Below are 230686 nucleotides of genomic sequence, written 5' to 3'. Positions count from 1 at the left end.
GAAGATCTCCGCCATCGCGAGCACCATGAACACGGCGCTCTGCAGGAACAGGTTCACGACGTTGCCGGCCGACAGGAACACGTGACCGGGGCTGACCGCCTGGAAGACGATCACGATGGCGAGCAGCCCCAGCACCACGGGCAGCACGCCGCTCTCACCGCTGCGCAGACGCACGACCTGCGCATGGATGTATTGGCGCAAGGTCTGCGCCGTCACGACAGGCGGCACGAGTGCCGGGTCCAGCTCGGCAGCGGCACGCTCCTGCGTGGACGGCGGTCGCGGCTCGGTGGAGGTCACGCTGCGGGACTCATGCCGGAACATTGTCGGCCCCTGTCTCTGCCCGGGGTTCGCCTGCGGCGCTTCCGGCGCGTCCGGACGTCATGTACTCCACGACCCGCCGCCGGTCGAACCGGGACACGGAATCCTGGACGGCCATCCGGCCGAGGTGGAGCACCGCGATGCGGTCCGCCACCGCGAAGACGTCGTTCAGGTTGTGCGAGATGATCAGTACGGCGAGCCCGTGCGTCCGGAGCGCCCGTACCAGGTCCAGCACCATCGCGGTCTGCGCGACGCCGAGGGCCGCGGTCGGCTCGTCCATGATCACGAGCTTGGAGTGCCACATGACGGCCTTGGCCACCGCGACGGACTGCCGCTGGCCGCCGGACAACGAGGCGACGGGCTGGCGTACGGACCCGACGGTCGTCACGCCGAGCTCCCGCAGCGTGGCGGCGGCGGCCTTCTCCATGTCGTCCTCGTCGAGCAGCCGGTGCCGCAGGCGCTCGCGCCCGAGGAACATGTTCTGCACGATGTCGAGGTTGTCGGCCAGCGCGAGGTCCTGGTAGACCGTCTCGATCCCGAGCTGCGCCGCGTCGCGCGGGCTGCGGATGTGCACCGGCCGGCCGGCCCAGAAGATCTGCCCGTGGTCCGGCTCGTGGATCCCCGCCACGCACTTGATCAGGACCGACTTCCCGGCGCCGTTGTCGCCGCACAACGCGGTCACCTGGGCGGCGGGCACGTCCAGGTCGACGTCGGTCAGCGCCTGGACCGGCCCGAAGCTCTTGTTGATGCCCTGCAGGCGCAGCAGCGGCACGGTGCTGTCCATGCGACCTCCCATCGGTCGGATTCCGAGGGGCCCCGGATCGTCGCCGCGGCGCGACGGCGGTCCGGGTCTCCTGCCGGCACGGGGGTGCCGGGCCGGCTCACGGCGTGATGCCGGCTGCCTTGCAGACGTCGGCGCCGACCGCGGAGCACAGCGCCTTGGCGTCGATGAACTTGTCCTTGATCACCGTGTCGTTCACGGCGGCCGCGTCCACCCACACGGGGGTCAGCAGCGAGGCCGGCTGCGGCGAACCCGAGACGCCCTTCGGCGGCGAGGTGGTCGAGTTCACCAGCGCCGGCGGCGGGGTCTGCTTGGCGCGCAGAATGGTGGCCAGCGTGACGGCGGCCTGCGCCTCCAGGTACACCGGCTTGTACACCGAGCCGCACTGGTAGCCCTGCAGGATGTTCGTCATGCCCTGCAGCGTGGCGTCCTGACCGGTGGTCGGGATCTTCTTGGGCCCGACGCCCTTGTTCTTCAGGACGGTCACGACCGCGTTGGCGAGACCGTCGTTGGCCTCGACGGTCGCGTTGATCTCCGGGTGCGCGGTGAACTGCTGCGTGAAGATCGTGGCGCCGGTGGCGTTGACCCATCCGGGGGTGATCTTGTCGCCGACGAGCGTGAAGCCGGCGCTGTTGCGGGTGCCGGCCGGCAGCGGCGTGGCCTGCTTGCCCCAGATCACCGAGTTGTAGCCCTCGGCGAAGGAGACCGCGTTCGGGTCGGTGTCCTCGCCGCCGTTGAGCTGGAACACCTTGGGCTCCTTGACACCCCAGTCCGACACGCAGCTCGTGAAGCCCTTGCCGATGAGCTTGCCGACCTCGACGTTGTCGAAGCTGACGTAGTACGTGTCCTTGCCGCTGAAGGTAGCCCGGTCATAGCTGATCAGCGCGACCCCGTGCGCCGCGGCGTACGTCTGGACCTGCGCGCCGACCGTGCTGTCGAGCGGATCGAAGATCAGCACCGAGGCGCCCTGCGCGATGTCCGCCTGGGCCAGCGCGAGCTCGGTGGCGTTCACCCCCTGGGCGTTGTCGATCTTGTATTGGCCCGCCGTGTACCCCGCGGCCTCGAACGCCTTCTTGAGGTACGGCGCGTCGAAGTCCACGTACCGGGTCGACGACGTCGTGTCCGGCAGGATCACGCCGACCATGCCGCGCCCCGCCGCGGTCAGATCCTTCAGTTGCGACATCGCCGAGAAGGAGATGTCGAACGACTTCACACCCAGCCCGGCGGGCACCGTGGCCGCCGGCGCGGACTCCGTGGGCGAGTTGCCGCCGCACGCCGTCACCAGCAGAGCTGCGGACAGCGCGGCGACCCATTTGCCGGCTCTGCACCTCACACTCATGTCGTTGCCTTCCTCCCACCGGGGCCGCACCTCGTTGGGCGGCCCACGATTCCCGGCGTAGTGCGCCGTACGGGCGCGGCGCCAGGGGACGAAGACCTCATGCAAGGTGCCGATGAGCACCGTCGGCGTCCCCGCACCCCGGCCGCCCGCGGACGGTGACCTTCGCCCCTGGCCGGCCGCCGGCGGCGGGTGGCATCGTGCGGGACCGGTGGAGCAGACGCGGAGGATTCGCCGGGAGCGACCGCCGGGTGGGCGTGGTGCCCAGGCGGCCCGGTGGACCGGCGTGGCGGTCGAGCTGGCCGGGGTGACGACGCTGGCGTCGTGCCTGCTGCCGCGCTGGCGTCAGGAGCTCGCCCTGGCCGGCGGTGTGCTGACGCCCGGCCTGATCGGCGCGACGTCCGGGGTGGCGGCGTTCACCGGCATCGTCCTCGTGCTGGTCGGTCGTGGCGTGGCCGGCCGGCGCCGGATGGCCTGGCTCGCCGCGACGGTCGCCCTCGCCGCGGCCACGCTCGCGCATCTGGCCGCGGGCGTCGACCTGCCCGCGGCCGCGGTGACCGCTTCGGCGGCGGGCATCCTGCTGTGGCAGCGGCGGCTGTTCGTCGTGGCGCCGAGCGCGGTCCAGCTGGCGCGGGTCGTACGGATCACCCTCGCCGTGATCGCGGTGGACCTGTGCTTCGGCGTCGCCGGGCTGCTGCTGCACGCGAGCGAGGTACGGCCGCCGCTGACCCCGCTGAGCGCCCTGCTCGAGGTGGGCTCGCGGCTGGTCGGGCTGCCCGGGCCGCTGACCGTCGGTGGCCGGTTCGGACCCTGGTTCACCGGCTCGCTGACGGCGCTCGGCCTGCTGTCCGTCGTGGTGGTCGTGTCGGCGGTGCTCGCGCCGTACGCGCTGCCCGGCGGCAGCGACCAGGAGCTCGACGAGGCCCGGGTGCTCGCCGGCCGCGCGGACGGCGGCACCCTCGACCCGTTCGTGCTGCGCCGCGACAAGCGCCGGCTGTTCTCCCCCGACCACCGGGCCGTGCTCGGCTACCGGTACGTGCGCGGCGTGGGGCTGGCGTCGGGCGACCCGGTCGGCGACCCGGACGCGTTCCCGGCGGTGGTGGGCCGGTTCCTGGCCCTGTGCACGCACTCCGGCTGGCGTCCGGCCGTCGTGGGCGTACGCGCCGAGGTGCTCGGCGTCTTCCGGGTCATGGGACTGCGCTCCCTGCACATCGGGGACGAGGCGCTGCTGGACGTCCGTACCTTCGGCCTGGCCGGACGGGCCCGGCGCAACGCCCGGCAGGCGGTCAACCGCAGCCGCAACGCCGGGGTCACCACCGAGATCCTGCGCGAGGGCTCGGTGCCGCCGGAGATGGCGGACGAGCTGTTCGGCATCGCCACGACGCAGCACGGCTCCGCCCGCGAGTACGGGTTCTCCATGGCCCTCGGCGACCTGCTGTCCGGCGATCACCCCGGCTGCCTGCTGGTCGTGGCCCGCGACGCCGCACGGCAGCCGGTCGCCCTCCAGCGCTACGTGCCCTGCCGCGCCGGCACGGCCCTGTCCCTCGACCTCATGCGCCGGCTGCCCATGGCGCCCAACGGCGTCAACGAACGCATGATCGTCGACGTGGTGGCCTGGTCACGACGCCACGGTGTCGGCACCGTCTCGCTGAACTTCGCCGCCTTCCGCGACGTGCTCGACGCCGGCGGGAGCGACCGGCGCCGCGGCCAGAGCGTCGAGGCGTGGCTCGTCCACCGGCTCGAGGGGCGTTTCGGCATCCAGATGGACTCGCTGCGCCGGTTCAACGCCAAGTTCGGTCCCACCTGGGTGCCCCGGTACCTGGTCTACCGGTCGCGGGCCGACCTGCCGGCGGTCGGCCTGGCGGCGCTGAGCGCCGAGGGCTTCCTGCCCCTGGACCCCGGCCGGGAGGGCCGGGCCGGCTGACCCCCGCACGCGCGGGGTCAGGCGTCCGGCTCCAGCCGGTATCCCGCGCCGCGGACCGTACGGATCGTGTCCCGGCCGAACGGACGGTCCACCTTGTCGCGCAGGTACCGCACGTAGACGTCCACGACGTTCGACCCGCCGTCGTACGCGAAATCCCACACGTGCTCGATGAGGTACGTCCGCGTCAGGGTCTCCCCCGCCCGGCGCATCAGCTCCTGCAGCAGAGCGAACTCCTTGGCGGACAAGGGGATCCGCGTGTCGCCGCGCCGCACCGTCCGGCTCGCCGGGTCCAGCACGAGGTCGCCGGCCCGCAGCTCCGTCGGGCGCTGGGCGGGCTCGCGGCGGATCAGCGCGCGCACCCGGGCGAGCAGCTCGTCGAGGGCGAACGGCTTGGTGAGGTAGTCGTCGGCCCCGGCGTCGAGGCCGCGTACCTTGTCGCGGACGTCGTCGCGCGCGGTGAGCATGAGGACCGGCACCCAGCGGCCCTTCGCCCGGATCTGCCGGCACACGTCGAACCCGTCCGGCGCGGGGATCATGGCGTCGAGGACGACGGCGTCGAAGTCGGTCTCGGTGATGGCCCAGACCGCGTCGGTACCGGTGCCGGCGGAGTCGACCGCGTACCCGGCGCGCTGCAGGCTGCGTTCCAGCATGGCGGCCATCGCCGGATCGTCCTCCACGACCAGGACTCGCATGCCGCCGATCATAGGACCGTCGCGCTCAGCCGCGCCGGGGCCCGCCCGGCCGGTAGGCGCCCGCCACCTCGGTGTGGGCGGCGATCCTCGCGATGTCGGCGTGCAGCCGGTCCAGTTCCTCGCGGATGTCCCCGGTCACCGCGGCGGCCCGCCGGTGCTGCTCGAGGTGGTACAGGGCCAGCTCGGTCGCGATCCGCTCGGCGCGGCGGGTGGCGAGCAGCAGGAGCGACACCTCGGCCAGGCCGAGGACCGGCAGGCCGACCGCGAGCGCGGCCAGGGCGCCGGCGTGGCGCTGGTGTGCCAGCACCGCCACGGCGCCGGCCGCGCCCGCGGTCGTGACCAGCACCGTCCACGACCCGACCACGCGGCACAGCACCTCGGTGGCGCGCTCGTCGCGGCGCAGCCGGCGCCCGGTACGGATCCCGGGATGCCGCTCCCAGCCGGGACGCCCGGCGCCGGGCAACGGTCCGGCGCCGGGATGAGATGCGGTCGAGCTCATGCGGCCAGGATGCGCGGTCCATCATGAGAGGGGCATGAGACCGGTGGAGGTGACAGGGTGCGGCTCGTTCCGACCTCGCTGCGCGGCCGCCTGGCCCTGGTGTTCGGGCTCGGCACCTCGGTGGTCCTGCTGATCGCGCTGTCGCTGCTCTACGTCGCCCTGGACCGTCAGCTCGACGGCGCCGTCGACGCCGACCTCGCCGGGCGCGGCGACGACCTGGTGGCCAGCGTACGGGCGCACGACCTGGCCGCGGTGGCGGGCGACCCGATGGCTCAGCTCTACGCCCCCGACGGCACGCCGATCGCGACCTCGGCGGCGATCACCGGCCGGACCCTGCTCACCCCCGCCCAGGCGAGCGCCGTGGACCGTACGACCCTCACCACCGGCTCGCTGGCGCTGCGGGCGGACGGCGCGCCGCTGCGCGTACGGCTGCTGTCGCGACCGGTCGACGACTCCGGGCGGGTCCTCACGGTGGCCCTGCCGCTGGCCGCCGTGGATCAGGCCGGCAGCCGCCAGCTGATCGTGCTGGCCGTGGCGACCCCGGCGCTGATCGTCCTGCTCGGCGCGCTGGGCTGGCTGCTGCTGCGGGCGGCGCTGCGCCCCGTGGACCTGCTGACCCGGGAGGCGGCGGCCATCTCCACCCTCGACTCCGACCGCCGGCTGCCGGCCGTACCCGGTGACGACGAGATCGCCCGGCTCGCCGCGACCCTCGGCAGCATGCTGTCGCGGTTGTCTGTCGCGTTCGCCCGGGAACGGGCGTTCGTCGACGACGCCAGCCATGAGCTGCGCACGCCGGTGGCGGTGCTGCGCGGCGAGCTGGACCTGGCGCTGGCGGCCGTCGACGACCCCGAGGAGGTACGCCGCTCCCTGCTGGCGGCCCGTGGCCAGGCCATCAAACTGGGTCGGCTCGCCGAGGACCTGCTGCTACTGGCCCGTGAACGGGCCGGAGCGCTGCTGGTGCAACGGGAGCCGGTCGACGTGACCGATCTGGCCCGGTCCGAGGCGCGCGCCCTCGGCCCCGTCACCGGCCTGGACCTGGACGTGCGCGGCGACCCGGTGATCGTGGAGGCCGACGCCGTACGGCTGCGCCAGGTGCTGACCAACCTCGCCGCGAACAGTGCCGCCGCCGGCGCCACGGCCGTACGGGTCACCGTGAGCCTCGAGCGCGACCTGCTCCGCCTCGAGTGGGCCGACGACGGCCCGGGTTTCCCGCCCGGCTTGCTGGACACCGCGTTCGAACGGTTCGTGCGCGGCGACGCGGCGCGCGGCGCGGCCACCGGCGCCGGCCTCGGCCTCGGCCTGTCGATCGTCCGCGCGGTCGTCACGGCACACGACGGCAGCGCGCACCTGACCAACGGCCCCCCGCTGGGCGGCGCGGTCGTCACCGTCCTGCTGCCCGCAAGCTAAGCGCCCGGGGTGGGGAACTGCTCACGCGGTCTGCCGTGCATGTAGTCGGCCACCGTGTTCCAGACCGCGGGGTTCACCGTCGTGTGGCTCATGTGCTGGGTCGTGTTCGGCCAGTCCGGGTCGGCCAGATAGCCGGCGACGACGATGGACGTCGTACCCAGGATCAGCGCGGCGGTCCGCTCGTTGTCGGTCGTGCCCGTCTTGCCGAAGACCGGGTGCCGGACCACGCCGTGCGCCTGCGGGGCCGTGCCCGATCCGCCGCAGCTGCCCAGCTGGGGCGTGTCACCGACCGGGCAGCGGGCGGCGTCCAGCGCGGCGCGGGCCACGTCCGGCGAGGTGGCCTGCCGGCACTGCGGGGCGCCGACGTCGATCGGCCGGCCGTCGGGCGACTCGATGCCGGTCACCGGGGTCGGCGCGCAGTACCTGCCGTCGGCGGCGAGGGTCGCGTACGCCCCGGCCAGGTCCAGCGGGGTGGACGCGGAGACGCCGAGAGTGAACGCTCCCCACTGCTGCGCGGCCTGCTCGTCGTTGGCGATGGCCGCGTCGGTGGAGGCGCGGAACTGGATGCCGAAGCGCTTCGCCACGTCCACGACGTGCTGCGCGCCGACCCGCTCCTCGAGCGGCACGAAGAACGTGTTCACCGAGTGGCCGAAGCCGGACCACATGTCGTAGACGCCGGCCTCGCTCTCACCGGCGTTGCCGGGACAGTAGAAGTGCGTGCCGGGGCAGGCCGCCGGGCTCGACGGGTCGATCACGTAGTGCGTGCGGGCGCGCTTCTGCGCGTCGACGGTGGTGCTCAGCGGCAGGCCCTGCTCCAGCGCGGCGACCAGCGTGAACAGCTTGAACGTGGAGCCGGCCTGGTATCCGGCGACGTCGCCGCCGCCGGTGACGATCGGGTTCACCGTCCACGGCCTGGTGCCGCGGACGCCGTGGGCGCGCTTGGCGGGATCGGAGGACGGCTTGTTCACCGGGTCCGCGGGGTCGTCGATGCCGAACTTGCGGTTGGCTGCGAGGGCGAGGACCCGGCCCGTGCCGGGCTGGACGGCGGCCAGCATCAGCGCGTCCCGGTCACCGGTGGAGATCTGCGCGCGGATGTGCCGGTACGCCGAGGCGGTGGCGTCGACGTCCATCGTGGTGACGATCCGGTAGCCGCCGTCGAGAAGCCGCTGCTCGCGCTCGTACGTGTTCGCGCCGAACGCCGGCTGGCTCAGCCACCACCGGTGGAAGAAGTCGCAGAAGAAGCCCCACTTGTTCGAGGGCACCGCCAGGCATCCGTTGCCGACGTGCCCGACATGGCGCGGGATGGGCTCGGTGAGCGCCGCGTCGGCCTGGGCCTGGGTGACGGCGCCGATCTTGACCATTCCGGCGAGCACGTAGCGCCGGCGCGCCACGGCCTGCGGATAGCCGCTCGCGGTGGCCGGGTTGAAGCTGGTCGGCGCCTTCACCATGCCCGCGAGCAGCGCCGCCTCGGCCAGCGTGAGGTCCTTCGGGCTCTTGTGGAAATAGATCTCGCTGGCGGCGTCCACCCCGTACGCGTTGTTGCCGAACGGCGCCAGGTTCAGGTAGCGGTCGAGGATCTCGCCCTTGGTGAGCCGCTTCTCCACCTGCAGCGCGTACGACATCTCGGCGATCTTGCGGCTGGGCGTGTCCTGGGAGGCCTGGACGACCTCCGCCGGGGTGGTCGCCGAGCGCACCCGGACCATGCGCACGTACTGCATCGTCAGCGTGGAGGCGCCCTGCCGTTCACCACCGTTGTTGTCATTGACGAATGCGCGGATCACGCCGCGCAGATCCACCCCGTTGTGGTGATAAAAATATCGGTCCTCGGCCGCCACGATCGCGTTTTGCATATTCCGCGAAATGCCGGTCAACGGCACGTCCGTGCGAAATTCGTTATAGAAGGTGGCCAGCGGGGTGGTGCCGTCGGCGGCGTAGACCCTGGTGGCCTGCGGAGGACGGAAACTCACCAGGCTTTCCGGCAGTTTGTCCAGCGTACGGCCTGCCAGGGTGAGTCCGGGCGCCGCCACCACGGGGAACAGGGCGGCGGCGACCACCACCCCGGCCAGGGTGCCGCAGGCGACCAGGGAGGCCATCTTGCCCAGGGCGCCGGGACCTTTTCCGCGCATCCGGGACCTCATGAATCCACGATACGCCGCATCGGCGCGGCGGCGACAATTCGAGGACCTCACATTGCATTCTCATCGTCTTCTCATGAAGTCGCGCACCGCCGTCGCCGCCGCTCGCGCACAGCAGCGGCACGTATCATCGCGAGCCGGGACCGACCAACGGAGGATGCCGGTGAGCGCTGCGGAACGAGCCGCATGATGCGCCGGCTGATGCTGTTCGCGGTCTCGCTGTGCCTGGCGGGGTGCGCGGTGGGCGACAGGCCCGGGCCGCTGTCGCCGCCCGCGCCGGGAACCCCGGTGGTGGTCACCCTGGGCGACTCGGTCCCGGCCGGCACCGCCTGCGGCTGCACGCCCTTTCCCGACCTGTACGCACGGATGCTGTCCCCGCACGCGCGTTCGCTCAACCTGGCCCAGCCCGGGTACACCGTCGGCGACGTCGAGGACCAGCTCGGCGACGACCGCGTACGCGACAACCTCGGCTCGGCCACCGTCGTGCTGGTGATGGCCGGCGCCAACGACATGGCCGGCGTCTTCGGCGACGGCGACGACGCCTTCCCGCCCGCCGCGGAGAAGGTACGGACGGCCATGGCCACGATCCTCACCGCGGTCCACCAGGCCCACGCCGCCCCGATCCGGATCGTGGTCCTCGGCTACTGGAACGTCGTCAAGGACGGCCCGGTGGGGCTGGCCGCGTACGGCCCCGACGGGGTGCGGTCGGCGCAGCGGGCGACGCGCTACGGCAACGACGCCCTGCGAGCGGCCGCCGAGCAGTCCGGGGACGTCTACCTGACCACCACCCCCGCGATCGAGGAGGAGGGCTCCGGCGGCGCCGGCCGGCTCGCCCCCGACGGCGATCACCCGAACGCGTCCGGCCACGAGGCCATCGCGGCGGCGATCTACGCGGCGGCCCCGACCGGCTGACCCGGCCCACCCGCGGCGCGGACCGCCGGCGTCGAGCCCGGGGTGCGGCCGGCCTGCGGGACGGGCCGTCCGAGCGAGGCGGACAACCAGTCGAACGCCGGCGCCTCCAGCGCCTGCCACGTCGCCGAGTTGTGCCCGCCCCCGCCCACATAGGACGTCGTCACGGACAACGGCGCCCGGGCCGCCCTCGCCAGGGCGACCGTGCTGTGCAGCGGCGCGAGGTCCGTCCGGGCGCAGGCCAGGTACAGCGCCACCGCGGGAACCGGCAGGTGCTTGAGCCGCCACACGTCGTTGTACAGGGTGTTCTCGGAGCCGTCACCGACCCGGATGCCGGGTGTGGCATAGCCGGACAGGCTGGCCGCGGCCGCGTACTCGCCGGGATGCCGCAGGAGCAGATCGGTCGCGCAGTAGCCGCCGGCGGAGTACCCGGCCAGCCCCCAGCCGGCGGCGTCCGTACGCACGTGGAAGCGGGCCCGGACCGCGGCGGGCACGTCCACGGTCAGCAACGTCTCGGTCTGCGGCCCGTTGACGAGGTTCGTGCACTCGGTGTCGAGCATCGTGTCCGGCGTCTGGTACGGGAACACCACCACGGTGGGCGCCATCCGCGCGGCCGCCATCTCGCTGTCGAGCACCGCCGCGACGTGCATCTTGTGGAACCACTGCAGCGGCGTGCCCGGGTAGCCGTGCAGCGCCTCGACGACGGGGAACCGGGTGCCGGGCTGCTTGGCGTACGCAGCCGGCAGGTAGACGTACAGGGGCAGGCTCAGGCCGCTCACCTTGCCGGGCACCGTCATGCTGACGATCCGCCCGGCGCCCGCCGGGTCGGCGGGGGTGGCGACCGAGTCCGCAGCGTTGCCGGAACCGGCGAGGCTCGACCAGGTCGGGTAGGCGTCGACCTGCCGGTTCACCCACACGGCCGCGGTGGCCGAGGCGGTGAGGAGGCAGGCGAGGACGGCAGCGGCACGCACGGCCATCCGCGCGTGTCCCCGGCCGGCGCCCCAGAGCAGCCCCAGCCCGGCGGCGCTGACGACCGCCAGGGCCAGCGCCAGCAGCTCAGTGGTGAAGCTGTCGGGGGACATGGACGCCTCCTGCGGGGATCGTGGCGGACGGCCGGTGCGGATGCCGCTTGTGCCGGTGCACGGGCACGTACGCGACGGTCGGCGCGGCCGCGGCCAGCGGCGGCGGGGTCTGCCGGCTAGCCCAGACGAGAGCCGCCGCGGGATTTCGGGCGACGGTGACCGCGATGCCGGCGGGCAGGTGGGTCAGCACCGCGGGCAGGACCCCGGCCGACCCGGCCGACCCGGCCGGTCCGACCGGCTGCCGGCGCGGGGCGCCCGGCCGGCCCGGTGCCGCGCCGGCCTGCACGAGCACGGCCGCCGGATACCGTCCCGGTGCCGCGGCGACCGCACGTTCAGCGACGACCGCGTCGGCTGTAGAGGCCACCAGCACCCAGCGGCGCCCGGTGACCCGCACGTCTCGCACGAGCGCCCCCGGCAGCGCCGCCGCCAGGACGTCCGGGGTGGTCGCCGGGGTGGTCCGGACGAACACCACGACCGCGGCGCCGGCGGCGCGGGCGGCCGCCGACTGCACCGCCGGCGTCCAGCCCTCGGTGCCGTCCGTGACGACCACCAGTGCCGGGTATCGCCAGGACGGGTGCTGCAGGTAGCCGTCGGGTACGACCACCGTCGGGGCGGCGCCCAGGTGCCAGCCGGTCCAGCCGCCGGGTTCCCAGGGGATGGCGACACTCTGCTGCGGGCGGGTTCCGGCCCGGGCCAGCAGCCACCGGTCGAGGTCGCCGGGCCGGTCCGGGGCGACCGTCCCCGGCTGCCCGTCGGCGGACTGGGACAACGACTCCCAGCTGGGATAGAACTGCTCGGACCGGTTCACCACGAGACCGGCCGTGACCAGCAGCAACGCCTCCGTCGCCAGCACGCCGGCCGGACGCAGCACCGGCCGCAGCCGCCGGCCCCGGTTCCACGTCACGACGGTCGCGGCGAGGGCGGCCAGTGTGGCCAGGACGGCGAGGAAGATCAGGGCGATGCCGGTCAGGGCCATGCGCCAGACCCTGCTCCCTCGAGCATGAGAGGCGGGTGAGAGCCGGTCTCATGTTCGTCTCATCGACGCGGTCCTAGTTTTGCGTCCATGCCCGCAACCGCACCGCACCCATCGGGCCACCGCGACAGCTCGTGGGCCCGTCCGCCCCTGTCCCGGGCGGCGATCGCCCGGCTGGTGCAGCTCGCCGGTCTGATCAACATCGTCACCGCCGTCCTGCCGGTCCGGCACGGCCGGATGGCCGTCCTGCTGGAGTTCGTACCCGTCGCGGGGATCCTGTCCGCGCGGGCCGCCACCGCGGCCGTCGGCGCCCTGCTCGTCTATCTCGGCACCGGCCTGCGCCGGGGCAAACGCCGGGCGTGGCAGCTCGCCGTCGCCCTGGCCGGCGCGAGCGCCGTCCTGCACATCCTGAAAGGACTCGACGTCGACGCGGCGGCCGTGTCCGCCGCGGTGCTGGCGATGCTGATCGCCGTGCGGCACCGGTTCCACGCCGTGGCCGACCCGCGCAGCCGCTGGCGCGCGCTGGCCGCGCTCACCGGCTTCGCGGCGACCGGCCTCGTGCTCGGGTTCCTGGAGATCGCCGTACGGGCGGACCGGCTCGTCGGAGCCCCCGGCGTCACCCAGTGGCTGCGGCACGCCGCGCTCGGACTGATCGGGGTCACCGGGCCGGTGCGCTTCGTCCACCCGCTGGCGGCCGAGGCGGTCAGCCTCACCACCGGCACGTTCGGCGTGCTGGCCGCGGTGGCCGCCGCTGTGCTGCTGCTGCAGTCGGGCGCTCGCCACGCGTCGCGTACCGAGGCGGACGAGCGGCGCCTGCGGGACCTGCTCGACCGGTACGGCGGCGAGGACTCGCTGGGCTACTTCGCGTTGCGCCCCGACAAGGACCTGATGTGGGCGCCGTCGGGCAAGGCCGTGGTGGCGTACCGGGTGGTGCACGGCGTCAGCCTCGCGTCCGGCGACCCGATCGGGGTGGAGGCGGCGTGGCCCGAGGCCATCTCGGCCTGGCTCGCCGACTGCGAACGGCACGGCTGGACGCCGGCCGTGCTGGGCTGCGGGCGTACGGGCGGGACCGCGTACCGCCGCTGCGGCCTCGACGTCATCGAGCTCGGCGACGAGGCGGTGGTCGACGTCGGCACCTTCACCTTGCAGGGGCGCCCGATGCGTACGGTCCGGCAGGCCGTCCACCGGATGCGGCGCGCGGGCTACACGTGTACGGCCGTACGGCAGCGCGACCTGCCGGCCGCCGACCTGGCGGCCGTGGTCCAGGCGGCCGACGCGTTCCGCACCGGCAAGGTCGAGCGCGGCTTCTCGATGGCGTTGTCCCGGCTCGGCGACCCCGGCGACGGCGATTGCGTCCTCGTCCTGGCCCGCGACGACCGGCAAAGGCCGCGCGGCGTCCTGCAGTTCGTGCCGTGGGGTCCCGACGGGCTGTCGCTGGACCTGATGCGCGGGGACCGGACGGCCGACAACGGCCTGACCGAGCTGATGATCGTGACGGCGATCGAGGCGGCCGCGGCGCTCGGCATGCGCCGGGTGTCGCTCAACTTCGCCGTGCTGCGCTCGGTCTTCGCCCGCGCGGAGGAGCTCGGCGCCGGCCCGGTGCTGCGGCTCTGGCACCGCCTGCTGACGCTCGCGTCGAAACTCTGGCAGATCGAGTCGCTGTACCGCGCCAACGCCAAATACCGGCCCCGGTGGCAGCCCCGCTATCTGTGCTTCCCGACGGCCCGGGACCTGCCGCGCATCTCGGTCGCCGCGCTGACCGCGGAGGCTTTCCTGCCGGCCGGTCCGGCGGGCCGCCCTCAGGAGATCAAGCGATCACCCGCCGATCGGCCCCTCCCGCGCACCGAACCGGCGCAACCCGTCGGCGCCGGTCTCGCCGACTCCTGAACGGCCGTACGCCTCAGCGCCGGCGGCCCCACAGCAGGTAGGCGACCGGACCGACCGGCTGCACCAGCAGGACCGGCCACCACAGCGCCTTGCGGCCCCGCACCTGCTCGCCGGGCCGCCGCGCGAGGTCGATCGCGGCGGCGGTGGTCAGCGCTATCTCGACCGGGGCCAGCACCCCCGTGGTCCACCGCTGCCAGGCGGGCAGGTCGTTCCAGGTTCGCTGCGTCATCGAACTCCCCCTTCGCGTGCTCCCGCCCATTGTCGCCTCACGAGATCGGCTGTGCACCGTCATCCGTGTCGCGCAGGGAACGAACCATGCTCCGCAGGATCCCGTACGCGGCCGACTGCCCGGCCTCGTCCAGGCCGGCCAGCATTCTGACCTCGACGGACCGGACGGCCACGCTCGCCTTCTCCAGGACCCGGCGGCCCCGAGGCGTGAGCCGCGCGGGCAGAACCTTCCCGACGGGCGCCTCCGCGGGCCTGGTCACGTAACCCTCCCGCTCCAGGGCTTGGAGCAGCACGTTCATCGACTGCCGCGTCACGAACGCACCCCGCGCCAGCTCGGAGTTCGACAATCCGGGCCGCTGCGCCAGCAGCTCGAGGCAGGAGTACTGCGTCACGCTCATCCCGAGCGGCCGCAGCACCTCCTCCATGGCCGCGCGCAGGGCGCTCGACGCCTCCTTCAGCAGGTAACCCAGGGACTTGTCCAGATCGACGCCGGCACCGTCTTGACTCATGTCAGGATTCTGACATACGGTGTTCCGTGTCAGACAAACTGACACGCAGAGAAGGAGCATCACCATGCCCGTCACCGGCCCCGACTTCGTCTCCCTCCAGACCCGCGACCGCAAGGCGTCCCAGGCCTTCTACGAGCATTACCTCGGCCTCGTCCGCTCGCAGGCCGGGCCTCCGCACGCCGTCGTGTTCGAGACGAAGCCGATCGCGTTCGCCCTCCGCGACATCGCCCCCGGCACCGACCTCACATCAGTCCCCCGGCCCGGCATCGGCGCCGCGATCTGGCTGCACGCCACCGACGTCCAGACCATCCACGACGCCCTCGCCGCCGACGGCCACACCATCGTCTCCGCCCCGATCGATGGCCCCTTCGGCCGCACCTTCACCTTCGCCGACCCCGACGGCTACCAGATCACCCTCCACGACCGCACCTGAGGGACCAACGGCCACCCGGGCCCGGAGAACAGCAATGGCGAAATCCCGCCCGGCCCCGATTGCGGTCCACCGTGAAGCCGGCCCAGCGCCGAGCGAGAGCAAGGCTTCCTGGACGAGTGACGGGCTTCGACCGAAATGACGCGCCGTCCAAATTAATGGCCGCGCCGTCCTAATTAATGGCGTAGCGGTCTTCAGCGTGGCAACCGATTCGGCGGCATACGGATATCCGGAGATCACATGTGTCGCAACGGCACCGGTGGCGGCTATTCGCTTTCCGTGATCCGCCGATTCGACTTGGCGGGTATCGGCTTCTTCCGCCATCGGCGGCGACGCCGGTTCGACCGTGCCGATTTCTGGACCACCACGGACACCGCCACATCAACACCCGGCCCCACCCCCGAGACCACCGCGCCGGCTTCCGAACCCGCCCCGGACGCCTCCGCGCCGGCGTCCGTACCCGCCACCGACTCGACCGGCCCGGCTTCCGACCGCACCACCCGACTCGACCGCTCGACGTCCGGACCCACCACCCGCGCCACCGCGCCGACTCCCGGACCCACCCCCGACTCGACCGGCCCGGCTTCCGAACGCACCACCGAAGCCACCGCGGTGACGCCTCCTGCCGTGGCCGCCCGGGCGGCCACGGACGCATCTTTCCGCTGTTCAGGCCGCACGTCCGCGCGCACCGACTCCGAGGCTGCGATAGTGCGGGAGACCATCGCGGGCCTCCGCTGCGACGGCGCTGCTCCCCGGTCCGCCGTCGGTCCCGCCGGGCTCCGTGCGCCCGACGGTCCCGCCGGGCTCCGCGCGCCCGACGGCCGGCCCGCGCCCTGAGCGCCGTGCAAGCGACGCAGCTTCGCGGCGTGCCGTTGCGCCAGCCCCCACTCGCGATGACGAGCGTGCTCGCGGCGGAATTGCTCCCGCTCGGCAGAATAGCGTCGCGACGCGGTCCGGTCGCGCATCACGGCCAATTCTGCCGTCGAGAAGAACTGAAGCTGCCGCATGGACCAATTGTTCCGCAAACCATCCCGGAAATGCACTTGACGATCACTCTCGAAAAGCGAGGACCATCACACCGAATCGCCTGGACGACGGTGCGGATCTCACGAATAAATAGCAGTGGTGTTCGGAGTGAGCCCGGTGCCCCAGAATGTCACGGGGGGGGGACCCGATCGAGCGCCGGCCCAACGGGACAAGGGAGATCGTTCAGCTCATGCGCCAGGCCGCAGGACGCTCGAATATTGGGCAGCGCGCCAGCACCACCCAGGCCGCAGCACACAATCCGCGCAACACAGACGCCCTGACACCCCACGCCGCGCGACACGCAGCCCAGGCGCGACGCCACCACCCCGGCCAGGCCACGCGAAAGGCAGGCCGCGCAACATGGACACCGCAAGCGGTCACGCGTGCGACGGACGCACGCGTGACCGCCGCTCGGGTCAGCCGTGCTTCTGCAGGCAGGGTACGCAGTGTCGGGCGTGCGGGAGGACCTCCAGCCGTTCCGCCGGGATCTGTGTGCCGCAGGTCTCGCAGCGGCCGTAGCGGCCCTCGGCGATGCGCTGCAGCGCGCCGGAGATCTGCTCGAGGGTGCGCCGGGTCGCTGCCAGCAGGGCGGCCCGGTTGTGCGCCTCGGCGGGGTCGCCGGTGTCGGCCGTGATCTCCGTCAGTTCCTTGAGCCGGGCGGTCTGGACGGCGAATTCCTCGCTCAGCGTCGCTCGCAGGTCGTCGTGCCTGCCCTGATCGACGTCGACGTTCATGTCTCCTCCTGGGGAAAAGGGAAAACAAAAAAGGGCCGAAGCTCTACGGCTTCGCCCTCGGCGGTGGTACGGGAAATCATCCCGGCGCCGGTGGGCCTCGCCCCGTGGGCGCCGGGCTCGGGAGACCGGCGGCAACGGTGGCCGGCCGCGGAGTGCGCGACAACGGCGCCGGCCGGTGAGCAGCACGACCCGCCCCCGCAACACGCGTCAAGCGGTGAGCAGCACAACCCACCCCCGCCGCCGCGGCACCCGCCGGCCGGTGGGCGGCACAACCCACCCCCGCCACGGCGAGAGGCGCCGGCCGAGCGGCAGCAGCCACCGACACGGCGGCCACTGACACGGCGGCCACCGACACAGGCGCCGGTCCGTGGGCAGCACGGCCCACCGACACAGGCGCCGGTCCGTGGGCAGCACGGCCCACCGACACAGGCGCCGGTCCGTGGGCAGCACGGCCCACCGCCACCACCGTGACGGCGCGCGAGCAGGAGCTGACCACCAGCATCCGCTCACCATAGGGTGGTCGTGACGACAAAGCCAGGCGGTTCGCCGTCGCGGGGCCGGAGGTCGCGCCAGGGCACGCGGGTGACGCTGCGCCTCATCACGAAGCGGGCCGCCTGTTCCAGCAGCCACGGGCCCGTGCGCTCGGCGCGTTCGTAGCCGAGGAGCCGGCCCCAGGGGCCGCGCACCACGATCGCCGCGACGACGCGGTGCCGGCCGTCGGGGTCGTGTTCGGTCTCGAGGTCGGCGACGCGGCCCAGCGGCTTCCCGGAGCGGTCGGTGACCGGCCGGCCGAGGATGTCGCTCGCCCGGGCGGGGCGTGGCCGGTCAGGATTCATGGCCGGCTCCGGGGATCCGGCCGATCAGGTGCTCGCGCAGCCAGGTCTCCAGGGGCGGCTCGGGGAGGTCGCCGCGGCTCACGGTCAGGTCGATCGCGCTGCCGATCCGCCCCACCTGCTCGATGCCGATCCGGACGGGGCCCCGGTCGCCGGGGCCGGCGAGCCGGTGCGCCACGCCGGCGATCCAGCGGCCCAGCCCGCCGCCGATGCGGCGTCCGAGGACCCGCTGTCCCGTGAGCAGCGCGCTGATCCGCGGCACGCCGTCGGCGTCGTAGCCGAGTTCGACGTCGTCGACCTTGCCGACGGGTTGCCCGTCGCGGTCGACGATCTGCCGGTCGAGCAGGTCGAATCCGAGGAGCATGTCAGCCGGCCCCCATCCTGGTGGTCGCCATCAGCGGCACCGCCGCGACGGCTGCGGCCACGATGACGATCAGGTAGATGATTCCCAGCGCGTTGGCCGTCCGGCCGTTGACGCGGTTCCCCAGGTAGCCGCGGTCGTTGGCGACGACGAGGATCGGCAGGTACGTCAGTGGCAGGGCGACGGCGCTGAAGATGAGCGTGTACTCGGTGAGCTGGATCGGGTCGATCGTGGTCATCAGGATCGCCACCCCGGCCACGATGCTGCCCAGCACCACGGTGTGGAAGCGGGCCGCTTCCCGGGGGCGGCGCAGCTTGCCCCAGGACCAGCCGAAGTACTGCGCGACCGTGTAGCCGGCGGACAGGCCGGTCTCCATGGCCGCGCCGAACGTGGCGGCGAAGAAGCCCAGTAGCGCCGCCGCCAGTCCCAATTCACCGAGGGCCAGGACGGCCGGCATGGCCACCTGCGACAGCGAGTCCACCGACATCGCCAGCGGGTGGAACACCGTCGCGGACGTCAGCATCAGCGCGAAGGCGAGCAGGCCGCCCAGCGGGAAGCCGACGAACACGTTGATCCGTGACGTGATCAGGTCGCGGGCGGTCCAGCGTTCCTCGACCGCCCCGGAGGAGAAGAAGAACACCTCGTACGGGGTGAGCGCCGAGGCGAACAGCGCGATCGCGAAGAACCAGTACGTGCCCCAGTCCTCCCCCTGCGGCGGCCCGGGATGCGCCGCCTGCTGCCACAGCTGTCCCGGGTCGGGGCCGAGGTGGAGGAACGCGACCACGAAGACGATCAGCGCCAGCCCGGTCAGCCCGAACACGTTCTCCAGCACGCTGAACTTCGCCCGCCACAACGCCGCCCACAGCACGACGGCCACCACCGGCACCCAGAGCAGGTAGCCGACGCTGGTCGCGAGCTGCAGGGCCAGGCCCACCCCGCCGAGTTCCGCGCCGAGGGTCAGGACCGTCACCAGCACCGACCCGGCCAGGTTCGCCAGCGCCATCCGGGGTCCGAGGCGCTCGCGGACCAGGTCGAACACCGGCCGGCCGCTGACCGCCGTGACGCGGCCGCTCATCTCGGCGTACACGCAGATGCCCACGACGCCGACCAGCAGGACCCAGGCGTGCGCGATGCCGAAGCGCGCGCCGGTCTCGGCGTTGGCGACGATGTCGCCGATGTCGACGAAACCGCCGATGGCGGTCAGGATGCCGAGGGCGACGGAGAAGAACCTCTTCATCGCCCGGCTCAGTTCCCGCCGGTGAGGACGCCGGTGATGAAGTCGTTCAGCTGCCGCGCCACGTCGTCCAGCTCCCGCGCGCCGGCCCGCAGCGCCGCGTCGTCCCCGGCCCGCAGGACGTCGCCGAAGGCGGTGGTCTCCCGGGCGAGCAGCGGGGCGAGCCGGTCGCGCAGCCGCGCCCCCCGCTCGCCGGGCGGCGCCTGGCCGGCGAACTGCTTCTGCGCACCGGCCAGCGCCTTCGCGGCGTCGTCGAACGCCGCCTGCGTGAACGCGGCGGTGGCCCGGTGGCCCGCCTTGATCTGCGCCGTCAGCTTCGCGGTCTGCGCCGCGTCGTGGGCGCCCTGCGCCACCTGCACAACCGTACGGTGGTAGGCGCGGAAGTCGTCCGCGCGGGACAGCTGGACCGCCAGCCCCGCCCAGAACACGACGGCGACGGCGGCCACCACGGCGAGCTTCCGGCTCGTCCGCATGGTGTCACCCGCCGGTCTTCGTGGTGGCGCCGCCGAGGACCCGGGCGGCGTTGACGAGCCCGACGAGGCTGAACGCCTGCGGGGTGTTGCCCAGCTGCCGCCGGGCGGCCGGGTCGTACTCTTCCGCGAGCATGCCGACGTCGTTGCGCAGGCTCAGCAGCCGCTCGAACAGCGCGGTCGCCTCGTCCCGGCGGCCGATCCCCTGCAGCGCCTCGACCAGCCAGAACGTGCAGGCCAGAAAGGCGCCCTCGGAGCCGGGCAGCCCGTCGACGCCCTCGGGCTCGGGCCGGTACCGCAACAGGAAACCGTCCTGGCACAGCCCCCTGCGGATCGCATCGACCGTGCCGGCGATGCGCGGATCGTGGTACGGCAGGAACCCCACCCGGGGCAGCATCAGCAACGCCGCGTCGAGCCCGGCCGACCCGTAGTACTGGGTGAACGTGTTGCGGCCGGCGTCGAAGCCGTGCGCGCACACGTCGGCGTGGATCTCGTCCCGGATGCCGCGCCACCGGTCGGCGGGCCCGTCGAGCCCGGTCTTGTCCACGGCGGTGACCGCGCGGTCGAATCCGGTCCACGCCATGACTTTCGAGTGCACGAAGTGCCGTTGCGGGCCGCGTACCTCCCAGAGGCCGTTGTCCGGTCGTTGCCAGTTCCCCTCGAGGAAGTCCAGCAGGGCGCGCTGCACGTCCCAGCCGTCCTCGGTCGCGGCGATCCCCGCCTCGCGGCTCAGGTGCAGGCCGTCGAGGACCTCGCCCCAGACGTCGAGCTGGAACTGTCCGGCGGCGGCGTTGCCGACCCGCACGGGCGCGGCTCCCCCGTACCCGGGCAGCCAGTCCAGAGTGGACTCGGTGAGCCGGCGGGTGCCGTCCAGGCCGTACATGATCTGCAGGTCCGCGGGGTCTCCCGCGACGGCCCGCAGCAGCCATTCGCGCCAGGCCTTGGCCTCGGCGACGTAGCCGGTGCCGAGCAGGGCCTGCAGGGTGAAGGTCGCATCGCGCAGCCAGCAGTAGCGGTAGTCCCAGTTGCGCGGGCCGCCGGGCTGCTCGGGCAGCGACGTCGTGGCGGCGGCGACGATTCCGCCGGTGGGCGCGTACGTCAGGGCCTTGAGCAGGATGAGGGACCGGCGGACGGCGTCGGCCCACGGCCCGTCGTAGGTGTGCCGCCCGATCCACTCCCGCCAGAACCGGCAGGTGCCGGCCAGGGCGTGCTCGGCGTCCACGGGCTGCGGCTTCGGCAGGTGCGACTGCTGGTGGGTGAGGACGAAGGCGATCCGCTGCCCGGCCGTCACGGTGAAACTCGCGGTGGTCGTCCGGTCGTGGCTCTCCACGGATACGCCGGCATGCAACCACACGGCGTCCGGGCCGGCGATCGCCGCGATGCCGTGCGGCGTGTGCCGTACCCAGGGCACCACGTGGCCGTAGTCGAAGCGCAGGATGAGCTCCGAGCGCATCGGCACCCGCCCGGCGACGCCCTCGACGATGCGGACGATGTCGGCGGCCTCGCCCCGGGGCGGCATGAAGTCGATCAGCCGGACCGTGCCCTCGCCGGTGTCCCACTCGCTCTCCAGCACGAGGGTGTCGCCGGCGTACCGGCGGCGGGTGGCCGCGCCGGCGCCTTCGGGGGCGATCCGCCAGCGACCGGCCGTGTCGTCGCCGAGCAGGGCCGCGAAGCAGGCCGGGGAGTCGAACCGGGGCAGGCACAGCCAGTCGACGGACCCGTCGCGGCCGATCAACGCCCCGGTGTGCAGGTCGCCGACCAGGGCGTAGTCCTCGATCGCGGACGCCACGGCGTCACCGGTCCCCGTCGGAGAGGGTCAGCACCACCTTGATGTCGCCGTCGCGCCCGGTCAGCGCGTCGGCGAACTCGTTCAGCGGCACCCGCCGCGTGATCAGCCGCTGCAGCCAGGAGGGGTCCGCCTTGGCGAGCGCACGGGCCGCCGCGTGGTAGTGGCGCAGGTTGGCGTTGACGCTGCCCACCACGACGTCGTTCTCCAGCACGATCTGCCGGTTGTCCGCGCCGGCGTCGATGGTGAGCGTGCGGCCCGGTGTCGAGACCCCGGTGAGGCAGGTGATGCCGTACGAGGCGGTGTGCGCGATGGCGTCGAACACCACCGAGCCCGCGCCGGTCGCCTCCACGACGACGTCCGGGCACACCTTGGCGGCCACGTCGGCGACGGGATCGTGGTGGTACGTGGCCCCGAGCGCCGCGACGGCGTCGGCCTTGGCGCCGGCGGTCACCCGGTCCAGCACGTGCACCTCCAGCCCGCGCTGGACGCCGAGCAGCGCGGCCAGCAGCCCGATCGGGCCGGCGCCGGTGACCAGCACGGTCTGCGGCTCGTACCAGGCGCGAGCCCCGATCCGGTCGATCTGCTCCCAGGCCTTGGCGACCACGGTGGTCGGTTCCATCAGCATCCCCACGTCGGCCAGGTCGGGGTCGAGCTTGACGGCGTACGTGGGGTCCAGGGTCCACAGCTCGGCCGCGTACCCGTCGATCTCCTTGATGCCGCGCTCGGTGTAGCGGCCGTTGCGGCACATGTCGAACTCGCCGTGCGCACAGGCGCCGCACGGGATGGGATCGGGGCGGCGGACCACGCCGACGACGAGGTCGCCGGGGTCGAATCCGCTGCCGGGCGGGGCCTGCCGGACGCGGCCGAGCGACTCGTGGCCCAGCACGAGGCGGTCGCTGCCGGGCGGGGCCCAGCCGTACGAACCGCGGGCGATCTCCCGGTCGGTGCCGCAGACGCCCAGCGCCACGCCCTCGACGAGCAGCTCGTCATCGGCGGCGACGGGGTCGGGCAGATCCTCGATGCGGGCGGAATCGGCGGTACCGGGTTGCACGGTGAGCGCGCGCATGTGTCCTCCAAGGTGGATGGTCAGCCGGCGTGCACGACTTCCGGCGCCGCGGTGTCGAGCGGCACCGCGGTCGCGGGCACCAGGCCGAGCTGGGTGTCGGGGCGGCTCGCCGCGGCCGCCAGCAGCCACGCCGTGGCGGTGCGGACCCGGTTGGCCGGCAGGGCGAGCAGGTGGTAGCCGCGGGTGACCGCGAGCGCGGGCAGGCCGGACAGGGGTACGCCCAGCGGGTTCGCGGCGGCGTGCCGTCCGCCCAGGTCCACGGCGAATCCGAGGCTCGAGTGCCGGTACGGCCGGCGCCGGCCGCGCCCGTACGCGGCGGCGATGTTGTCGGCGGCGCGCACACCCTGCCGTTGCGCGTGCTGGGCGGTCATCGCGGTGACCTGGCCCGGACGGGTCAGATCCGGCACGGCCGCCGCGTCCCCGCACGCCAGGATCTCCGGATGGCCGGGCACGCCGAGGAACGAGTCCACGACGAGCCGCCCCTTCTCGGTGCGCAGGCCGGTCGAGTCGATCAGCGGGTCCGGGCGCACGCCGACGCACCAGACCAGCGTGTTTCCGGCGACGAAGGACCCGTCGTCCAGGTGCACTCCCGTGGCCGTCGCCTCGGTGACCGACGTGCCGGTGCGGAGCTCGACGCCGCGGCGGCGCAGCACCCGGGCGGCCGCGGCGGACAACCGCCGGTCCAGATGACCGAGGATCCGGTCACCGTGCTCCACCAGCAGCCAGCGGGGGCGTACGCCGCGCAGGCCGGGGTGGCGCGCGGCGACTTGGGCGGTGAGCAGCTGCCCCTGCGCGACGACCTCCGTACCGGTGTAGCCGGCGCCGACCACGACGAACGTGCACCGGGCCTGCCGCTCGGCCGGGTCCTCGGCCGAGGCCGCCATCTCGATCTGCTTGATGAGGTGGTCGCGCAGATACAGCGCCTCGGGGACACCGCGGAACCCGTGCGCGTTGCCGGCCGCGCCGGGGATCGGCAACAGCTTGGTGACGCTGCCGACGGTCAGCAGCAGGCGGTCGTACGCGACCTGCCTGGTGCGGCCGTCGGGGTCACGGACCTGCACCCGGCGGCCCCGGTGGTCCACGGAGGTCGCCTCGCCGAGCACGACCCGTACGCCGGGAAGCGTGTCGGCGAGCGGCACCGTGACCTGCCGGGGTTCCAGCACGCCGCCGGTGACCTCCGGCAGCAGCGGCAGGTAGAGGAAGTAGTCGGTCGGGTTGATCACCGTGATCTCGGCGGCGCCGCGCATCCGCCGGGACAGGCGGCGGGCCGCGTGGTAGCCGGCGAACCCGGCGCCGACGATGACGATGCGCGGTGGTGGCATGCCGGACCTCCTGAGGTGTCGAGGGTTCAGTGCACGAGCCGGAACCGGCCGGGCTGGTAGGTGACGACGCCGCCGTCCATGTCGTACGTGCACGCCGGCTCGTCGCCGGTGACCCGCAGCCGCCGGTCGCCGAGCATCCGGAACGTCGAGACGCCGGGCAGGACCGCCAGGGACGGCAGCAGCACCCGTACGGTCGGCACGGTGACCGGCCCGTCGGCGGGCGTCAGGCCGAGCCGGCGCAAGGTCCAGCTCAGCGAGACCGGGGAGTCCGCCAGCCGCACGACGGCGCCCGGCTCGAGGCGCATCGGGTCGTCGATGCCCGGCGGTGGCAGCCCGGCCGGCCCGCCCGCGCTGCCGTGCAGGTCGCCGGTCTCCTCGGTGCGGCAGGACCAGCCGTCGTCCGCCCGGTCCAGCCACAGGGCGCGGCTGCCGCCTGCGCCGCGGCAGGTCATCCGGAGGCTGCGCACCGCGCCGTCGGCGTCCAGCTCGGCCCGCCACTGCGAGGTGTACGCGGACGCGCCGGCGACCACGGCCGTGCCCTCGGCCGAGGCCGGCGACGAGAACACGAGCTCGGTGCCGACCGTGTCGGTGCGCTGCCACGCCAGCTGCCGCCCGGACCGGAGGCCGGCGCGGCGCGTGGCCGTGCCGGTTCCCCGCAGGAGGTCGGTCACCGCCGCTCCTCCTCCGCCGTGGCCTGCGCCGCCGCGGCGGCGTGGCCGCGTCGCCGGCCCTGGGTCAGCCCGGCGGCGATGGCCTCGACGGTCTGTTCCAGGTAGTTGAAGTCGGGTACGGCGACCGCCTCCGCCCGGGCGTGCAGCGTGCCCGGGGTGACGGTGTCGTCCATGCGAGCCACGTGGTGCTCACCGTTGCTGTCCATCTCCGCTCCCCTCGTCTGGTCGACTGCCCGAACTACAGGGCAGATAACCATCTTTGCACTGTGCAAACACTTTTCCCACGCGAAAGTGCCGGGGACGGGATGTCAGGGTCAGGCGGGCAGCTGCTCGTCGGTGTCGTCCCGGTGCGCCTGCCAGCCCAGCCACCAGTCGGACTCCGGGAGCTCCCCGGCGGCGTCGGCGAACGCGGTCAGCGCCTCGATCACCGCCGGCTGCCACAGCTGCGCGGTCCGCGCGACGATCTCCTCCAGCTCGGAGCGGCGGCGCAGCAGGACCTGCTCGACGATGTCGTGCCCGGCGGTGGTCAGGCGGACGCGGACCACGCGGCGGTCGGACATCGAGCGGGAGCGGCGCACCAGGCCCTTGCGGATGAGCCGGTCCAGCATGCGGGTGCCGGTGGACGGGTTCACGCGCAGTTCCTCGGCGATGTCGATGCTGCGCTGCGGCCCCCGTACGGCGAGCACCACCAGGGCCCGGAACTGCGGGAGGGTGACCTCGCCCTCCACGGCGGCCAGCGACCGCGCGGTCATGCCCACGAACGCGCGGCTGGCCAGCATGAGCGCCCGGACCGTCGCGTCGCTGGAGGGCCGGGCGGATGGTTGCATAGGGACATGATTGCACGCCGGGCGAGGTCTGACGCGGCGCCGGAAGGGCCGCCGGCGAAGTCGGCGCGGTCCGGCCCGGACGGCGCGGCGCCGACGGGCACCGGACCGTTTACCATCGCCACCATGACGACGTGGCGGGCTTGCCGGTCAACCGAGGACGCGGTCGCCGCGCCCCCCGGCGGAAGGACGGCGTGATGCGGATCTTGCTGGTCGCGCCGCCCGGCGCCGGGAAGGGCACCCAGGGCGCGCTCATCGCGACCCACTTCGACATCCCGCACATCGCCACGGGCGACTTGCTGCGCGACCATGTCGCCCGGCGCACCGAGCTGGGCCGGGCCGTCCAGGAGCACCTCGACCGGGGCGAGCTGGTGCCCGACGAGATCGTGCTCGACATGGTGCGCGACGCGTTCCTCGAGTCCCGCAGCAGCAGCGGCGGCGGGTACGTGCTGGACGGCATGCCGCGCAACATGACGCAGGCGCGTGCGCTGTACGAGATCGGCCGCAGTCTCCAGATGACCGCCGACGTGGCCCTGCACCTGAAGGCGGACGACGAGGAACTGACCCGCCGGCTGCTCGCCCGCGCCGCCCTGGAGGGCCGCTCGGACGACACCGAGGAGGTGATCCGGCGGCGGCTCGCCCTCTACCACGAGGTGACGCACCCGATCGTGGACTGGTACGCCGAGCGCGGCATCCTCGTGTCGGTGGACGCCGTCCAGCCCGTGCAGCGGGTGGCGAGCCAGATCCTCACCGCCCTGGAGGCGATGCGCCCGCTGATCGACCACGTGCCGGCGCACGCCCGCCGGCCGATCGACCTCACCAGCCTGGGCGCGGCGTTCGGCCACGGCTGACAGCCCGCGGCGCGGTCACCGCGGCGCCGGCGCCACCACCTCCACGCAGCAGGCGCCGGGCCGTGGCGCCAACCGGGCCTCGGAATCCTGCCCGAAGCCGTCGAGCAGGCCGCCGATCAAGCACAGGTTGAGGCCGCACACCAGGTCGGTGTGCCGGGCCGCGACGGCGTGGAACGGGCAGTTGTGCAGGCGTACGGCCTCCGTGCCCGCGTCCGGCTCGAAGCCCAGGCGGCCCAGGACCTCGAGGATGTCGCCGGCTCCGCGCATCGCCTGACCGAGAAGGCGGCCCCGCTCCCGCGCCACCGCTCCGGGCGCCTCGTGCGCGGCGAGCGCCTCGGCGAGGATGTCGGCGAGGAGCTCGTACTGCCGCTGCGGGATCGTGACCGTGAGGCCGTCGCCGGCCGCCTCATACACCTTCGGCGCGCGCCCGCGGCCGCGTGGCCGGTCGGCGGGGGCTTCGTACCGCGCGCTCAGGAGGCCGGCCTCGACGAGCTTGTCGAGGTGGAACGCGGCCAGGTTGCGGGACATCGCCGTCGCGTCGGCCGCCTCCTCGCGCCCGACGGGATGATCCTGCCGGCGCACGTAGTCGTACAGCGCGCGGCGCGACGGGTCCGCGAGCGTGGCGACGGCGTTCCACGGGTCGGTCACCCCGCCAGATTATCACCAACGATCGCTATTGTAATTCCGCGGCCGGTCCCCCAGGATTAAAACCAACGGACGTTGGCACAAAACTGGAGGGTCACCGATGACGATCACCGCCGAACGGGTCACGCCACGCGACGCCGGGCGTGATCCCGTCACCGCGGAACGCGCGGCCGCGGACTTCCTCACCGCGCTCGGCGTCGACCTGTCGGCACCGGGCCTGACGGAGACGCCGGGCCGCATGGCACGGGCGTACGCGGAGCTGCTGACCCCCCGCGCGTTCGACCTGACCACCTTCGACAACGACGAGGAGTACGACGAGCTGGTGCTCGCCCGCTCGATCCCGGTCCGGTCGGTCTGCGAGCACCACCTGCTGCCGTTCGTCGGCGTCGCCCACGTCGGATACCTGCCGGGCGACCGGATCCTCGGGCTGTCCAAGCTCGCACGCGTCGTCCAGCTCTTCGCCCACCGGCCGCAGGTGCAGGAACGGCTGACCAAGCAGGTCGCCGACTGGCTCGACGTCCACCTGCGCCCGCGCGGGGTCGGCGTGGTCATCGAGGCCGACCATCTGTGCATGAGCCTGCGCGGCGTCCAGGCCACCGGCGCCCGCACCATCACCTCCACCCTGCTCGGCGTGCTGCGCGACGACGCCCGCTCGCGGAGCGAGTTCTTCGCCGTTGCGGGCCTCGGCGGACACTGAGTCCACGGGAAGGGAGAAGCGCATGTCCGACAACCACACCTTCGTCATCGCCGGGGCCGGGCTCGCCGGCGCCAAGGCCGCCGAGACCCTGCGCGACGAGGGCTTCTCCGGCCGGGTCGTGCTGCTCGGCGACGAGCCGGAGCGGCCGTACGAACGCCCGCCGCTGTCCAAGGGCCTGCTGCTGGGCACGGCCGGGGAGGACTCGGTCCACGTCCACGACGCGGGCTGGTACTCCGCCCACGACGTCGAGCTGCGCGGCGAATGCCCGGTCACGGCCGTCGACCGGGCCGGGCGTCGCGTACGCCTGTCCGGCGGGGAGGAGCTCGCGTACGACAAGCTGCTGCTCGCCACCGGAGCCCGGCCCCGCGAGCTGCCGATCCCCGGCGCCGACCTGGACGGCGTTCTGCGGCTGCGTACCCTCGCCGACGCCCGCCGCCTGGCGCGGACCGTGGTGGCCGGCGCCCGGCTCGTCGTGATCGGTGCCGGATGGATCGGGCTCGAAGTGGCCGCGGCCGCCCGCTCCCGAGGGGCGGAGGTCACGGTGGTGGAGACCGCCCGCCTGCCGCTGCGCCCGGTGCTCGGCGACACGCTCGCCCGCCTCTTCGCCGGCCTCCACCTCGACCACGGGGTGGTTTTCCACTTCGGCGCCCGGACCACCGAGCTGCGCGGCGCGGGCCGGGTCTCGCAGGTGGTCCTCGAGGACGGCACCGTGCTCGACGCGGACGTGGTCCTCATCGCCGTGGGCGCCGCACCGAACACCGCGCTGGCGGAACAGGCGTCCCTGCGCGTCGACAACGGCATCCTCGTGGACAGCGGGCTGCGCACGGACGACCCGGACATCTTCGCCGCCGGGGACGTCGCCAACATCGACCATCCCCTGCTGGGCGCCCGGGTACGGGTCGAGCACTGGGCGAACGCCCTGCACACGGGACCGGCCGCCGCCCGCGCGATGCTCGGCCAGCCGGTGAGCTACGACCTGCTGCCGTACTTCTTCACCGATCAGTACGACCTCGGCATGGAGTACGCCGGCTGGGTCCCGCCCGGCGCCGCCACCGACCTGGTGATCCGCGGCGATCTCGACCGGCGCGAGTTCATCGCGTTCTGGACCGTACGGGACCGGGTCGTCGCCGGCATGAACGTCAACGTCTGGGACGTCACGGACGCGATCCAGGACCTGATCCGCTCCGGCCGTACCGTCGATCCCGCGCGGCTGCGCGACCCCGGCGTCGAGCTGACCGAGCTCCTGGCCTGATCGTCAGGCGACCATCACGTACTGGTCCGCCGGGACGGGCACCTGGGGCGATTCGGCGACGGTCGCGTTGTGCGCGCGGGCCCACGCGGTGACGAAGTCCTCGGTCTCGGCGGGGGTGGTGTGGGCCAGCAGCGCGGTCAGCGCGTCCCGCAGCGCCCGTACGCCGGCAGCGGTCATCGCCAGGCTGCTCGCGGAGTGATCGCCGACCAGCAGCGCGTACGGGTAGACGGGATCGGTGGTCGGCTCGAGCCGGATCAGCGGGTGCCCCGCCTGGTGCCACGGCCGGGTGGGGCGCGGCTGCACCGGGGACGTGACGGGCCGGTCGGTCATGACGGGCTCCTCGGGAGTGAGCTGTGGCGGCACAGTCGTCGCCGAGGATCATGGTCGGGCTCGTCCGCGACGGGTACGGGTGCACCTCGGGCGTTTTCCGGTTAGAGCCGCGGACGCCCCCGGCCCGTCGCGTCCCGCAGGATCCGTCGGAGTGAGACGCCGGGACGCTCGGACATCTGGTGCACGGCGATCGCGCCGACCACGACGCCGCAGCAGCCGGCGGCCGCGTACAACAGCCGGCTGCCGAAGGACGTGACTCCGGCGAGGGTGCTGGACATCGCCGTGGCGAGCAGCAGCACCGCCTTCGCCGAGGTCTGCACGACGGCGAACACCCGGCCGCGGACGGCGTCGTCCACCTCGGCGCCCATGATCGTCACGCCGTAGAGCAGGGCCGCCCCGGCGCCGATGCCCACCACCACGACCTCGGCGAGGGCGATCGCGAGCCGGGTGGTGATCGACAGCAGGACGACCGCCACGCCGGCCAGTTGCACCGCCAGGCCGAACGTGAGGCGCCGCGACAGCCACCCGCTGATCGTCGGGCCGGCCAGCACGCCCAGCCCGAAGCCGACGAACAGGCCGCCGAACAGCAGCCCGAAGGCGGCGTCGCCGCCGCCGAGGGAGCGGCTGTAGAAGCGTGCGGCGCCGACGACCGTTCCCGCGCCGGCGAACGAGCCGAGCACGCCGGCGATCAGCCCGCGGAGCAGGCGTGACCGCGACATGTACCGCCATCCGGTCCCCACCGCCTCCCGGAAGGACTCGCGCGCACGCTCGGCGGCGCCGGCCCTCCCGGAGATCTCGGGTACGCCGAAGAACACGACGGCCGCCGACGTCAGGAAGGTCAGCGCGTCGAAGTACAGGGCGTACGCGGCGGCGTCCGTCCGGCCGACGCTCGGCATCCGGGCGGCGGCGGAGAACGCGAGCGCCGCCAGCACGGGCGTGACGCCGTACGTGGTGATCAGCGTCAGCTGGTTGGCGATCTCGAGCCGGTCGCGGGGCAGCAGATTGGGCACCGCGGCGTCCTTGGCGGGGTTCCAGACCATGGCGCCGAGCTGGGCGGCGAACGACGCCACGCCGGCCCAGCCGACGACGAGCCCGGGGTTGTCGACGACCACCGCGGCGGCCGGGATCGACGCGAAGAGCAGGAACCGGGCGACGTCGACCACGACCATGGCACGCCGCCGGTCGAAGCGGTCCGCCAGCACGCCGCCCAGCGGCCCGAGGAACAGCGAGGGCAGCAGCTGGACCACGATCACCCCGCCGAAGGTGGCGCCCTGCGCCACCGGCGAGCTCATCTGGGCGGAGGCGAACGCCGACGTGGCGAGCAGGCCCAGCCAGTCACCGAGCGACGACAGCCCGAGCACCAGCCAGAGCCGCCGGAAGGGACGCACCCGCATCACCTGGGCGACGGCAGAGGACGACAGGCGACGCTCCGCGACCACCCACCCAGGATCGGACGCCATCGGACCGGTCCGACAGAGCAGAACGGCCCGGCCGGTGCCCGCCGCTCATCCCGCCGGCCGGGCGGGACGGCCGGCGCGGGTGCTGAACCGCGCCGCACGGCGCCGCAGGTGGCGTTCGGGAAGCATCCGGGGCGCGGGAACCGGCTGGGGCGCCCGGCGGTAGAACGCGCGCTTGGCCACCTCGACGGCGCCGAGGTAGACGACGACGAACAGCGCGAGCACCGCGTAGTACGACAGCGGCAGCGGCCCGAAGCCCAGCGTGTCCGCCACGGGGGTGGCGGGCAGGACCGCGCCCACGGTCACGACGCCCAGGGCGGCCAGCAGCAGCGGCACGCTGGGCCGGCTGCGGAAGAACGGCGTCCGCCGGGTCCGGATGGCGAAGATGATCAGTGTCTGGGTGGCCAGCGACTCGACGAACCATCCGGAGCGGAACTCGGCCGCCCCGGCGTGCATCACCAGCAGCAGGACGGCGAAGGTCAGGAAGTCGAAGACCGAGCTCAGCGGGCCGAAGCCGAGCATGAAGCGGCGGATGAACCCGATGTCCCAGTGCGAGGGCCGGCGCAGCTGCTCCGCGTCCACGGTGTCGGTGGGGATGGCCAGCTGACTGGTGTCGTACAGCAGGTTGTTGAGCAGGATCTGCGACGGCAGCATCGGCAGGAACGAGAGGAACACCGAGGCGCCGGCCGCGGAGAACATGTTGCCGAAGTTGCTCGACGTGCCCATCAGCACGTACTTGATGGTGTTGGTGAAGATCCGCCGGCCCTCGACGATGCCGTCGGCGAGCACACCGAGGTCCTTCTCCAACAGGATCACGTCGGCGGCGTCCTTGGCGACGTCGGTGGCCGAGTCGACGGAGATGCCGACGTCGGCCGCGTGCAGGGCCAGGGCGTCGTTCACGCCGTCACCCAGGAACGCGACGTCGCCGCCGGCCCGGCGCTGCACGCCCACGATCCGGGCCTTCTGCTCGGGGCTGACCCGGGCGAAGACCGTCGTCGCCGGGACGGCCCCGGCGAGCGCCGCGTCGTCGAGGGCGTCGATGTCGGCGCCGGTCAGGGTGCCGCCGCCGGCCAGGCCCAGCTCCTCGCAGACCCGGCCGGCGACCACCGGGTTGTCACCGGTGACGATCTTGACGGTGACGCCCAGCTCCGCGAACCGGCCGAGCGCCCGCCGGGCGCCGGCCTTGGGCGCGTCGAGGAAGATCAGCAGGCCGAGCAGCCGCAGGTCGTGTTCGTCGGCCGGGGTCGGCGCGGCGGACGGCACGACGTCGCGGGCCGCCACGGCGATGACCCGGTTGCCCGCACCGAACTCGGACTCCAGCCGGGTCCGGGTCTCCTCCGGTACGGCGGCACAGCACGGCAGCACGTTCTCCGGCGCACCCTTGACGATCAGGGACACCGGCCCGTCGGGAGCACGGGCGACCACCGACATCCGCCGCCGCTCGTGGTCGAACGGCAGCGCGGCGAGCACGGTGCTGCCGCGCGCGTACGGCTGCTCCGCCTGCGTCGCCGGGGACGCCCACAACGCCGCGTCGAGCGCCCCGGAGGCGGCACCGCCGGCCCGTGCCGCCTCCGGATCGGTACAGACCAGCGCGGCGCCGATCAGCTGCTGGACGGTCGTGCCCGCGGCGGGGACGGGGCGCATGAAGCGGACCTTCCCCGTCGTCAGAGTGCCGGTCTTGTCGGTGAACAACGTGTCCACGTCGCCCAGGTCCTCGATGCACACCAGACGTTTCACCAGCACCCGCCGCCGCGCCAGCTGTCGCGAGCCGGCCGCGAGGCTGGTCGAGACCACGGCCGGCAGCAGCTGCGGGGTGATCCCGACGGCGATCGCGAGCGAGAAGAGCAGGGCGTCGAGGATCGGCTTCTGCAGCACCACGTTCACGACGAAGATCGCCGTGGTGAGCACCCCCGCCACCGTGACCAGCAGCCGGGAGAACCGGCGCAGCCCGTCCTGGAACGCGGTCTGGCCCGGGCGGCCGCCGAGCCCCGCCGCCACCGCCCCGAACGCCGTGCCCGCCCCGGTGGCGACCACCACGCCGCGGCCCGCGCCGGCGTGGACGACCGTACCCATCAAGGCGCAGCCCGTCAGATCGCCCAGGCCCGCGGGATGCGCCACGGCGCCGGCGGACTTGCCGGACGGCTCCGACTCGCCGGTGAGGATCGACTCGTCGCACTCCAGATCCTCGGCGCTCAGCAGCCGGACGTCGGCGGGCACGATGTCGCCCAGGCGCAGCTCCACCACGTCCCCCGGCACCAGCGCGGCGACGTCCACCGCGACCGCCCGGCCGTCGCGCAGCACGACCGCCTGATGGGTGATGCGCGAGTGCAGCGCCTCGGCCGCGCGTTCGGCCCGGTACTCGTTGACGAACCCCAGCCCGACGGACATGGCCACGATCGCGCCGATGATCGCCGCGTCGCTGCGCTGACCCACGAACGCCGAGGTGACCGCGGCGGCCATCAGCAACGCCAGCAGCGGCGACCGGACCTGGTTCCACAGGACCGGAAGCCAGCGGGCCCGGTGCGACACCACCGCGTTCGGACCGAACAGCTTCGAGCGGTACGCCGCCTGCGACCCCGTGAGGCCCTCCGGCGATGCGTCGAGGCGCCGCAGCACCTCATCGGCGCCGAGCGTCGCCGCCGCCATGGCCGGCACGGCAGCCGGAACACCCGGCGCGGGCCGGACCGCGGTCGTCATGGCCGGCGCCACCCTTCGTCCGAACCACACACGAGCCCACTGTCGCGACGCGGCAGCACACCCGCCAGGGCCGGACAACCCGCGGCGCCGGGACCGTCGTCCCGGGACGAACGCCCCTACGTCGCGCCGCCCGCCGGCCTCCACACTGAGGGCGAGCACCCACCTGCAGACGAAGAGGTGGTCCCGGTGCGTCGCGTCCTCACCGTCATCCTGTTCACCCTGCTGTACGCGCTGACGGCCTGCGCGGGAACCGGGGGCGGGGGCTCCCCCGGCTCGCCCTCTCCGCCGGCCCCCACCACGGTCCGGCTGACCATGCCCGACGTGGTGGGCGACAACGCGGACGTGGCCCTCGACGCCCTGCACAAGCTCGGCTTCACCAACGTCGACCTCGGCACGGTCGACGGCCGCCGCATCGTCGTCCTCCCGCAGAACTGGACCGTGAAGACCCAGTCCGCCGAGCCCGGCACCCGCCTCGCCGCCGATGCGAAGATCGTCCTCGGGTGCGCGCGCATCGGCGGCACCCACTGGCCCTGACCCGGCCCCGCCGTCGTCCGGGCGGTTGACGGGGGCGTCGATGATGGCACCATGGTCGACTTTGCTGCTGGTCCCCGTACCGAGGCGGCTGCCCGCCGCGTCCGGCTCGTCGTCGCTCTCGTGGCGGTGGTTCTCGTCGCGGGGCTGGCTCTGCTGACGTGGCCGCGGACCACGACGGTGCGGACGATGACGGCGACCGTCGCGTACGGCGGCGAGGGGGCGCACGTGGCCGTGCTCAAGCATGTGCACGCGCCGGTCGGCACGGATCACTGGGTGGTCGTGCTGGGCCGTGATCCCGGTGGCGACTACGGCCATCAGGTTCGCCTCGACGCGACCGGCGTGGACGCCGGTTCCGTCGGCGTGCAGTGGGAGAAGGACGCCGCCGTGCTCGTGTACGGCAGCGGCCACCGGGTGAGCGTGCCGTCGCGATTCTTCACCGGCGGCCGCTGAGAAAATGATTCACTGAAAACTGTTATGCCGGGGTCGATCCGGATAACACAATCATCGCCTTGAATGCGTGGAAGCGCTCCCGTACCATCCCCGACATGTGATTGTGAACGGTCACACTCAATCCCGGGGAGAAACAGGCGATGAAACGTACGCGGATCCGGATATGGGTCGTGGCGGCCCTGGCCGTCGCTGTGAGCGGTGCCCTGACCGTCGCCGGTACGCGAGCGCAGGCCGCCGCCGGCTGCCGCGTCACGTACACGGTGTCGAACCAGTGGCAGGGTGGCTTCGGCGCGACCGTCACCGTCGACAATCTCGGCGACCCGATCTCCGGCTGGCAGCTCGGCTGGTCGTTCGCGGCCGGGCAGACGATCACGCAGTTGTGGAACGGGACCGTCGCCCAGTCGGGCGCGCAGGTCACCGTGACCAACACCGCGTACAACGCGAGCCTGCCGACCGGCGGCAGCGTCAGCTTCGGCTTCAACGGGTCGTGGACATCGGCCAACCCGGCGCCGGCCGCGTTCACCCTCAACGGCACGGCGTGCACCGGAGCCACGGCGCCGACGACCCCGGCGACGCCGCCGCCCACCACCTCGCCGGCCGCGGAGACCTTCACGAATCCCGTGGTCTGGCAGGACTTCGCCGACGGCGACATCATCCGGGTCGGGGACGCGTACTACTACTCGGCGTCCACCATGCACTATTCGCCGGGTGCGCCGATTCTGCGCTCGTACGATCTGGTCAACTGGGAGTACGCCGGACATTCGGTGCCGCGGCTCGACTTCGACTCCGCGGCCTACGACCTCAACGGCGGCCGGGCGTACGTGAAGGGGATCTGGGCCTCGGCGTTCAACTACCGGCCCAGCAACAGCACCTATTACTGGCTGGGCTGCACCGAGTTCAACCGCACGTACGTCTACACGTCCACCTCGATCGGCAGCGGCTGGAGCAAGAAGGCCCGGATCAACAACTGCTACTACGACGCCGGCCTGCTGTTCGACAACGACACCCCGTACGTCGCGTACGGCAACGGCACGATCAGCGTCGCCCAGCTCTCCGCCGACCTGACCTCCCAGGTACGCGCGCAGACCGTCTACCAGACCCCGTCGAGCATCGGCACGCTCGAGGGGTCGCGCATGTACAAGCGGGGCAACTACTACTACATCTGGCTCACCCGACCGGCCAACGGCCAGTACGTGCTGCGCTCGACCAGCCCGTGGGGTCCGTACGAGCAACGCCAGGTCCTGCTGAACCTGCCCGGCCCGATCAGCGGCGGCGGCGTACCCCACCAGGGCGGGCTCGTGCAGACCCAGAACGGCGACTGGTGGTACATGGCGTTCACCGACGCGTACCCCGGTGGCCGGATGCCCACGCTCGCGCCGATCACCTGGAGCAGCGACGGCTGGCCCGTCCTGCAGACCGTCAACGGCCGGTGGGGTTCCAGCTACCCGCGCCCCAACCTTCCCTGGCACCCGCTGGCTCCCATGACCGGCTCGGACTCGTTCGCCGGCACCACGCTCGGCCCGCAGTACGAGTGGAACCACAACCCGGACACCACCAAGGTCTCCGTCAACAACGGGCTGCGGCTCTCGACCGCCACGGTCACCACCGACCTCTACAACGCCCGCAACACGCTGACCCGCCGCATCCAGGGCCCCTCCTCCACGGCGACCGTGCAGCTGGACTACTCGGCGATGGCCGACGGTGACCGGGCCGGTCTCGCCATGCTGCGCGACTCGTCGGCCTGGATCGGCATCCGCAAGGACAACGGCACGACCCGGGTGTCGATGACCAACGGCCTGACGATGTCGACCAGCGGCTGGACCACCACCGGGACCGGAACCGAGCAGGCGGGCGCGGCGGTGAGCGGCGGCCGGATCTGGCTGCGGGCCACCGCCGACATCCGGCCCGGGTCCGGGCGCACCGCGACCTTCTCCTACAGCACCGACGGCACCAGGTTCACCGCGCTGGGACCGGCGTTCACCCTGAACAGCGACTGGCAGTTCTTCATGGGCTACCGCTTCGGCGTCTTCAACTACGCCACCCGGAGCCTGGGCGGTGCGGTGACCGTCAACCAGTTCTCGGTGACCACACCGTGATCCGCACCAGGATGTGAGGAGCTGACATGCACCGAAGCAGACGATGGCTCACCGGCGCCGTGCTCGCCGCGATGGTCGCCGTGGCCGGTCTCGCACAGGCGGACGCCGCCGCGGCGGAGTCCAACGGCGGCGTGCGGGTGATGCCGCTGGGCGATTCGATCACCGAGGGTACGCAGGTTCCCGGCGGTTACCGCATCGGGCTGTGGCAGCGCCTGGCCGCCGACGGCTACCGCGCCGACTTCGTCGGCTCGCAGTACAACGGGCCCGCGAGCCTCGGCGATCACGACCACGAGGGTCATCCGGGGTGGCGGATCGACCAGATCGACGCGAACATCGGCGGCTGGCTGAGCGCGACGAGCCCGCGGACCGTCCTGCTGCACATCGGCACGAACGACATCCTGCAGAACTACAACGTCGCGGGCGCCCCGGGGCGGCTGTCCACACTCATCGACCACATCACCGCCGCGGCGCCCTCGGCGGACGTGTTCGTCGCGACCGTCATTCCGCTCGGCAACGCGAACCAGGAAGCGGCGGCCCGTACCTTCAACGCCGCGCTCCCCGGCATCGTGCAGGGCAAGGTGAACGCCGGCAAGCGCGTCCACCTCGTCGACATGCACGCCGCGCTCACCACCGGCGACCTCATCGACGGCATCCACCCGACCGCCGGCGGCTACGACAAGATGGCCGCCGTCTGGTACGCGGCGCTGCGGTCCGTACCGGGCACCATCGGCGATCCCGCCGGCAGCGGCGGGTCGGCGCTGGTCGGCGTCGCCTCCGGTCGCTGCCTCGACGTGCCCGGAAGCAGCACGGCGAACGGCGTCCAGCCGGTTGTCTGGGACTGCAGCGGAGCAGCCAACCAGCGCTGGACCTCGGACGGGCAGACCCTGCGCTCGCTCGGCAAGTGCCTGGACGCCCCGACCGGCGCGACCGCCGGCGCCAAGGCGCAGCTGTGGGACTGCCACGGCGGCACGAACCAGCGCTGGACCCGCGGCTCCGACGGCACGATCCGCAGCCAGCAGTCCGGGCTGTGCCTCGACGTCAGCGGCAACGCCACCGCCAACGGCACTCCCGTCATCCTGTGGACCTGCACCGCGGGCGCCAACCAGCGCTGGACGGAGCGATGACCATGAGAACCCTGAAGAACGCGCTCGCCGCCGGCCTGCTCCTGCTCTCCGCCGCGGTGACCGCCGTGCTGCCCCCGGCCGCCGCCCACGCCCTCGACAACGGCGTGGCCCGGACCCCGCCCATGGGCTGGAACAGCTGGAACACGTTCGGCTGCAGCATCAACGAGACGCTCATCCGGCAGATGGCCGACGCGATCGTCAGCACCGGCATGCGGGACCTGGGCTACCAGTACGTCGTCGTCGACGACTGCTGGTTCAACCCGAACCGCGACTCGGCCGGCAACCTGCAGGGCGACCCGGGCCGGTTCCCGAGCGGGATGAAGGCGCTCGGCGACTACCTGCACGGCAAGGGCCTCAAGTTCGGCATCTACCAGGTCCCGGTCGACAAGACCTGCGCCCAGTACTTCGGCAGCTATCCGGGCGCGACCGGCAGCCGGGGCCACGAGGCGCAGGACGCCCGGCAGTTCGCCGCCTGGGGCGTCGACTACCTGAAGTACGACTGGTGCTCGCCGAACGGGAGCATCGACGACCAGGTGGCCACGTTCGCGAAGATGCGCGACGCGCTGGCCGCCACGGGCCGGCCCATCGTCTACAGCATCAATCCGAACAGCATCCACGCCAAGACGGGCCCGCAGCGCAACTGGGGCGACGTCGCGAACCTGTGGCGTACCACCGAGGACATCACCAACGCCTGGGACACCGGCCAGACCAACGGCTACCCCATGGGCATCCAGAACATCGTCGACGTCACCGTCCCGCTGGCCGGGTACGCCCGTCCGGGCCAGTTCAACGACCCGGACATGATGGAGGTCGGCCGCGGCGGCATGACCGACACCGAGCAGCGCAGCCATTTCGCGCTGTGGGCCGTGCTGGCGTCCCCGCTGATCGCCGGTAACGACATCCGGTCGATGAGCGCCGCCACCCAGACGATCCTGAAGAACCGGAACCTCATCGCGATCAACCAGGACCCGCTCGGGCTGCAGGCGGCACAGGTCAGCAACGACGGCACCCGCCGCGTGCTGGCCAAGCGGCTCGCCGACGGCGACGTCGCGGTCGCGCTGTTCAACCAGGGCAGCGCCACCACGACCGTGTCGACCACGGCCGCCGCCGCCGGCAAGGCGGGCAGCTCGTTCACGCTCACCGACGCCTGGAGCGGCGCCACGACCACGAGCACCGGCGCCATCAGTGCCGCCGTCCCGGGACACGGCACGGTGGTGTACCGGGTCAGCGGCGGCACCGGCACCCCGCCGGGCACCACCACGACGCTCGTCGGCGCCGCGTCGGGACGCTGCCTGGACGTGCCGAACAGCGCGACCGCGAACGGCACTCAGCCGGTCATCTGGGACTGCAACGGCGGCGCCAACCAGCGCTGGACGGCCACGGGCCAGACGATCCAGGCGCTCGGCAAGTGCCTCGACGCCCCGGCGGGCGCCACGGCCGGCGCGAAGGCCCAGCTGTGGGACTGCAACGGCGGCACCAATCAGCAGTGGACGCTCAACGCCGACGGCACGATCCGCGGCGTGGCCTCCGGGCTGTGCCTGGACGTCGACCACAACCTGACCGCGAACGGCACCGTGGTGTTGCTGTGGACCTGCACCGGCGCCGCGAACCAACGATGGTCCCGCGTCTGACGGACGAGACGTACGCTGCAGCATGGACGCTCCACAACTGATCGCGTACGCGGACCGGCTCGGCGGGTCGCTGCGGGGGCTCACCGAGTTCCTGCGCGGCCCGCTCCGGGACACCTTCGGCGGGGTGCACGTCCTGCCGTTCTTCCGCCCGTACGACGGTGCGGACGCCGGGTTCGACCCGGAGGACCACACCGAGCCGGACCCGCGGCTCGGCAGCTGGGCGGACGTCGGCGAGCTCGCCCGGACCCACACCGTGATGGCCGACGTCATCGTGAACCACATGTCCGCCGGAGCCGGCGCCTTCCGGGACGTGATCGCCCGCGGCGACGACTCGCCGTACCGTGGGATGTTCCTGACCATGGGGTCGGTCTTCCCGGACGGCGCCACGGAGGACGAGCTCACGACGATCTACCGGCCGCGGCCGGGCCTGCCCTTCACGATGATGATGCTCGGCGGGCGGCCCCGGCTGGTGTGGACGACGTTCACCCCGCAGCAGGTGGACCTGGACGTCCGCGACCCCGGCACCTGGGACTACCTGTCCGGCATCGTCGACCGGCTCACCGGCGCCGGCGTCACCCTGCTGCGGCTGGACGCCGTCGGGTACGTCGGCAAGCGCGCCGGCACCACCTGTTTCATGACCGGGGAGACCCACGCCTTCATCCGGCGGCTGCGGGCGTACGCCCACGAGCGCGGCGCCCGGGTGCTGCTGGAGATGCACGGCCACTACCGGCAGCAGCTCGACCTCGCGCCCACCGTCGACCTGGTGTACGACTTCGCCCTGCCGCCCCTGGTCCTGCACGCCCTGCACGCGCGCGACGCGGGCCCGCTGGCGCGCTGGCTGGCGGTCCGCCCGCCGAACGTGGTCACCGTGCTCGACACCCACGACGGCATCGGCATCGTGGACGTCGGCGCCAGCGCCCTCCTGCCCGGGGTGCCCGGCCTGCTGACCGCGGAGCAGATCGACGCGCTGGTCGAGGCGGTGCACGACGCCAGCGGCGGCACCAGCCGGCTCGCCACCGGCACGGCCGCCGGCAACCTGGATCTCTACCAGGTGAACTGCACGTTCTTCGACGCGCTCGGCGGCGACGACCGCCGGTATCTGCTCGCGCGACTGCTCCAGCTGTTCCTGCCCGGCATCCCGCAGATCTACTACGTCGGCCTGCTCGCCGGGCGCAACGACGTCGAGTTGCTGCGGCGTACGGGGGTGGGACGCGACGTCAACCGGCACCACTACGGCCCCGGCGAGGCCGAGCAGCAGCTGGACCGCCCGGTCGTACGGGCCCAGCTCGCCGCGATCCGCCTGCGCGCCCACCACCCCGCCTTCCAAGGATCCTTCGCGTACGACTGCGGCGACACCACCGTCGACCTGCGGTGGCGGCACGGCACCGCGGCGGCGGCGCTGCGCATCGACCTGCGAGACTGCGGTCACCGGCTCGCCTGGGAGTCGGACGGCGTCGTGGAGGTCACCGAGGACGTCCTGACGCTCGCCGACCACGACGGCCGGTGACGCGCAGCGCGGCACCTCCCTACAGGACGGCGCAGGTCAGCGTCGGCGTGGTGGACGCGCTGCCGTTGACGAGCATGCCGAAGGTGGTGCCCGACCCGGGGGCGAGCGCGCCGTTGTAGGACGCGTTCGTCACCGTGGCGGTGCCGCCCGAACTGCTCAGCGACCCGTTCCAGACCTGGCTGATCGTCTGCCCGGCCGGCAGCGTCCAGCTCACCCGCCAGCCGGTGGTGGCCGCCGACCCGGTGTTCGTCACGGTGGCGTCGGCCTGGAAGCCGCCCTGCCAGCTGTTGACGACCTTGAAGGTCGCCGCGCAGGCGCGAGGCTCCCCGGCCGGTGGCGTGGAGGGCGACGTCGGCGGTGTGGTGGGCGGCGACGTCGGCGGTGTGGTGGTGCTGGGCAGCTGCGAGAAGAACCGCCAGATCTCGCCACCGGTCCAGGTGCGGGCGCCGCTGGTGCTCGTGGAGCCGTCCACCGGCTCGGGGGTGTGGTCGCCGTCGAACGCGGCCCACGTCACCGGGTAGCCGGACCGGCATCCGGAGTAGGCGGTGACGATGTGGTTGAGGCTGCCCCGGGCCGGCTCCGGCGGGTTCTGCGCCGTGCAGCCGTTGGTGCGCACGAAGGTGTCGCGCAGCGACCGGCCGAGCGAGATGTCGAGCACGCTGTCGTGGGTGCCGTGGATGCCCAGATAGGCGACCGGCTGGGTGCCCCCGTTGCAGCCGCTCAGGTTGGCGCCGGAGAGCACGGCGACCGCGCGGAAGACGTTCGGGCGGGCGCACGCGACGGCGTAGCTCATCGCGCCGCCGTAGCTCCAGCCGGTGGCGAACACCTGCGACGTGTCGACGCACAGGTCGCCTTCGATCAGCGATGTGAGCGCGTCGACGAGGGCGAGGTCCCGGCCGCCGGTGTTGGCCCACCCGTTGTCGATCCCCTGCGGGGCCACGAGGATCGCGCTGTTGTCGGACAGTTGCTGCTGTCCGTAGTAGGCCCACACGGCGCCGGCGGACCCGCCGCTCGCCACGTCCTGGGCGGTCCCGTTCAGCCAGTGGAAGGCGAAGATCAATTTGTACGGCCGGTTGCGGTCGTAACCGTTCGGGACCCGCAGGATGTACGTGCGGTTCTGGCCGCCGCTGGAGATCGTGCGGGTCCCGCTGGTCAGCGTCGGCGTCTTGCCGCAGCCGGCCGTGGCCGCCGCGGTGCCGGGCGCCGCGGCGGAGGCCGTGCCGCCGAGGAGGCCGGTCACGATCGACGCGCTGAGGGCGAGGGCGAGGACGGCCGCTGCCGCCGCGGCGGCGACGCGGCGATGAATCGAGCCGGGTGGGGAGGCGGAGCACGTCCGCTGGTCTTCGAGCACGGTGACTCCTGGGAACGAGCGATGGGAGCGCTTCCATTTATGGTCGCCAATATTGCATCGCCGCGCGCGGCGCTCAAACCCGACCATCTCGGGCCCGCCGGCATAACAGGTTTTCGGTCAGGACCGCGGACTTGTCACGTCGTCGTGCAGCTCAGTGACGGAGTGCTGGGCGTACCCCCGCCGAGCAGTCCGAAGGTGGTCGACGCGTTCGCCGCCAGGACGCCGTTGTACGAGGCGTTGCCAACCGTCACCGTCGAGCCGCCGGCGCCGAGCGTGCCGCCCCCACACCTGACGGGCCGGGCTCGGCGCGATCAAGGCCGGCACCGCCAGGAGGAGCACGGCCAGCACGGCGGGCAGGCGCTCCGGCAGCAGGGATCTCACGAAGGAAAATGCTGCCAGCGCCTTCAAACGCATTCAAGGCTGCCTATGGATGACCATGTCCGGCCGACCCGGGTAACGGCTTTTCAGGCGCCCGCCGAGACGGAAGGCTGATCGGCACGCGATAGGGACCATCGGCCCTTGAGGTGCTCTTGACGCGGCGGTGACGCTGCGGGGAAGGCCGCCGGCGCGGGCGCTGCCAGCCCCGGAACCGGCGACGTCTTCCCAGGGGAGGTCAGCGATGTCGGTGATCCCGGACAAGACCATCGGAACAGCCGGTCGGCGCCCCGCCGAGCCGATCCCGGACTCGGCGTTCCTGCAGCCGGACGACCTGGGCGGCGCCCAGCCGCGGCACCCGGACGACGAGTTCGCGCGCCACCTGCGCCCGCCGATGCCGTGCCGCGACGGCCGGTACACCAGCCGGTTGCTGCGGCGGGCCGAGGGCACCGTGCTGATCGACTACCCGGTCGCCGAATTCCACACCACGGTGCTGGAGCACGTCATCCGCTACCGGGGCGCCGGCGCGGCCGCGTACCTGCGGGAGCTGCGGATGGCGGCGGGCAACGGCGGCTGCACCGACGACACCGGGCAGTGGACGGTGCAGGAGACCGGGCTCGCGGGCCCCCGCTCGCTGCTGATCCGGCTCCACGAGGAGTTCGAGGACCCGTCGGGGCAGCCGGCGAGCAAGGACTCGTACCTGATCGCGGCCCGAACCGGGCAGATGGTGGTCGTCCTGGCCGACATGGGGTGGGAGATGGGCTCCGGGAGCCCGGAGACCGTCCGCCCGCTCATCGACGCGGCCCTGCAGCGCGCCGGCACCCTGCGGTAGCCGGCCATGGCATTCCCGGCTCTGAGCGCCGCGCTCTCCACCCTCGTCATGACCGCGCTGCCGGCCCTGCCCGCGGCGGCCGCCCCGGAAAACGCCGTCGCGCCGGCGCCCCCGCACTACCGGGCCGTGGCGCTCGGCACGCTCGGCGGATCCTCGACCATGGCGTACGGGATCAACGACCGCTCGCAGGTGGTCGGCCGGTCGGAGACCACCGACGGCTACGCGCACCCGTTCCTGTGGCAGCGCGGGCACATGTCCGACCTCGGCGTGCTGGCCCCCGGCGAGGACCAGCTCGGCACGGCCCACGACGTCAACGCCCGCGGTGACGTGGTCGGCGGCAGCCGCGACGCGCAGGGGCACATGCGGGCCGTGCTGTGGCGGCACGGCCGCATCACGGTGCTGGGCAGCGTCTCCGGCTTCGCCAACGCCGTCAACGACCGGGGCCAGGTCGTCGGAACACAATGGACGGAGACGACGCAGCCGCGCGGGTTCATCTGGCAGGACGGGCGCCTGCAGGACCTCGGCATCCCCGGACCCACCGAACCCCTCGACATCAACAACCGGGGCCAGGTCGTCGGCTGGTCCGGCCGCGGCGCCGACGGGCCGCACCGCGCGTTCCTGTGGGACCACGGGACGGTCACCTGGCTGCCGACGCCCGGCCCGTACAGCGACGCCGGTGCCGTCAACGACCGCGGCGAGATCGTCGGCTCGGTCGGCACCTACTCCGGCGAAGAGGTCCCCCACGCCACCCGGTGGTACCACGGCACCGTGACCGACCTCGGCATCCTGCCGGGCGGCAACGCGAGCGCCGCCGGGGCCGTCAACGCCCGCGGACTCATCCTGGGCGTCAGCAACGCCGAGCCGTATTCCATCGAGGAACACCCGGTGTTGTTCCGACGTGGTGCGGTCCTGGACCTCGTGCCGGCGGGGATACCTCAGGAAGCGGCGTACTACCTGGGCGGCATCAACACGCGCGGGGAGATCATCGCGGGCGGCAGCCTCTACCGGCCGGCCCCGCGGACGCCCACCGGGTGACCGTGCCCGGGCTGGAGCCGCGCCGGCCGGGATGTGCCGGTCCACGGCCCGGCGCCGCGGCCCGGCGTCTCCCGGCTCTGCCCCGTTCCACCCGTTGCCTCCGCGATGCCCGCCGGCCCGCCGGGGCGGGCCTCCCGTAGACCCTTCCGGCCGGTCGGCCGGCTGCGCGATGCCGGTCGGCCGGCCCGTCCGCTCGGGACGTCCGGCACTGCCTGCTCCGTCGCGGGACGGCCGACGATGGCGGGGTCAGCGACCCGGCTCGAGCGGGGAGGACGGTGTGCCAGCGCTTCGCGATGTGCTCAACCGGTTCCGCGCCGTCGGGCCGCCCGGGCCGGCCGCGCCCGCCGCCGTCCCGGCCGACCGGCGCACCGAGCGCGCCGAGGAGCTGGCGCCGGTGTTCGCCGCGCTGGCCGGCACGCGTACGGCAGCCCGCGAGCTGGTCGACGCCGCGCGCGTGGACGCCGACCGGCGCCGCGCCGACGGGGAACGCCGGGCCGAGGAGATCGTCGCCGCCGCGCTCGCCGAGCGGGACGCGATCCGGGCGGCCGCGTTCGCCGCCGCCCGCGGGGAGCACGCCGCGGCCGCCGCCGACCGCATGGCGCAGGCTCGCGGCGAGGCCGCCGAGGTCGCCGCGCGGGCCGCGCGGCGCAGGCCGTCGCTCACGACCCGCGCGGCTGCGCGGGCGCGGGACCTGCTCGCGGCGGACGAAACGGGAAGCGGGCACTGATGGGCGCCGGCGATGTGGCGGGGGCCGTCCGCGCGCGGGCGCTGGCCCGGCGCCGGCTCGGGCCCGCGTCGGCCCGCCGGATCGCGGGGCTGCCGGGACCGGACGCCGCGGTGGCCGAGCTCGCCACGACCCCGTACGGCAGATACGTACGCCGCGACGACACTCCCGCCGAGGCGGAGAACGGCATCGCGCGTACGGTGCTGTGGCATCTGCGGGTCCTCGCGGGCTGGCAGTCCCGGTCCGCCGCGGCGCCGGTACGGCTGCTCGCCGCCGCCTTCGAACTGGCCAACCTGGACGAGCACGTACGGCGGCTGGACGGCGGCCCGGCGATGCCACCGTGGAACCTGGGCGCGCTCGCGGTGGCCTGGCCACAGCTGGCTCGCACCGGCACCCGGGCGGAGCTGCGCGCCGCCCTGCGCCGCTCACCGTGGGGCGACCCCGGCAGCGACAGCCCATGGGCGCTCACCGTCGTTCCGCGGCTGGCGTGGCTGCACCGGGTCTCCGCCCGGGTGCCGGAGGCCGCCGAATGGGCGTACGGCGCCGCGTTGCTGCTGCAGGCCCGCGAACAGGTCGTCGCCCGGCACCCGCTGGACGATCCCGCAGCGGCCCATGTCCGTGCGCTCACCGGCGCCGCGACGCTCGGCGCCGTGAGCCTGACCGACCTCGTCGCCCGCGCGGACCGGCGAGCCCGGTGGGCCGTCGCCGGGGTGGACGACCCACAGGATCTGTGGCGCGCCGAGGCCCGCTGGTGGGCCCGGCTGGACGCGGACGGGCTGGCGCTGCTGCACGGCATGCGGTTCGGCGGCGCCGTGGCGATCGGCTGTACGGCGGTGCTCGCCGCCGACGCCTGGCGGGTCCGGGCGGCGCTCGCCGCGGCCGCGCGCGACGGGGACACCGAGGTGCTCGATGCCGTGGCGTGACGTGGTGCAACCGGCGCCGATGCGACGGATCGCCGTGGTGGCACCGGCGGACCGCAGCCGGGACGTGCTCGTCGCGCTGGCCCGCAGCGGCGCCGTGCAGATGGACGACCCGGTCGACGGCGCCCGCGAGGGACCGGCCGCCGGCGCGTTGCACCGGCTGGGCGGAACCCCGGCCACGCCTCTGCTGGCCGTCACGGCACCGGATGTGGAGGCGCTCGTGGCGGCCGGTCGTGGCGATCTGCTGGCCGGGGAGGCCGAGCTGGAACGCCGTACCGCGGGTGCCGCCGCCGACGGCACGCTGCGCGCCTGGGTCGGCTGGTGCCCGGACGAGCGGGCCGGCGAGCTCTCGGCCGCCCTGGCCGCGGTGGAGGCGGCCCTGGTGCCGCTCCCCCGGCCGGCCGGCGCCGACCCGCCCACGCTGCTGCGTCACGGCGCCGCGCTACGGGAGTCCTTCGCGCCGCTGGTCGGCACGTACGGGACCGTTCCGTACGCGGATGTCGACCCGACGATGCTCGCCGGGCTGGCGTACGTGGTGATGTTCGGCATGATGTTCGCCGACGCGGGGCACGGCGCGCTGCTGCTGATCGGCGCGGTGGCCCTGCGGGCGGCCCGCCACGGCCGGTTCGCGCGGCTGCGCCGGGTGTGGCCGTTCGTCGCCGCGGCCGGGCTGGCCAGCGCCGCGTTCGGAGTGCTGTTCGGCGAGTTCTTCGGGCCCACCGGGGTGCTGCCGGTGCGCTGGCTGGCGCCGCTGGACCAGCCGGTGCAGCTGCTCGCCGCCGGCGTGGGGCTGGGGGCGGTGCTGCTGGCCGGCGCGTACGCGGTGGGCGTCGTGAACCGCTGGCGCGAGGGCGGCCCGCGCGCCGCGCTGTACTCGCCGTCCGGCATCGCCGGCGCGGCCTTGTTCGCCGGGCTCGGCGCGCTCGCCGCCGGGCTGTACCTGGGCCGCTGGGAGCTCGCCGGGCCGGGCGCCGCGGTCGCCGCGCTGGCGGTCGTGCTGGCGGGGATCGGCCTGTTCGCCGCCTCGGGCGGCGGCGCGGCCGGCGTCGCCGAGACCGGCGTACAGCTGTTCGACCTGGTCATCCGCGTGGCCGCGAACGTGGTGTCGTTCGCCCGGCTCGCCGCGTTCGGGTTGACCCATGCCGCGCTCGGCGCGCTGGTGTGGAGCGGCACGGTCGCGCTGTGGCGCCGCCACGAGGTGATCGCGGTCGTCTTGGCGCTGCTGCTGTTCGTCGTCGGCAACGCGCTCACCTTCGGTTTGGAGGCGCTGGTGGCGGGGGTGCAGGCGCTTCGCCTGGAGTACTACGAGTTGTTCTCCCGGGTGTTCGAGGCGGAGGGCCGCCCGTTCCGCCCGTGGTCCGTACCTGTGGAAGAGGTGCCTTGATGAACGGGTGGTTGTGGACGCTGCCGGCCGTGCCGGCGGCCCTCGTCGCCGGCGGCCTGCTCGCCCGGCGGCGGGGCCGTACGCTGCGGGCGGCCCTGGTGCTCAACGGGATCCTGCTGACCGCGGGGGTGCTGGCCGCGATGCTGGCCCTCGGGGCCGGCCCGGCGCAGGCCGCCCCCGCGACCGGCACGGCGGCCGGCAACTGGGCGGCGCTGCTCGGCGCGGCCGTCGCGGTCGCCGGCTCCTCGATCGGCGCGGCGATCGCGGTGGCCTACACCGGGGCCGCGGCGCTGGCCGCGATGAGTGAGCGGCCCGAGCTCTTCGGCCGGGCGATGGTGATCGTGGGCCTCGCCGAGGGCATCGCGATCTACGGCCTCATCGTCGCGATCATCCTGATCGGACGGGCCTGATGGGCGGCGTCGCGGTGCTGGGCGAGCCCGCGGCCGTGTCCGGCTGGGATCTGGCCGGGGTGCTCGTCGCGCCGGCCGCCGGGGCGGCCGCGGTCCGCGAGGCCTGGGACGCGCTACCGCCGGGCGTGGCCCTCGTGCTGCTCACCCCGGACGCGGCGGACGCGCTGGCGGACCGGCTCGCCCGCGGGTCGCGGCTGGTGGCGGTGCTGCCATGACCGCCCTCGGCCACCACCCGCGGGTGGCGACGGACGCGCTGGCCCCGGTACGGCACGCGCTGATGCGCCGCGCCCAGGCCGAGGCCGGCCGGTTGCGGGCGGACGCCGAGGCCGACGCGGCCCGGCGTACCGGCGCGGCCCGCGCCCGCGCGGAGGAGATCCGCGGGGAGGCGCGACGTGCGGGCAGCGGTTCGGCGGAGGCCGCCGGGGCCACCATCGTGGCGGCCGCCGGTCGCGATGCCCGGCGGCTGGTGCTGACGGCCCGGCGGGAGGCGTACGAGGCGTTGCGGGCCGACGTGCGCGAACGGGTGGCCGCCATGGTGGGCGACCCGGCGCAGTGCCCCGCGTTCCGGGCCCGCATCCGGACGCTGCTGGGCCCCGGCGCCGAGATGGAGGCGATGCCCGGCGGGCTGGCCGGCACCGCGGGCGACGTCCGTGTCGAGTGCACTGTGGACGGACTGACCGACGCGGCGCTGGCGGCGCTGGGCAGCGCACCCGAGGAGATGTGGCAGCCATGAGCGCCGGGACCGTCATCCGCGTCGACGGGCCCCTCGTGGAGCTCGAACGCAGGGGCCGGCTGGCCATGTTCGACCTGGTGGAGCTCGGGCCCTCCGGGCTGCCGGGTGAGGTCGTGGCCATCCGCGACGGCCGGGTGACCGTGCAGGCCTACGAGTACACCGGTGGGCTGCGCCCGGGTGACCCCGTACGGGCCGGCGGCGGACCGCTCTCCGCCCGGCTCGGCCCCGGCCTGCTCGGCCAGGTCTTCGACGGCCTGCTGCGCCCGCTCAGCGGCGGCCCGGTGTGGTTGCGGCCCGAGGCGCCCACCGACCATCGCGACCCCGGCCGGCAGGCGTTCACGCCGTCCGCGCGGGCGGGCACGAAGGTCGCCGCCGGGGACGAGCTGGGCGTGGTGCCCGGCCCGGGCGCGGTCGCGTACGCGATCCTCGTGCCACCCGGCACCGCGGGCACGCTGGAGTGGCTGGCGCCCCCCGGCGAGTACGGCCTCACCGACCCCATCGCCACCGTGTCCGGCGCCCCGCTGCGCCTGTACGAGCGCTGGCCCGTCCGCACGCCGCGCCCGTGCGCCCGCCGGATCACCGCGGACACGCCCCTGCACACCGGCCAGCGCGTCATCGACCTGCTCCACCCGGTCCTCAAGGGCAGCACGGTCGCGGTGCCCGGCGGCTTCGGGACCGGCAAGACGCTGTTGCTGCAGCAGATCGCGAAGTGGTGCGACGCGGACGTGATCGTCTACGTGGGCTGCGGCGAGCGCGGCAACGAGATGGCCGACGTGGTCGCCGATCTCTTCGCGCTCACCGATCCGCGTACCGGCGGGCCGCTCGCCGATCGCACCGTGGCGATCGTGAACACGTCCAACATGCCGATGATGGCCCGGGAGGCGAGCGTGCACTCGGCCGTCACGGTGGCCGAGTACTTCCGCGACATGGGCCGCGACGTGCTCGTCATCGCGGACTCCACCTCGCGGTGGGCCGAGGCGCTGCGCGAGTTCGCGTCCCGCAACGGCACCCTGCCCGCCGAGGAGGGCTATCCGGCCGACCTCGCGTCGGCGCTGGCGGCGTTCTACGAACGGGCCGGCGCGGTGCTGACCGCGAGCGGCCGGCGCGGCTCCGTCACCGTGATCGGGGCGGTCTCCCCGCCCGGCGGCGACCTCACCGAACCCGTCACCGCGCACAGCCAGCGATTCGTCCGGTGCCTGTGGACGCTGGACCGGGATCTCGCGTACGCCCGGCATTATCCGGCCGTCTCCTGGTCCGCGTCGTTCTCCCGCGACGTGGACGCGGTCGCGGCGTGGCACGCCCAGCACGGCGCTCCGGAGTGGGCCGCGCAGCGCGCCCGGATCGGTGCGGTGCTCGCCGAAGGGGACCGGCTCGGTGACCTCGCGGACCTGATCGGCCTGACCGGGCTCGCCGCCGGCGAGCGCGCGACGGTGCTCACCGCCCGCCTGGTACGCGACGGCGTGCTGCGCCAGAACGCGCTCTCGCCGCACGACGGCTTCTGCCCGGCCGGCAAGTCGGCCGCGCTGGTGGACGCCGTGCTGGCGGTCGGCGACCGGCTCCGGGAGCTGGCCGGCGCCGGCGCGGACCCGGCGGAGCTGGAACGGGTCGACTTCGGACCGCTGCTGCGGGCGCGGGACGTCGTGGCCCCCGACGACATCGACGGCGTGGCGGCAGCCCGCGATGCCGTGCTGACGCGGCTGCGGGGGTCACGATGACCGGGTTCGCGCGCCTGGCGCACACGGCCGTACGGGAGCTGCGCGGCCCGCTCGTCGTGCTGTCCGGCGTGCACGGCGTCGGATGGGACGAGTCCGCGGAGGTCCGGCTCACCTCCGGCCCGGTCCGGCACGGGCTGGTGCTCGCCGTGGACGGGGACCTGGCCGTCGTACAGGTCCTGGAGGGCACGGCCGGGATGGACCCGGCCGGCACGGCGGTCGCCTTCGCCGGGGAGCCGCTGCACATCCCGGTCGGGCCGGGCTGGCTCGGCCGGACCTGCAACGGCCGCGGGGAACCGATCGACGACGGGCCGCCCGTGCTCGGCGACCGGCGCGCGGCCGTCTCCGGCTTCCCGCTCAACCCGGTCCAGCGGTCCACCCCCGTGGACGCGGTGCTCACCGGCGTCTCGGCGGTCGACGCGCTGACCACCCTCGTACGAGGCCAGAAGCTGCCCATCTTCAGCCGGGCCGGCCTGCCGCACCTGCAGCTCGCCACCCAGATCGCGGCCCAGGCGTCGGCCGGCGGCGAGCCGTTCGCGGTGGTGTTCGCCGGCATGGGGCTGACCCACGCCGACGCGGACGCCGTCCGTGACGCCCTGGACGGCCGGGCCGCGGCCGGCGAGCTGACGCTGCTGCTCAACACCGCCGACGACCCGGTGATCGAGCGGATCACCACGCCCCGGCTGGCGCTGACCGTCGCCGAGGACCTCGCCTTCACCGAGGGCCGGCACGTCCTCGTGGTGATGACCGACATGACCAGCTACGCCGAGGCGCTGCGCGAGGTGTCCGCGGCGCGCGGCGAGGTGCCCGGGCGGCGCGCGTACCCGGGCTATCTCTACAGCGATCTGGCCTCCCTGTACGAGCGCTGCGGGCGGATCCGCGGGCGGCCGGGCTCGCTGACCGTGCTGCCCGTCCTGACCATGCCGGCCGGCGACATCACCCACCCGGTGCCCGACCTGACCGGCTACATCACCGAGGGGCAGGTGGTGCTCTCCGCCGAGCTGCACGCGCGGGGTGTGTACCCGCCGGTGGACGCGCTGTCGTCGTTGTCGCGGCTCATGCGGCACGGGGCCGGGCCGGGCCGTACCCGGGAGGACCACCTTGATCTGGCGGCGCAGACGCTGGCCGCGCTGTCGCGGGCCCGGCAGGCCGCCGAGCTCGCCGACCTGGTCGGTCCCGCCGGGCTGAGCGAGGTCGACCGGCACTACCTCGCGTTCGAGGACGTCTACCGGCGCCGGCTGCTGGCGCAGGGCCCGGACGAGCGCCGCGAGCTGGACGAATCGCTGCGCCGGGCGTGGGAGGCGGTGCTGGTCCTGCCCCGCTCGGAGCTGGTGCTGCTGCCGGACGCGCTCCTCGACGAGCACGAGGCGACACCGTGAGCGCGGGCGGCGTACGCGTGCCGCCGGGCCGGGCCGGCATCCTGATCCTGCGCCGCCGGCTCGCGGTCGCCGAGGGCGGCGCGGACCTGCTCACCCGCAAGCTGACGCTGCTCACCGCGGAGGCGGACCGGCTCGCCGCCCGCGTGGCGGCGACCGAGCGGGAGTGGCACACCGCGGCCTCGGCGGCGCGGCGACGGCTGTCCCGCGCCGCCGGGGTCGGCGGGGAACGGTCCCTGCGCCTGGCCGCGCTGCCGCCGGCGGCACAGGTGTCGCTCACCTGGGCGAGCCTGATGGGGCTCCGCTACGTCACGGAGACCCGGTGCGAGCTGCCGGAGCGGCCGCCCACGGCGGCACCACCGGCGGCTGCGGCGCTGGCCGCGGATGCCGCCGTACGGGAAGCGGTCCGGGCCGGCGCGCGGCACGCGGCGGCGGCGCACGCGGTGGGCGTGGTGGCCGCCGAGGTGCGGTTGACGCGGCAGCGGCTGCGCGCGCTCGAACGCCGCCGGATCCCGGCGCTGCGCGAGGCGCTGGCCCAGGCACACGCGCAGGTGGAGGAGTCCGAGGGCGCCGACGCGGCGCGGCGCCGGTGGGCGGGCGCCGCCACGGGTCCCGCGTCGAGTCGCCTCGGGCCATCCGGCCCTGGTGAGCCGGGATCGGCGCCGCGAGGCTGAACCCTGGGCCGTCCTTCGTCGCGGCCCGAGCGATCCGCCTTGGGGGTGGCGCGCGATGCAGACCTGGGAGACGATCCGGAAGACGCCGGCCGAGCGGGCCGCCGCGAACCTCGACGACTACGCGTGGGTGCGGCACGACTTCACCTGGGCCGGAGCGCGGGAACGGTGGCTGCCCGGCCTTCCCGGTGGGCAGGGCCTCAACATCGGTTACGAGGCGGTGGACCGGCATCTCGGCCCCGGGGACCGCGACCGGGTGGCGCTGCGCTGCATCGATCGCCGCGGCGCCGTCACCGACGTGACGTACGCCGAGCTCGGACGCCGGACCAGCCGCTTCGCCAACCTGCTGCATGCGCTCGGCGTCGCACCCGGGGAGCGGGTCTTCCTGCTGCTCGACCGCGGCCCCGACCTGTACGTCGCCGCCGTCGGCACCCTGCGCTACGGCGCGGTCCTGTCGCCGCTGTTCCCCGCCTTCGGCCCCGGACCGATCCGCGAACGCCTGGTCGCCGGTGACGCGGCCGTGCTCGTGACCACGCCGGCGTTGTACGAGCGCCGCATCGCCGGTATCCGCGAGGACCTGCCCGCGCTGCGCCACGTTCTCGTCACGGGCGACGCGCCGGCGCCCGAGGGCACGCGCAGCCTCGCCGAAGGACTGGCGGCGGCCGGCGACGAGTTCGAGGTCGCGCCGACGGATCCGGAGTCGATGGCGCTGCTGCACTTCACGAGCGGCACCACCGGCCGGCCCAAGGGCGCCGTCCACGTGCACGAGGCGGTTCTCGCCCACTTCGTGACCGCGCGGTACGCCCTCGACCTGCACCCGGGCGACGTGTTCTGGTGCACGGCCGACCCCGGCTGGGTCACCGGCACCTCGTACGGGATCATCGCGCCGCTGGTGCACGGGCTGACCGTGGTGGTCGACGCCGGTGATCTGGAGGCCAAGCGCTGGTACCGGATCCTCGAGCAGCACCGCGTCACGGTCTGGTACACCGCGCCGACCGCGCTGCGCATGCTGATGCGCAGCGGCACCGACCTGCCCCACGGCTACGACCTGTCGGCCCTGCGGTTCGTGGCGAGCGTGGGTGAGCCGCTCAACCCGGAGGTCGTCGTCTGGGGGCGCGAGGCGCTCGGCCATCCGGTGCACGACAACTGGTGGCAGACCGAGACCGGCGCCATCATGATCAGCAATTACGCCGGTGTGGACATCCGGCCGGGCTCCATGGGCCTGCCCCTTCCCGGCGTCGAGGTCACCCTGCTCGAGCGCGGCGAGGACGGCCGGGCCCGGGTGACCGACGGCCACGTCCGCGAGGTGAGCAGCCCGGACGTGGTCGGCGAGCTCGGGCTGAAGCCCGGCTGGCCCTCGATGTTCCGCGGCTACCTGCACGACCCCGAGCGGTACGCCCGCTGCTTCGCCGACGGCTGGTACCTCTCCGGCGACCTCGCGCGCCGCGACGCCGACGGCTACCTCTGGTTCGTCGGGCGCGCCGACGACGTCATCAAGTCGGCCGGGCACCTGATCGGCCCGTTCGAGGTGGAGAGCACGCTGATGGAGCACCCGGCCGTCGCCGAGGCCGGTGTCATCGGCAAGCCCGACCCGGTGGCCGGCGAGGTGGTCAAGGCGTTCGTCACGCTGCGGCCCGGCGTGCCGGCCTCCGACGAGCTGCGCCTGGAACTGGTCGGGTTCGGCCGCAGCCGGCTCGGCGCCGTCGCGCCCAAGGAGATCGTCTTCGACCAGCACCTGCCGCACACCCGCAGCGGCAAGGTGATGCGCCGGCTGCTCAAGGCCCGCGAGCTCGGGCTGCCCGAGGGAGATCTGTCGACACTGGAGAGTGCGAGATGACCGAGACCCCGGTACGCCCGCGCGCGAGCCGTACGCAGGCGGAGTTCCTGCGCCAGATGCTGCTCGTACGCCGCTTCGAGGAGCGCTGCGTCGAGCTCTACAGCGCCGCGAAGATCCGCGGCTTCATGCACCTGTACATCGGCGAGGAGGCCGTGGCGGTCGGCGTCATGTCGGCCCTGGAACCGCGGGACGCCGTCGTCTCCACGTACCGTGAGCACGGCCACGCGCTGGCCCGGGGCATCCCCGCGACGGCCATCATGGCCGAGATGTTCGGCCGGGCCGGCGGCTGCAGCCGCGGCCGGGGCGGCTCCATGCACCTGTTCGACGCGGCGACCCGCTTCTACGGCGGCAACGCCATCGTCGGCGGGGGCCTGCCGCTGGCCGTCGGGCTGGCCCTCGCCGACGCGATGACCGGCCGGTCCGCGGTGACGGCCTGCTTCTTCGGCGACGGCGCGGTCGCCGAGGGCGAGTTCCACGAGTGTCTCAACCTGGCGGCGCTCTGGCACCTGCCGGTGCTGTTCTGCTGCGAGAACAACCGGTACGCGATGGGCACCGCCGTCGAGCGCGCGCAGGCCTCCACCGACCTCGCCCACCGCGCGGCCTCGTACGGCATGACCGCCAAGGCCGTCGACGGGATGGACGTGGAGGCGGTGGCCCGGGCGGCGCACGCGGCGGTGGAGAAGGTACGCGCGGGAGCCGGGCCGCGGTTCCTGGAGCTGCAGACGTACCGGTTCCGCGCCCACTCGATGTACGACTCCGACCGCTACCGGGACAAGGCGGAGATCGCCCGCTGGCGTGAGCGCGACCCGCTGGACGTCCTGACGCGGCGCATGGGTGACGGCTCGTCGCAGGCGCGCGACCGGATGGAGGCCGAGGTGGCCGCGGAGATCGACGCGGCGGTCGCGTACGCCGAGGCCGCGCCGGAGGAGCCGGTCACCGACCTGACCCGCTTCGTCTACGCCGAACCGGGAGGCGAGCGATGAGCACGATGACGTACCGCGAGGCCATGCGGGAGGCGATCCGCGCCGCGATGCGCGCCGACGAGCGGGTCTTCCTCATGGGCGAGGACGTGGGCCGCTACGGCGGCTGTTTCGGCGTCAGCCTGGGCCTGCTGGAGGAGTTCGGGCCGGAGCGGATCCGGGACACGCCGCTGTCGGAGTCGGCGTTCGTCGGCGCCGGCATCGGGGCCGCGCTCGGCGGGATGCGGCCCATCGTCGAGATCATGACCGTGAACTTCAGCCTGCTCGCCCTGGACCAGATCCTCAACAACGCCGCCACGCTGCGGCACATGTCCGGCGGGCAGTTCGGCGTGCCGCTGGTGATCCGGATGACCACCGGCGGCGGCCGCCAGCTCGCCGCGCAGCACTCGCACAGCCTCGAAGGCTGGTACGCGCACATCCCCGGCCTGCGGGCCATCGCACCCGCGACGGTGTCGGACGCGCGGCGGATGCTGGCGACCGCGCTCGCCGACCCGGACCCGGTGCTGATCTTCGAGCACGGCGGCCTCTACAACACCTCCGGCGAGGTCACCGACACCGAGCCGGTCGACATCAGCCGGGCCGCGATCCGGCGTGGCGGACGCGACGTCACGCTCATCGCGTACGGCGGGACGGTGCCCACCGCGCTGGCCGCGGCGGACCAGCTCGCGGCCGACGGTGTGCAGGCCGAGGTGATCGACCTGCGGACGCTGCGCCCGCTCGACGACGCCACCGTGATGGAGTCGGTGGCGCGCACCCATCACGCGGTGGTCGTGGACGAGGGCTGGCGCACCGGCAGCCTCGCCGCCGAGGTCAGCGCCCGCATCCTCGAGCAGGCGTTCTACGAGCTCGACGCGCCGGTCGCCCGGGTGTGCTCGGCGGAGGTGCCAATGCCGTACGCGGCGCAGCTGGAACAGGCCGCGCTCCCGCAGCCGGCCGGCGTCCGCGAAGCGGCACGAGAGCTGGTGCGCGCCGGTGGCTGAGTTCCGGATGCCCTCGCTGGGCGCCGACATGACCGACGGCGTCCTGCTGGAATGGCTGGTGCGGCCCGGCGCCACCGTCCACAAGGGCGACATCGTCGCGGTGGTGGACACCGACAAGGCGGCCATCGAGGTCGAGTGCTTCGACAGCGGGACCGTACGGGAGCTGCGGGTCGCGGAGGGCACCCGGGTGCCGGTCGGGACCGTCCTGGCCACGATCGCCTCGGCCGGGGAACCGTCTCTTGCCCCGACGACGACCCCTGCGGTGCGGACGCCCGCGGCCGCGCCGCTCGCGGCGGAGTCGCCGGTGACCTCGCCGCTCGTGCGGCGGGAGGCGGCTGCCCTGCACGTGGATCTGCACGCCGTGCACGGCACCGGGCCCGGGGGCCGGGTGACCCGCGAGGACGTGGAACACGCGGTCCCGGCTCCCCCGCCACCGGCCGCGGTCCCACCGCCGGCCGCCGTCCCGGCTCCCGCCGAGGTCCCGCGCGGGCGGCGGCGGGTGTCGCCGAGGGCGCGGCGGCTCGCCGAGGCCGCCGGGATCGACCTCGGCACCGTCGCCGGCACCGGGCCGGGCGGCGCGATCCGCGCGGCCGACCTGCCACCGGCGCCCGCCGAGGGCGCAGCCGCCGCCGACCGGGCGGCCGAGCGGGCGGCCGCCATGCGGGGCACGATCGCCGCGCTCATGGCCCGGTCCAAGCGGGAGATCCCGCACTACTACCTCACCGAGACGATCGACCTCACCGACGCCCTCGACCGGCTCCGCGAGCGCAACCGCGATCTGCCGGTCCCCCGCCGCGTCGTCCCGGCCGCGCTGCTGCTGTCCGCGGCGGCCCGGGCCGCGGCCGAGGTGCCCGAGCTGAACGGGTTCTGGCAGGACGACCACTTCGAGCCCGCGCCGGCCGTACACCTCGGGGTGGCGATCTCGCTGCGCGGCGGCGGCCTCGTCGCCCCCGCGATCACCGACGCCGCCGGGCTGACGCCGGAGCAGCTCATGGACCGGCTCAAGGACCTGGTGGCCCGCACCCGGGCCGGCCGGCTGCGCGGCAGCGAGCTCTCCGCGCCGACGATCACCGTGTCCAACCTCGGTGAGCAGGGCGTCGAGTCGATCATCGGAGTGATCTATCCCCCGCAGGTCGCCCTGGTCGGCTTCGGCACGATCGGCGACCGGCCGTGGGCGGTGCGCGGCCTGCTCGGCGTACGGAAGCTCGTCACCGCCAGCCTCGCCGGCGACCACCGCGCCACCGACGGCGCGACGGGCGCCCGATACCTGCGGGTGGTGGCCCGCCTGCTGCAACAACCGGAGGAGCTGTGAACACCACAGAGGCGGACCGACTCGTCCGCACCGCCCTGCACGAGGTGGCGCCGGAGGCCGACCTGAGCCGGCTGCGCCCGGACGCCGACCTGCGCGACACGCTCGCCCTGGACTCGCTGGACTTCCTGAACCTCGTGGAGCTGCTCAGCTCGCGCAGCGGGAAACGCATCGACGAAGAGGACTACCCGAGGCTCGGCACGCTGGCGGACATCGTCGCGTACCTCGGGTGACAGCACGACATGAGGAGGTGGCAGCGATGCCCCCGCATTGCGATTCCCTCGACGGTCCCGTCGTCCGGGCCGCCCGTGCGGCCTTGGCCGCCGGCGACGCCGACCTCGTTCTGTCCTATGTACCGGCCGCCGGGGAGGACGAGGTCCGCGCCGCCTTCGGCCGCGTCCTGCCGCTGCAGGCGTCCGGCGGTGAGGCCGCTGCCGTCGCGCAGCTGTGGTTCTTCGAGACGGTGGTACGCATCCACCGCGCCGGCGAGGGCGCCTCGTACACCGGGCTGAAACCCGCGGGGCTGGATGTCGGGCCGGTGATCCCGCTCGCCGAGAAGGCGGTGGAGTCCGGCGACGGTGAGCCGGTCCGCCGGCTTCTCGCCGACGAGTTGCGCGCCGAGCTGGCGGACCGGCTGCGCCGGGTCGGGCAGCTGGCCGCCGCCAAGGATGCGTCGTTGCCCGCGGCGCGCGCTCACGTGCAGGCGATGCTGGGCTTCCAGGTGTACGCGCACCACGTCCTCCAGGCGATCCACGCCGCACCGCACGAGCACGGCTGACCGTGAACCGTCCGCGCGTCACCATTCACAACCTCGTCAGCCTCGACGGACGCCTGGACGGATTCCGGCGGTGACTCTCGTCTGCGTCGAGCAGCTGCGTGACAGCCATGTGTGGTTGCGCTACGAGGTGCGGAAATCCTTGCGGCGCTGAGTCATCGGCCCCGTTCGGCCCGGCGTACCGGTGCGTCCGGCCCTGCCGTCACCCCGCGGCGGCGGGTTATGCCTGGACGGACAGGGGGAGGTCCTCATGGTCGTCAAGAGGTCCCAGGACGCCCGGCGGGCGGAGCCGGCCGGACCGCGATTGTCGCCGCAGCAGGTGTGGGATGCCGTGGCGCACGCCTCGTTCGCGGTGCTGAGCCATGTGACGCCGGCCGGCGCACCGCGTTCCAGCGGGGTCGTCTACGTCGTCAGCGACGGGAGCATGTACGTGGCCGTCGCGCCGGACAGCTGGAAGGCCCGTCACATCGGCGCCGACGGCATGGTGGCTGTCACCGTACCGATTCGCCGTGGCGGGCTTCTGTCGCTGGTGTTCCCGATCCCGCCGATGACGATCAGCTTCGCCGCGGTGGCCACGCTGCACACCGCCGAGGTGCTGGCCCGGGCGCCGGGGCTTGCCCGGCTGGTGCCGCGGGACCGGCTCGACGCCTGCACGGTCGTCGAGATCCGCCCGATCGGGCACTTCGTGACGTACGGGCTCGGGGTGCCGCTGCTGCGGATGCGCGACCAGGCCCGTTCCCGGGCCCGGATACCGGTGCCATGACACCCGCGGCGCCGGCCGCACCCGGTTCTCGGCGGCCACCGTGGTGGCGGTCGCCCGTGGCCGGATGGCTCGCGCCGGCCGGGTCGGGCGTGGTCGCCGCGGCCGTGCTGCCCCGCGGGCCCGTGACCGGTACGCAGCTGGCCCTGCTGGTGGCGGGTTGCTGCTCGTCGGCGCCCTCGCCGGCCGGCTGGTGCCGTCGCGGTGGATCGTCCCGGCGGCCCCGGTGCTGCACCTCGCGGCGTGGGAGCTCGGCCGCGCGACGGTGTTCCGGATGGCCGGGCCGTCGTTCGGGCGCCCGTCGTTCGGCACCGCCATGGGCGTGCTGCTGTTCGTCGCCGTCCACGTTCTGTATGCGCTGATCGTCGCCGTGCCGTTGGTGCTGGGCGCGGTGGCCGGTCGGGCGTGGGCACACAACGCCGACGCGGAGGAACCGGAGCGGTACAACGACCTGCTCGTGGACGTGGTCCTGGCGGAGACCCGGCGGGGCTGAACCCGAATTGCAACTTGCAATCGCGTGCAAGTATGCAAGCATATGCAACATGACAGAAGCCATCATCAACGCCCGGGTCTTCGACGGCCGGGACGTCGCCGACGCGACCACCGTCGTCATCGAGGGGACCGGCATCGCCGCCGTGGGTGGCGCGCCGCCGGCCGGCGCCCGCATCACCGACGCGGCCGGGGGAACGCTGCTGCCCGGGCTCATCGACGCCCATGTGCACACGAGCGTGCCGAGCCTGGCGCTCGCCCTGCGGTTCGGCGTCACCACGGAACTGGAGATGCAGGGCACGAACACCCGGCACAACCGGTCCCACATCACCGAGGACGACAGCGTCGCGGACGTACGCTCGTCCGGCTTCGGCATCACGCCGCCCGGCGGGCACCCGAGCGAGCTGTTCCCGGAAGGGTTCCGGCCCGGCCCGCCGCCGGGATCGACGCCGCCCGGCGGCGGCCGGGAGCCGCTGATGCCGTTCTCCACCACGCCGGAAGAGGCGGTGGCGTTCGTCCCGAAGCTCATCGAGGACGGCTCGGACTACATCAAGTTCATGGTCGACGACGGCTCGGTGGAGGGCCATCCCGGTCTGCCGATGCTCGACCGGGCGACCCTGAACGCCGGTGTGGCCGAGGCCCGGCGGCGGGGGATGCTCACCGTCGCGCACGCGCTGACCGTCGAGGCGACCCGGATGGCGGTGGAGGCCGGGATCGACGGCCTGGCGCACCTGTTCATGGACCGGCCGCACACCGACGAGATCGTCGGCCTGATCGCGCGGTCCGGCGCGTTCGTGGTGCCGTGCGTGGTGCTGGACGCCTCGATGATGGGCGTCACCGGGGCCGCGCTGGCCGACGATCCGCGGGTGTCGTCGCGGCTGAGCGACCCGTGGATGCAGACCCTGAGGTCCAGCTTCAACCACTACCCGCAGGGCGACCTCGCGGCCGTGCTGGCGTCGGTCAAGGCACTGCACGACGCCGGCGTCGACATCCTGGTGGGTACGGACGTGTCGGCGCCGCTGCCGTTCCTGGGCGGCCTGGCGCACGGGGCCAGCGTCCACCACGAGCTCCAGTATCTGGTCGAGGCCGGCCTGACGCCCGTCGAGGCGCTGCGCGCGGCGACCAGCACGCCGGCCCGCCGGTTCGGGCTGGGCGACCGTGGCCGCATCGCACCGGGGCTGCGCGCCGACCTGCTGCTCGTGCACGGCGACCCCACCACCGACATCGGCGACACGCTCAACACCCGGGCGGTGTGGCGGCGCGGCAAGCGCCTGGAGGATGCATGAGGTCCTGCACATGTCCGCGGCAACGCTGCGCGAATAGACTGGCGCGGTGACCCAGCGGAAGCCGTCCCGGCGCGACCTCGACGCGGACCTGCTCGACGGGGTGGGCCCCGCGTTCGCGCGGTTGCGCCGGCGCACGACCCAGGTGCCGGTCACCCCGCCGGTGGAGCGCAAGGACCTCAACCGCAACCTGCTGCTCAACGTCATCGACGAGGCGGAGGGCGAGATGAGCGTCGGCGCGGTCGCCGACGTGCTGGCCGTCGACCCCTCGGTGGCCAGCAGGATGATCGCCGACTGCATCGCGCACGGCTACCTCGTGCGTATGCCGTCGCAGGCGGACGGCCGGCGGGCCGTGCTCCAGCTGACCGAGGCGGGCTACGCGCTGCGCGACCGGTTCCGCTCGCAGCAGCGCCAGGCGTTCGAGTACATCACCCGGGACTGGCCGGAGACCGAGCGCCGCGAGCTCGCCCGGTTGATCATCAAGTACGCGGATTCGGCCGTACGGGCCGGCAAGGGCTGACGCTCCGGCTGGGCACGGTCTTGGCCACCGCTGCGCCGGGCCGCCTGCCGCAGCGCGGCCCGGCGGTGACCGGGGCGGCCTGGGCCCTGGGCGTCAGCGCGCGGACTCCAGGGCCAAGGCCAACGCGCCGAGCAGCGGGGCGTCGTCGGCGAACCGGGCCTCGGCCAGCGCCGGCGGGAACGGCACGCAGCGGCGCAACGCCGCCGCCACCCGCGGCATGATGTGATCCGCCGCGCCCATCATGCCGCCGCCCACCACCACCCGTGCGGGGTCGACCGTGACGCAGAGGTTGGCGATGGTCCGCGACAGCGTGGCGACCGCGTCCTCCAGCAGGCCGGCGACCGCCGGGTCGGTCGCGGACGCGAACAGCTCCGCGGCGGTGACGGGCCGGCCGAGCAACGTGGACCCCTGCCGGCCCAGAGCCGCGCCGGACACCCTGTCCTCCAGCGGGGCGCGCCCGTCCGCGAAGCAGGGGTCGGTGTCCCGGTCGCGCAGATAGGCGATCTCGCCCGCCGCGCCGTGCGCCCCGGGCAGCACCCGGCCACCGGCCACCAGCGACACCGCGAGACCGGTGCCGAGGTTGACGTAGAGGCCGACGTCGACCCCGCGCAACGCGCCCCAGCGCAGCTCGGCGGCCGCGGCCGCGTTGACGTCGTTGTCGATGGCCACGGGCGCGTCGCCGAACTCGGCGCGCAGCAACGCCGGCAGCTCCATGCCCTCCCAGCCGGGCACGTTCGGGGCGAGCCGGACCCGGCCGCCGCGCAGGACGCCGAAGGTGGAGACCCCGACCGCCGCCGGACCGGCCACCAGGTCCCGGGCCGCCTCCAGGGTCCGCCGTACGGCCTGCTGCGCGCCCGAGGCGCCGAGGGTCCGCAGCCGCACCGTGGTCTCCGGGCGCGCGTCCGGGGATCCGACGACCGCGGTGCCGAGCGCGATCTTGGTGCCGCCGAAGTCGATCGCCAGCACCCGGGGCGCGGTCACCGGGGCTGACCCCGCCGGGCCACCGAGTCCACGGCGACGGCGACGGCCAGGACCGCGGCGGTCACCATGTAGCGCACCGAGGAGTTGACGTTGAGCAGCAGCATCCCGTTGGTGATGGCCTGGATGACGACGATCCCGAGCAGGGCGGCGTAGGCGCGCCCGCGGCCGCCGAACAGCGACGTGCCGCCGATGACCGCCGCCGCGATGGCCATGAGCAGGGTGTCGCTGCCACCCGAGCTCTGGTTCACGGCGACCAGGCGGCTGGCGGCCAGGATTCCCCCGGTGGCGGCCAGCACGGAGGCCAGGGCGAAGGCGATCATGCGGATCCGGGTCACGTTGATGCCCGCGCGCCGGGCCGCTTCGGCGTTGCCGCCGACGGCGTACATGTGACGGCCGAAGACGGTGTGCTGCAGGACCAGGTCCAGGGCGACCACCAGGGCGGCGAAGACGACCAGCAGCAGCGGTACGCCGCGGTCGGCCGACAGCACGGTCACGGCGGCGGCCAGCGCGAGCGCGAGGCCGCCGAGGCGCAGGCTCATGCCGAGGACGGAGGGCACGGGCAGATCGGCCGCCTGCCGCATCCGGCGGTTGCCGAGCGCGGAGGCCGTACGGACGGCGACGATCAGGACCGCGGCCGGCCAGGCGACGCCCGGCGGCAGCCAGGTGTCGCTGAGCTTCGCCAGCAGGCCGTCGAACGGCAGGTTGATCGTCCCGCCGGTGCCCAGCAGGTAGAGCATGAGACCCTGCCAGCCGATCAGCCCGGCGAGCGTGACGACGAACGACGGCATGCCGAGCCGGGTGAACATCCAGCCGTGCACCAGCCCGATCAGGGCCGCGCCGGCGAGAGCGGCCGCGACGGCGGCCAGGGGCGGCCAGCCGCGGTGGACCGACAGGATCGTCATGACGGTCGCCGACAGCCCGCTGACCGAGCCGGCGGACAGGTCGATCTCGCCGAGCAGCATGACCATGATGACGCCGAGCGCGATGGTCCCGGTGGCGGCCATCTGCATGGCGAGGTTGGTGAGGTTCTCCGCGGACAGGAACCGGTCGTTGAGCGAGCCGAACACCACCGCGATCAGGACCAGCCCGGCGACGACCGGCCAGGCGCCGACGTCGGCACGGCCGGTACGGCGCAGCGGCCGCAACGGCTTGCGCAGCAGCACGGGGAGCGTGCTCATGCGGTTCCCTCCACGGTGCTCCGGGGCGGCCCGGCGAGCGCCGACCCACCGGTGATGGCCGCCACGACGTCCTCTGCCGTCGCCTCCGCGGTGCGGAACTCCCCGGCGTTGCGGCCCAGCCGCAGGACCACGATCCGGTCGCTGATCGCCCGGACGTCGGCGAGGTTGTGCGAGATGACCAGGACGGCGAGCCCGCGGTCGCGCAGGCGGCGGATGAGCTGGAGGACCTGCGCGGTCTGCTCGACGCCGAGCGCGGCCGTCGGCTCGTCCAGGATCACGACCCGCGGCTCCCCCACCAGGGCCCGGGCGATGGCGACCGACTGACGTTGGCCGCCGGAGAGCATCGCCACCGGCACCCGGATGTCGGGAATCCGGACGTCCAGCGAGGTGAGCAGGTCACGGGCGGCCCGTTCCATCCGGATGGGACGCAGGATCGACCAGCGCCGCCGCTCGTCGCCCAGGAACAGGTTCGCGACGACGTCGAGGTTCTCGCAGAGGGCGAGGTCCTGGTGGACCGTGGCGATACCCAGCCGGCGGGCGTCGTGCGGGGAGGTCAGGCGTACCGGCCGGCCGTCCTGCTCGACCGCTCCGCCGTCCGGGGTGATGACGCCGGAGAGCACCTTGACCAGGGTCGACTTGCCGGCGCCGTTGTCGCCGACCAGCGCGACCACCTCGCCGGGCGACAGGTCCAGGCTCACCTCGTCGAGCGCCTGGACCGCGCGGAAGCGCTTGGAGACCGTACGGGCGGAGAGCACTACCGGATGCCCTGTCGCTCGCACGCCGCCTTGACCGGCGCCGTACAGATGTCGGCCGCCTTGTAGAAGCCGTCCTTGACGATCGTGTCCTTGATCTTGTCGGCGGTCACCGGGATCGGGTCGAGCAGGTACGCGGGGATGTCCGCCGTACCGTTGCCGACCTTCGCCGGCGCGCTCGGCTTCTCCCCGCGGACGGTCGCGACGGCCAGCTGCGCCGCCTGCTCCGCCTCCGTACGGATGTCGAGGTAGATCGTCATGTACTGCTCGCCGGTCAGGATCCGCTGCACTGCGGCGAGTTCGGCGTCCTGGCCGGTGATCGGCGGCAGGGTGGCGTAGCCGGCGCGCTTCATCGCCGCGATGGCCCCGCCGGCCATGCCGTCGTTGGCGGACAGGACGCCCACGATGGAGTCCCGGCCGAGCGCGGTGATCGACTGTTCCATCTCCTGCTGGGCCTTGTCCGGGCTCCAGTCGGGGGTGTCGAACTCGCGCCCGATCTTCACCTTGCCGTCGAGCACCTGGTGGGCGCCCTTCTTGTAGTCCGCCGAGCTCGGGTCGGTCGGCGAGCCGTTGATCATCACGATCTGGCCCGTGGCGGTGTTTCCCCTCTTGCCGAGCGCGTCCAGCAGGGCCTGCCCCTGCATCTCGCCCACCCGGACGTTGTTGAAGGAGACGTAGTAGTCGTACGCGATGCCGGAGATGAGCCGGTCGTACGCGATGACCGGCACCTTCGCCCGCTGGGCCTGGTTGACCAGGGGCGCGACGGCGCCGGCGTCCACGGCGTCGAGGACGAGCACGTCCGCGCCCTGGGTCAGGGCCGCCTCCACCTGCTGCTGTTGCTTGGCGGCGTCCTGGTCGGCGTTGGAGTACAGCAGCTTGCACTCGGCGCACAGCGCCTTGACCTTCGCCTCGAACAGCGGCCGGTCGAAGGCCTCGTAGCGGGTGGTCTTGGACTCGGGCAGGAAGAGCGCGATCGTCGGCGCCTCCTTCCCGCCCGCGGGGGTGTCGGAGTCGTCCGCGGTGCCGCAGGCACCGGCGAGGACGACGACGGTTGCGGCGACTGCGGCGAACCTTGTGGCTCTCACGGGCACCTCTTTCGCAGGGGGTTCGAGGAGCATCGTGGGCCATCGGCACCGAGCTTGGCAATGACCTTTACTAAATTCGTGAGTGACCTTTACGAAATGCTGTGGCAGCCTGACAGGCGTGCACAACAGCGCGACGGCCAGTACGACGGCGGTTCTCCGGGTCATGAACGAGCGGGCCGTGTTCGCGGAGGTGTTCCGCCTGGGCAAGGCGTCCCGGCCGGAGCTGGCGCGAATCACCGGGCTGTCGAAGCCGACGGTCGCCGTCGCCCTGAGCAACCTCGAGGACGCCGGGCTGCTGCGCCAGGTCGGGCTGCGTGCCGGGCCGGCCGGGCGCTCCGCGCTGCTGTACGAGGCCCGCCCGGAAGCCGGATACGTGCTGGCCGTGGACATCGGCCGGGCGTTCGTCCGGACGGCGCTGGCGAATCTGGTCGGCGACATCGTGGCGCGCAAGGAGGAACCGTCGCACGGCGTACGCAACCGCGACCTCGTCGCCCAGCTCACCCGGCTCGCCGACGACCTGGCCGGGGCCGCGGGCATCAAGCGGAGCGACATCACGCTCGCCGTCTTCGGCACCCCCGGCATCCACGACAAGACCAGCGGTTCGCTGCACCTGGCGCCGAACCTGCCCGGCTGGGAACAGCGCGACAGCGTGGCCCGGCTGGCCGACGTCGCGGGGGCGACGTACGTGGTGGAGAACGACGCCGACCTCGCCGCGATCGGTGAGGCCACGTACGGCCTGGGCCGCGGGGTCCGGCACTTCGTCTACGTGTCGATCGGCACGGGCACCGGCATGGGCATCGTCATCGACGGCAGGCTCTACCGGGGATTCCGCGGGGCGGCCGGCGAGATCGGCTACCTCCCCGTCGGCGACGGCGACCCGCTGCTGGACCAGCCCGGTACGCACCAGCGCGGCATGTTCGAGTCCGTCGCATCGGCCGGCGCGCTGGTGGCGACCTCCCGGCGGCTCGGCATGCAGGACGGGCTCACCGCGAAGGACGTGCTCGACGCCGCCCGGGCCGGCGACGAGGCCGCCCGGCGCACGGTCGAGCGCGAGATCGACCACCTGGGCCGCGCGCTGGCCGGGGTCACCGCGGTGCTGGATCCCGAACTGGTCGTGCTCGGCGGCGGCGTCGGCGGCCACGCCGGGGATCTGCTGACCGGCCCGCTGCTGGAGCGGCTCGGCAGCCTGGTCGCGCTCGACCCGCCCCGGATCGAGGTGTCCACACTGGGCACCGACGCCGTCCTGCTCGGCGGGCTGGCCTCCGGGCTGACCGCCGCCCGCGACCTGGTCCTGGACCGCGCCGGCGGCCTCACCCGGTCCGGGCCGAGGTGATCTCCGCGGCGATGCCGCGCGCCCAGGCCCGGATCCGCTCCGGGTTGCGGAAGTCGCCGGAGTGGCCCTCGTGCTCCATCCGGCGCGCCACGAAGCCGAGCCAGCCGTGCGCCTCGGTGGTCATCCGGCCGCCGAACGTCACGTGCCCCCGCGCCTGCAGGAGCTGCATCGCCACCTCGGCCTGGTGATTCGGCGGCAGCTCGGTGTCGTCGGCCGTGTGGTCGAGCGGGCCGCTGCTGAACAGCCACACCGGACGGCCGTCGAACCGGCCGGCGAACTGTTTGGCGAACTTACGGGCGTCGGCGTGCCAGCCGCCCGCGTACATGGCGGCGCCGAGCACGAGCGCCTCGTAACCGTCCACATCGTCCACCGCGTCGGCCGCGGACAACCGGGTCTCGAGCCCGGCGGCGCCGAGCTCCTCGGCGATCCAGCCGGCGATCTCGGCGGTCGATCCGCCGGTCGATCCGTACGCGACGAGCACAGTCATGCCGGTTCCTCCTCAGGTCCGAGCAGATAGGCCACCACATCGGCGGCGTGGTAGGCGTCCTGACCGTCGGGCAGCCGCCGCAGCAGCTCCCGTACGCCGGTGAAGTCCGTGCCCGCGGTGATGACCGCCGGCTCGGTGTAGCCGTGCGCGCGCCGCTGGGCGAAGCCGGCAGCCGCCATCAGCCCGTTGCACAGGCACCTGCGGCCGACCGTGTTCGCCTCGCGTCCCCCGCCGTGGCCCCGGTACATCGCCACGGGTTCCGCGGGGCAGCGGTAGCCGACCGTGCCGTCGGGCTTGCGGTACGGCGTCCGCAGCACCCCCAGGTCGCACAGGCGCTCCCGGCCGGCGTAGACCTCCTCGTCGGCCAGGGTTCCGGGCAGCTGCACCACCTTGAACGGGAACCCGGTCGGCGAGGTGCGCGCGTCGGTGCGTACGGGCACCTCGCCGTGGGCCGCCAGCTCGAGAACGCGGCGCTTGAACTCGGGTGCCATCCCGGACTCCGCGCAGTAGGCGAACGCGGTGCCCACCTGCACACCGGTCGCGCCGGCGGCCACGGCACGGGCCACGCCGGCGGGGGTGCCGTACGAGCCGGCCATCCAGAACGGCAGCCCCACCCCGGCCATCGACCGGGGATCGACCACGTCCCGTTCGTCGTAGACGAGCTGGCCGGTGTCGTCCAGGCGGCGCGGGCCCCGGGGCGGCGCGTTGTGGCCGCCGGCCTCGAAGCCCTCCACGATGAAGCCGTCGGGCCGGGTGACCGGGTCGGCGGCCAGCGCCTCGGCCAGGTCCACGGAGGCCACGATCGCGTCGAAGCGGGGCCGCGGCGGAGGGCGCTGGCCGGGTGTGGCGTAAGCGCGCGGGTCGAACCGGATGGCGTGCTCGCCGTCGGCGGACGTGGCGCCCTGGACCCGGATCGGCAGCTCGACCGGCTGATGCCGGGCCAGCGCGTCCAGCAGCGCGGGCAGATCGGCGGGATTGCCGGCACCCATGAGAACGTGGTCGACACCGGCGAGCATCGCGCCGTAGCAGGCGAACGGGATCGGCAGCTCGATCTTGCGCAGGTAGTTGATGCCGATCAGGCCGTCGTGGCCCTCTTTGGCCAGGAACACCTCGGCGAAGTTGGCGGCGATGGTGAGCTCGGCGAGCGCCCGGGACGGCTGCAGGCTGAACCGCAGCACCGGCCGGAACGGCGCGGCCGGATCCTTGCCGCCGGCGACGTAGTACGTCCGCAGGATCCGCTCGGCGACGCCCGGCACCGGGAAATGCTCCAGCGCCCGGCGCATGTCGCCGCCGAGGTCGCCGGACTGCAGCCGGCGGGCGCAGACGATCTCCAGCGCGGTGCCGGAGACCACCCCCATCTGACCGGTCAGCGACACGGCCCGGGCGAGCTGCCAGCCGGAGACCGCGACGCCCATGCCGCCCTGGATGACTCGTGGACCGGGAGCCGAACTGGTCATCATCACGTCTTCCCATCGCCGGGGCAGAGTCCTGCCGTGGCGTTGCCGGTCCGACCGAGCGTCCTGCGCGGCGCCGCCCTCCGCCAGTGCCGTTAGGCCCCCGAGCGCGGCGGAAGCCCGGCGGCCGAAGTCAAGGGGTCCGTCGGCACTGTCATGCGGGACCTCAGCGCCTGTAGTTGATCGACGATGGTCTCTACGGTCCGTAATCAGACACCCACGACTCCCCCCGGGCGGTACGCCATGAAGATCGCAGTGCTGATCAAGTACGTTCCGGAGGCGACCGCGACCTGGCGCTTCGCCGACGACCGCGCGCTCGACCGTGACGGCGTGGAGGGCCGCCTCTCCGAACTGGACGAGTACGCCGTCGAGCAGGCGCTCCGGCTCGTCGAGGCGGGCGCCGCCACCGAGATCGGCTACCTGACGATGGGGCCGCCCCGGGCCGTCGACGCGGTCCGCAAGGCGCTGGCGATGGGCGGCGACCGGGCGGTGCACGTCCTCGACGACGCGCTGCACGGCACGGACGCCATGGGCACCTCGCTGGTCCTCGCCGCCGCGCTGGGCCGGATGGGTTTCGACCTGGTCATCTGCGGCATGGCCTCCACCGACGCCGAGATGTCGGTGCTGCCGGCCATGCTGGCCGAGCGGCTGGGTCTTCCGGCGGTCGTGAACGCCGCGGCGCTGCGGGTCGAGGACTCGGCCGTCGCCTGCGAGCGCGACACCGACGACGCGACCGAGGAGGTCGTCGCCCCGCTGCCCGCGCTGGTGTCGGTCACGGACCGTTCCGGGGAGGCCCGGTACCCGTCGTTCAAGGGCATCGTCGCCGCCAAGAAGAAGCCGGTCACCACGTGGTCGCTGGCGGATCTGGGGATCGAGGCCGCACGGGTGGGCACCGGTGGCGCCGCCACGGAGGTGCTGACGGTCCAGCCTCGTCCGCCGCGGGAGGCGGGCACGGTCATCACCGACGAGGGCGACGCCGCCGCACGGCTGGCCGACTTCCTCGCCGCGAACAAGCTCCTGTAGGACACGAGCCCTTGGAGGCTGCGGTGAGCACAGTCCTGGTCCTCGTCCAGCATGACGACGGGGTCATCCGAAAGCCCAGCCTGGAGCTGCTGACGCTGGCGCGCCGGCTGGGCGACCCGGCGGCCGTCGTGTACGGCGACGCGGGCGAGCCCCTGGTGGACGCGCTCGGCCGGCACGGCGCGACGACGGTGTACGCGGTCGCGCCGCCGGAGCCGTCCGCGTACCGGCCGGTGGCCGAGGCGTCGGCGGTGGCCGAGATCGCCGCCCGTACCGCGCCGATCGCCGTCCTCATCACCTCCGGGCCCGGCGGCACCGAGGTCGCGGCCCGCGCGGCGGTCCGGCTCGACGCCGGCATCATCACCGATGCGGTGCAGGTACGCGCCGGGTCGGATGGGCCGGTGGCGACCCAGTCGGTGTTCGCGGGGAGCTGGTTCGTGGAGGGCCGGGTGTGCCGCGGAACGCCGGTCATCACCGTACGGCCCAACGCCGTCACCCCGGAGCCGGTGGCCGAGCCGGTCAGCCCCGTCGTGGAACGGGTCGAGGTCGCGGCGCCGATGCCGGCCGCGGTCCCCCGTGTGGTGGCGTCCCGGCCGAAGGCTGCCACCGGGCGGCCGGAGCTGACCGAGGCAGCCGTGGTCGTCGCGGGCGGGCGCGGCGTGGGCTCCGCCGAGGGCTTCGCGCTGATCGAGCGGCTGGCGGACGCGCTCGGCGGCGCTGTCGGGGCGTCCCGGGCCGCCACCGACCTGACCTGGTGCCCGCACGAGCTGCAGATCGGGCAGACCGGCAAGACGGTGACGCCGCAGCTCTACCTGGCCGGCGGCATCTCCGGGGCGATCCAGCACCGCGCCGGCATGCAGGGCTCGCGGACGATCGTGGCGATCAACAAGGACCCGAAGGCGCCGATCTTCCAGGTCGCCGACTTCGGCGTGGTGGGCGACCTGCACACCGTGCTGCCGGCCCTGATCGACGAGATCGCCAAGCGCAGGGGCTGACGGCGATGGTGCTCCGGATGGTCCTCGGGCTGCTGATGACCGCGGTGGCGTTCACCGTCGCCGGCCGCCGGCTCGCCATGCTGTACCGGCTCGGCCGGGCCGCCCAGCCGGTCGAGCCCGGCCGCACCCGCGGCGTGGCCACCCGGCTGCGCGCCGAGCTGACCGAGGTGCTCGGCCAGCGCAAGCTGCTCACCTGGACCGTTCCCGGGCTGGCGCACGTGCTGGCCTTCTGGGGGTTCCTGGTGCTCGGGCTGACGATCATCGAGGGGTACGGCGCGCTGTTCCAGCGCGACTTCCACCTCCCGCTGATCGGCACCCGGCCCTGGCTCGGCTTCCTCGAGGACCTGTTCGCCGCCGCGACGCTGGTGTCGGTGATCGTCTTCGCGGCGATCCGGATCCGCCACTCCCCCGCCCGCGAGGGCCGCGGCTCGCGCTTCTTCGGGTCGCACCTGGACGCGGCGTGGCTCGTCCTCTTCATGATCTTCAACGTGGTGTGGAGCCTGCTGCTCTACCGCGGCGCGCAAATCAACACCGGCAACTTCCCGTACGCGAGCGGCGCTTTCGCCTCCGAGGCGGTGGCCCGCCTGATCCGGCCGCTCGGCGCGGGCGTCAACGACGTCATCGAGACGGCCGGGCTGCTGCTCGCGATCGGCATCATCCTGTTGTTCCTGGTGCTGGTCGTGCACTCGAAGCACCTGCACATCTTCACCGCCGTCGCGAACGTGGCGTTCAGCCGCCGGCCGCGGGCGCTGGGCGCGTTGCTGCCGGTGTACTCCGGCGGCAAGCCGGTCGACTTCGAGGATCCCGGCGAGGACGACCGGATCGGCCGCTCCTCGATCGAGGACTTCACCTGGAAGGGCCTGCTCGACTTCGCCACCTGCACCGAGTGCGGGCGGTGTCAGTCGCAGTGCCCGTCCTGGAACACCGGTAAGCCGCTGTCGCCCAAGGCGCTCGTCATGGGGCTGCGCGACCACGCGCTGGCCGCCGCGCCGTACCTGCTGGCCGGGGACAAGTCGCGCGTGGACGCCCTCGCCTCGGCCGCCGCGCAGACCCCACTGGTCGGCGCCGGCGGCGTGATCCATCCGGACGTGCTCTGGTCGTGCACCACCTGCGGGGCGTGCGTGGAACAGTGCCCGGTCGACATCGAGCACGTCGACCACATCGTCGACATGCGGCGCTACCAGGTGCTGATGGAGTCGGAGTTCCCGCCCGAGGCCGGGGTGCTGCTGCGCAACCTCGAGCACGCCGGAGACCCGTGGGGACGCGGGGCGGGCGCCCGTACGGAATGGATGGAAGGCCTCACTTTCGCGGTCCGCACGCTCGACGGTGAGCGCGTCCCCGACGACGTCGAGTACCTGTTCTGGGTCGGCTGCGCCGGCGCCTTCGACGATCGGGCACAGCGCACCAGCCGCGCGGTCGCCGAGCTGCTGCACACCGCCGGGGTGGAGTTCGCCGTGCTCGGCGCCGGCGAGACGTGCACCGGAGACCCGGCCCGGCGCATCGGCCACGAACTGCTCTTCCAGCAACTCGCCGGGCAGAACGTGGAGACGCTCAACGGCGCGGGCGTACGCCGGATCGTGGCGACCTGCGCGCACTGCTTCAACACCCTCGCCAACGAATACCCGCAGCTGGGCGGAATTTACGAGGTGCTGCACCACACCCAGCTGCTGGCCCGGCTCGTCGCCGAGGGCCGGCTCATCCCCGTCACACCGGTCGGGGCCACCCTCACCTACCACGATCCGTGCTACCTCGGCCGGCACAACCGGGTCTTCGCACCGCCGCGGGAGCTCCTCGGCGCCCTGCCGGGCGCCCGGCTGGCGGAGCCGCAGCGGACCCGGCAGACGTCCTTCTGCTGCGGCGCGGGCGGCGCCCGGATGTGGCTGGACGAGACGCTCGGCACCCGGATCAACGAGAACCGCACGGACGAACTGCTCGCGGCCGAGCCGGACGTCGTCGCGGCGGCCTGCCCCTACTGCGTCGACATGCTCGCCGACGGGGTGGCGCTGCGGCAGCAGCAGGGCCGGGCCGGCGCCCACGTCACGGTGACCGACGTGGCGGAGGTGCTGTTGCGCTCCGTACGCGAACCCGCAGCGGACGACCACCGAAGGGCGTAGCCATGACCACGACCACCGGCCTCGACCGGGACACCCTGCAGCTCATGCTCTCCTCGCTGGACGGGTTCCTCGCGCAGAACCTGCCGGAGAGCCGCCGGCTCGAGCTCGACCGCGACGACACCTGCCCCGAGGAGACCGTCCGCGCGATGTGCGGCGAGGACCTCGGCGTGCACCTCGTCTTCGTCCCCGAGGAGTACGGCGGGCTGGGCGGCGGCGCGTTCGACTCGTACCGGATCTGCGAGCACATGGCGCGGATCGACATCGGCGTCGCCACCGCGGTGTTCGCCACCTTCCTCGGCAGCGACCCGATCCTCGTCGGCGCGACCCCGGAGCAGCGCAAGGAGTGGCTCGGGCGCATCGCCGAGCAGGGCGTGCTGTTCGCGTACGGCGCCACCGAGCCGGAGGCGGGCAGTGACCTCGGCGCGCTCACCACCACGGCGATCCCGGTGGAGACCGACGGCCGGATCACCGGCTACCGGATCACCGGGCGCAAACAGTGGATCAGCAACGGGTCCATCGCGGACGTCTGCACCGTGCTCGCGCTCGCACCGGGCGGCCCGTCGTGGTTCGTCGTCGAGCGGGGCACCCCCGGCTTCTCCGCGGCGCCGCCCGAGGACAAGCACGGGATCCGGCTGTCGAACACCGCCGCGCTGTTCCTCGACGACGTGCTGGTACCGGCCGAGCACCTCATCGGCCGGGTCGAGGGACGCGGGCTGACCCAGGCGCAGCAGGTCTTCGGCTACACGCGGGTGATGGTCGCCGCGTTCGGGCTGGGCGGGGGCTGGGAGGCGCTCGACCGGGCGATCGCGTACGCCGCCAACCGGATCCAGGGCGGCACGCCGCTGTCCGAGAAGCAGGGGTACACCCACAAGCTGATCGTGCCGCACCTGGTCCGCCTGGAGGCCGCCCGCGCCTTCCTCGAGGAGACCTGCGGGCGGCTCGACGCCGGGGCGGGCGCCGATGGGGCGCTGAACACCGAGGGCGCCATCGCCAAGTACCTGGCCACCGAGGCGGGGAACGCCGCGGCCGAGGCCGCGATCCAGGCGCACGGCGGGTACGGCTACACCCGGCCGTACCAGGTCGAGAAGATCAAGCGGGACGTCCGGATCACCACCATCTACGAGGGCACGTCCGAGATCCTCGAGATGACCATCGCCCGGGACCGCTGGCAGCAGCACCTGAAGACCGCCGGCCGCTACCACCGTGACCTGGCGAGCGAGGTCGCCGGGCTGCCCGGGACCTGCGGCGGGCCGGTCGCCGCCCTGGCCCTGGACTGCCTCGCCGCGGTGCTCGACGCCTGCCGGGCCGGCCGGCTCACCCGCAGCCAGCACGTCCTGCTGCGGCTCGGCGAGCTCATCGCGTACGCCGAGAGCGCCGGTGCGCTCGCCCGCCGGGCCGCCGCGGCCGCCGCCGACGCCCTGCCCGAGAAGGCGGACCGGCGGTTCGCGCCGGCGACGCTGGCGGCGATCAGCCGCGTCTTCGCCCGCGAGGCCGCGCTGAAGGTCGCCGAGGAGGGCCTGCGGTGGGTGGTCGGGGCCGGTTCCGGTGCCGACCCGGCCGCCGGGCTGCCCCTGGACCGGGTCCGCGCCGCGCAGGCCGGGCTGCTCGCCGACATGGACACCATCGCCGAGGCGCTGTACGACCGCACATCCCCCTTGGAGGCTGCGTCATCATGACCGCCGCAAGCTTCACGCCCGCACCCATCGCCGTCGTCGGGCTCGGCGCCGTCATGCCGGACGCGCCGGACGCCGCCACGTTCTGGGCGAACATCAAGGGTGGCCGCTACTCCATCAGCGACGTGCCGCCCGAACGCTGGGACCCGCGGCTCTTCTACGACCCGGATCCCCACGTGCCGGACAAGACGTACTCGCGCATCGGCGGCTGGGTCCGCGACTTCGAGTGGGACCCGCTGGCCTGGCGGCTGCCCGTCCCGCCGGCGGTATCCGCGCAGATGGAGGAGGGTCAGAAGTGGTCGGTGGCCGCCGCCCGCTCGGCGCTGCTCGACGCCGGCTGGCCGGACTGGCCGGTGGACCCGGAACGCGTCGCCGTCATCATCGGTAACGCCATCGGCGGTGACAAGCAGTACCGCACCGTCCTGCGGGTGGAGTTCGCCGAGCTGGCGCACCGGCTGGGCACCGCACCGTCGTTCGCCGCCCTGCCGCAGGACGTGCGCTCCGCGATCCTGGCCGAGACCCGCGAATCGGTGCTGGCCGGCCTGCCGGAGATCACCGAGGACACCATGCCCGGCGAACTGGCCAACGTCATCGCCGGCCGGATCGCCAACCTCTTCAACTTCCGCGGACCCAACTTCACCACCGACGCGGCCTGCGCCTCCGGGCTGGCCGCGATGTCGGCGGCGGTGCGCGGGCTGCAGGCCGGCGACTTCGACGCCGCGATCACCGGCGGCGTCGACCGCAACATGAACGCCGCGGCGTTCGTCAAGTTCTGCAAGATCGGCGCGCTGTCGGCCACCGGGACCCGGCCGTTCGACGCCGGCGCCGACGGGTTCGTCATGGGCGAGGGCGCGGCGCTGTTCGTGCTCAAACGCCTCGCCGACGCCGAACGCGACGGCGACCGCGTCTACGCGGTCCTGCTCGGGCTCGGCGGCTCCAGCGACGGCCGCGGCAAGGGCATCACCGCGCCGAACCCGGTGGGGCAACGCCTCGCGGTGGAGCGGGCCTGGCAGACCGCCGGGCTCAACCCGGCGCTGGCGACCTGCGTGGAGGCCCACGGCACCTCGACGCGGGTGGGTGACGCCACCGAGCTCGGCAGCCTCAGCGACGTGTTCGCCAAGGCCGGCGCGGAGACCGGGACGATCGCGCTCGGCTCGGTCAAGTCGAACATCGGCCACCTCAAGGCCGCGGCGGGCGCCGCCGGGCTCTTCAAGACGGTACTGAGCCTGCATGAGAAGGTGCTCGCGCCGAGCCTGCACTTCGATCAGCCCAATCCCAATGTGGACTGGGACGCCATCCCGTTCCGCGTCAACACCGAGCTGCGCGAATGGCCCGCGCCCCGGGAGGGCGTACGGTGCGCGGGGGTCAGCGCCTTCGGCTTCGGCGGCACCAACTTCCACGCGGTCGTCGAGGAGTACGTCCCCGGCCGGCACCGCCCGCCCACGCAGACCGCCCGCTCGTACGCCGGGGTGGACCTGACCGCCGCGACGCCGAAGGCCCCGAAGCCCCCGTTGCGGGGCGCGGCGGTGGTCGGCGGCCGGGACGAGACCGAGGTCGCCGGGCAGCTCACCCGGCTGGCCGCCGAGGCGTCAGCCGGCCGGGTGCCCGCTCCCGCGGCGCCCGATCCCGCGCTCGCCGGGGCGGCCGTGCGGGTCGCCATCGACTACGCCGACGCCGCGGACCTCGCGGCCAAGGCCACCAAGGCGGTGGAGGCGTTGCGCGCCGACGACCCCGCGCGATGGCGGATCCTGCGGGCGCAGGGCGTGTTCGCGGGGCGCGGGGCTCCGGGCCGGGTCGCGTTCCTCTACACCGGTCAGGGCTCGCAGTACGTGAACATGCTGCACGACCTGCGCTCCCGGGAGCCCGTCGTGGCCGGCGCCTTCGCCGAGGCGGACCGGGTGATGGCGCCGCTGCTCGGGCGGCCGCTGACCGCGTACGTCTTCGACGAGAGCACCGACGACGCCACCCGGCAGCGGCTGGAGCAGCAGTTGATGCAGACCGAGATCACCCAGCCGGCGGTCCTGGCGACGGATCTGGCGCTCACCCGGCTGCTGGACGCCTACGGCGTCCGCCCCGACCTGGTGATGGGCCACAGCCTCGGCGAGTACGGCGCCCTGGTCGCCGCGGGCGCGCTGTCGTTCGACGCGGCGCTGGAGGCGGTCAGCGCGCGCGGCCACGAGATGTCCAGCCTCACCATGGCCGACAACGGCGCGATGGCGGCGGTGTTCGGCCCGCTCGAGGAGATCGAGCGGATCGTCGCGGCGACCGACGGGTACGTCGTCGTCGCGAACATCAACAGCACCAGGCAGGCGGTCGTCGGCGGCGCCACCGAGGCGGTGGAGCGGGCCGTCCAGGCGTTCCAGGACGCCGGGATGAACGCCACCCGGATCCCGGTCAGCCACGCCTTCCACACGTCGATCGTCGCGCCGGCCGGTGAGCCGCTCAAGGCGGCGCTGCGGCGGCTGGACGTACGCCCGCCGGTGCTGCCGATCGTGTCCAACGTGACCGGCGAGTTCTATCCGGCCGACGCGGACGTGGAGACCATGCTCGACCTGCTCGGCCGCCAGGTCGCGTCCCCCGTGCAGTTCGTCAAGGGGCTGCGCACCCTGTACGCGGCCGGCGCCCGGATCTTCGTCGAGGTCGGCCCGAAGAAGGCGCTGCACGGGTTCGCCGAGGACGTCCTCGGCGACGACGTGCTGGCGCTGTTCACCAACCACCCCAAGGCCGGCGACGTTGCCTCGTTCAACCAGGCCCTCTGCGGCCTGTACGCGGCCGGCCTCGGCTTCGGCCGGCCGGCAGCCGCACCTGCCGCCTCGAGCGAGCCGGAGAGGATTCCCATGACCACGGACCACTACGCCGAGCTGGGCCGGATGTTCGCCGACGTCCTCGAACGCGGCCTGCAGGTCCACACCGGCGCCCGTCCCGGCGGCCGGCCGGCCGCGAGCCCCGAGCCGGTGGTGGTGACCGGCGCCGCGCTGGGCCTGCCCGGTGTGGAGCGGGTCTTCGACGACGAGAACGTGGCCCGCATCCTGGCCGGCCAGCAGTTCATCGACACGATCCCGCACCGGCTGCGCCGCTCGATGGTCGACCGGCACATCACCCGGCTGGTCAAGCGCGAGTCCGGCGACCCCACGTTCGAGACGATCGACAACGAGGCCGACGTCATCAAGCTCGCCGGCCGGGGCGCGCCGGTCGACATCGTGACCGAGTTCGGTGTGGACGCGGCCCGCGACGAGGCGCTCGACAACTCCACCCGGCTGGCCATCGGCGCCGGGTTCGACGCGCTGCGCGACGCCGGCATCCCCCTGGTCATGCACTACAAGACGACCACCCTGGGCACCAGCCTGCCCGACCGCTGGGGACTGCCGGCGGCCATGCGCGACGACACCGGCGTGATCTTCGCGTCGGCGTTCCCCGGCTACGACAACTTCGGCAAGGACGTCGAGCGGTACGTCACCGACCGGGGCCGCCGCGATCAGCTGCTCGCGCTCGAGGCCGTACGGGCCCGGCTCGGCGACGACGGACCGGCCACCGCCGAGGTGGACCGCCGCATCGGCGAGCTGCGCCACGTGCTGGCGCGCGATCCGTACGTCTTCGACCGGCGTTTCCTGTTCCGCTGCCTGTCGATGGGGCACTCCCAGTTCGCCGAGATCATCGGCGCCCGGGGCCCGAACACCCAGATCAACGCCGCCTGCGCGAGCACCACCCAGGCGACGGCGCTGGCCGAGGACTGGATCCGGGCGGGCCGGTGCCGGCGGGTCGTCGTGGTGTCCGCCGACGACGCCACCTCCGACACCCTGCTGCCCTGGCTGGCGTCCGGGTTCCTGGCCTCCGGCGCGGCCGCCACCGACGACATCGTGGAGGAGGCCGCGACGCCGTTCGACCGGCGCCGGCACGGGATGATCGTCGGGATGGGCGCCGCGGCGTTCGTCGTCGAGTCCGCCGAGGCCGCCCGGGAACGGGGCCTGCAGCCGATCTGCGAGGTCCTGGGCGCGGTCACCGCCAACAGCGCCTTCCACGGCACCCGGCTCGACGTGGACCACATCGGACAGGTGATGGAACAGCTCCTCGGCCAGGCCGAGGCGCGCGGCGTACGGCGGCACGCGATCGCGCCGGCGACCGTCTTCGTCTCGCACGAGACGTACACCCCGGCCCGCGGGGGCAGCGCGGCCGCGGAGATCAACGCGCTGCGCCGGGTGTTCGGCGCCGACGCCGACGCCGTCGTCATCACCAACACGAAGGGCTTCACCGGGCACGCGATGGGCGCCGGCATCGAGGACGTGGTGGCCATGAAGGCCCTGGAGACCGGGCTGGTGCCGCCGGTGCCCAACTTCAAGGAACCCGACCCGGAGCTCGGCCGGCTCAACCTGTCCACCGGCGGCGCCTACCCGGTGCGGTACGCGCTGCGCCTGGCGGCCGGCTTCGGCTCGCAGATCGCCATGTCGCTGCTGCGCTGGACGCCGCTCGCGGACGGCCGGCACCGGGCGCCCGACGAGCTGGGGTACGCGTACCGCATCGTGGACCCGGCGGCGTGGCAGCGCTGGCTGACCGAGGTCGCCGGCCCGGACGCCCGGCTGGAGGTCGTGCAGCGCCGCCTGCGCGTCGCCGACGCCGGCGCGCCGGTCGCGGCACCGGTTGCATCGCCGGCACCAGCCCCGATCGCGTCGCCCACACCGGTTTTCGAGCCCGCGCCGGTTTTCGAGCCTGCGCCGGTTTTCGAGCCTGCGCCGGTTTTCGAACCCGTGCCGGTTGTCCAGCCCGTGCCGGCCGCGGCATCCGTGACCGTCGCGCCGCCCGCCGAAGAGGCACCGCCCGCCGAGCCGGAGCCGGCGACGCCGGCTGACGACATCACCGGCGCCGTGGTGGACATCGTGTCCGGGCTGACCGGCTACCCACCGGACCTGCTCGACGTCGACCTCGACCTCGAAGCCGACCTCGGCGTCGACACCGTCAAACAAGCCGAGGTCTTCGCCGCCGTCCGCGAACGCTTCGGCGTCGCCCGCGACGACAACCTGCGCCTGCGCGACTTCCCCACCCTCACCCACGTCATCGGCTGGATCAAGGAGAAGACGCAGCCGACGGGGAGGCCACCGGTGGCGCAGCCCGCGGTGCAGGAGCCGCCCGCTCCTGAGCCGCCGGCCGGCGACGACGTCACCGACGCCGTGGTCGGCATCGTGTCCGGGCTGACCGGCTACCCACCGGACCTGCTCGACGTCGACCTCGACCTCGAAGCCGACCTCGGCGTCGACACCGTCAAACAAGCCGAGGTCTTCGCCGCCGTCCGCGAGCGCTTCGGCGTCGCCCGCGACGACAACCTGCGCCTGCGCGACTTCCCCACCCTCACCCACGTCATCGGCTGGATCAGGGAGAAGACGGCCACCCCCGCCGCGGACGAACCGGCCGCGGCGCAGGCCGCCGCACCGGAACCGGCCCCGGCCACCGGCGGGATCACCCGGCGGGTGCCCGTGCCCGCGTTGCGCCCGGGCGCGGCCGACTGCGTCCCCACCGGCGTCACCCTGGACGCGGAGACCCGCGTCGTGGTGCTGCCCGACCAGGGGGGCGTCGCCGACGCGCTGGTGACCCGGCTGACCCGCCTGGGGGTGCAGGTGTCGGCCCTCGACCCCGACGATCCCGGCCCGGGACTGGACGAGGCGTTGTCCGCCGGCCCGGTGCACGGCGTGTACTGGCTGGCCGCGCTGGACGACGAGGGCCCGCTCGACGAGCTCGGCCTGGACGGCTGGCGCGCGGCGCTGAACCGCCGGGTGCGCACGCTCTACACCACCATGCGGCGGCTCTACGAGGGCAGCCCGTTCCTGGTGACCGCGACGCGGCTGGGCGGCTACCACGGCTACGACGAGGCCGGCGCGACGTGCCCGCTGGGCGGGGCCGTCACCGGCTTCGCGAAGGCGTACCGCCGGGAGCGGCCGGACGCCCTGGTCAAGGCCGTGGACTTCGCGGCCGGCCGGAAGACGGCGGCGCCGGCGGACCGGCTGGTGGACGAGACGCTGCGCGACCCCGGCTGCGTCGAGGTCGGGTACGCCGACGGCCGGCGCTGGGGCGTCGGCCTGGCGGACCGCCCGTTCCCGCCCGCCACCGCCGCCCTCGGCCCGGACCAGGTGTTCGTCATCACCGGCGCGGCCGGCAGCATCGTGTCGGCCATCACCGCCGACCTGGCGGCCGCCTCGCGCGGAACCTTCCACCTGCTCGACCTGACGCCGAAGCCCGACCCGGCGGATCCCGACCTGCGCCGGTACGCCGAGGACCGCGAAGGGTTCAAGGCGGAGCTGGCATCCCGGATGCGCGAGCGCGGCGAGCGGCCCACCCCCGTGCTCATCGACCGCGAACTGGCCCGCTTCGAACGGCTGCAGGCCGCGCTGTCCGCCGTGCAAGCGGTCGAGCGGGCCGGCGGGTCCGCCCACTACCACCCGGTCGACCTGACCGACCCGGGCGCCGTCGAGAAGGTCATGGCCGAGATCCGCGACGCGGGCGGCCGGATCGACGTGCTGCTGCACGCCGCCGGGGTGGAGATCAGCCACGCGCTGCCGGACAAGGAACCGGCCGAATTCGACCTCGTGCTGGGAGTCAAGGGCGACGGCCTGTTCACCGTGCTGCACGCCGCGCGCGGCCTGCAGCTGGGCACGGTGCTCGCGTTCAGCTCGGTCGCGGGCCGGTTCGGCAACGTGGGGCAGACCGACTACAGCGCCGCGAACGACCTGCAGTGCAAGGTGCTGAGCAGCCTGCGGCGCAGCCATCCGGGCGTACGGGCCCTCGCGATCGACTGGACCGCGTGGGGCGACATCGGGATGGCCACCCGCGGCTCCATCCCGCAGCTCATGGAGCGCGCCGGGGTCGAGATGCTGCCGGCCGCGGTGGGCGTGCCCTGGGTCCGGCGGGAGCTGACCTGCGTCACCGCCGGCGCAGAGGTGGTCGTCGCCGGGGCGCTCGGCGCGATGGCCGCCGAGTATCACGAGACCGGCGGGCTGGACCCGGCGACGCTGCCGGCCGGCGGCCCGGTGGCGACCGTTCCCGCGGGCCTGAGCGTCCACGACGGACTGGTGGTGACCACGACGCTGGATCCGGCCACCACGCCGTTCCTGAACGACCACCGCATCGACGGCACCCCGGTGCTGCCCGGCGTGATGGGCATCGAGGCCTTCGCCGAGGCGGCCCGCCAGCTCGCGCCGGACCGGCACGTGGTGGCCGTCGAGGACGTCGACTTCGGCGCGCCGGTGAAGTTCTACCGCGACGAGCCGCGCACGCTGCGGGTCACGGCGCTGCTGCGCCCGGCCGGCCCGGACCTGGTGGCCGAGTGCCGGCTGTCGACCGAACGCACGCTGCCCGGCACCGGCGAGGTCCAGCGGACCGTCAACTTCACCGGATCCGTACGCCTGTCCGCCCAGCCGTACGAGCCCGGTCGCGACGACGGCGAGGTGACCCCGCAGCCGCCGGAGCTGACCCCCGGCGAGGTGTACCGGCTGTACTTCCACGGACCGGCGTACCAGGTCGTGGGTTCCGCGTGGCGTCAGGGCGACGGCGCGGCGGCCCGCTTCGCCGACGGCCTGCCGAGCCAGGCCGGCTCGCCGACGGTGACCGGGCCCCGGCTGGTGGAGCTGTGCTTCCAGACCGCCGGCCTCTGGGAGGCCGGCCGGCAGGGCCGGCTGGCGCTGCCCGCACACGTCGACGCGGTCCGGATCGGCCCCGGACCGGCGGAGAACGCCGGGCTCCTGGCCGTCGCACGGCCGGACGGGCGTGGCGGCTTCGACTGCGTGGTCCGCGACGACGGCGGCGCCGTCGTGCTGCGGGTCGACGGGTACCGCACGGTGCAACTGCCCGAACCGTTGCCGGACGACGTCTGCGCTCCCTTCCGTTCGGTGATGGATCGCTGAGGAAGGACTGACGCCATGCTGCCCAGCATCCGGCGGCTGGCCATCGCCAACCGCGGTGAGCCGGCGATCCGGGCCCTGACCGCCGTCCGCGAGCTCAACCGGCTCGGCGACCGCCCACCGATCACGACGGTGGTGCTGTACACCGATCCGGACGCCGACGCGTGGTTCGTCCAGGAGGCCGACGAGGCGGTGTCGCTGGGCTCGGCGACGTACACCGACCCCGGCACCGGCGAGCGCCGGTCCCGCTATCTCGACGAGCCGGCGGTGATCGACACCTTGGTGCGCGCCGGCGTGGACGCGGTCTGGGTGGGCTGGGGCTTCCTGTCCGAGCGGGCCTCCTTCGCGCAGCGCTGCGAGGAGGCGGGGATCGTGTTCGTCGGCCCGGACAGCGCGACGATCCGGATGCTCGGCGACAAGGTGGCGGCCAAGCGGGTGGCGCAGCGGGCCGGGGTGCCGGTGGTGCCGTGGAGCGACGAGCCGGTCGGCGACCCGGACGACGCCCTCGCGCGGGCCGAGCGGATCGGGTATTCGCTGGTGCTCAAGGCCTCCGCCGGCGGCGGCGGGCGGGGCATCCGGCTCGTGCACTCCGCGGCCGCCCTGCCGGCGGCGTTCGCCTCGGCGCGCGAGGAGGCACGGCAGTCGTTCGGCGATCCGACGCTGTTCCTGGAGAAGCTGGTGCCGAGCGCGCGCCACGTCGAGGTCCAGGTGATCGCCGACGGGTACGGCACCACCTGGGCGGTCGGCGTCCGCGACTGCACCCTGCAACGGCGGCACCAGAAGGTGCTCGAGGAGTCCGCCTCGACGGTGCTGGACGCCGCGGCCGAGGCCGCGATCCGCGACGCGGCGGTCCGTGTCGCTGCGGCGGCCGGTTACCGCAATGCCGGCACGGTCGAGTTCCTGGTCGATCCGGACACCGGCCGGTTCATGTTCCTGGAGGTGAACACCCGGCTGCAGGTGGAGCACCCGGTGACCGAGGCGACCACCGGGCTCGACCTGGTGAAGCTGCAGCTGCACGTGGCCGCCGGCGGCCGGCTGACCGGTGCGCCGCCGCCGGTGCGCGGCCACGCGGTCGAGGCCCGGCTGTGCGCGGAGGATCCGGAGCACGGCTTCGCGCCCGCGCCCGGCCGGCTCGCCCGCCTCACCCTGCCCACCGGGACCGGCGTCCGCGTCGACCCCGGTTTCCGCGAAGGCGACCGGATCCCGCCCGACTTCGACTCGATGATCGCGAAGATCGTGGCGTGGGGCCAGGACCGTACGGAGGCGCTGTCCCGGCTGCGACGCGCCCTGGACGACACCACGGTGGTGATCGAGGGCGGCACCACGAACCGGTCGTTCCTGCTCGGCGTGCTGGCCCGGCCCGAGGTGCACGCCGGCCGGTTCGACAACCACTGGCTGGACCGGCTGACCGCCGACGGCGCGCACCTGCCCGACCCGGATCCGGTGGCGCTGCTGGCGGCCGCCGTGACGTCGTACGACCTCGACCAGGCCGCGGAACAGGCCGCGTTCCACGCGCGGGCCCGGCGCGGCGGTGCGGAGCCCACGCCCGAGGTGGGACACCGCTGCCGGCTGCGCTATCGGGGTCAGCACTACGACCTGCAGGTGTACCGCACCGGGCGGCGCACGTACCGGATCACCAGCGCGACCGGCGCCGCCGACCTGACGGTGGAACGGCGCGACGGCCACCAGCTCCGGGTGCGCGTCGGCGACCGGCCGCACCGGATCGTCGCGGTGGTCGAGGGCGCCACGATCCGGCTGGACGTCGACGGCCGGTCCCATGTGGTCTCGCGCGACGACGGCGGCGTCGTCCGCAGCCCCGGTCCGGCGTTCGTGGTGTCGGTGCTGGTCGCGCCGGGCGACGCGGTGAGCGTGGGGCAGCCGCTCGCAGTGCTCGAGAGCATGAAGATGGAGTCGACGATCACCGCCCCGCTCGACGGCGTCGTCGTGTCGGTCGAGACCGCCGAGAACGTGCAGGTGGACGCGGGGGCGCCGGTGGTGCGGATCCGGCCGGACGGCACCCGTACGACCGCCGCCGGGACGCGGGTGGAGCTCGCCGGGCTGGTCGTCGTCCCGCCGCCGGGCACCCCGCCGTGCGACCGGGTCTACGCGGCCCTGCGCGGCTACCTGCTGGGCTACGACCTCGACCCGGCCTCCGTACGGGCGATGATCACCCGCCAGCGCCGCCTCGGTGAGACCGCCCCGCCCGCCGACCCGGGACTGCTGCGCTGCGAGAACAGCCTGCTGGACCTGTACGCCGACGTGGGCTCGCTGTACCGGCCGCGGGGCCCGGTCGACCCCGACGACGCCTCCACCGAGGGCAGCGCCCAGGAATACCTGCTGTCGTACCTGCAGTGGCTGGACGCCGACCGGGCCGGGCTGCCCGACGAGTACCGCCGCCGGCTGGAACGCGCGCTGCGCCGGTACGACGTCGCCGGCCTCGACCGCACCCCCGAGCTGGAGGAGGCGGTCGTGTGGATGTCGCGCTCGTTCCGCAGGGTCGGTGAGCTGGCGCCGGTGATCGTGAGCATCCTTGAGCGGCGGCTACGGCACCACGGCGACCTGGCCCGCCACGCCGACGCGGGCACCCGCGCGCGTCTCGACCGGCTCGCCGCCGCGGCGCAGTTCCACCATCCCGTCATCGCCGACCTGGCCCGCGACGTGCGCTACCACTACCTCGACGAGCCGCTGCTCGACGACGTGGTGGCCCAGGAGTACGCCCGCGTGGAGGCCGACCTCGACGCGCTCGCCGCCGGGGCGTCGCCCGATCGGATCGACCGGCTCGTCGGCTGCCCGCAACCGCTGCGCGGCACGCTCCTGCGCCGCTGGCGGGGCACCTCCGACCCGGCCGTGCGGCGCCTGCTGCTCGAGGTCTACACCCGCCGCTTCTACCGGATCCGGACGCTGTCCGGGCTGCACCTCGCCGAGGTCGACGGCTGGCTGCTGGGCTGCGCGGACTACGAGGTGACCGGCGGCGGGAGGCATCTGGTGACGGCGTACGCGCCGGTGACCGAGCTGCCCCGGCTGGCCCGCGCGGTGGCCGCGCACCTGCGGACGGCCGGCGCCGGGCGCGAGGTGGTGGTCGACGTGGCCACCTGGCGGCACGGCGAGCCGATCGACACCGAGGCGGTCGCGGAGGAGCTCGGCAAGCTGCTGCCGGACTGCGACTTCGGCCGGCCACCGCGCCGCCTCGACGTCACCGTGACCATGGTGGACGGTCTGGCGCCCGAGCGGTTCCGCACCCATCACCTCACCTACCGCCCGCGCGACGGCGAGTTCACCGAGGACCGGCTCTACCGCAACCTGCACCCGATGCTCGCCAAGCGGCTCGACCTGTGGCGGCTGGGGAACTTCCGGCTCGAACGGCTGCGGTCGGCCGAGGACGTGTACCTGTTCCACGGGGTCGCGCACGACAACCCGAAGGACCATCGGCTCTTCGCCCTGGCCGAGGTGCGTGACCTGCGGCCCGCCCGGGACGCGGGAGGCGCGCTGCGGTACCCGAGCCTGGAGCTGATGGGGCTGCGCGCGCTGTCCGGCATCCGGGAGGCGCTCACCGGATTCCCGGCGGCGGACCTGCCCGCGGCCAACCGGATCGTGATCTACGTCCGGCCGCCGTGGGACCTCACCCCGGACGCGTGGACGGAGCTGGTCAATTCGCTGGCGCCGCTGGCGATCGGGGCGGGCCTGGAGAAGGTGGTGCTGCGGGTACGCCGGCCCGACGGCAGCGACTCGGTGCTGCACGTGGAGGGCTGGGGCACCGGGGTGACCGTGCGCGAGCGGCCGCCGGGGCAGGAGCCGATCCGGCCGCTGACGCCGTACCGGCAGAAGGTGCTGCGGGCGCGGCGGTTCGGGGCGCCCTACCCGTACGAGATCGTCCGGCTGCTCACGCCGCCACCCGGCGCCGTCGCGCGGTTCCCGGTCGGCCGGTTCACCGAGTACGACCTCGACGAGCGCGGCGACCTCGCCGAGGTGTCCCGCCCGTACGGCCTGAACACCGCGAACATCGTGGTCGGCGTGCTGAGCAACGACACCGTGACGGTGCCCGGGGGAATGGCCCGGGTGGCGCTGCTCGGCGACCCGACCCGCGGGCTGGGCAACCTCGCCGAGCCTGAGTGCCGGCGGGTGATCGCGGCCCTCGACCTGGCCGAGCGGTTGCGGGTGCCGGTGGAGTGGTTCGCCCTGTCGTCCGGCGCCAGGATCGCGATGGACAGCGGCACGGAGAACATGGACTGGATCGCCGCGGTGCTGCGCCGGCTGATCGAGTTCACCCAGGCCGGCGGGGAGGTGAACGTCATCGTCACCGGCATCAACGTCGGTGCCCAGCCGTACTGGAACGCCGAGGCGACGATGCTCATGCACACCCGTGGGATCCTGGTGATGACGCCGTCGAGCGCGATGGTGCTGACCGGCAAGCAGGCGCTGGACTTCTCCGGCGGGGTCTCGGCCGAGGACAACTTCGGCATCGGCGGCTTCGACCGCATCATGGGCCCGAACGGGCAGGCGCAGTACTGGGCCGCCACGCTGGCCGACGCCTGCGAGATCCTGCTGCGCCACTACGAGCACACGTACGTCGTGCCCGGGGAGACCTGTCCCCGCCGGCATCCCACCGCCGACCCGGTGGACCGCGACGTCCGCGGCGCCCCGCACGCCGCCGTGCCCGGCACCGACCTGACGTCGGTGGGCGACGTGTTCTCCGCCGAGCGCAACGCCGATCGCAAGAAGCCGTTCGACATGCGCTCGGTGATGCGGGCCGTCACCGACACCGACGCGGTGCCGCTGGAGCGGTGGGCGTACTGGCGCGGCGCGGAGATCGCGATCGTCTGGGACGCGCGGATCGGCGGCATCCCGGTCTGTCTGCTGGGGATCGAGTCGCACACGGTGACCCGGCGCGGGTTCGTGCCGGCCGGCGGGCCGTCGGCGTGGACGTCGGGCACCCTGTTCCCCCAGTCGTCGCGCAAACTGGCCCGGGCCGTGAACGCCGCCAGCGGCAACCGGCCACTGGTGGTGCTGGCCAACCTGTCCGGCTTCGACGGCTCGCCGGAGTCGATGCGGCGCTGGCAGCTCGAGTACGGCGCCGAGATCGGCCGGGCGATGACCAACTTCCGCGGCCCGATCGTGTTCGTGGTGATCTCCCGCTACCACGGTGGCGCGTTCGTGGTGTTCTCCAAGGCGCTCAACGAACGGCTGGAGATGGTCGCCGTGGAGGGTTCGTACGCGTCGGTGATCGGCGGCGCCCCGGCCGCGGCCACGGTCTTCGCCCGCGAGGTGACCGCCCGGACCCAGCGCGACCCCCGGGTCCGCGAGGCGGCCGAGAAGCTGCGCGCCGCCGCGGATCCGGCCGCGGGAGCGTTGCGGGCCCGCCTGGCCGAGATCACCGCGACGGTACGGTCGGCGAAGCTGGGCGAGGTGGCCGACGAGTTCGACCGCATCCACACGGTACAGCGCGCGATGGCCGTGGGCTCGGTGGACCGCATCATCAGCGCCGATCGGCTCCGGCCGGATCTCGTGGCCGCCCTGGAGCGGGGAATTCTGCGGTCAGCGGGGTGACAGCCAGGAGTGCTGCGGCGCCGCGGTGGCCAGGACGTCCCGCTGATCGAGGCAGATCGGCGCGACGTCCGGCTCCGCGGTCACGACGGTGAACACGAACGCGCCCTCCCGGCGCCACCAGCCGGTCATCGGGGAGCCCTCGGTCACGCGTACGGTCAGCGCACCCCAACCGTCCGCTCCGGACGCGCCGGCGGTGACCTCGACGCTGCGGGTGTCACGCCGCAGCCCGGTCCGGAGCACTTTGAGCGCGCTCTCCTTCGCCGACCAGATCAGGTTGGCGGCGGCATCGCTGCCGGCGGCGAAGCGCTGCTCCGCTCCGGTCAGGAAGTCCCGGACGAACGCCGGGCTGCGCGGCTCCACCAGTTCCAGGTCGCACCCGACGCCCCGGCCCACGACGCAGACCGCCCACCCGGCCCGGTCGGCGACCGACACGTCGAACCCCGCCGCCACCCCGTCGATCAGCACGTACGGCGCACCGTCCGGCGCGTTGAGCACCTGCACCCCGGCCAGCGCGGCCGGCTCGGCGGAGCGTCCGGTGACGGCGGCCGCCGCGTGCTTGGCGGCCAGCCGGCGCAGCAGGTATTCGGTGCGCCGCTTCGGATAGGCCAGCGCGGCGGCGCGGGCCGCCTCGGCGGGCGACAGCCACCGCTGTCCGTCCGGCAGGGACGCCTCGCCGCGGGCCAGCCACCGCGTCACGGCGGCGGTTCCGTCGCCGCGAGCAACGCGCACAGCTCCTCATGCACCGCCGGATGGTTGAGCAGGTCGAAGTGGTGCAGGCCGCCGAGGTGGCGGCCGGTGGCCGAGCCCGGCGGCAACCGGCGCGGATGGCCGGCGGCGACGGCGCTGCGGTACGGCACGATCAGGTCACCGAGGACGGTGGCGAGCGGATTGTCGTGCTCCCGGGTGACGGTGGCGCCGATGAAGTAGTGATCGGCGTGCGGCAGGACCGGTTCCTCGGTGCAGCAGTCGCTCGGCAGCGCCTCCGGGTCGACGTCGCGCCAGTCCTCCTCCACCAGCGCGCCGTAGCCGAGGTCGTGGACCCCGGCGCTGCGCCCGCCCAGCAGCCGGCCGATGGGGCGGCTCTCGGGGAACCGGGCCAGCAGCCACGCGGTGGTGTGCACGCCCCGGGCGAGCGGCGCGCCGAGATGGGGCGTGCCCAGGCAGACGACGTGGCGCACCGCCGGCACCCACCCGTGCCCGGCGGCGGTGCCCTGCCGGCCGGCGCTGCGGATCACGAGCCCGCCCATCGAGTGGCCGACGAGGGTGATCTGCTCCACGGGAACCGGCCAGTGGGCGACCAGGTCCTCGAGCAGGGCGGCCAGCGCCAGCCCGTTGTCGGACACGTGCAGGCCGCTGTTGTAGCGCACGTACACGGGGGTGCAGGCGAGGTCGCGCTCCAGCCGGGAGCCGAGCGTGGTGCTGCGCGTCCCGTGGTGCCGTTCGGCGGCCAGCGACCAGTACTCCTCGGTCTCGCAGAGGCCGTGCACGAACAGCGCGATACGCGGGCTCGCCGCGGGGAAGGCCGCCCGCAGCGCCTCGGTGGTGGGCGGGACGTCCGCGGCGCCGGACCGGATCGTCATGGGGGTCGCCAGCTCCGGGTGCCGGCCGCTGACCGTGTCGCCCCACAATCCGTTGATCACGCCGAGGGCGATCCGGCCGGCCCGATGCCCCGACAGCGGCGCCTGCTCGGGGCGCCAGCCGTGGCCGACCGCGACGCCGATCAGCCGCGGCACCACGGCGTGGGCGCCGAGCACGGTCGCGTACACGCTCTCGGAGATGAGGCCGTGCACCGCGCGGATCGGCCGCGCGGCCGGTCCCCCGGCGGCGAACGCCCGGTCGGCGATGGCCCGGTGGGTGTCCCGGACGACGCCGACCGCGCCGGCGAGCGCGTCGCCGACCATCCTCCCGGCCGCCCGGATCTCCGCGTCGCCGCTCATCGCAAGCTCCCGTCCGCCGCAGGGTTCACCGTCAGCGTGCGGTGTCCCGGACCGCCGCGCAAGGTGCGCCGGGTGTCACATGCCGGCCAGGGCCAGCACCTCGCTCAGGCCCTCGCGCATGCACTCCACCAGTTCCCCCGGGTCGGGCACGACGGAGCCGTCGATGGTCAGCCCCACGCAGCACGTGCCGGCGTGCGGGGCCATCGCCGCCATCACGGCGACCCCGGGCAGCGGCCCGAACGGGTACGTGCGCTCCACCTTCGCGCCGGCCAGGTACGTCTCACAGGGCGCCCCCGGGAACGTCGACGCGGCGACGTCGGCGGCCACCGGGAGCCGGCCGACCGTGGCGCGTACCGCGGACGGCACCCGGTTGAGCACCGGAAGGAGCACGGACGTGCTGCCCAGCGCCGGTTCGACCCGCAACGACAGCACGGCGCCGCGGATCTCGGCGATCCGTTCCGCGGCGTCCTCGACACCGACCGGCGCGGCGAACGTCGCGCCGGCCCACTCGTTGCCGCCCATCGGGTCGTCCGACCGGTGCAGGGTGACCGGCATCGTCATCGAGATCTCGTCCAGATCGATGCCGTGCCGTGCGTGGTAGCGGCGCATCCCGCCGAGCAGCGCGGCGATGTAGGCGTCGTTGAGCGAACCGCCGGCCACCTCCGCCGCGGCGCCGAGGCCGGCCAGGTCACACTCCATGACGCCGAACCGCCACGATTTCCCGGTCCGGCCCCGGAACAACGGCGAGCCGGGCACGGACCACGGCGCCACGGTGCGACGCAGCGAGCTGACGAACCGCAGCGCGCTGCCGGCCGCCGACTCCGGATGGGCCAGCGCGTGCGCCGCGGCGGTGACGATCTTCCCGGCCGCCGACGGCAGGGCCAGCGCCTGCTCGGCGAGCTCGTCGGCCGCCAGCCGCCCGGCGTCCGGGGGTGGCTCGGGCGGGCGCGGCGGTGCCACGGGCTTGTCGTCGGTGTGTTCGCGGCGCCGGCTCTGCAGCAGCGACACGAGCTGCACGCCGCCCGGGCCGTCGGTGAGCGTGTGGTGCAGCTTCAGGAAGTACGCGGCCCGGCCGTCCGGCAACCCCTCGATGAGGGTGCCCTCCCACAGCGGGCGGGTACGGTCGAACGGCGTCATCGCCGCGCTCTGGGCGTACGCCAGCACCTCGGCCGTCCCGCCGGGCGCCGGCAGGCGTACCCGGCGCAGGTGATAGTCCAGGTCGAACGCGCGATCGGGCACCCAGGCCGGCGGCCCGACCGGCACCGCGGGCTCGAGCACCCGCTGACGCATCCGGGGCACCAGCTCGGTCGCCCACTCGTGCGCCGCGTGCAACCTGTCCCAGTCCGGCGCCGTGTCCAGCATCATCAGCACCGAGATGGTCGACGACCGCCGTGGATGGCGCTCGCTGCGCCACAGGTAGCTCTCCAGCTCGTTCATCCGGTCCTCGGCGTGCCACTCACCGGCCTGCTCCCAGGCCTGCTCGCTGGCCTCGACCGGGTCGGCCGCGGGCCGGTCCGTCCGCTTCGTGGTCACCATGCCTCCCCGCTCACCTCGTGCCCGGGCGTGACGCGCAGCAGCCCGCGGTACGTCTCCTCGACCGGCTGCCGGTGGTTGAGCACCGCGTCCACCTCCCGCGCGATCGGCATCTCGACGCCGCGCTCGGCGGCGAGACGCACCACCGCCGCGGTGGTCCGTACGCCCTCCGCCACCTGGTTCATCGACGCGATGATCTCCTCGAGCGGCTTGCCGCGCCCGAGCTCGACGCCCACGAACCGGTTGCGGCTGTGCGGGCTGATGCAGGTCACGACGAGGTCGCCCATGCCGGCGAGCCCGGCGAGCGTCTCGGCCCGTCCCCCCATCGCCACGCCGAGCCGGGTCAGTTCGTGCAGCGACCGGGTGATCACCATCGCCCGGGTGTTGTCGCCCGCGCCCAGCCCGTCGCCGAACCCGACCGCGATCGCGAACACGTTCTTGAGGGCTCCGGCGATCTCCACCCCGATGACGTCCTCGCTGGTGTAGACGCGGTAACGGGAGGTGTGCACCAGGCCCTGCAGCGCCTGCGCGGTGCGGTGGTCGGGCATGGCCAGAGTCGCCGCCGCGGAGTAGCCCTGCACGACCTCCCGGGCGATGTTGGGGCCGGAGAGCACCCCGGCCGGATGCCCGGGCAGCACCTCGCCGATCACCTCGGTCATCCGCAGCAGCGAGCCCTGCTCCAGCCCTTTGACCAGGCTGACCACCGGAATGAACGGGCGGACGTACTCGACGACCTGCTTGAGCACGCCCCGCAGGTACTGCGACGGCACCCCCGCGACCAGGACGTCGGCGTCCTCGACCGCCTCGGCCAGATCCGCGGTCGCGCGCAGGCCCGGGGCGAGGTCGAAGGCGGCGAGATACCGCGGATTGCGATGGGTCTCGTTGACCGCCTTCGCGATCTCCGGGTCCCGCACCCACAGCAGCGTCCTGGTCTTGCGGGCGGCGATGGACGCGACCGTCGTCCCCCACGTCCCGCCGCCGAGGACGGTGAGCTGGGGCTTGCGGGCGGTCATCGCTGCGCCACCGGGTGCGGCCAGTCCGCCAGCGTGTCGGCGAAGCGCTGCCGCACCTCGTCGATCCGCCGGTCCAGGTCCTCGACCGTCCAGTCGCCGGTGCCGATCGGCTCCAGCACCGCCACGTCGACCGTGCCGGGGTTGACGACCAGCGAGCGCCGCCAGGCCAGCTCGCCGGTGTTGCGCAGCACGATCGGCACGATCGGCACACCGGCCTGCATGGCGATGTGGAACGCGCCCTTCTTGAACCGGCCCAGCGTCGGCGTCGGCATCCGGGTGCCCTCGGGCATCACGAGGATCGAGGTTCCGGCCCGCAGCCTCCTCACGACCTCGTCGAGGGACTCCTTGGCCTTCTCCAGGGTGCCGCGGTCGATCCACGCCGGGTCGAGCACCGCCGAGATGACCAGCATCCGCGGATCGAAGCGGGCCTCCTTCTTGGCCACGGCGGTGAAGTCGCGCCGCAGCAGCGCGCCGAGCACGAGGGCGTCCAGGGTGCTCTGGTGGTTGGCGATGAACACCGCCGGTCGGGTGCCGAGGTTCTCCTCGCCGATCACGTCGAGGTGCACGCCGGCGAGGGCGAGCCCGGTCCGGGCGGCGAGTCCGATGCTCGCGTTCGCGCCGCCGCGGCGGTCGCCCCTGAGCCACCCGTACGCCGCCCCGGCCGCCAGGCTGAGGTTCACGCCCGCCACCGCACCGAGGGTGCCGGCGTACGCGCGCAGCCCCGCCGACTTCGGCTCGCGCAGCATCAGGACGGGCCAGCCGTACTCGTCGGCGGCCTTGCGCAGCAGGGGGTGCGGGTTCGACGCGTACGGCCGGCCCACGGAACCGAGGAACGCGATGTCCTCCGAGCCGTTGGCGTAGCCGTAGCTGCGGGTGAGATCGACGCCGTGGGTGCGGGCGAAGGCCCGTGCCGCGCCGGCCTTGCGCTCGCCCCACAGCATGCCCGTGGTGCTGCGCCCGGTGAGGATGCCGTCCTCCTCCTCCAGCTCGGTGCAGACGATGTGCGGGATGCCCAGGTCGCGGGCCACCGGCTCGATCTGCACCCGGGTCGCGGAGGACGCCACGACGACGGTGTGGCCGCGGCGCAGATGCGCCCGTACGACGTCGCGGGCCTCCGGCCGGATGGTCCCGGCGATCCGCTGCACGAACAGCCGTTCGCCGATCTCCGTCACCGATTCCACGGTCCGCCCGCGCAGCGCGGCGAAGCTGATCTCGCCGATGGTGTGCGGGTTGCCGCCCAGCACGGTGCCGTCCACCGCGGCGACGATGGTGCGGGCCAGCTCCAGGGCGCCGATCTCACCCCGGCGGATACGTTCCTGGTAGACGGCGTTGGCCGTGTAGCCGTGCACCAGCGTGCCGTCGAAGTCGAAGAAGGCGCCGATCTCCGGCCCGGCGGGTCCGCTGAGGACGGTCTCGACGACGTCGGCGGCGGTGACGCTCATGGCCGGCCCCGCTGGGCCAGCTGCGCGATCACGGAGACCCGGCGGACGGTCTCGCGCATCTCCTCCAGGAAGGCCTGGCGGAGTTTCGCCGTGTCCGGCGCACCGGGGCGGATCAGATCGCGGTGCTTGGCCAGCCGCAGCGCCGGCTTGAACAGCTCCAGCGACACCGACTCCTCGCTGGCGATCTGTTTCTGCAGCGCCCATTGCCGGCCCACGCGCAGGCACTCGCCGAGGAAGCGGGACTCGTCGAACGGCTCGTCGTCGTCCTCCCAGGCGGCCAGCCGGTCGGCCACGACGTGGTACGCGTCCAGGAACGGCCGCAGCACGAGATGGGCGACCAGCGGCTCGATGCTCGTCAGCCACCGCTTCGCGTCGGCGGCGGTGAAGTCGTGGAAGCCGTCGCCCTGCGCGGGATCGGCGATGGCGAGCTCGGCGGCCATCTCGGCCGCGAACTCCGAGCGGGGCGGGAAGAAGAAGTCGAACTTGAGCAGCTCGCGCAGGCGCAGGGTCTCCCGGTTGGCGGCCTGCAGCCCGTTCTCGCCGTCCTCCATCGCGGCCACCAGCCCCAGCTCGCCGATCGCACGGTCCACCAGCATGTGCACGGCCGTGTTGCGGTAGAACGCGGCGACCAGATGCCGGCCCGGGCCGATCCACCAGATCGTCTCGGTGCCGCCGTCGAAGCTGGTCAGCACCCCACCCCGGACAAGATCATCGAGGGTACGCCGGATGGTGGCCCGATCGGTGAGGTCGGCCGCCCCGGCCACCGGCCGGCCGCGGTCCCGGATGTAGCGGGCGAGCGGGGCGACAGTGGCCAGCACCTCGTCCAGAGTCAGCGCCCGGTCGGCGGCGAGCAGCGCGAGGCACACGACGGCCGTCGTGGTCACCGGCGTGGCGCGGTTGATCCGGCGGCACGTCTCCAGCGCGATGCGCTCCACCACGCGCCCCTGGGTGCGGTCGTCGCCCCGCAGCTCGGCCAGCCGCTCGCGCAGCGGAAGGGGCTCGCCGAACTGCAGATACACCCGGCCGAAGCGTTCGCGCTGCGAGCGTCCGAAGTTCCACAGCCAGCGCAGGTCCTCCGGGCGCTTGCTGATGCCGCGGGCCTCGTCGGTCATCATCTGCACCTCGTGCAGCTGCTCGTACACGATCGAGACCGGGACGATCAGCGCCTGCGAGCCGGTCGCCGTGTCCAGCGCGTCGATCATGTAGCGCAGCACGCCGTACGTCGGCGGCCGCAGCTTGCCGGTGCGCGTCCGGCCGCCCTCGATGGACCAGCACAGGTTGCGCCGGTTCCGGATCATCTGCGCGATGTACGCCCGCAGCACGAACCGGTACACCGGCAGATCCGTGGTGGAGCGCCGTACGTACACGAAGCCCGACCGGCGCAGCAGATGGTTGAACGGGAACACGTCGAGGTTGGCCCCGGCCAGCACGAACGCGGGCGTGATGCCGTTGCTCGACACAGCGGCGGGCACCGTGACGCCGTCCAGGTAGGAGCGGTGCGAGAACGGGAACAGCAGCGACTGCTTGCGGTCGAGCGCGCGCAGCTGCCGCGTCTGCTCGGGGTCGACGACCAGGTCGTGGGCCCGCGACAGCCAATGGGCGAACCGCGCCCAGTCCTTCGGGGCCCGCCCGGTGTGCGTGGCGCCGATCTCGCGCAGATACCCGGCCGCCTCCGCACGCACTTCCGGCGCCGGGCGGCCGAGCGACCGGGACAGCTCGGCGAGCCGCGTCGTGAAGGCCTCGTCGGCCAGCAGCTCCGCCACCTCCGGGGTGTCCGTCGGCAGCGGGCCCGTGGGTTCCTCGAGCAGGCCGGCGCGCTGCAACGTCCGGCGAGCGCCGACCCGGTCCAGCGAGTTCAGGATCGACGGATGGTCCGTGATGTCCGCGTTCATCGCCACCTCGCAGGTGCGCGCAGTGAGGGTATGAGGCCAGTCTTTCCGCGAAACGGCGGGCGGCTCAACGGCCGAAGGGCCCGGACGGCACGGCCGTCCGGCACGCGCCCGCGCGAGCCCGGCGCATCGGCCGCGGCACAGTGCCCGGCGGTTCACCCGCACCGGATGAGGTACGCCCGCACCGGCCCGGGATGTCATCGCGGCAACGACTCGGCGGCCCGGGTGTGACCAGGCGAGGAGCCACAGTGCTGACGATGGGCGTGGAAGAAGAGTTCCTGCTGCTGGCGGACGACGGTTCGGTGAGACCGGTCGGGGCGGCCGTGGTCGCGGCCGCCCGGCTGCCCGGGCAGGTGAAGCCCGAGTACATGAGGTATCAGGTCGAGACCGCGTCGGCGGTGTGCACCCGCGTCGAGGATCTGCGCCGCGATCTCGTCCGGCTCCGGGTGGCCGTGGCCGAAGCGGCGGATCGGGCCGGCGCTCGGCTGATCGCGGTGGGGGCGGCGCCGCTCGCGGCGGGTCCCCGGCAAGCCCTGAGCGGCGACGAACGCTATCGGGAGCTCGCCCGCCGATACCCGGGTCCCACCGCGCCCGGAGCGACCTGCGCGTGTCAGGTGCACGTCGGGATAGCGGACCGGGAGGTCGCCGTGGCCGTCCTCGGCCGCCTCCGTCCCTGGCTCCCGGCGCTGCTCGCGCTGACCGTGAACTCGCCGTACGCGGGCGGGGTCGACACCGGCTGGGCGAGCATCCGCTACCGGCTGCAACGCCGGTGGCCCACGTTCCGTCCACCGGGCGTGTGGGCCGATGCCCAACGGTACGACAGCGTGGTCGCGTCCCTGGTCACCTCGGGCGCGGCCCTGGACCCCGCGGCGGTGTACTTCCTCGCCCGGCTCTCCTCCCGGTACCCGACGATCGAGGTCCGGGTGGCGGACACCTGCCTCGAGGTGGACGACACCGTCGTCTACGCGGCGACCGTACGGGCGCTGGTGGCGGGTCTCGTCGACGACGTGCGTCGCGGGGTGCCCGCCAGGCCGGTGCCGGGCCGGCTGATCAACGCTCGGCTGCTGGCCGCCGCGCGCGGCACCGGTCCGGCCGTGGGTGACCTGATGGCGAAGGTCGAGCCGTACCTGGCGGGCTCGGATGCCGGCGTGGTCCGTGACGGCCTGCAGCGGATGCTCCACCTGGGCACCGGCGCCGAACGTCAGCGCCGCATGCGGGCGCTTCCGGGCGATCCGCGGCGCTTCGTCCGGTTGCTGGCCGAAGCGACCGTCCCGGTGGCGACCGTAAGCTGAGCGACCGCCGGCGGCCGGTCACCGGCCCCGGCCGGGGCAACGAGTGGCGTCACGGCACGATCGGGTGGAACCGGCCCAGCTCGTCGTCGCCCTTCTGGATGACGCCGTAGCTGGACTCGGGCATCGGCTGCCACGCCCCCTCCAGGTCGCCGAGGGGTTCGGAGACGACCAGCCGGGTCTCGTCGGAGAGCCCCAGCAGCACCTCGTTGCCGGGGTGCAGCGCCTGCAGCGCCGAGATGGCGGTGCTGAAGAACAGGGACCGGCTCTGCCCCTTGCTGGCGTACCGGAAGCACCACACCCGCTCGCCGTCCGTGGTGGCGACGGTCATCTGCATCGGCGCCGGCACTTCGTGCGCCGCCGCGACCGACTCCACGAACCCGACCATCCGTTCGACCGCCACGACCGGTGATGCGGCGAGGCCCAGCGACAGCGCCAGGTAGAACATCACCTCGGAGTCGGTGGAGCCGGCCATGTGCGGGAACAGCTCCGGGTCGACGGCCAGGACCAGGTCGCGTTTCAGCAGGTCGAAGCCGGCGATGGCGCCGTTGTGCACCCACAGCCAGTTGCGGTGCCGGAAGGGATGGCAGTTGGTCTGCTGCACCGCCGTGCCCGTGCTGGCCCGGATGTGCGCCAGGAACAGCCGGGACGAGGTGCAGCGGGCGATCTCGCGCAGGTTGCCGTCGCTCCACGCCGGGCCGACGCCCCGGAACAACGCCGGCTCCGGTGAGCCGTCCGGGCCGTACCAGCCGACGCCGAACCCGTCGCCGTTGGTGGTCTCCACGCCGAGCCGGGCGTGCATGCTCTGGTCGATCAGCGAGTGGCGCGGCTTGTAGAGCAGCTCCTCCAGCTTGATCGGCGTACCGGTGTAGGCCAGCCAGCGGCACATGGTGGCTCCTTCCTACGGTCGAGACGCCGGCCTCACGTGGATGCTCTGGGCGCCGGCTCGCGGACGAGGGCGTGGAACATGCCGAGCCGGTACAGCGACTCCAACCGGCGCACGGTGAACGGATGGGACCGCGGCAGCTGGGCCAGGCCGACCCAGAACCCGTGCAGTGACTGTCCCTGCCGGACCAGCTCGTCCACGTCGACGTCCCGCTCGGTGTGCCGGCCGGAGGCCAGCAGCACCAGCCCGGTCGCGCCCAGCGGCGACAGCTGCGCACCGATCCGGTCGCAGGAGTACTCCCGCAGCCGGGACAGGGTCGGCCCGAGCAGCGGGATGCGCTCGGAGTACGCCACGCTCAGCTGGTACCACAGGGACACGTGGTGCAGCCGGATGTGGCCGAGCTCGTGACCCAGGATGAAACGCAGCCCGTCGCGGTTGTTGTCGAAGAGGTGCGCGAAGAGCTCGTTGGACAGCACGACGTAGTCGTAGCCGGTGGCCTGGGCGGCGAAGGCGTTCAGCGAGCCGTTGCCGTTGGCCAGGTAGATCTGCGGGCGCCGCCGCAGGCCCAGGCGCTGCGCGAACTCGTCCGCCGTCCGGTACAGGCTGTCGAACTGCCGTGGCGACAGTTGCACCGCGGTGCCGCGTACCGAGGCCCGCTGCATCTCGCGCCACACGATCAGACCGGGCAGCAGCAGGAGCAGGCCGACGAGCGCGGACCGGATGGCGACCGCCCACCCCGACTCCCGCACCTCGTCCGGCAGGTACGGCAGCGCGACGGCGGCCTGCACGATCGCGATCACGATCAGCGCGTTCAGCACCACCATGAACGTGAAGAACGGCAGCTCGGCCGGGTGTCGCTGCGGCCGCGAACCGGTGCGCTGCCGGGGTGAGCTGGCCACGGCGGCCTCCTCTCAGATCATGAGTACGCCGGTCATCGTCATGCCGGTCCATGCCGGTCGCCTCATCCCGGTGGAGTGAGTACGGCCACCGGACGCAGCTCCTGCATCCAGCACCGCAACCGCCGGTGCACCGCGTCCGCGCCGATCAGCCCTTCGCCGGCCGGCCAGCCGGCGGGATGGATCAGCAGCGCCCGGTCCTGCCAGCCGCCCATCCCGCCGTGACAGCCGATCAGCTCCTCGAAGGCGGCGACCTCGCCGGTCTCCGGCCACACCGCGCTGTTCACCACGATGTCGCCCACGTGCTCGAGACCGTCGTAGCGGCGCAGATCGTCGGCGGCGTACGGCCCGAATCCCGCGAGCGGGTCCTCGCCCTCGACGCGACCCCGTTCGAGCAGGTTGCGGCCCGCCCGGCCCAGCACGACGGGCCCGTACCGGCGGGATCGGACCAGCACCCAGCCGATTCCGGGGTGCTCGATCAAGCCGGTGAGCAGCGCCGGATACCGTTCCTCGATCTGCTCCACGGGCACGCGCCCCGGCAGCGCGGTGAGGTAGAGCAACGCCAGGTTGCCCGAGGCCGCGACGACGATGTCCGCGCCCGAGGCGGCCGGCGAACCGTCCGGCGCCGGTGACCCGGACCGGGGCAGCAGGCCCGCACCCAGGGTCCGGGCCCGGCCCTTCTGCTCGTCGTCCCCGTCCGCCGCCACCGCGTCCTGGCCGGTGCCCGCGGTGCAGCGCCGCACCAGCTCCTCGAGGCGCAGCCCGTAGCGCCGGCTGAAGGTGGCGCCCTGGCTCTGGCCGTGGTCGGAGAGCACCACGAACTCGTACGGGCGCGGAGCCGAGCCCGCCACCTCCTCGAGGATGCCCAGCGCCGCGTCGATTCCCTCCAGCGCGGCCAGCGCCTCGGGCCGGGCCGGGCCGGCGTGGTGCGCGATCTCGTCGTAGTCGACGAAGTCGCAGTAGACGGCGGGCGCCCCTCGCATGATCTGTTCCGCGACGACAGCGAGGTTGAGCTGCCGCAGCAGCACGTTGGTGAGCCCGCGCAGCAGCACGTACGGCCCGGTGCGGGAGATCCGCGGCTCGACGCGGCGCAGGCGCTGCCGCCGCGCCTGGTGCAGCTCCTTGACGATCTCGCCGACGGTGAGCACCAGGGACCGGGTCAGGCCGAACGGATCGAGCAGGTAGGCGGCGAGGTAGCGGGGCGGGCCTCCGGCACCGGGACGGGCCCCGGCCGTGCTCATGGTCAGCACGCTGGTGGGCGCGTCACCGGAGAAGACGTTGCTGACACTCACGCCACCGTCGGCGAGCAGGCCGTGCGCATCCGAGAGGCGCGACTCGACCAGGGCACTGTCGCGGGGGCGGTTGGTCACCACGAGCCGGCCGCTGTCCTTCTCGTACCAGCGAAAGGCCGGTATCCGGTCGCTGGCGCCGTGCAACAGGCCGGCCTGGCTGGCCGGCGTCGTCGCCGGGAGCCGGGCGTGCCATTCGGTGAGGCGGTGGCTCCCCGAGCGCAACCATCGGCCGAGCGTCGGCATGGCGCCGGCCTGGATCGACCAGCGCGCCAGCGGCGCCGAGAGCCCGTCGATCTGGATCATGACGACGCCGGGCACGTCGCTGGGTGGTGCGCTCCGGCGGAACCGGCGGTTGACGCGCAGCAGGTGCCGCGTCACCACCCCCGGCTGTCCTGCCGTCACCGCCCAGAGACCGATGCTGGTCAGGGCCGCGTACAGCCACGCGGCCCAGAAGGCGTCCCAGAAGCCGTCGGCCCGGATACCGGGTGTCACGGTGAGCGCCGCGGCCAGCAGCAGCGCCTCACCGACGAGCCATCCGGCGCATACGCCCAGCCAGCCGATCCGTGTGAGCAGCATGACGAGCAACGGACGCAGAGCCGCACCCAGCAGGCCCAGCACGACAGCCGCGGCGAGCACCGCCCAGGCGGAGTCGGCCGAGATCCCCGGGAGCGCGGCGACCGTGAGACCCAGAGCGGCCCAGCCCAGCAGGACCACGCAACCCACCGTGGCGAACAGCGACGCCGGCCTCCGTGCTGCCATGTCGGTCGTCCCTTCCCGGCCGCCGCATCAGCCGCGCGGCCAGTGTGGCCGGGTCACCGCGACGCCACCCCATCCACCTGGGATGAGCGAACCCGCCGGCTGCGGGGGCCGGGACTACAGCAGACCCAGCTGCCTGGCTCGTACCACGGCTTCCCGGCGCCGCGTCGCGCCCAGCTTGCGGTTGATGGAGCGCATGTGGGCCTTCACGGTGTTGACCGAGATCCCGAGCAGCTCGGCGATCTCGCCGGCGGTCAACACGGTGGGCAGATAGCTCAGCACGTCCTGTTCCCGCAGGCTGAGCCCTTCGGCGGCCGCCGGTCCGGTCTCCGGCTCCATGCCGAGCACCTTCGCCGCGACCGTCGCGCCGCCGCTGGTCAGCCACCGCTCACGTTCGATCACCGCGGCGATCCGAGGCCGTTCGCACGTGCGGAACGGCAGCCGTACGTTGCCCCGGCCGGCCAGCGCCTCGGCGCGGGCGAGCGCCTCGACGGACCCGTTCGCCCGGCCCTGGACGTCGGCCAGCAACGCCAGCCCGATCCACGCCGTGACGGCCGACACCGCCTCCCCGGCGTTGCCGGCCCGCCGCAGCAGCTCCTCGGCCCGGTCGTGCTCGCCCAGCAGGAGGTACGCGCGGCCCAGGCAGACCTGCTCGGCCGGGGACAGGGAGCGCGCTGCGGTGGCGTACCGGGCGACGACCGGCCGCGGATTGCGGCGAGCCAGGTCGACCTCCGATTCGGTGAGCCGGATCCACCGGTCCAGCAGCGGCGCCTTTCCCGGGACATCGTGCCGGATCTCGCGCAGCAGCGCCCGGGCCGCGTCCGGCTCCTCGCGAGCCAGGAGCGCGCGGGCACGCACCACGGTGGAGAGCACGATCAAGGCAGCCTCCGGCGGTATCAGGTCGGTGTGCAGCGCCCGCCGCAACGCCTCCTCCGCCTCGACCATCCGCAGCCGTTCCACCTCGACGAGCGCGGCGACCAGGTTCCCGGGGGCCATCTGCGCGACGTGCTCCATGTGGAGTCGCGCTCCCAGCTCCCGGGCGCCCTCGGCGTACGCCGCCGCCTCGTCGAGGGAGCCGCGCAGATAGGCGAGCAGGCCGAGATAGCCGAGGGCGTTCATCTCGGTCATCTCTGTACCGCTGGTCCGCGACGCGGTCAGGCCGGCCCACAGATAACGGTCGGCGGCATCCAGGTGGTCCGTCCAGAAGAGCCCGACGCCCTTGTTGTTGAGCGCCAGGGCGCGATACTGCGGCAGGGACGGCAGCTGACCCGGCCGCGCCGACGCCAGGCGCCGCAGGATGCCGGTCGTGGTCGCGACCAGCGCCGACATGTCGCCGCGGAGCCGGATCACCGCCGCCTCCAGGATGTGCAACGGCACCTCCGTGGTCAGCCGCTCCGCCGGCGCCCGTTCGGTGAGCATGGCCGCCACCTGACCGACATGCTGCGCCACCGCCTCGACGTCGCCGTCCGCGAACAGCAGGAACGCGGCGCAGAGCGAGAGCTCGGCGTCGGTGGTGACCGCGTCGTGCGGGATCGCCCGGAGAGCTTCGACGAGCACCGCCCGGTCCTTCGACACCAGCAGGGGTACGGCGAACTCGACCACGAGACGGCCGACGAAAGACCAGTCCTGCGTGGCGATCCCGTGCCGCAGGGCGTCGCGGAGCGCGCCGCGCCGTGCGTACCAGAGCGCCGTCCGGCGGTGCAGATATCCCGCCGTCGCGGGTTCTTCCCGCCGCAGGAGGCCCCGGAGCACCGTACGCAGCTGCGGATGGTAGGCGAACACGCCCGGCTCGGCCCCGGACCGCCGGACGAACGCGTCGGCGTCGGCGAGCATCTCGAGCGCCTCCCGGCCGTGCCCGTCGCCGGTCAGCTCGTCCGCGAGTTCCGAGGGCACCGTCTCGAGGATGCTGGTCTGGATCAGCAGTTGCCGCGCTCGCTCCGGCAGGTTCACGACCACCTCGCGCATGAGGTAGTCCGCGACGCTCTCCGGAACGCCGGCCGGATCCCGGATCACCGCATCCGTCCGGGAACGCAGGAGCTCGTCCAGCGCCAGCCGGAGTCCGACAGCCCAGCCCTGAGTGGCCTCGATCACCTCGCGCAGCTCCTGCTCGGACAGGCGCCGGTCGTTCAGCTCCAGCAGCCCGGCCGCCTCCTCGGCGGTGAACGCCAGGTCCGAGCCGTCGATCACGGTGAGATCTCCGGCGGCGCGGACCAGATGCAGCGGAAGCGTCGGCTCGGTGCGGCTCACGAGCACCATGGGAAGGCGATGGGACACGTCGTGCAGGAGGTCAGCGATCGCTGTGAGGACGCAGGGATCGCTGACCCGGTGTACATCGTCGAGAACCAGCACCACCCTGCCGGACACCTGCCGGAGAACCGAGCTCGCGAACCCGCCGGACCCGTCGTCGTCATCCGGGGACGCCACGGCACCGCCGTGCACCGCCGTCAGCAGATCCGACCGGAAGACCTGCAGAGCGTTGTGCCGGCGGTCGAGTGTCAGCCACGCCACCGGACCGGCGTACGTGCGGGCCCACGATCGGACCAGAGCGGTCTTGCCCCATCCCGCGCCCGCGGAGACCAGGGTGACAGGCCCGCGGACACCCTTGTCGAGCATCGCGGACAGCCGTTCACGGCGCAGGAAGCGCCGCGGGAGGCGAGGAGGGACGGTCGTTCCCGGCACTTTCGTCTGTACGCGTTGTTCACCCATCCAAGGTTCACCCCACGTTCGTGGTTGACGCCCACACGGGACACATCGGGGCCGGACCGGCCTCGGACGAGTCGCCGGACCGTTCGATCATGCCGTACGTATCGACATACGTCGTTATCTTTGCTGCCGGATCCGCGCCGGCCTCAGATGAGGTGCAACGCGCGGGCGCGCCGTACCGCCTCGTTGCGCCGGGACGCCGAAAGTTTGCGCAGGATGCTGCGGACATGCGTCTTCACCGTGTTGACGGAAACATACATGGCGGCAGCGATCTCCTCGGTCGGCAGCATCTCGGCCATACCCTGGAGAACTTCCAGTTCGCGCCTGCTGAGCTGCTCCACCACGATCGGCTCGGACCCCGCCTCACCGGCCGGCGCCGCCCGGCGAGGCCGCACGGCCGAGTCGTCGCCGGCCAGTGCACGGTACTGCTCGGCCAGGACCTCGTCGTCGCGGACCACCTGCCGCAGACCGGGCCACACCTGGTACACCGTCCGGCGGTGATTCTCCGCGGCGGCGCAGCGCAGCGATTGCCGGAGCGCGGCGCGCGCGGCGGTGAGATCGTCGTCGCGCGCCGCGAGGGTCGCGAGCAACAACCACGCTTCGACGGCGACGGGCCTGGAGACGCCCGTGTCCTCGGCGACGGCTCGGGCGATGCCGGATGCTTCCGCCGGATCCCCGGCGGCCAGCCGCAACGCGGCGACGACGACGTTCACTTCGGGTCGGCGGGGTTCGGGGAATCGCTCCAGGACGGTTCCCGCCTCCGGCACCCGTCCGGCCGTGATCAGCAAGCGCGCCTCGGCCAGCGCCACCTCGCGGGCGAGCCAGTCCGGGGCGGACGGCGCGGAACCGTCCCCGCCGACGGCCCGGAGGGTGCTCAAGGCGCCGCGCAGCTCCCCTCGTGCCTGCAGGCGGCGGCTCTTCACCAGCGCGTACGCCGACAGCAGGAGCCCGTCGGCGCCCGGCACACAGTCCGGATGCGCGGCACGCAGATGCCGGTCGGCCGCCTCGATGTCGTAGTGCTCGAGCGCCACCCAGGCGAGCGCGAGCTCCGCGCCGGCCGGCCGGGCCCGATGCTGCGTCCCGCAGATCGCGGCGCGCTCGAGCGCCCGGCGGGCCAGCGCCTCCGCCCGCCCCAACCGGCCGCGGTACGCCTCCAGCAGCGCCCACTGCTGCAGGGCTTCCACCTGGGCATACTCGCAACCCGGCGCTTCGGCCCCGGCGGCGTCGGCCAGCGTGGCCGCGGCCGCTTCGATGTCGCCGCGCCGGCTCAGCACGGCGCCCTTGGCGCTGAGCAGCATCGCGGGCAGCTCGGGGCGCCGTCGCAGGGACTCAGCCGGGGCGACGCCGAGGAAGGTCTCGGCGACGGCTATCCAGGACAAGATCTGAGCCGTGTCCGGTCCGGGCAGCAGCAGTGCGATGTTGATCAGCAGACAGGCCAGGGTCAGCGCGTCACCGCAGTCCGCGCCCCGGCGGCTCAGCAGGTGCTCCGCCTGCGCCATCTCCCGCAGGGCCGAGTCGCGCCGCGACTCGGCAAGGGCCAGCGCCGCCCGGACCACCGCCCCCTCCAGCCCGCCCGCGCCCTGCGGCAACCCGCGCAGCGGCGCGCCGTCACGCCCCGCCGTCCCCTCGGTCATCAGCCGGCCGATGGCGTAGTCGTCGACGGCGATCGAGCATGTCAGTTCCCAGTCCTGCGCCGCGGCGGCATGCCGCATCGCCTCGACGGTGTCCCCTTGATCGGCCAGGAATCGGGCTGCCCGGCGGTGCAGCACCTGCGCGGCACCCGGATCGTCCAGGGTCAGCTGGGCGTGCAGGAGCTCGGCGAACAGGCGGTGGTAGCGGTAGGCGGGCGTCTCCGTGCCCACTGACTGCACGAACGCGTTGACCCGGGCGAGATCGGCCAGCAGCCGGTGCGCGTCGGTGCGACCGGCGACCGCGGCGGCGAGCTCGGGCGTGAAGGTGCCGAGGACGCTCGTCTGCAGCAGGAACCGGCGTACCTCGGGCGCCTGGAGCCGCAGCACCTCGCCCATGAAGTATTCAGCGATGGTGCTCTCCTCCCCCGACAGCGTGGCGAGGAACTCCTCCGGATCACTGCGGTCCTGGCAGGCGCACGCGAACAGGCGCAGGCCGGCGGCCCAGCCCTCGGTACGTTCCAGGAGAACCGCGAGACCGTGCTCGCTGAGCGTGATGCCGTGCAGCACCATGAGCTTGCCCGCGTCCTCGGCGGAGAAGGCGAGGTCGGTGCTGCGGATCTCGCACAGCGCCCCCTCGATCCGGTAGCGGTGCAGCGGCAGCGGCGGATTCCAGCGCCCGGTCACGATCAGCCGCAGCCGGCGCTCGCTGTGGCGCAGGACGAAGTCCAGGTCGGACGCGGGCTCCGCCTCGTCCAGCCAGGACATGCCGTCGAGGACGAGCACGACCGGCTCGCGTTCCTGACGCAGAGCGGCCGCGATGCGGCCCAGTGCCGCCCGGTCGACGCCGGCGGACGCCGGGGGGACTGTGAGCTTCCCCGCCAGAGAAGGGCTGGCCTTGGACAGCGCCTCGACGACGGACATCCATAGTGTGCCGCGCTGCCGGTCGTCACCGTCGAGGCTGAGCCAGGCGACCGGGGCCGGATGTCGCAGGCTCGCCCGCCACGACGCCACGAGCTGCGTCTTGCCGCTGCCAGCGGGACCGGTGATCACCGTGATCGGTCCCCGGACGCCGCGTGCCACCCGATCGATCAACAATGGCCGGGCCACCATGAACGGTGGTGCGTCCGGTGGGACGAATTTCGTCGCGGGGAAGCGGCTGTCCTCGATCGGCCGCGGCCGCTCCACCACGACTGAACCTGGATCCGTGATCATGTCGCACCCCCTCGGACCCCGTGACGGCGCAGCGCACCTTCCCCACCGTCGCGCGGGGCCGCGCTCCCACGCATCGTTCGGATCGGGTAATCGCGGAGATCCCCGGCCGCTTCATCAGGCCGTTTCTCCACCAGAAGCAGATCCGCCGGGCCCGATCCAGGGCCGGAGGCCCTGCGACCGGGGGCGTTATGACCTGATATTCATCCTCGCGGGGTGACGCCGGATGCAACGGATCCGGGTGACAGTCGCACCGGGTCGCCGCGATGCGCCGAGGAAGCCGTCCGGCAGGAAGCGAACAGTCGCTGGAGGGGAACGGGAGGCCGCGCTGATGGCCGAGCACTACGAGATCCGGATCAACGGGTTCCTGGGGCCGCTGCTGCGGACGACGTTCAGCGAGATGCAGTGCCGCACCGTACGCAGTCACAGCGTCATCCAGGGCCGGCTCGGCGAGGAGGACCTGCTCCGCCTGCTGCAACGGCTCGACCAGTCCGGCGTACGTCTGCTGTGTGTGCGGACGGCGCAGCCGGGATAGCCGCCCGTGCGGCCGGCGGTCACCGGGCCGGCACGACGGTACGGCGCTGCTCGAGCCCCCGCGGACGCCGGTCGAGCTCCCGGTCCAGGGCGATGGCCGCGTCGATGAGCGCCAGGTGGGTGAACGCCTGCGGGAAGTTGCCGAGCTGCTCCCCGGTGAGGCCGATCTCCTCCGAGTACAGGCCCAGATGGTTGGCGTACGTCAGCATCTTCTCGAAGGTCAGCCGCGCCTTGTCGACCTGACCGGCGCCGGCCAGCGAGGTGACGTACGCGAACGTGCACAGCGAGAAGGTGCCTTCCGAGCCGCGCAGGCCGTCGGGTGAGGCGGCCGGGTCGTAGCGGTACACGAGGCTGTCGGTGACGAGTTCGGCGTCCATCGCCCGCAACGTCTCGATCCACATCGGATCGGTGGGCGGGATGAAGCCGACGGTGGGCATCCGCAGCAGGGCGGAGTCCAGCACGTCGGTGTCGTAGTGCTGCCGGAACGCCCGGCGGGTCGGGCTCCAGCCCCGTTCCATGATCTGCCGGTAGATGGCATCGCGGTGCGTACGCCAGCGCTCGATCGGGGCGGGCCGGCCGCGCTCCACGGCGAGCCGGACACCACGGTCCAGCGCCACCCAGCACATCAGCCGCCCGTACGTGAAATCGCGCCGCCCGCCGCGGGTCTCCCAGATCCCCTCCTCCGGCTGGTCCCAGTTCTCGCTGACCCAGTCGAGCAGGTCACAGATCCGCAGCCAGCCCTGATGGCCGACGGCGACACCGTGCCGGTCCGCGACGTAGATGCTGTCCAGGGCCTCACCGTAGATGTCGAGCTGCAGTTGACCCGCCGCGCCGTTGCCGACGCGCACGGGCGCCGAGCCGCGGTACCCCTCCCAGTGTCCGAGGGATTCCTCGGACAGATCGCTGGAACCGTCCACCCGGTACATGATCTGCAGCGGGCCGCCGCCGTTCTTGTCGGCCTGCTCGTCGACCCGGTCGCGCAGCCAGCGTCCCAGCGCCGCGGCCTCGTCCGTGTAGCCCAGGCCGAGCAGGGAGTAGACGGAGAACGACGCGTCCCGTACCCAGGTGTAGCGGTAGTCCCAGTTCCGCTCGCCGCCGATCTGCTCCGGGAGCGCGGCGGTCGGCGCCGCCACGAGCGCCCCGGTCGGCGCGTACGTCATGAGCTTGAGCGTGATGGCCGAGCGGTGCAGGGTCTCGCGCCAGCGGCCGGCGTAGGTCGACCGGCCCACCCAGGCCTCCCAGAAGTCGACGGTCTCGTCGAACAGCCGCCACGCCTCGGCCACCCGCACCGGCCGTACCGGCCCGGCGGTCCCGGTCTGCACCGACAGGCCGCGCATCTGACCTGCCGTGAGCCGGACCTCGCCGTGCACGTCGCCGTCGCCGTCGATCCACGTACGCGCGATCTGATCGTCCGGTTCGCGGATGAGGCAGACGGTCATGGCGGTCCGGGCGCCCTGGAACACCGCGCCGTCCTCGCTGAGATGGGTCTCGAAGGGTTCGCGTCCGTAGTCGAAGCGCGGCGCCACCTCGACGGCGAAGGTCATCTCGCCGCGGACGCACCGCACCATGCGGATCAGCCGGCGGCTGGTCGTGGCGACCGTCGTCGCGGCCACCGGCATGAAGTCGACGATCTCACCGACGCCCGCGTCGGTCAGGAACCGGGTGACCAGCACCGCGGTGTCGGGAACGTAGAGCTGGCGGACGGTGACGACGCCGCTCGCCGGCCGGATGCGCAGACGTCCGCCGCGTCCGGCGTCGAGCAGGGCGCCGAACACGCTCGGCGAGTCGAACCGGGGGGAACAGAACCAGTCGACGCTGCCGTCGGTGGCGACCAGCGCCGCCGTCTGCAGGTCCCCGACGAGGCCGTGGTCGGCGATGAGGGAGTAGTCGGACACGGAAGACACGTCCTTTCCCGGTGTCGGACGGCAGGATCGCTGCCGAGCATCCCCGTGGCGGCCGGGGTGTGCCTCATGCGGTGGGGATGATGCTCGTGGCCGCCGCCGCACGCAGGCTCGTGCGAGGACGTCAGGCGCAAGCGAGGCGGTGGGCAATGTCTGAGCGGGCCACGGCGGGCAGACCGGCGAGCGCGTTGCGGAAGGCTCTGGTGCCGTTCGCCCTCGCGCAGTTCGTCTGCAGCTTCGCCGGCTCCAGCATGAACGTGATGATCAACGACATCAGCGTGGACCTCGGCACCACCGTGCAGGGCGTCCAGGTGGTCATCACGATCTTCCTGCTGGTGATGGCCGCGCTCATGATTCCCGGCGGCAAGCTGACCGACCGGTACGGCCGCAAGCGCTGCCTGACCGCCGGGCTGGTCGTCTACGGCGTCGGCGCCCTGCTCTCGGCGGTCGCCCCCGGGCTGGGTGTGCTGCTCATCGGCAACTCGATCCTCGAAGGCATCGGCACGGCGCTGCTGATCCCGCCGGTCTACATCCTCACCACGCTGCTGTTCACCGAGCTGAGCTCCCGGGCCCGGGCCTTCGGCGCGATCAGCGCGCTGGGCGGCATCGGGGCCGCGGCCGGCCCGCTGATCGGCGGGTTCATCACCTCGACGATCAGCTGGCGGGCCGCCTTCCTGCTCCAGGTGGCGATCGTCGGCGCGATCGTCGTGCTGAGCCGCCGCTGGGTCCATGACCCGTTGCCGGCGGACCGGTCCCGGCCGTTCGACATCAGCGGCACGGTGCTGTCGGCCGTCGGCCTGGTGCTGGTCGTGACCGGGATCCTGGCGGCGGACAACAACCTGTGGCTCATGCTCGGCCTGCTGGCGGCCGGCGGCGCCGTGCTGACCTGGTTCTTCGTGGCGGCACGGGCCAAGGAACGCGCCGGCCGGGAGCCGCTGCTGTCCACCGCGCTGTTCCGCAACCGGACGTCGAACCTCGGCCTGATCACGCAGAACGCCCAGTGGCTCATGCTCATGGGAACGTCGTTCGTCGTCTCGGCGTACCTGCAGGTGGTCCGGGGGTACAACGCCATACAGACCGGCGTGATCTTCACGGCGACGACGCTCGGGCTGCTGCTGTCCTCGCTGGCCGCGGAGCGGTTCGCGAAGCGCCGCGCCCAGCGCACACTCATCGTGGCCGGCTTCGCCATCACCATCGCCGGCATCGCCGCGCTGCTGCTGCTGCTGGTGACCGGCCGGCCGACGGCGTGGGCCTTCGCCCCCGGCCTGTTCCTCATCGGCTTCGGGCTGGGCGGCATGCTCACCCCGTCGGTGAACGTCGTGCAGTCGAGCTTCGGCGAGGAGCTGCAGGGCGAGATCTCGGGGCTGTCCCGGTGCGTGTCCAACCTGGGCTCGTCGCTCGGCGCGGCGCTGGCCGGCACCATCCTGGTCGCGGGCATCACCACCACGCCGCAGCGGGCGTACGGGCTCGCCATGGTCGCGGTGGCCGTCGCCGGCGTCGTCGGGCTGGTGACGGCGACGCTGCTGCCCGGGAACACCACGGGCCCGGCGACCGGCGTCCCCGGCCGGAACGCGCCCGCACACTAGCCCCGCGCGCTTCCTCCCGGCGGCAGCTGCCACGACGCGACCCGGTCCACCGGGGTGCGCTCCTGTTCACGGGCGAGCAGGGCCAGGGCCCGGGCATCGGCCGCCGTGGGCCGGCTCCGGTCGATGGCGCGGGGCCACAGCCGGGCCCGGCGGACGGCGGCGATCTCGGCCGAGCACACCAGGGCGAGGCTGAGGACGTACAGCATGGTGAACATCCCGGCGACGGTCGCGAAGCCGCCGTAGAGCGCGCCCGCGCGCCGCACCAGGCCGGGCAGCACAGCGGCCCCGACGTGGAGCACGACCGTCACCGCGACGGCGCCGGGCACGGCGGCCGGCCACAGCGCCCCGACCGGTGCCGGGCAGGTCAGCAGCAGCCGGGCGGCGACCAGCAGCACGACGAGAACGACGAGGCCGGAGCCCAGCACCGCCACGGCCCGTGAGACGCCCGGCAGGCCGGGGATGGCGGTGGCAGCCACCGTCAGCCCGCCGACCGCGACCGCCCCGGCCACGAGGAGCAGCAGCACCAGCAGCATCCGCAGGTAACGCCGCGCCGCGCCGGCGCGCGCCCGGAAAGGCACCGCGGCGAGGTGGTTGAGGGTGCAGTACGCGGAGAACACCACCCCGGCGGCCGAGAAGAGCAGGCCGACCAGGCCGATGGCGAGCCCGGCGGACGAGGCCGGCAGTGCCGCGGCGGCGCTCTCCACGGTGGCGCGCAGCGAGGGCGGCACGATCGCCGTCACCAGGCGGTGCCGCACCTCCGGACGTTCAACAAGCACCCGGGACACGAGGGCGACACCGATCAACAGGACCGGGAAGATGCTCAGGAATCCGTAATACGTGATGAGCGCCGCCTCGCGGCCTCCACCGTCGTCGGCGAACTTCCGCGCCACCGCGTAGGGGAAGCCCAGGACGCCGTACCGTCGCTGCAGGCGGTCCACACGGCCGGCGAGCCGACCGTACGCCGTCATCCGGGTGTCAGGGGCTCGCCCCGCAGCCCTACCCCGGCGACCACCGCGACGGTGCCCGTCCCCACGAGCACCCACACGGCCCACCCGGTCACGGCACGCGGTCCGGCCGCCCCCGGAGTGCCGGGGATCCGTGGTCGCATCGGTCTCATGCCGGGAGGATGCGCGCGGCTGCGGCGCCCCACGTCATCTGTCGTGGATGAACGGCGGCGCCGTGGCCGGTGGTGCCGTCGCCGCTGGTGCGGAGACGTTCATCCGGGCGGGATGACCCGGCCCGGCCACCCGCCGACAACCGTTGACAGACACCGTCACGCATGCGATCAGAGGAGGACGGGATGGCTGCGATGAACGCGTCCGAGGGCCGGCCGCCGGTCGGCTGCGCAGCCGGGAACACGGCCGCGGCCCTGCGGGCGGGACAGTCATGAGCGCCGGCCCGGATGCCCGGCAGGACCTCGCCGGAGCGGCTGTCGCCCCCGAGAGTCAGCAGTCCGGCGAGCCGGTCGAGGCCGCCGAGCTGGAGCGGCTGCGCTCCGAGGTCTCGGCGCTGCACGCACGGCTCGACACCCGGCAGCGGCGGGCGTCGGTCATCCGTACGCTGCGCGGCCTGCTGGCCGCCGTCCTCATCGCCGTCACCGCGTTCGGCCTGGTGTCCGGTGTCGTCGGGGTGTGGTCCGCGCGGACCGCGCTGAACACCGACCGGTGGGTGGCGACCGTCGCGCCGCTGCCGCAGAATCCGCAGGTCGCCGCCGCGGTGGCCGACTACGCCACCAACCAGATCTTCGTCGCCGTCGACGTCGAGGGGCGCCTGCGCGCCGTGCTGCCCCAGCAGGCGGCGTTCATCGCCGGGCCGGTGGCGGGTCAGCTGCGCGACAAGGTACGCGAGACCGTCACCACCGTCCTGCAGAGCGATCAGTTCCAGCGCATCTGGATCGAAGTGACGCGCCGGGCACATCAGCGTGCGGTGGCCGTCATCAACGGCACCAGCGACATCCTCGTGGCCCGGGAGGGCCGGGTGGACGTGGACCTCCTGCCGCTGATCAACCAGGTGCTGCGGCAACTCAGCGCCCAGCTGCCCACGATGTTCGGCAAGCAGCTCACCCTGCCGGATCTGAGCAGCGGCGCGATACCGGACAACCTGCGCGACCGGGTGCAGCAGACCCTGGGCGTCACCCTCCCGGCGAACTTCGCCCAGTTCACCGTGTACGACTCCGGCCGGCTCCGGGCCGCCCAGCAGGCCGTCGCGACGGCGAAGCGGGGGCTGGCCGTCGCCGTGATCGGCACGATCCTGCTGCTGCTGATCTCGCTGGCCGTCTCGCCGGCCCGCCGGCGTACCCTGCTCCAGCTCGGTCTGTGGTTGATCGTCGCCGCCGTGGCCGTGACAGCGGCGTTGCGCGCGGTGCGCGCCCAGGTGCTCGAGCAGGTTCCGGCCGGCCTCTACCGCGAGGGCGCCGCCGCCGCGTTCACCACCGTGTTCGCCCAGCTGCGTGAGCGGGGTGTCCAGCTCATCTGGATCGGCGCCGTACTGGCGGTGCTGATGTACCTGATCGGCCCCGGGCGCGGCCCCCGGTGGCTGCGTCACCAGCTCGCCGTGGGCGCGCGGGCCACCGGTCGCGGCATCCGCACGGGTACGCGGGTCGTGGTCGCCCGCGGCCCGGGCTGGGCAGCCACGCACCTGGACGTGCTCCGGGTCGGCGGCCTCGTCGTCGCAGCCGTGCTCGCCCTGATCCTGTCGTCCTGGACCGCCCTGCTCGTGATCGCCGTGGTCCTGGCGGCGTACGAGGTGCTGGTCACCGTCGTAGCGCGGGCCGGAACGCGGGACGTCGCCGGCCCCGGCGCCTCGGCCGAGATCGGAGCGCACTGAGGACGGACCGGTCAGGGCCGTCCGATGGAGAGGGCCAGCCGGCGTAGCCGGGTCCAGTCCAGCTCCGGCGGCGGCGCGGGTACGCCCGGCCGCCGCCGCGGCACCCGGACCCGCAACGCGCCCCGCCGGACGGTGCAGCGCACCGGCGTCGGCATCGAGACGGCCTCTCCGTCGATCCCCACCGGGATCGAGGGCGCGTCCGCCTCGACGACCGCCTCGGTGACGGTGCGCGTGACCACCGCCTTCGACCATCGCCGGCCGCCGACGAGCGCCGCGGCGTCCACGGCGCCGTGCACGGTGACGGCCAGCACGCCGAGGACGCCGCCGTCGAGCCGGGGGCGCCGGCCCAGCCCCGCGACGTCCTCGGAACCGTACGGGTTGTTGCTGATCAGCACCGCCTGCGGACCGGTCAGGTCGAGGTCGCCGGCGATCACCCGCAGGCGGGGCCCCTCGTGCCCGGTCAGCAGATCGGGCAGCATGTCGAGCGTGGTCCGGGTCTTGTCGTCACGGTAGGCCGGGCTCTGCACCACGGCCGCGTACGCACCGAACGAGGCGTTGTTGACGAAGGTGCGGCCGCCGATCCGGCCCAGGTCCACCCGCAGCTCGACGCCGTCGGCGAGCGCGTCCAGGCAGGTCGCCGGATCGTCGCGGTCCAGACCCAGGTCGAGCGCGAAGTGGTTGCGGGTACCCGCCGAGATGACCATGAACGGCAGCCCGTGCTCGGCGGCGACGCCGGCCACCAGCGCCTGGGTGCCGTCCCCGCCGGCGACGCCGAGCAGGTCGGCGCCGTCGCGGACCGCCTGCCGCGCCAGCTCGACGACGCTGACCTGTCCCTCGAGCAGCGCGACCTGCGCGCCGAGCTCCCGGGCCCGGGCGACCAGGTCGAACCGGCCGACCTTGCCGCCGCCGGAGCGCGGATTCATGATCAGGTACGGGCGCCGGGGCGGCGGCGTGGCGTACTCGTGCGGGCCGGCGGCACCGGGGGTGGCCAGCGCGCGGCGCCCGGCCGCCAGCGCCGCCGGCCACAGCACGGCGAAGAGGACCACGACCCAGACCAGGCGGGCGCGCGCGTAGAGGACGGCGATGGTCAGCGGCGCGCCGGCGACGAGCAGGGCGGCCAGCCAGCGGAGGACGCCGCGGTGGCTGAGGAACCACCAGGCTCCGGCCAGCGCCACCGCCATGCCCACACCGCCGACGAGAAGCAGCCCGACGCTGCCGCGCACGCCGGCCACCGTGATCACGAGCACGGCCGCCGCAGCGGCGACGAGGAAGCTGAGCCGAGCCAGCCAGCGCTGCGCCGGCCCCGCGGGCACCGGCACGACGGGCGCGGGGACGGCTTTCGTGTCAACCATGGCGGACTCCCGTCACGACGCGATCGTTTCCGGGAGTGTCGGCCCGGCCGGGAACCGTGTCCTCATGCCGGTGGGATGACCGGTCGACCCCACGCTCAGATGCCGGTACGCACCTCGATGCGGCCCGCGCGTGCCGCCTCGGTCAGGGCCTGGAAGTCCTGCTCGTTACGGTCGGCGTACCGCTCGCCGAACTCGACGAGCGCCTGGTCGAAGGCGGTGCCGTCGTCGAGGTAACCGGCGATCGCGATCCGGTCGCCGTTACGGGCGTGCGCCCGCGCGAGCGTCCACCCGCAGAGCGCCCCGTAGACCTCCATCGTGCGTTCGTCCAGCGTCTCGACGGCCGCCGAGCCCTTCCAGTCACGCAGCTGCCGGACGTAGAAGTCGCGGACCTGGCCGTCGATGCCGGGCACTGTCTGCCAGCCCAGGAAGATGTCGCTGCTGGCCTGCATCAGCCGCTGGCCGAGCACCACCCGTTCGCCCTCGCTGCGCCAGCCGGTCGAGTCCTGCACGGGTACGTGCGCAGCCAGCACCGAGGCGGGCGCCTCCTTGACCTGCAGGAGCAGCGGATCGTTCTCGTCGCGCCCGCTGAGCAGCACGATCCAGCACCGGGTGCCGACGCTGCCGACGCCGACGACCTTGCGGGCGAGGTCGACGAACCGGAAGGCGGCGAGCAGCCGGCGCCGGTCCGGGGTCAGCGTCTCGGCGTACTGGGCGAGCAGGTCGCGGATCTGGTTCTCCAGCTCGGCCCGGCCGGCGTCGGGCAGAAGGTCCTCGACCGGCACGACCAGCGGCGGATCCGCCACGAGCCGGCGGTGTCCGTCCACCACCGCCGTCATCTTGCGGAACGCGTGCAGGCTGTCCCGGGTCCGGGCCTTCGCCTGCGCCGCCGCGAAGCGCTTGCGCCGGTCCTTGCTGAGCAGGTCCTTCACCAGCCGGCTGACCTCGTCGACGTCCGCGCGGGCGTACCACACCTGGAGCTCGCCCTGCCCGGCGAAGGTGCTCATCGCCTGCCGGTACCGGCTGACGGCGGACGCGACGACCGCCGCCCGCGACCTGCGGCGGAACCCGCGGTCCCGGGCCGCGACGACCAGGCTGGCCGCGAGCCGCTTGAGGTCCCACTCCCACGGGCCCGGATGCGTCTCGTCGAAGTCGTTCACGTCGAACACCAGGTGCCGTTCCGGCGAGGCGAACACGCCGAAGTTGCTCAGGTGCGCGTCGCCGCAGAGCTGGCACATCAGTCCCGACGAGGGGGTGCCGGCCAGGTCCGCCGCCATGACGGCCGCGGCGCCACGGAAGAACGCGAGCGGCGAGGTCAGCATCCGGCCGTACCGGATCGGCACGAGTTCCGGCACCCGCGCGGCCGCCTGTGCCGTCAGCACCGCGACCGGATCCTGGCCGTCCTCCCGAGCGGGCAGCGCGGCGTGGGCGCCGAGAGGTACGCCACGACGGGCCGCCCGGCCCGCGGCGAAGCGGGCCGCGGGGTCCCGGCCGGGTGCCTGCCCCGCCTCGTCCACCGGCGTCATGACACCGGATCCGGTCCGCCCGTCAGTCATCGCGCACCTCCACGGGCCTGCGCCCGGTCCCTGGGTGACCTCGTCCACAGCCAACCCCCGGCGCCCGCCACGAGCGTCACCCCCGGGGAATGACGCGCCCGGGCGCCCGGCGCACCACGCTGGACCCAGCGCCGCCGAGGAGGACCAGATGGCACGACACCGCCGGAACCGGATCCTGTCGACAATCGACACAGCGGCCGGTTCCGTACCTGAAGGGCAAGGATCATGAAGGAGGCGACCTACCAGATCCGGGTGTCCGGGGAGATCCCGGCGGAGCTGCTGACGGAGTTGCGCGACCTCACCGTCAGCGTCGAACCGCCGGAGACCGTGCTGCACGGATCGCTGGCGGACCAGTCCGCCGTCGTCGGGCTGATCTCCCGGATCCACGGCCTCGGTCTCCGGCTCATCGAGGTACGCCGGTTGCCACCGGACGACACGTTGCCACCGGACGACACGTTGCCACCGGACGACACGCTCTGAGCGGACCGGGTCCGGCCCGATACGTCCGACCGGCGTTCCCGGCACCGGCATCGTTCACGCACCGGCATCGTTCACGCACCGGCATCGTTCATGCCGCCGGGATGAGGAGAAGCGCCACCCCCGGCCCGCACCATCGGGCCATGACAGCGATGCCCGAACGGCCGCCCGCACCGGCAGCGGCCCACGCGCAGCGGCCGGTGTACCTGTGGCTCCACCTCCTCGCCGGCCTGTTCGCGACCGCGGTCGGCGCCGCGGCCTTCGCCTGGCCGGACGCCACGCTGCGGGTGGTCGCGATCCTCTTCGGACTCAACCTGGCCGTGACCGGCTTCTTCCGCGCCGGCCTGCTGCTCTTCGCGTCGGACCACCCGATGCTCCAGCGGATCCTCGGCATCGTGTTCGGCGTCCTGACCGGGCTGGTCGGGATCCTGTGCCTGCGCAACCTCACGGCGTCGCTGGCAGTGCTGCTCGTCCTCGTCGCGATCGGCTGGCTGCTGGACGGCCTCGTGCAGCTCTTCTCGGCCGTCGGGGCGGGGCCACAACGCGGCAGCAGCTGGCAGATCGCCACCGCGCTGCTCATGGTGCTCGGCGCGATCACGGTGCTCACCTGGCCCGAGATCGGACTCCGTGCCTTCGTCTTCGTCGGCGCGACGGTCCTCGTCTTCACCGGCATCGGCATGTCGATCATCGCGATCGCCGGCCTGCGACATCAGGCCCGGCATCCGGGCGGCGCGCGTACTCACCAGGACCCGGCGGTGGAGAGGGCCACGCGATGACCGACAGCACCGGCACGATGCAGCAGCGGCCTCCCGACTTCCCGGAGGCCGGTCGGCCGTGGTTCGCCCGTACCGCGCAGGACGTGGTGACGGCCATGGGCAGCGATGCCGAGCTCGGGCTCAGCCCCGCCGAGGCGGCCACCCGGTTCGCCCGGTTCGGCGCGAACCGGATCGCCGAGGAGCGGCCGCCGTCCGTGTGGGCCGTGGCGTTGCAGCAGCTCCGCGACCCGATGAACATCATGCTCGTCATCGTGGTCGCGGTGAGCCTCCTGATCGGTGAGGTCTCCACCGCCGTGATCGTGGGGTCGCTGGTCCTGCTCAACGTCGTCCTCGGCGCACGGCAGGAACTCAACGCCCGGGCCAGCGTCGACGCGCTGGCCCGGATGCAGGTGCCGGAGGCCAAGCTGGTCCGCGGCGGTGATCTCGTCGTCGTTCCCGCCGCCGAGGTGGTCCCCGGCGACATCGTCCGGCTCGAGGCGGGCGACCTCGTCCCCGCCGACGGGCGGCTGCTGCGCTCGGCCACGCTCGAGACGCAGGAGGCCGCGCTCACCGGGGAGAGCGCGCCGGTCGCCAAGGACGCCGGGGCCCTGCCCACCGGCGACATCGCCCTGGGCGATCGCACCAACATGCTGTTCCAGAACACCTCGGTCACCCGCGGCACGGCGACCATGGTGGTCACGGCCACCGGCATGCGAACCGAGATGGGCCGGATCGCCACCATGCTGACCACGGTGGAACGGACCCGCTCGCCGCTGCAGCGGGAACTCGACTCCCTGACGAAGGTCCTGGGCGTCATCGCCTGGACCGCGGTGGCGTTCATCGTCGTGGTGGGACTGGTCCGCGGCATGGACCTCGATCAGGTGATCCTGCTGGGCACCGCGATGGCGATATCGGCCATCCCGACCGGCCTGCCCGCGTTCGTCGCCGGGCTGCTCTCCTACGGCGCCAAGGACCTCGCCCGGGCCAAGGCCATCGTCAAGAACCTCACGGACGTGGAGACGCTCGGCGCGACGAGCGCGATCAACACCGACAAGACCGGCACGCTGACGATGAACGAGATGATGGTGTCGGTGCTCTACGCCGGCGGCTCCTGGTTCACCGTCCAGGGCGAGGGCTACCGCACGTCCGGGGAGTTCACCTCGGTGGCCGGCAGCCCGGTGCCCGACTTCACCCGCGTGGCCCTGGGACTCGCGCTCGACAGCGACGCCACGGTCGGCGACGACGGCACCGTGGTGGGCGACCCGACGGAGGCGGCCCTTGTCGTGCTCGCCGCCAAGCTCGGCGTGGATGCCGCCGAGACCCGGCGGGCCTATCCGCGTCTGGCGGAGGTGCCGTTCGACTCGGCGTACAAGTTCATGGCCACCTACCACCGCTATCCGGTCGACGCCACGCAACAGGTCATCGAGCTGGTCAAGGGCGCACCGGACGTCGTCCTGGCCCGCTGCTCGCACGCGGGCGGGCCGCTGAGCGGGTCGCAGGTGCCGATCGAACGGGCCCGGGCGGGCATCGAGGCCGCGAACCGGCGCATGGGCGAGAAGGGTCTGCGGGTGCTGGCCTTCGCCGCCCGGCTCATCGCACCCGACGAGGTCCCGGCGGCGCTCGCCGACCCGATGTCGCTGACCCGGGACCTCGGCTTCGTCGGCATGGTCGGCATCATCGACCCGCTGCGGGCCGAGGCGGCGGGCGCGGTGCGCACCGCGCTGCGGGCCGGCATCGACGTCCGGATGATCACCGGCGACCACGCGGTGACCGCCCAGGCCATCGGCGAGACCCTCGGGCTGGGACCCGGCGCGATCAGCGGCCGGGAGCTGCGCGAGCTGCCGGACGAGGAGCTGGCGCGACGGCTGCCGGAGCTGCACGTCTTCGGCCGCGTCTCCCCCGAGGACAAGCTCCGCCTGGCCCGGTCGATGCAGCGGCAGGGCCTGATCGTCGCGATGACCGGTGACGCCGTCAACGACGCGGCGGCGCTGAAGCAGGCGGACATCGGCGTCGCCATGGGCAGCGGCAGCGAGGTCACGAAGCAGGCCGCACGCATGATCCTGACCGACGACAACTTCGGCACGCTGGTCCGCGCGGTCGAGATCGGCCGGCGCGTCTACGACAAGATCGTCGCGTACGTGCGCTACCAGATGACCCAGCTGCTCGCGCTCGTGATGCTCTTCGTGACCGCCACCGCCCTCGACATCAACCAGGGCGTGGCGATGACCCCGTCGATGGTGCTCTACCTGTTCTTCTTCGCCACCGCCGTCGGCGTCGTCATCATCGCCGCCGACCCGGGCGACCCGCAGGTCATGCACCGGCCACCGCGCGACCCGGCGGTCCCGATCACCAACCGCCGGGCGGTGCTGTTCTGGCTGCTCTACGCCGTGGTGCTGTTCGGGTCCGCGCTGGTGCCGCTCCTCGCCGGCCCCGACGAGCCACGCACCGACGCACCGAGCGCCGCCATGACGATGACGTTCGTGGTGATGGGCCTGGGTACGGTCGGCAACGCGCTGACGAACCGGCGCGATCCGGCCGGTGGGCTCCTGCCGCCGATCCTGCGGGCCGCGGCCATCGGGCTGATCACGGTCGCCCTCGTCGTGCTCGCCACCCGGGTCGACTTCCTGCAGCAGAGCCTGCTCACCCAGCCGCTCACCGGCCTGCAGTGGCTGGCCTGCTGCGGCCTGGCCCTGGTGCTGCCGGTCGTCGTCGAGGTCGTCAAGGCGGTACGCCGGACCCGGGTGCCGCGGGTGGCCATCGACCCGCAACGGGCTGTCACCCCGGCGCGAGCCCGCTCCGGCGCGTCCACGCCACCGAGGTCCTTCAGCCGGGAGACCCGAGGAGACCCGCCATGGTGAAGCACAAGCGCCACCGCAGCGGCGGCGACGTAGCCGCCGGCACATCGTCCGAGCCACGGATGAAGAACAAGCAGTACCAGCGTGAACTGCGCGTACTGCACGGCGAGCTGGTCGCGATGCAGGAGTGGGTGAAGCGCACCGGGGCGAAGATCTGCATCGTCTTCGAGGGCCGCGACACGGCGGGCAAGGGCGGCACGATCAAAGCGATCACCGAGCGGGTGAGCCCGCGCGTCTTCCGGGTCGTCGCGTTGCCCGCCCCGACCGCGCGCGAGCGCTCCCAGATGTACCTCCAGCGGTACGTGCCGCACCTGCCGGGCGCGGGTGACGTGGTCATCTTCGACCGCAGCTGGTACAACCGGGCCGGCGTCGAGCGGGTGATGGGCTTCTGCACCGAGGCGCAGACCCGGGAGTTCCTCCAGGCGGTGCCGGGGGTGGAGCGGGCAATCGTCGACTCCGGCGTGATCCTGCTCAAGTACTGGCTCGAGGTCGGCCGGGACGAGCAGACCCGCCGCCTGGAGAGCCGGATCAACGACCCGCGCAAGGTGTGGAAGCTGTCCGACCTCGACCTCAAGTCCTACAGCCGGTGGAACGACTACTCCCGCGCGCGCGACGAGATGTTCCATGCCACCGACACCGCCTGGGCGCCGTGGTACGTGGCCCGCACCGACGACAAGAAGCGCGGGCGGCTCAACGTCATCGCGCACCTGCTCGGCAATGTGCCGTACCAGCCCCTGCCGCCTCGCGAGGTGACGCTGCCGAAGCGGCAGAAGCCGGACGGCCACGACGAGTCGGTGACGACAGTACGGCGGGTACCGCCGCGGTTCTGAGCTGCGGAGGTGCTCAACGGCCGCCGAACGCTTCGAGGAGCTCGCTGCGCTCCGCCTCCGTCAGGTTCGTGGTGACCAGGGCCTTGTGCAGGCCGCGCAGCCGCTCCCCGAGCCGGTCGAGGTCACCCTGCTCGGTGACGACGAACAGCGCCGACGTGCCCTCCGTCACCTCCGCGCGGATCTTCTCCAGCTGGTCCTTGGTGATCCCGGCGTCCTCGGTCTTCTTGGCCAGACCGCCGAGGGCCGCGCCGGCCAGGCCCCCCGCCACCGGCATGAAGAAGAGCGTGCCGATCATCAGGCCCAGGACCGCGCCCCATCCGACGCCGTGCCAGACGGTGTCGTGCCCGTGCGAGGTGTCGGGATGGGCCCGGCCCACCGGCCACCGGACGACCGCGTGGTCGTCGATCTTCACGATGCCGTCCGCCTGCGCGTTCTTCAGGATCTCCACGGTCCGGTCGGCACCGTCGGGATCGTCGAACTTCCATACCGTGAAGGTTGTCATCGCTGCTCCCCAGGGGTTCCGGGCCGGCATACGGCTTCCTACCGACATCCTCGCCGTGGTGCGACCGCCGTTCCTCATCCCTCCCGGGCTATTCCGCGCCCGTCCGCCGCCGCGGGTACGAGGACTTCACAGCGAAGTACACCCGCAGCGGATGAGGCCGGGACGATCGGTGTGCGATGCACTCGGCGGTAGCGGGGGTCCGCACCCTCGGCTGCCCCGGGCAGCGAGGGCCGACACGGGAGGCTGCTCAAGTGTTCGACGACAACGGGTCGTTCCTGCTGGCGATCTTCGAGTTCTTCATCTTCCTCGCCTGGTTCATGTGCCTGTTCTGGGTGTTCGGCGATCTCTTCCGGAGCAGGGACGTCGGCGGCCTCGGCAAGACGCTGTGGACCGTCTTCCTCATCCTCCTGCCGATGCTGGGCGTGCTCGTCTACTTGATCGCCCGGGGCCGCGGCATGGCCGACCGCGCGCAGGCCGCCCAGGCGGAGGCGATGAGGCGGCAGGACGCCTACATCAGGTCCCTGGCGACGTCCAACGGCGCAGCGGCCGGCCCGGCGGAGCAGATCGCCTCGGCGAAGGCGCTGCTGGACTCCGGCGCCGTCACCGCGGCCGAGTACGAGCAACTCAAAGCCGACGCCCTGGCGAAGAGCACCGCGGCGCGGTAGCGGGCGACGCCGCCGTGGGGTGGGACCCGGGTCAGTACGCCTCCACGGCCAAGACGTGGGCACCCCACGGCGGCAGGTCGACGTAGAGACCCGCACCCGCGAGCTCGTCGCCGTCACGCCGGTACGCAGAGCCCTCCACCAGATCGGTGAGTCGCCAGTCGCGGCCACCCAGGGCCCACGGCAGGGCCACGCGGCCCTGTGCGGCGTGGCCGGACAGGTTGATCACGATCAGGTGGTGCGGCAGTTCGCCGTGCCACGCCCAGGCCAGCAGGTCGCGGTGGGTCGAGTTGTCCGGCCACCCGGTGGCGCCGAGCAGAGTCCACTGGTCCCGCCGCAGGGCGGCCGCAGCGACGAGCAGCCGGCGGTAGAACCGGTCCAGGCCGGCGTCGAAGGGTTCGTCCGGGCGCCGGGCCAGGAACACCGGCAGCTGGACGCGGCTGCCCTCCAGCTGCCCCTGATGCCACAGCGTGGCACCCGGGAGCGTGGCGATCGCCACGGCGGCGGCACGGTCCCGCCCGCCCGGCATGGCGGCCGCGGCCCGGGGCTCGTCATGGTTCTCGATGAAGCGCAGGAGCCGTTCCTGGTAGTCCGGGGCGGCGCAGAGGTGCGTCCGGACGGCCTCCGCGTCCTCGTGCGCGAGGCGGTCGTAGAGGCGCTTGTCGTAGCAGAAGTCGAACCCCTGCTGCTGCAACGTCCACTCCATGTCCCAGTACGCCTCGGCGATCACCATCGCTCCGGGGTGCCGGCGCCGCACCTGTCCGATCACCGCCGGCCAGAACTCCTCGGCGGGGGCGGCACCGGCGTGCGGGCCCCATGTCTTGCCGAACACGTCGTTGGTGAGCAGCATCGCCATGTCGCAGCGGACGCCGTCACATTGGTCGAGGATGTCGCCCAGCACTTCCGCGGTCACCCGGCGGACGTCGCGGCTGTAGGCGTTGAGCTGCACGACGTCGGGCCACGGCGCGAAGTACGGGTCCCGCCCGTGCGCCAGCACGTGGCCGCCGACGGCGTACCAGGCCGCGGGATCCTCCGCCAGGTCCTGCGGGGTGCCCTGCACGAACCAGTCCGGATGGGCCGTCACGGCGGGGTGGTCGGGGGCGACATGGTTCGGCACGTAGTCGAGGATCAGCCGCAGGCCGCGGCGGGCGAGCTGAGCCCGGGCCTCGGCCAGCGCCGCCGGGCCGCCCAGCGACGGGTCCACCACGTACCGGCGTACGCAGTAGGGCGAGCCGGCGACGTCCTCGGGCCGCAGGTCCGGCAGCGCCGCCCGGAAGGCCTCCTGCAACGCGGGGTTGCCGCGGGCCAGGTCGAGCCCGGCCGGGCTGCGCTCCCACACCCCCATCAGCCACACCGCGTTCGTGCCGGCCGGCGCGAGCTCGTCCCAGACCCGGGCCGGCAGATCGGCCAGCGTCGTCGCGGGCCCCAGGCGCTCGCGCAGGGCGGTCAGCCAGGGCAGCGTGTTCACCTCGTAGATCACCGGGTACGGCGGCCGTCCGGTCATCGGGCGTCCCTTCCGGAGCGTGCGGGCCCGACGCCGATCAGGCCGTGATCGAGCAGGTCCTCCCGGGTGAGCCCGGCGAACAGCTGCGGCAGCACCGCGGCCAGCCCGGTCCAGCCGGTCTGGTGGGAGGCGCCCAGGCCGGCTCCGTTGTCCCCGTGGAAGTACTCGGAGAACAGCAGGAGGTCACGCCAGTGCTCGTCCTCGGCGAAGATGCGCTGGCCGCCGTAGCACGGCCGGCGTCCGTCGGCGTCGGGAAGGAAGATCCGCGTCAGACGCCCGGAGATCTCGCGGGCCACCTCGAACAGGGTCATCCGCGTCCCCGAGCCCGCCGGGCACTCCACGGTGAAATCGTCGCCGTAGCAGACGTACAGGTTCAGCAGCGCCCGGACGATCAGGATGTTCATCGGGAACCAGATCGGGCCCCGCCAGTTCGAGTTGCCGCCGAACATGCCGGTGTCGGACTCCGCCGGCTGGTACGCCACCCGGAACCGCTGCCCGTCCAGATCCAGGTCGTAGGGGTGCGCGGCGTGGTGGCGCGAGAGCGAGCGGATCCCGTACGGGCTGAGGAACTCCTCCTCGTCGAGCAGCCGGGTGAGGATGCGGCGCAGCCGCGGCTCGTCGAAGAGCGCCAGCAGGTGGTGCCCGCGCTCCCCCTTCAGCCGGCCCTCGGACAGCACCGAGGTGACGCTCGGGTGACGGGCGACGAAGTCGCGCGCCCCCTCCAGCAGCTGCGGGTATCGGGTGGTCACATGCGGTGGGATGACGGTGGCGGCGGCCAGCGGCAGCAGGCCGACCATCGAGCGCACCCGCAGCCGCGTGGCGCTGCCGTCGGGAAGGCGCAGCAGGTCGTAGAAGAAGCCGTCCTCCTCGTCCCACATCGTCTCCGCCTTGCCGGAGGTGTGCGCGACCGCGACCGCGATCCACGCGAAGTGCTCGAAGAACGTCTGCGCCTGCTCCAGGTAGACCGGGTCCTCCTCGGCCAGCTCCATCGCGATCTGCAGCATGTTCTGGCAGTACAGCGCCATCCACGCGGTACCGTCCGCCTGGTCCAGGTGGCCGCCGGTGGGCAGCGGCGCGCTGCGGTCGAAGACGCCGATGTTGTCCAGGCCGAGGAAGCCGCCCTGGAACACGTTGCGGCCGTCGACGTCCTTGCGGTTGACCCACCAGGTGAAGTTCTTCGCGAGCTTGTGGAAGGCGTTCTCCAGCCAGGCCCGGTCGCCGCGGCCGGTACGGAACTTCTCGAACTCGTAGAGCAGGTACGTGGCCCAGGCGTGCACCGGCGGGTTGACGTCGCTGAAGTTCCACTCGTACGCGGGGATCTGGCCGTTGGGATGCAGATAGCGCCGGCTCAGCAGCAGGTCCAGCTGACCCTTGGCGAACGCGAGGTCCACCATGCCCAGGGTGACGGCGTGGAACGCCAGGTCCCAGGCGGCGAACCACGGGTACTCCCAGGTGTCGGGCATGGAGATGACGTCGTGGCTGAGCACGTGGAACCAGTCGCCGTTGCGGATCTCCCCCGCCTCCAGCGGGTCCAGGCCGTGCTCGGCGAGCCACTGCTCGACGTCGTAGCCGAAGTACTGCTTGCTCCACAGCATCCCGGCGAGCGCCTGCCGGACCACCTGCTGTTCCGCGTCGGCGAGCTGCGGCGAGATCAGGTCCCGGTAGAACTCGTCGGCTTCGGCCCGGCGCTGCGCCACGACGGCGTCGAAGACGTCCGCCTCGATGCGGTTGTCGGGCCCGCCCGGGACGACGGGCTCGTCGGTGAGCCGTACGCGAACCGTCGCCGATCCACCGGGTGGCACGGTCAGCGCGACGTCGACGGCGACCTTCGTCCCGGCGCCCTCGGGGTTGACCGCCGTCGCGTCGCCGTCGACGACGAACCGGTTGATGCCGTCCTTGACGTACGGCGAGGAGTTCGGCGTGCCGAAGAGCCGCTCGGTGTTGGTGTCGTTGTCGGTGAACAGCAACGGGTGCGAGCCCGCGCAGAGCAGCCATCGGTCCCCCAGCCGGTGGTGGGTCGCCGCGACGACGGCCGCCCCCGGCACCCCGGGCACCTCGCGCAGCACCGGCCGGGCGCCGTTCGAGCCCCAGGACCACGTGTTGCGGAACCACAGCGTCGGCAGCAGCCGCAGGTCGGCCGGTTCGGGCCCGCGGTTGTCCGCGGTGATGCGCAGCAGGATGTCCTCCGGACCGGCCTTCGCGTACTCCACGACGACGTCGAAGTAGCGGCTGCCGGCGAAGATCCCCGTGTCGAGCAGCTCGTACTCGAATTCGTTGCGGCCCCGGGAACGGTTGGTCGCGGCCAGGTCGGCGTACGGGAAGGCGGCCTGCGGGTACTTGTAGAGCATCCGCTGGTAGGAGTGCGTCGGTGTGGCGTCGAGGTGGAAGTAGTACTCCTTGACGTCCTCACCGTGGTTGCCCTCGGCGTTCGTCAGCCCGAAGAACCGCTCCTTGAGGATCGGGTCGCGCCCGTTCCACAGCGCGACGGCCAGGCACATCCGCTGCTCGTCGTCGCTGAAGCCGGCTATGCCGTCCTCACCCCAGCGGTACGCGCGCGAGCGGGCCTGGTCGTGGCTGAGATAGCTCCAGGCCTCCCCGTCGGCGCTGTAGTCCTCACGGACCGTGCCCCACTGGCGGTCGCTGACGTAGGGACCCCATCGACGCCACCCGGCGGCCTCGCGCAGCCGCCGCTGTTCGGCTCCCAGGGTTGTTGCAGTCGTCATGCCGCCATGGTCGCCAGGGGCGGCCGGGTCACGAGTCACCCCGGACGGATGACCGGCGCCTCCCACGTTGCCCCGGTCCGCGCCCGGTACGCGGCCACGGCGTCGTCGAGCGTGGGGAAGAAGTGCGCCGGGTCGAGCGGTGCGGTCAGCCCGTACCGATCGAGCTTGCGCCGGACGGGATCCTTGAGCTCGGCGAAGACCAGCGCCGTCCCGCGGGCGTCGAGCTCGCGGTCGAGCGTCTCGAGCATGTCCGCGGCGGTCGTGTCGACATCGGTCACGGGCTCCGCCGCCACCACGATCCACCGGGGCGCCGGCTCCCGGCGGGCCACCCGCCGGACCTGCTCGCGGAAGACCCGGGCGTTGGCGAAGATGAGCGGTGCGTCGAAGCGGAACATCACCAGGCCCGGCAGCCGCTCGGCGTCCGGGTACGAGCGCAGGTCGTGGTAGCCCGGCACGCCGTGGGGCCGGCCCAGCTCCGCCTGGTACGGCCACCACAGCCGGCGGAACACGTTCAGCACCGACAGCCCGACCGCCACGCCGATGCCCGGCAGCACCCCGAGCAGCGCCACGCCGAGGAACGCCACGATCGACACGAGGAACTCGAGCCGGCGCCGGCGCCACAGCCGGGCGGTGCCGGGGATGTCGGCGAGCGACAGCGACGCGGCGATCACCACGGCGCCGAGCGCCGGCTGCGGCAGGTCACGCAGCAGCCCGGGGGTGAGCAGCAGCATCGTGAGGATGAGCGCTGCGCCGACCAGGCCGGTCAGCTGGGTACGGGCGCCGGACTGCTCGGCCACCGCGGTCCGCGAGCCGCTGGTGCTGACCGGGAAGCCCTGGAAGAAGGCGGCCGCGACGTTCGCCGCGCCGATGCCCTTCATCTCCTGATCGGCGTGGACCTCCTGCCCCGACCGGGAGGCGAACGACGACGCGGTGGAGATGGTGTCCGTCAGCGACACGACGGTGATGCCGACCGCCCCGATGAGCAGCGGCACCAGCTGTGACCAGGACGCGTGCGGCAGGGTCAACGGCGGGAAACCGGGCGGCAGCGGGCCGACGAGCTTCACCCCGCGCTCGCCCAGGTCGAACAGCCAGGTGGCGGCGATCGCGGCGGCCACCGCGGTCAGCACCGCCGGCACCTTCGGGAGCCAGCGCTGCAGGACGACGATGACGCTCAGGGTCATCAGGCCCACCGCGACGGCGGCCGGGACGGCGTCGCCCGCGGCCAGCCCGCGGACGAAACCGGCCGCCTCGCTGACGAGCCCATGGCCGTCGACCGAGAATCCGAACAGTTTGGGCAGCTGTCCCACCAGGATGGTCAGCGCGAGGCCGTTCATGTAGCCGATCTGGGTCGGCTTGGACAGCAGGTCGGCGATGAAGCCCAGCTTCGCGATGCCGGCCGCGGTCATGGTCAGGCCGACCATCAGCGCGAGCATCGACGCCAGGCCCACCGCCACGGCCGGGTCACCGCCGGAGCCGGCGATCGGGACGATCACCGCCGCGATCATCGGCCCGAGCGACGAGTCGGGACCCACCACGAGAATCCGGGAGGCGCCGAACAGCGCGTAGCCGAGCAGACCGAACACCGTGGTGTACAAGCCGGTGATCGGCGGCAGCCCGGCGAGTTCCGCGTACGCCATGCCCTGCGGGACGAGAAGGGTGGTCAGCACGAGCCCCGCGACGAGGTCCTTGGCCAGCCAGCCACGCCGGTACTCCGTCACGGCTCGGATGCCCGGGACCCAGCGGTACGCCATCCGCTTCCCGTCCACGGCGCCTCCTCCGACCTGCCGTCAGTCCCACGGCCAGTCAGTCACGGGCGTCCCCTCACAGCCTCATTCCGAGCGAATGAAGCCGCCCGGCGCGACGCTCATCCACCTCGGATGAGGCATCGCCAGGAGGCTCGCGGCAGCATCGGCGACGGGCGTTTCCCGCCCTTCATTCCCTCGAGGAGAGGAGAGCCAGCCGATGGCCATCGGTCCGGTCCAGATGATCGTGCTCGGCTTCAATCACCCGAACTTCCAGGGCGAGGTCATCGCCGAGCTGGAGAAGCTTCGCAAGAGCGACACCATACGCGTCATCGACGCGCTCGCCGTCTACAAGGACGCCGACGGCGAGATCGAGGTCGAGCACCTGAGCAACCTGTCGACGGAGGAGGCCGTCGAACTCGGCAGCAAGATCGGAGCCCTGGTCGGGCTCGGTATCGAGGGCGAGACCGGCATGGTGGCCGGTGCGGCGGCCGGCGCGCAGGTCGCGGCGGAGCAGGGTGTGCAGGCCTTCACGGACGAGGACACCTGGGACATCATCGCCGAGATCCCCGACGACACCGCCGCCGCGCTGCTGCTCATCGAGCACCACTGGGCCGTGCCGCTGCGCGACGCCATCGCCCGGGCCGGCGGGTACCGGATCGGCGACGGCTTCATCAGCCCGCTCGACCTGGTCGGCATCGGTCTCGTGACCGCCGAGGAGGCCAAGGAGCTGCACGACCTCGAGACGGCCGGTCGCCGCTGAGCGGCGCGGCCGGCGCAGAAGGAGGTAAGGACATGTTCGGATCCCGCCGGGTGGCCCGGCGCACAGCACGGCGCACGGCGCGGCGGGTGGCCCGGCGCCGCCGCCGCTGACCACCACCCACCACCGGATGCAGCCGGATCCACCGGCCGGCTGCATCCGCTTCTCTGCAGCCGGGCTCCCCTGCAGCCGGGCACGGTTTCGACAAGGACCAGGAGTGGATCGTCATGACCGACAGCAAGCAGGCTCCGGCCGCTCCGCGGCAGTCCTCGCCCGCACCCGCGCACAGAAGTGCCGAGCCCAGGGTCTCCACCGGCTGGCTCGGCTGGGTGCTGTTCATCGCCATCCTGCTCTGCGGCGCCGGCGTCATCAACGCCGTGCAGGGGCTCGTCGCGCTCTTCGACGAGTCCTTCTACCACTCGCCGTCGTCGGGGCTGGTGGTCGACGTCAACTACGCGGTGTGGGGGTGGGCGCTGCTGATCCTCGGCCTGACGCTGATCGCCGCCGGCGCCGGCGTCTTCCTGGGGTACGGATGGGCACGGGTCGTCGGTGTCGTGGTGGCGGCGATCAACGCGCTCGTGAATCTCGGATTCGCCACGGCCTACCCGGCGTGGACGATCCTCGCGGTCGCCTTCGACCTGTCGGCGATCTACGCGCTCGCGGTGCACGGCGGCGAGGCGAAGCTGCTGCGGGTCTCGCGGAAGTGACGGATCGCGGCGGCCGCTCGTCATCCCCGGCCCGGCGGCAGAAGTCACCGCACGACGTGCAGGAGGCCACCGCCGCAGGCCTCTACGGCATCATCGTGAGCGCCGCCGTCATGGCCGCGTCGCACGCGCCCACGGCAGCGGCGACCGTCTTCGCGGTACTGGCCACGCTGTCGGTCTACTGGGCCGCGGAGCGCTACGCCCGGATCGTGGCCGAACGTATCCACGAAGGACATCATCCGCGCTGGGAGGCCGTACGCGCCCAGCTGACGACCGGCGGGGAGATGATCACCGCCTCGTTCGTCCCGCTGGGTGTCCTGGTCGCCGCCTGGCTGCTGCGGACCGATCTGCGGGCGGCGATCATCTCGGCACTGGTCGCCAGCACCGTCCTGCTCTGCATGGCGGGCTGGCGGATCGGCAGCAACGGCCGGTTGTCCGTCGGTGAGAAGCTGGTCTCCGCGGGCGTGTCCGGACTGTTCGGCGTTGCCATGATCGTTCTGAAGGCCGTGCTGCACTGACCGGAATCGGGGCCGGACGGACCGGCTCAGGGCTTTCTGCCGCTCGACACTCCCGGGCCGGGGTCGTGACCGCTGGACGGCCGGACAAGCCGTGCCGCCGCGGCCGGCTCGCCGACCGTCGTGGGCGGCTGCCGGGCGTGCGCGCCGTACCGGGCCGCCCAGGGTCCGGCGGTCAGGCCGTGAGCCACCACGCTGAGCAGCACGGTCAGCACGATCGCGGCGACTGCCGGAGCGGCGCGCTCACCCAGCTCCTCCACCGCCATCAGCGCGAACACCACCGAGGCCAGCCCGCGCGGACCGAACCAGCCGATGAAGAGGACGGTACGGCCGCCGAGGCGCGCGCCGATCAGGCTCACGGCGACCGGGACCATCCGTACGGCGGTCAGGCTGAGCACCGCGTACAGCAACAGCGCGAGGTCGACCCGCCCGTAGAGCGACGGCACCGCGAAGGCCCCGAACAGCAGCCAGACCAGCAACGACGCCAGGCCGGCCGTCTCCTCGACGTAGAACACCTCGCGCGGTCCGCCCCGCCCGGCGACGTGCCCGAACGCGATGCCACCCGCGAACGCGGCGACGAACCCGTTGCCGTGCGCGGCCACCGCTGCCGTGTACGCGGCCAGTGCCAGCGCCAGCACCGCCGGTCCGGCGAAGCTGTCATCGGTCCACCCCCGCCGTACGGCTGCGCGCAGCAGACCGCCGCCGCCCGCACCGGCCGCCGCGCCGATCACTGCGCCGCCCAGCAGCTGGAGGACCGCCGTGACCACGGTGTGGCCGGCATCGTCCGGAACCGACGCGGCGCCGGTGAGCGCCAGCAGGACGACCGGGGTGACGATGCCGTCGTTCAGCCCGCTCTCCACGTTGAGGATGCGCCGGATCCGCGCCGGCACCGCCGGGTGGGTGATCACGACCGCACCCAGCGCGGCGTCCGTCGGGGCCAGCGCGGCCCCCACCAGCAACGCGTACCACGGCAGCGACGCGCCCAGCAGTGCCCACGCGCCGGCCGCCCCCGCCACGACGGTCAGCGGCAGGGCCAGGGCGAGAAGCCGCCCGTACACCGCGGAGTCACCGCGCAGCTCGCGTAGCCCGACCCGGGCGGCATCGGAGAACAGCACCCAGGCCAGCGTGACCTCGGTGAGCACGGTGACCCCGGCGGCACCGGCATCGGTGTGCACGGCCGGCGCCAGCAGGATGCCGACCCCGACGAACGCGATCGGGGCGGTCACGTCGGCGCGCTCCAGCCGCGCCGAGAACGCCCCCCAGGCGAACACGACGGCCGCTACCAGCGCCAGAGCGCCCACGGTCAGGCCTCGTCTCAGCGCTCGGCGCCCTGCCCTCTGACCTTCGCCCGCAGGAACAGGGCCAGCACCACCTCGGAAAGCCCGACGATCAGACTGCTCATCCCGGTCAGGAGCACCAGCGTCGTCAGGGAGACCTCCGGCATCAGGACGAAGACGGCTCCGACGGCCATCGAGAGCAGACCCACGCAGATCAGTCCCCAGCGGGCCGCGCCGGTGCGCTGCAGGCCGAGGACCACCTCGGCGATCCCGCTCAGCAGCCACGTGGTCGCGAACAGCAGGGCGAGCACGGTCAGGCGGCTGACGAGGTCACGCAGGCAGATCAGACCGGCGATGAGCACCACGACGCCGACGATGCCGGAGAGCAGGTGGTGCGCGATGCTCGCCCGGCCTGGCAGGAAGGCGCCGATGATCCGGGCGATGCCGGCGGCGAACAGCCACACCCCGGCCAGCGCCGCCATGACCCGCAACGACACATCGGGCCAGATGAGCACGGCGGCGCCGAAGACGACCCCGAAGATGCCGCTTGCCAGCAGGGTTCCCCACGGCACCGGGACCGACCGGAGCTCCGCGGCGAAGCCCGGCTGTGCCGCCATCGCGCCTGCATCGACGTCAGAGTATGTCTCGCTCATGCCTGCCTCCTCCGGCGCCTCAGCACGTGCCCGACATGGCATCCCCGAGCGTCCGCACGCTGCCCTGCAAAGTGCTCAGGGAGGTACGGACAGCGCCGAGGTGGGCCGCGTCGGGCGTCTCCCGTGCGGTCGCGACGCTCGCCGACACCTGCTCGGCGGCCGTTCTGACCGCTTGCGCCTGCGACGCGAACTGCGCGGAGGTGTCGTCCAGCAGCCGGCGTACGTCCGTCCGCAGCTGCTGGAGCTGCGTCTTGAGCGCGCCGAGCCCGTTCTCCGCCACGTTGACGTTGCGGACCTGCTCCATCGTGGTCCGTACGGCCGCCAGGCTGTCGCACACCGGCGGCTGGTCCGTGCCGCATCCACCGGCACCGAGCGCCGCGGCCACAGTCACGGCGGCCGTGAAGGTACGCATTCCACTCATGGTTCGACCCTGCCCTCCGCGTTCCCGGCCGTACGTCATCCCAGGGTGAGGACACACCCCGAGGCGCCGGTCCGTCCTCATCCGGACCGGCGCCGTCCCGGGGCGACCCGGTCGTACGCCGGATCGACGATCAAGAAGCGGACGACGTGGACGAGCTCGCCACCGAGTCCGAACGCGCGCCGTTCGCACCACCGTGCAGGGCTTCCTGCAGCTCCGCCTCGGTCTCCTTCGGCAGCGACGACTTGAGCACCGTGCCACCGAAGCGGGCCAGCGCCTCCACGGCCTTGTCCACCGTCACCTGCTCCACCACGAGGAACAGCGCCGACGTGCCGGGCTGCAGCATGTCGCGGACCTGCGCCTGGAATTCCTTGTCGATCGCGCCCTTGGTCATCTTGCCCATCAGCGCGCCCAGTCCCGCGCCGACCGCCATGCCCAGCACCGGGATGAAGAACAGCATGCCGAACAGCAACCCCCAGAACATGCCCCACGTGGCACCCCCGCCCACCGCATGGTGGTTGGTGGTCACATGGAACTTGCCCTCCCGGTCGCGGATGATCGCCGCGATCGCATCGGGCTGGATGATGAGATCCTTCGCCAGACGTTGCGCCTCCAGCGACGCGGCCGTCGCGGTCGTCTCATCGGAGTAACCAATGGCGACGAGTGTTGCCATGATCCGTCCACATCCCTTCGTTGATCCGCACCGCCGGTCGCCTCCCGGCGTCCGACCCAGTCAGCCACGCCGGCCTCCGCCCGGACTCATTCCGCACGAATGAACCTCCGCCGCCGCCGGGTCCGGGGGACGGGGCTCCGCGCGTACGGGATGCGGGCGGGAGTTCCGCCCTTGCTCCCCCCGCCACGCGTTCATCCGCGGCGGGTGGGGCGGCGCAGGCGCTCGCCGCCGCATCGTGGCGGGATGACCACCCTGGATCCAGGATCCGACGGCAGGCTCTCAGGCGTCCGTTTCCCGCAAGTGCCGCGAGGGCTGGTGCTGTGGCAGGACACCGTGGTGGGCGCTGCGTTCGCGGCCGAGGAGGCGACGGCGGGACTGATCGGCCGCCTCCGCCGCGCGGCCGGGCGCCGCCCGCAGATCGTCGACCGGTTCGCCGGCCGGGGCGCCGCAGAGCGGGAGCGCTGGCGGCGCCGCGCCGCGGAGACGACCGAGGCCGCGGTGACCATGCTGGCGCGGTCCCCGCTCCTCGACCGGATCGTGGACGACCAGCTCCAACGGGTGATGCGACCGGTCGTGCACGCCGTCCTCGACGACGTCCTCCTGCTGCTCGAGCGCGAACCCGAGCGGATCCGGACGCTCGTCCGGGGCCAGCGCGAGACCATGGTGGACGAGCTGGTCGGACGCCTGCGGGCCGGCGCGGTGGCCGGCGACGCGGCGGTCGACCGGATGACGTCGCGGGTGTTGCACCGCAGCCCGGCACAGCAGCCGCCGCCCGCGTCCGGGCCATGAGCTCGCGGGCGGCGCCCGCCGGGCCGGTCAGCCGGACCGTCGCCTACCTGCTGGACACGCTCGTGGTCAGCGCCTTGTTCACCGGTGGCGCCGCGGTCGCCGCCATGATCACCTCGGTCGTCGGCGTCCGGCTGCACGGAATGGTCCTGGCCGTCGCCTCCGCCTGCCTGATCGTGCTGCCCGCGATGCTCGCCACGTACAGCGCGCTGTTCTGGTTCCTCGCCGGCCGGACCCCGGGGATGGCCGTCCTGGGACTGCGGGTCGTCCCCACGCACTCGCGCCGGCTGTCCCTGGTAGCGGCGCTGCTGCGAGCCCTCGTGCTCGCGTACTTCCCGATCGGCGCGCTGTGGGCCCTCGTGGACGGGCGGTGTCAGGGTGTCCACGACAAGGTGGCCCGGACCTCGGTGGTCCGCGTGCCCCCGGCGCCGGGGGTCAGCCGGCCCGCGGGAAACGCCGCACGGTCCCGGTCCGCCATCCGGTCCCGCTCTGCCGGCGCTCCTCGACGACGACGGCCGAGGCGTCGACGCGGATCACCGTCCACGAGCGGCCGGTCCCCCGGGTACGCCGGCTGACGGCCGTACCGGCCACCACCTCGATCGGCCGGTGGGCCGTGGCGCCGAGTTCCATCCGGCCGGTTCGGAAAACGTGGGTGTGTCCGGCCAGGACCAGATCGACCCGGGCGCGTGCCAGGGCCCGCAGCAGACGGTCGCGGCCGACGAGCCGTTCGAGTCCCGTGGCCCGCGGCGGGTGGTGCAGCGCCAGCAGCCGGACGGCGCCGGCGGGAGCGGATCCGAGCACCGAGACGACGGCCTCGCTCTGCCGTCGCGACACGCGACCGCTCTTCCACCGCCAGCGCGGTGTGGTCTGCAGCCCGAGCGCGGTCAGGCCGGGCAGTCGCAGCACCGGGTCCAGCTCGGGCAGGATCAAGCGCTGATACCGCCGGTACGGCGCCAGCACCCGCTCGACGCTGACCAGCGGCACGTCGTGGTTGCCGGCCACCACGAGCAGCGGCCCGGGCAGCCGGTCGAGGAACTCCCGGGCCCGGCGGAACTGCCCGGCCCGGGCCCGCATGGTCAGATCCCCCGTGACCACCGTCAGCGTGGGCGCCACGGCGGCGACATCGTCCACGACGGACGCCACCGCCGCCGGGTCGTGGGCGCCCAGGTGCAGGTCCGACAGGTGCGCCACGACGTGCCGAGCACCGGCGTCGAGCATGGCCGCCTCCGTCGCAGTGCTCGAGGACTGCCGGGCATTCTGCCGTCCCCCGGGCGTGCCCGCCCTCACCTCGGCCGGGTGAGGCCACGCGAGACGCCGGACGGCCGCGTACGACCCGGCGAGGCGAGCCGCCGCGAACGTCACTCAGCCGGGATGAGCCGCCTCGCGGGCGCCGCGGCTGAAGCTCGAGGTCCGGCGTGAGAAGGGAGACACGATGGCCGCGTCACCACCCCCGGCGGACATCGCGGCGGCGTACGAAGCGGCGATGCGTGAGCTCACCGTCCTGCGGCGGGAACGGGCCGCGCTCGCGCGCAAGCTGACGTCCGACCTCGATCTGCGCCCGTGGCAGGTGGAACTGCTCAAGCTGCAACGCCACCTCGAGGCCGAGGGACTGCGGATGATCGTGCTGTTCGAGGGACGGGACGCGGCCGGCAAGGGCGGCGCGATCCGCCGGGTCACCCGGTACATGAACGAGAAGCACTACCGGGTCGTCGCCCTCGGCCGGCCTACCGAGGAACAACGCTCCCAGTGGTACTTCCAGCGGTACGTGGCCCAGTTCCCGGCCGGCGGCGAGATCGTGCTCTTCGACCGCAGCTGGTACAACCGCGCGATGGTGGAGCGGGTCTTCGGGTTCTGCAGCCGCAAGGAGTACCAGGACTTCCTGCAGGGTGTGACCGGTTTCGAGAAGGACCTGGTACGGCAGGGCACGATCCTCGTGAAGCTCTACTTCAGCGTCACCAAGGAGACCCAGGCGCGCCGGTTCGAACGCCGGATGACCGACCCGCTGCGCCAATGGAAGCTGAGCGAGATCGATCTGCAGGCGCAGAGCCGCTGGGACGACTTCACCGAGCGCAAGTACGAGATGCTGCAGCGCACGAGCACGAAGACGGCACCGTGGCTCATCGTCCGCGCCAACGACAAGCAGCTGGCCCGGCTCAACACGATCAAGGTCATCCTCGGCGCGGTCGACTACAAGGAGTGCAACACCGGTCTCGATCCGCGTCCCGATCCCCGGATCGTCGTCCCGGCCCGCGAGGAGATCGCCATCATGCAGGCCGAGTTGCGCCGCGTCGGCAGGTTCACGGGGTGACACCGTTCACCCACACCGGATGAGGTACGCCGGTCACCGCCCCGGCGACGCTCGACCGGACGCGGCAACGCGCCGCGCGAACGAGGAGGACGCCATGACGGCCATGTACCAGTCCGCCACTCCCCCGTCGCGGCCCGCGGTCAACGCCGGCCGGCTCTGGGCCGGCGGCGCGGCCACCGCGGTCGTGGCCGCGCTCATCGCGATCGTCGGCATCCTCGTCGGCCGCGGCCTGTTCGACGTCGACGTGCTCGCCCCCAAGGGCGCCGGCGTGTGGGGCGACGCCAGCACCGGGTGGTACGCCCTCGGCGCGGCGCTGCTCAGCCTCGCCGCAACCGGCCTGATGCACCTGCTCCTGCTGTTCACCCCCCGGCCCATGCTCTTCTTCGGGTGGGTCATGACGCTGGCCACGATCACCGCGATGCTGGCGCCGTTCATCACGGAGAAGGACCTGGGCTCCCGGCTGTTCACCGCGGGCCTGAACTTCATCCTCGGCGTCGCCATCGGCTCCCTGGTCGCGGGATCCGCGCACGCGGCGGGGCGCGCCACCCCGGTCACGCCGGCACCCCGGCCCTACCGCTGAGGTGATGTCGTGCGGACCCGTCCCACCGTCGCACGGCGGCGTCTGGCCGCCGCCCTGACCGTGCTCCGCGGCCGCCGGCCGAAATTCGACTACGGCCCCCTGGTGGTCATGCCCTTCCTCGCGGCGGCCGGCGGCGTCCTCATCTCCTTCCTCATCGAGGACGCTGTGGAACGCCACCGGGCGAAGGCCCCGGCGCCGCAGGCGGCCCGCCGGCGGCCGCCGATTCATCCGGAGGGAATGAGGCGTACGCCGCGACAGCGGTTGAGTCTGGTCCCGCCGGCCCTGTTCCGCCGAGGGTGAAGGCCGGATCGCGCGACGCCCGATGCCCGTGACGCCCCGGGTGGGGTCGCCGATGTCCGCGGATCCGGCCGGCGTGTTCATGGAACGGGGCCGGCGCCCGCCCCGTCGATCAGCTCGCGCGGCGGATCAACCGTCCCGCGACGCCCTCGTCCTGGGCGAGCACCTGGCCGAGCACCGTCGTCGCCAGCAGGCAGAACGCCATGATGTACAGCCATCCGATGTAGGTGAACGCGAGGCCGATGGTGCCGTACCGGTCGTAGCTCGTCTGCAGCGCCCGGGGCAGGTAGACGGCTCCGGCCGGACGGACGACCAGCATGACGGCCGCGAACGCCAGGCCGCCCGGCACCAGCATCCTGGCCGGCACCGACCGGTTGAGCAGCAGAACCGGCAGCAGCACGGCCACCGCACAGTCGGCCGCCAGCAGGAGCGCGCCCGACCACAGGCGGGGCCGGGGCAGATCGGCGGTGAGCCAGCCCGACAACCGCGTACCGACCAGCAGCGCGGCCACCACCAGAACCGCGAGCAACCACCGCCACGCCGCCCGCGGCCCGCCCGGCAGCCGGGGCACCTGCCACACCGTCGCGTACGCCCGGGCCAGCGCACGCGCGAGGCCGGTCGAGGACAGCAGCACGACCAGGATGCCCACCACACCGAACGCGTTCACCCCGCGATCGGTGAGCGTCTCGGTGATGAGATGCCGCGACGACGGCGGCAACCCGGCCAGCGACGCGAACCGGGCGACCAGATCGGGACCGAAGATCGCGCCCGCCATGATCAGGATCGGGAACAGCGAGGTGAAGGCCTGCGCGGCCAGCGTCATCGCCCGATCGAAGATCTGTATCCGGACGAGGCCGGCCAGGGTTCGTACGAGGATCCGGCCGGCCGCCCGGTGCGCGATCCAGCGCATCGGCGGGCGCAACGGCGCGGGCACCCTCGCCACGAGGCGGGCGGCGGCCTGCGCGTCGGCGCTGTCGTACCCGCTGGGGACGGCCATCGGGTCACCGCTGTCCCGGGGCCGGCAGTCCGGCGGCACGGCGGCGCGACCGGGGCGGCCCGGACGAGATGAGCGAATCGATCCAGCGGGTCCGCGGATCGGCGTCCACCAGCAGGCCCTTGGTCAGCAGGCTCAGCGGGATGGCCAGGAGCGCGCCCAGCGGGCCGAGGACCCACGTCCAGAAGACCAGCGAGAGAAAGGACGCGGTGGCGGACAGTCCGACCGCATCCCCGACGATCTTGGGCTGGATCACCGACTGGATGACGAAATTGACCACGCTGTAGAGGACGATGACCATGGTCATCAGCGGTACGCCGCCCTCCAGCAGGCCGAGCAGGGCCGGGGGTACGAGGCCCACCACGAACCCGATGTTCGGGATGTAGTTGGTGATGAACGACAGCAGCCCCCAGAGCACCGGCAGCGGGATGTCGAGCGCCCACAGCGCCAGCGTGTCCATGACGGCGACGATGAGCCCGAAGATCGTCGAGACCAGCAGGTACCGCCGGGTGCCGCCGGCGAAGGACCGCAGCGCCCCCACCACCTCGGGACGCTCGACGGCGGCGCTGTGCAGCCGGGCCGGGAAGCTGACGGCGTCCAGGCAGAGGAACAACAGCACCGCCAGCAGGAAGACGGCGTTGGACGCCGTGGCCAGCAGCCCACCGAGCAGGCTCTGGACGGCATCGGCCACCGCCCCCGGCGTGATCGACGCCGTGAGATCTCCGGCCCGACCCGCGTCGAGTCCGAGGCCGGTGAGGGCCCCGGACGCGGAAGCGCGCAGGTCCGCGAGCCGGTCCTGGTACTGCGGCATCAGCGCGACCAGGCGGGCGACCGAGACGGCGAGGGCGGCGCCCAGGGCGATGAGGACCGCGTACACCACGGCGACCAGGGCCGTCGCGGCCAGCCACGCCGGCGCTCCACGGCGGATCAGCCAGGCGCCGAGCGGGCTGGCCGTGACCGTGAGCATCAGCGCCAGGAACACCGGAGCCAGGACCTCCGCGAAGATGCGCAGGCCGGCCACCGCGACCACCGCGCCGGCCAGCCCCAGCAGCACGATCAGGCCCCGTGGCAGGCCGGCAGCGCCGTTGCCGTGGGGGACGCCGTGCCCGCGCACGCGCAGCGCGGGCCGGCCGTGGCTCACCGATGCCCGGCCCACCGGACCTCCTCCGTACCCGCGGCCGGCTCAGTAGTCCGCGACCTCGCGACCGTGGACCGCGAGCGCGTAGATCACCAGGACGTCCATGACGATGACGATCATGCTCCAGATCGGGTACGCCGCCAGGAAGGCGACGTTGACCAGGGCGCTGACGGCCGCGATGACGATGCCGAGCACCCGGGCCCACGTCTGCCCGGCCATGACCCCGATGGCGGTGCCGACGGCGATCAGACCGATCACCAGGTGCGTCCAGCCCCACGCCGTGTAATCGAGCTGCACCACCAGCCCGTCCGGGCTGACCAGGTAGTAGTCCTCCCGGAAGAGCGCGACGAACCCCTGGGTGACCTGGAAGCAGCCGACCATCAGCATCATGATGCCGCCGAACAGCACCACACCCACCCACGCCGTCGGCCCCGACCGGCTCGCCACCTCGTACTGCTTCTCCGCGTTGTAGGAAGCGCCCGGACTCCTCACGGCGCTCTGCTGTGTGTCCGACATGGCTTCTGCCGCCTTTCGTCTCCTCAGATGCGGCGCCGGGGGTCGGGCGCCTTCGGAAGGTCGTTGATCGCCGCGGCCAGGTACGGGCCCACCACACCGACGCGGTCGCCGGCGCGGGCGGCGACCTCGATCCGGGCCCCGTCCCAGATCTTGAGCACCACACCGACCGGCCGGGTGCCGCACAGCCACGGAGCTTCGAGATCGAGGTTGTGCACCACGCCGACAGGGGTCTGGGTTCGCAGCAGGATCGTCCGGCCGAGCACCGGGCCGCGCCGGACCACGAGCACGTCGTCCTCCCACAGCGCCCACATCGGCCGGGACCAGCGCCGCGTCAGCGTCGGCCAGATCACCGACCGGCGTCCCCGCACGCGCAGCCGGCACCGGAAGGCGGTACCGGAGTCCTGGAACCGGCGGCGGCTGCACCGCGCCGACCAGGCGGTGACCAGCACCACGAGAAGGGTGCCGACAACGAGCGAGATCAGCACGACCGGGCCCCTTTCCGCTGAACCGTCCCGGGCACATGCTCGCCGCCGGACACCCGTTGCGCGCCATCCGCCGGGGGTGAGCCGGCACGTCCGGCCTCGTCAGGTGCCGCGTTCCACCTCGAGCTCGCTGCCGTGCCGCGCCACCGCGTAGATCACCAGGAGGTTGATGGACATCACCGCGACCGCCCAGACCGGGTTGACGGTGACGAGGAGGAAGTTGGCCAGAGTGCTGATCGAGGCCAGCGCGATCGCCATCACCCGGGCCCAGAGCCGGCCCGTGAGCAGGGCGACGCCGGCGGCGACCTCCAGCAGTCCGAAGACCAGGTGAACCCAGCCCACGGTGGTCAGGTCGGCGCCCAGGAGCACGCGCACCCGATCCTCCTCGACGATCTCGGGGCGCGCCAGGGCGGCGATCCCCGTCATCGCATGCAGGGCGCCGGCCAGGACGAGCAGGGCGGCGCCGGCCAGGACCGAGGCCACCCATCCGGTCGCGTCGCTCATCTGGATGCCGGCGGGCATGCCTCGCTGATCCGCCATCATCGTGCCTCCGTCCAGATCGGAGCCGCCGGCGGGCCGGCGGCGACATGCCGGGCCGGGCGGCGAAGCGCAGGATCTCCCGCGGCTCGCGCGACGACCGCGACGGCTCCAGTGAGCCATCGCCGGCCCCGTCCGCTCCTCATTCCGGGTGGATGAAGCCGGGACGGGCCGGCGAACGGCGGAACTCACCCGCCAGGGGTGGGCCGGAGTCCTCGCCGGACAGTCACCATGCCGGGTGACGGGCGGGTCCGCGGCTGCGGCCGATGCACCCGGATACCGACAACCGAAAGGCACTACCATGTCGGACACGCAGGAACGGCAGAGCCACGCCGGCAGTGACTCGTACGCGGCGCAGAAGCGGCACGAGCCAACCGCCTGGGTCGGGTTCATCTACTTCGCGGGCACCATGGCGATGATGCTCGGCGGATTCCAGGTCATCGAGGGCCTGGTCGCCATCTTCCGCGACGAGTACTACGTGGTGACGCGCAACGGGCTCCTGGTGACCATGGACTACACGGCCTGGGGCTGGACCCATCTGATCATCGGGCTGATCGCGATCGCCACCGGCATCGGGTTGTTCATGGGACAGATGTGGGCCCGGGTTCTCGGCATCGTCATCGCCGCCGTCAGCGCCCTGGCGAACATGGCGTTCCTTCCGGCGTACCCGGTCTGGTGCGCGATCGTCATCGCGATGGACGTGCTGGTGATCTACGCGCTCACGGTGCACGGCCGGGAGCCGGCGTACACCTGAGCCGCTCGGCGCAGCCGTGGCGGCCGGCGGTGACAGCACTGCTGCCACCGCCGGAACCCGGTCACCGCGAGAGCACGACCTTCAGGGCGCCGGTGTGCGCCGGGTCGGCGAACACGTCGTACGCCGCCATGAACTCGTCGAGTCCGAAGCGGTGCGTGACCATGTGGGCGAGGTCGAGCTGACCCGCGACGAGCATGTCGAGCAGCTTCGGCGTCGAGAACGTGTCGACCAGGCCGGTGGTGATGGTGAGGTTGCGGATCCACAGGTCTTCCAGGTGCAGCGTGACCGGCTTGCCGTGCACGCCGATGTTGGCGATGCGGCCGCCGGGCCGGACGAGCTTCGTGCACAGCTCGAAGGTCTGCGGTGTGCCCACGGCTTCCATCGCCACGTCCGCGCCGAGGGAGCCGGTCAGGGCCTGCACCGCGGCCACCGGGTCGTCGGTGCCGGCCACGACGGTGGTGTCGGCGCCGAACATCTTCGCCGCCTGCAACCGGCTCTCCGCCTTGTCCACCACGACGATGTGGGCGGGTGAGTAGAGCCGCGCGGTGAGGACGGCCGCGAGCCCGATGGGGCCGGCGCCCACGATCACCACGGTGTCGCCCGGCTGCACGTGGCCGTTGAGCACGCCGACCTCGTACGAGGTGGGCAGGATGTCGGCCAGCAGCACCGCGGCCTCGTCGCTCACCCGCTCCGGCAGCCGGTACGTCGACAGGTCCGCGAACGGGATCCGGGCGTACTCGGACTGCACGCCGTCGATGCGGTGACCGAGGATCCACCCTCCGCCGCCGAGGCACTGCCCGTACGCGCCCTCCCGGCAGTAGCGGCAGATGCCGCAGGCGGAGATGCACGAGGCCAGCACCCGGTCCCCGGCCTTGAGCCCCGACACCCCGCTGCCGGTCTCGGTCACCGTGCCGACGGCCTCGTGGCCGAGGATCCGTCCGGAGGTGACTGCGGGCACATCGCCGCCGAGGATGTGCAGATCGGTGCCGCAGATGGTGACGGCGTCGACGCGGATGACGGCGTCGCGCGGATCCTTGATCGTCGGGTCGGGAACCTCCGTCCAGGACCGCACTCCCGGCCCGCCGTACACAAGCCCTTTCATGGTCGCTCCTCTCGAGGTGTCGTTCCCCTCCACGCTCGTCCCGCGGCGGGCCGCGGGGTAGGGACCTCCGGCCCTACGAGCCCGGCCATGCTCACCGCGGCGGGCGTTCGTCACACGACCCTGTCGCGGTTGAGGTCCTTCCGCCATATCCGGCAGGACCAATGGAGGGACAGCACCGAGCCGACGGGAGTCGTCATGCATGCCCTTCAGCAGCGTCCGCAGACCCGCCGCGCCACGATCGTCGTCGGCGTCGACGGTTCCGGCGGCGCGATCACCGCCGTCCGCTGGGCCGCGAACCACGCCCGGGAGACCGGCGCCGGCCTGCGCCTGAGCTACGCGTTCCGGGAGCCCGGCACGGCGACCCTCACCCTGCCCGTACCGGTCGGCGTCGCCGTCCCCCGGCGCCGTCCGGCGAACCCCGGCAGGCGCCTGGTGACGCTGGCCGCCGCGGAGGCCCGGATGTACGCCCCGGACGTCGAGGTCTCCGGCCACCTCAAGCCGGGCGGCCCGGTCGACGTGCTGGTGGCCGCGTCGGCCGACGCGGCCCTGCTCGTCGTCGGCTCCCGGGGCCTGGGCCGGGTGGCCGGGTCGCTCACCGGGTCGATCGGCGTCCAGGTGGCCGCGCAGGCGCACTGCCCCACGGTGGTGGTCCGTGGCGAGGGCGACGCGGGCGGGCCGGTGGTGGTGGCCGTAGACGGCTTGGAGGCCTCGGAACCGGCGCTGCGGTTCGCCTTCGCCGAGGCCGCCCGCCGGCGGGCCGGGCTGGTCGCGGTGCACGCGTGGAGCCCGCCGGTCGTACCGGCCGGGGCCGGGCGGGTCCTCGCCCACGAGATGATTGCCGGGCCCGCCCGCACCGAGCTGCGCCGGGCGGCCCACCGGCTGCTCGCCGGCGCGGTCGCGCCCTGGCGCTCCGAGTTCCCCCATGTCGGCGTCGCCGAGCTGGTGCTCGAGGAGAGCCCCGAGACGGCGCTGCCGAAATGTACGGCGGGAGCCGCGCTGGTGGTCGTCGGGTCGCGGGGGCGTGGCCGGGTAGCGGGACTGCTGCTGGGCTCCGCGAGCCAGGCGGTGCTGGCCGGCGCCGGCTGCCCGGTGGCCGTGGTGCGCGCGCCCGGGACGTCCGGGTGAACCCGCTCCGGGCGAAGGGGTCACAGACAGGCACGGGGTAGCCGGAACCAGCGCCGGGCCTCGAGGTCGGCGGGCAACGCCGGCCCGTCGTCGGCGACGTCGGGCCGGCTCAGCAGCAAAAGCCGTCCCTCCTCGAGGTGGCCGGCCAGAACGTCCTCGCCCAGCTTCCGGTGCGCCGGGCCGTCCACGCCGACGGCGAGGTCGGCCAGGTGCAGCGGGGTGCCGGCCGCTCTGCGGTGCTCCCACGACCCCGTCCGCGGATCGAACCGGTAGTCGGTCAGCAACCGGCCGCCGTGCCGGGCGAGGAGGGCGACAGCGTCGATGAGGTAGTCGGCGACCGGGTCGGAGAGGAAGTAGTGCAGGTTGATCCGGGTCCAGCCGGGCTTCAACCCCTCGAACCCGCGCGCGGCGAGACCGCGGAACGCCACCGACGCGGCGTCGTCGATCCCGAGCAGGCGATGACCGTACGGGCCGGCGCACGAGCAGCCGCCGCGGGCCTGGACGCCGAAGAGGTCGTTGAGCACGGCGACGACGAAGTTGTGGTGCAGGTACCGGTCCCCCGAGCGCACCCGGAAGGACACGATGGGCAGCCGGTCGGCGCGGACGTTGCCGAGGATCTCGAGGTTCTCCGCGCCCTGCCACCGGTGCAGCGCGCGCTGCCAGAGCCGCCGCTCCCGGGCCGCGATGAGCTCCGCGCCCACCGCCTCCTTGAGGCCGACCACGATCCCGGCCCGGATCGACTCGACGATCGCCGGCGTGCCGGCCTCCTCGCGGGCCACCGGATCGTCGAGATACCGGTGCCCGTACGGGTCGACGAACAGCACGGTCCCGCCGCCGGGCGCGGCCGGCGCCGGGTCCGTGACGAGCTCGCGGCGCAGCACCAGGACCCCCGGCGTCTGCGGGCCGCCGATGAATTTGTGCGGGGACAGGAACACCGCGTCCTTGTGGTCGCCCCGCCCCGGCGCCGATTCGCCCATGCGGATCGGCACGTACGGCCCGGCTGCGGCGTAGTCCCAGAACGAGAGCGCCCCGTGCGCGTGCAGCAACGCCGCGACGGCCTCCGTGTCCGACAGGATCCCGGTCACGTTGGACGCCGCCGAGAAGCTGCCGATCCGCAGCGGCCGGCCCGCGTACCGCACCAGCTCCTGTCGCAGGTGCGCCAGGTCGATGTGCCCGTCCGGGCCGGCGTCGATGGTGACGACCTCGGCGATCGACTCGCGCCACGGCAGCTCGTTGGAGTGATGCTCGTACGGTCCCACGAACACGACCGGCCGCTCCCGCCGCGGGATCAGCGCGCTCAGCCCGTACCGCCGGTCGAGGGTGCCGGGCAGTCGCAGCCCGAGGATGCCGACCAGCTTGTTGACCGCGGCCGTGGCCCCGGAGCCGCAGAACACGACCAGGTCGTCCGGCCCGGCACCGACGGCGCGGTGAACCGCCTGCCGTGCCTCCTCGCGCAGCGCGCCCGTCCGCCGTCCGGTGCCCGACGACTCGGTGTGCGTGTTGGCGTACCACGGGAGCACCCGGTCGCGGATGACGTCCTCGACGAAGTCCAGGGCCCGGCCGGACGCGGTGTAGTCGGCGTACGTGATCCGGCGCGGCCCGTACGGCCCGTCGAGCACCTCACCCTCGCCGATGACGCCGGCGCGGATCCGCTCGATCAGCGGCGACGACGGTGCCTCGCGGTCCTGGTCCGGCGAGGTACGCACAACCGGCATGGCGACCACCTTCCGCCCGGCAACTGGCGCCTCGCAGGCACTTTAGGCACGCCTCAGCCGCTGCGGCGAAGGCGCGTGGCCGGATCGTGCCCGTAGGGGCAGCGTCCCGCCCGGCGCTGGACTTGGCGGGAAGCCATCGACGGCGCTACCGTTCCATATACCCCCTGGGGTATGTTGTCCATCCGAGAAGGAGTCCTGACGTCGTGAGCACCTCCGACAGCCCGGCCCGCCCCACCCGCCTCGACGCCGCCGCCCTGCGCGACTGGCTCGCCACCGCCGACGGCCCCCGCCTGCTGGACGTCCGGGAGCCGGCCGAGTTCGAGGCGATGCACATCCCCGGCGCGTACAACGTGCCGCTGCACCTGCTCCGCGAGCACCGCGGTGAGCTGCGCGCCCACCTCGACCACGTCGTGCTGGTCTGCCGCTCCGGCATGCGCGCGAGCCAGGCCGAGCAGCTGCTGACCGGCATCGGCATGCCGAACGTCCACGTGCTCGACGGCGGCGTGCTCGCCTGGGAGTCGACCGGCGGCCCGCTCAAGCGGGGCCGCAACCGGTGGGACATCGAACGTCAGGTCCGGCTGGTGGCCGGCTCCCTGGTGCTGCTCGGCGTGCTGGCCGGGCTGATCGTCCCGGGAGCCCAGTGGTTCGCTGCCGCGATCGGCGCGGGCCTGGTCGTGGCCGCGCTGACCAACAGCTGCGTGATGGGGGCGGCGTTGTCGCGCCTGCCGTTCAACCGCGGCGCCAGTTGCGACATCGATCGGGTCGTCGGGGAGCTGGCCGGCGCCCGCTGACGACCGGCTTCTCCATGCCGTCTGCACACCGGTTGCACGCCGCCGCCACGGCGGCGAGCCACCGTGAAGGTGTCAGAAACGAAGGAGGAGCCATGAAGACCATCACCCGCCGCGCGGCCACGTTCGTGACGGCCGGCGCGCTCGGTCTGGGTGGGCTGGCGGTCGCCGCTCCGGCGCTGGCCGGCAACGGCCCGTTCGGCCCCGGCCCGGCCGGCACGGCCACCGTGAGTCAGCCGGGCCGCGGCCCCGGCATGGGTGCCGGATACGGCGACGGCACCTGCCTGCAACTCAAGGTCACCACCGCCCAGGGCACGCTCACCGAGTCGCAGAAGGTGACCCTGGCGTCGATGGCGCAGGAGGAGAAGCTCGCCCACGACCTGTACGCGGCCTTCGCCGCGCGCTACGACGCCGTCGTCTTCGACCACATCGCCACGGCCGAGACGCGGCACCTGGACGCCGTACGCACGCTGCTGCAGCGTTACGGCATCGCCGACCCGACCGCGAACCAGCAGGCCGGGAAGTTCACCGATCCGGCCGTCCAGGCCACCTACGACAGGCTCCTGGCGAAGGGCGGGACCAGCCTGGCCGAGGCGCTGGCCGCCGGTCAGCAGGTGGAGCGCGACGACATCGCCGCGCTGCGCGACGCCCAGGCCGGCCTGACGGCGCCGGACGTCAAACAGGTGTACGCGAATCTGCTGGCGGCGTCCGAGCGGCACCTGACCGCGTTCACCCGCTGGTCGACGCGGTGAACCACGAGGGTGGGGCGGCGTACCGCCCCACCCTCGCCGCACCGGCAGGACTTTGGTCCCGAGGATCGAGGGCTTCCGCCGACGCCTTCCCGATACCCCCAGGGGTATGTTGGAGCGACAGCACATCGCATCGAACTCCGTGGAGGCGTCCGTGATCTTCACCCAGTACTACCTCGATTGCCTGTCGCAGGCCTCGTACCTGATCGCCGACGAGGGCACCCGCCGGGCGGTGGTGGTCGACCCGCGGCGGGACATCGCCGAGTACCTGGCCGACGCGCAGGCGCACGACCTCACCATCGAGGCCGTCATCAACACCCACTTCCACGCCGACTTCATCGCCGGCCACCTCGAGCTGGCCGCGAAGACCGGCGCCTGGATCGGGTACGGGCAGCGCGCCGAGGCGGACTACCCGATCCGCAAGCTCGCCGACGGGGAACGGATCAGCCTCGGCGACGTGACCCTGCAGATCATGGAGACGCCGGGTCACACCCCGGAGTCGATCAGCGTCCTGGTTCTCGAGCACGCCGGCGACGAAGTGCCGTACGCGGTCCTGACCGGCGACGCGCTGTTCATCGGCGACGTCGGCCGCCCGGACCTGCTCGCCTCGCTGGGATACACCGCCGGTCAACTCGGCACGATGCTGTACGACAGCGTGCAGCACAAGCTCATGAGCCTGCCCGACGCGGTACGGGTGTTCCCGGCGCACGGTGCGGGTTCGGCCTGCGGCAAGAACCTGTCCACCGAACGAGCCTCGACCATCGGCGAGCAACGGGCCACCAACTACGCGTGCGCGCCGATGAGCGCCGAGCAGTTCCTCGCCATGGTCACCGAAGGGCAACCGGCCGCACCCGGCTACTTCGTGCACGACGCCGTGCTGAACCGCCGCGAGCACCGGCTGTTCGACGTGGCGAACCCGCCGACCCCGCTGAGCGTGGACGAGTTCCGCACCGAGCGGGACCGGGGCGCCGTCGTCCTGGACACCCGGGACGCCCAGGACTACGCCGCCGCCCACCTGCGCGGCTCGCTGAACGTCCCGGCCGACGGGCGCTTCGCCGAGACCGCCGGGTCTGTCGTGCGGCCCGACGAGCGCATCCTCGTCATCGCGCCGCAGGACCGCGAGGAGGAGATCGTCACCCGGCTGGCCCGCATCGGCCTCGACGACGTGGCCGGCTACCTGCGCGAACCCGAGGCCGCATTTTTGGCCATGCCGGAGTCGGTGGACCGCGCCAGCCGGCTGACCGTGAGCGACCTGCGCAGCGCGATCGCCGGGGCGAACCCGCCGACCGTCCTGGACGTCCGCAATCCCGGCGAGGTCGCCGCCGGCGCCATCGGGGGCGCCCGGCACATCCCCCTCGCCCAGCTGCCCGGACGGCTCGCCGAGGTCCCGACGGACCGGCCCGTGGTCGTCACCTGCCACAGCGGGTACCGCTCGTCGGTCGCGGCGAGCCTGCTGCGCCGCGCCGGGCACCCCGACGTCTCCGACCTTCTCGGCGGTTACCTGGCCTGGCGGACCGCCCACGAGCCGGCCACCGTCTCCGGAGCGGACCGATGAGCGCCCGCCGGCACGAGGTGGTCATCGTCGGCGGTGGTACGGCCGGCATCAGCGTCGCGGCCCGGTTGCGCCGGGCGCGGGTCGCCGACGTGGCCGTCGTCGAGCCGTCCGACGTGCACTACTACCAGCCGCTATGGACCCTGGTCGGCGCGGGCCTGACCGACGTACGGAAGACGGCACGGCCGGAGGCGTCGGTCATGCCGAAGGGTGTCACCTGGATCCGGCAGCGCGCCACCGGCGTGGATCCCGAGGCACGCACCGTGCCCCTCGGCGACGGCACCTCGCTCGGCTACGAGCAGCTCGTGCTGGCCCCCGGGCTGCAGCTCAACTTCGACGCGATACCCGGCCTCCAGGCGGCCGTCGGCCACGACGGCGTCGCCAGCAACTACCGCGCCGACCTGGCGCCGCGCACCTGGGAATTCATCCAGCGGGCCGAGCCCGGAACGGCGCTGTTCGTCACCCCGCCCGGCCCCATCAAGTGCGCCGGCGCGCCGCAGAAGATCGCCTACCTCGCCGCGGACCACTGGCGCCGCCACGGTCTGCTCGACCGGATGCGGCTCATCATGGTGATGCCGACGGCGGCGATGTTCAGCCAGCCCGACTGGGGCGAAGTGCTCAAGCGGATCGCCGCCGGCTACGGCATCGAGGTACGCCACAACACCGAGCTGGCCGAGGTCGACGGCCCGAACCGCCGCGCGGTGCTGCTGGACACGGCGACCGGCACGAAGGAGGAACTCGACTTTCAGTTCCTGCACACGGCACCGCCGCAGAGCGCGCCGGACTGGATCCGCACCGGCCCGCTCGCCGACCCGGCCGGCCCGTACGGCTACGTCAAGGTCGACCAGTACACCCTGCGCAGCCCGGACTGGCCGGACGTGTTCGCCCTGGGCGATGTGGCCAACCTGCCCACCTCGAAGACGGGGGCGGCCATCCGCAAGCAGGCACCGGTCGTCGCCGCCAACGTGCTGGCCGCCCGCCGAGGAGCGCCCGCGACCGCCCGCTACGACGGCTACACGTCCTGTCCCGTGGTGACGGCCCACAACCGGATGCTGCTCGCGGAGTTCGACTACACGCTCACCCCGCGGCCCAGCTTCCCCGTCATCGACACGATGCGCCCCCGCTACGACATGTACCTGCTCAAGCGGTACGGCCTGCCGCAGCTGTACTGGCACGGCATGCTCCGCGGCCGGGCATGACCTTGTTCGCCGCCGCCGGGCTCGGCCTCGTCATCGGCGTCATCCTCGGCGGGCTCGGCGGCGGGGGTGCCATCCTGACGGTGCCGGCGCTGGTCTATCTGCTCGGCCAGAGTCCCCAGAACGCCACCACCAGCAGCCTGATCATCGTCGGCGCCACGGCCGTCGTCGGCGCCGCCGGCCACGGCCGGGCGGGAAACGTCCGCTGGCGTACCGGCTTGACGTTCGGCGTCACGGGCATCGCCGCCGCCGTGGCCGGGTCGCTGGCCAATCGCCATGTGGCGCCGCGCGTGCTGCTCCTGGGATTCGCCGCGCTGATGGTCGTGACGGCCGCCGGGATGCTCGTCCAGGGCCGCCGCGGAAGCCGGGGCGACCCGCCGGACGCAGCGGGGAGTCCCCTCGGCGGTGGACCGGGTGGCTCCGTCGGCCTGGCTCGCGTGGTTCCCGGCACCCGTACGCGAGCCACCGTCAAGCTCGTCGCGGCGGGGCTGGCCGTGGGGTTCCTGACCGGCTTCCTCGGGGTCGGCGGCGGATTCGTCATCGTTCCGGCGCTGGTGCTGGTGCTCGGCCTGCCCATGTCCGAAGCGGTCGGCACCTCGCTGGTGATCATCGCGATCAACTCGCTCGCCTCGCTGGTGGCGCGGACCGGCTACGACCATGTCGACTGGGCCACCACCGTGCCGTTCGCGCTCGCGGCGATGGCGGCGAGCCTCGCCGGCCGCAAGGCCGCCGATCGCGTGCCCGAGACGGTCGCCACTCGCGCCTTCGCCGTGCTGATCCTGCTCGTCGCCGCCTACACCGCCGTCCACACCCTGACCGGCCCGTGATGCGGGGGTCAGGGAGTGCTCGCGCTGTCGTCCCGTAGCCGTCTCCAGCAGCGCACCGGGTTCGGCAGGAGCCGGGGCGTCGCGGCGGCATAGGAGTCGTAGCCGGGGAAGCGTGCCGCGAGCGCGCGCTCCTCCAGCCGCGTCTTGAGCCACAACAGCGCGAGCAGCGCCGGCCAGACCCCCACCCGGGTGATCCGGCCGCCCAGGGCGACGACACCGGCCCCGCCGAGGAGCAGGGCGCTGTAGATCGGGTGCCGTACGCACGCGTAGACCCCGGTCGTCCGCAACCGGGCGGCGGAGGAGGGCAGGGGCGAGGCGGTCAGGCCCGCGCCCAGCCGGACGGCGCCGGCCACGGCCACGGCCGCCGCAGCGACGATCGCTGTGGCGGCGGCCGCCGTCAGCCACCCCCGCGGGTGCCAGGCGCGGGGCCCGGGCAGCAGGACCAGTCCGGCCAGCAGGAGCAGCTGGAGCGCGACGAGGGACCAGGCGAGAAGGCGCTCGCCTGGTCCGTACCGCCGCGGATCGCTCATGCCAGGGACAGGAAGAGCTTCTCCATCCGTTCCAGGTTGGCGCTCTGGTCCTCGCCGTCCTCCGCCGCGGTCATGCACTGCTGCAGCCCACTGGCGATGATCTTGAAGCCGGCGCGGTCGAGGGCCCGGGAGACCGCGGCCAGCTGCGTCACGACGTCGGCACAGTCGCGCCCCTCTTCCAGCATGCCGATCACACCACGGATCTGGCCCTCCGCGCGGCGCAGCCGCTTGATCACATCGCCCGTCGCCGTCACGTCGACCTGCATTCCGCACGCTCCTCTTGTCAACCCCCTGCGATGCTACCCGCCGGGGTATGCAACGCCGGTCTCTCAGCCGGCCGCCCTGGCCGCGCCGCCGCCGACGCGCTGCTGCGCGATCTTGTCACGGACCTCGTCCATGTCGATCTCCCGCACGGCGGTGATGAGCCCTTCCAGGGCCGTGGCGGGCAGCGCGCCCGGCTGGGAGAAGACCATGATCCCGTCGCGGAAGACCATCAGCGTCGGGATGGAGCTGATCCGGGCCGCGGCTGCCAGGTTCTGCTCGGCCTCGGTGTCGACCTTGGCGAAGACGATGTCGGTGTGCCGCTCACTGGCCTGTTCGAAGACCGGGGCGAAGCGGCGGCACGGGCCGCACCACGAGGCCCACCAGTCGACCAGCACGATGCCGTCGGCGCTGACGGTCCGCTCGAAGGTCTCCATCGTCAGGGCTGTCGTACTCATGTCGTTCGTTCCTTTCCCGCCGGCCGGGCCGGCGCAGACACTCCGGACTGCGGTCAGCCCAGGGCGAGGAAGAGCTTCTCCAGCCGGGCGACGCTCTCCTCGCGTTCGCCACCGGCCGGGGCGGTCAGGCACTGCTCGAGGCCGCCGGCGAGCATCGCGTAGCCGGCGCGGTGCAGGGCATGCGTCACGGCGGCCAGCTGGGTCAGCACGTCGGTGCAGTCCCGGCCGTCGTCGAGCATGGCGATCACGCCGCGCAGCTGACCCTCGGCCCGGTGCAGCCGCCGGCGTACGTCGGCGCTGCCCGCTTGATCGAGATGCATGTCGCGCTCCTTTCCTCTCCCGCAACCATACCCCCGGGGGTATATATTCCGGATGGGCCGAACGACCCCCGCGCTCCGGCGCCGGGGGTTGACGGCAGCCGGAACAACCGCGCTATGGTCGAGAGCAGATACCCCCGGGGGTATACGAGATCGAAGGAGAGATGCATGCGTGAGGTTGATCTGGCGACGTTCGCGACCCGGCACGGCGAGGGCGCCGTCGTCATCGACGTCCGCGAGCCGTTCGAGTACGCCTCCGGGCACGTGCCCGGCGCCGAAGCCGTTCCGCTGAGCCGGCTCGCGGCCCGCGCCGGCGGCCTGCCGCGCGGCGTACCGGTCTACGTCATCTGCGCGAGCGGCAACCGCAGCCTGATGGCCGCCGAGCACCTGCGCCGGGCCGGCGTCGACGCCTGGTCGGTCGCCGGCGGCACCGCCGCCTGGCAGCGCGCCGGCCACCCGGTCGTCCGCGGCCGCCGGGCCGCCTGACCCGATCCCCCTCCCCTCCCACCCGCTTGAAGGAGTCACCGCCGTGTTCCGCATCCTGCCGCTCGACACGCCCACGCTCGGCGACCGCAGCTACCTCGTGCACGACGGCACGAGCGCGTTCGTCGTCGACCCGCAGCGCGACATCGACCGTGTCCTGGACCTCGCCGCCACCGAGAACGTGACCGTCACCCACGTCTTCGAGACGCACATCCACAACGACTACGTCACCGGCGGCCACGCCCTCGCCCGGGCGACCGGGGCGGCGTACCACGTCAACGCCGACGACCCGGTCAGCTTCGACCGCGTGCCCGTGCGCGACGGCGACGTGATCACCGTCAGCGACACCCTGCGGGTCCGGGCGATCGCCACCCCCGGGCACACCTTCACCCACCTGTCGTACGCCCTGCAGGCCGACGGCGAACAGGTCGCCGTGTTCTCCGGCGGCTCTCTGCTCTACGGCGCCGTCGGCCGCCCCGACCTGCTCGGCCCCGCGCACACCCACGACCTGGTCCACCACCAGTACCAGTCCGCGCACCGGCTCGCGGCCGACCTGCCCGACACCGCGGACGTCTTCCCGACCCACGGCTTCGGCAGCTTCTGCTCGGCCACGCAGTCCGAGGCCAGCGCCTCCACCATCGGGGCGGAGAAGCGGACGAACCCGGTGCTGACCCAGACCGAACAGGCCTTCGTGGACGAGCTGCTGGCCGGCCTGGACGCGTGGCCGGCGTACTACGCGCACATGGGCCCGGCGAACAGCGCCGGCCCCGCCGCGCCGGACCTCAGTGCACCGCAGCGCGCCGACGCCGAGCAGCTGCGCAAGCGCCTCGCCGACGGCGAATGGGTCGTCGACCTGCGCAACCGCGTCGCGTTCGCCGCCGGGCACGTCGCCGGAACGCTCAACTTCGGCCTCGACGGCAGCTTCGCCACCTACCTCGGCTGGCTCATCCCCTGGGGTACGCCGCTGACGCTGCTCGCCGAGACCCCGGAGCAGGTCGCCGAGGCCCAGCGCGAACTGGTCCGCATCGGCATCGACCGGCCGGCCGCGCACGCCACCGGCGACCCCGCCACCTGGGCCGGCGACCACGACCTCGAGACGTTCCCGCGCGCCACGTTCGCCGACCTCGCCCAGGTGCGCCACCACCGGCCGGTCGTCGTCCTCGACACCCGCCGCAAGCTCGAACACACCGAGAACCACATCGACGGCGCCGTGCACATCCCGCTGCACGACCTGCCACAGCGGCTGGACGAGGTGCCCGGCGGCGAGGTGTGGGTGCACTGCGCCGGCGGGTACCGCGCGTCCATCGCCGCGTCCCTGCTCGCCGCCGCCGGCCGCCACGTCGTGGCCGTCGACGACGACTTCGGCAAGGCCGCCGAGGCGGGTCTTCCGGTGCGGTCATGAGCGCGACCCTGATCCTGACCGTGGTCCTCGCGGTGGGCATCGGCGTGAGCCTGGGCCTGCTCGGCGGCGGTGGATCCATCCTGGCCGTGCCGCTGCTGGTCTACGTCGCCGGCCTGCCCGCCAAGGAGGCCATCGCGACCTCGCTGCTGGTCGTCGGGGCCACCAGCGCCGCCGGCGTCATCCCGCACGCCCGGGCCGGCCGGGTCCGCTGGCGTACCGGCCTGATCTTCGGGCTGGCCGGCATGACCGGCGCGTACGCCGGCGGGCGCGTCGCCGCGTACATCCCGGGCGCCGTTCTGCTCACCGGGTTCGCGCTCATGATGCTCGCCACGGCGGTCGCCATGATCCGGGGCCGCCGGTCGGCTGCCGAGCGTCCCGCCCGGCACGAGCTGCCCGTGCTGCACGTCATCGCCGACGGCGTCGTCGTCGGCCTGGTCACCGGCCTCGTCGGCGCCGGCGGCGGCTTCCTGGTCGTGCCCGCCCTGGCGCTGCTCGGCGGCCTGCCCATGTCGGTGGCGGTCGGCACCTCGTTGCTGGTCATCGCGATGAAGTCGGTCGCCGGGCTCGCCGGCTACCTGTCCAGCGTCCACATCCACTGGGGGCTCGCGATCGCGGTCACCGTGGCCGCGATCGCCGGGAGCTTCCTCGGCGGCAGACTGGCCGGGCTCATCCGCGAGGACGTCCTGCGCAAGGCCTTCGGCTGGTTCGTCGTGGTGATGGGCGCCTTCGTCCTGGCTCAGCAACTCCCCGGCCAGCTCTGGGGCAGGCCCGAGTGGTGGGTCGCGGTCGCCGTCGTGACGGCCGGGACGGCGGCCGGCGTCCTCCTGCGGCAACGGCACCGGCGCCGGGAGCCATGTGACGCCCTCGCGGCCGCTCCCGATCACTCCGCACCGGTCCTGGCCTCCTCCGGAAGGCGCCAAGGCCGGCCCGGCAGCCGGTGAGCCGGGATCCGCGGACCCGCGGCGCTTCGCCGGCGCGGGTCCGTGGAGCGGTACCACTGCAGGCAGAACACCACGATGAGCGCGACGTCGGCGAGGTCGCCGCCGTAGTACATCAGCTCGGCGCCCGTACGACCGCCGGCGGCCGGCACGCCCGCCGGCGGATGGGCGTACAGATGCTTGGCGAGGATCGCGTGGGCGGCCAGGAAGGCGATCAGAACCGCCGCACGGGTACGCGGGCCCGGCCGGTGCGGGGCCGGGTCGACGCCGATGATCGCGGCGGTGAACAGGTAGCCCGTGGCGGCGACATGGACGTGTACGAGCACGTGCAGCCACGGGTGCTGGCCCATCTCGCGGTAGACGCCGGTCGTGTAGAGGACCCACAGGCCTCCGGCGTTCAGCACGCCGGCCGTGACCGGATGCGTGAGCACCCGGACCGGCAGACTCCGCAGGATCCGTGACAAGCCCCGGGCCTGGCGCGCCGGCAGAGCGCGCAATGCGAGCGTCACCGGGGCGGCCAGGACGAGCAGCAGCGGGGCTGTCATCCCGAGCAGCAGGTGCCCGGCCATGTGCGCGGTGAAGTCGTGGTGCGCCTCCCGGGCGAGCGGGCCGGTCAGCGCGACGGCCGCCGTGGCCAGACCGCCCAGCCAGAGCGTCGTACACCCCGGCGGCCACCAGCGGCCACGGCGGCGCACCGTGCCGGCCGCGGCCACGTAGAGGACGGCCGCGGTCAGCAGCGCGACTCCGAAGAGCCCCGGCATCACGATGCGGTGGAGACCGCGGCGCGCCGGAACCGCACCAGCAGAACCGCACCGGCGACGATCAGCACGACGGCGATGACGTTCCAGGTCCAGTCGTACGGGGCCAGCTCGACGTGGTAGCGGATCTGGTGCAACCCGAGCAGCTTGTGCTGAACCGTGCCGTCGTACAGCTGGAAGGCACCGGCGCCGAGCAGCAGCCCGCCCCACCAGGGGGTCGCCCGGAACGCGGCGCGGCGGCGCAGGTCGGCGACGAGGAACAGCGCGCCCACCGTGCAGAACCAGCTCCCGGCGTGGAACAGCCCGTCGGAGATCAGCCCCATGGCGGGGGTGGACTTGTCGTAGAAGTGGTGCCAGTGCAGCAGCTGGTGGAAGACGGTCTCGTCGACGAACCCGGCGACACCCACTCCGAGCAGGACTCCGGACAGCATGTTGCGCCTGGGGACGGTGGACATCGGACACCTCCTGGCCGGGAACGCGTCACATACCCGGTCCCGTATCCGGCAAACGACGGATAGCGCGTCGGCTGGTCAGGGTCCCGGGCTGGAGGCAAGATGGCGATGCCGCTGCGTGCGACCGAGATGAGGGCCTGTCATGGGAGGTGCGTCCGTCGCCGGCTCCGACGACCGGTGGCTCGCCGAGGTCGCCTCGGGGGCGAGCCGCGACGCCGGCGGCGTTCCGGTCGAGCTGCTCGGTGACTATCTGCCGCTGCTGGCCGATGCGGCGATCACCGGCCGCCGCCCGAAGCGGGCCGAGCTGGAGGCCGTGGAGACCCTGGGGCGGCGCGCCGCCGAGCAGGGCATCTCGGCCGGGCGGGCGGTGCAGCTGTACCTGTCCGCGGCGCGCCGGCTGTGGCAGGACCTTCCCGCCGTCGTCCGCAGCCGGGACCGGGAGGCCGTCCGCGCGGCCGCCGCGGCGGTGCTGCAGGTGATCGACGACGCCGTCGCGACCCTCGCCGAGGGGTACGCCCAGGCCCGCCGGGACCTCGTCCGGCGCGAGGAGGCGCTGCGGCGCGAGCTGGTCGACGATCTGTTGCGCGGCGACTCGGATCCCGGCGCCCTGGTGGACCGGGCCGAGCCGTTCGGCCTGGACCTGACACGCTCGCATCAGGTCGCGCTGGCCGCGCCGAGCCGGCGCCTGCCCGACACGGACACGGCGATCACCGCGCTGGAGGCGGTGATCTTCAACCGGATGGGCGACCGGGACGTGCTCGTGGCCACCAAGGACGGCCTGCTCGTGGTCCTCACGCCGGCCGACGGCCACCCCGGTCCGGCACCGGCCGCTGACCTGGGCCGGTTGATGCACGACGAGCTGCGCCGGCTGCCGCGGGGAGGGCCGTGGCGCGTCGCCGTCGGGCGTGCCCACCCGGGGCTGTACGGCATCGCCCGCTCGTACGAGGAAGCCCGCGAAGCCCTGACCATGGCGACCCGGCTGCGCCTGGAGACACCCGTCGTCAACGCCCGGGACCTGCTCATCTACCGCGTGCTGCTGCGCGACCAGCCGGCGATCGTCGAGCTGGTCCACGCGGTGCTGAGCCCGCTGGAGCAGGCCCGCGGCGGGGCCGAGCCGCTGCTGGGCACGCTGCAGGCGTACTTCGACACCGGCGGGGTCGCGACGGACACGGCGAAGCGCATCCACGTGTCCGTCCGGACGGTGACCTACCGTCTGCAGCGCATCAAGGACCTGACCGGGTACAACCCGTCAGACCCCGCGCACCGCTTCACCCTGCAGGCGGCGGTGCTGGGGGCCCGCGCGCTCGAGTGGCCGGCCGAGCCGGTCGCGGGACCGGCCTGAGCCGGCGGCCCGGCCGCCGCACCGCATCCGTTGCCGACGACCGGCAATCCCCGGTCCCCCGGTTCGCCGTCGGACCCCCTGTCGGCCGGTCGCCGGGCCCGGGAATGCTGGGCCGAGGAGATCGGTGAGGAGGCCTCGCGATGCACCCGGACACCCGGCAGAGACCCATCGTCGTCGGCATCGACGGCTCACCCGGTGCCAAGGCCGCGCTGCGGTGGGCGCTACGGCAGGCGGATCGCAGCGGCGCGGAGGTCGAGGCCGTCGCGGTGTGGGCGCCGCAGTCGACGTTCACCTACGGAGCGGAGTGGGCGGCCGGGGCCGTGTACACCGGCGGCGACCTCGCCGCCGACACGGAACGGATGCTGCTGGACACCCTGGTCGAGGTCGCCCGCGAGTACGGCCCGTCGGCGCCGGTCCGGCCGCACGTCGTGGCGGGCCGGCCGGCCGAGCAGTTGCTGCTGGCCGCCTGGTCGGCACAGTTGCTCGTCCTGGGCGGCCCGGTGCACGGCACCGTGGCCGGGCTCCTGCTGGGATCGGTCAGCCACCAGTGCGTGCAGCACGCCACGTGCCCGGTGCTCGTGGTGCCCGCCGAGGCCGCCGTCCCCGCACACCCGGGTCCTGCCAGCCGACCATCCTTGCCGACGACCGGCAAACAACCGTGACGACAGTCGCCGTTGCTGACCGTAGTCGATACATGACTTCTTGGTAAGGCTTGGGTACGTCACCCACAAGCCCGGGAGGTACCCCCATGCAGAAGAAGATCGAAGAGGTTCTGCGCCGCAGACTGTGGATCCATCCGGACCAGGTGCAGGTCCATGTGGACGACGGCACGGCCGTGCTGACCGGCGAGGTCGGCCGCAGGTCCACCGCCGGGATCGCCACCCGGCTGACCGCCGGGGTTCCCGGGGTCACCGCCGTCATCGACCGCATCCGGTACGACTTCGACGACGCCGACCTGGTCCGCTCGAAGGTCAACCGGACCCATCCGTTCAGCGCCGAGCCGTTCCGCCCGTCCTGACCCCCGTGAAACCCGTCCTGACCCTCGCGAAACCCGTCCTGACCCTCGTGAAACCCGTGCTGACCACCGCGAGACCCGTCCTGATCCACCGTGAAAGGAGCCGTCGTGCCTGTTCCGACCGCGCTCGCCGTGGACCTCGGCAGCCGTAGCGCCGGCGTGTGGGCTTCGCAGCGCGGCACGGTCAGCGGACCCTGCGGCGATGCGGACGCGCCCGTACGCCGCGGCCGGGTCGTCGACGTCGACGGCTGCGTCACGCTGCTGACCGGCCTGGTCCGCCGGTATCCGGAGCCCGTACCGCCCGGCGGGGTCGTCGTGGCGTGCCGGCCGGTGCTGGCCGCGCCGGCCGACGAGCAGGCGGCCCGGCGCGTGCTGGACGCGGTCTTCGCCCCGGCCCGGGTGGTGTTCGTGGACACCGTCCGCGCCGCGGCGATCGGCTCCGGCGCCGCCGCCGGAAGCCTGCTCGTGGTGGACGCCGGCGCCGAGCTGACCGAGGTCGCCCTGCTGCTTGACGGCCGCGTGACCGCCGCCCGCCGCACCGACATCGGCACCCGCGACCTGACCCGCGGCGCCACCACCGGCCTCCTCGCGGACACCGTCGTCCGCCACCTCGACGAGCTACGCGCCGGCCCCGAGCGGCCGGAAGTGCTGTCCGCCCTCGCGCGGGGCCCGCTGCTGGTGGGCGACGGCGCCCTCCAGCCCGACCTGGCCCCGGCCCTGTCCCGTGCGCTGCGCGGACCCGTCCACCGGGCCGCGGCTCCCCGTACGGCCGCCCTCACCGGCGCCGGCCTGGCGGCGATGTCGCTGCTTCGCCACCCGGCCCGCGCCTGACCGCTCCTGGAGGTCCCATGAGCACCGCAGTGCACGACGCGACCCACCTGCCCGCGAAGCTCTCGGAACTGCTGCGCAGCATGCTCGAGGAGGAGTTCGCCGCGCAGACCGTCCGGCTGACCCAGCTCACGGTGTACGCCCGCCTGCCGCGGCGCGGCGGCTACGACCCGCGTACGTTGCGGGCCCTGACCGCCTCCACCCGGCAGCGCATCGCCGACACCGCGCACGCGCTCAGGCGCATGTCCGAGGGCACCTACGGCATCTGCGTGTCCTGCGACAAGCCGATCCCGCTGGGCCGGCTGCGGGCCGTACCGCACGCCGCGCACTGCGCGCTCTGCGAGCGGACCGCCGAGCCCGCGGCGCGCGAGGTGCTCAGCGTTTGACCTGGCCGGCGTCTCGGGTCAGGGTGAAGGTGACCTTGCCGACCCGGCCCGCGGAGAAGCCCATGCCCCCAGTCGTGCTGCCCACATGATCCGCGACGTCCTCTTCCCGGTCGAGCCGTGGCAGGTCCGGGAGCCCGCACTGCAGCGCGGCCGGCTCGCGCAGACCGAGTCCGTGCTCGCCCTCGCGAACGGCCACATCGGGTTGCGCGGCAACCTCGACGAGGGCGAGCCGCACGTCATCGCGGGCACCTACCTCAACTCGTTCTACGAGCAGCGGCCGCTGCCGTACCCGGAGGGCGGCTACGGATATCCGGAGCAGGGCCAGACCGTCGTCAACGTCACCGACGGCAAGCTCGTCCGGCTGATGGTCGACGACGAGCCGTTCCACGTGGCGCACGGCCGGCTGCTCGCCCACGAGCGGGTCCTGGATCTGCGCGACGGCGTGCTGCGACGGTGCGTGGACTGGGAGAGCCCGGCCGGGCGCCGGGTACGGATCCGCAGCACGCGGCTGGTGTCCTTCACCCAGCGGGCGGTGGCCGCCATCGACTACGAGGTCGAGGCCGTCGGCCACGAGGTGCGGATCACCGTGCAGTCCGGCCTGGTCGCCAACGAGGAGCAGCCGCAGGAGTCCTCGGATCCGCGGGTCGCCGCCGCGCTGGACCGCCCGCTGGTGGCCGTGGGACAGGACACCGAGCAGCACGGCGCGGTGCTGCTGCACCGCACCCGCGCCAGCCGCCTGCTGATGGGCGCCGGCATGGACCATGTCGTGCAGGCGCCCGGCGACTACGACGAGGAGACCGACGTCCGCGACGACTGGGCCCGCACGACGGTGGTCACCGTGCTGCGGCCCGGCCGGCGCCTGCGCATCACCAAGTTCCTCGGGTACGCGTGGAGCTCGACGCGCTCGCCGCAGGCGCTGCGTGACCAGGTGGCCGGGGCCCTGAACGGCGCACGCTACGCGGGCTGGGACGGCCTCGCCGCCGGCCAGCGCGCGTACCTGGACGACTTCTGGGACACCGCCGACGTCGAGATCGACGGCGACCCGGTGCTGCAGCAGGCGGTCCGCTTCGGCCTGTTCCACGTGCTGCAGGCCGGCGCCCGAGCCGAGGGGCGCGCGATCGGCGCCAAGGGCCTGACCGGACCGGGGTACGACGGGCACGCGTTCTGGGACACCGAGGGCTTCGTGCTGCCGCTGCTGACGTACATCGCCCCGCACGCCGCGGCGGACGTGGTGCGCTGGCGGCACAGCATCCTCGGCCAGGCCCGGCACCGGGCCCGCACCCTGGGCCTGGCCGGCGCGGCTTTCCCGTGGCGCACGATCCACGGCGAGGAGTGCTCGGCGTACTGGCCGGCGGGCACCGCCGCGCTGCACCTCAACGCGGTCATCGCCCGCGCGGCCGACCGCTACCGCGACGTCACCGGCGACGACACGCTCGAGCGGGACTGCGGCCTCGAGATCCTGGTGGAGACGGCCCGGCTGTGGGTCTCGCACGGCCACCACGACGCCGGCGGGGTATGGCACGTCGACGGGGTCACGGGTCCCGACGAGTACAGCGCGGTCACCGACGACAACCTGTTCACCAATCTCATGGCGGCACGCAACCTGCGGGCGGCCGTCGCCGCGTGCGTGCGGGAGCCGGAGGCGGCCGCCCGGCTCGGCGTGCGTCCGGAGGAGACCCGGGCCTGGCAGGCCGCCGCCGACGCGGTGCACGTGCCTTACAACGACCGGCTGGGCGTGCACGAGCAGTCCGCCGGGTTCACCCGCTACGCCCCGTGGGATTTCGCCGCGGAGCGGCCGGACCAGCCGCTGATGCTGCACGCGCCGTACTTCCAGCTCTACCGGCGGCAGGTGATCAAGCAGGCCGACCTGGTGCTGGCGATGCACTGGTGCCCGGAGGAGTTCACCGCCGAGCAGAAGGCCCGCAACGTCGACTACTACGAGCGCATCACCGTACGGGACTCGTCGCTCTCGGCCTGCACGCAGGCGGTGATGTGCGCGGAGGTCGGCCATCTGGAGCTGGCGCACGACTACGCCTGGGAGGCCGCGCTGGTCGACCTGCGGGACCTGCACGACAACACCCGCGACGGGTTGCACCTGGCCTCGCTGGCCGGGGCGTGGTCGGCGATCGTCGAGGGCTTCGGCGGTCTGCGCGAGCACGGCAGCGTCCTCGCGCTGGCCCCGCGGCTCCCCGAGGGGATCACCGGGTTGCGCTTCCGCCTGCGGCACAGCGGGGCGCGGCTGCTCGTCGAGGCGGACCACCGGACCGTACGGGTGAGCCTGCGCGACGGCACCGACGCCCGGTTGCCCGTCCGGCTCTACGGCGAGGACGTCGAGGTGACCTCCGGCAAGCTCGTCGAGCGGCCCATACCACCGCTGACGCCGTTGCTGCCGCGGCCCGAGCAGCCGCCGGGCTACGCACCCAGCCGCTCCTGAGGGGGCTGTTCGGCCGTCTCGCGTGCCTGCACGAGGGCGCGCAGCGAGACCTTGGAGAATTTCCCGGTGGCCGTCTTGGGGATCTCGTCCACGACGAGGATCCGCTCCGGGATCCACCACGACGCGACCGACCCGGCGAGATGAGCGCGCAGGTCCTGCTCGTCCAGCGACTCCCCGGGCACGAGGACCACGCAGGCCAGGGGCCGTTCCCCCCAGCGCTCGTCCCCGACGGCGATGACGGCGGCCTCGTGCACCGCGGGATGGGCCATGATCTCGTTCTCCAGTTGGACCGACGAGATCCACTCGCCGCCCGACTTCACCATGTCCTTCGTCCGGTCGATGATCTCGAGGTAGCCGTACCGGTCGAGGGCGCCCACGTCGCCGGTGCGCAGCCATCCGTCGGCGGTGAACGAGGACGGTGCCGGCTCCGCGCCGAAGTACGCCGACGCCACGGTCGGGCCGGTCGCCTGCAGCTCCCCCGCGACGCGCTCGCCCGCCACGGGCACACCCGCCTCGTCGACGATCCTGATCTCGGTGAGCGGCAGCGGCGGCCCGGGCTTGCGCAGCACCTCGCGGCGCGCGTCGGCGTCGAGTCCGTCGTGGACGGTGGCCAGCCGCGCACAGGTGACCACGGGACTGGTCTCCGTCATCCCCCACGCGTTGGTCAGCGGGATCCCGGCGCCGTCCTGCCAGGCTCGGGTCAGCGTGCCGGGCAGCGCGCCGCCTCCGGAGATCACCATGCGCAGGCTGGTGAGGTCCGCCGTGCCGAGCAGGGGTTGCAGCCCGCGCCAGATGGTCGCGACGGCGGCCGAGAAGGTGACCCGGTGCCGGGCCATCTGCTCGATCAGCTGCTCCGGCGCCATGGCCGGGCCGGGCAGCACCAGATCCGAGCCGGCCAGCATGGCGGCGTACGGCAGCCCCCAGGCGTTGACGTGGAACATCGGCACGATCGGCATGACCACGTCGCGTTCACCGATGGCGAAGTTGTCCACGCCCAGCAACATCAGCGCGTGCAGGACGATCGACCGGTGGCTGTAGAGCACCCCCTTCGGCAGCCCGGTGGTGCCTGAGGTGTAGCAGAGGCCGGCCGCGTCGTCCTCGTCCACCGCGGCGGGCGCCGCTGGTTCGCGTACCCCGGAGAGCAGGTCTTCGTAATCGGCGATGCGCGGGTCGTCCGGCGGGTCCGCCGGGCCGCCGTCGTCCATCACCACGACCGTGCGTACGGTGGGCAGCCGGTCGACGAGCGGCCACACCCGCGGCATCAGCGAGCGGTCGACGAACAGCACGTCGTCGGCCGCGTCGTTGACGATGTGGACGATCTCCTCGGCGAAGAGCCGGTGGTTGAGGGTGTGCAGCACCCGGCCGCTGCTCGGCGCGGCGAGGTAGAGCTCCACGTGCCGCTGGGAATTCCAGCCGAAGGTGCCGACCCTCGCCTGGCGGGGAACGTCGAGCGAGTCGAGCACGGCGGCGAGCCGTCGCGCCCGGCGCACCACGTCGGCCCACGACGCGACGACCTCCCCGGTCGTCGTCGCGGTGATGACGCGTTTGTGCCCGAAGAGCTGCTCCACTCTCCGCATGAGGGCGGACACGTCCAGGGGTGACTGCTGCATCAGGCCACGCACGGTTCTCCTCGCCGGTCTCAGTCCACCAGGGCCGCGGACACCAGCTGGCTCAGCTGCTGCCTCAGCGGGTACGTGCTCGACGGCGTGAGCTGGCTGAAGAGCATGGCCGTCACCCGGTCCACCGGGTCCACCCAGAAACTGGTGCTCGCGATGCCGCCCCAGTGGTACTCGCCGGCGTTGGCCGGCAGGCGGCCGGCAACCGGGTCCTGGACGACTGCGAAGCCCAGGCCGAACCCGATGCCGTCGAACGTGGTCTCGGCGAAACCGCCGGTCGACAGCGCCGCGAGGTCCCGCCCGCCGGGCAGGTGGTTGCGGGTCATCAGCCGGACGGTGCGCGGGCCGAGGACGCGGGTGCCGTCGAGCTCGCCCTCGTTGAGCAGCATCTGGGTGAACCGGTGGTAGTCGCGGGCGGTGCAGATCAGGCCGTGACCCCCGGCCCGCATCGCGGGCGGGCGCAGCGCCTCGGCGCTCGTCACCGGATCCGCGGTGGCCAGCCCGGTGACGGGATCGGGGACGTGCAGCGTGGCCAGCCGCGCGGCGTCGGCTCCGGACACCGAGCGCCGGACGCCGGTCAGGCCCAGCGGGGTGAAGACGCGCTCCCGCAGGACCGTGTCGAAGTCCTGGCCGGCCACCACCTCCACGAGCCGCGCCAGGACGTCCGTGGCGACCGAGTAGCCCCAGGCCGTGCCCGGCTGGAAGAGCAGCGGCAGCTCGGCGTACCGGTCGCAGGCCGTCTCCAGGTCCAGCAGCCCGGCGTCCAGGCCCGGGACGGCCTCGCGGTAGATGCGGTCCACCACCGAGGTGTGCAGGAAGCCGTACGTGAGCCCGGCCGTGTGCGTCAGCAGGTGCCAGACCCGGATTGGCTCCACCGCGGGCACCGTGTACGGCTTGAGCGCCGAGCCCTTCGCGTACACCCGCACGTCGGCGAACGCCGGCAACCACCGGCTGATCTCGTCGGTCAGCTGGAACCGGCCCTGTTCCCACAGCGTCATCGCGGCGACCGAGGTGATCGGCTTGGTCATCGAGTAGATCCGCCAGAGCGTGTCGGCCTCGACCGGCGCCCCGGTGCGCAGATCGCGCCGGCCGTGGACGCTGCTGTGCGCGACGCGGCCGTTGCGGGTCACCACGATCTGCCAGCCGGGCAGCAATCCCTCGTCGACGTAGCGGGCGAAATGCCGGTCGATTGCGAGGAGCCGGTCGGGGTCCAGGCCGAGCTCCTTCGGTTCGGCGTCGGCCTCCACGGTCATCGCGATGCCCCCGGGGCCGGGAACGGCGGGTCCGGCTGACACACCGTTCCCGGCCCGGGAGTCCGCACGGTGCGCAGGTAGTCGATGACGCCGTCGACGACCAGGGCCCGGAAGCCGTCCGGGAAGAGGTTCGCGTAGGTCTGCCCGAGCAGCGAGCCGTACGAGTACCCGAGGTAGGTCAGCTTCCGGTCGGCGAGCCGGACCCGCAGCACGTCGAGGTCGCGGGCGACGTCCGCAGTGGACATGTGGTTCAGGATCGGCCCGCCGCACCGGGCGCACGCGGCCGCCAGCTTGTCGTCGGCCTGCCGCCAGATCTCCTCCTCGGCCGGGGTGTCGGGGTACAGGAACGGCGCGCGGTCGGCTTGCTCCTCCGCGGCGGAGTCGTAGCAGCGCAGGGCCGTGCTGCTGCCCAGCCCTCGGGAGTCGAAGTTGACGATGTCGAAGCGGGCGCGCAGATCGGCGGGCAGATCACGCAGGTACGTCCGGGCGAAGTCGATGCCCGAGAGGCCGGGCCCGCCGGGGTTGACGACCAGCGAGCCGATGCGGTGGCGCGGGTCGGTGGCCGGCAGCCGGGTCAGCGCGATGCTGATCCGCTCGCCCCGCGGGTCGTCGTAGCTCAGCGGAACGGACATGGTGCCGCACCGGAAACCGTCGTCGCACGGCGTCCAGCGGATCGAGCCCGCCGCGGACGCGGGTACGGCCGGAAGGGTCAGGAGCAGAGCGGACACCACGGAGCCGAGGGCAGCAGGGCGGAGCGGCATGGTTCAGCCTGCCTTCGGCAGCGCTACGTTCTCGTCCGCGGCCACGGGCGTCGCGCTGTCGCGCCGGGACTCGCGCCGGATCACCGCGCCCAGGGCCACCACGAGCGCGACGCCGGCGCAGGCCACGGCGACGATCGTGTAGTACGGCGCGAACAGGCTGCCGGTGGATTCCTCGATCTGCCCGTACGCGTACGGGCCGACGAAGGCGCCGGTGATGCCGAGCATGTTGATGAACGCGAGCCCCGCGGCGGCCAGCAGCCCGGACATCCGCGACATGGCCACCGACCAGAACAGCGGCAGCGTGCCGAAGCCGAAGACGCTGGACAGGTAGAGCACGCTGACGCGCCACACCGGGTCCTCCGAGACCAGGAACGCGGTCATGAGCAGCAGCGTGCCGGTCGCGCAGATGCCGATGAGCAGCACCTCGCGCCCGTACCGGCGCTGCAGCCACGGGAAGAGCAGGACGCCGGCCAGGCCGAAGAGGCCGCCGCCGCCCGCCACGAGTCCGATGAGGAAGGAGCTCTTCAGGCCCAGGGCCTGCAGGACGGCGGGGAAGTTGAAACCCACCCCGGACATGATCACCTGGTTGACGAAGTAGACGACGGCGAGCAGCAGGATCACCGGGCGGCCGAAGGCGAGGCGCAGGTTGCCGCGTACCCGGGTCACCGAGGGCTTGTCGTGTCCCACGGCGTGCTGCGTCAGCACGTCGGCCTGCGCCGGTGTGAGCCACCGGGCGTCGTGCGGGCGGTCCGGCAGCGCGACCCAGACGAGGATGCCGACCAGCATGGTGACGAGCCCCTCGATGAGGAACATCCACTGCCAGCCCTGCAGGCCGCCGGCGCCGTCCAGCTCCATGAGCGCGCCTCCCATCGGCGCGCCGATGACGGTGGCGACGCATGGCGCGGTGTAGATGAGGCCCACCATGGTGACCCGGTGCTTCTGCGAGAACCAGAGCGTGACCATGTACATCAGCGCCGGGAAGAGGCCGGCCTCGGCGGCGCCGAGCAGCAGCCGCAGCGCGTAGAACGACGCCTCGTTCTGCACGAACATCATGGCGGCGGAGACCGCGCCCCAGGTCACCGCGATACGGGTGATCCACACGCGGGGCCCGACGCGGTAGAGGACCAGGTTGCTGGGGATCTCCAGCAACGCGTAGCTGACGAAGAACAGCCCGGCGCCCAGGCCGTACGCGGCGGCGCTGATGCCGACGTCGGCCTCGAGCGCGGTCTTGGCCAGGGCGACATTGGTGCGGTCGACGTACGACATGAAGTACGCGAGGCCGATGACCGGGAGCAGCCGGACCATCGCCTTGCGCGTCGCCCGCTCGTGCAGGGAAGCAGCTTCGTTCATCAGGACTCCCAGTTCCACGTCGTCTGTGGCGCGTATCACATACGGCGAACTTTAAGGTCGCGGAGCCGCCCCGGAGAGAGACGTTATTTACACTGTTCAATCCACTGTGGTGTCGGAACTCTCCACTGGCGGTGAGGTCCCAGCGATGAGCGACGCGACCGAGCTCCGTACCTCCAGCCCGGACCTGGCGTCCTACCGGATCCGCCGGGAACGCGAGCTGAGCTCCCTGTACGCGACCGCCCGGTCGCTGACCGCCCTCGGGGAGCTCGACGCGGTGCTCGACTCGATCGTCCGCGCGGCGCACGAGCTCATCGGCACCGACTTCACGTACCTGTCGCTGCTCGGCCCCGGCGGCGAGCTGATGCTGAAGGCCTCGCAGGGAACGATCTCCCCGACGTTCAACACCGCGCGGGTGCCGTCCGGCACGGGCGTCGGCGGCCGGGTCATCGCGACCGGCGCACCGGCCTGGGTGAGCAACTATCTGCGAACACGCGACGTGCCGCACGACCGGTCGTTCGACGAACTGGTCGCGCCGGAGGGCATGGTCGCGCTGCTCGGCGTACCGCTGCTGGTGGGCGACGAGGTCATCGGCGTGCTGTTCGCCGCGGACCGCACCGAGCGGCCGTTCGAGCACGACGAGGTAGCGCTGCTCAGCGCGTTCGCCGACCATGCCGCGATAGCGCTCAACAACGCCCGGCTCTACGACGAGAGCCGCTCGGCCCTCAAGCAACTCCAGGCGGCCTTCCGCACCATCGAGAAGGCCCAGTCGGTCCACGAGTCCCTGACCCACGTGGTGCTGACCGGCGGCGGCGCCGGCGAGATCGCCCGGCTTCTCGTGGACCATCTGCAGGGCGCCGTCACGGTCTTCGACCGGGCCGGCGCGGTCACCGCCCGGTGCTCCGTCGACGCCCGGCTCCTGCCCCGGTCCGGGTCGGCACCCGAGGCGGTGGAACGGGCCCGCCGGTCCGGGAGGTGGGCGACGACCACGGACGGCGCCGGCCGGTGGCACAGCGCGGCCGCCGTCCGGGCGGGCGACACCCATCTGGGCGCCCTGCTGCTCACCCGTACGGAAGAACCCACGCCGGTCGACATCCGCACGCTGGAGCGCGCCGCCCAGATCATGGGCCTGCTGGTGATGAAGGAGACGGCCGTCGCCGAGGCGGAGGAGAGGGTCAACGGCGAGCTGCTGACGGAGCTGCTGGTCTCCGCCCCGCCGGTGAGCCCGGCCCACCGGACCCGAGCCCATGCCCGCGGCGTGGACATCGGCGCGCTGAACGTCATCGTCGTCGCGAAGTCCGAGACGAGGCTCGCCTCCGAGATCGGCCGCCGCCTGCACGCGATGTCCGCCGAATGGAGCGGGCTCGGCGGCGAACACCTGGGCCGCGCGACCCTTCTCGCCGCGACCCCCGACCCGTCGCGGCTGGCGCGCACGATCCACGGCCGCCTGCGCCGCGAGCTCGGATCGCCGGTACGGGTCGTCGCCCAGCGAATCACCGACGACAACTGGGCACGCGCCTTCGAGACCGCCGGCCGATGCTGCGACCTGATGCAGAGCCTGGGCGTCACGGACCAGGGATCGACAGCCGACGCGTACGCCATGTACGCGCTGCTGTTCGACACCGAACGCGCCCAGGAACTCGACCGCTTCCTCGCCGACACGCTGGAGCCCCTGCTGGCGTACGACCGGCGGCGATCGACCCGGCTGGCGGCCACGTTGTCCGCGTACTTCACGCACTCCGGCAACCTCACCCGGACGGCGGGCGCGTTGCACGTCCACATGAACACGCTGCTCAAACGGCTGTCCCGGGTAGAGGTCGTCCTCGGTGCGGGCTGGCGCGACCCGGACCGGGCCCTGCAGCTGCAGGTGGCCTTGCGCCTGCACGACCTGCGGACCCAGCTCGACCGGCAACCCTCCTGATCAGAGCGTCTGGCCCTGCAGCATGCCCTCCAGGACGGCGATGCGTTGCTCCAGCGGCGGGTGGGTGTCGAACAGCCGGTGCGCTGCGCCCTCATGGTGGGTCAGCGGATCGTCGATGCACATCGCAGCCGTGGCGTGGTTGGCGCGCCGCAGTGGCGTGTCGTTGCGCTGCAGTTTGCGCAGGGCGCCGAGCAGGCCGGCGGGGTTGCGGCTCAGCTCGACCGCGCTCGCGTCCGCGAGGAACTCGCGGCGCCGCGACAGCGCGAGCCGGATGAGCGGGCCCACCAGGAACGCGACGACCGACAGCAACGCCGCCGCGGCGGCGACCACCAGGGTCACCTGGGCGCCGTTGCGGCCCCGGCCGCGCAGCCAGAACGCGTTGTGCCAGATCAGGCTCGCCAGCAGCGCGGCCATGCCGATCAGGGTGGTGACCACGAGCAGCAGCCGGGTGTCGAGGTTCCTGATGTGGCTCAGCTCGTGGGCCAGGACACCCTCGAGCTCCTCACGGTTCAGCATGGCGAGCAGCCCGGAGGTCACCGTGACGGCCGCCCGGTCGGGGCGGAACCCGGTGGCGAACGCGTTGGGCGACGGATCGTCGACGACGTAGACGGCGGGCACGGGGACTCCCTCGCCGATCGCGAGGGCTTCGACGAGGTGGTACAGCTGCGGGTACCGCGCCGGGTCCGCCGGCTGTGCACCGGCCACTGCCAGGACCAGCCGGGATCCGGAGCGCAGCGTGAACAGCACGCCGCCGACAGCGGCGAGCGCGGCGATCAGCGCCCCCGTGCCGACGTCAGCGGCGTACGAGCCGGACGACGTGGCCGCGCGCACGGCACCCACAGCCGCGCCGATGCCGAGCCAGATCAGCAGGAAAAGGCCGATGTAGACGACGGTGAGCCGCTTGTTGCGGGCGATCTGGTGATACATGGCCGTCGTCCTCAACCGGCCGGCGCCCGGGGACCACCCGCGGGGAACTCGACGGTGGGCGGCTGCCGGTCCGCCGTGTCGGCGTCGAAGAAGGCACGCGGCTTGAAGCCGAACGGTCCCGCGATCAGCAGCGCCGGGAACGACTGGATGGCGCTGTCGTAGTCGCGGACGCTCGTGTTGTAGTAGCGGCGGGCGTACTCCAGCTTGTCCTCGGTGGTCGTGAGTTGCTCCTGCAACGCCAGGAAGCCTTCCTCGGCCCGCAGCTGCGGGTAGTTCTCGGCGACGGCGAACAGCGAGCGCAGCGTCCGGCCGAGCGCGTTCTCCGCGGCGCTGACGGCGGCCGGATCGGCTCGCGCTCCCGCCTCGACCGCCGCGGACCGGGCGGCGGTGACCGCCTCGAAGGTGCCGCGCTCGTGGGCGGCGTACCCGGCGACGGTGTGCACCAGGTTCGGGACGAGATCGTGGCGGCGTTTGAGCTCCACGTCGATCTGTGACCAGGCCTCATCGGTCCGGTTGCGCTTGCGGACCAGCCGGTTGTACGTGACGACGGCCCCCGCGACGGCGAGGATGACCACGACGGCGATGACGATGGCGATGGCGACGGACATCGGCGCCTCCCTCGGTACGGCACGGCCGGAGCCGGTGCACCTCGGTCCCACCGTGCGTCCCGCCCGGCCGGTACGGGCAGTGCCGTTCGTCTCGCCGGGAGCGCCGACCGGCCCGTGTTGGCCGCCGGTCACGCGGAGACGACGGCCGCCGCGCCGAGCGCCTGCCGCACCGCGGTCCCGTCGACCGTCTCGCGTTCGACCAGGAGCGCGGCGAGCCGGTTCAGGGCGTCGCGGTGGGCGCGCAGCAGGCCGACCGCGCGATCCTGGGCCCGGCGCAGCAGGGCGGCGACTTCCTGATCGATGAGGCGTTGCGTCTGCTCCGAGTACGGCCGGCCCAGCAGCTCGGGCTTGTCGGCGCCGAGGAAGTCCGGGCGGCCGCTGCTGTAACCGATCGGCCCCAGCGCGCTGGACAGCCCGAACTCGCCCACCATCCGGGTGGCGATCTGGGTCGCGCCGGCCAGGTCGTCGGCGGCGCCGCTGGAGCCCTCGCCGAAGGTCACGATCTCGGCGGCCCGCCCGCCGAGCCGCACGGTGAGCAGGTCGGTCAGGTAGGCCTCGCTGTAGAGGTGCCGTTCGGCCTCCGGCAGCTGTTCGGTCGCGCCGAGCGCCATCCCGGCGGGCAGGATCGTCACCTTGGCGACCGGGTCGGCGTGCTCGCAGAGGGCGGCGACCAGGGCGTGCCCCGCCTCGTGGACGGCCACGGCGTGCCGCTCCTCGGGCAGCAGCGCGTTCGAGGTGTCGCGGCGGCCGAGCAGGACCCGGTCCCGGGCCGCGTCGAAGTCGTCGGGGACGATGACGGTGCGCTTGTCGCGTACGGCGTTGATGGCCGCCTCGTTGACGAGATTGGCCAGGTCGGCGCCGGAGAAGCCGGGGGTGCCGCGGGCCACCACGCCCAGGTCCACCGCCGGATCGAGGTGGGTGCCGGCCGTGTGCACCTTCAGGATGGCCGACCGTTCGCTCTGGTTGGGCAGGGGCACGATGACGCGCCGGTCGAACCGGCCGGGCCGCAACAGGGCGGGGTCGAGGGCCTCGGGCCGGTTGGTCGCGGCGAGCACGACGGTGCCGGTGGTCTGGTCGAAGCCGTCCATCTCGGCCAGCAGCTGGTTGAGGGTCTGCTCCCGCTCGTCGTGCCCGCCGGTCAGCACGCCGCCACGGCGGCTGCCCAGCGCGTCGATCTCGTCGATGAAGACGATGGCCGGAGCCCGCTTGCGGGCCTCGGCGAACAGGTCGCGGACCCGGGACGCGCCCACGCCGACGAACATCTCGACGAACTCCGACCCGGTCACCGACAGGAACGGCACGCGCGCCTCCCCGGCGACCGCACGGGCGATGAGGGTCTTGCCGGTGCCCGGCGGGCCGACCATGATGACGCCCTTGGGCCCGGTCGCCCCGGCCGCGGCGTACCGCTGCGGTTCGCGCAGGAAGTCGACCACCTCGCTGATCTCCTGCTTGACGCCCTCGTACCCGGCCACGTCGGCGAAGCGGGTCTGCGGGCGCTCCGCCTCGATGATCTTCGCCCGGGTACGCCCGAACCCGCCGATGCCGCCGGCGAGTTGCCGGCTCGCCCGCGCGCCGAGCCACAGGAACAGGCCGATGAGCGCCAGGAAGGGCAGCCAGCCGAGCAGGGCACCCCACCACGAGCCGCGGGCCTGCACGGCGGTGATCCGTACCCCGTGCCCGCTGAGCCGCTGATCGAGGCCCGCCGGCCCCAGCGCGGTGGGCAACTGGGTGACGAACTGCCGGCCCGTGGTGAGATCGCCGGTGACCGCGCCCCGGTCGTCGACCGTGACGGAGGCGACCTGGCCGGCGTTGACCTTGGTGAGGAAGTCGGTGTAGGACATCGAGTTGCTGGTCGATCCCAGCAGCAGCGGCCCCCACAACAGGAGAAGCAGGACCAGGAAAGCCAGCGGTGTCACCCATTTACGCCACCCCGGCACGCGCACGGACGGGGCGGGCGGGCGATCCGGCGGGCCACCCGGGACCGGCCCGGACCGGTGCCGGCGCGGCAGCCGCACTCTGGTGATCATGGCGTCCTCTCCGGCGATTCGCGCCCTGGCAGTCAGACTGCGCCTGCCGCGCCGCCGCCGGGCAGGGACCAAGGACCCCGGTGGCCGGGCCGGACCGCCAAGGGTCTTCCGGGACGGCGGCGACGACATCCGCCTCTGGCCCGATGGCCGTCCTCGCCGTCGCGGCACCAGGCTCCGCGGTGCTCGTACGCCTGATCGGCACCAAGCTGACGGTCTCCGCCGGGCTGGCCGCCGTGTCCGGCGGGCTCTGGCAGCTCTCCACCGCCGGCACCGGTTCCACGTACGCCGACACGCTGCCCGGGATGATCCTGCTCGGCCTCGGCGCCGGACTGGTCATGCCGGCCGCGGCGGAATCGGTGACGGGTTCGCTGCCGGCCGGGCGTACCGGCGTCGGAGCCGCCACCAACGGCACCTCCCCGCAGGTCGGCGGCGCCCTCGGCGTCGCCGTGGTCGGCAGCCTGGTCAACGCGCGCTACCAGGACCAGATGACCACCGCGCTGACTCCCTACCGCCTGCCGGAGGACGCGGCCTCGGCGATCCTCGGCTCCATCGGCGGGGCGTTGCAGGTGGCGGCGCGCCTGGGCGATCGGGCCGGCCACCTGCTCGTCACGGCCGCCCGGTCCGCGTTCATGGACGGCATGCACCTCGGCCTGCTCAACGCGCTGGGCCGGGCCGGCTACCGGATGGACGTCCTGGACCCCGGCCCGGTCTGCCTGGCCCGGTTCTCGCGCTTCGTCCGCCGGGTGTACCGCTGCCCGCGCTCGGCCCTCAGGGCCGTGAGAGCACGAGCGCGTCGCCGACCGGGCGTTCGCCGGCCGCGTCCGACGGCGTGCCGATCACCGTGCCGGCCACGACCATCGTGGTCGAGCCGCCGCCGTCGAGGTTCAGCGCGTCCCGGAGGCCGAGCGCCTTCGCCACCGCGGCGGTCTCCGCGATGCCCAGACCCATGCTCGCGGTGCTGCGGCCGTCCGCCGTGACCAGCACCGTACGGCCGGCGGCGTCCACGCCCGCGAAGGTACGCGGGTTGCGCTTGTGCACCCAGCCGTACGCGAAGCCGGGATCGCCGGGCCGGACCATTCCGTCGGCGGCCGGTGTGGCGTGCAGCCGGCCGTCGCGGACGAGTTCGGGGCCGCCGTTGACGATCGACGTGTGCGGCGGCGTGGGCACCGGCCGGCCGCGGTCGTCGGTCAGCCACGTCCGCACCGGCAGTCTGCGGCCGGCGTGGACAGTCGCGAGCAGCGCGGCGGCCGTCGATCCGGTGGCCTGCACGGTCCGGCCGCCCGCGGGGATGGTTCCGCCGCGGGCCGTACGGATCTCGGCGACCCGGCCGCCGCGGTCCAGCGCCACCTCCACGCCCGGGCCGCTCGGCGTGCGGGGGCCGTACGCCGCGTCGAAGGCGACCAGCTCGTCGGGGTCCGTACAGGTGAAGTCGTGCAGCGGAAGGTCGGTCGGGGTGTCCCCGGTCCCGCCGCAGTTGCGGATCAGCCCCGGCACCCGGTTCAGCCCGTCGAGCGGCAGGCCCGCGACCCGGCCGTGCCAGCGCAGCCGTACGACGGACGTGCGGCGGGCGTCGTCGCGCAGCACCAGCGCCGGCCGGCCCGCGACGGGCTCGCTGACCAGGCGCCCGTCGTACGCGGCCACCCCGGCCGGGTCTCCGGGGGCGCCGGCGGCCGGGTCGAGCACGAAGAAGCCGGCGTTGACGGCGGCGTCGGCGCCGCTGAGGGCGGCCAGCCGGCTCGTCGTCTCGCGCTGCTCGAGATCGGGCCCGTAGGTGGCCGCGAACCGGCCGGTGAAGACGCGGGGGTCGACGGTCAGGACGTCGACGTGCCACGGCCCGGTGGAGCCGGCCACGTCGTCCGGCTCGCCGTCCCAGCCGGTGTAGACGGTCGCGCCGCCGAGCCCGGCCGCGATCACCTGCTGACGGATCACATCGGCCTCGGCCTTCGTGGCGGTCCCGCCGACACGGACGCGCCAGCCGAGGTCACCGGAGAGATCGGCGAGCGTCGGGGTGGTCACCTTCTCGACCCGGGGGTCGAGTCCCGCCGACCGGAGCCTGTCCGCGGTGGCCCGGGCGCCGGCCTCGTCGCTGATCGCGGCGGGTGGGGCGTCCGGGTCCGGTGAGCCCGGCCCGTGCGGGATGGCGACCTCGACCGTCCACACGGCGCGCGGGTCGGTGTGGCCGCGCACGATCCGGGTCAGGGTGACGCCGGGTTGCACGGTCCGCGTGGTTCTCGTCTCCTCCAGTCCCGCCGGTCCCAGCGGCAGGGTGCCGCCGTGCGCGGCCACCGCGGGGGGTGCGACCCATGCGGAGCCGGTGAGGAGCAGGAGGATCAGCGGTGCCGCCGCGCGCCGGGTCATACCACCGTCCTAAGGCACCGGACCGGGATCGGCAAGGCGAGCGGGGTCATGCGCGGTACGAAGGTCAGAGGGCCCGGACTATCTGCTGGGCGGCCTGCGACGGCGTGAGGTGCGTGGTGTCGACTACCTCGGCCGCCGCGTGCAGCCACGTCCGGGCCGCCTGGGCGTACGGCTCCAGGTGGGCGAGGCGGAACGGGGACGGGATCGGATGCTCCCCCGCGATGCGCGCGCGCAGCGTGGCCTCGTCGGCGTGCAGGACGAAGTGCCGCACGGTGATGGCGTGCTGGGCCAGACCCGCGCTGATCTCCCGCCAGTAGCGCTCGACCAGCACGGTCATCGGCATCACCAGCGTGCCACCGGTGTAGTCGAGCACGCGGCGGGCGGTGTCCACGACGAGGTGCCGCCACGGCGGCCAGTGCTGGAAGTTGTCCGTGCCCGGCAGCCCCGGCGTGATGTCCATCAGGGTCTCGCCGACCTTCTCGGCGTCGAGCACCCGCGCATCCGGAATCAGGCGCTGCACGAGAGCCGCGGTCGTCGTCTTGCCCACCCCGTGGGTGCCGTTGATCCAGACGATGCTCATCGCGGCATCGTAGGGAGCGGGCGCCGGTCGAGCCACGTCGTGAACAGGCCGTCCAGCGGCTCCCTGGCGAAGCGCTGGGCGTGCGCCCGGAACTGCTCGGTGGTCACCGTGCCGTGCTCGTGCTCGGCGACCCAGGCCCGCAGCAGCGCGAAGAACGCCTCGTCACCGACCGTTCTGCGCAGGGCGTGCACCGTGAGCGCGCCCCGCTTGTAGACCAGGGGGTCGAACATCCGGTCGACCCCCGGGTCGGCGACGACGACGTTCGCCGGGCGGGCCGCCACCTCGTCGTACCAGCGGGCCGCCAGGGCGTCCGCCGGGGCGCCGCCGGCCACGCCGGACCACAGCCATTCGGCGTACGTGGCGAAGCCCTCGTTGAGCCAGATGTGGCGCCAGTCGGCAACGGTGAGGCTGTTGCCGAACCATTGGTGGGCCAGTTCGTGGGCGACGAGCCGCTCGTGGGTGCGCCGCCCGTCGATGTGGTTGCGGCCGAAGACCGCCATGCCCTGCGCCTCGACCGGGTCGTCGAGGTCGTCGTCGGCGACCACGACGACGTACTCGGTGAACGGGTACGGGCCGAAGAACCGCTGGAACGCCCCCATGATCTCGCCGTGCCGGCCGAAGTCGTGCAGCACGCCCGCGCGCAGCCTGGCCGGGATCGCGGCGCGCTGCAGCACCCCGCCGTACGCCAGGTCCACCCGTTCGTAGCGGCCGATCTGCACGCTCATCAGGTACGGCGACGTGGGCTCGCGCCGCTCGTACACCCAGGTCGTGGAGCCCGCGCCGCGACGGCGGGAGACGGGGTCGCCGGTCACCAGCACGGTGTACGCGGACGAGGTCGTGACCGCCACCCGGAACGTGGCCTTGGCGGCCGGCTGATCGTCGCAGGGGAACCACGACGGCGCCCCGTTCGGCTGGCTGGCGACCAGGGCGCCGTCGGTGAGCTCGTCCCAGCCGATGTCGCCCCACCGGCCGGAGATGGGCACCGGCTTGCCCGCGTACCGGACGTCCACCCGGAACGTCGCGCCCGCCGCGACCGGCCGCTCCGGCTTGACGTGCAGCTTGTCCGGCCGATGGGTGTGCTTCGCCGGCCGGCCGTCGACCCGCACCTCCTCGACCCGCATCCGCCCCAGGTCGAGGGTGAACCGGGACAGCGCCTGGGCGGCCACCGCGGTGACGGTCGCCCGGCCCGCGAGCCGGTTCGTGACGATGCGGTAGTCCAGGTCCAGGTCGTAGTGCAGGACCCGGTAGCCGCCGTTGCCGTGCCCGGGGAGGTACGAGTCGGCCGAACGGTCGGCGCCGGGCGTGGCGCCGCCCGCCGAGATCATGCCCCGCGGACGGCCGACGCCGGCCAGGCCGCGATCGGGTTGCCGAGCCACCGGCTGTCCGCGGGCACCGCGTCGCCGCGGGTCACCAGCGAGCCGGGCCCGACACAGGTCCGCGCGCCGATGCTCGCTCCGGGCAGAATGATGCCGTGCGGACCCATCGTGGCGCCCGCGCCGAGGGTCACCTCATGCATGCTCATCACACGATCATGGAACAGGTGGGTCTGCACCACACAACCGCGGTTCACCGTGGCGCCGTCGCCGAGCCGCACGAGGTCGTACTCGGGCAGCCAGTAGGTCTCCAGCCACACGCCCCGGCCGATCCTCGCGCCGAGGGTCCGCAGCCACGCGGTCAGCAGCGGCGTGCCGCCGGCGAAGCGGACCAGCCAGGGCGCGGCGAGCACCTCGACGAACGTGTCGGCCAGCTCGTTGCGCCAGACGAACGACGTCCACAACGCGCGGTCGGTGACCCGGAACCGGCCCACCAGCAGCCACTTCGCGGCGGTCGCGGCGGCGGCGGCGACGATCGCCGCGACCAGCAGCACCGGCCCGGCGGCGAGGGCGGCCGCCCACCCGCCGGCGAGATGCCACAGGTACGCCAGAGCCGCGAGGACGCCGACGGCCAGCGCGGCGGCGACCATCACCGGGACGATGCGGCACAGCTCGACCGCGGCGCGGGCCAGCTTCAGCCGCAGCGGCGGGTCGAACGTGCGGCTGGTGTCGGCGGCTTCGACCGTACGGCGCAACGGCATCGGCGGTGCGCCCAGCCACGACGAGCCCTTCTTCGCCTTGCGGGGCGCCGAGGAGAGCACGCCGACGAGGCCGCGCTTGGGCACCGACCGGCCGGGCGCGGCCATGCCGGAGTTACCGAGGAACGCCTGCTTGCCGATGCGGGCCGGCTCGACCCGCAGCCAGCCGTGGCTCAGCTCGTACGTGGCGACCATCGTGTCGTCGGCCAGGAACGCGCCGTCGGCGACCGTGGTCATCGCGGGCAGCGCAAGGACCGTGGACGCCTCCACCCCGCGTCCGACCTTCGCGCCCAGCAGCCGCAGCCACACCGGCGTGAACAGGCTGGCGTAGAGCGGGAACAGCCCCACCCGGGCCATCCCCATCAGCCGCTCGGTCGCCCACACCTGCCACGCGATCCGCCCCTGGACGGGGTGGTAGCCGGCGCGCATGCCGATGCTCAGCGCGCGCACGGCCACGAGCACCACGAGCGCATAACCGAGGATGTACGCGACGGCCGCTGCGGCGACGGCCGCCAGGATCGGGCCCACGGCGGGCCGGAACGTCAGCGTCCAGCCGAGCAGGGCGAGCCCCGGCACGGCGGCCAGGACCGGGACGAGACCCAGCAGCTGGGCGGTCACACCGTACGCGGCGGTCCAGAAGCGGGACCGCATCCGCGAGCGCGCCGGGCGCTGAGCGGGCCACCCGGCCGGGTCCTTGGCGGCGGGCGCCGCCGGCGAGCCGGCCCAGCGCTGGTTCGCCGGCACGGCGCCGGCCACGGTGGAGCCGGCGGCGATCCGTGCGCCCTTGCCGATCCGCGCGCCGGGCATCAGTGTGCTCCGGGAGCCGACGCGGGCGCCCGCACCGACCCGGATCTTGCCGATGCGCACCACGTCGCCGTCGACCCAGTGGCCGGCCAGATCGACCTCCGGCTCGATCGCCGCGCCGCGGCCGAGCTTGAGCAGGCCGGTGACCGGCGGGGCGGAGTGCAGGTCGACGTCGGGGCCGATCTGGGCGCCGAGCGCCCGGGCGTAGGTGAGCATCCAGGAGGCCCCGGCGACGCTGGTGGCGCCGGTCAGCTCGGCCAGCCGCTCGGCGGCCCACAACCGCACGTGCACGCCGCCGCCGCGGGGGTAGCTGCCGGGACGCACGCCGCGCAGCAGCAGCCGGGCCCCGCCGGCGGCCACCGCGATCCGGCCGAGCGGGCTGAACATCAGCACCCAGCCGAGCGCCACCCACCACCAGGACACCTGCGGGGCCCACGGGGCCGGGACGAGCAGCTGGACGACGTTGCTCAGCGCGGCGAGAACGGTCAGCCAGCGCAGTCCGACGAGCGCGAGCAGCGGCAGCATCAGCAGGCCCTGGAGCAGCCCGGCCCGGCGCGGCGTCGGACGGACCTCGCGGCGGACGGCCGCGGTCGTGCCGAGCGCGTCGAGCACGGTCGCGAGCTGGGACAGTCTGGGGCCGCGGTAGATGTCGGCCACCGAGACCTGCGGGTGCCGGCGCCGGATCCACGCGACGAGCTGCGCCGCGGTGAGGCTGCCGCCGCCGCTGGAGAAGAAGTCGGCGTCCGCCTCGGCGGGGCGTACGCCGAGGATCTCCTCCCAGCCGCCGGCCAGCCACTCCTCGGTCGCGGTCAGCCGGCCGGCCGTGCCGGGCCCGGTCGCCAGCGGCCACGGCAGCGCGGCCCGGTCCACCTTCCCGGAGGTCCGGGTCGGCAACGCGTCCACGACGGCCAGCAGCGGCACCAATGCGGCGGGAAGCTGCTCCCGGATCCGCTCCGCGGCCGCCGTCAGGTCGAGGTCGGCGCCGTCGTGCGGCACCACGTACCCGACGAGGAGCTGGTTGCCCGCGGCCGTGCGCTGCACCGCGGCGGCCGCACCCGCGACGCCGGGCAGCGCTTGCAGGGCGGCGTCCACCTCGCCGAGCTCGATCCGGCGCCCGCCGAGCTTGACCTGCTCGTCGCCGCGGCCCACGAACAGCAGGCCCTCGGGCTCGGCCCGCACGATGTCCCCGCTGCGGTACGCCCGCCGCCAGCCGAGCGCGGGCAGCGGCGCGAACTTCTCCGCGTCCTTCGCCGCGTCCAGATACCGCGCGAGGCCGACCCCGCCGATCACCAGCTCGCCGGTCTGACCCATCGCGACCGGTTCGCCGGCCGGGTCGACCACCGCGAGCTGCCAGCCGGCGAGCGGCAGGCCGATGCGCACCGGCCCGTCCCCGGTCATCCGCGCGGCGCACGCGACCACGGTCGCCTCGGTCGGGCCGTACGTGTTCCAGACCTCGCGCCCCTCCACGGCCAGCCGCGCCGCGAGCTCCGGCGGGCAGGCCTCGCCGCCGAAGATGAGCAGCCGGACGTCGTCGAGCGCCTCCACCGGCCACAGCGCGGCGAGGGTCGGCACGGTGGAGACCACGGAGATGCGCCGCTCCGCCAGCCACGGCCCCAGGTCGACGCCGCTGCGCACGAGCGCCCGCTCGGCCGGGACCAGGCACGCGCCGTGCCGCCACGCCAGCCACATCTCCTCGCAGGAGGCGTCGAACGCCACCGACAGCCCGGCCAGCACGCGGTCGCCCGGACGGACCGGCTCGTCGCCCGGCCCGGCCAGGAACAGGCGGGCCTCGGCGTCGACGAAGGCGGCCGCCGCGCCGTGGCTGACGGCCACACCCTTCGGGGTGCCCGTCGAGCCGGAGGTGAAGATGATCCAGGCGTCGTCGTCCGGTCCGGGCCGTCCGCTGCGCCCCTCGGGGGTACGGCGCTGCGACACCGTCAGCCCGTCACCGAGCACCGCGCACACGTCGGCCTCGCCGAACACGAGCTCGGCGCGTTCGTCCGGGTCGTCCGCATCGACCGGCACGTACGCCGCGCCGGCGGCCAGCACGCCGAGGATGGCCAGATACAGCTCCGCCGTACCCGAGGAGACCCGGACACCGACCCGGTCGCCGGCGCCGATCCCGTGCCCGGCGAGGGTGACCCGCACGGCGTCGATCTCGTCGGCTAGCTCGCGATACGTCAGCGCGGTCGTGCCGTTGTCGATGGCGAGGGCGCCGGGGTGGGCGCGCACGGTCTCGTCGAGGATGTCGACGAGGGTGCGGCGGGCCGGGGCGGAAGCGGAGCGGAACACCGCGGGTGCCGTCGCTCCGGTGGCGATCGTGGGAAGTGCGACCAGTGGCAGGTCAGTCGTCACGGTCACCGGGCGTGCACCATCTTCACCTCATGGGTCGGCCTGACCCGGGAGATGCGGTGAGCGGACCCGCCCCGGGCGGCCCTCAACGCTACGTCGCCGCAACGCGGAATGACGGTGAAATAGCGGATTGGTGTCACCCGACACAGTGACATCGCCGACAATCGCGTTTCAGCGGGCCCGCACCGGACGCCCCCGTATTCCACGGTGGACCCGTCTCGTGGCCGATCAGCATTTTGGAGAGCTTGTGCTCCTCCACGGCGGAGAGGTGCTTGACGAGGCGCCCAGGGCCGGCCGCCACGGCACCAATTCTCCTCAGCCGATGTCCGATCGAGGACTGAGCGCTGCCGGTACGAGCGGACCACGGTCATCCTGCTTCAGATGAGCGATTACGGTCCCGCCGGCGCGGCTCCGCGACGGGGCCGGCGCCGCACGCTGCTGCTGCTTCTGCTGCTCCTGCTTCTGCTCCTGCTGGCATTGCTGCTGCTGGCGTTCTGCGGTCGCGACACCGGCGGAGGCGGGGGCGGCGACGCCTCTCAGCCACCGGTCGTGGCGACGACGGCGCCGGCCACGACGCCGCCCGTCTCGACGTCTCCGTCCGCTGCCCCGTCCGGTCCTACCTCCGCGCCGCCGCCGGCCACGACGACGCCGGCCGGACCGACGTCGAAGCCTCCGGCGTCGAAACCGGTCGTGCCCAAGGGTCCGCCGGACACGGGTGGCGGCAGCACGGCCGGGATGGACCTGACCCCGACCGTCACCGGACTGGTCCTCGTCCTGATGGCCGGGCTGCTGACGGTCCGGCTGGCACGGCGTCGGCGACGGTAGGGCTTCCCGTGCGGGTCCGTGTCGCCGCTGAGGCGGCGCTCGCGGCGGTTCTGTTCGTCGGCGGCACCACCCTGACGATCGTGGGCGTGTGGCCGGCGCCCTCCCGTCACACCTTCTCAGCGGTGGTCGCTGCACCGCCGGCCGAGGAGAAGCCGGAGCCGTTCGGCGCCGTCGCGGAAGAGCCGGCCGGGCCGCCGACCACCTTGGAGATACCGGCGATCGGCGTACGGACACCGTTGCTGCGGCTGGGACTGCGGCGCGACGGCACGGTCGCGCTGCCTCCGCTCGGCGCGGACTCGCCCGCCGGCTGGTACCGCTACGGCGCCATCCCCGGCGAGCCCGGCGCGGCGGTGATCCTCGGGCACGTGGACTCCGCGCGCGACGGGCCCGCCGTCTTCTACCGGCTGCGGGAGCTGAAGCCGGGCGACCTCATCCGGGTCGGCCGCGCCGGCGGGGGCACCGTCGTATTCGCCGTCGCGCGGACCGCCTGGTATCGCAAGGCCGACTTCCCCACCGACGCGGTGTACGGCCCGGTGAGCCGGCCGGAGCTGCGCCTGATCACGTGCGGCGGAAGCTACGACCGGTTCCGCCGGACCTATCGCGACAACCTCGTCGTGTACGCGGCCCCGGCCGCCCGGTCAGACGGACCGCGAGATCGGCTCGAACTGCATCCGTAGGTCCTGCATCTCGCCGTCGGGCGGGAACCAGGCCAGCGGCGCGAGGTGTTCCTGCGGGCCGGCCGGGGGCCGCAGCACCGGCTCGCCGTCCACCCGGGGCCATTCGACGTCGCCGTCGAGCGTACGGGCGGCGACCGTCCAGTACTCGCCGGTGCGATACGTGCCGCCCGCCCCGAACTTCACCTGCACCCCCTGCTCCAGCGGGATCCACACGTTCTCGGTGATCGGCACCGCGCCGCCGTCCAGCGCCTGACCGCCCCGGCCGGGCGCACGCTGGTCCCAGCGCCGCAGGTACGGGTGCCGCGCGACGTCCCGCCCGGTGTCGTCCGCGGGCACGCCGGACAGCCGTACCCGGCGGCCACCGAAGTCGACGTCGACCACCTGCAGCAGCGGGCCCGGATCGTCGCCGCTCGTCACGACGTCGTCGATCACCTCGACCCAGTCCTCGACCTCCGGGAGCATCTTGTCGTCGGTGGACCCGGTCACGGTCACCCAGTCCCCCTCGAGCTCGCCGATCGTGTAGACCGCCGAGCCGTTGTCCCGCGACCATTTGACGGTGGCCGTGCCCTGAGCGCCGCCGTGGTGCACCTCGACCCGGTAGAGCTGGTTCTCCGGCCCGCGATAGGCCGCCTCGGGGTTGACGATGCAGGTGTCGTCGTCGGCGTCGGCGGGGCGTTCCACGCCGAACGCGGCCACGCCGCGGTGCGGGTGCCGCTGCTGCGCCCAGTCCTCGAACGCCGCCCGCCCGGCCTTGACGTCGCGCGTCTCGACACCGGTCACCAGCACCTGCCAGGCCACGCGCAGCCGCAGCGTGGTTCCGGGCAGCGACGGGCCGAGCGCCTTCTCGTGCAGGTCCGGGTCCTCGATCGCGCTCACCACGCGCTCGCGCACCCGCAGGTAGACGAGGAATCCGTTGTCCGGCAGCCCTTGCTTGTCCGGGTCGATGACCGCGTCCGGCTGGTTCAGGTATGTCCAGCCGCCGCCGTCCGGTCCGGTGGCGTCGCAGAGGATGCCGCCCACGTAGTAACGGCCCGGCCCGATGGTCAGGTCCGGATGGTCCCCCTCGTCGGTACGGCTGATGGCGAAACCGAGGTCACCCGCCGGGCCCGCGTAGGGCCCGATGAGGTCCGTGGTCAGCTGCCGCGCGAGATACGCCTGGATGGCGGCCTGCTCGTTGTCCTCCGCGTCGAGGCGGAGCCGGCCCTGCTGGCTGAGGACCGCGGTGTGGTGCTTGCCGGGCTGGAACGTGAGGCGCGAGAAGTCGCCGTGCATGGTGGGTCCTCCGAAGGATCGCGCGGGGTCAGTTGACGAACAGGAGGCCGGCCGCCGCTCCGGCCGGGGTGAACTCGTCGAGCCTGCGGCGCAGGTCGTCCTCGCGCTGCGGCTGGAACAGGTGGTGGTAGACGCCCATCTCGGAGCGGTCCTCGGCGCCGCGCCGGATCTCGTCCGGGCACGAGGGCGCCAGTTGCAGGTAGGCCGGGGTGCCGTACCGATGCTCGGTGAACCGCGGGCGGACCCGGTTGACGATGAGCCGGCGGTCGTCCGGCCGGGTTGTGCCGCTGAGCGCGGTGTCCGGCTCGCAGTGGAAGCGGCGCGGTGTGCGCGAGCCGGCCGGCACGTAGCAGAACCGCATGCAGCCCACCGCGCGACGGCCGACCCGGACCTTGCCGTCGAAGATGCTGTCCTCGGCGAGGCGGATCGCGTGGGTACGGACCGTGCCGACCACCGTGCAGCGCTGGACGTCCAGCACGACGTGGGCGAGGCGTCCCTCGGGCCCGCACAGCGCCTCCCGACGGGCGGCGGTGGCGTCCACGATGCTGTCGGTGAGCCGGATGTCGAGCGGGTCGGTGTGCACCTCGTCGGCGATGACCACGATGGTGCCGAGGATGGTGCGGTGGATGCGCACGCATGCGCGGGTCTCCTCCAGCACCAGGCTGGGTTCGGCCGGGTGGGTCGGCGCGCAGTGCGGTTCCAGCGACCAGCCCGGCACCAGGGTGCAGTGCCGCAGGTCGACCTCGGCCAGCGATCCGGTGGCGCTCACCCCGCGGCCGGTGATGAGCAGGCCGTCCAGGACCACCCGGGCGCCCCGGCCGACGCCGCGCAGCTGGAGCGCGTCGGGCCGGTTGGAGTACCAGTTGAGCAGCCGCAGTGTCGGGCGCCTGCCCTCGGCCGCCCGCACGGTGAGCCGCTGGTCCTCGCCCACCTCGAACTCGAGCTGTTCCTGGTACGCGCCGTTGTCGGTGATCTCGATGACCGCGTCCGGGGGCGCGTCGGCCTGCCACCGCTCGTACGCCTGGTTGATCCGCTCGAAGTCGGCGCCGGCGCCGACGCGGTAGATCGGCACGTCCTCCGGCGTCACCGGCAGCCGCGGGTATTCACCCCCGCCCAGATCGTCGGGGAACGCGTGGTGGTACGAGACCCACACGCCGCGGCGCGGCAGCATCCGCCGGCCGAACGCGATGCGGCCCCGCACCGGGTCGACCGCCACCTGGTCGGGCCGGGGCCGGTAGCGCCAGCCGGACAGGTCGGCGGTCACGATGGCGGAGCGCGGCACGGGGACCGGTGGAGCGTTGCGAGCGCCGGCCCAGATGGTGAAGCTCTTGCCCGGCCCGTAGTACTCGGCGAGCCGGTCCCGCGCGGCCCGGCGGGTGATGGCGACCGGCAGGTTCTCGGCGCCGGCGATGTGGGTGCGTACCGGCTCCGGTACGGGCCGGGCGATGAGCTGGGTGTCGTTGCCGAGCACGGAGAACGTGTAGAAGTTGCGGGCGCTGTCGAGGCAGTCGGCCGGTGCCCGGGTGACCGGCTGCGCGGTCAGCCGCCAGACGAACACGCCCACGGCCGGTGGATTGTGCCGGCCGGAGCGGCGGCCGGCAGAGCTCATCCGCGGCACCTCGGCGAGATGCGTCGACCGGTCGAACGGCGTGCCGAGCACGTCCAGCGCGGCGCCGTCCCGGACGTCGACCAGCCGGCCGGGGGTGAGCCGGGAGCGGCGGGCGACGGCGGCGGCGTCGCCGTACAGGCGCACCGGCTGGGTGATGCCGAGGGTACGGCGGAACTCCACCGCGCGCGCCGGCCAGTCCGCGACGGAGCGCGCCACGTCCTCCAGCACCGACAGGGTGCCCTTGCGCCGCCGGGCGGACACCGTGTCGGCGACGTCGCGGCGCGGCGCGAGCCGGGCGGCGAGCAGACGGGCCGACTCGTCCCCCTCGGCCAGCGCCGCCGTGTACCCGCCGGCGATCCGGTAACCGACGAGGTCGCCGATGTAGGGCACGGCCCACGGCTCGCACGTCTCGATGAACCAGTCCTCGTACAGCTGGGCGACCGCGTCCGCGGAAAGCCCCACCTGTTCGCCGACGACGGCGAGCAGGGCGCTCAGCGCCCCGCCGGTCTCGGCGTCGCGGCGCTGCACGTGTACCGGCAGCAGCGCCGCGAGGTTGTCCCGGCTGGTCACGACTTGGCCTCCCGCAGGATCAGGGTGTCGGGCAGATCGGCGGAGAACATCACGAGCTGCGCCGGGCGGATGCCGCGGAACACCACGACGGTCGTCCCGGCCGGCACCTGGTCGCCGGGGCGCAGCGCCGGGTTGAGGGCGAGCAGCCGCGCGACGGTGATGCCGTTGGCGGCGGCCACGGCGTCCAGCGACATCGCGCTGCCGGCAACGGTGAAACCGGCCTCGTCGAACCGGGCCCGGTGTGCGGGCACGACGCGCTCGAGGGCCTCGATCAGGGTCGGCAGGTTCTGCAGGTCGTCCGGGGTCAGCGAGCCGGGCACATGGGTGAACACCTCGACGGTGACGTGGTCCACGCCCGGCACGCCCTGGATGGCCGCTTCCAGCTCCGAGCGGTAGGCGGGCTGGCCCAGGTCGCGCGCGGTGAAGCCGAGCCGCCTCAGCACGGCCGCCCGGACCGCCGGCTCGACCAGCTCGAACGAGTGGTCCGGGAGCACCTTCACGGTCGCCGCGGCCAGCAGAAGCACCGCTTCGCGCACCGCGACCTCCGTCGCCAGCCGCGGGTCGCCGAAGGTCGCGAGCGATGCGCGCAGCGCCACGACGATGTCGGAGTCGTCCAGCAGCGGGATGTCGCCGGTAGCGGCGACGGTCACGTGGACGAGCTCCCGGGTGCCGTCGTGCAGCTGCCGGGCCGAGGCACGCCCGATGCCGGCCCGGGCCCGGGCGAAGTCCTCGTAGTCGGGCACGCCGACCAGCCGGTCCAGGGCGGCCACCGCGACCGGGATGCCGCGGCGTGCCTGGTGCGCGTCGTCGGGATCGGCGCCGCCGTCGGCCCGTACCGGGTTGGTCACCCCGGAGATCCCGGCCGGGCGGGACACCAGCTGGGTGATCTGGTGGTCGCTGACGTTGCCGCCGGCTCCCACCCCGACCCGGTACGCGGCCCGCACGTTCTCGACCCCGGTGGGCAGCCGCGCGCCGGTCACACCGTCGCCGAAGGTGACCCGGGTGCGTCCGTCGTCGCCGGTCGACGTGGTGTAGACCCGCTCGTGGGGCCCCCGGCCGGCGAAGTCGTCCACCTCGTGCCAGCGCACGCCGTCGACGCGTACCACCAGCGTGTTCTCGGCGCCCAGCGGCGTGTCGGCGGCGATCCAGCCGAGCGGTCCCTGAAAGAGCGTGAACGTCTGGCCGGCCCGGCCGGCGTCGCCGCTGCCGATGACCTCTTCCCGGCCGGCGCCGTGCGTGGCCCGGGCCACGTTGCCGAGGCAGCGCACGGTCGACCGGCGGTAGGTGAAATTGAGCTTCACGGCCAGCAACAGCCTGGTGTGCACCAGGTCGGTGGGCCGCCGCTCGTCGACGTACTGCTCGACGGCGGCCACCATCACCACCTCGGTGCCGGTGACCCCCGGCGCGTCCACGTCGGTGCGTTCGCCGGTGACGACGATCAGCCGGCCCGGCTGGATGCCCTCGTGCAGCGCCGCCAGCTCGATGAGGGCGCCGCCGACGTCGGTGGTGTCCTCCTCGGTGGCGAGGTCGAGCCGTTCGCCGCGGGCGTACACGATGGTGTCGCGGATGTCGGTCAGCGTGTCGTCCGGGCTCAGCCAGGTCTTGTCGAGCACCAGCTGGGTCACTTTGCCGGTGATGCCGAAGGCGGCCAGGGCGACCGTACGGACCGCGGTGACCTTCGCGTACAGCGGCTCCCCGCCCCGGCGGACGACCACCGCCCAGCTGTCCAGGGCGATGCCGTCGTAGACGGCGTCGAGGGCGATGGTGTCGAGGTCGAACGGGGTCGTCGTGGCGAGGGCGAGCGTGAACGACGGGTTCTCGTCGTCGCCGGAGGTCCGCAGGACGGTGACCTTCCGGTCGCCGTGGTCGCCGGCCTGCGGCTCCGTGGTCACCGGCAGGGACAGCGTGGTGCCGTTGTGGACGGTGACCGACACCGGGCCGGCGTCCGGCGTCCGCGGCAGCGTCACCGCGAACGCGACCACGCCGTGCTGGCGGAACGTGGCCTCCACGCCCGGGCCCGGCCCCTCGGCCGCCTCGGCTTCCCCGTCGTCGTCCGGCGGTGACGTGACCACCAGCGACACCTGCCACGTGTCGAGGTGGACGTGATCATCACCGTCGCTCACGTCCGCGTCGGACGTCCAGATCCGGCCCTCCGGCGACCGGTACCGGAACTCGATCGTCGACGGCATGCGATCGGCGTAGACGACCCGCAGCGAGAGCTCGTCGGAGCGGCCGAGCGGCCACTCGATGGTGCCGGTGACCACGCCCTTGTCGTCGAACACGACCCGGTCGGGCGCGGTGGCCCCGAACGGTGCCGCGCTCACCCGCATCGCCTGCAGCCCCTTGAGCTTCTGCTGCTCGGAGACGTTGATCTGCCGCCACGCCGGGTAGAGGTCGCGCAGGCGGGGGTCGACCGCGGTGAGCAGCTGAGCGCCGAAGTCGGAGCCGGGCGCGAAGATCTGGGAGGGTTGGCGGTCCAGCCGGCGGGCGCTCGCCGGCGGGCGCGACGGTGGACGGCGCAACGGGCCGAGCAACGCGGCGATCCCGGCCAGGGCCGGGTTCGGCCCCCTCTCGTCGTCCAGCGCGAGCCGGTGGAACACCGGCGCCGCCGGCGCAGGAGGCGGTGGTGGTGCCTCGTCCCGCAGCCGGGCGAGACGCTCGCGGTGCTCGGCGAACCAGGCGCGGACGCTGCCGTACGCCCGGCCCTCGGCCGCGGCCGCCTCGGCCCGCTCGAGCGCCTCGGTGAGGCGGGTCCGCGGATCCGTGGCCGCGGCGACGCTGCCGGCGAGCGACGCGAGGTCGCGGTCGACGTAGCGGCGGACGATGCGGCTGCGCTCGTACATGGGGCCGGTCCTGGCCTGTGCGACCGCCTCGGCCACCCTCCGGCGCAGGAGGTTCGCCATGGCCTGCGGGATCACCGTGATGACCGTACGGCCGGCCGCGCGGTCCTCGCTGACGTCACTGAGCACCAGCAGCCGCGGCGAGTCCGCGACGCCGTCGCCGAAGTCGAACAGCAACCGGTCGGCCGGCTTCACGTCGAGGCCGGTGCCGGCCAGGGGCAGCTCGAGTTTGCCGCCCAGGTCCCCGGGAGAGACCTGCTTCGGACGGTTCACCCGGACCGGCATGGAGTTCAGCGACCAGCGGGCGATCAGGTCCTCATCCGTCTCGAACGGCTGCGCGTCCTGGCCCGGCGCGGGCACGCTCTGCGCCCGGGTCCCGGCCGGCACGAGCACCTCGACGTCGCGCTCGGCGCCGTCGCGGTCGGCGGTGAACGCGAGGTAGGTGCCGGCGGCCACGCCCGGGCGCGGGGCGTAGCCCACGAGCCGGCCGAGAAGCCGCAGCGACCGGTCCTCGGTGGCCGTACGCAGATAGCCCTCGTTGGCGATCCGCTCCGTGTAGAAGGTGAGCAGATCGGCCAGCACGGCCGCGTCGTCGAGCAGCGCGACGGCCGGGTCGTCCGGGGTCCGGGCGGTGAACCGGGCCAGCTCCGACGACGAGGACAGCCGGGACAGCATCGCCGCGAGGAACGACCCGTACTCGCCGGCCCGGTACGGTATCGCCGGCAGGCCCGGCGGCGGCCCGGCCGCACGAGCGTGCGCGCCGCCGCCCCCGCAGCCATCTGAGCAGTTCATCGGCCACCTCCGGCCACGTCGATCGACAGCCGGCCGTTCTCGGGCCGGTCGGAAGCGTTGTCGAGCTGAGCGATCTGCAGCGGGCCGAGCCGCAGCAGGCCCGCCCGGGCCTCGCCGTCGTCGGTCCCGAAGAGCCGCCGCAGCCCGGTGACCTCGGCGCCGGTGACGCCGGGAACGGCCATCGCCGCGGCGACCAGCCGGCTGGCCCGCACCGGCTCGCCGAACGACACCGCGTCCGGCCGGAACAGGGCTGTCACCGCCCCGGTGACGGCCTCGACGACCTGTCCGCGCGGGTAGCCGTCCGCCAGGCAGACGGTCACCTCGACGAACAGCGGGACGAGGTCTGCCGGCCCGGCCACCACGTCGTGCCCGATCCGTCGGTACGGCTCCAGGGCCGCGGTGACCGCGTCGAGGAGCATGTCGCTGGGCGCCGCGGTGCCGAACGGATCGACCGCCACGTGCACCTCGACGGACCCGGCGACGTGGCGCAGGCTCGCCGCCGCCCGCTGCACCCCGGGCACCTGCGCGGCGAGCTCCGCGTAGTCGGCCGCGGTGATCGCCCGCAGCCGGGTGCGGTGCAGGGCGAGCGGGGCCATGGTCCGTACGACGTCCACCGGCTCGGGGTCGGCGCCGCCGGTCGCCGGCAGGGGGTTGCGGACCCGTTCGATCCCGCCGGCCTCCACCCCGCTCGCCAGCACCAGGTGGGCGACGGCCTCGGCGCCGACGTTGCCGGCGGCGCCGTTGCCGATCCGGTACGACGCCCGCAGTGTGCCGCCGGAAGCCGGGGGCCGGCCGTGCACGCCGTCGCCGAAGCGCAACGTCAGCAGGCCGTCGTCGCCGAGCTCACCCACGAACACGGCCGACCGCGGACCCTCGGCCAGCAGGTCGCGCCGGGGCGTCCAGCCGCCGTCGTCCAGGCGTACGGCGGGCAGCGCGGCGCGCGGGTCGGGCGTGCCCAGGGCCGACGCCGGACCGGCCAGGGCGGGATCGTCCGGCTCGAGGTGCTCGGCGTAGGCCGGGCCCCACGAGTGCCGGATCTCCCAGGCGACGTCGTGACCGAGGACGCGGCCGTCGGCGGCGATCGCGACCAGCCGGCTGATCCGGGCCAGCTTGACCGCCAGCAGCGTGTCGAACCGACCGGCCAGGACGGCCAGCGCGCGGACCCGATTCCGGTCCGGCCGCAGCGCGGCCACGGTGGCCGCACCGAAGAGGCGGATCAGCTCCTCGTTCTCGTCCGGTCCGGGCCGGCGGCCGGCGCGGGCGTCGCGCCACAGGGTCTCCACCCGGTCGCGGGCCCGGCCGGGTACGGCGGCGAGCAGCCGGGACTGAGCCTGCGCGATCCGGGCCGGGTCCGGGTACGGGGCGGCCTGGGTCACCGGGCTCCGGGACAGCCGGGGGCGCGACGGCGGCGACACCGTGAGTTCCTCCGGGTCGCGGCCGTCGAACGTCAGCGACTGTCCATGGTCGACGAGGACGGTGTTGCCCCGTGCCACGGTCAGCTCCTCTTCGCCACAGTGGGAGAGGACCGCGGTGAACCGCAGCGCATCCTCCGGCGCCCAGGTCACGTGGAGCACCGGCTGCCGGTAGAGGCGGTCCACGCCGGGCTCGACGGCGGTCACCCGGACGGCCTGGCGGTGGCCGGGATCCCGGTCCGCGGCCGCGCCGGTGGCCGGGCCGCGTACCTCCTCGATGATCAGGATGTCGCCCGGCCGGAGCCGCAGCGCGCGCGGGCGGTCGTGATCGTGCTCGTCGTCGTCGGCGTGCTCGCCGGTCCAGTCGTCGCTTAGTGTGGCCGTGGTGGCGCCGGCCGGGATCCGGCAGTCGGTGTCCCCCCACGTCCAGAACGTGATGCGGTTGTGTTCCGGCCGGACGGTCACGTCGTCCGGGCTCATCGGTTCGAAGACCTCGACCGGAATCGTACGGATCAAGCGGAGCAGTTCCTCGTCGGTCAGCACCGTGCCGGGCGCCGGGTGCTCACGCGCGACGATCCCACCGGTGTCGATGGCGGCGAACCGGAATCGGCCCGCGTCCAGCGTGACGGTGCCGGCGGTCTCCACGGCGACGACGGCCCGCGCGTTGCCGCCGTCGTGCATGGCGTAGTCGACGAGGCGCACGTGCCGGCGTACCGACTCGCGGCGGCGGGCGGTGTCGAGATACGCCTCGGCGGCCACCGCGTCCTGCGCGTACGAGATCTGGTCGCCCCGGTACGCCAGCAGCTCGACCAGGGTCAGCGGCAGGTCCGGCACGTGGCGTTCCACCCACCGCGGCAGGGTGAGGGTGAGCCGGTCGAGCAGCAGCCGCCGCAGCGCCGCGTAGTCGCGGGCGGTGTAGTCGATGACGGGCGGGGGCGGTACGACCGGCGGGGCGGGCGCGGGCGGCCGGCAGTCGAGGTCGGCCGGGCAGCCGGGCCGGAACGTGAACTCCGCGGTGGCGTAGCGCTCGTCGAAGCCGTGGTACGGCACGGTGCCCGGCCGCCCGTGCGGCCCGGGCCGGACCACGGAGAGCGTGTACGTCGACGAGTCGCCGGCCTTGTCGAGCTCGACGTACATGTGGTCGTCGAGGTCCGGGTCGTCGTCGCGCTCGATGGCGACCCCGAGCGCGACGATCCCGGTGATGCGCCGGCCGCCGTCGATCCGGATGTTCTCCGGCTCCAGGTCCTGCCGGGGGGCCTTGCCGAGGAACGTGACGGTGAGCGTACGCCCGTCGTCGCCGACCTCGACCTCGTCGATGCCGTTCCAGTGGTGCCGGCGCAGCCGGGCGCGGCGCGCCGGCGTCGCGCAGTCGATCTCGGCGCTCATGTCGCCGCCCTCCCCGTGAACACGTCGTCACGTGCCGCCCCGGTCGCCTTCACCGAGTACGCGATCCGAATCGACAGCGTGCCGTCGTCCCGGTCGATCTCGACGGCGCCGATGTCGATGACGTCGCCGAGCCAGCGCTGCAGGCTCGCCAGCACGGAGACCTGCAGCATGGCCACCAGCTCGATGCTGTTCGGCTCGAAGACCAGGTCGCCCAGCCCGCAGCCGAAGTCGGGGCGCATCACCCGCTCCCCCGGCCGGGTGAACAGCAGCAGCTCGATCATGTCGGCGACGTGGTCGTCGTATCCCGCCTCCGCGGTGCGCCCGCGCCCGTCGACCGCGAACGGGAACGCCACGTCCAGCCGCCCGTTCACTGCGCCGCCACCCGCGGCTGCACGGCCGGCACCGTGGGCGGCCCCTGCGGGGCCTGCTCGGCGCTCTGGCACACACCGGTCGAGGTGGCCAGCACCACGGGGCTGCCGTTCACGGTGACGCGGGCGGCGGGCCCCGGCCACCGGATGGTCACGCACGGCTGCGGCTTGCCGGAGACGTTCAGGGGGCAACCGGTCACGGTGTACGTGTCAGCCACCGTCGCCGCGGCATTGCCCGACACGGTGACCCGGCTCTGCGCGGACTGCACCGAGGCCTGTCCGCCGTGCGGGCACATGATGGTGGCCGCGACGTGCAAGATGTTGCCTGGCATGGCTTCCCCCTACTTGACGGTCAGCGCGCCCTTGTTGATGTCGACCTGCGTGGCGGACAGCGAGATGACCGCGCCCTTGCCGTTGTCGAGCGTGATGCCGGAGTCGCTGATCTCGAGCTTGGCGCCGCTGGAGAGCTTCAGCGTGATGCCGGGCCCACCGGGCAGGTCGGAGAGCACGATGCTGTGCCCGCCGCCGGTCTGCACGACGATGTTGGGCGAGTCGGGGCGGCCGGTGAGCGCGTCACCGGGCACGTCGGAGGCGGAGTCGTACCAGCAGCCGGTCCAGATCGGCGTGTTGATGTCGCCCTGCTCGAACTCCAGCCACACCCGCGCGCCGATCTTCGGCAGCACGAAGACGCCCAGCTGCGGGCCGGCCAGCGGGAAGGCGGGCAACGCCCACGACGACGGGTCGAAGTCGTGCACGCCGGCCACGTTGACCCGTAAGCGGCCGCGGCGTTCCGGGTCCAGGTTGTCCGCGACCGTGCCACGGAACTTGCCGAGCAGGGCATCCGCCACGGCGCTGCCTCCGTTCCTCTGCCTGCGCCGGCCTTACGGCACGACGACCGGGGTGAGTGCGATCAGGCCCTCGCGGGCCAGGGTGAAGTTCTGCGTGTACGCGCCGCGGCGCAGGTTGTGCGTGACGCTCTTGACGAAGTACAGGCCGTCGTACGTGATGCCGGCCCCGCGTACGCCGACCAGCTCGCGCGAGCGCAGCACGAACCCGTGGCGCAGCACGTCGAGCTGCCCCGAGCCGGTGACGGCGTCGGCCGACTCGGCCACCTTGGCCAGCGTTTCGGCGAGGACCTGGGTGGCGTCCTTGTTGGCGGTGTCCTTGAGCACCTTCTTCTTCAGCGCCGGGGCCGGTTTGAGCGCCAGCGGCGGGCGCAGCACGCTCACCTCGGGCACCGGCAGCACGGCGGACACGTGCGTACCGGGGATCTCGACCCGGGCCTGCAGGTCTTCCTTGGCGGAGCCGTCGAAGCTGAACGTCAGCTGGTCCACCGTGGACAGGGCGTCCATGTTGACGGTCAGGGCGTGCTGGGGGACGCCGATGCGGACCTCGGGACCCCAGTACGCCTTGCTCATCCCCGGCACCGGGCCGGGGTCGAGGTAGAACACGAAGCCGTTGGCCTTGGCCAGCTCGTTCAGGTAGCCGAGGTCGGTGCCCTGCTGGAACGGGATGCGCGCGGTCGGCATCGGCGTGTCCGGGAACAGCTCGGGGATGACCAGCGGCACGATGCCCCACTGGGCGTACCCGGCGATGATCTCGGCGACCTGGGCGGCGTGCGGCCGGGCGGCGTACGACGTGCCGGTCTTCTCCTCCAGGTCCATCAGGATGGTCAGGTCCTCGCCGGTGACGGTGAGCGTCGACTGCCCAGGCTGATTGCTGATCCCCACCTCCTGGCGGGTCACGACCCCGTCGATGAGCACGGTGGGCACGCCCCGCACGGTGGCGACCAGGATGACCCGGATCTGCGGGTCGAAGAACCCGGCCGGCAGCAACACGGTGTTGATCAGCCCGTTCTTCGCCAGGTCGAATCCGAGCTGGAACCCGCTGCGCTGGCCCGCCGTGACCGTCACCTGCGCGGACAGCAGCGCATCGGTGACCGGCTGCGGCACCGGCACGGCCAGGCGCGGGCCCATCAGCAGGCTCAGGTGCATCGGCGCGTCAACCACCGAGACCTCCCGGCACACCGTCGGGCAACGTGATGCGCAACCGCCGCCCCGGCGTCGCGGTCAGTTCCTCCGGCTCCAGCACCGGATTGGCGTCCGCGATCCGCCACCACTGCTCGGCGTCGCCGAAGTAGCGGTACGCCAGCAGGTCGGGCCGGTCCCCCTCGGACACCTCGTGCTCGCTGAGCACGGTGAGCCGGTCGGCGGGCGGCAACGATCGGCACCGCAGGTACGGAATCTCGACGCCGTCGGCGCGCACGTGCACGGCCACGTCGACACCGAAGTAGCGGCTGGTCCGTGGATAGGACGACGCTCCCGCCATGACGCTCTCCTCTCAGATCCTGGTCAGCCCCAACGCGGAGATGCCGACGGCCCTGCTCGCGGCGGCCAGGTTCTCCTTCTGCACGAGGTGAGCCAGCCACAGCTCGGCCCCGCGATGCCCGGTGGGCAGGTCGTCGACGGTCAGCACCCGCAGCCCGACGCTGACGGTCGCCCGGATCGGGTTGAGCCGCGCGTCGAACGCGTCCTCGGTGATGGACAGCTCGGTCAGCCGTACGGGAAGAACCCGGCGCCCACCCCAGACGAACAACGTCAACGGCGCCTCCACCGGCACCACCTCGAGCGTGCCGACGGCGGCCAGCGCCTGATTGGTCCGCAACCGCGCGCTGGGCGGCTGGATCAGCACCTCCAGCAGCGCCAGCTGCGGGTGGATCCCGTCCGGCGCAGGCTGATCGGCCTGATCGGTGGCGTCGATCTCGGCGTCGAACTTCCACGTCTCCACCGCGGGCCCGGTGAGCCGCAACGCCTCGGTCCGGTCCCCCTGCCCCTCGCCTGCGGTCGCCCGCGGCGCAAGACTGCGCTGCAGGGTGTCGGGATTGAACTGCATGACCACGACCCGCTGCGGCGCCCCGGTGACCGGATCCACCGTGACGAGCCCGGACCGCACGGGCCGCCCCAGATCCAAGAACCCGACAGTCATCGTCCGGTCCCCCCGTGCGCGACCTCCAGGATGTTCTGCGCGTCGGCCCTCAGGCCGGGATCGGGATCGTTCGCCATCACGGCCTGCAGGAGCGGCTTGGCCTCCGGCCAGTTCGAGTACGTCGTGGCCCAGACGCCGGCCTCCCGGATACGCCGGGATCCGTCGCGCATCGCGGCCGCGAAGACGCGGAGGAAGCGGTCGTCGAAATGCTCGGGGGCGCTGAGCCCTGCCTGCACGATCCGGGCCGCCCGGGTTTCCTCGTCGGCCGGCACCCGGGTGCCCACGAGGGCGTCCTCGAGGCTTACCGGCACGAGGTAGGACGCGACGGCGTCGGCGACCTCGGCCACGTCCTCGTCGGCGTCTCCCTGCACCTGGACGAAGACACAGCCGGACACGGCCTCCTCCGCGTAGTGCAGCACGAGTCCTTCGTCCACGCGCCAGGTGACCTCGCGCTGCACACCCTGCACCGGATCCGCCGTCATCTCCCGGACGACCGTGAATCCCAGCCGGTCCGCCAGCGCCCGGACGTCGGACTCGTCGGTGCCCGGTCGCAGCACCATCCGCCTGCTCCGACTGGTCATCGCCATGGTGTTCTCAGCCCTCGCCCTCACTGCTCGATGTCCTCGGGGTCCAGCCATCCCCGGTCGACGAAGATCTTGTCGATCCGGGTCGTGATCTGGCGAATGACCTGCTCGTCGGTGCCGGGCTGCAGCACGAGGCCGTCGGCTGCCGCGACTTTGACTATCGCTTCCGCCAGTTTCCGCATGAGCGCGACGGGGGTCTCCTGCTGCACGCCGGCGACGGTCCGGCGGGTCGTCAGCTCGGATCTGCTCCGCTGCAGACGCGCGGCCCGCTCCTGAGGGGTGATTCCCGGGGCGGCGATGCCGCTCCGGTAGATGCGCCGCGTCGCTTCCAAGCTTCCTTCCTGCGACATCGCGCGGTTGCGGGCGACGTCCTCCAGGATGTCCGGCACCTCGGCCGGTTGTGCGGTGAGGAGCTCGGCGATGTCGCTGCTTCCGGTGAGGAACGCGCTCGGCACGTTGCTCCCCTCGCCGAGGGTCCGGACGGTGCTGAACAGGGCCGCGACGCCGGCGTGGCGCAGCGCCTCCCCGCCGGCCGGCAGTCTGCCGAAGGCTCCGGCACCGAACAGGCGCAGATAGTCCTGGAACGCCGCGCCACCCATCCGCTGCCGTGCCTGGTACGCGATCTGCGCGTAGCGGCCCACGCCCTGCTCGGCACGCGTCGATCCGCGCAGGTAGAGGTCGAACCGGCCGATCGTCGTCGGGTGTCTCGACTCCCCGATACCGATGTGGAACTGCGCGCCGCGGAATCGGAGCTCACGCACATTCGCTGACGCCGCGCGGCGCCGCTGCAACTCGGCGAACGTTCCCAGTGTCTCGGATTGCTGCGGCACGTTGAGGGTGGTGCCCGGGGACGCCGCCGGTGCGGCGGGTTGCGCCCCGGTCGCCTGCAGCTGCTGCCGGCGAAGTCGCTGGCGGCGGGCGACGACCTGCCGGATCCGCCGGTCGACGTGGGCGAGGAGTTCGGCGTCGGCGATGACACGCGCCGGATCGACGTCGCCCGTCGGGTTCAGGGTGGCCCTGACCCGTCCGTCGCGGCCGCCGTCGAGCGAGACGGCGGTCAGGCGGTACCAGAGGCGCAGGCCGGCCAGAACGACCCGGAGGATGCGACGGCTGACGCCGCGCCCGAGGATCCGGTGCACCTTCGGCCGCATCCGCGCGATCGCGGCGTCCAGGCGTGCCTGCTTGCCCGGCGGCTCCTTCCTGGGCTTGTTCCTGCGCTTCTCCCGCCACGCCTGATATTTCGCCTTCGCCTTCCGGTACCCCTCCTTGACCTTCTTTCCGGCCGCGGCTAGCGCCCTGCCCACCCTGGTCTTCGCGAACCGCGCACCCAGCCGCTTCGCCCCGTTGCGAACCGCGCCCAACGCCCGTTTCGCGCCCGCCTTCGCCTTGGCCAGGCCCTTGCGCCCCCAGGAACCGACCTTCTGGGCGCCGCGCTTCAGGGCGCCGGCGGCAGCCTTCGCCCCGCGCTTGGCCGCATTGATGGCCTTGCCGGCGCCCTTGCGCGCCGCGGACGCGCCGCGCTTGAGCGCGGCCATGATCTTCTGGGCCAGTCCCTTGAGCTTCGACGCCACGCCTTTGGCCGCCGACACCAGGCGCATCAGCAGGAAGTTGGTGATGAAGTCGAGCAGTGCCACCACACCGGCGGCCACCGCCTGGGCGAACAGGCATGCCGCCGCCACTCCCCCGGCCTTGACCGCCTTGAGGAAGGCGAAGAACTTCTGGAAGACGGCGATGATCTTGCTGATCGTGCCCCAGGCCGCGATCACGCCCTGCACGATCGTCATGATGGCGCCGGCCGCGGGGATGATCATCGAGACGAGCTTCTCGATGACGATCGAGATGATCATCATGGGCAGGGCCTTGATCAGCGCCTGCCAGGCCATCCGGGCGATCTTCGCCATCGAGAAGCAGCCCTTGACCAGGACATTGAAGATCATTCTGCCGAGGCCGAGGATGGACTCGACCTTCTGGTTGAACCACTGCTTGACCGCGACCTTCGTGGCGGTCCACAGGTGGTCGCGGATGCCGGCCTTGGCCGCCGTACCGAGCTTGCCGAGCCAGCCCAGCGGGTCCGGTGCGATGTCCGCGACGAGCGCCGCGAACTGACCGAACATCTTGATCGCGTTCTCCACGAAGGCGATCGCCTTGTGCACCGCCGCGCGAGCCAGCTCGATCGCGGCCAGCATGCCCTTCTCGAGCAGATCGAGCAGCTTGTTCAGGCCCGCGGCAAGAGCGTCGAGCAGCTTCTGCACACCCTGCTTCAGCTTGTCGGCGAGCTGGTTCACCTTGTTGATCGCGGCGTCCCGCCGGTCCTCGATGAACTTGCGGACCTTGTCCCGCAGCTCCGGGAAGGCGGCCAGCAGCACCCCGCTGATGGCGATCAGCGCCGTGGCGACCGCCTTGATGAAGCCGACGATCGCCTTGCGCGCCGCCTCGATCAGCCCGGTGGCGAACTTCTTGAACCCCTCGATGATCCCGTTGATCGCCTTGCGGGCCAGATCGAAGATGCCCTTGACCACGCTGACCAGCGCGTCGAAAGCCGACTTGATCTTCGACTTGGCCCAGCCGAGCCAGCCGTCGTCGTCCTTCTTCTTGTTCTTCTCCTTCTGCGCGTCCGCCTCGGCCTTGCGCTTCTGCTCGCCGATGTCCTTGTCGTCGGCCTGCCGGCGGGCCTCGATGTCGCCGTCGGTGCCGGCCTTCTTGTCCGAGATCCGCTTGAGCTGCGTGGTGTGCTCGCCGTCGGCCTTCTTGCCGTTCTCGGCCAGCAGCCCGTCCTGTTCGGTGCGCCACTGCGCGCGCCGCGCGGTCGCCAGCTCGCTCAGCGACGTCCGCTCACCGGCCTGTTCGGCGGTGTTGGCCTGGATCTCCTTGTCGACGGCGGCGGCATTCTCGGTGCGAGCGGCCGCTTCGCCCGTCCGCTGCGTCTGCTGTTCGGTCTTGATCGCCGTCCGGCCCTGAGCCACGCCGGCCTGGACCTGCGGCCCGCGCTCCTGCAGCACCACGGCCGAGACGGCTTGCGGCGGCGTGCTGCTGCCCGAGGCCGGACCGGCCGTCGCCGGTGGCGCCGCTCCCGCCGCTTTTCCGGCGGGCGCCGGGCCCGCCCCCGGAGGCGCCCCCCGCAACGTCTCCGGCCGCACGTCGGGATAGATCCGGTGCTCGCCCAGGTCGGTGGCGGCATCGGTACGCCCGATCTTCCGCAGCGCGCCGGCCTGCTCACCGAGCCGGCGCCGCTGCTCGTCGGCGAGCGCCGGATCGGTCTCGCCGGACAGCGAGACGGCCGGCGCCGCGCCGACGGTCTGGTTCAGCGCAGGGTCGGTGGTCGGCACGTTGTCGACGGCGTTCTGCAGGCCGCGGACCTCGGCCTCGCTGAGTGTGTCCTGACCGGTGTCGGCGAAGTGCGGCGGCGACACCCGGTCGGTCGGGGGCGCACCGGACGGCGCCGGCCGGCCGTCGGGCAGCTTCTGCTTGCCGAGCGTCTCCGGGGTGACCTCCGCCAGGGTGGACAGGGAGGACGCGGCCGGCGCCCCCGGCTGCGGCGTACCGTGCTGCGTCTGCGGCGCCCCGGCCGGGCGGGCCATGGCCGGCGGCGCGGCCGCGAGATCGGTGCGCTGCCGGCCCACCGAACGGTTCACCGAGGCGTCGACGCCGGCGAGGGAGTCGCGCATCTGCGTGGCCGGCAGCGACCCGGCGGCGGCCAGCGCGCCGTCCGGCTCCTGCCCGGACAGGTCGGGCGCCTCGGCGGCCGGTTCCTCCTCCGCCTTGCCGGCGGCCGGCGCGGGCGCGCCGCACGCGGCGCCGCTGTCCGCCTCGCCGGCCGGTTCGGGGGTCGAGCCGCAGGATCCGCCGCCCGCTTCGAGCGAGGCATCCGCCGGCAGGGCATCACCGGGTACGCCCGCAGCGGGCCCCCCGCCGTCACCCGCCACGTCCGGCCCGCCGACCGCACCGCCCGCCTCCGGGCCGCCGTCGACCGTGCCGGCCGCACCCGGCCCGTCCAGCGCACCCGGCCCGTCGACGCCCGGCCCGTCGACGCCCGGCCCGTCGACGCCCGGCCCTTCCATCGCCGGGCCGCTCGCATCCGGGCCACCGATGCCCGGCCCGCCCACGTCCGGCGCGCCACCCGGCGCAGTGGCGCTGGAGGCGTCCACAGTGGTGTCCGGCTCCCGGTCGAGCGCATCCGGCGAGACCTGGCCCGGCGCCTCCCCGACCTCGGCGGACTCGGCGCGCTCGCGTTCCCGGTCGCGCTCGGCGGCCTCGGCCACCCCCTTGACCGTGCCCGGCCCACCGCCCGGATCGTCGGCGATCTCCGGCTCGGGCGGCGCCGGGAACGACGGTGCGGCCGGAGCCGGCGGCGAACCGCTGGACGGCAGCTCGAGCGCGTCGGCCGTGGGCACGGCGGAGACGTCGAGGTCGGCCTTCGGCAGGTACGCCTGCGGCCCGGGCGGCTCGGCCTCCGGCGTCTGCGGTCCGGGAGGCTCCGGGGTCGTGTCCGGGTTCGGTACGTCCTCCTCGGTGAGCGGTTCCACCCCGATCGGCCGCTCGCCCTCCGGGATCTCGTCGGCCGTGGTGCCGGCCGGCCGGTTCCGCAGACCGTGATGCGCCAAGGGTCCCTGCGGGTCCTCGGCAACGGCATCGACCTGGCTCAGGTCGACCAGGCCCGCACCACCGGCCGCAGCCGCAGCACCGCCACCCGCCCCGGCCCCGGTCGCGGCGCCCGCACCACCCGCGGCGGGGGTCGGTCCGGCCCCTGCCGTGCCCGGAGCGGCAGCTCCGGACCCGGCGGCTGGAGGTTCCTCGGCGCCCTCCTTCCGACGGCCCTCGTCCTTGCCCTTCTCCTCCTCGGTCTTGCCGCCTTCCGTTCCGGTCTTCTCCGCGGCCTCTTTCTTCTCGGCGTCCTTGCCCTCGGCCCCGGCATCCTCGGCCGCTTTGCTGTCCTCAGGCCTCTTGCCGTCCTCCGCCGTCCTCCCGTCCTCAGCGGCCTTCTCCTCCGGTGCCTTGCCTTGCCCGGGTGCGTTCTCCTGCGCGGGTGCCTTGTCTTGCTCGGGTGCCTTGTCCTCCTCGGCTGCCTCGTCTTGCTCGGCTGCCTTGTCCTCCTCGGGTGCCTCGGCCTGCGTGGGCGTCGAGGACGGCACCGGCGCCGGCGTCGACGCCGTGTCGACCGCGCTGCCGTTCACCGCATTCGCGGCCCCTTCCGCGGCCAGGTCCTGTACCCGCCGGTACTCGGCCGACGGCAACCGCACGTCGAGCCGGTCCAGCACCGCGGCCTCGAGCTCCGGCGTCAACCGCCCGAACTGCAACCGGATCCGCCCGGCGGCGTCCGCCGGGTCGCCGCGCAGGCTCCGCAGCACCCCGGCCACGACCCGGTCCACCAGCGTCGCCGGATCGAGGTGTTCGATGCGCAGCTGCGCCGGGTTGACGGAGGCGTACCGCATCCAGGCCGGCGCCGCGGCCGCCGGCCCCGCGTCAGCCGGCCCGGGAACCGGACCGGCGCCGGCCGCCTCGGACGCCGAGTCCGCCACCCGTTCGGCCGCCAGCTCCAGCGGCTCGGTCGGCCGGCTCACCGTCCCCGGCTCACGGCCGGCACGCGTCGCGATGGCCGCGTCGGGCAGCTGGATGGTGTGCATGAGCTCGTGCACCAGCAGCCGCCGGCCCGCGGCGGTCTCCGGCCGGTACGCCCCGTCGGCGAAGAAGATGTCGGTGCCCAGGGCCACCGCGTCGGCGCCGGCCAGCTCGGTCAGCGTGGCCGCGTCCCGGTCTGCGTGGATGCGTACCCGGCTGAAGTCGTGCCCCAGCCGCTCCTCGAGCTCGCGCCGTACGGACGGCTCGAGCGGCCGCCCGGCCGAGGCCACGATCTCGCGCAGCTCGGCGGGCCTCCGCTTGCGCCGACGGCGGTCCCGGCGGTGTTCCGCCTTCCCGCGCCGCAGCTGCGCCTTCGCCGGCGGAACCGCGGCCGGCCCGCTCACGGCGTCTCCCCGGCGCCGGGCAGGAGCGTCTCGTGCACCGAGCGGGCCAGCATCCGTCCGATGCGACGCGGCGAGCCGGTCAACGGCACCGGTGGCCGGGTCACCGCGTCGCGACGGGCGTCCACCGCCGGCAGCCCGTGCTCGGTGAGCAGGCGGGAGAGTTCGCGGGTGAACGCCTCGGCCACCCGGGCGCGGTCAGCCGGGCGCACGCCGTCCAGCACGATCGCGCCGATCTCCACCACCACCCGCTCGGTCATCGCCATCCGGCCACCTCCGCCGAGGTCACCGAGCGTTCGAGCTTGAGATATTCGGTCCGGGTGGCCGCCAGCACATGGCGCATCCGCAGGGCCACGCCCTCATCCGCGGCGAGGAAAGCCGCGGACAGCGCGATGTTGCGGATGCTGCCGCCGCTGACCGTGAGCTGGGCCAGCCGTTCGACGTCGAGGCCCTCGGCCGGTGCCCGGGCGGGGATCACCCGGCGCCAGATCTCGGCCCGCTCGGGCGCGTCCGGGAACGGGAAGTCGACCACGAACCGCAGCCGGCGCAGGAACGCGGAGTCCATCGACTTCTTCATGTTGCTGGTCAGGATGGCGAGCCCCCGGTACGCCTCCATTCGCATCAGCAGGTAGCTGACCTCGATGTTGGCGTACCGGTCGTGGCTGTCCTTGACCTCGCTGCGTTTGCCGAACAGCGCGTCGGCCTCGTCGAACAGCAGCACCGCGCCGCCCCGCTCGGCCGCGTCGAACACCCGGCGCAAATTCTTCTCGGTCTCGCCGATGTACTTGTTCACCACCTGGGACAGGTCGATGACGAACAGGTCGAGCCCGAGCTCGTGCGCGAGGACCTCGGCGGCGAGCGTCTTGCCGGTGCCGCTGCCGCCGGCGAACAGCGCGGTGACGCCGAGGCCGCGGCGGAGCACGTCCTCGAAGCCCCAGTCGTCGTGCACCGTCGACCGGCGGCGTACGTGGGCGACGATCTCGTTCAGCACGGCCCGTTGCGCGGCGGGCAGCACGAGGTCGTCCCATCCGGCCCGCGGGGTGATCCGGCGGCCGAGGTCGTCCAGCGCCATCCGGGCGTGGTCGAGCCCGGCCTGCCACGCGAGGTCGTACCCGCCCGGCCCGGCGGCACCGGCGCCGGCGGCGCGGCGGCGGGCGGCCGAGGCGGCCGCGCGGATCACGTGGCCGGGCAGCGTGAATTGGGCGACCAGGCGGCTCAGGTCGCCGTCGCCGACCGGCACCACGCCGTCGAGCGCGGCCGCCCACAGCTCGCGCTGTTCGTCCGGGCGGGGCGCGGCGACGGCGATCCGTTCTCCCACCCGGTCGTCGGCGGTCACCTCGGCGGCGGACAACGCCACCGGCGCGGCCAGCGACCGGCAGAAGGCGGCGGCCACCTCGCGGCGTTCGGGGCCGGCGTCGTCCACCTCGACCACGAGCGCGCCGGGCAACAGGATGGCCTCGCGGTCCCACAGGCGGGCCAGCGCCTCCCGTTCCACGGCGTCGGTGGGCAGATCGGCGGCGCGGGCGGCGTACGCGCGTACCGCCGCCTCCTCAGCGGCCGCGGTCACGACCTCCCGCCGGGTCTGACCGTCCGCCCCGACCAGCGTGGCCCGGCCCGGTCCGGTGGTCCACGCACTGGCCAGCGCGGTCGCCACCGCCTGCTGGGTGCCCGGCAGAGGGGGTGCGGCGGGCAGCGGCGTGACGAGGCCGTGCAGCCGGACGTCGAGGTACGGCACCCCGGCCAGCAGGTGCAGGATGCGCTCGTCGATGCGCAGCCGGGCGGTGGTGACCGGGCTGTCCGGCTCCAGCTCGATCAGGTGCCAGCGGCGCAGCGGGGACACCGGCGCCAGCGCGCTCCAGTGCGGTTCGGCCAGCGTGGCCAGGGCGAGCGAGAACGTCGGGTACGGGCGCCCGCCGGCCGTCAGGCACGCCTGCGCCGTGCCGGGATCGACCTCCGCGCCGGCGGCCAGCACCAGCACGTCCCGCTCGAACGGGGTCAGCCCGAAGCACGAGCAGACCATGTCGAGCGCGCTGCCGCCGGGTGGCTCGGGTGGCAGGTCGCCGCGGCCGCCGACGCGTGCCAGCACCCGCGTGACCGCCGTGGTCAGCGCCTCCTGATGCACGTCGCCGGCCATGGCTCAGGACACTTCCGGCAGCGTCTCGACCGGGCCGGTGACCTGGCCGGAGACGTTCCGCACGATCGGGCTCTGCGCGCCGTCGACCTGCACCCGGATCAGGTACGTCCCGGCCGCCGTCGCTGCGAGCGGCACCGTCACCTGCTCCGGCGGCCGCGTGCCGGGCAGCGGGAACGGCGCGTCGAACTGGTACGCCCGCGGCGCCCGCCCGGCCGGCGGCTCGAGCTCGTCGAGCAGCAGCTGCACGCGCTGCTCCGCGCCGACGGGCAGATCGAGCGTGAGGCGAAGCCCTTCCGGGCTGATCGCCGTGCCCGTCACCCGGGGCGCCCGGACGAAGGGCACCACGTTGGACTGCAGCACCTTGGCGAGCGTGGTCCCCGGTTCCACCGCCACGCTCTGCAGCACCCGTAACGGATGCACGCCGGCGGGCAGGTCGTCGGGCGGCCGGACGAGCACCCGGGTGTCGGTCACCCCGGCCGCGGGCACCTCGACGTCGACCGTGCCGAGCCGGGCGAAGACGGCGTCGGCGGCCAGGGATTTGCCCTCGATGACGAGGTCGTTGTCGCGCGGCGCCGGGCCCTCGACCGGGACTGCGTCCGGCGTGCCGCGGGGGCGGGACAGGACCCGGTCGACGACGGGGCGGCCGCCGGGAACAGCCGTGATCGTACGGCGCTCGACCGGCTTCCCGGGTGGCGCGCCGGCTCGCCCCTCGATGAACACCAGCGAGGCCTGGTAGCACACCGAGAGCGCGTACGGCGTCTGGGACAGCATCGTCCAGAGCTTGTACTGGTCGTCGATGTCCAGTGTGGACGGCGTGAACCGGACCCGGTCGGGTGCGGCGGCCAGGTCGCTGCCGCGCAGGAACGCCTGGGCGGCCGCGTCCTCGATGTCGGCCCGGGCCAGCACCGGTTGTACGTACAGGGCCCGGATCACCGCGCCGAGCAGCTTCTGCGGCATCAACTCGCTCTCGTCGCCGTAGCAACTGATCAGGTAGTGCAGGTCGAGCGCGGCCCGAGGCCGGGTGAGCAGCGTGCCGTCGGCGGTACGGGTCGGCGCGTCCCGGTTGCGCTGGGCCGGGTTGGGCGTGACCTGGTAGCAGAACACGCTGATGGTCGGGTCGGTCGGTGGCTCGGTGAACGGTTTGCGGGCGGTCACGTCGACGGCGGGAGTGATCTCCGGCAGCAGGCTGTTGGCGAGAAAGCGGCGCAACGCCTCGGTGACGGTCGCGATGGCGAGGGCGTTGCTCATCGCTCTCCCCCCTCACCGAGGTACTTGTCGAGCGTCAGTTCGGGCGTACGCCGCCGGGCCCGCTCCGGCTTGCTCTGCGGCACGGGAGGCGCGGAGACCTCGATACGTCCGATGTGGATCTGGACGGTGCGTCCGGCCGGTTCGGCGCGGCGCGTACGGCCGTCGGGCGCCATGGCGACCACCGGCGCGCCGGGCGCCGACGCCGTCGGCGGCCGGGCGACCCGGGGCGTGGCCGGCACGACCAGTTGCGGCGCGGGAGCGACGAGGGCGGCGGCGGGGACCACGACGGATACCGGCTCGGCACGAGGCGCAGCCGGCGGCGCAAGCATCGGGGGGCGCACGACGGCCGGCGGTGTCAGCGCCGGCGTCGCCGGCTCGGGCGACGCGGTCGTCGCGGTCACCACTTGAGCCGGGCCGGATTCCGGTACGGGCGAGCCGGGACGGGGGGCAGGCGCCGCGGCGGTGGGCCGGGACGGCCGGGCCGGTGCGGGCGGCACGGCGGACGGCGGCGGCACGACGACCGGCGGCGGCGTGCTCGCCGGACGCTCGAGGGTGATCTCCTCCAGGCCGGCGGTCCGGGACGGCTCGAACAGCGTCGGTACCCGGGGCCGGGCCCGGGTCACGGGGCCCGGCTCGTCCAGCGGGCGCCTGCGGGCCAGCAACCGGTCGAAGAAGTCAGTCATGTCCGGCCAGCTCCAGGTAGTAGCGGCGGCGCAGCGGGCTCAGGGCGAAGACGTCCGCCTCGGTCCAGCCGTACGTACGGGCGAGCAGGTGCACGTCGAGCAGCAGGCTGCGGGCCCAGTTGTCGAGCTCGGCCCAGAGCACGGCCCCGATGTCCAGCGCGGCCGCGGTCTTGTGGCCGCAGACCGCGCAGGCGATGGCGAGCGTGATGTCGGCCCGCGGATCGGCGGCGGCGCAGGCCTCGGCGACCAGCCGGCACACCTCGGGCGGGAGCTGGTCGGCGCTCGCCGGCTGCTGCCCCCGCGTGGCTTCGGCGACGCAGGCGGCGAGCAGGACGAGCCGGGCCCGGCCGGGCGGTGCGGCCGCCACGGCGAGCAGGTCGCCGGCGGTCGGCTGCCGGACCAGCACGGTCCAGTCACCCGAGGTGACCCGTCGCTCACCGTCCGGCTCCGCCGCGGCCGGGATCGCGGCCAGGTCGAAGGCGAATTCGAGCTCCTCGCCGCACTCGCCGCACGCGGCCCGCAGCGGGACCGCGTCGCCGAACAGCCGCCGGCGCAGGGCGACGAGGTCGCCGTCGCGCTCGCCGACCGGCATCGCCAGAAGCCGGTCGGCGGGCTCGCCCGGGCGGGCCAGCGAGTGCAGCACCACGGCCCGCCGGCTCTCGTCGGCGGACAGGCCGAGCTCCCAGCCGGCCAGGAGATCCGGAACGCTGGACACCATCGCCGGCCCCTTCCGTCACGGCAGCGCGAGGATCTGCTCCTCGGGCTCCGGGGTCTCGGTGTCGCGCTCCCAGCCTTCGTTCTCCAGCTTCAGCGTCTGGATGGCGACGGCGTTGGCGTTGGCGTCGAGCTCGCCGACGATCTGGTACTCGCTCACCCAGGCGCGGTAGATCTTGAACGCCACCGCCGGCTGCCCGGACTCGTTGAGCACCTGGATCACCAGGTCGCGGCGGAAGTCGCGGAGCGAGGACTCGGCACCGCGGCCCTGGCCGATGAGCCACACCTTGTTCGCCCAGTCGTCGAACTCGGTGTCGTGGGTCAGCCCGCGTTCCAGCGTGATCGCCTCGAACTCGGTCCGCCCGGCCGACTTGCGGATGCCGTTCGCGTCGCCGCCGAAGCGGTGCTTGACCACCTCGGTCGTGCGTTTCAACGGGCTGATCTTGCTGACCCCGGCCACGACCCGGCCGTTGAAAAGGACCAGGAACTTGAAGTTCTTGTACGGGTCGAAGCGATTCGAATTCACCGTGAACTCGGCCATGCGGATTCCCCTACACCTCGATCTGACCGGCCATCTGCTCGAGCTTGACGATGACGAACTCGGCCGGCTTGAGCGGCGCGAATCCCACCAGGATGTTGACGACGCCACGGTTGATGTCGTCCTGCGTCGTCGTGTCCTTGTCGCATTTCACGAAGTAGGCGTCCCGCGCCGAGGTGCCCTGGAAGGCGCCCTGGTTGAAAAGCGTCCGCATGAACGCGCCGACATTGAGCCGGATCTGCGCCCACAGGTTCTCGTCGTTGGGCTCGAACACCACCCACTTGGTGCCGCGGTAGAGGCTCTCCTCGATCATCAGCGCGAGCCGGCGCACCGGCAGGTACTTCCACTGCGATCCCTCGGCGTCGGCGCCGTCCAGGGTGCGGGCGCCCCAGACCACGGGGCCGATGATGGGAAAGGCCCGCAGGCAGTTGACCGCGAGCGGGTTGAGCAGACCGTTCTCCGCATCGGTGAGCGGCGTGGACAGGGCCCGCACGCCGGAGAGCACCGCGTCGGTCCCGGCCGGCGCCTTCCACACCCCGCGCGCGGTGTCGGTGGCGGCCAGCACGCCGGCGACCGCCCCGGACGGCGGGAACTCGCGCAGCCGGCCGGCGAGCGGGTCGAACATCTGGATGCGCGGGAAGTACAGCGCGGCGTGGCTGCTGCGCACCGGGTCGATGTCGGCCAGCCCCGCCCGGGCGGCGTCGAGCGACGTCCAGCCCACGGGCGGGTCCACGATCAGGAACATCCGCTTGGCCTGGCACAGGCTGGTGGCCTGGCTGAGCACGCCGATCATGTCGTCGACGCCCAGGTCGGCGACCTCGGGCAGGCACAGCAGGTTGACGTCGTCCACGTCGAGCAGCGCGTGGATGCCGCTCTTGGCGTCCTGGCTGCCGATGAAGTCGGCCGCCGTGGGCGGGGCGCCGTCACTGCCGCCGGTCAGCGCGACGGCCGGCGCGTTGACCGCACCGCCCTCGAGCTTGAGATCGCCGGCATCCGGTCCGGTGAACCGGATGACCGCCCCGGGCTCCCCCGCCAGCACCTGCAGGCGTTGCCCGACCGCGTTGACCCGGGCGCCGGACAACGCCCGCGAGCCCGGGGCGACCCCGCGCAGCTTGCGCTCGAGCAGCAGGGCCAGCTCGCTCACCCGGGCCGGCCGGGCGCCGTCGGCGCCGGGGTCGAACAGGTCGATGTCCCAGTCTTTCCCGCCGCCCTGGATCGAGACCTTGAACGTCTTGCCGGTGACGTCCGGCAGCGGGTCGCCGAACGCGTCCGAGACCGTCCCGGACGGCGCCGGCACCCCGGTCGCGTCGTCCTCGACCTTGACCCTGACCAGCGCGGACGACGGGTTGATCACCTTCTCGGCGAACCGCGGACTGTCCTTGTCGAGGCGGAGGCCGGTGAACGTCTCACCGGTTCCGCCGCCGGGGGCCGAGATCCGCAGTCCGAACGTGTCGGCCGGGGACGCCGCGTCCGGGTCGACCGACACCCGGATCCCCTGCCCGAACAGCCCGGGCTGCCGGGCCGACACGGTGAGCAGCGTGCTGCCGCCGCCCTTCAGCGGCACACCGGCCGGCGAACCGCCGCTCACCAGGCGCACCACGACGGCCGTGCTGCCGCCGTTGAGGAAGAACTGCTGGACGCTGTAGCTCAGCACGCTGTCGGCCGACAGGCCGCCGAAGCGGCGCTCGTAATCGGCGAAGCTGGTCAGCGTCACGGGCTCGCCGAGCGGGCCCTGCGGGGTGAACCCGGCGAACGCCGTCACCGACGTCGACACGGCGGTGATGGTGCGGACGGCGCTGGGCAATTCTTCGATGTAAACGCCGGGATAGGTCGGAGTGACGGGCATGCCGCCTCCATTCTTTTCGCCGAAACGAAGGCCCGCAGCCGGCAATGTGGCGCCGCTTCGTCAGCAGTGCGGCAGAGCAGCCATTGCGGCATGTCGCGTCCGCGGAAAAGGGCTCATGCGAACGCCTGCGGCCGGGAAGGCGACCCGATGGAGGCCGATCTTCTCCGCCGAGGTAATAAGGGTTCCCAACCGGCGGCACGGTGTCAATGCCAAGCTACGGTCAGAAATCGGACTGTACTAAGTAGAGGATCAGAGACCTGGCGCGTCGGCGCTTGCGAGGTTTTTTCACAGGATCGCTGTATCACGGTCCATCTCCGGCGACGGAATGCCGACGGCTCCACGGCCGGCCGCTCAGACGGCGAGGACCTCGCAGCCCTGGGCCCGGATGGCGTCGAGCGCCGCGCCGTCGGCCCGGCATCGGTGACCGACACGTCCACATCGGACACGGCACACACCTGGGTCAGCGCCACCCGGCCGATCTTGGCGGCGTCGGCGAGCACCACGCTGACCCGGGCCTGCTCGCGCAGCACGGCCTTGACCCGGCATCCCACCGGGTCGTAGTTGGTGCAGCCGGCCGTGGCGTCCACGCCGTCGACCCCGATGAACGCCACGTCGATGTTGTAGCCGGCGCGACCGTACGGCACAGCACCCGCGACCTGTACGCCGCCGTCGCCGATCTGCCCGGCGACAGTTTCACGGGGCCGGGCCGGTTGGCGCACATGCGCGGAGCACCCCAGCTCATCAACCGCTCGGCCACGGCCCGCGACGACCAGCTGGCCGCGCGGCTGTGGTCCGTGTCCGAGCAGCTCACCGGTACGCGCTTTCCGCTCGGGTGACGCACCGCGGGGTACCGTGACGGGCCATGACCTCGCTCGCACCGGCATCCCAGGTCCGCTACGGCACCGCCGCGGGGCGCTGGGTGCTGCTGGCCACCGTTCTCGGCTCGAGCCTGGCGTTCGTCGACGCCACCGTCGTGAACATCGCGCTGCCGATGATCGGCCGCGACCTCGGGTCGTCCGCCGCCGGCCTGCAGTGGACCGTCAACGGCTACACCCTGAGCCTCGCGTCCCTGATCCTGCTCGGTGGATCGCTCGGCGACCGCTTCGGCCGCAAGCGGATCTTCATGATCGGTGTCGCCTGGTTCGCCGCCTCGTCGCTGCTCTGCGGGCTCGCCCAGAACACCGGGATGCTGGTCGGCGCCCGGGTGCTGCAGGGCGTCGGCGGCGCGCTGCTGACCCCGGGCGCGCTGGCCATCCTCGAGGCCTCCTTCGTGCCGAAGGACCGCTCCCGGGCGATCGGCGCGTGGTCGGGCCTCGGCGGCATCGGCGGCGCGCTGGGCCCGTTCCTCGGCGGCTGGCTGGTCGAGCTCGGCACGTGGCGGTACATCTTCCTCATCAACGTGCCGCTCGCCCTCGTCGTGCTGGCAGTGGCCGCCCGCCACGTACCGGAGTCGCGCAATCCGTCCGCGGCCGGCACGATCGACCTGGCCGGAGTCCTCACCGGAGCCGTCGGGCTGGGCGGGCTCACATACGGCTTCACCGCCTGGACCGCCCACGGACCCGCCAGTCCCGGCGTGCTGGTGGCGCTGCTGGCCGGGGCCGCCGGCCTCGTCGCGTTCGTCCTCGTCGAACGCCGGACGAGAAACCCGCTGCTGCCACCCTCGATCTTCCGCACCAAGGCCTTCAGCGGCGCCAACCTCGTCACCTTCCTCGCGTACGCGGCCAACGGCGGCGTGTTCTTCCTGGTGGTGCTCAATCTCCAGGTGGTGGCCGGGTTCAGCCCATTGGCGGCCGGCCTCGCCCTGCTGCCGATCACCGTGTTGATGCTGCTGCTGTCGGCCCCGTCCGGCGCCCTCGGCCAGCGCATCGGCCCCCGCCTCCCGATGACCGTCGGCCCGATCGTCTGCGCGGCCGCGCTGCTGCTGATGAGCCGGATCGACGCCGGCACCGGCTACCTGACCGGCGTCCTGCCCGCGGTCACCCTCTTCGGGCTGGGCCTCTGCGCGCTGGTCGCCCCGCTCACGGCGACCGCGCTGGGCTCGCTGGACGACACGTACGCCGGAATCGCGTCGGGCGTGAACAATGCCGTCGCCCGCGCGGCCGGCCTCCTGGCGGTGGCGGTCCTGCCGCTGGCGGCCGGGCTCGGCTCCGGCAACCTCACCGACGCCGCCCAGCTGCATCCCGTCTACCGCACCTCGATGCACATCTGCGCCGCCCTGATGGCGGCCGCGGGGCTGCTGGCGTACGTGATGATCCCGAAGCGGCTCGCGGAGCCGGCGCCCGTCAAACCGTGCTGCGATCCCGGCGGTCCACCCACCCACGCCGCCCGCGGCCGATGATCCGCGCCCACCGGGAAGGAAGGTCACATGATCACGGATCCGACATTCCTGCGCATCGGTGAGGCTGTGCAGCTCAACCATGCGGGCCGGCGCGACGTCGCTCGCCGGCGGTTCGCAGAGCTGTGGGACGAGGCGAGTGCTACCGCAAGCTGGGCGATCTCGACCGGGCTCGCGAACACCTCCGGCAGGCGCAGGCCACGATCGGCGCGCTCGGCGACGACCCGTACGGGCAGCTGATCCGCGACGGCCTGAAGCAGGTGTCCGAGCTGCTGCGCTGACCGGTCGCCGGCCGCGGAGCACGTATGACGTAGCCGGTATGGCCGTGCCGGGCCCCTGTCCTCCCATACTGAGCTCATGTCCGGACTCTCGTCGCACCGGCGCGTCACGGCGCTCACGATGCCCGCCCTGCTCGGGCTGCTAGCCCTGTTCCTCCCGTTGTTCCGCGGCCCGGCCGGGATGCAGCCGGTGGCCGCCACGACGATGACCGTCGCCCAGGCGATCAGCAGTCAGAGCGGCACCGGAACGGTCCGCGGCTACGTCGTGGGCCAGCCGACCGCGACCAGCACGGTGCTCTTCGGCGGTTTCACCGCCGACACCGCGCTGGCGATCGCCGACAGCGGCACCGAGCGGGACACCAGCAAGATGCTGTACGTCCAGGTCACCAGCGCGTACCGGGCGGGCTTCGGGCTGCAGAGCAATCCGGGCCGGGTCGGCGCGGTACTCACCGTCACCGGGTCGCTCACGGCGTACTTCTCCCATCCGGGGCTCAAGTCGCCGACCGCGATGAGCTTCGGTACGGCCACGCCCACCCCCACGCCCACCGGATCCACCGACGTCTACTACGCGGCGGCGGCCGGCAAGTCCGGGGCGAGCCTGAAGGGCGCGCTGCACGGGATCATCTCGAGCGGGGTGACCACTCTGTCGTACGACGCGGTGTGGAACGCGCTCAAGGTCACCGATCAGGACCCGGCGAACTCGTCGAACGTGATCCTGCTGTACTCGGGCATCAGCCGGTCGAAGACGCTCAACGGCGGCGACCAGGGTGACTGGAACCGCGAACACGTCTGGGCCAAGTCCCACGGTGACTTCGGCACCGGCAACGGCCCCGGCACGGACCTGCACCACCTGCGCCCCGAGGATGTGCACGTCAACAGCGAGCGCGACAACAAGGACTTCGACGCCGGCGGGACCGCGGTCGCGGACGCCCCGGGCAACCGGACGGACTCGGACTCATGGGAGCCCCGCGCCGCCGTCCGGGGCGACGTGGCCCGCATGATCTTCTACATGGCGGTGCGCTACGAGGGCGGCGACGGCTTCCCGGACCTCGAGGTCGACGACGCCACCAGCGGCGGAACGGCACCCCGGTTGGGCCGTCTCTCGGTGCTGCTGCAGTGGAACGCGCAGGACCCGCCGGACACCTTCGAGCGCAGGCGCAACGACACGATCTTCAGCGCGTACCAGCACAACCGGAACCCGTTCATCGACCACCCGGAGTGGGCCGCGTCGATCTTCGGCTAGGTGTGCCGCCCAGCCGGCGACCACCCCACCGGCCACCGGGGCGACCAGGTAGGCGGTGAGCAGGCGGACTTCGCCGGAGAACAGGGCGGGGCCCAGCTGCCGTACGGGATTGGCGGAACCTCCGGTCAGCGTGCCGAGGACCGCTCCCTGCAGGCCGAACAGGCCGCCCACGATCCAGGTGAGCGGCCACGCGGGTTTGCGGGCCGCCACCATGCACATCACCGCCACGATGACCGCGAGCGTCGTCGCCTCGGCGACCGTGACTGCCGGTCCGCTCCAGCCCGGTCCCGGCTGCACGACGGCCCATCGGACGGCCGGCGTGGACACCGCGGGTCCCCAGATGAGCCGCGTGGCCGCGGCGGCGGCGATCGACCCCGCCGCCTGGGCCGCCAGATAGGGCAGCACCCGCCGGCGTGGCACGGACCCGTACGCGAACAGCCCCAGGGTGATCGCCGGGTTCATGTGGGCGCCGCTGAAGCGTCCCGGCGGCGAGGCCGCGAACCCGACGATGACCAGACCGACCAGCGCGGACACGATCACCACCCGGACCCGCAGCTCGGTGACCGTGGCGCCCGGCGCCATCGTGCCGGTCCCCCAGCGTACGAGGGAGAAGACAGCCGTCATGAACGCCGCGGTCAGGCCGAATTCGACTATGGCGGCGAGCCCGTCCGCCCTCGTCGGCCGCATCGCCGCCCGCGCTGCCACGCCCATGATCACGAGTCTGGCCAGGAGATCAACTCCGGGGCAGGGTCCAAGGCCCCGTCCCGGGCGGCCCATGTTCCCGAAAGGGACGCGCCTTGCGCAGTTGGTCGCCGGAAGGCCCGGCCGCCGGTCTCGGTTGTGACGGCTAACCTCTGCGGATGAGCTACTGGGGAACCATCGTCGTAGCCCGGCCGCAGGGCTTGCTGGTCGATCAGGATGGTGTCTCCGAATTCGGACATCGGCACCGCTGGTTGCGGGACCTGAGCGACGGCTGGCAGCTGCTGGAGACGAGCGGCTTCGATGATCCGCCGGACCTGCGTGGCGCGTGTGAGGCGGTCGCGGCCTCGACCGGTCACCCGGTTCTGGCCGCGTTCGTCAGCGACGACTGGTGCGCGACGATGGTCACGGCCGTCCCGGGGCGGGCCGGCCCGCTGACTCATCTGTGGCCGGTGAGTGAGACGTGCGGGGCGTATCGGCATCAGCCGCGGGAGATGCCCGAGCCCGCCGGGCGTCGCCTCGAGGAAGTCACCGCGGAGCTGACCGGCTGGTCGGAATCGGCCGGCTTCCAGCCGGACGCGGACCGGTTGCGCCTGGTCATCGGCCAGGACACCGATCAGGTAGGTGGTCAGGTCCTGGCTGCGGTGTATGAGGTGGTCAAGGCGCTGGGATTCGTACGGATCGGCCGTACGTATCCGTGGTCGTTACCGGCGTTCGACTGGCCGTTCTCGGGCGTGATGTTCACTCTCGGACCGGCATGTCAGGCGCGCTGGAACGCCCAGCTTCGATCCGCCGGCGTACGGCACGTTCCGCCGGTGCTGCCCTGGGAGAACGCAGCGCTGGCTTTGGAAACGGAGCTGTGGGCTTCGATGTACCGGCCGGACGTCGAGGTAGCGGCGCTTGCGCGCCGGGCCGCGTTCTCGATGGCGGCATACTATGCCGATTCGGAGGAGGAGATCCCGGCGTTGGAGGCTGCCGGTTTGTCGTTCCTCGACCCCTGCGCGCTGCGTTTGCTGACAGAATTGGAATCGCGCCTGGCGAATGGGACCGTCCTGCAACGGTCCGAGGAGGAGATCGAAGCACGCCGGCACGCGGACGCGTTGGCGACAGAACCCCGCTGAATAGCTCACGCGTCTTCCGATCTCGCGGTCGCGACGCTAGAAGCGGAACTTGTGCCGAGCGCTGCGCCTATTCACCCGGGCCGGCAATTCGTCCAGCTTGTCGCGGTGAGGCGGCTGCTGGTCCGGCTCACGGCCCCGGGTAAAATTTCGCATCGTCACGACAAAGCCCTGGACCAACCGGTCCGCGCGCAGATCGCGGTACGTGACTTCGACCAGCACCTGGCTGTCGTCGGGCCGTACCAGCGAGCAGAACACCACGCCGTCGCCGGAGCCGCGGAAAGCCTGACGCAGCTGGACCCGGTCGTCCGGATGCACCAGATCGTCGAGGGTGGCCAGCGGCGGAAGGTCGTCGACGCCGAGCAGCTCGCGCAGCGACGGGCTGGCGTACCGGATGCGCTGGTCCTCGTCGATCACCACCATGATGTCCGCGCTGTTCCGGATCACCGCGCGCAGATAGAGGTCACTGTCGCGGCGGCCGACCGCCTCCACCAGCGAGATGCGATCAAGCGCGAGCGCCGCCTGACCGGCGAGCACCTCGAGGGTGTCGCGGGTGGCGGTGAGGGTGTCCCGGCGACCCACCACGATCAGGGCGCCGCCGCTGGGCCGGGCGACCGCGAGCGGTTCCAGCCGGAGCGGGCAGACCAGGGTGGCGTAGTCGCGATCCGAATCCTCGATCCACCAGCTGCGGTGCGGCGGCCCGGCCTCGGGGCCGGGCGCCGCTTCGAGGGTGAGCTGGCCGTCGTCGACAGCGAAGACGGTGCTGCGGACCGCGTCCGGTGGCATGAGCTGGGCGATCGCGGCTCGTACGGCCTCTTCCACGGCCGGCGTGTCGGCGGCCGCGACCAGCGCGGCGCTCGCCTGCCGCAAGGCGCGTTCACGCATCAAGGCCTGGCCGTTCAGGGTCACCGAGTCGGTCAGCCGCGTGATGGCCAGCAGAAGCGTGATCGCACCCGCCACGGCGATCACCACGCCGTCGCCGACCGTACCGTGGATCGCCTCGATCATCAGAACGACCGGCGGGGTGGCGACGGAGATGCCCAGCAGCGCCGCCCAGCGTCCGCGCCACGGACTCGGGCGTGGCGCCGCGGGCTCGGTGAGCCTGACCATCGACGGGTGCAGCGCGGCGGCGCCCCAGGCCAGATAGAGCACCACGAACCCGGTCTCGCTCAGCCGGCCCGGCCACAACGGCTGCACGATGTCACTGACCAGGACGCCCACCGCACCGATGACCAGCAGCACGGCTGAGAGGTTCCGGCCCACGGCGACCAGCAGGCGGGCGACGACGGCGAGGAGCAGCAGGGCCCCGATGACGAACGCGCCCGAGACCTCCCCGATCTGGCCCGCGTCGCCGATGACGAAGACCCAGACCACCAGCAGCGTCGAGCACGCGAACGCGAGCAGGTCGATGAGCCGGGCCCGGTCGACGAGAATCGCACCGATGCGGGTCAGCCGCAGCAGACTCCAGGCGATCAACGCGACCATGGCGTAAAAGCAGACATCGGCGATGCCGGGCCGGTTCAACGCGGTCAACACGTCGCCGGCGGTGCTCGCCACGATGGCGCCGGCCAGCAGCAGCCAGGGTCCGATCCGGGCGGGCCGGTGACGACGGACGCCATAGACGATGGCGGCTGCGCTACCGATTCCCAGCACAAGCCATTCGAGGGCCCTCAGCACGCCTAACTAGTACCAGCGGCGTTGCTGTGTGTCCATGTCGCTATATACGTAGCGCTATGGTTTGCACCATCCCAGGGCAACAGAGAAATAGCCTTGGGGGGTACTGCATCGTTGTCTGCCGCTTGCACCCGCTGGTCGGCATCGCGTCCCCGCATCTGCAACCAGAGACCCACGTCCGCCGCGCCGCCCGGGCTGCCACCGGACACGGACCCGCTGAATCGTGATCACGACATAACCATCGCGGACCGAACCCGGCGACGCAGCCGATATCCAGGGGCCGAGCCAACCCGCTCGATGCCGCCCTCGGCAGCCGGATGTACCGGCTCCCGTGCGTGCTGCCGGCGCTCCATCTTCCGATCATGCCAAGGAACGCCTTGGACCTACTGTTCCTTCCGGCGGTGGGAGGAATGCGCCTTCCTGCTACAACGGGTGCGTGGAGAGCAGCATCTACGACCGGTACGAGCAGGATGCCGACCAATATCTGGCGACCTACGGCTTACGTGTCCCCACCGAGATGCTCCCGGCCGTTCGGCAGATCCTCCTCCGCGAAATCCGCCATGAGGCGGCCACCTATGCCGGCGAGAGCACCGTTCCCGGCAACACGTCCCTGATGCGGATCTGCGCCGCGCAGTTGTGGCACGCCGGCGTCGTCGAGGACGCACTACTGATTCATCGCGCCCGGCGTACCAGCATGGACGCCACCGGCGCCATCGACGGACAACTCATGCTCGGCGCGGGCGTGGCCCGTACCAAGGAGTTCCTTGCAGCGCTGGGCACCGCCGAAGCCCGCGAGATCCTGGCTGACATCGCCTGGCTGGAGGACGACTACGACCCCGAACGCTACGCAGCTGACCTCGACGACTGGTACCGGGCCACCTAGCGATGCCCGACGGTTCGATGATTGGGCGGCATCAGCGGGCACATCGCAGATCCAAGCACGGCGCGGCCGGTCAGACGAGGTGATCGCAGTAGGGCGAGCAAGCGCGGCCGAGGCGGTGGCCGAGTTCCCGGAGGAGGTTCCCGAGCCGCACGGCCTCTTCGGTCGTCGGTGGGGTGATCGGAGCGCCCGCTGCGAGGTGTTCCCCGACTTCGTACAGGGTGGCGTGCAGGTCCTCGGCAGTCGCTCGATCGAGCCGCAGCGTGATGTCGTCCGTCACTCGACCAAGGTATCCGAGCCACCGGCAACTCCCGGTCGGGCTGCTCGGAAAGGCCGGGGCGGATTCAGTGGATCAGAGCGGTCGCGTGTACGGCACAGGGCAGCGCTCCCGCTGTCCCGGACCGGTGCCCTATCCGGCCGAGTGACGAAGCGGCCGCCGGCCCGCCCTCGACGGTCGCGGGCGGGGCCGGCGTCACCGTTCGGGGAGCCAGCCCTGCCAGGTCTCCTGGTGGGCGTCCAACCACCGCTTGGCGGCCTGGTCGCGTGACATCTTGCCGACCGTGATGTCCCGGGCGACCTTGTTCTGGTCCTCGTTGGTCCACTGGAAGTTCTTGATCAGATCCGCCGCCGGGCTGCCGGACTCGGCGAACGCCTTGCGGGCCACCTTGTCGAGGTCGTACGGCTGGTAGTCGCAGGCGACGGTCTTCGGATCGGCGTCGCAGCCCGGCTTGTACAGCGGCAGCGGGATGTGGACGAGTTTGATCTCCGAGAGCAGCCACTGTGGCGTGTAGAAGTAGCCGATCAGCGGTTGGCGTTTCGCCTGGGCCTTGCGGAAGGCGGCGATGAGGGCGTCCTCACTGCCGGCGTACACGACGGTGTAGTCGAGTTTGAGGTTCTTGATCAGCGCGGCGTCGTTGGTGACGAAGGACGGGTCGCCGCCCAGCAGCTGCCCTTTGGCGCCGGAGGCCGGGGTGCGGAAGAGCTCGGCGTAGTCGTTGAGGTTCTTCCACTTGACGATGTCCGGGTGCGTCTCGGCCATCCACGGCGGCACGTACCAGCCGATGACGCCCTTGTTCCCGGTCAGGCCGAGCTCGACGGCGACCTTCTTGTCGTCGATGTAGGTCTTCTTGAGGTCGTCGTGGCCCCAGTTCTCCAGGATGACGTCGACCTCGCCGGTGGCCAGGCCGGCCCAGGACTGGTCCTCCGTGAGGTCCTTCTCCACCACGGCACAGCCGAGCTGCTGCTTGAGCAGGTAGCTGACGACCGCGACGTTGGCCTCGTACCCGACCCACGGGTTGACCGCGATGGTCACCGTGCCGCAGGGGGTACGGGCGGCGCCGGGCGGCGCGGTGATCGGGTGGTCGGAGCCGCAGGCGGCGACCGCCGCCAGAGCGACGACGGTCAACGCCGCACGCAGCCGACGGGTGCCGCGGGCGAGGGTCCTCATGCGGTCACCGCCTGCTGGCGGGCGAGACGCTTGACCAGGACCACTTCGGTCAGGGCGACGAGCACGTCCTTGACCGACTCACGGTGGCGGGCGTCGCACTCGACGATGGGGACGCCCGGGCTGACGCCGAGCGCGTCGCGGACCTCGTCGAGGTCGAAGCGCTGGGCGCCCTCGAAGGCGTTGACGCCGATGAGGAAGGGGATGTCCTGCTCCTCGAAGTAGTCGAGGGCCGGGAAGCAGTCCTCGATGCGGCGGGTGTCGAGCAGCACGATCGCGCCGAGGGCGCCGTCGACGAGGTCGTCCCAGAGGAACGAGAAGCGATCCTGACCGGGTGTGCCGAACAGGTAGAGCAGCAGCGCATCGTCGAGGGTGATGCGGCCGAAGTCGAGGGCCACCGTGGTGGTGGTCTTGCCGGTGACGGCCGAGGCGTCGTCGACGCCGATCGCCCGTTCGGTCATCTCGGCCTCGGTCACCAGCGGCTCGATCTCGGAGATCGCCCCGACGAAGGTCGTCTTGCCCACGCCGAAGCCGCCGCTGATGACGATCTTGACGGCCACCGGTGCCGGCGGCACCGGCTCACTAGAGCGCCCGTACACGGTCTCGGATCCTCTCGATCAAGGCGATGGGAAGCTCGCCCAGCTGCTCCTCGACGGCCAGATATCCCTCGGCGACCAGGTCCGCGACGATGACCCGGACCACGCCCAGCGGCACCCGCAGCGCCACCGACAGGTCGGCGAGGGACATCGGGGCCTGGCACAGCTCGACGATGCGCCGGGCCTCGAAGCGCAGCGGCGCCGACAGCGCGGCCGGGGCCGCGCGCATCAGCGTCTCGATGCGCAGGCCGTCGTGCAGCGGACGGGTGCGCCCGCCGGTGAGCATGAACGGCCGGACCACCAGATCGTCGCCCTGGTCGTGCCCGGAACCGGCCGGGGACGCAGAGGCGTACGGGACGGCTCCGGCGTACGGGTATTCGCGGGGACCCGGAATCCCCTCCCCCGGCCGGCTCATCGCGGGAGGTACCGGCGGGATTCGGAGATCAGCGCCGGGGTCAGCAGGGCGCCGAACCGCTCGGCGAGCAACGACATCTCGTAGCCGACCAGGCCGACGTCGCAGTGACCGTCGGCCACGACGCCCAGGCAGCTGCCGCCGGAGATGACCGACACGAGCAGGAATCCCCGGCGCATCTCGATCATGATGAGCTTGAGTCCGTCGAAGTCGTACCGCCGCGAGGCGCTGCGGGCGACGCTCGACAGGCTCGAGACGATGGCAGCCAGCTGGTCGGCCTCCGCCCGGTTCAAGCCGTCGGACCCGGCGATCAGCAATCCGTCGGAGGACACCGCGACGGCGTCGCGGACACCGTCGGTCTGGTGGACGAAGTTGCCCAGCAGCCAGTTGAACTGGTGGCGGTCTGCGGACGTCTCAACACTCATGCGGAACTTCTTTCGCCATCGTCGCCGGTGTGCGGGGGGAGCCGTTCAAGAGCGATCGGTGTGTTCGGTGGCGCCGCGCTGCATCCCGCTGCGGAACGCGGTGAGGCGGGAGCGTACGTCGTCCGGGGAGTCACCGACGGGTGCGGGGCGGTCGGCGCCGCGCGGCCGCACGGGCTGCGGCGCCCCTGACGGCTTGCGCGCCTTGGGGATGCGTCGGCGCAGCCCGTTGGGCGTACGGCTGCTCTCGTCCCCGGCCGGGACCTCGTGGGTCTCGCGGCCGCCGGGCGCGGCGACCGTCTCGAACCGCGCGGCCGGGGCGGTGCCGGTCATGCCGACGGCCGCGGTCGTGGCCGGCGGCGGGGCGCCGGGGATGGTGACGTACTCGATGGAATCCGCCAGGATGCGGCGGTCCGGGGTGGGGCGTGGCGCGGGCTCGGGAGCGTCGTCGAGGGTGAGCACCTGGGTGGTTTCGACGTCGGTGGCGGGGCCCAGCGCCCGCCGGTCGTCCGGCAGCGGCACGGCCGGCTGCCGGATCGCGGCGGCCGGCGCGGCACCGCCGCCGAGCGAGGAGGTGGTGGCGAGCACCGCCGTGGGCAGCACGATGCGGGCCGTCACGCCGGTCACCGGGGAGGGCGCGAGCTGCACGTCGATGCCCATCTGGGTGGCGAGCCGGCCGACGACGTAGTGGCCGAGGAAGCGGGTCGGCGCCGTGATGAAGTCGCCCTCGCCACGCAGTCGCTGATTGGCGATCTCCAGGTCGGCCTGGTTCATGCCGATGCCTTGGTCGGTGATCGCGATGAGGTAGCCGTCGTCCATCAGCCGGCCCTGGATCTCGACGTCGGCGTCCGGCGGTGAGAACGTGAGCCCGTTCTCCACCAGCTCAGCGAGCATGTGCGCGACGCCGCTGACCACCGCGCCGGCGACGAACGCGTCGTCGACCCGGCGCAGGGTGACCCGGCGGTATTCCTCGACCTCGGAGACGGCGGCGCGGATGACGTCGGCGATCGGCAGCGGCTGCGACCACTGTCGTGGGCTCGCCGCGCCCACGAGCACCAGCAGACTCTCGGCGTTGCGGCGCATGCGGGTGGCGAGGTGGTCGAGCTCGAACAGGTTCGCCAGGCCGGTCGGGTCGGACTCCTCGCGTTCGAGGCTGGTGATGAAGCCGAGCTGCCGACGCAGCAGGTTCTGGTTGCGCCGGCCCAGGTTCGCCAGCGACTCCGTGGTGCTGCGGCGCAGCATCGCCTGCTCGGTGGCGAGCTCGTACGCGGTGGCCTGCACCCGCTCCAGCGCGTCGGCCATCAGCCGGACCTCGTCACTGGCGCCGGCCGGCACGCGGACCCGCGGTGGCGGGTCGTCGTCGGCGCCGGCGGTGGCCTTGCGCACCGCCTCGGGCAGCCGCTCGCCGGCCAGCTTGTTCGCCTCGGCGGCGAGCGTGGCCAGCGGCGCCGAGATCGACCGGGACGCCACCGTGGCCAGGTAGACCGAGCCGGCGAAGCAGAGCAGGACCGCGCCGACGAGCACGCCCATCCGGCTGGTCGCCTGGTCCTGCAGGGTCTGCGCCCGGGCCTGGATGACCGAGCCGACGTGCTGCTGCAGGCGCAGCATGTCGTCGAGCACGGTGGTCAGCGCCGACCACCAGGCCTGCGGGTTGACCTGCAGGTTGCGTCCGTCACCGGCCTTGAGGGCGAGCTGTTCGAAGTACGCGGCGACGCGGGCCGCGCCGGTGTCCAGCACGTAGTCCTTGGCGGTGCGCTCGGTGCCGGTGGCGTACTGGGTGAACGCGGTCAGGGCCGCGTCCTTGGTCGCCTTCATGGTGACGAACTGGAGGTACTCGGCGCCGCGGAAGCCACCGGCAGAGAAGACGCCGTTGAGGAACGCCCGCTCCTGGGCGGTGCTCTCCTTGACGTCGCCGAGGGACTCCAGGGCGGCCACACCGCGGCGCAGCGCCGGGTCGGCCGAGCTGTCGAGGCCGTAGTCGAGGTTGCTCAGCGCGGCGATGCGCCCGGTGTAGAAGTCGAAGGTCGGTGCGCGGCCGGCGCCACCGGCGTCGGTGCCCGCCCGGACGCCGGCCAGTCCGTCGAGGCCCCGGACGGCCGTGGCGACGCGGTCCTGCGCGTCGCCGCCGGAGGCGACGAGGCGTTCCACCGCGGCGCGCTGCCGGTCGACGCGCTGGCGGGCCGGGCCGAGCTCGGCCTTGAAGCCGACGTTGCCGCCGAGCAGGCCGGCGGTGAGCCCACGCTCGACCTGCAGCTCCTGGACCAGGTCCTGCACCGCGAGCACCAGGGTGACGGCCCGGGCGGACTGCGCCGCCGTGCGGTACTCGTCGACCTGGATGACCGTGATGACGCCGAGCAGCAGCAGCACCGCGGCGACGGGTAGGGCCAGGGTCCGGATCACCCGGCGGCGGATGGGGCCTCCGCCGCGGCCGGGAGCGGCGGAGGCTTCCGCCGCCGGCGCGCCCGGCTCGGCCTCCGCGGCTTCGTTGCCGCCCGGTTCGGACACGCGATCCTCTCCCTCCGTCGAGCCGCGACGGACCGTGACACCGAAGCGCCGGATTCCGTCCAGTGTGGTGGGACGGGGACCCATTGTGGTCGATCGCTGAGCGGGACCAGATTTCCGGCAGAAGATTGCGATAGTGTTTCGGTCCGGCCACGAGTTGGACACGCACGTGTGGAATTCCTTAAGAGTCTGCCTCACGGAGTCTGTCGCGAACCCAGCCGTGGAAGCCGGCGATGTGGTGCTCGCTGGGCACGAGGACCCCGCCGTGGGCGTACCCGCGCGAGGTCATGGCAGGCTGGCACGCCTCGCACGCGTCGAAGTCCTGGCGGTTGACCCGGTCGAAGAGTTCCACCGAACGAGTGAGGTCCGCGCCCGATTCGACCACCGCCTTCGGGTAGAGCCAGTCGCACTCGACGACCGTACGGTCCACGGAGACCGGGAACATCCGGTGCACGATCACGTGATCGGGCACCAGGTTCACGAAGACCTGGGGCCGGATCGTGATCGCGTAGTAGCGCCGGTCCTGATCGGCGGAGATGCCGTCGATGCGGTCCAGGCCGGGGCCGCCGTCCACGGTGAAGCCGGCGATGCCGGGCCCGAACTCGGCGCCGTGCCCGACGTAGTACTGCGCGGCGTAGCCTCCGGCGAACTCGGGAAGCACGTGGACCAGTTCCGGGTGGATGGTCGCGCAGTGGTAGCACTCCATGAAGTTCTCGATGATCAGCTTCCAGTTCGCGCCGACGTCGTAGCGGATCCGGCGGCCGACCACGAGCGACTCGACGCCGTATCGATCGATGACGTCCGCCGCGCCGAGGCGCTGCGCGCAGGCGCCGATCACGTCGGCCTCGAACGACGGCGGTTCGCCGGCCAGGCAGATCCAGACATAGCCGAGCCATTCCCGCACGGCCAGCGGCCGCAGCCCGAACCGGTTCCGGTCGATGTCCGGCATCTTCACCAGGTTCGGCGCCGCGACCAGGCGACCCTCCAGGTCGTAGGACCAGGCGTGGTACGAGCACCGGAACGTGCGCCGGACGCTGCCCGAGCTCTCGATGCACAGGGTGGCCCCGCGGTGGCGGCAGAGGTTGAGGAACGCCCGCGCGCCCCCGTCCTGAGCCCGCGTGACGAGAACGTTCTCGCGGCCGACCGGCACGGTCCGGAAGTCACCGGGACCGGCGATGTCGGTCCCGCGCACCGCGCAGAACCACATCGCCTCGAAGATGCGCTCCTGCTCGGCGGCGAAGACCGCCGGATCGGTGTAGTAGCGGCCCGCCAGCGTCGGCAGCAGGCTCGGCGGCAGGTCCGTCGCGGTCATGGGCTCACTCCCGGCTCGGCGCGGTCACCGCGGGCATCCGGCGGCGGGGATCGAACAACCCGATCGGATGACGGGTACGCCCGGTCGTCGCGAGGTCTGCGAGAATCTCCCCCACCACCGGGACGAACTTGAACCCGTGCCCGGAGAACCCGCACGCCACGGTGACCGCCTCATGCCCGGGGTGGGTGGCGATGACGAAGTGCTCGTCGGCAGTGTTGGTGTACATGCACGTCTTGGCCTGCAGAAACCGGCCCGCCAGGCTGGGCAGCCGCGGCGCGGTCTGCGCGGCCATGGCGCGCACCTCGTGCTCGTGCACGACCCGGTCGATGGTCTGCGGTGTGCAGTGCTCGCCGCCGCGGAAGAACGCGACCTTGGCGCCGCCGGCGGGCCCGTCGATCGCCGGGAAGCCGTAGATCTGGGTGCCGCCGGAGTCCTCCCAGATGTAGATGGGATGCCGGTCCGCCGTGAACGCTCCCACCCCGCCGGTGGGCGCGAACCAGTACTGCACCTGCCGTTCCACGACGAACGGCACGCCCAGGTCGGCCAGCAGCTCCGGCGCCCACGCTCCCGGGCAGATCACCAGGTGCCCGGCCTCGTACGTGCCCCGGGCGGTGGTGACGCGGACCCCGCTGGGAGCCGGCTCCCAGCGCAGGACGGGCTCCTCGTAGTGCAGCTCGGCGCCGTGGCGAGCTGCCAGGTCCAGGTGGGCGGCGACGGTCTCCTCCGGGCGTACGAAACCGGCATTGGCCTCGTAGAGCGCAACCTCGTCCGGCCCCGGGCGCATCGTCGGGAAGCGGCGGCGCAGCGCGGCGGCGTCCAGCATCTCGTGGTCGAGGCCCCACTGCTCGGCACTGCGCCGGCTTCCGTCGACCGTACGGCTGCCCGGCAGGCCGACCATCACCCCGCCGGTCAGCGTGATCACGTCACGCCCGGAGTCGTGCGCCAGCCGTTCCCACAGCTCGTAGGCGCGCAGCAGCAGCGGCACGTAGGCGGGATCCTCGAAATAGGACTGACGGGTGATGCGCGACCCGCCGTGGCTCGAACCGTGATCATGGGCCGCACCGAACCGTTCCAGGCCCAGCACCCGCACCCCCCGGGCGGCGAGGTGGTAGGCGGCGGCACTGCCCATGCCACCCAGCCCCACCACGATGACGTCATGTGCCGGCACGTCGCCTCCTTCTGCGCACCGGCTATCGCCGGATGCGCTCGTGTTTCGGATCGAAGACCGGATCGCTGGTCACCGTGGCCGGCAGCATCCGGCCCAGACAGTCGATCCGGACGGCGGTTCCGGGTACGGCGACAGCGGGCGGCAGCCAGGCGTACGCGATCGGCGCACCGACCGTGTAGCCGTACGCCGCGCTGGTCACGTAGCCGACGGGGGCGCCGCCGACGTACACCGGCTCCCGGCCCAGCGGCACGTACTCGCCGGCCCGGTCGTCGAGCAGCAGACAGGTGAGCAGCCGACGGGCCGTCGAGGGCGAACGTCCGGCGAGCGCGTCGCGGCCGATGAAGTCGCCGGAGCCGGAGCGCACGGCGAAGCCGAGTCCCGCCTCGTACGGGTCGTCCTCGGTCGTCATGTCGGCGCCCCAGGCCCGGTAGCCCTTCTCCAGGCGCAGGCTGGTGAACGCGCCCCGGCCGGCGGCGATGAGGCCCAGTGGTGCGCCTGCCTCCCACAGGGTGTCCCACAGTCGCAGGCCGTGCTCGGCGCTGGTGTAGATCTCCCAGCCCAACTCGCCCACGTAGGACAGGCGCAGCATCGTGACCGGGACGTCGCCGAGGTGCGCACGCCGGGCCCTGAAGTAGCCGAACGCCTGGTGCGAGACGTCGATGTCGGCCAGGGGTGCGATCAGGTCGCGGGCCCGCGGCCCCCACACGCCGAGCCCGCCCGTGCCGCCGGTGACGTCGCGCACCGAGACGGAACCGTCGGCGGGCCGGTGCCGCAGCAGCCAGTCGAGGTCCAGCGGGCCGTTGACGCCGACCTGGAAGAGCTCCTCGCCGAGCCGTGCGACGGTGATGTCGCTGCGGATACCGCCCGCGTGGTCGAGCAGCAGGGCGTATACCACTGTGCCGACCGGGCGGTCCACGTCGTTGCTGGCCAGCCGTTGCAGGTACGCCGCGGCGGCAGGCCCGGCGACCTCCAGGCGGGTCAGCGGCGTCATGTCGTAGAGGGCGACGCTGTCGCGGGTCGCCCGGGCCTCCGCCGCCACGATGGGCGACCAGTTGCGCGCCGACCACGGGTCGCGGCGCAGGCCCCGGGCGGGCTGCGGCAGGCCGGCGTTCGCCTCGTACCACAGGGGCCGTTCCCAGCCTCCCGCTTCGGTGAACACCGCGCCGAGGCCGGCCTGGCGGGCGTGCCACGGGCTGACCCGCTGGGCGCGCGGCGGCCCCGGCGGGTCGAGCGGGTGGACGATGTCGTACACCTCGACGAAGCTGCGGGTGGCGCGCTGCCGGACGAACGACGGCGTGAGTTGGGCGGAGTCGAAGCGGTTCAGGTCGCATTCGTGCAGATCGGCGCCGGGGCGCCCGTCCACGAGCCATTCGGCCACGGCCCGGGCGGCGCCGGCCGAGTGGGTGACCCAGACGGCTTCGGCGGTCCAGAAGCCGCGCAGCTGCCTCGATTCGCCCAGCAGGGGGAAACCGTCGGGAGTGAACGAGAAGACGCCGTTGAAACCCTCCTCGAGGCTCGCGCCCCGCAAGGCGGGCAGCAGGTCCTGGGCGGCTGACCACGACTCTGCGAAGTCGTCGCGGGTGAAACCGAGCATCGACGGGTGCGCGCCCTCGGCCAGCTCGGCGAGGTCGACGGGCATCGGGCGGTGCGCGTACGAGCCGACACCGACCCGGTCGCCGTGCAACCGGAAGTACAGGTCTCGGTCCTGGTGGCGCAGGATCGGCGCGCCGGCGCCACGCCCGGCGAGCGCGGTCAGCGGGCCGCTCCGCGCGTACTGGTGCGCCATCGGCAGGAGGGGGACGGTGACGCCGGCGAGGGCGCCGATCGCCGGCCCCCAGAAGCCGGCGCAGCTGACCACGACATCGGCCGGGAAGGTCTCCCGCTCGGTGTGCACCGCGGTGACCGCCCCGGCGGAGCTCTCGATGCCGACGACCCGCCGGTCCGCGAGGAACCGGGCACCGCGCGCCGTGGCGAGCCGGGCCTGCGCCTCGGCGGCGGGCACCGCCCGGGCCAGGCCGTCACCTCGTACGTGCAGGCCGCCCAGCACGGGGCCGGGCTCGAGCAGGGGGTGCAGGGCGGCGCACTCCGGCGGGTCGAGCAGCCGGGCGTCGAGGCCCCACGAGGCCGCCAGCCCGTGCCGGCGGCGCAGTTCCCGCATCCGTTCGGCGCTGGTGGCCAGTTCGAGGCCGCCGACGGAGTCGAAGCAGGCCCGGCCGCCGGCCTTCAGGCGCCCGTACTTGTCCACGGTGTACCGGGCGAAGCCCGTCATGGTCCGCGAGACGTTGGTCTGGAAGACGAGGCCCGGCGCGTGCGAGGTGGAGCCGCCGGTGGTGAACAGCGGGCCCTGTTCCAGGACCGTGACGTCGCGCCAGCCCCGCGCGGTGAGCTCGTCGGCCAGTGCGCACCCGACGATGCCGGCGCCGACGACGACGACTCGGGGATGGTGGACTCGGGGATGGTGGACCATGGCCGACCCCCTCCGTTGGTGTCTCCATTAACGCAACGCTGTGCGTCATACGCAACACCCTCGGCGACGGCCGGCCGGTCGGATCAGGTCAGCTCCCCGCCGGGATCCACGGCTTCCAGGTGGACTCGTGCTCCTTGACCCACTTCTCGGCCGCCTTCTCCGCGGACATCCCCTGGTTGGTGATGTAGTCCGCGACCAGGTTCTGGTCGTCGTTGGTCCACTGGAAGTTCTTCACCAGCTGGTACGCGGCCCCGCCGGTGTCGGCGAACTTCTTGCCGGCGATCTTGTCCAGGGTGTAGTCCGGGTAGTCGCAGGCCACCTTCTTCGGGTCCGCGTCGCAACCGGCGGTGTACGCGGGCAGCTTCACCCGCACGTACTTCTCCTTGGCGAACAGCCACTGCGGCTCGTAGAAGTAGAACAGCAGCGGCTTCTTCTGCGCGGTCGCCTGCTGCGCCGCCTTGATCAGCGCCGCCTCGCTGCCCGAGTACACGACCTTGTAGTTGAGCTTGAGGTTCTGCACGAGGGCGGCGTCGTTGGTGACGAAGGAGGGGTCACCGTCGAGCAGCTGCCCCTTGCCCCCGGACTCGGAGGTCTTGAACAGGTCGGCGTACTTGTTGAGGTTCTTGCCGTCGGTGATGTCCGGGTACTTGTCGGCCATCCACTGCGGGACGTACCAGCCGATGACGCCCTTGTTGCCGGTGGGGCCGACCTCGACGGCGACCTTCTTCTGCTCGATGTAGGTCTTCTTCAGGTCGTCGTGGCCCCAGTTCTCGAGGATCACGTCGACCTCACCGGTCTCGAAGCCCTGCCAGGAGATCTCCTCCTTGAGGTTCTTCTTGTCGACGGTGTAGCCGAGCTCCTTCTCCAGCAGGTAGGCGACCACCGCGGCGTTGGCCTCGTACCCGACCCAGGGGTTGACCGCGATCTTGACCGTGCCCTTCGTGCCGCCCGCACCGGCCTTGTCGGTGCCGGCGTCGGACTTGGCGCCGCCGCATCCTGTCACGGCCAGGCTCAGGGCCGCGGCGACCGCGGTGAGCCGGGCCGTCATCGCTGTTCTCATACGACTTCCTTCCGAGAGGGGTCGCCGCTCAGGTGGCGGCGGGGACGAGGAACGTTGTCAGCCGGCCGCGCGCCGCAGCTCGCCGGCGGCGCCGCCGCGCCCGGCGCCCTGGGTGAGCCGGTCCATCAGCACGCCGAGCAGCACGATGGCGAAGCCGGCGGCGAGGCCGCGGCCGAAGTCCTCACGCTGGGCGAAGCCGGCGACCACGTCGTAGCCCAGGGCCCCGGCGCCGACCAGCCCGCCCACGACCACCATGGCGAGCACCATGACGATGCCCTGGTTGGCCGCGAGCAGCAGACCACCGCGCGCCATCGGCAGCTGCACCTTCCACAGCAGCTGCCGGGGCGTGGACCCGGCCGACAACGCGGCCTCGACGACACCGGCGGGCACGTCGCGGATGCCCCGCTCGACCAGCCGGACCACGGGCGGCACGGCGTAGATGACCGCCGCCGCGATCGCGGTGAACCGGCTGGCGCCGAACAGCGCCACCGCCGGCAGCAGGTACACGAAGGACGGCATGGTCTGGGCGGCGTCCAGCAGCGGGCGCAGCGCCGCGGCGAAGCGGTCGTGCCGGGCGCAGAAGATCCCGAGCAGGACGCCGACCAGCAGGGTCGCCACGGTCGCCACCAGCACCGACGCCAGCGTCTGCATAGCGTTCTGCCACAGACCGAGGGCCGCCACCCCGGCGGCGGCGAGCCCGGCCACCAGCGCCGCCCGCCATCCGCTGACGAGCGCCCCGACAGCCACCACCGCGGGCACGAACCACCACCACGGCGTCGTCGTCAGCACCGTCTGCACCGGATCCAGCAGACCCGCGGTGACGACGTTCTTCACTGCCTCGGTCACGTCGTACAGGTGGAACTCCACCCACCGCGTCAGCGTGTTGACCGGCGCGGCGAACGAGAACCGCCAGCTCTCGGGGAACTCCGATCCCCACGGCAGCGCCCGGCCCAGCAGCGTCACCGCCACCGCCACCGCCGTGACGGCCAGCGCGGTGAGCCGGCGGCGCGAGCTGTGCCGGGCCGGCTCCGCGCGCCGCGCAGCCCCGGTGGTGATCCGGTCGAGCACCACGGCCATCACCACGATGGCCAGCCCGGCGTCGAAGGCGGCGCCGACGTTGACCCGCTCCAGCGCCTGCACGATGCTCTGGCCGAGGCCGGGCGCGTCGATCAGGGCGGTGACCACCACCATGGACAGCGCCATCATGATCGCCTGATTCACCCCGAGCACGATCGTCGGACGCGCCATCGGCAGCCGCACCTTGGTCAGCACCTGCCACCGGGTCGAGCCGAGCGCGGCGGCCGCCTCCACCGTGGTGCGCGAGACCTCCGAGACGCCCAGCGCGGTGATCCGCACGGCCGGGGGCACCGCGTAGATCAGCGTCGCGATGGTGGCGGCCGGCTCGCCGATGAGGAACAGCAGGGTCATCGGCGCCAGGTAGGCGAACGTCGGCAGGATCTGCATGACGTCGAGCACCGGGCGCAGCACCGCGCCGACCGGCGGGACCCGGGCCGCGAGCACTCCCAGCGGTACGCCGATCAGCGTCGCGAGCAGCACCGCCGACAGAGTCAGCACCAGGGTGTCGACGCTCTCCTGCCACAGGCCGAGCACCCCGAAGGACAAGAAGCCGGCGGCGGCGAGCAGCGCCGTACGCCAGCCGGCGAGGATCGCGGCGAGGGCGGTGGCCGCCGCGACCAGGCCGGCCCAGCCGAGCCCGTACAGAGCGCTGTGCATCGCGCCGACCAGCAGGGCGACGCCGAGCCGCAGGTAGTTGAACCCGAACAGGAACAGCGGGCTGGTGTCGCGGTTCGCGTCGACCCACTCGCGCAGGTCGTCGAAGAATCGGAAGGCCGCGGCGTCGTCGCCGTCCACCGCCCCGCTGGTACGGGTGGCCAGGTAACCGGCGACGACCACGACGAGAACCCCGGCGGTGACCAGCGCGCGGCGCGGCAGCGGGCGGCGCGGCGGGCCGCCGGCGGGCGGGCCGGCCGTCTGCGCGGTGGCCGGGGCGCCCGTG

195 protein-coding genes and 3 pseudogenes (1 of these 198 cut by a window edge) are annotated in these 230686 nt (G+C 73.2%); 83 read left to right on the top strand and 115 right to left on the bottom strand.

Annotated elements, in window-relative coordinates; all coding sequences use genetic code 11:
- From AB0K03_RS00990 to AB0K03_RS00980, 3 genes are all read right to left on the bottom strand, one after another.
- Window positions 1-297, bottom strand: partial view of an ABC transporter permease subunit gene (locus AB0K03_RS00990; protein WP_364678609.1) — the start only. 1014 nt of this gene lie to the left of the window's left edge; the window shows 297 of its 1311 coding nt (coding positions 1-297); it begins with the start codon at window positions 295-297; its stop codon lies off the left edge, out of view.
- Window positions 298-307: 10 nt separating this feature from the next.
- The gene (locus AB0K03_RS00985; RefSeq protein WP_364678607.1) at window positions 308-1102 is read right to left on the bottom strand and encodes an ATP-binding cassette domain-containing protein; all 795 of its coding nucleotides are present in this window, start codon (window positions 1100-1102) and stop codon (window positions 308-310) included.
- A gap of 97 nt (window positions 1103-1199) precedes the next feature.
- Entirely contained in the window at window positions 1200-2558 is a 1359-nt protein-coding gene (locus AB0K03_RS00980; RefSeq protein ID WP_364678605.1) for a substrate-binding domain-containing protein, read from the bottom strand.
- A 163-nt stretch (window positions 2559-2721) separates the two neighbouring features.
- On the opposite strand from AB0K03_RS00980, the gene AB0K03_RS00975 reads away from it, so the two are divergent.
- Window positions 2722-4359, top strand: a complete 1638-nt coding sequence (locus tag AB0K03_RS00975) for a phosphatidylglycerol lysyltransferase domain-containing protein (protein ID WP_364678603.1) — start codon at window positions 2722-2724, stop codon at window positions 4357-4359.
- Between the two features lie 17 nt (window positions 4360-4376).
- Here AB0K03_RS00975 and AB0K03_RS00970 read toward each other — a convergent pair whose 3' ends face one another.
- Both AB0K03_RS00970 and AB0K03_RS00965 read right to left on the bottom strand, forming a co-directional pair.
- Entirely contained in the window at window positions 4377-5051 is a 675-nt protein-coding gene (locus tag AB0K03_RS00970) for a response regulator transcription factor (RefSeq protein WP_364678600.1), read from the bottom strand.
- A gap of 25 nt (window positions 5052-5076) precedes the next feature.
- Entirely contained in the window at window positions 5077-5550 is a 474-nt protein-coding gene (locus tag AB0K03_RS00965; RefSeq protein WP_364678597.1) for a hypothetical protein, read from the bottom strand.
- Between the two features lie 57 nt (window positions 5551-5607).
- Between AB0K03_RS00965 and AB0K03_RS00960 the strand changes: the two genes are divergently transcribed.
- On the top strand, window positions 5608-6957 hold the full coding sequence (locus tag AB0K03_RS00960) for an ATP-binding protein (protein ID WP_364678595.1): 1350 nt from the start codon (window positions 5608-5610) through the stop codon (window positions 6955-6957).
- Here the strand turns inward: AB0K03_RS00960 and AB0K03_RS00955 are convergent.
- Complete coding sequence (locus AB0K03_RS00955; RefSeq protein ID WP_364678592.1) at window positions 6954-9095, bottom strand: transglycosylase domain-containing protein; 2142 nt, start codon at window positions 9093-9095, stop codon at window positions 6954-6956. The two genes, AB0K03_RS00960 and AB0K03_RS00955, sit on opposite strands and share 4 nt — an antisense overlap.
- 183 nt (window positions 9096-9278) lie before the next feature.
- Here AB0K03_RS00955 and AB0K03_RS00950 point away from each other — a divergent pair, with 183 nt between their 5' ends.
- Complete coding sequence (locus AB0K03_RS00950) at window positions 9279-10004, top strand: SGNH/GDSL hydrolase family protein (protein ID WP_364678589.1); 726 nt, start codon at window positions 9279-9281, stop codon at window positions 10002-10004.
- Here the strand turns inward: AB0K03_RS00950 and AB0K03_RS00945 are convergent.
- Window positions 9980-11083, bottom strand: coding sequence for an alpha/beta hydrolase-fold protein (locus AB0K03_RS00945; RefSeq protein WP_364678587.1), 1104 nt, complete (start codon window positions 11081-11083; stop codon window positions 9980-9982). The two genes, AB0K03_RS00950 and AB0K03_RS00945, sit on opposite strands and share 25 nt — an antisense overlap.
- Window positions 11058-12059, bottom strand: coding sequence for a hypothetical protein (locus tag AB0K03_RS00940; protein WP_364678584.1), 1002 nt, complete (start codon window positions 12057-12059; stop codon window positions 11058-11060). The genes AB0K03_RS00945 and AB0K03_RS00940 overlap by 26 nt, the downstream gene beginning before the upstream one ends.
- Before the next feature lie 87 nt (window positions 12060-12146).
- On the opposite strand from AB0K03_RS00940, the gene AB0K03_RS00935 reads away from it, so the two are divergent.
- On the top strand, window positions 12147-13943 hold the full coding sequence (locus AB0K03_RS00935; RefSeq protein WP_364678582.1) for a phosphatidylglycerol lysyltransferase domain-containing protein: 1797 nt from the start codon (window positions 12147-12149) through the stop codon (window positions 13941-13943).
- A gap of 13 nt (window positions 13944-13956) precedes the next feature.
- On the opposite strand, the gene AB0K03_RS00930 is transcribed toward AB0K03_RS00935, so the two are convergent.
- Window positions 13957-14172, bottom strand: a complete 216-nt coding sequence (locus AB0K03_RS00930) for a PLD nuclease N-terminal domain-containing protein (protein ID WP_364678580.1) — start codon at window positions 14170-14172, stop codon at window positions 13957-13959.
- A 37-nt stretch (window positions 14173-14209) separates the two neighbouring features.
- Window positions 14210-14680, bottom strand: coding sequence for a MarR family transcriptional regulator (locus AB0K03_RS00925; RefSeq protein ID WP_364678577.1), 471 nt, complete (start codon window positions 14678-14680; stop codon window positions 14210-14212).
- A gap of 64 nt (window positions 14681-14744) precedes the next feature.
- Here AB0K03_RS00925 and AB0K03_RS00920 point away from each other — a divergent pair, with 64 nt between their 5' ends.
- Entirely contained in the window at window positions 14745-15113 is a 369-nt protein-coding gene (locus AB0K03_RS00920) for a VOC family protein (RefSeq protein WP_364678574.1), read from the top strand.
- Window positions 15114-15376: 263 nt separating this feature from the next.
- Here the strand turns inward: AB0K03_RS00920 and AB0K03_RS00915 are convergent, their stop codons facing one another.
- The 12 genes from AB0K03_RS00915 to AB0K03_RS00860 all read right to left on the bottom strand — a co-directional run bounded on the left by AB0K03_RS00915 (window position 15377) and on the right by AB0K03_RS00860 (window position 25443).
- Window positions 15377-16117 carry a hypothetical protein gene (locus AB0K03_RS00915; RefSeq protein WP_364678572.1) on the bottom strand — a complete coding sequence of 247 codons (741 nt, stop codon included), beginning with the start codon at window positions 16115-16117 and terminating at the stop codon, window positions 15377-15379.
- 435 nt (window positions 16118-16552) lie between these two features.
- Window positions 16553-16870, bottom strand: coding sequence for a TraR/DksA C4-type zinc finger protein (locus tag AB0K03_RS00910; RefSeq protein WP_364678569.1), 318 nt, complete (start codon window positions 16868-16870; stop codon window positions 16553-16555).
- Window positions 16871-17376: 506 nt separating this feature from the next.
- The gene (locus AB0K03_RS00905) at window positions 17377-17706 is read right to left on the bottom strand and encodes a PRC-barrel domain-containing protein (RefSeq protein WP_364678566.1); all 330 of its coding nucleotides are present in this window, start codon (window positions 17704-17706) and stop codon (window positions 17377-17379) included.
- Entirely contained in the window at window positions 17696-18067 is a 372-nt protein-coding gene (locus AB0K03_RS00900) for a hypothetical protein (protein ID WP_364678563.1), read from the bottom strand. Before AB0K03_RS00900 ends, AB0K03_RS00905 begins: the two co-directional genes overlap by 11 nt.
- A 1-nt stretch (window position 18068) precedes the next feature.
- A complete protein-coding gene (locus AB0K03_RS00895; protein WP_364678561.1) occupies window positions 18069-19301 on the bottom strand; it encodes a divalent metal cation transporter in 1233 nt (410 codons plus the stop codon).
- Between the two features lie 8 nt (window positions 19302-19309).
- A complete protein-coding gene (locus AB0K03_RS00890; protein WP_364678559.1) occupies window positions 19310-19771 on the bottom strand; it encodes a hypothetical protein in 462 nt (153 codons plus the stop codon).
- Between the two features lie 4 nt (window positions 19772-19775).
- Complete coding sequence (locus tag AB0K03_RS00885; RefSeq protein ID WP_364678557.1) at window positions 19776-21557, bottom strand: glycoside hydrolase family 15 protein; 1782 nt, start codon at window positions 21555-21557, stop codon at window positions 19776-19778.
- Window positions 21558-21561: 4 nt separating this feature from the next.
- Entirely contained in the window at window positions 21562-22623 is a 1062-nt protein-coding gene (locus tag AB0K03_RS00880; RefSeq protein WP_364678554.1) for a glucose 1-dehydrogenase, read from the bottom strand.
- Window positions 22624-22643: 20 nt separating this feature from the next.
- Window positions 22644-23945: an FAD-dependent oxidoreductase gene (locus AB0K03_RS00875; RefSeq protein WP_364678551.1), complete on the bottom strand. Its 1302-nt coding sequence runs from the start codon at window positions 23943-23945 to the stop codon at window positions 22644-22646.
- A 26-nt stretch (window positions 23946-23971) separates the two neighbouring features.
- Window positions 23972-24616, bottom strand: a complete 645-nt coding sequence (locus tag AB0K03_RS00870) for a putative glycolipid-binding domain-containing protein (protein WP_364678548.1) — start codon at window positions 24614-24616, stop codon at window positions 23972-23974.
- Window positions 24613-24822 (bottom strand): hypothetical protein, encoded by a 210-nt coding sequence (locus AB0K03_RS00865; RefSeq protein ID WP_364678545.1) that lies wholly within the window; start codon window positions 24820-24822, stop codon window positions 24613-24615. The genes AB0K03_RS00870 and AB0K03_RS00865 overlap by 4 nt, the downstream gene beginning before the upstream one ends.
- A 108-nt stretch (window positions 24823-24930) precedes the next feature.
- Entirely contained in the window at window positions 24931-25443 is a 513-nt protein-coding gene (locus AB0K03_RS00860; protein WP_364678543.1) for a MarR family transcriptional regulator, read from the bottom strand.
- Between the two features lie 194 nt (window positions 25444-25637).
- Between AB0K03_RS00860 and AB0K03_RS00855 the strand changes: the two genes are divergently transcribed.
- Window positions 25638-26291 carry an adenylate kinase gene (locus tag AB0K03_RS00855; protein ID WP_364678541.1) on the top strand — a complete coding sequence of 218 codons (654 nt, stop codon included), beginning with the start codon at window positions 25638-25640 and terminating at the stop codon, window positions 26289-26291.
- Window positions 26292-26306: 15 nt separating this feature from the next.
- On the opposite strand, the gene AB0K03_RS00850 is transcribed toward AB0K03_RS00855, so the two are convergent.
- Entirely contained in the window at window positions 26307-26939 is a 633-nt protein-coding gene (locus AB0K03_RS00850) for a helix-turn-helix domain-containing protein (protein ID WP_364678540.1), read from the bottom strand.
- Window positions 26940-27036: 97 nt separating this feature from the next.
- On the opposite strand from AB0K03_RS00850, the gene folE reads away from it, so the two are divergent.
- Together folE and AB0K03_RS00840 are read left to right on the top strand one after the other, a co-directional pair.
- A complete protein-coding gene (gene folE / locus AB0K03_RS00845; protein ID WP_364678537.1) occupies window positions 27037-27633 on the top strand; it encodes a GTP cyclohydrolase I FolE in 597 nt (198 codons plus the stop codon).
- Between the two features lie 22 nt (window positions 27634-27655).
- The gene (locus tag AB0K03_RS00840) at window positions 27656-28885 is read left to right on the top strand and encodes an FAD-dependent oxidoreductase (protein WP_364678536.1); all 1230 of its coding nucleotides are present in this window, start codon (window positions 27656-27658) and stop codon (window positions 28883-28885) included.
- Between the two features lie 3 nt (window positions 28886-28888).
- Here AB0K03_RS00840 and AB0K03_RS00835 read toward each other — a convergent pair whose 3' ends face one another.
- The 3 genes from AB0K03_RS00835 to mgtA form a co-directional block, all read right to left on the bottom strand.
- Window positions 28889-29215, bottom strand: coding sequence for a hypothetical protein (locus tag AB0K03_RS00835; RefSeq protein ID WP_364678533.1), 327 nt, complete (start codon window positions 29213-29215; stop codon window positions 28889-28891).
- A 101-nt stretch (window positions 29216-29316) separates the two neighbouring features.
- On the bottom strand, window positions 29317-30654 hold the full coding sequence (locus AB0K03_RS00830) for an MFS transporter (protein WP_364678530.1): 1338 nt from the start codon (window positions 30652-30654) through the stop codon (window positions 29317-29319).
- 66 nt (window positions 30655-30720) lie between these two features.
- Window positions 30721-33369, bottom strand: a complete 2649-nt coding sequence (gene mgtA / locus AB0K03_RS00825; protein ID WP_364678527.1) for a magnesium-translocating P-type ATPase — start codon at window positions 33367-33369, stop codon at window positions 30721-30723.
- Between the two features lie 186 nt (window positions 33370-33555).
- Between mgtA and AB0K03_RS00820 the strand changes: the two genes are divergently transcribed.
- The 6 genes from AB0K03_RS00820 (at window position 33556) to gtfA (ending at window position 40711) form a co-directional block, all read left to right on the top strand.
- The gene (locus AB0K03_RS00820; RefSeq protein ID WP_364678524.1) at window positions 33556-33903 is read left to right on the top strand and encodes a PASTA domain-containing protein; all 348 of its coding nucleotides are present in this window, start codon (window positions 33556-33558) and stop codon (window positions 33901-33903) included.
- A gap of 51 nt (window positions 33904-33954) precedes the next feature.
- Window positions 33955-34353, top strand: a complete 399-nt coding sequence (locus AB0K03_RS00815) for a hypothetical protein (RefSeq protein ID WP_364678521.1) — start codon at window positions 33955-33957, stop codon at window positions 34351-34353.
- A 140-nt stretch (window positions 34354-34493) separates the two neighbouring features.
- Window positions 34494-36449 carry a family 43 glycosylhydrolase gene (locus AB0K03_RS00810; protein WP_364678518.1) on the top strand — a complete coding sequence of 652 codons (1956 nt, stop codon included), beginning with the start codon at window positions 34494-34496 and terminating at the stop codon, window positions 36447-36449.
- Between the two features lie 26 nt (window positions 36450-36475).
- Window positions 36476-37573, top strand: coding sequence for an RICIN domain-containing protein (locus AB0K03_RS00805; RefSeq protein ID WP_364678515.1), 1098 nt, complete (start codon window positions 36476-36478; stop codon window positions 37571-37573).
- A 122-nt stretch (window positions 37574-37695) separates the two neighbouring features.
- The gene (locus AB0K03_RS00800) at window positions 37696-39204 is read left to right on the top strand and encodes a ricin-type beta-trefoil lectin domain protein (RefSeq protein ID WP_364679372.1); all 1509 of its coding nucleotides are present in this window, start codon (window positions 37696-37698) and stop codon (window positions 39202-39204) included.
- 22 nt (window positions 39205-39226) lie between these two features.
- A complete protein-coding gene (gene gtfA / locus AB0K03_RS00795; RefSeq protein ID WP_364678512.1) occupies window positions 39227-40711 on the top strand; it encodes a sucrose phosphorylase in 1485 nt (494 codons plus the stop codon).
- A 19-nt stretch (window positions 40712-40730) separates the two neighbouring features.
- On the opposite strand, the gene AB0K03_RS00790 is transcribed toward gtfA, so the two are convergent.
- Window positions 40731-42062 carry a cellulose binding domain-containing protein gene (locus AB0K03_RS00790; protein WP_364678509.1) on the bottom strand — a complete coding sequence of 444 codons (1332 nt, stop codon included), beginning with the start codon at window positions 42060-42062 and terminating at the stop codon, window positions 40731-40733.
- A 134-nt stretch (window positions 42063-42196) separates the two neighbouring features.
- Window positions 42197-42325: pseudogene (locus AB0K03_RS00785) on the bottom strand (cellulose-binding protein); the annotation flags it as partial.
- Between the two features lie 356 nt (window positions 42326-42681).
- Between AB0K03_RS00785 and AB0K03_RS00780 the strand changes: the two are divergent.
- From AB0K03_RS00780 to AB0K03_RS00680, 21 genes are all read left to right on the top strand, one after another.
- On the top strand, window positions 42682-43269 hold the full coding sequence (locus AB0K03_RS00780; protein ID WP_364678506.1) for a hypothetical protein: 588 nt from the start codon (window positions 42682-42684) through the stop codon (window positions 43267-43269).
- Between the two features lie 6 nt (window positions 43270-43275).
- Window positions 43276-44304, top strand: a complete 1029-nt coding sequence (locus AB0K03_RS00775; RefSeq protein WP_364678503.1) for a hypothetical protein — start codon at window positions 43276-43278, stop codon at window positions 44302-44304.
- Window positions 44305-44581: 277 nt separating this feature from the next.
- Entirely contained in the window at window positions 44582-45031 is a 450-nt protein-coding gene (locus tag AB0K03_RS00770; protein WP_364678500.1) for a hypothetical protein, read from the top strand.
- Window positions 45031-45951, top strand: coding sequence for a hypothetical protein (locus AB0K03_RS00765; RefSeq protein ID WP_364678497.1), 921 nt, complete (start codon window positions 45031-45033; stop codon window positions 45949-45951). The genes AB0K03_RS00770 and AB0K03_RS00765 overlap by 1 nt, the downstream gene beginning before the upstream one ends.
- On the top strand, window positions 45938-47332 hold the full coding sequence (locus AB0K03_RS00760) for a V-type ATPase 116kDa subunit family protein (RefSeq protein WP_364678495.1): 1395 nt from the start codon (window positions 45938-45940) through the stop codon (window positions 47330-47332). The genes AB0K03_RS00765 and AB0K03_RS00760 overlap by 14 nt, the downstream gene beginning before the upstream one ends.
- A complete protein-coding gene (locus AB0K03_RS00755) occupies window positions 47332-47742 on the top strand; it encodes an ATP synthase subunit C (RefSeq protein ID WP_364678492.1) in 411 nt (136 codons plus the stop codon). Before AB0K03_RS00760 ends, AB0K03_RS00755 begins: the two co-directional genes overlap by 1 nt.
- Window positions 47742-47957 (top strand): hypothetical protein, encoded by a 216-nt coding sequence (locus AB0K03_RS00750; protein WP_364678489.1) that lies wholly within the window; start codon window positions 47742-47744, stop codon window positions 47955-47957. Before AB0K03_RS00755 ends, AB0K03_RS00750 begins: the two co-directional genes overlap by 1 nt.
- Window positions 47954-48475 (top strand): hypothetical protein, encoded by a 522-nt coding sequence (locus AB0K03_RS00745; RefSeq protein ID WP_364678487.1) that lies wholly within the window; start codon window positions 47954-47956, stop codon window positions 48473-48475. Before AB0K03_RS00750 ends, AB0K03_RS00745 begins: the two co-directional genes overlap by 4 nt.
- Entirely contained in the window at window positions 48472-50190 is a 1719-nt protein-coding gene (locus AB0K03_RS00740) for a V-type ATP synthase subunit A (RefSeq protein ID WP_364678485.1), read from the top strand. Before AB0K03_RS00745 ends, AB0K03_RS00740 begins: the two co-directional genes overlap by 4 nt.
- A complete protein-coding gene (locus AB0K03_RS00735; RefSeq protein ID WP_364678483.1) occupies window positions 50187-51566 on the top strand; it encodes a V-type ATP synthase subunit B in 1380 nt (459 codons plus the stop codon). The genes AB0K03_RS00740 and AB0K03_RS00735 overlap by 4 nt, the downstream gene beginning before the upstream one ends.
- A complete protein-coding gene (locus AB0K03_RS00730; RefSeq protein WP_364678480.1) occupies window positions 51563-52237 on the top strand; it encodes a V-type ATP synthase subunit D in 675 nt (224 codons plus the stop codon). Before AB0K03_RS00735 ends, AB0K03_RS00730 begins: the two co-directional genes overlap by 4 nt.
- Window positions 52238-52292: 55 nt before the next feature.
- Window positions 52293-54071: an acetate--CoA ligase gene (acsA, locus tag AB0K03_RS00725; protein WP_364678478.1), complete on the top strand. Its 1779-nt coding sequence runs from the start codon at window positions 52293-52295 to the stop codon at window positions 54069-54071.
- Window positions 54068-55054, top strand: a complete 987-nt coding sequence (pdhA, locus tag AB0K03_RS00720; RefSeq protein WP_364678475.1) for a pyruvate dehydrogenase (acetyl-transferring) E1 component subunit alpha — start codon at window positions 54068-54070, stop codon at window positions 55052-55054. Before acsA ends, pdhA begins: the two co-directional genes overlap by 4 nt.
- Window positions 55051-56031, top strand: a complete 981-nt coding sequence (locus AB0K03_RS00715) for an alpha-ketoacid dehydrogenase subunit beta (RefSeq protein ID WP_364678472.1) — start codon at window positions 55051-55053, stop codon at window positions 56029-56031. The genes pdhA and AB0K03_RS00715 overlap by 4 nt, the downstream gene beginning before the upstream one ends.
- The gene (locus tag AB0K03_RS00710; protein ID WP_364678470.1) at window positions 56024-57343 is read left to right on the top strand and encodes a dihydrolipoamide acetyltransferase family protein; all 1320 of its coding nucleotides are present in this window, start codon (window positions 56024-56026) and stop codon (window positions 57341-57343) included. Before AB0K03_RS00715 ends, AB0K03_RS00710 begins: the two co-directional genes overlap by 8 nt.
- A complete protein-coding gene (locus tag AB0K03_RS00705; protein ID WP_364678467.1) occupies window positions 57340-57573 on the top strand; it encodes a phosphopantetheine-binding protein in 234 nt (77 codons plus the stop codon). Before AB0K03_RS00710 ends, AB0K03_RS00705 begins: the two co-directional genes overlap by 4 nt.
- Before the next feature lie 26 nt (window positions 57574-57599).
- Window positions 57600-58118 carry a DUF6448 family protein gene (locus tag AB0K03_RS00700; RefSeq protein ID WP_364678464.1) on the top strand — a complete coding sequence of 173 codons (519 nt, stop codon included), beginning with the start codon at window positions 57600-57602 and terminating at the stop codon, window positions 58116-58118.
- Window positions 58119-58365: 247 nt separating this feature from the next.
- Window positions 58366-58878, top strand: coding sequence for a pyridoxamine 5'-phosphate oxidase family protein (locus tag AB0K03_RS00695; RefSeq protein WP_364678462.1), 513 nt, complete (start codon window positions 58366-58368; stop codon window positions 58876-58878).
- Window positions 58879-59035: 157 nt separating this feature from the next.
- Complete coding sequence (locus tag AB0K03_RS00690) at window positions 59036-59368, top strand: hypothetical protein (protein WP_364678459.1); 333 nt, start codon at window positions 59036-59038, stop codon at window positions 59366-59368.
- Window positions 59369-59417: 49 nt separating this feature from the next.
- A complete protein-coding gene (locus tag AB0K03_RS00685) occupies window positions 59418-60650 on the top strand; it encodes an amidohydrolase family protein (protein WP_364678456.1) in 1233 nt (410 codons plus the stop codon).
- A 46-nt stretch (window positions 60651-60696) separates the two neighbouring features.
- On the top strand, window positions 60697-61167 hold the full coding sequence (locus tag AB0K03_RS00680) for a MarR family winged helix-turn-helix transcriptional regulator (protein ID WP_364678453.1): 471 nt from the start codon (window positions 60697-60699) through the stop codon (window positions 61165-61167).
- 93 nt (window positions 61168-61260) lie between these two features.
- Here the strand turns inward: AB0K03_RS00680 and AB0K03_RS00675 are convergent, their stop codons facing one another.
- From AB0K03_RS00675 to AB0K03_RS00660, 4 genes are read right to left on the bottom strand one after another with little or no spacing between them, the layout of a single operon-like run.
- Entirely contained in the window at window positions 61261-62148 is an 888-nt protein-coding gene (locus tag AB0K03_RS00675) for an ROK family protein (RefSeq protein WP_364678450.1), read from the bottom strand.
- Complete coding sequence (locus tag AB0K03_RS00670; protein WP_364678447.1) at window positions 62145-63326, bottom strand: ABC transporter permease subunit; 1182 nt, start codon at window positions 63324-63326, stop codon at window positions 62145-62147. Before AB0K03_RS00670 ends, AB0K03_RS00675 begins: the two co-directional genes overlap by 4 nt.
- On the bottom strand, window positions 63323-64081 hold the full coding sequence (locus AB0K03_RS00665) for an ATP-binding cassette domain-containing protein (RefSeq protein ID WP_364678444.1): 759 nt from the start codon (window positions 64079-64081) through the stop codon (window positions 63323-63325). Before AB0K03_RS00665 ends, AB0K03_RS00670 begins: the two co-directional genes overlap by 4 nt.
- Window positions 64081-65163 (bottom strand): sugar ABC transporter substrate-binding protein, encoded by a 1083-nt coding sequence (locus tag AB0K03_RS00660; RefSeq protein WP_364678442.1) that lies wholly within the window; start codon window positions 65161-65163, stop codon window positions 64081-64083. The genes AB0K03_RS00665 and AB0K03_RS00660 overlap by 1 nt, the downstream gene beginning before the upstream one ends.
- A 163-nt stretch (window positions 65164-65326) precedes the next feature.
- Between AB0K03_RS00660 and AB0K03_RS00655 the strand changes: the two genes are divergently transcribed.
- Entirely contained in the window at window positions 65327-66496 is a 1170-nt protein-coding gene (locus AB0K03_RS00655) for an ROK family transcriptional regulator (protein WP_364678439.1), read from the top strand.
- Here the strand turns inward: AB0K03_RS00655 and AB0K03_RS00650 are convergent.
- Together AB0K03_RS00650 and AB0K03_RS00645 are read right to left on the bottom strand one after the other, a co-directional pair.
- Window positions 66474-66983 carry a flavodoxin domain-containing protein gene (locus AB0K03_RS00650; protein ID WP_364678436.1) on the bottom strand — a complete coding sequence of 170 codons (510 nt, stop codon included), beginning with the start codon at window positions 66981-66983 and terminating at the stop codon, window positions 66474-66476. The genes AB0K03_RS00655 and AB0K03_RS00650 overlap by 23 nt on opposite strands.
- A complete protein-coding gene (locus AB0K03_RS00645; RefSeq protein ID WP_364678433.1) occupies window positions 66980-68443 on the bottom strand; it encodes a nitronate monooxygenase in 1464 nt (487 codons plus the stop codon). The genes AB0K03_RS00650 and AB0K03_RS00645 overlap by 4 nt, the downstream gene beginning before the upstream one ends.
- Window positions 68444-68680: 237 nt before the next feature.
- Between AB0K03_RS00645 and AB0K03_RS00640 the strand changes: the two genes are divergently transcribed.
- Genes AB0K03_RS00640 through AB0K03_RS00615 form a run of 6 tightly spaced genes read left to right on the top strand, consistent with a single transcriptional unit; the run spans window position 68681 to window position 87666 of the window.
- Window positions 68681-69460 carry an electron transfer flavoprotein subunit beta/FixA family protein gene (locus AB0K03_RS00640; protein WP_364678430.1) on the top strand — a complete coding sequence of 260 codons (780 nt, stop codon included), beginning with the start codon at window positions 68681-68683 and terminating at the stop codon, window positions 69458-69460.
- A gap of 23 nt (window positions 69461-69483) precedes the next feature.
- The gene (locus tag AB0K03_RS00635) at window positions 69484-70452 is read left to right on the top strand and encodes an electron transfer flavoprotein subunit alpha/FixB family protein (protein ID WP_364678427.1); all 969 of its coding nucleotides are present in this window, start codon (window positions 69484-69486) and stop codon (window positions 70450-70452) included.
- Between the two features lie 17 nt (window positions 70453-70469).
- On the top strand, window positions 70470-72566 hold the full coding sequence (locus AB0K03_RS00630) for a (Fe-S)-binding protein (RefSeq protein ID WP_364678425.1): 2097 nt from the start codon (window positions 70470-70472) through the stop codon (window positions 72564-72566).
- Between the two features lie 2 nt (window positions 72567-72568).
- Window positions 72569-74242 (top strand): acyl-CoA dehydrogenase family protein, encoded by a 1674-nt coding sequence (locus tag AB0K03_RS00625; RefSeq protein ID WP_364678422.1) that lies wholly within the window; start codon window positions 72569-72571, stop codon window positions 74240-74242.
- On the top strand, window positions 74239-82125 hold the full coding sequence (locus tag AB0K03_RS00620; protein WP_364678419.1) for an SDR family NAD(P)-dependent oxidoreductase: 7887 nt from the start codon (window positions 74239-74241) through the stop codon (window positions 82123-82125). Before AB0K03_RS00625 ends, AB0K03_RS00620 begins: the two co-directional genes overlap by 4 nt.
- A gap of 15 nt (window positions 82126-82140) precedes the next feature.
- Window positions 82141-87666 (top strand): carboxyl transferase domain-containing protein, encoded by a 5526-nt coding sequence (locus AB0K03_RS00615; protein ID WP_364678416.1) that lies wholly within the window; start codon window positions 82141-82143, stop codon window positions 87664-87666.
- Here the strand turns inward: AB0K03_RS00615 and AB0K03_RS00610 are convergent.
- The 6 genes from AB0K03_RS00610 to AB0K03_RS00585 form a co-directional block, all read right to left on the bottom strand.
- Window positions 87655-88362, bottom strand: a complete 708-nt coding sequence (locus AB0K03_RS00610; protein WP_364678413.1) for a 4'-phosphopantetheinyl transferase superfamily protein — start codon at window positions 88360-88362, stop codon at window positions 87655-87657. The two genes, AB0K03_RS00615 and AB0K03_RS00610, sit on opposite strands and share 12 nt — an antisense overlap.
- Entirely contained in the window at window positions 88359-89603 is a 1245-nt protein-coding gene (locus AB0K03_RS00605; RefSeq protein WP_364678411.1) for a hypothetical protein, read from the bottom strand. Before AB0K03_RS00605 ends, AB0K03_RS00610 begins: the two co-directional genes overlap by 4 nt.
- A 75-nt stretch (window positions 89604-89678) precedes the next feature.
- Window positions 89679-91139, bottom strand: coding sequence for a wax ester/triacylglycerol synthase domain-containing protein (locus tag AB0K03_RS00600; RefSeq protein WP_364678409.1), 1461 nt, complete (start codon window positions 91137-91139; stop codon window positions 89679-89681).
- Window positions 91133-92149 (bottom strand): NAD(P)H-dependent glycerol-3-phosphate dehydrogenase, encoded by a 1017-nt coding sequence (locus AB0K03_RS00595; RefSeq protein WP_364678407.1) that lies wholly within the window; start codon window positions 92147-92149, stop codon window positions 91133-91135. The genes AB0K03_RS00600 and AB0K03_RS00595 overlap by 7 nt, the downstream gene beginning before the upstream one ends.
- The gene (locus AB0K03_RS00590; protein ID WP_364678404.1) at window positions 92146-93591 is read right to left on the bottom strand and encodes an HAD-IB family hydrolase; all 1446 of its coding nucleotides are present in this window, start codon (window positions 93589-93591) and stop codon (window positions 92146-92148) included. Before AB0K03_RS00590 ends, AB0K03_RS00595 begins: the two co-directional genes overlap by 4 nt.
- A complete protein-coding gene (locus AB0K03_RS00585) occupies window positions 93588-95483 on the bottom strand; it encodes a lysophospholipid acyltransferase (protein WP_364678401.1) in 1896 nt (631 codons plus the stop codon). Before AB0K03_RS00585 ends, AB0K03_RS00590 begins: the two co-directional genes overlap by 4 nt.
- Before the next feature lie 254 nt (window positions 95484-95737).
- Here AB0K03_RS00585 and AB0K03_RS00580 point away from each other — a divergent pair, with 254 nt between their 5' ends.
- Window positions 95738-96772, top strand: coding sequence for a YbdK family carboxylate-amine ligase (locus tag AB0K03_RS00580; protein ID WP_364678398.1), 1035 nt, complete (start codon window positions 95738-95740; stop codon window positions 96770-96772).
- Between the two features lie 49 nt (window positions 96773-96821).
- Here the strand turns inward: AB0K03_RS00580 and AB0K03_RS00575 are convergent, their stop codons facing one another.
- The 5 genes from AB0K03_RS00575 to AB0K03_RS00555 form a co-directional block, all read right to left on the bottom strand.
- On the bottom strand, window positions 96822-97658 hold the full coding sequence (locus AB0K03_RS00575; protein ID WP_364678395.1) for a class II glutamine amidotransferase: 837 nt from the start codon (window positions 97656-97658) through the stop codon (window positions 96822-96824).
- 32 nt (window positions 97659-97690) lie between these two features.
- A complete protein-coding gene (locus AB0K03_RS00570) occupies window positions 97691-98554 on the bottom strand; it encodes a M48 family metallopeptidase (RefSeq protein ID WP_364678392.1) in 864 nt (287 codons plus the stop codon).
- Between the two features lie 62 nt (window positions 98555-98616).
- Complete coding sequence (locus AB0K03_RS00565; protein ID WP_364678390.1) at window positions 98617-100602, bottom strand: phage holin family protein; 1986 nt, start codon at window positions 100600-100602, stop codon at window positions 98617-98619.
- Window positions 100603-100716: 114 nt separating this feature from the next.
- A complete protein-coding gene (locus AB0K03_RS00560) occupies window positions 100717-103305 on the bottom strand; it encodes a LuxR C-terminal-related transcriptional regulator (protein WP_364678387.1) in 2589 nt (862 codons plus the stop codon).
- A 143-nt stretch (window positions 103306-103448) separates the two neighbouring features.
- A complete protein-coding gene (locus AB0K03_RS00555; protein WP_364678384.1) occupies window positions 103449-106145 on the bottom strand; it encodes a LuxR C-terminal-related transcriptional regulator in 2697 nt (898 codons plus the stop codon).
- A gap of 328 nt (window positions 106146-106473) precedes the next feature.
- On the opposite strand from AB0K03_RS00555, the gene AB0K03_RS00550 reads away from it, so the two are divergent.
- Window positions 106474-106677, top strand: a complete 204-nt coding sequence (locus tag AB0K03_RS00550; protein ID WP_364678381.1) for a hypothetical protein — start codon at window positions 106474-106476, stop codon at window positions 106675-106677.
- A gap of 19 nt (window positions 106678-106696) precedes the next feature.
- Here AB0K03_RS00550 and AB0K03_RS00545 read toward each other — a convergent pair whose 3' ends face one another.
- The gene (locus tag AB0K03_RS00545; RefSeq protein ID WP_364678379.1) at window positions 106697-108571 is read right to left on the bottom strand and encodes a glycoside hydrolase family 15 protein; all 1875 of its coding nucleotides are present in this window, start codon (window positions 108569-108571) and stop codon (window positions 106697-106699) included.
- A gap of 155 nt (window positions 108572-108726) precedes the next feature.
- Between AB0K03_RS00545 and AB0K03_RS00540 the strand changes: the two genes are divergently transcribed.
- Window positions 108727-110163 (top strand): MFS transporter, encoded by a 1437-nt coding sequence (locus tag AB0K03_RS00540; RefSeq protein WP_364678376.1) that lies wholly within the window; start codon window positions 108727-108729, stop codon window positions 110161-110163.
- Here the strand turns inward: AB0K03_RS00540 and AB0K03_RS00535 are convergent.
- On the bottom strand, window positions 110160-111131 hold the full coding sequence (locus AB0K03_RS00535; protein ID WP_364678373.1) for a YhjD/YihY/BrkB family envelope integrity protein: 972 nt from the start codon (window positions 111129-111131) through the stop codon (window positions 110160-110162). The two genes, AB0K03_RS00540 and AB0K03_RS00535, sit on opposite strands and share 4 nt — an antisense overlap.
- Window positions 111132-111549: 418 nt before the next feature.
- Between AB0K03_RS00535 and AB0K03_RS00530 the strand changes: the two genes are divergently transcribed.
- Window positions 111550-112989 carry a hypothetical protein gene (locus AB0K03_RS00530; protein WP_364678371.1) on the top strand — a complete coding sequence of 480 codons (1440 nt, stop codon included), beginning with the start codon at window positions 111550-111552 and terminating at the stop codon, window positions 112987-112989.
- A gap of 11 nt (window positions 112990-113000) precedes the next feature.
- On the opposite strand, the gene AB0K03_RS00525 is transcribed toward AB0K03_RS00530, so the two are convergent.
- On the bottom strand, window positions 113001-114341 hold the full coding sequence (locus tag AB0K03_RS00525; protein WP_364678368.1) for a diacylglycerol kinase family protein: 1341 nt from the start codon (window positions 114339-114341) through the stop codon (window positions 113001-113003).
- A gap of 95 nt (window positions 114342-114436) precedes the next feature.
- Window positions 114437-115894 (bottom strand): DUF2252 domain-containing protein, encoded by a 1458-nt coding sequence (locus AB0K03_RS00520; protein ID WP_364678365.1) that lies wholly within the window; start codon window positions 115892-115894, stop codon window positions 114437-114439.
- 225 nt (window positions 115895-116119) lie between these two features.
- Here AB0K03_RS00520 and AB0K03_RS00515 point away from each other — a divergent pair, with 225 nt between their 5' ends.
- The 4 genes from AB0K03_RS00515 to ppk2 (AB0K03_RS00500) all read left to right on the top strand — a co-directional run bounded on the left by AB0K03_RS00515 (window position 116120) and on the right by ppk2 (AB0K03_RS00500) (window position 120811).
- Window positions 116120-116374 (top strand): hypothetical protein, encoded by a 255-nt coding sequence (locus tag AB0K03_RS00515; protein WP_364678362.1) that lies wholly within the window; start codon window positions 116120-116122, stop codon window positions 116372-116374.
- A 140-nt stretch (window positions 116375-116514) separates the two neighbouring features.
- The gene (locus AB0K03_RS00510) at window positions 116515-117147 is read left to right on the top strand and encodes a DUF308 domain-containing protein (RefSeq protein ID WP_364678360.1); all 633 of its coding nucleotides are present in this window, start codon (window positions 116515-116517) and stop codon (window positions 117145-117147) included.
- Window positions 117144-119984, top strand: a complete 2841-nt coding sequence (locus AB0K03_RS00505) for a cation-transporting P-type ATPase (protein WP_364678357.1) — start codon at window positions 117144-117146, stop codon at window positions 119982-119984. Before AB0K03_RS00510 ends, AB0K03_RS00505 begins: the two co-directional genes overlap by 4 nt.
- Window positions 119978-120811: a polyphosphate kinase 2 gene (ppk2, locus tag AB0K03_RS00500; protein WP_364678355.1), complete on the top strand. Its 834-nt coding sequence runs from the start codon at window positions 119978-119980 to the stop codon at window positions 120809-120811. Before AB0K03_RS00505 ends, ppk2 (AB0K03_RS00500) begins: the two co-directional genes overlap by 7 nt.
- Window positions 120812-120824: 13 nt before the next feature.
- On the opposite strand, the gene AB0K03_RS00495 is transcribed toward ppk2 (AB0K03_RS00500), so the two are convergent.
- Window positions 120825-121313 (bottom strand): DUF1269 domain-containing protein, encoded by a 489-nt coding sequence (locus AB0K03_RS00495; protein WP_364678353.1) that lies wholly within the window; start codon window positions 121311-121313, stop codon window positions 120825-120827.
- Between the two features lie 251 nt (window positions 121314-121564).
- On the opposite strand from AB0K03_RS00495, the gene AB0K03_RS00490 reads away from it, so the two are divergent.
- Window positions 121565-121978, top strand: coding sequence for an SHOCT domain-containing protein (locus tag AB0K03_RS00490; protein ID WP_364678351.1), 414 nt, complete (start codon window positions 121565-121567; stop codon window positions 121976-121978).
- Between the two features lie 31 nt (window positions 121979-122009).
- Here the strand turns inward: AB0K03_RS00490 and AB0K03_RS00485 are convergent, their stop codons facing one another.
- The 3 genes from AB0K03_RS00485 to sulP are packed head-to-tail and all read right to left on the bottom strand — an operon-like array spanning window position 122010 to window position 127968.
- Complete coding sequence (locus tag AB0K03_RS00485; protein ID WP_364678348.1) at window positions 122010-123479, bottom strand: alpha-amylase family glycosyl hydrolase; 1470 nt, start codon at window positions 123477-123479, stop codon at window positions 122010-122012.
- Window positions 123476-126202 (bottom strand): MGH1-like glycoside hydrolase domain-containing protein, encoded by a 2727-nt coding sequence (locus AB0K03_RS00480; RefSeq protein WP_364678346.1) that lies wholly within the window; start codon window positions 126200-126202, stop codon window positions 123476-123478. The genes AB0K03_RS00485 and AB0K03_RS00480 overlap by 4 nt, the downstream gene beginning before the upstream one ends.
- Before the next feature lie 35 nt (window positions 126203-126237).
- Entirely contained in the window at window positions 126238-127968 is a 1731-nt protein-coding gene (gene sulP / locus AB0K03_RS00475) for a sulfate permease (protein WP_364678344.1), read from the bottom strand.
- A 196-nt stretch (window positions 127969-128164) separates the two neighbouring features.
- On the opposite strand from sulP, the gene AB0K03_RS00470 reads away from it, so the two are divergent.
- From AB0K03_RS00470 to AB0K03_RS00460, 3 genes are all read left to right on the top strand, one after another.
- The gene (locus tag AB0K03_RS00470) at window positions 128165-128707 is read left to right on the top strand and encodes a hypothetical protein (protein ID WP_364678341.1); all 543 of its coding nucleotides are present in this window, start codon (window positions 128165-128167) and stop codon (window positions 128705-128707) included.
- 224 nt (window positions 128708-128931) lie between these two features.
- Window positions 128932-129411 (top strand): DUF7144 family membrane protein, encoded by a 480-nt coding sequence (locus tag AB0K03_RS00465; protein ID WP_364678338.1) that lies wholly within the window; start codon window positions 128932-128934, stop codon window positions 129409-129411.
- A complete protein-coding gene (locus AB0K03_RS00460; protein ID WP_364678336.1) occupies window positions 129408-129926 on the top strand; it encodes a hypothetical protein in 519 nt (172 codons plus the stop codon). The genes AB0K03_RS00465 and AB0K03_RS00460 overlap by 4 nt, the downstream gene beginning before the upstream one ends.
- Before the next feature lie 26 nt (window positions 129927-129952).
- On the opposite strand, the gene AB0K03_RS00455 is transcribed toward AB0K03_RS00460, so the two are convergent.
- The 4 genes from AB0K03_RS00455 to AB0K03_RS00440 all read right to left on the bottom strand — a co-directional run bounded on the left by AB0K03_RS00455 (window position 129953) and on the right by AB0K03_RS00440 (window position 132944).
- Window positions 129953-131224, bottom strand: coding sequence for a cation:proton antiporter (locus AB0K03_RS00455; RefSeq protein WP_364678333.1), 1272 nt, complete (start codon window positions 131222-131224; stop codon window positions 129953-129955).
- 14 nt (window positions 131225-131238) lie between these two features.
- Window positions 131239-131853 carry a DUF308 domain-containing protein gene (locus AB0K03_RS00450; RefSeq protein ID WP_364678331.1) on the bottom strand — a complete coding sequence of 205 codons (615 nt, stop codon included), beginning with the start codon at window positions 131851-131853 and terminating at the stop codon, window positions 131239-131241.
- Between the two features lie 19 nt (window positions 131854-131872).
- Window positions 131873-132265, bottom strand: a complete 393-nt coding sequence (locus tag AB0K03_RS00445) for a hypothetical protein (protein WP_364678328.1) — start codon at window positions 132263-132265, stop codon at window positions 131873-131875.
- 139 nt (window positions 132266-132404) lie between these two features.
- Entirely contained in the window at window positions 132405-132944 is a 540-nt protein-coding gene (locus AB0K03_RS00440; RefSeq protein WP_364678325.1) for a DUF1269 domain-containing protein, read from the bottom strand.
- Window positions 132945-133187: 243 nt separating this feature from the next.
- Here AB0K03_RS00440 and AB0K03_RS00435 point away from each other — a divergent pair, with 243 nt between their 5' ends.
- Together AB0K03_RS00435 and AB0K03_RS00430 are read left to right on the top strand one after the other, a co-directional pair.
- Complete coding sequence (locus tag AB0K03_RS00435; RefSeq protein WP_364678323.1) at window positions 133188-133733, top strand: hypothetical protein; 546 nt, start codon at window positions 133188-133190, stop codon at window positions 133731-133733.
- Window positions 133730-134116 (top strand): annotated as a pseudogene (locus AB0K03_RS00430) (RDD family protein); the annotation flags it as partial. The gene AB0K03_RS00435 and the pseudogene AB0K03_RS00430, both read left to right, overlap by 4 nt.
- 49 nt (window positions 134117-134165) lie before the next feature.
- Here the strand turns inward: AB0K03_RS00430 and AB0K03_RS00425 are convergent.
- Window positions 134166-134948 (bottom strand): metallophosphoesterase, encoded by a 783-nt coding sequence (locus tag AB0K03_RS00425; RefSeq protein WP_364678320.1) that lies wholly within the window; start codon window positions 134946-134948, stop codon window positions 134166-134168.
- A gap of 214 nt (window positions 134949-135162) precedes the next feature.
- On the opposite strand from AB0K03_RS00425, the gene ppk2 (AB0K03_RS00420) reads away from it, so the two are divergent.
- From ppk2 (AB0K03_RS00420) to AB0K03_RS00410, 3 genes are all read left to right on the top strand, one after another.
- Window positions 135163-136038: a polyphosphate kinase 2 gene (ppk2, locus tag AB0K03_RS00420; RefSeq protein ID WP_364678318.1), complete on the top strand. Its 876-nt coding sequence runs from the start codon at window positions 135163-135165 to the stop codon at window positions 136036-136038.
- 94 nt (window positions 136039-136132) lie between these two features.
- A complete protein-coding gene (locus tag AB0K03_RS00415; protein WP_364678315.1) occupies window positions 136133-136618 on the top strand; it encodes a DUF6069 family protein in 486 nt (161 codons plus the stop codon).
- A gap of 9 nt (window positions 136619-136627) precedes the next feature.
- Window positions 136628-136918, top strand: coding sequence for a hypothetical protein (locus AB0K03_RS00410; protein ID WP_364678312.1), 291 nt, complete (start codon window positions 136628-136630; stop codon window positions 136916-136918).
- A gap of 109 nt (window positions 136919-137027) precedes the next feature.
- Here the strand turns inward: AB0K03_RS00410 and AB0K03_RS00405 are convergent, their stop codons facing one another.
- The 5 genes from AB0K03_RS00405 to AB0K03_RS00385 all read right to left on the bottom strand — a co-directional run bounded on the left by AB0K03_RS00405 (window position 137028) and on the right by AB0K03_RS00385 (window position 140585).
- The gene (locus tag AB0K03_RS00405) at window positions 137028-137912 is read right to left on the bottom strand and encodes a YhjD/YihY/BrkB family envelope integrity protein (RefSeq protein ID WP_364678310.1); all 885 of its coding nucleotides are present in this window, start codon (window positions 137910-137912) and stop codon (window positions 137028-137030) included.
- A 4-nt stretch (window positions 137913-137916) separates the two neighbouring features.
- Window positions 137917-139065 (bottom strand): AI-2E family transporter, encoded by a 1149-nt coding sequence (locus AB0K03_RS00400; RefSeq protein WP_364678308.1) that lies wholly within the window; start codon window positions 139063-139065, stop codon window positions 137917-137919.
- A gap of 27 nt (window positions 139066-139092) precedes the next feature.
- A complete protein-coding gene (locus AB0K03_RS00395) occupies window positions 139093-139539 on the bottom strand; it encodes a DUF7144 family membrane protein (protein WP_364678305.1) in 447 nt (148 codons plus the stop codon).
- A 47-nt stretch (window positions 139540-139586) separates the two neighbouring features.
- Window positions 139587-140048, bottom strand: a complete 462-nt coding sequence (locus AB0K03_RS00390) for a hypothetical protein (protein WP_364678302.1) — start codon at window positions 140046-140048, stop codon at window positions 139587-139589.
- Window positions 140049-140147: 99 nt separating this feature from the next.
- Complete coding sequence (locus AB0K03_RS00385; protein ID WP_364678299.1) at window positions 140148-140585, bottom strand: DUF7144 family membrane protein; 438 nt, start codon at window positions 140583-140585, stop codon at window positions 140148-140150.
- Between the two features lie 298 nt (window positions 140586-140883).
- On the opposite strand from AB0K03_RS00385, the gene AB0K03_RS00380 reads away from it, so the two are divergent.
- A complete protein-coding gene (locus tag AB0K03_RS00380) occupies window positions 140884-141336 on the top strand; it encodes a DUF7144 family membrane protein (RefSeq protein ID WP_364678297.1) in 453 nt (150 codons plus the stop codon).
- 61 nt (window positions 141337-141397) lie between these two features.
- Here AB0K03_RS00380 and AB0K03_RS00375 read toward each other — a convergent pair whose 3' ends face one another.
- Entirely contained in the window at window positions 141398-142438 is a 1041-nt protein-coding gene (locus tag AB0K03_RS00375; protein WP_364678294.1) for a zinc-dependent alcohol dehydrogenase family protein, read from the bottom strand.
- Window positions 142439-142633: 195 nt separating this feature from the next.
- Here AB0K03_RS00375 and AB0K03_RS00370 point away from each other — a divergent pair, with 195 nt between their 5' ends.
- Window positions 142634-143563, top strand: a complete 930-nt coding sequence (locus tag AB0K03_RS00370; RefSeq protein WP_364678291.1) for a universal stress protein — start codon at window positions 142634-142636, stop codon at window positions 143561-143563.
- A gap of 20 nt (window positions 143564-143583) precedes the next feature.
- On the opposite strand, the gene AB0K03_RS00365 is transcribed toward AB0K03_RS00370, so the two are convergent.
- The gene (locus tag AB0K03_RS00365) at window positions 143584-145278 is read right to left on the bottom strand and encodes an aminotransferase class V-fold PLP-dependent enzyme (RefSeq protein WP_364678289.1); all 1695 of its coding nucleotides are present in this window, start codon (window positions 145276-145278) and stop codon (window positions 143584-143586) included.
- A 254-nt stretch (window positions 145279-145532) separates the two neighbouring features.
- Here AB0K03_RS00365 and AB0K03_RS00360 point away from each other — a divergent pair, with 254 nt between their 5' ends.
- The 5 genes from AB0K03_RS00360 (at window position 145533) to AB0K03_RS00340 (ending at window position 150390) form a co-directional block, all read left to right on the top strand.
- On the top strand, window positions 145533-146069 hold the full coding sequence (locus AB0K03_RS00360; RefSeq protein WP_364679370.1) for a rhodanese-like domain-containing protein: 537 nt from the start codon (window positions 145533-145535) through the stop codon (window positions 146067-146069).
- Between the two features lie 92 nt (window positions 146070-146161).
- Window positions 146162-146818 carry a DUF2202 domain-containing protein gene (locus AB0K03_RS00355; RefSeq protein ID WP_364678286.1) on the top strand — a complete coding sequence of 219 codons (657 nt, stop codon included), beginning with the start codon at window positions 146162-146164 and terminating at the stop codon, window positions 146816-146818.
- Window positions 146819-146969: 151 nt separating this feature from the next.
- Window positions 146970-148370 carry an MBL fold metallo-hydrolase gene (locus AB0K03_RS00350; RefSeq protein ID WP_364679367.1) on the top strand — a complete coding sequence of 467 codons (1401 nt, stop codon included), beginning with the start codon at window positions 146970-146972 and terminating at the stop codon, window positions 148368-148370.
- Window positions 148367-149566, top strand: a complete 1200-nt coding sequence (locus AB0K03_RS00345) for an FAD/NAD(P)-binding oxidoreductase (protein WP_364678283.1) — start codon at window positions 148367-148369, stop codon at window positions 149564-149566. Before AB0K03_RS00350 ends, AB0K03_RS00345 begins: the two co-directional genes overlap by 4 nt.
- On the top strand, window positions 149563-150390 hold the full coding sequence (locus AB0K03_RS00340; protein WP_364678280.1) for a sulfite exporter TauE/SafE family protein: 828 nt from the start codon (window positions 149563-149565) through the stop codon (window positions 150388-150390). Before AB0K03_RS00345 ends, AB0K03_RS00340 begins: the two co-directional genes overlap by 4 nt.
- An 8-nt stretch (window positions 150391-150398) precedes the next feature.
- Here AB0K03_RS00340 and AB0K03_RS00335 read toward each other — a convergent pair whose 3' ends face one another.
- The 4 genes from AB0K03_RS00335 to AB0K03_RS00320 all read right to left on the bottom strand — a co-directional run bounded on the left by AB0K03_RS00335 (window position 150399) and on the right by AB0K03_RS00320 (window position 151959).
- Window positions 150399-150920, bottom strand: a complete 522-nt coding sequence (locus AB0K03_RS00335; RefSeq protein WP_364678277.1) for a hypothetical protein — start codon at window positions 150918-150920, stop codon at window positions 150399-150401.
- A complete protein-coding gene (locus AB0K03_RS00330) occupies window positions 150917-151186 on the bottom strand; it encodes a metal-sensitive transcriptional regulator (protein ID WP_364678275.1) in 270 nt (89 codons plus the stop codon). Before AB0K03_RS00330 ends, AB0K03_RS00335 begins: the two co-directional genes overlap by 4 nt.
- A gap of 63 nt (window positions 151187-151249) precedes the next feature.
- A complete protein-coding gene (trxA, locus tag AB0K03_RS00325) occupies window positions 151250-151639 on the bottom strand; it encodes a thioredoxin (protein WP_364678273.1) in 390 nt (129 codons plus the stop codon).
- 53 nt (window positions 151640-151692) lie between these two features.
- Window positions 151693-151959, bottom strand: coding sequence for a metal-sensitive transcriptional regulator (locus tag AB0K03_RS00320; protein WP_364678270.1), 267 nt, complete (start codon window positions 151957-151959; stop codon window positions 151693-151695).
- Between the two features lie 165 nt (window positions 151960-152124).
- Here AB0K03_RS00320 and AB0K03_RS00315 point away from each other — a divergent pair, with 165 nt between their 5' ends.
- The 3 genes from AB0K03_RS00315 to AB0K03_RS00305 are packed head-to-tail and all read left to right on the top strand — an operon-like array spanning window position 152125 to window position 154782.
- Window positions 152125-152442, top strand: coding sequence for a rhodanese-like domain-containing protein (locus AB0K03_RS00315; protein WP_364678268.1), 318 nt, complete (start codon window positions 152125-152127; stop codon window positions 152440-152442).
- Between the two features lie 43 nt (window positions 152443-152485).
- Window positions 152486-153841 carry an MBL fold metallo-hydrolase gene (locus AB0K03_RS00310; protein ID WP_364678266.1) on the top strand — a complete coding sequence of 452 codons (1356 nt, stop codon included), beginning with the start codon at window positions 152486-152488 and terminating at the stop codon, window positions 153839-153841.
- Window positions 153838-154782 carry a sulfite exporter TauE/SafE family protein gene (locus AB0K03_RS00305; protein ID WP_364678263.1) on the top strand — a complete coding sequence of 315 codons (945 nt, stop codon included), beginning with the start codon at window positions 153838-153840 and terminating at the stop codon, window positions 154780-154782. Before AB0K03_RS00310 ends, AB0K03_RS00305 begins: the two co-directional genes overlap by 4 nt.
- On the opposite strand, the gene AB0K03_RS00300 is transcribed toward AB0K03_RS00305, so the two are convergent.
- A complete protein-coding gene (locus tag AB0K03_RS00300; RefSeq protein ID WP_364678260.1) occupies window positions 154722-155540 on the bottom strand; it encodes a cytochrome c oxidase assembly protein in 819 nt (272 codons plus the stop codon). The genes AB0K03_RS00305 and AB0K03_RS00300 overlap by 61 nt on opposite strands.
- On the bottom strand, window positions 155540-155992 hold the full coding sequence (locus AB0K03_RS00295; RefSeq protein ID WP_364678257.1) for a DUF2243 domain-containing protein: 453 nt from the start codon (window positions 155990-155992) through the stop codon (window positions 155540-155542). Before AB0K03_RS00295 ends, AB0K03_RS00300 begins: the two co-directional genes overlap by 1 nt.
- A gap of 139 nt (window positions 155993-156131) precedes the next feature.
- Between AB0K03_RS00295 and AB0K03_RS00290 the strand changes: the two genes are divergently transcribed.
- The 6 genes from AB0K03_RS00290 (at window position 156132) to AB0K03_RS00265 (ending at window position 161994) form a co-directional block, all read left to right on the top strand.
- A complete protein-coding gene (locus tag AB0K03_RS00290; RefSeq protein ID WP_364678255.1) occupies window positions 156132-157331 on the top strand; it encodes a helix-turn-helix domain-containing protein in 1200 nt (399 codons plus the stop codon).
- A gap of 140 nt (window positions 157332-157471) precedes the next feature.
- Window positions 157472-157993 carry a universal stress protein gene (locus AB0K03_RS00285; protein ID WP_364678252.1) on the top strand — a complete coding sequence of 174 codons (522 nt, stop codon included), beginning with the start codon at window positions 157472-157474 and terminating at the stop codon, window positions 157991-157993.
- A gap of 86 nt (window positions 157994-158079) precedes the next feature.
- Window positions 158080-158349 carry a BON domain-containing protein gene (locus AB0K03_RS00280; RefSeq protein ID WP_364678250.1) on the top strand — a complete coding sequence of 90 codons (270 nt, stop codon included), beginning with the start codon at window positions 158080-158082 and terminating at the stop codon, window positions 158347-158349.
- 105 nt (window positions 158350-158454) lie between these two features.
- The gene (locus AB0K03_RS00275) at window positions 158455-159177 is read left to right on the top strand and encodes a cell shape-determining protein MreB (RefSeq protein ID WP_364678248.1); all 723 of its coding nucleotides are present in this window, start codon (window positions 158455-158457) and stop codon (window positions 159175-159177) included.
- 17 nt (window positions 159178-159194) lie between these two features.
- The gene (locus AB0K03_RS00270; protein WP_364678246.1) at window positions 159195-159560 is read left to right on the top strand and encodes a TraR/DksA C4-type zinc finger protein; all 366 of its coding nucleotides are present in this window, start codon (window positions 159195-159197) and stop codon (window positions 159558-159560) included.
- Window positions 159561-159645: 85 nt separating this feature from the next.
- Window positions 159646-161994 carry a glycosyl hydrolase family 65 protein gene (locus AB0K03_RS00265; RefSeq protein ID WP_364678243.1) on the top strand — a complete coding sequence of 783 codons (2349 nt, stop codon included), beginning with the start codon at window positions 159646-159648 and terminating at the stop codon, window positions 161992-161994.
- Here AB0K03_RS00265 and AB0K03_RS00260 read toward each other — a convergent pair.
- Genes AB0K03_RS00260 through AB0K03_RS00245 form a run of 4 tightly spaced genes read right to left on the bottom strand, consistent with a single transcriptional unit; the run spans window position 161973 to window position 166974 of the window.
- Window positions 161973-163616: a long-chain fatty acid--CoA ligase gene (locus AB0K03_RS00260; RefSeq protein ID WP_364678240.1), complete on the bottom strand. Its 1644-nt coding sequence runs from the start codon at window positions 163614-163616 to the stop codon at window positions 161973-161975. The two genes, AB0K03_RS00265 and AB0K03_RS00260, sit on opposite strands and share 22 nt — an antisense overlap.
- A gap of 17 nt (window positions 163617-163633) precedes the next feature.
- A complete protein-coding gene (locus tag AB0K03_RS00255) occupies window positions 163634-164863 on the bottom strand; it encodes a serine hydrolase domain-containing protein (RefSeq protein WP_364678237.1) in 1230 nt (409 codons plus the stop codon).
- Window positions 164860-165624, bottom strand: a complete 765-nt coding sequence (locus AB0K03_RS00250; protein ID WP_364678235.1) for an alpha/beta fold hydrolase — start codon at window positions 165622-165624, stop codon at window positions 164860-164862. The genes AB0K03_RS00255 and AB0K03_RS00250 overlap by 4 nt, the downstream gene beginning before the upstream one ends.
- A 3-nt stretch (window positions 165625-165627) precedes the next feature.
- On the bottom strand, window positions 165628-166974 hold the full coding sequence (locus tag AB0K03_RS00245; RefSeq protein ID WP_364678232.1) for an MFS transporter: 1347 nt from the start codon (window positions 166972-166974) through the stop codon (window positions 165628-165630).
- 145 nt (window positions 166975-167119) lie between these two features.
- On the opposite strand from AB0K03_RS00245, the gene AB0K03_RS00240 reads away from it, so the two are divergent.
- On the top strand, window positions 167120-168892 hold the full coding sequence (locus AB0K03_RS00240) for a GAF domain-containing protein (RefSeq protein WP_364678230.1): 1773 nt from the start codon (window positions 167120-167122) through the stop codon (window positions 168890-168892).
- Here AB0K03_RS00240 and AB0K03_RS00235 read toward each other — a convergent pair whose 3' ends face one another.
- The 7 genes from AB0K03_RS00235 to AB0K03_RS00205 form a co-directional block, all read right to left on the bottom strand.
- The gene (locus AB0K03_RS00235; protein WP_364678227.1) at window positions 168893-169819 is read right to left on the bottom strand and encodes a M48 family metallopeptidase; all 927 of its coding nucleotides are present in this window, start codon (window positions 169817-169819) and stop codon (window positions 168893-168895) included.
- A gap of 11 nt (window positions 169820-169830) precedes the next feature.
- Window positions 169831-170427, bottom strand: a complete 597-nt coding sequence (locus AB0K03_RS00230) for a LemA family protein (protein WP_364678224.1) — start codon at window positions 170425-170427, stop codon at window positions 169831-169833.
- Between the two features lie 128 nt (window positions 170428-170555).
- The gene (ftsH, locus tag AB0K03_RS00225) at window positions 170556-172343 is read right to left on the bottom strand and encodes an ATP-dependent zinc metalloprotease FtsH (protein WP_364678221.1); all 1788 of its coding nucleotides are present in this window, start codon (window positions 172341-172343) and stop codon (window positions 170556-170558) included.
- Between the two features lie 879 nt (window positions 172344-173222).
- Window positions 173223-174812 carry a phosphodiester glycosidase family protein gene (locus AB0K03_RS00220; RefSeq protein ID WP_364678219.1) on the bottom strand — a complete coding sequence of 530 codons (1590 nt, stop codon included), beginning with the start codon at window positions 174810-174812 and terminating at the stop codon, window positions 173223-173225.
- 64 nt (window positions 174813-174876) lie between these two features.
- Window positions 174877-175392: an AAA family ATPase gene (locus AB0K03_RS00215; protein ID WP_364678216.1), complete on the bottom strand. Its 516-nt coding sequence runs from the start codon at window positions 175390-175392 to the stop codon at window positions 174877-174879.
- A complete protein-coding gene (locus AB0K03_RS00210; RefSeq protein ID WP_364679364.1) occupies window positions 175389-176717 on the bottom strand; it encodes a M1 family metallopeptidase in 1329 nt (442 codons plus the stop codon). The genes AB0K03_RS00215 and AB0K03_RS00210 overlap by 4 nt, the downstream gene beginning before the upstream one ends.
- Window positions 176714-180622, bottom strand: coding sequence for a Pls/PosA family non-ribosomal peptide synthetase (locus AB0K03_RS00205; protein WP_364679361.1), 3909 nt, complete (start codon window positions 180620-180622; stop codon window positions 176714-176716). The genes AB0K03_RS00210 and AB0K03_RS00205 overlap by 4 nt, the downstream gene beginning before the upstream one ends.
- 378 nt (window positions 180623-181000) lie before the next feature.
- Here AB0K03_RS00205 and AB0K03_RS00200 point away from each other — a divergent pair, with 378 nt between their 5' ends.
- Together AB0K03_RS00200 and AB0K03_RS00195 are read left to right on the top strand one after the other, a co-directional pair.
- Window positions 181001-181444: a hypothetical protein gene (locus tag AB0K03_RS00200; RefSeq protein WP_364678213.1), complete on the top strand. Its 444-nt coding sequence runs from the start codon at window positions 181001-181003 to the stop codon at window positions 181442-181444.
- Between the two features lie 8 nt (window positions 181445-181452).
- A complete protein-coding gene (locus AB0K03_RS00195) occupies window positions 181453-182121 on the top strand; it encodes a class F sortase (protein ID WP_364678211.1) in 669 nt (222 codons plus the stop codon).
- On the opposite strand, the gene AB0K03_RS00190 is transcribed toward AB0K03_RS00195, so the two are convergent.
- The 20 genes from AB0K03_RS00190 to AB0K03_RS00095 form a co-directional block, all read right to left on the bottom strand.
- Entirely contained in the window at window positions 182083-183393 is a 1311-nt protein-coding gene (locus AB0K03_RS00190) for a DUF6519 domain-containing protein (protein ID WP_364678208.1), read from the bottom strand. The two genes, AB0K03_RS00195 and AB0K03_RS00190, sit on opposite strands and share 39 nt — an antisense overlap.
- 28 nt (window positions 183394-183421) lie before the next feature.
- The gene (locus AB0K03_RS00185; RefSeq protein ID WP_364678206.1) at window positions 183422-185572 is read right to left on the bottom strand and encodes a hypothetical protein; all 2151 of its coding nucleotides are present in this window, start codon (window positions 185570-185572) and stop codon (window positions 183422-183424) included.
- The gene (locus AB0K03_RS00180; protein ID WP_364678204.1) at window positions 185569-189204 is read right to left on the bottom strand and encodes a putative baseplate assembly protein; all 3636 of its coding nucleotides are present in this window, start codon (window positions 189202-189204) and stop codon (window positions 185569-185571) included. The genes AB0K03_RS00185 and AB0K03_RS00180 overlap by 4 nt, the downstream gene beginning before the upstream one ends.
- Window positions 189201-192002 carry a putative baseplate assembly protein gene (locus tag AB0K03_RS00175; protein WP_364678201.1) on the bottom strand — a complete coding sequence of 934 codons (2802 nt, stop codon included), beginning with the start codon at window positions 192000-192002 and terminating at the stop codon, window positions 189201-189203. The genes AB0K03_RS00180 and AB0K03_RS00175 overlap by 4 nt, the downstream gene beginning before the upstream one ends.
- Entirely contained in the window at window positions 191999-192373 is a 375-nt protein-coding gene (locus tag AB0K03_RS00170; RefSeq protein WP_364678199.1) for a GPW/gp25 family protein, read from the bottom strand. Before AB0K03_RS00170 ends, AB0K03_RS00175 begins: the two co-directional genes overlap by 4 nt.
- Window positions 192370-192702, bottom strand: coding sequence for a hypothetical protein (locus AB0K03_RS00165; protein WP_364678196.1), 333 nt, complete (start codon window positions 192700-192702; stop codon window positions 192370-192372). The genes AB0K03_RS00170 and AB0K03_RS00165 overlap by 4 nt, the downstream gene beginning before the upstream one ends.
- A gap of 9 nt (window positions 192703-192711) precedes the next feature.
- The gene (locus AB0K03_RS00160; protein ID WP_364678194.1) at window positions 192712-193218 is read right to left on the bottom strand and encodes a phage baseplate assembly protein V; all 507 of its coding nucleotides are present in this window, start codon (window positions 193216-193218) and stop codon (window positions 192712-192714) included.
- A 33-nt stretch (window positions 193219-193251) separates the two neighbouring features.
- Window positions 193252-194379 (bottom strand): hypothetical protein, encoded by a 1128-nt coding sequence (locus AB0K03_RS00155; protein ID WP_364678192.1) that lies wholly within the window; start codon window positions 194377-194379, stop codon window positions 193252-193254.
- Window positions 194372-194698 (bottom strand): LysM domain-containing protein, encoded by a 327-nt coding sequence (locus AB0K03_RS00150; protein WP_364678189.1) that lies wholly within the window; start codon window positions 194696-194698, stop codon window positions 194372-194374. The genes AB0K03_RS00155 and AB0K03_RS00150 overlap by 8 nt, the downstream gene beginning before the upstream one ends.
- A 12-nt stretch (window positions 194699-194710) precedes the next feature.
- Complete coding sequence (locus tag AB0K03_RS00145) at window positions 194711-195355, bottom strand: hypothetical protein (protein WP_364678187.1); 645 nt, start codon at window positions 195353-195355, stop codon at window positions 194711-194713.
- Complete coding sequence (locus AB0K03_RS00140; RefSeq protein ID WP_364678184.1) at window positions 195352-195915, bottom strand: hypothetical protein; 564 nt, start codon at window positions 195913-195915, stop codon at window positions 195352-195354. The genes AB0K03_RS00145 and AB0K03_RS00140 overlap by 4 nt, the downstream gene beginning before the upstream one ends.
- 47 nt (window positions 195916-195962) lie before the next feature.
- Entirely contained in the window at window positions 195963-201899 is a 5937-nt protein-coding gene (locus AB0K03_RS00135; RefSeq protein WP_364678182.1) for an eCIS core domain-containing protein, read from the bottom strand.
- The gene (locus AB0K03_RS00130) at window positions 201896-202162 is read right to left on the bottom strand and encodes a hypothetical protein (RefSeq protein WP_364678179.1); all 267 of its coding nucleotides are present in this window, start codon (window positions 202160-202162) and stop codon (window positions 201896-201898) included. The genes AB0K03_RS00135 and AB0K03_RS00130 overlap by 4 nt, the downstream gene beginning before the upstream one ends.
- Window positions 202153-204030: an ATP-binding protein gene (locus tag AB0K03_RS00125; protein WP_364678176.1), complete on the bottom strand. Its 1878-nt coding sequence runs from the start codon at window positions 204028-204030 to the stop codon at window positions 202153-202155. The genes AB0K03_RS00130 and AB0K03_RS00125 overlap by 10 nt, the downstream gene beginning before the upstream one ends.
- A 3-nt stretch (window positions 204031-204033) precedes the next feature.
- Window positions 204034-205278 (bottom strand): DUF4255 domain-containing protein, encoded by a 1245-nt coding sequence (locus AB0K03_RS00120; protein ID WP_364678173.1) that lies wholly within the window; start codon window positions 205276-205278, stop codon window positions 204034-204036.
- Window positions 205275-205961 carry a hypothetical protein gene (locus AB0K03_RS00115; protein ID WP_364678170.1) on the bottom strand — a complete coding sequence of 229 codons (687 nt, stop codon included), beginning with the start codon at window positions 205959-205961 and terminating at the stop codon, window positions 205275-205277. The genes AB0K03_RS00120 and AB0K03_RS00115 overlap by 4 nt, the downstream gene beginning before the upstream one ends.
- Window positions 205954-206679 carry a hypothetical protein gene (locus AB0K03_RS00110; RefSeq protein ID WP_364678168.1) on the bottom strand — a complete coding sequence of 242 codons (726 nt, stop codon included), beginning with the start codon at window positions 206677-206679 and terminating at the stop codon, window positions 205954-205956. Before AB0K03_RS00110 ends, AB0K03_RS00115 begins: the two co-directional genes overlap by 8 nt.
- Before the next feature lie 15 nt (window positions 206680-206694).
- Window positions 206695-207216 carry a phage tail protein gene (locus tag AB0K03_RS00105; protein ID WP_364678165.1) on the bottom strand — a complete coding sequence of 174 codons (522 nt, stop codon included), beginning with the start codon at window positions 207214-207216 and terminating at the stop codon, window positions 206695-206697.
- Between the two features lie 10 nt (window positions 207217-207226).
- Window positions 207227-209059, bottom strand: coding sequence for a phage tail sheath C-terminal domain-containing protein (locus AB0K03_RS00100; RefSeq protein WP_364678162.1), 1833 nt, complete (start codon window positions 209057-209059; stop codon window positions 207227-207229).
- A gap of 203 nt (window positions 209060-209262) precedes the next feature.
- On the bottom strand, window positions 209263-209778 hold the full coding sequence (locus AB0K03_RS00095) for a hypothetical protein (protein ID WP_364678160.1): 516 nt from the start codon (window positions 209776-209778) through the stop codon (window positions 209263-209265).
- 143 nt (window positions 209779-209921) lie between these two features.
- On the opposite strand from AB0K03_RS00095, the gene AB0K03_RS00090 reads away from it, so the two are divergent.
- The 3 genes from AB0K03_RS00090 (at window position 209922) to AB0K03_RS00080 (ending at window position 212915) form a co-directional block, all read left to right on the top strand.
- Window positions 209922-211397 (top strand): DHA2 family efflux MFS transporter permease subunit, encoded by a 1476-nt coding sequence (locus tag AB0K03_RS00090; RefSeq protein ID WP_364678157.1) that lies wholly within the window; start codon window positions 209922-209924, stop codon window positions 211395-211397.
- A gap of 122 nt (window positions 211398-211519) precedes the next feature.
- Window positions 211520-211675 carry a tetratricopeptide repeat protein gene (locus tag AB0K03_RS00085; protein ID WP_364678154.1) on the top strand — a complete coding sequence of 52 codons (156 nt, stop codon included), beginning with the start codon at window positions 211520-211522 and terminating at the stop codon, window positions 211673-211675.
- 76 nt (window positions 211676-211751) lie between these two features.
- Window positions 211752-212915: an endonuclease gene (locus AB0K03_RS00080; RefSeq protein ID WP_364678151.1), complete on the top strand. Its 1164-nt coding sequence runs from the start codon at window positions 211752-211754 to the stop codon at window positions 212913-212915.
- Window positions 212916-212984: 69 nt separating this feature from the next.
- Here the strand turns inward: AB0K03_RS00080 and AB0K03_RS00075 are convergent.
- Window positions 212985-213497: pseudogene (locus AB0K03_RS00075) on the bottom strand (aquaporin); the annotation flags it as partial.
- 278 nt (window positions 213498-213775) lie between these two features.
- On the opposite strand from AB0K03_RS00075, the gene AB0K03_RS00070 reads away from it, so the two are divergent.
- Window positions 213776-214735 carry a hypothetical protein gene (locus tag AB0K03_RS00070; protein WP_364678148.1) on the top strand — a complete coding sequence of 320 codons (960 nt, stop codon included), beginning with the start codon at window positions 213776-213778 and terminating at the stop codon, window positions 214733-214735.
- Between the two features lie 36 nt (window positions 214736-214771).
- Here AB0K03_RS00070 and AB0K03_RS00065 read toward each other — a convergent pair whose 3' ends face one another.
- Window positions 214772-216409 (bottom strand): PAS domain-containing protein, encoded by a 1638-nt coding sequence (locus AB0K03_RS00065; RefSeq protein ID WP_364678146.1) that lies wholly within the window; start codon window positions 216407-216409, stop codon window positions 214772-214774.
- Between the two features lie 433 nt (window positions 216410-216842).
- Between AB0K03_RS00065 and AB0K03_RS00060 the strand changes: the two genes are divergently transcribed.
- Window positions 216843-217289, top strand: a complete 447-nt coding sequence (locus tag AB0K03_RS00060; RefSeq protein WP_364678143.1) for a hypothetical protein — start codon at window positions 216843-216845, stop codon at window positions 217287-217289.
- A 70-nt stretch (window positions 217290-217359) separates the two neighbouring features.
- Here AB0K03_RS00060 and AB0K03_RS00055 read toward each other — a convergent pair whose 3' ends face one another.
- The 11 genes from AB0K03_RS00055 to AB0K03_RS00005 form a co-directional block, all read right to left on the bottom strand.
- Window positions 217360-217566, bottom strand: a complete 207-nt coding sequence (locus AB0K03_RS00055) for a hypothetical protein (RefSeq protein WP_364678140.1) — start codon at window positions 217564-217566, stop codon at window positions 217360-217362.
- Between the two features lie 192 nt (window positions 217567-217758).
- Window positions 217759-218733 carry an ABC transporter substrate-binding protein gene (locus tag AB0K03_RS00050; protein ID WP_364678137.1) on the bottom strand — a complete coding sequence of 325 codons (975 nt, stop codon included), beginning with the start codon at window positions 218731-218733 and terminating at the stop codon, window positions 217759-217761.
- Window positions 218730-219305 carry an ATP/GTP-binding protein gene (locus AB0K03_RS00045; RefSeq protein ID WP_364678135.1) on the bottom strand — a complete coding sequence of 192 codons (576 nt, stop codon included), beginning with the start codon at window positions 219303-219305 and terminating at the stop codon, window positions 218730-218732. Before AB0K03_RS00045 ends, AB0K03_RS00050 begins: the two co-directional genes overlap by 4 nt.
- 7 nt (window positions 219306-219312) lie before the next feature.
- Window positions 219313-219741, bottom strand: coding sequence for a DUF742 domain-containing protein (locus AB0K03_RS00040; RefSeq protein WP_364678133.1), 429 nt, complete (start codon window positions 219739-219741; stop codon window positions 219313-219315).
- Window positions 219738-220163: a roadblock/LC7 domain-containing protein gene (locus tag AB0K03_RS00035; protein ID WP_364678130.1), complete on the bottom strand. Its 426-nt coding sequence runs from the start codon at window positions 220161-220163 to the stop codon at window positions 219738-219740. The genes AB0K03_RS00040 and AB0K03_RS00035 overlap by 4 nt, the downstream gene beginning before the upstream one ends.
- 45 nt (window positions 220164-220208) lie before the next feature.
- Window positions 220209-222665, bottom strand: a complete 2457-nt coding sequence (locus AB0K03_RS00030; protein WP_364678128.1) for a nitrate- and nitrite sensing domain-containing protein — start codon at window positions 222663-222665, stop codon at window positions 220209-220211.
- A gap of 178 nt (window positions 222666-222843) precedes the next feature.
- Entirely contained in the window at window positions 222844-223974 is a 1131-nt protein-coding gene (locus tag AB0K03_RS00025; RefSeq protein WP_364678125.1) for an aromatic ring-hydroxylating dioxygenase subunit alpha, read from the bottom strand.
- A gap of 4 nt (window positions 223975-223978) precedes the next feature.
- A complete protein-coding gene (gene solA, locus AB0K03_RS00020; RefSeq protein ID WP_364678122.1) occupies window positions 223979-225142 on the bottom strand; it encodes an N-methyl-L-tryptophan oxidase in 1164 nt (387 codons plus the stop codon).
- Between the two features lie 22 nt (window positions 225143-225164).
- Window positions 225165-227609 (bottom strand): FAD-dependent oxidoreductase, encoded by a 2445-nt coding sequence (locus tag AB0K03_RS00015; protein WP_364678119.1) that lies wholly within the window; start codon window positions 227607-227609, stop codon window positions 225165-225167.
- Between the two features lie 88 nt (window positions 227610-227697).
- Window positions 227698-228669, bottom strand: a complete 972-nt coding sequence (locus AB0K03_RS00010) for an ABC transporter substrate-binding protein (protein WP_364678116.1) — start codon at window positions 228667-228669, stop codon at window positions 227698-227700.
- Between the two features lie 57 nt (window positions 228670-228726).
- Window positions 228727-230686, bottom strand: a 1960-nt coding sequence (locus tag AB0K03_RS00005; RefSeq protein WP_364678113.1) for an ABC transporter permease subunit, incomplete at its 5' end; no start/stop codon positions are given.

The organism is Actinoplanes sp. NPDC049316, assembly GCF_040677315.1.
In the GTDB taxonomy this organism is placed as follows: Bacteria; Actinomycetota; Actinomycetes; order Mycobacteriales; family Micromonosporaceae; genus Actinoplanes.
Note: the sequence above shows the minus strand (reverse complement) of the source record. Positions and strands in the feature narration are given on the sequence as shown.

What these genes read in the sequence shown, in the direction of transcription:
- AB0K03_RS00985 (WP_364678607.1), bottom strand. Translation starts at nt 1,102, where the DNA reads ATGGACAGCACCGTGCCGCTGCTGCGCCTGCAGGGCATCAACAAGAGC.
- AB0K03_RS00970 (WP_364678600.1), bottom strand. Translation starts at nt 5,051, where the DNA reads ATGCGAGTCCTGGTCGTGGAGGACGATCCGGCGATGGCCGCCATGCTG.
- AB0K03_RS00965 (WP_364678597.1), bottom strand. Translation starts at nt 5,550, where the DNA reads ATGAGCTCGACCGCATCTCATCCCGGCGCCGGACCGTTGCCCGGCGCC.
- AB0K03_RS00955 (WP_364678592.1), bottom strand. Translation starts at nt 9,095, where the DNA reads ATGAGGTCCCGGATGCGCGGAAAAGGTCCCGGCGCCCTGGGCAAGATG.
- AB0K03_RS00950 (WP_364678589.1), top strand. Translation starts at nt 9,279, where the DNA reads ATGATGCGCCGGCTGATGCTGTTCGCGGTCTCGCTGTGCCTGGCGGGG.
- AB0K03_RS00945 (WP_364678587.1), bottom strand. Translation starts at nt 11,083, where the DNA reads ATGTCCCCCGACAGCTTCACCACTGAGCTGCTGGCGCTGGCCCTGGCG.
- AB0K03_RS00940 (WP_364678584.1), bottom strand. Translation starts at nt 12,059, where the DNA reads ATGGCCCTGACCGGCATCGCCCTGATCTTCCTCGCCGTCCTGGCCACA.
- AB0K03_RS00935 (WP_364678582.1), top strand. Translation starts at nt 12,147, where the DNA reads ATGCCCGCAACCGCACCGCACCCATCGGGCCACCGCGACAGCTCGTGG.
- AB0K03_RS00930 (WP_364678580.1), bottom strand. Translation starts at nt 14,172, where the DNA reads ATGACGCAGCGAACCTGGAACGACCTGCCCGCCTGGCAGCGGTGGACC.
- AB0K03_RS00925 (WP_364678577.1), bottom strand. Translation starts at nt 14,680, where the DNA reads ATGAGTCAAGACGGTGCCGGCGTCGATCTGGACAAGTCCCTGGGTTAC.
- AB0K03_RS00920 (WP_364678574.1), top strand. Translation starts at nt 14,745, where the DNA reads ATGCCCGTCACCGGCCCCGACTTCGTCTCCCTCCAGACCCGCGACCGC.
- AB0K03_RS00915 (WP_364678572.1), bottom strand. Translation starts at nt 16,117, where the DNA reads ATGCGGCAGCTTCAGTTCTTCTCGACGGCAGAATTGGCCGTGATGCGC.
- AB0K03_RS00910 (WP_364678569.1), bottom strand. Translation starts at nt 16,870, where the DNA reads ATGAACGTCGACGTCGATCAGGGCAGGCACGACGACCTGCGAGCGACG.
- AB0K03_RS00905 (WP_364678566.1), bottom strand. Translation starts at nt 17,706, where the DNA reads ATGAATCCTGACCGGCCACGCCCCGCCCGGGCGAGCGACATCCTCGGC.
- AB0K03_RS00900 (WP_364678563.1), bottom strand. Translation starts at nt 18,067, where the DNA reads ATGCTCCTCGGATTCGACCTGCTCGACCGGCAGATCGTCGACCGCGAC.
- AB0K03_RS00895 (WP_364678561.1), bottom strand. Translation starts at nt 19,301, where the DNA reads ATGAAGAGGTTCTTCTCCGTCGCCCTCGGCATCCTGACCGCCATCGGC.
- AB0K03_RS00890 (WP_364678559.1), bottom strand. Translation starts at nt 19,771, where the DNA reads ATGCGGACGAGCCGGAAGCTCGCCGTGGTGGCCGCCGTCGCCGTCGTG.
- AB0K03_RS00880 (WP_364678554.1), bottom strand. Translation starts at nt 22,623, where the DNA reads ATGCGCGCGCTCACCGTGCAACCCGGTACCGCCGATTCCGCCCGCATC.
- AB0K03_RS00875 (WP_364678551.1), bottom strand. Translation starts at nt 23,945, where the DNA reads ATGCCACCACCGCGCATCGTCATCGTCGGCGCCGGGTTCGCCGGCTAC.
- AB0K03_RS00865 (WP_364678545.1), bottom strand. Translation starts at nt 24,822, where the DNA reads ATGGACAGCAACGGTGAGCACCACGTGGCTCGCATGGACGACACCGTC.
- AB0K03_RS00860 (WP_364678543.1), bottom strand. Translation starts at nt 25,443, where the DNA reads ATGCAACCATCCGCCCGGCCCTCCAGCGACGCGACGGTCCGGGCGCTC.
- AB0K03_RS00855 (WP_364678541.1), top strand. Translation starts at nt 25,638, where the DNA reads ATGCGGATCTTGCTGGTCGCGCCGCCCGGCGCCGGGAAGGGCACCCAG.
- folE (WP_364678537.1), top strand. Translation starts at nt 27,037, where the DNA reads ATGACGATCACCGCCGAACGGGTCACGCCACGCGACGCCGGGCGTGAT.
- AB0K03_RS00840 (WP_364678536.1), top strand. Translation starts at nt 27,656, where the DNA reads ATGTCCGACAACCACACCTTCGTCATCGCCGGGGCCGGGCTCGCCGGC.
- AB0K03_RS00835 (WP_364678533.1), bottom strand. Translation starts at nt 29,215, where the DNA reads ATGACCGACCGGCCCGTCACGTCCCCGGTGCAGCCGCGCCCCACCCGG.
- mgtA (WP_364678527.1), bottom strand. Translation starts at nt 33,369, where the DNA reads ATGACGACCGCGGTCCGGCCCGCGCCGGGTGTTCCGGCTGCCGTGCCG.
- AB0K03_RS00815 (WP_364678521.1), top strand. Translation starts at nt 33,955, where the DNA reads ATGGTCGACTTTGCTGCTGGTCCCCGTACCGAGGCGGCTGCCCGCCGC.
- AB0K03_RS00810 (WP_364678518.1), top strand. Translation starts at nt 34,494, where the DNA reads ATGAAACGTACGCGGATCCGGATATGGGTCGTGGCGGCCCTGGCCGTC.
- AB0K03_RS00805 (WP_364678515.1), top strand. Translation starts at nt 36,476, where the DNA reads ATGCACCGAAGCAGACGATGGCTCACCGGCGCCGTGCTCGCCGCGATG.
- AB0K03_RS00800 (WP_364679372.1), top strand. Translation starts at nt 37,696, where the DNA reads ATGGGCTGGAACAGCTGGAACACGTTCGGCTGCAGCATCAACGAGACG.
- gtfA (WP_364678512.1), top strand. Translation starts at nt 39,227, where the DNA reads ATGGACGCTCCACAACTGATCGCGTACGCGGACCGGCTCGGCGGGTCG.
- AB0K03_RS00780 (WP_364678506.1), top strand. Translation starts at nt 42,682, where the DNA reads ATGTCGGTGATCCCGGACAAGACCATCGGAACAGCCGGTCGGCGCCCC.
- AB0K03_RS00775 (WP_364678503.1), top strand. Translation starts at nt 43,276, where the DNA reads ATGGCATTCCCGGCTCTGAGCGCCGCGCTCTCCACCCTCGTCATGACC.
- AB0K03_RS00765 (WP_364678497.1), top strand. Translation starts at nt 45,031, where the DNA reads ATGGGCGCCGGCGATGTGGCGGGGGCCGTCCGCGCGCGGGCGCTGGCC.
- AB0K03_RS00760 (WP_364678495.1), top strand. Translation starts at nt 45,938, where the DNA reads ATGCCGTGGCGTGACGTGGTGCAACCGGCGCCGATGCGACGGATCGCC.
- AB0K03_RS00755 (WP_364678492.1), top strand. Translation starts at nt 47,332, where the DNA reads ATGAACGGGTGGTTGTGGACGCTGCCGGCCGTGCCGGCGGCCCTCGTC.
- AB0K03_RS00750 (WP_364678489.1), top strand. Translation starts at nt 47,742, where the DNA reads ATGGGCGGCGTCGCGGTGCTGGGCGAGCCCGCGGCCGTGTCCGGCTGG.
- AB0K03_RS00745 (WP_364678487.1), top strand. Translation starts at nt 47,954, where the DNA reads ATGACCGCCCTCGGCCACCACCCGCGGGTGGCGACGGACGCGCTGGCC.
- AB0K03_RS00740 (WP_364678485.1), top strand. Translation starts at nt 48,472, where the DNA reads ATGAGCGCCGGGACCGTCATCCGCGTCGACGGGCCCCTCGTGGAGCTC.
- AB0K03_RS00735 (WP_364678483.1), top strand. Translation starts at nt 50,187, where the DNA reads ATGACCGGGTTCGCGCGCCTGGCGCACACGGCCGTACGGGAGCTGCGC.
- acsA (WP_364678478.1), top strand. Translation starts at nt 52,293, where the DNA reads ATGCAGACCTGGGAGACGATCCGGAAGACGCCGGCCGAGCGGGCCGCC.
- pdhA (WP_364678475.1), top strand. Translation starts at nt 54,068, where the DNA reads ATGACCGAGACCCCGGTACGCCCGCGCGCGAGCCGTACGCAGGCGGAG.
- AB0K03_RS00715 (WP_364678472.1), top strand. Translation starts at nt 55,051, where the DNA reads ATGAGCACGATGACGTACCGCGAGGCCATGCGGGAGGCGATCCGCGCC.
- AB0K03_RS00700 (WP_364678464.1), top strand. Translation starts at nt 57,600, where the DNA reads ATGCCCCCGCATTGCGATTCCCTCGACGGTCCCGTCGTCCGGGCCGCC.
- AB0K03_RS00695 (WP_364678462.1), top strand. Translation starts at nt 58,366, where the DNA reads ATGGTCGTCAAGAGGTCCCAGGACGCCCGGCGGGCGGAGCCGGCCGGA.
- AB0K03_RS00685 (WP_364678456.1), top strand. Translation starts at nt 59,418, where the DNA reads ATGACAGAAGCCATCATCAACGCCCGGGTCTTCGACGGCCGGGACGTC.
- AB0K03_RS00670 (WP_364678447.1), bottom strand. Translation starts at nt 63,326, where the DNA reads ATGAGCACGCTCCCCGTGCTGCTGCGCAAGCCGTTGCGGCCGCTGCGC.
- AB0K03_RS00655 (WP_364678439.1), top strand. Translation starts at nt 65,327, where the DNA reads ATGAACGAGCGGGCCGTGTTCGCGGAGGTGTTCCGCCTGGGCAAGGCG.
- AB0K03_RS00650 (WP_364678436.1), bottom strand. Translation starts at nt 66,983, where the DNA reads ATGACTGTGCTCGTCGCGTACGGATCGACCGGCGGATCGACCGCCGAG.
- AB0K03_RS00645 (WP_364678433.1), bottom strand. Translation starts at nt 68,443, where the DNA reads ATGATGACCAGTTCGGCTCCCGGTCCACGAGTCATCCAGGGCGGCATG.
- AB0K03_RS00640 (WP_364678430.1), top strand. Translation starts at nt 68,681, where the DNA reads ATGAAGATCGCAGTGCTGATCAAGTACGTTCCGGAGGCGACCGCGACC.
- AB0K03_RS00630 (WP_364678425.1), top strand. Translation starts at nt 70,470, where the DNA reads ATGGTCCTCGGGCTGCTGATGACCGCGGTGGCGTTCACCGTCGCCGGC.
- AB0K03_RS00625 (WP_364678422.1), top strand. Translation starts at nt 72,569, where the DNA reads ATGACCACGACCACCGGCCTCGACCGGGACACCCTGCAGCTCATGCTC.
- AB0K03_RS00620 (WP_364678419.1), top strand. Translation starts at nt 74,239, where the DNA reads ATGACCGCCGCAAGCTTCACGCCCGCACCCATCGCCGTCGTCGGGCTC.
- AB0K03_RS00615 (WP_364678416.1), top strand. Translation starts at nt 82,141, where the DNA reads ATGCTGCCCAGCATCCGGCGGCTGGCCATCGCCAACCGCGGTGAGCCG.
- AB0K03_RS00605 (WP_364678411.1), bottom strand. Translation starts at nt 89,603, where the DNA reads ATGAGCGGCGACGCGGAGATCCGGGCGGCCGGGAGGATGGTCGGCGAC.
- AB0K03_RS00600 (WP_364678409.1), bottom strand. Translation starts at nt 91,139, where the DNA reads ATGGTGACCACGAAGCGGACGGACCGGCCCGCGGCCGACCCGGTCGAG.
- AB0K03_RS00595 (WP_364678407.1), bottom strand. Translation starts at nt 92,149, where the DNA reads ATGACCGCCCGCAAGCCCCAGCTCACCGTCCTCGGCGGCGGGACGTGG.
- AB0K03_RS00590 (WP_364678404.1), bottom strand. Translation starts at nt 93,591, where the DNA reads ATGAGCGTCACCGCCGCCGACGTCGTCGAGACCGTCCTCAGCGGACCC.
- AB0K03_RS00585 (WP_364678401.1), bottom strand. Translation starts at nt 95,483, where the DNA reads ATGAACGCGGACATCACGGACCATCCGTCGATCCTGAACTCGCTGGAC.
- AB0K03_RS00580 (WP_364678398.1), top strand. Translation starts at nt 95,738, where the DNA reads ATGGGCGTGGAAGAAGAGTTCCTGCTGCTGGCGGACGACGGTTCGGTG.
- AB0K03_RS00575 (WP_364678395.1), bottom strand. Translation starts at nt 97,658, where the DNA reads ATGTGCCGCTGGCTGGCCTACACCGGTACGCCGATCAAGCTGGAGGAG.
- AB0K03_RS00565 (WP_364678390.1), bottom strand. Translation starts at nt 100,602, where the DNA reads ATGGCAGCACGGAGGCCGGCGTCGCTGTTCGCCACGGTGGGTTGCGTG.
- AB0K03_RS00560 (WP_364678387.1), bottom strand. Translation starts at nt 103,305, where the DNA reads ATGGGTGAACAACGCGTACAGACGAAAGTGCCGGGAACGACCGTCCCT.
- AB0K03_RS00555 (WP_364678384.1), bottom strand. Translation starts at nt 106,145, where the DNA reads ATGATCACGGATCCAGGTTCAGTCGTGGTGGAGCGGCCGCGGCCGATC.
- AB0K03_RS00550 (WP_364678381.1), top strand. Translation starts at nt 106,474, where the DNA reads ATGGCCGAGCACTACGAGATCCGGATCAACGGGTTCCTGGGGCCGCTG.
- AB0K03_RS00540 (WP_364678376.1), top strand. Translation starts at nt 108,727, where the DNA reads ATGTCTGAGCGGGCCACGGCGGGCAGACCGGCGAGCGCGTTGCGGAAG.
- AB0K03_RS00535 (WP_364678373.1), bottom strand. Translation starts at nt 111,131, where the DNA reads ATGACGGCGTACGGTCGGCTCGCCGGCCGTGTGGACCGCCTGCAGCGA.
- AB0K03_RS00530 (WP_364678371.1), top strand. Translation starts at nt 111,550, where the DNA reads ATGAGCGCCGGCCCGGATGCCCGGCAGGACCTCGCCGGAGCGGCTGTC.
- AB0K03_RS00525 (WP_364678368.1), bottom strand. Translation starts at nt 114,341, where the DNA reads ATGGTTGACACGAAAGCCGTCCCCGCGCCCGTCGTGCCGGTGCCCGCG.
- AB0K03_RS00520 (WP_364678365.1), bottom strand. Translation starts at nt 115,894, where the DNA reads ATGACTGACGGGCGGACCGGATCCGGTGTCATGACGCCGGTGGACGAG.
- AB0K03_RS00515 (WP_364678362.1), top strand. Translation starts at nt 116,120, where the DNA reads ATGAAGGAGGCGACCTACCAGATCCGGGTGTCCGGGGAGATCCCGGCG.
- AB0K03_RS00510 (WP_364678360.1), top strand. Translation starts at nt 116,515, where the DNA reads ATGACAGCGATGCCCGAACGGCCGCCCGCACCGGCAGCGGCCCACGCG.
- AB0K03_RS00505 (WP_364678357.1), top strand. Translation starts at nt 117,144, where the DNA reads ATGACCGACAGCACCGGCACGATGCAGCAGCGGCCTCCCGACTTCCCG.
- ppk2 (WP_364678355.1), top strand. Translation starts at nt 119,978, where the DNA reads ATGGTGAAGCACAAGCGCCACCGCAGCGGCGGCGACGTAGCCGCCGGC.
- AB0K03_RS00495 (WP_364678353.1), bottom strand. Translation starts at nt 121,313, where the DNA reads ATGACAACCTTCACGGTATGGAAGTTCGACGATCCCGACGGTGCCGAC.
- AB0K03_RS00485 (WP_364678348.1), bottom strand. Translation starts at nt 123,479, where the DNA reads ATGACCGGACGGCCGCCGTACCCGGTGATCTACGAGGTGAACACGCTG.
- AB0K03_RS00480 (WP_364678346.1), bottom strand. Translation starts at nt 126,202, where the DNA reads ATGACGACTGCAACAACCCTGGGAGCCGAACAGCGGCGGCTGCGCGAG.
- AB0K03_RS00470 (WP_364678341.1), top strand. Translation starts at nt 128,165, where the DNA reads ATGGCCATCGGTCCGGTCCAGATGATCGTGCTCGGCTTCAATCACCCG.
- AB0K03_RS00465 (WP_364678338.1), top strand. Translation starts at nt 128,932, where the DNA reads ATGACCGACAGCAAGCAGGCTCCGGCCGCTCCGCGGCAGTCCTCGCCC.
- AB0K03_RS00450 (WP_364678331.1), bottom strand. Translation starts at nt 131,853, where the DNA reads ATGAGCGAGACATACTCTGACGTCGATGCAGGCGCGATGGCGGCACAG.
- AB0K03_RS00445 (WP_364678328.1), bottom strand. Translation starts at nt 132,265, where the DNA reads ATGCGTACCTTCACGGCCGCCGTGACTGTGGCCGCGGCGCTCGGTGCC.
- AB0K03_RS00440 (WP_364678325.1), bottom strand. Translation starts at nt 132,944, where the DNA reads ATGGCAACACTCGTCGCCATTGGTTACTCCGATGAGACGACCGCGACG.
- AB0K03_RS00435 (WP_364678323.1), top strand. Translation starts at nt 133,188, where the DNA reads ATGACCACCCTGGATCCAGGATCCGACGGCAGGCTCTCAGGCGTCCGT.
- AB0K03_RS00425 (WP_364678320.1), bottom strand. Translation starts at nt 134,948, where the DNA reads ATGCTCGACGCCGGTGCTCGGCACGTCGTGGCGCACCTGTCGGACCTG.
- ppk2 (WP_364678318.1), top strand. Translation starts at nt 135,163, where the DNA reads ATGGCCGCGTCACCACCCCCGGCGGACATCGCGGCGGCGTACGAAGCG.
- AB0K03_RS00415 (WP_364678315.1), top strand. Translation starts at nt 136,133, where the DNA reads ATGACGGCCATGTACCAGTCCGCCACTCCCCCGTCGCGGCCCGCGGTC.
- AB0K03_RS00405 (WP_364678310.1), bottom strand. Translation starts at nt 137,912, where the DNA reads ATGGCCGTCCCCAGCGGGTACGACAGCGCCGACGCGCAGGCCGCCGCC.
- AB0K03_RS00385 (WP_364678299.1), bottom strand. Translation starts at nt 140,585, where the DNA reads ATGGCGGATCAGCGAGGCATGCCCGCCGGCATCCAGATGAGCGACGCG.
- AB0K03_RS00380 (WP_364678297.1), top strand. Translation starts at nt 140,884, where the DNA reads ATGTCGGACACGCAGGAACGGCAGAGCCACGCCGGCAGTGACTCGTAC.
- AB0K03_RS00375 (WP_364678294.1), bottom strand. Translation starts at nt 142,438, where the DNA reads ATGAAAGGGCTTGTGTACGGCGGGCCGGGAGTGCGGTCCTGGACGGAG.
- AB0K03_RS00370 (WP_364678291.1), top strand. Translation starts at nt 142,634, where the DNA reads ATGCATGCCCTTCAGCAGCGTCCGCAGACCCGCCGCGCCACGATCGTC.
- AB0K03_RS00365 (WP_364678289.1), bottom strand. Translation starts at nt 145,278, where the DNA reads ATGCCGGTTGTGCGTACCTCGCCGGACCAGGACCGCGAGGCACCGTCG.
- AB0K03_RS00355 (WP_364678286.1), top strand. Translation starts at nt 146,162, where the DNA reads ATGAAGACCATCACCCGCCGCGCGGCCACGTTCGTGACGGCCGGCGCG.
- AB0K03_RS00345 (WP_364678283.1), top strand. Translation starts at nt 148,367, where the DNA reads ATGAGCGCCCGCCGGCACGAGGTGGTCATCGTCGGCGGTGGTACGGCC.
- AB0K03_RS00340 (WP_364678280.1), top strand. Translation starts at nt 149,563, where the DNA reads ATGACCTTGTTCGCCGCCGCCGGGCTCGGCCTCGTCATCGGCGTCATC.
- AB0K03_RS00335 (WP_364678277.1), bottom strand. Translation starts at nt 150,920, where the DNA reads ATGAGCGATCCGCGGCGGTACGGACCAGGCGAGCGCCTTCTCGCCTGG.
- AB0K03_RS00330 (WP_364678275.1), bottom strand. Translation starts at nt 151,186, where the DNA reads ATGCAGGTCGACGTGACGGCGACGGGCGATGTGATCAAGCGGCTGCGC.
- trxA (WP_364678273.1), bottom strand. Translation starts at nt 151,639, where the DNA reads ATGAGTACGACAGCCCTGACGATGGAGACCTTCGAGCGGACCGTCAGC.
- AB0K03_RS00320 (WP_364678270.1), bottom strand. Translation starts at nt 151,959, where the DNA reads ATGCATCTCGATCAAGCGGGCAGCGCCGACGTACGCCGGCGGCTGCAC.
- AB0K03_RS00315 (WP_364678268.1), top strand. Translation starts at nt 152,125, where the DNA reads ATGCGTGAGGTTGATCTGGCGACGTTCGCGACCCGGCACGGCGAGGGC.
- AB0K03_RS00305 (WP_364678263.1), top strand. Translation starts at nt 153,838, where the DNA reads ATGAGCGCGACCCTGATCCTGACCGTGGTCCTCGCGGTGGGCATCGGC.
- AB0K03_RS00300 (WP_364678260.1), bottom strand. Translation starts at nt 155,540, where the DNA reads ATGCCGGGGCTCTTCGGAGTCGCGCTGCTGACCGCGGCCGTCCTCTAC.
- AB0K03_RS00295 (WP_364678257.1), bottom strand. Translation starts at nt 155,992, where the DNA reads ATGTCCACCGTCCCCAGGCGCAACATGCTGTCCGGAGTCCTGCTCGGA.
- AB0K03_RS00290 (WP_364678255.1), top strand. Translation starts at nt 156,132, where the DNA reads ATGGGAGGTGCGTCCGTCGCCGGCTCCGACGACCGGTGGCTCGCCGAG.
- AB0K03_RS00285 (WP_364678252.1), top strand. Translation starts at nt 157,472, where the DNA reads ATGCACCCGGACACCCGGCAGAGACCCATCGTCGTCGGCATCGACGGC.
- AB0K03_RS00280 (WP_364678250.1), top strand. Translation starts at nt 158,080, where the DNA reads ATGCAGAAGAAGATCGAAGAGGTTCTGCGCCGCAGACTGTGGATCCAT.
- AB0K03_RS00270 (WP_364678246.1), top strand. Translation starts at nt 159,195, where the DNA reads ATGAGCACCGCAGTGCACGACGCGACCCACCTGCCCGCGAAGCTCTCG.
- AB0K03_RS00265 (WP_364678243.1), top strand. Translation starts at nt 159,646, where the DNA reads ATGATCCGCGACGTCCTCTTCCCGGTCGAGCCGTGGCAGGTCCGGGAG.
- AB0K03_RS00255 (WP_364678237.1), bottom strand. Translation starts at nt 164,863, where the DNA reads ATGACCGTGGAGGCCGACGCCGAACCGAAGGAGCTCGGCCTGGACCCC.
- AB0K03_RS00250 (WP_364678235.1), bottom strand. Translation starts at nt 165,624, where the DNA reads ATGCCGCTCCGCCCTGCTGCCCTCGGCTCCGTGGTGTCCGCTCTGCTC.
- AB0K03_RS00245 (WP_364678232.1), bottom strand. Translation starts at nt 166,974, where the DNA reads ATGAACGAAGCTGCTTCCCTGCACGAGCGGGCGACGCGCAAGGCGATG.
- AB0K03_RS00240 (WP_364678230.1), top strand. Translation starts at nt 167,120, where the DNA reads ATGAGCGACGCGACCGAGCTCCGTACCTCCAGCCCGGACCTGGCGTCC.
- AB0K03_RS00235 (WP_364678227.1), bottom strand. Translation starts at nt 169,819, where the DNA reads ATGTATCACCAGATCGCCCGCAACAAGCGGCTCACCGTCGTCTACATC.
- AB0K03_RS00230 (WP_364678224.1), bottom strand. Translation starts at nt 170,427, where the DNA reads ATGTCCGTCGCCATCGCCATCGTCATCGCCGTCGTGGTCATCCTCGCC.
- AB0K03_RS00220 (WP_364678219.1), bottom strand. Translation starts at nt 174,812, where the DNA reads ATGACCCGGCGCGCGGCGGCACCGCTGATCCTCCTGCTCCTCACCGGC.
- AB0K03_RS00215 (WP_364678216.1), bottom strand. Translation starts at nt 175,392, where the DNA reads ATGAGCATCGTCTGGATCAACGGCACCCACGGGGTGGGCAAGACGACG.
- AB0K03_RS00210 (WP_364679364.1), bottom strand. Translation starts at nt 176,717, where the DNA reads ATGATCTCGGCGGGCGGCGCCACGCCCGGCGCCGACCGTTCGGCCGAC.
- AB0K03_RS00200 (WP_364678213.1), top strand. Translation starts at nt 181,001, where the DNA reads ATGAGCGATTACGGTCCCGCCGGCGCGGCTCCGCGACGGGGCCGGCGC.
- AB0K03_RS00190 (WP_364678208.1), bottom strand. Translation starts at nt 183,393, where the DNA reads ATGCACGGCGACTTCTCGCGCCTCACGTTCCAGCCCGGCAAGCACCAC.
- AB0K03_RS00180 (WP_364678204.1), bottom strand. Translation starts at nt 189,204, where the DNA reads ATGAACTGCTCAGATGGCTGCGGGGGCGGCGGCGCGCACGCTCGTGCG.
- AB0K03_RS00175 (WP_364678201.1), bottom strand. Translation starts at nt 192,002, where the DNA reads ATGAGCGCCGAGATCGACTGCGCGACGCCGGCGCGCCGCGCCCGGCTG.
- AB0K03_RS00165 (WP_364678196.1), bottom strand. Translation starts at nt 192,702, where the DNA reads ATGCCAGGCAACATCTTGCACGTCGCGGCCACCATCATGTGCCCGCAC.
- AB0K03_RS00150 (WP_364678189.1), bottom strand. Translation starts at nt 194,698, where the DNA reads ATGGCGGGAGCGTCGTCCTATCCACGGACCAGCCGCTACTTCGGTGTC.
- AB0K03_RS00145 (WP_364678187.1), bottom strand. Translation starts at nt 195,355, where the DNA reads ATGACTGTCGGGTTCTTGGATCTGGGGCGGCCCGTGCGGTCCGGGCTC.
- AB0K03_RS00140 (WP_364678184.1), bottom strand. Translation starts at nt 195,915, where the DNA reads ATGGTGCTGCGACCGGGCACCGACGAGTCCGACGTCCGGGCGCTGGCG.
- AB0K03_RS00130 (WP_364678179.1), bottom strand. Translation starts at nt 202,162, where the DNA reads ATGGCGATGACCGAGCGGGTGGTGGTGGAGATCGGCGCGATCGTGCTG.
- AB0K03_RS00125 (WP_364678176.1), bottom strand. Translation starts at nt 204,030, where the DNA reads ATGGCCGGCGACGTGCATCAGGAGGCGCTGACCACGGCGGTCACGCGG.
- AB0K03_RS00120 (WP_364678173.1), bottom strand. Translation starts at nt 205,278, where the DNA reads ATGAGCAACGCCCTCGCCATCGCGACCGTCACCGAGGCGTTGCGCCGC.
- AB0K03_RS00115 (WP_364678170.1), bottom strand. Translation starts at nt 205,961, where the DNA reads ATGACTGACTTCTTCGACCGGTTGCTGGCCCGCAGGCGCCCGCTGGAC.
- AB0K03_RS00110 (WP_364678168.1), bottom strand. Translation starts at nt 206,679, where the DNA reads ATGGTGTCCAGCGTTCCGGATCTCCTGGCCGGCTGGGAGCTCGGCCTG.
- AB0K03_RS00105 (WP_364678165.1), bottom strand. Translation starts at nt 207,216, where the DNA reads ATGGCCGAGTTCACGGTGAATTCGAATCGCTTCGACCCGTACAAGAAC.
- AB0K03_RS00100 (WP_364678162.1), bottom strand. Translation starts at nt 209,059, where the DNA reads ATGCCCGTCACTCCGACCTATCCCGGCGTTTACATCGAAGAATTGCCC.
- AB0K03_RS00090 (WP_364678157.1), top strand. Translation starts at nt 209,922, where the DNA reads ATGACCTCGCTCGCACCGGCATCCCAGGTCCGCTACGGCACCGCCGCG.
- AB0K03_RS00080 (WP_364678151.1), top strand. Translation starts at nt 211,752, where the DNA reads ATGTCCGGACTCTCGTCGCACCGGCGCGTCACGGCGCTCACGATGCCC.
- AB0K03_RS00070 (WP_364678148.1), top strand. Translation starts at nt 213,776, where the DNA reads ATGAGCTACTGGGGAACCATCGTCGTAGCCCGGCCGCAGGGCTTGCTG.
- AB0K03_RS00050 (WP_364678137.1), bottom strand. Translation starts at nt 218,733, where the DNA reads ATGAGGACCCTCGCCCGCGGCACCCGTCGGCTGCGTGCGGCGTTGACC.
- AB0K03_RS00040 (WP_364678133.1), bottom strand. Translation starts at nt 219,741, where the DNA reads ATGAGCCGGCCGGGGGAGGGGATTCCGGGTCCCCGCGAATACCCGTAC.
- AB0K03_RS00035 (WP_364678130.1), bottom strand. Translation starts at nt 220,163, where the DNA reads ATGAGTGTTGAGACGTCCGCAGACCGCCACCAGTTCAACTGGCTGCTG.
- AB0K03_RS00025 (WP_364678125.1), bottom strand. Translation starts at nt 223,974, where the DNA reads ATGACCGCGACGGACCTGCCGCCGAGCCTGCTGCCGACGCTGGCGGGC.
- AB0K03_RS00015 (WP_364678119.1), bottom strand. Translation starts at nt 227,609, where the DNA reads ATGGTCCACCATCCCCGAGTCCACCATCCCCGAGTCGTCGTCGTCGGC.
- AB0K03_RS00010 (WP_364678116.1), bottom strand. Translation starts at nt 228,669, where the DNA reads ATGAGAACAGCGATGACGGCCCGGCTCACCGCGGTCGCCGCGGCCCTG.